The organism is Enterobacter cloacae complex sp. 370H10 (genome assembly GCF_050031535.1).
GTDB lineage: Bacteria > Pseudomonadota > Gammaproteobacteria > Enterobacterales > Enterobacteriaceae > Enterobacter > Enterobacter intestinihominis.
Window position 1 is genome coordinate 1 of record NZ_JBLGWG010000001.1, and the last position, 224070, is coordinate 224070.

Annotated in this window: 217 protein-coding genes, 5 tRNA genes, 4 pseudogenes and 1 other annotated feature (1 of these 227 only partly in view); of the genes and pseudogenes, 132 read left to right on the forward strand and 94 right to left on the reverse strand. The window is 55.4% G+C overall.

The window, feature by feature from the left end; translation table 11 throughout:
• The 4 genes from dnaA to gyrB all read left to right on the forward strand — a co-directional run.
• Positions 1 to 1395: chromosomal replication initiator protein DnaA (gene dnaA, locus ACQG2Q_RS00005; protein WP_223831758.1), on the forward strand; the 1395-nt coding region annotated here is incomplete at its 5' end.
• Positions 1396 to 1399: 4 nt separating this feature from the next.
• On the forward strand, positions 1400 to 2500 hold the full coding sequence (gene dnaN / locus ACQG2Q_RS00010) for a DNA polymerase III subunit beta (RefSeq protein ID WP_003861122.1): 1101 nt from the start codon (positions 1400 to 1402) through the stop codon (positions 2498 to 2500).
• The gene (gene recF, locus ACQG2Q_RS00015) at positions 2500 to 3573 is read left to right on the forward strand and encodes a DNA replication/repair protein RecF (RefSeq protein ID WP_022646527.1); all 1074 of its coding nucleotides are present in this window, start codon (positions 2500 to 2502) and stop codon (positions 3571 to 3573) included. Before dnaN ends, recF begins: the two co-directional genes overlap by 1 nt.
• Positions 3574 to 3601: 28 nt before the next feature.
• Positions 3602 to 6013 (forward strand): DNA topoisomerase (ATP-hydrolyzing) subunit B, encoded by a 2412-nt coding sequence (gene gyrB, locus ACQG2Q_RS00020; protein WP_063137909.1) that lies wholly within the window; start codon positions 3602 to 3604, stop codon positions 6011 to 6013.
• Positions 6014 to 6047: 34 nt separating this feature from the next.
• Here the strand turns inward: gyrB and ACQG2Q_RS00025 are convergent, their stop codons facing one another.
• On the reverse strand, positions 6048 to 6983 hold the full coding sequence (locus ACQG2Q_RS00025) for a LysR family transcriptional regulator (protein WP_063849880.1): 936 nt from the start codon (positions 6981 to 6983) through the stop codon (positions 6048 to 6050).
• Between the two features lie 110 nt (positions 6984 to 7093).
• Here ACQG2Q_RS00025 and ACQG2Q_RS00030 point away from each other — a divergent pair, with 110 nt between their 5' ends.
• The 8 genes from ACQG2Q_RS00030 (at position 7094) to ACQG2Q_RS00065 (ending at position 15318) form a co-directional block, all read left to right on the forward strand.
• Positions 7094 to 8119 carry a zinc-dependent alcohol dehydrogenase family protein gene (locus ACQG2Q_RS00030; protein WP_063849881.1) on the forward strand — a complete coding sequence of 342 codons (1026 nt, stop codon included), beginning with the start codon at positions 7094 to 7096 and terminating at the stop codon, positions 8117 to 8119.
• 113 nt (positions 8120 to 8232) lie between these two features.
• The gene (gene yidA, locus ACQG2Q_RS00035) at positions 8233 to 9045 is read left to right on the forward strand and encodes a sugar-phosphatase (RefSeq protein ID WP_023305134.1); all 813 of its coding nucleotides are present in this window, start codon (positions 8233 to 8235) and stop codon (positions 9043 to 9045) included.
• A 226-nt stretch (positions 9046 to 9271) separates the two neighbouring features.
• Positions 9272 to 9961: a D-galactonate utilization transcriptional regulator DgoR gene (dgoR, locus tag ACQG2Q_RS00040; RefSeq protein ID WP_003861109.1), complete on the forward strand. Its 690-nt coding sequence runs from the start codon at positions 9272 to 9274 to the stop codon at positions 9959 to 9961.
• On the forward strand, positions 9958 to 10836 hold the full coding sequence (locus ACQG2Q_RS00045; RefSeq protein ID WP_063849882.1) for a 2-dehydro-3-deoxygalactonokinase: 879 nt from the start codon (positions 9958 to 9960) through the stop codon (positions 10834 to 10836). Before dgoR ends, ACQG2Q_RS00045 begins: the two co-directional genes overlap by 4 nt.
• Positions 10820 to 11437, forward strand: a complete 618-nt coding sequence (locus ACQG2Q_RS00050) for a 2-dehydro-3-deoxy-6-phosphogalactonate aldolase (RefSeq protein ID WP_063849883.1) — start codon at positions 10820 to 10822, stop codon at positions 11435 to 11437. Before ACQG2Q_RS00045 ends, ACQG2Q_RS00050 begins: the two co-directional genes overlap by 17 nt.
• Positions 11434 to 12582 (forward strand): galactonate dehydratase, encoded by a 1149-nt coding sequence (gene dgoD / locus ACQG2Q_RS00055; protein ID WP_003861103.1) that lies wholly within the window; start codon positions 11434 to 11436, stop codon positions 12580 to 12582. The genes ACQG2Q_RS00050 and dgoD overlap by 4 nt, the downstream gene beginning before the upstream one ends.
• Before the next feature lie 117 nt (positions 12583 to 12699).
• Positions 12700 to 14037, forward strand: a complete 1338-nt coding sequence (locus ACQG2Q_RS00060; protein WP_161177384.1) for an MFS transporter — start codon at positions 12700 to 12702, stop codon at positions 14035 to 14037.
• Positions 14038 to 14088: 51 nt separating this feature from the next.
• The gene (locus tag ACQG2Q_RS00065) at positions 14089 to 15318 is read left to right on the forward strand and encodes a DUF3748 domain-containing protein (RefSeq protein ID WP_074169635.1); all 1230 of its coding nucleotides are present in this window, start codon (positions 14089 to 14091) and stop codon (positions 15316 to 15318) included.
• Here ACQG2Q_RS00065 and ACQG2Q_RS00070 read toward each other — a convergent pair.
• Positions 15315 to 15647, reverse strand: coding sequence for a YceK/YidQ family lipoprotein (locus tag ACQG2Q_RS00070; protein ID WP_032622035.1), 333 nt, complete (start codon positions 15645 to 15647; stop codon positions 15315 to 15317). The two genes, ACQG2Q_RS00065 and ACQG2Q_RS00070, sit on opposite strands and share 4 nt — an antisense overlap.
• Positions 15648 to 15894: 247 nt before the next feature.
• Positions 15895 to 15969: a sequence feature (ROSE (Repression Of Heat Shock gene Expression) occurs in the 5'-region of heat shock genes and acts as an RNA thermometer to modulate expression.), on the forward strand.
• On the opposite strand from ACQG2Q_RS00070, the gene ibpA reads away from it, so the two are divergent.
• From ibpA to ACQG2Q_RS00085, 3 genes are all read left to right on the forward strand, one after another.
• Positions 15963 to 16373, forward strand: a complete 411-nt coding sequence (gene ibpA / locus ACQG2Q_RS00075) for a small heat shock chaperone IbpA (RefSeq protein ID WP_003861094.1) — start codon at positions 15963 to 15965, stop codon at positions 16371 to 16373. Its footprint overlaps the feature before it by 7 nt.
• Before the next feature lie 136 nt (positions 16374 to 16509).
• Positions 16510 to 16938, forward strand: coding sequence for a small heat shock chaperone IbpB (gene ibpB, locus ACQG2Q_RS00080; protein ID WP_022646539.1), 429 nt, complete (start codon positions 16510 to 16512; stop codon positions 16936 to 16938).
• A gap of 172 nt (positions 16939 to 17110) precedes the next feature.
• Positions 17111 to 18772, forward strand: a complete 1662-nt coding sequence (locus ACQG2Q_RS00085) for a putative transporter (RefSeq protein ID WP_022646540.1) — start codon at positions 17111 to 17113, stop codon at positions 18770 to 18772.
• Here ACQG2Q_RS00085 and ACQG2Q_RS00090 read toward each other — a convergent pair.
• Positions 18740 to 19486, reverse strand: coding sequence for a GntR family transcriptional regulator (locus ACQG2Q_RS00090; RefSeq protein WP_022646541.1), 747 nt, complete (start codon positions 19484 to 19486; stop codon positions 18740 to 18742). The genes ACQG2Q_RS00085 and ACQG2Q_RS00090 overlap by 33 nt on opposite strands.
• Before the next feature lie 221 nt (positions 19487 to 19707).
• Here ACQG2Q_RS00090 and ACQG2Q_RS00095 point away from each other — a divergent pair, with 221 nt between their 5' ends.
• The 4 genes from ACQG2Q_RS00095 (at position 19708) to ACQG2Q_RS00110 (ending at position 23426) form a co-directional block, all read left to right on the forward strand.
• A complete protein-coding gene (locus tag ACQG2Q_RS00095; RefSeq protein WP_022646542.1) occupies positions 19708 to 21330 on the forward strand; it encodes an alpha-glucoside-specific PTS transporter subunit IIBC in 1623 nt (540 codons plus the stop codon).
• Positions 21327 to 22649: a 6-phospho-alpha-glucosidase gene (locus ACQG2Q_RS00100; RefSeq protein ID WP_063849886.1), complete on the forward strand. Its 1323-nt coding sequence runs from the start codon at positions 21327 to 21329 to the stop codon at positions 22647 to 22649. The genes ACQG2Q_RS00095 and ACQG2Q_RS00100 overlap by 4 nt, the downstream gene beginning before the upstream one ends.
• A 92-nt stretch (positions 22650 to 22741) precedes the next feature.
• Positions 22742 to 23089: a YidH family protein gene (locus ACQG2Q_RS00105; protein ID WP_003861080.1), complete on the forward strand. Its 348-nt coding sequence runs from the start codon at positions 22742 to 22744 to the stop codon at positions 23087 to 23089.
• Positions 23079 to 23426 carry a DUF202 domain-containing protein gene (locus ACQG2Q_RS00110; RefSeq protein ID WP_022646545.1) on the forward strand — a complete coding sequence of 116 codons (348 nt, stop codon included), beginning with the start codon at positions 23079 to 23081 and terminating at the stop codon, positions 23424 to 23426. Before ACQG2Q_RS00105 ends, ACQG2Q_RS00110 begins: the two co-directional genes overlap by 11 nt.
• Before the next feature lie 32 nt (positions 23427 to 23458).
• Here the strand turns inward: ACQG2Q_RS00110 and dsdA are convergent, their stop codons facing one another.
• The gene (dsdA, locus tag ACQG2Q_RS00115) at positions 23459 to 24745 is read right to left on the reverse strand and encodes a D-serine ammonia-lyase (protein ID WP_063849887.1); all 1287 of its coding nucleotides are present in this window, start codon (positions 24743 to 24745) and stop codon (positions 23459 to 23461) included.
• Positions 24746 to 24842: 97 nt separating this feature from the next.
• Between dsdA and ACQG2Q_RS00120 the strand changes: the two are divergent.
• A pseudogene (locus ACQG2Q_RS00120) lies at positions 24843 to 25928 on the forward strand (cellulase family glycosylhydrolase); the annotation flags it as partial.
• On the opposite strand, the gene emrD reads toward ACQG2Q_RS00120, so the two are convergent.
• The 4 genes and pseudogenes from emrD to tisB all read right to left on the reverse strand — a co-directional run bounded on the left by emrD (position 25834) and on the right by tisB (position 28275).
• Entirely contained in the window at positions 25834 to 27018 is a 1185-nt protein-coding gene (gene emrD / locus ACQG2Q_RS00125) for a multidrug efflux MFS transporter EmrD (RefSeq protein ID WP_023298963.1), read from the reverse strand. The pseudogene ACQG2Q_RS00120 and the gene emrD overlap by 95 nt on opposite strands.
• A 175-nt stretch (positions 27019 to 27193) precedes the next feature.
• Positions 27194 to 27612 (reverse strand): annotated as a pseudogene (locus tag ACQG2Q_RS00130) (EamA family transporter).
• 62 nt (positions 27613 to 27674) lie between these two features.
• Positions 27675 to 28121 carry a GNAT family N-acetyltransferase gene (locus ACQG2Q_RS00135; protein WP_023298965.1) on the reverse strand — a complete coding sequence of 149 codons (447 nt, stop codon included), beginning with the start codon at positions 28119 to 28121 and terminating at the stop codon, positions 27675 to 27677.
• A 64-nt stretch (positions 28122 to 28185) separates the two neighbouring features.
• Positions 28186 to 28275: a type I toxin-antitoxin system toxin TisB gene (gene tisB, locus ACQG2Q_RS00140; protein WP_022646551.1), complete on the reverse strand. Its 90-nt coding sequence runs from the start codon at positions 28273 to 28275 to the stop codon at positions 28186 to 28188.
• A gap of 486 nt (positions 28276 to 28761) precedes the next feature.
• On the opposite strand from tisB, the gene ACQG2Q_RS00145 reads away from it, so the two are divergent.
• From ACQG2Q_RS00145 to ACQG2Q_RS00195, 11 genes are all read left to right on the forward strand, one after another.
• Positions 28762 to 29076: a type II toxin-antitoxin system HigB family toxin gene (locus ACQG2Q_RS00145; RefSeq protein WP_063849888.1), complete on the forward strand. Its 315-nt coding sequence runs from the start codon at positions 28762 to 28764 to the stop codon at positions 29074 to 29076.
• Complete coding sequence (locus ACQG2Q_RS00150) at positions 29073 to 29492, forward strand: helix-turn-helix domain-containing protein (protein ID WP_023305145.1); 420 nt, start codon at positions 29073 to 29075, stop codon at positions 29490 to 29492. Before ACQG2Q_RS00145 ends, ACQG2Q_RS00150 begins: the two co-directional genes overlap by 4 nt.
• Positions 29493 to 29638: 146 nt before the next feature.
• A complete protein-coding gene (gene ivbL / locus ACQG2Q_RS00155; RefSeq protein ID WP_057979964.1) occupies positions 29639 to 29737 on the forward strand; it encodes an ilvB operon leader peptide IvbL in 99 nt (32 codons plus the stop codon).
• Between the two features lie 229 nt (positions 29738 to 29966).
• Positions 29967 to 31655 (forward strand): acetolactate synthase large subunit, encoded by a 1689-nt coding sequence (gene ilvB / locus ACQG2Q_RS00160; protein ID WP_063849889.1) that lies wholly within the window; start codon positions 29967 to 29969, stop codon positions 31653 to 31655.
• Between the two features lie 3 nt (positions 31656 to 31658).
• Positions 31659 to 31946, forward strand: coding sequence for an acetolactate synthase small subunit (ilvN, locus tag ACQG2Q_RS00165; protein WP_015570113.1), 288 nt, complete (start codon positions 31659 to 31661; stop codon positions 31944 to 31946).
• 125 nt (positions 31947 to 32071) lie between these two features.
• Positions 32072 to 32665: a transcriptional regulator UhpA gene (uhpA, locus tag ACQG2Q_RS00170; RefSeq protein WP_022646555.1), complete on the forward strand. Its 594-nt coding sequence runs from the start codon at positions 32072 to 32074 to the stop codon at positions 32663 to 32665.
• Positions 32662 to 34167, forward strand: a complete 1506-nt coding sequence (gene uhpB / locus ACQG2Q_RS00175) for a signal transduction histidine-protein kinase/phosphatase UhpB (protein WP_063849890.1) — start codon at positions 32662 to 32664, stop codon at positions 34165 to 34167. Before uhpA ends, uhpB begins: the two co-directional genes overlap by 4 nt.
• Positions 34160 to 35470: an MFS transporter gene (locus ACQG2Q_RS00180; RefSeq protein ID WP_038414992.1), complete on the forward strand. Its 1311-nt coding sequence runs from the start codon at positions 34160 to 34162 to the stop codon at positions 35468 to 35470. Before uhpB ends, ACQG2Q_RS00180 begins: the two co-directional genes overlap by 8 nt.
• Before the next feature lie 132 nt (positions 35471 to 35602).
• Complete coding sequence (uhpT, locus tag ACQG2Q_RS00185) at positions 35603 to 36994, forward strand: hexose-6-phosphate:phosphate antiporter (RefSeq protein ID WP_023298970.1); 1392 nt, start codon at positions 35603 to 35605, stop codon at positions 36992 to 36994.
• A gap of 161 nt (positions 36995 to 37155) precedes the next feature.
• Positions 37156 to 38160 carry an alpha/beta fold hydrolase gene (locus tag ACQG2Q_RS00190; RefSeq protein WP_058677100.1) on the forward strand — a complete coding sequence of 335 codons (1005 nt, stop codon included), beginning with the start codon at positions 37156 to 37158 and terminating at the stop codon, positions 38158 to 38160.
• A gap of 151 nt (positions 38161 to 38311) precedes the next feature.
• On the forward strand, positions 38312 to 38764 hold the full coding sequence (locus ACQG2Q_RS00195) for a DUF1198 domain-containing protein (protein ID WP_014830062.1): 453 nt from the start codon (positions 38312 to 38314) through the stop codon (positions 38762 to 38764).
• On the opposite strand, the gene ACQG2Q_RS00200 is transcribed toward ACQG2Q_RS00195, so the two are convergent.
• Entirely contained in the window at positions 38761 to 39681 is a 921-nt protein-coding gene (locus ACQG2Q_RS00200) for a LysR family transcriptional regulator (protein ID WP_045308255.1), read from the reverse strand. The genes ACQG2Q_RS00195 and ACQG2Q_RS00200 overlap by 4 nt on opposite strands.
• 186 nt (positions 39682 to 39867) lie before the next feature.
• Here ACQG2Q_RS00200 and ACQG2Q_RS00205 point away from each other — a divergent pair, with 186 nt between their 5' ends.
• The 8 genes from ACQG2Q_RS00205 to ACQG2Q_RS00240 are packed head-to-tail and all read left to right on the forward strand — an operon-like array spanning position 39868 to position 45792.
• Positions 39868 to 40479, forward strand: a complete 612-nt coding sequence (locus ACQG2Q_RS00205) for a hypothetical protein (RefSeq protein ID WP_045308254.1) — start codon at positions 39868 to 39870, stop codon at positions 40477 to 40479.
• Between the two features lie 10 nt (positions 40480 to 40489).
• Positions 40490 to 41266: an AfsA-related hotdog domain-containing protein gene (locus ACQG2Q_RS00210; RefSeq protein WP_045308253.1), complete on the forward strand. Its 777-nt coding sequence runs from the start codon at positions 40490 to 40492 to the stop codon at positions 41264 to 41266.
• Positions 41259 to 42092, forward strand: a complete 834-nt coding sequence (locus ACQG2Q_RS00215) for a hypothetical protein (protein WP_045308252.1) — start codon at positions 41259 to 41261, stop codon at positions 42090 to 42092. The genes ACQG2Q_RS00210 and ACQG2Q_RS00215 overlap by 8 nt, the downstream gene beginning before the upstream one ends.
• Before the next feature lie 7 nt (positions 42093 to 42099).
• The gene (locus ACQG2Q_RS00220; protein WP_045308251.1) at positions 42100 to 42324 is read left to right on the forward strand and encodes a 2-hydroxymuconate tautomerase; all 225 of its coding nucleotides are present in this window, start codon (positions 42100 to 42102) and stop codon (positions 42322 to 42324) included.
• A gap of 3 nt (positions 42325 to 42327) precedes the next feature.
• On the forward strand, positions 42328 to 42978 hold the full coding sequence (locus ACQG2Q_RS00225) for an HAD family hydrolase (protein WP_063148197.1): 651 nt from the start codon (positions 42328 to 42330) through the stop codon (positions 42976 to 42978).
• Between the two features lie 21 nt (positions 42979 to 42999).
• Complete coding sequence (locus tag ACQG2Q_RS00230; protein WP_063148196.1) at positions 43000 to 44220, forward strand: MFS transporter; 1221 nt, start codon at positions 43000 to 43002, stop codon at positions 44218 to 44220.
• Positions 44207 to 44620, forward strand: a complete 414-nt coding sequence (locus ACQG2Q_RS00235) for a carboxymuconolactone decarboxylase family protein (protein ID WP_028014973.1) — start codon at positions 44207 to 44209, stop codon at positions 44618 to 44620. The genes ACQG2Q_RS00230 and ACQG2Q_RS00235 overlap by 14 nt, the downstream gene beginning before the upstream one ends.
• Positions 44617 to 45792, forward strand: coding sequence for an acetyl-CoA C-acetyltransferase (locus ACQG2Q_RS00240; RefSeq protein ID WP_045308247.1), 1176 nt, complete (start codon positions 44617 to 44619; stop codon positions 45790 to 45792). Before ACQG2Q_RS00235 ends, ACQG2Q_RS00240 begins: the two co-directional genes overlap by 4 nt.
• 62 nt (positions 45793 to 45854) lie before the next feature.
• On the opposite strand, the gene ACQG2Q_RS00245 is transcribed toward ACQG2Q_RS00240, so the two are convergent.
• Positions 45855 to 46853, reverse strand: a complete 999-nt coding sequence (locus tag ACQG2Q_RS00245; protein WP_045308246.1) for an aldo/keto reductase — start codon at positions 46851 to 46853, stop codon at positions 45855 to 45857.
• 206 nt (positions 46854 to 47059) lie between these two features.
• Between ACQG2Q_RS00245 and nepI the strand changes: the two genes are divergently transcribed.
• Positions 47060 to 48250: a purine ribonucleoside efflux pump NepI gene (gene nepI / locus ACQG2Q_RS00250; RefSeq protein ID WP_023298972.1), complete on the forward strand. Its 1191-nt coding sequence runs from the start codon at positions 47060 to 47062 to the stop codon at positions 48248 to 48250.
• Between the two features lie 112 nt (positions 48251 to 48362).
• On the opposite strand, the gene ACQG2Q_RS00255 is transcribed toward nepI, so the two are convergent.
• The 6 genes from ACQG2Q_RS00255 to ACQG2Q_RS00280 all read right to left on the reverse strand — a co-directional run bounded on the left by ACQG2Q_RS00255 (position 48363) and on the right by ACQG2Q_RS00280 (position 54287).
• Positions 48363 to 49268, reverse strand: coding sequence for an EamA family transporter (locus ACQG2Q_RS00255; protein ID WP_023305152.1), 906 nt, complete (start codon positions 49266 to 49268; stop codon positions 48363 to 48365).
• A gap of 147 nt (positions 49269 to 49415) precedes the next feature.
• Complete coding sequence (locus ACQG2Q_RS00260) at positions 49416 to 50795, reverse strand: carbohydrate porin (protein ID WP_022646562.1); 1380 nt, start codon at positions 50793 to 50795, stop codon at positions 49416 to 49418.
• Positions 50796 to 50933: 138 nt separating this feature from the next.
• Entirely contained in the window at positions 50934 to 51236 is a 303-nt protein-coding gene (locus ACQG2Q_RS00265; protein WP_014168006.1) for a PTS lactose/cellobiose transporter subunit IIA, read from the reverse strand.
• 5 nt (positions 51237 to 51241) lie between these two features.
• Positions 51242 to 52618: a glycoside hydrolase family 1 protein gene (locus tag ACQG2Q_RS00270; RefSeq protein WP_063148195.1), complete on the reverse strand. Its 1377-nt coding sequence runs from the start codon at positions 52616 to 52618 to the stop codon at positions 51242 to 51244.
• Between the two features lie 17 nt (positions 52619 to 52635).
• Positions 52636 to 53961 carry a PTS sugar transporter subunit IIC gene (locus ACQG2Q_RS00275; protein WP_022646565.1) on the reverse strand — a complete coding sequence of 442 codons (1326 nt, stop codon included), beginning with the start codon at positions 53959 to 53961 and terminating at the stop codon, positions 52636 to 52638.
• A gap of 11 nt (positions 53962 to 53972) precedes the next feature.
• Complete coding sequence (locus ACQG2Q_RS00280) at positions 53973 to 54287, reverse strand: PTS sugar transporter subunit IIB (RefSeq protein WP_003861034.1); 315 nt, start codon at positions 54285 to 54287, stop codon at positions 53973 to 53975.
• 293 nt (positions 54288 to 54580) lie between these two features.
• Here ACQG2Q_RS00280 and ACQG2Q_RS00285 point away from each other — a divergent pair, with 293 nt between their 5' ends.
• On the forward strand, positions 54581 to 55531 hold the full coding sequence (locus ACQG2Q_RS00285) for a LacI family DNA-binding transcriptional regulator (protein WP_063849892.1): 951 nt from the start codon (positions 54581 to 54583) through the stop codon (positions 55529 to 55531).
• A gap of 50 nt (positions 55532 to 55581) precedes the next feature.
• On the opposite strand, the gene ACQG2Q_RS00290 is transcribed toward ACQG2Q_RS00285, so the two are convergent.
• The 5 genes from ACQG2Q_RS00290 to ACQG2Q_RS00310 form a co-directional block, all read right to left on the reverse strand.
• Positions 55582 to 55878, reverse strand: a complete 297-nt coding sequence (locus tag ACQG2Q_RS00290; RefSeq protein WP_003861030.1) for a YicS family protein — start codon at positions 55876 to 55878, stop codon at positions 55582 to 55584.
• A gap of 120 nt (positions 55879 to 55998) precedes the next feature.
• The gene (locus tag ACQG2Q_RS00295; RefSeq protein WP_022646568.1) at positions 55999 to 57363 is read right to left on the reverse strand and encodes an efflux transporter outer membrane subunit; all 1365 of its coding nucleotides are present in this window, start codon (positions 57361 to 57363) and stop codon (positions 55999 to 56001) included.
• Entirely contained in the window at positions 57363 to 60473 is a 3111-nt protein-coding gene (locus tag ACQG2Q_RS00300; protein WP_032626664.1) for an efflux RND transporter permease subunit, read from the reverse strand. The genes ACQG2Q_RS00295 and ACQG2Q_RS00300 overlap by 1 nt, the downstream gene beginning before the upstream one ends.
• The gene (locus ACQG2Q_RS00305) at positions 60473 to 61594 is read right to left on the reverse strand and encodes an efflux RND transporter periplasmic adaptor subunit (RefSeq protein WP_038414997.1); all 1122 of its coding nucleotides are present in this window, start codon (positions 61592 to 61594) and stop codon (positions 60473 to 60475) included. The genes ACQG2Q_RS00300 and ACQG2Q_RS00305 overlap by 1 nt, the downstream gene beginning before the upstream one ends.
• Before the next feature lie 147 nt (positions 61595 to 61741).
• Positions 61742 to 62311 (reverse strand): TetR/AcrR family transcriptional regulator, encoded by a 570-nt coding sequence (locus ACQG2Q_RS00310; RefSeq protein WP_022646570.1) that lies wholly within the window; start codon positions 62309 to 62311, stop codon positions 61742 to 61744.
• 185 nt (positions 62312 to 62496) lie between these two features.
• Between ACQG2Q_RS00310 and ACQG2Q_RS00315 the strand changes: the two genes are divergently transcribed.
• Positions 62497 to 62916, forward strand: coding sequence for a GNAT family N-acetyltransferase (locus tag ACQG2Q_RS00315; protein WP_063849893.1), 420 nt, complete (start codon positions 62497 to 62499; stop codon positions 62914 to 62916).
• Here the strand turns inward: ACQG2Q_RS00315 and ACQG2Q_RS00320 are convergent.
• Positions 62913 to 63560 carry a TetR/AcrR family transcriptional regulator gene (locus ACQG2Q_RS00320; RefSeq protein WP_063849927.1) on the reverse strand — a complete coding sequence of 216 codons (648 nt, stop codon included), beginning with the start codon at positions 63558 to 63560 and terminating at the stop codon, positions 62913 to 62915. The two genes, ACQG2Q_RS00315 and ACQG2Q_RS00320, sit on opposite strands and share 4 nt — an antisense overlap.
• 78 nt (positions 63561 to 63638) lie before the next feature.
• Here ACQG2Q_RS00320 and ACQG2Q_RS00325 point away from each other — a divergent pair, with 78 nt between their 5' ends.
• Together ACQG2Q_RS00325 and nlpA are read left to right on the forward strand one after the other, a co-directional pair.
• Entirely contained in the window at positions 63639 to 65138 is a 1500-nt protein-coding gene (locus tag ACQG2Q_RS00325; protein ID WP_045621000.1) for an MDR family MFS transporter, read from the forward strand.
• 229 nt (positions 65139 to 65367) lie between these two features.
• Positions 65368 to 66168, forward strand: coding sequence for a lipoprotein NlpA (gene nlpA, locus ACQG2Q_RS00330; protein WP_063849894.1), 801 nt, complete (start codon positions 65368 to 65370; stop codon positions 66166 to 66168).
• A gap of 18 nt (positions 66169 to 66186) precedes the next feature.
• On the opposite strand, the gene ACQG2Q_RS00335 is transcribed toward nlpA, so the two are convergent.
• Positions 66187 to 66867: an EAL domain-containing protein gene (locus ACQG2Q_RS00335; protein ID WP_022646575.1), complete on the reverse strand. Its 681-nt coding sequence runs from the start codon at positions 66865 to 66867 to the stop codon at positions 66187 to 66189.
• 75 nt (positions 66868 to 66942) lie between these two features.
• Positions 66943 to 67563 (reverse strand): LuxR C-terminal-related transcriptional regulator, encoded by a 621-nt coding sequence (locus tag ACQG2Q_RS00340; RefSeq protein WP_096216908.1) that lies wholly within the window; start codon positions 67561 to 67563, stop codon positions 66943 to 66945.
• 569 nt (positions 67564 to 68132) lie between these two features.
• Here ACQG2Q_RS00340 and ACQG2Q_RS00345 point away from each other — a divergent pair.
• Positions 68133 to 68768, forward strand: a complete 636-nt coding sequence (locus ACQG2Q_RS00345; protein ID WP_032622107.1) for a LuxR C-terminal-related transcriptional regulator — start codon at positions 68133 to 68135, stop codon at positions 68766 to 68768.
• A gap of 6 nt (positions 68769 to 68774) precedes the next feature.
• Here the strand turns inward: ACQG2Q_RS00345 and ACQG2Q_RS00350 are convergent, their stop codons facing one another.
• The 4 genes from ACQG2Q_RS00350 to ACQG2Q_RS00365 are packed head-to-tail and all read right to left on the reverse strand — an operon-like array spanning position 68775 to position 73692.
• Positions 68775 to 69839: a fimbrial protein gene (locus ACQG2Q_RS00350; RefSeq protein ID WP_063849895.1), complete on the reverse strand. Its 1065-nt coding sequence runs from the start codon at positions 69837 to 69839 to the stop codon at positions 68775 to 68777.
• A 15-nt stretch (positions 69840 to 69854) separates the two neighbouring features.
• Positions 69855 to 72347 (reverse strand): fimbria/pilus outer membrane usher protein, encoded by a 2493-nt coding sequence (locus ACQG2Q_RS00355; protein ID WP_063849896.1) that lies wholly within the window; start codon positions 72345 to 72347, stop codon positions 69855 to 69857.
• 15 nt (positions 72348 to 72362) lie between these two features.
• Positions 72363 to 73055 (reverse strand): fimbrial biogenesis chaperone, encoded by a 693-nt coding sequence (locus ACQG2Q_RS00360; RefSeq protein WP_063147050.1) that lies wholly within the window; start codon positions 73053 to 73055, stop codon positions 72363 to 72365.
• A gap of 52 nt (positions 73056 to 73107) precedes the next feature.
• Positions 73108 to 73692, reverse strand: a complete 585-nt coding sequence (locus ACQG2Q_RS00365; RefSeq protein ID WP_022646579.1) for a fimbrial protein — start codon at positions 73690 to 73692, stop codon at positions 73108 to 73110.
• A 374-nt stretch (positions 73693 to 74066) separates the two neighbouring features.
• On the opposite strand from ACQG2Q_RS00365, the gene ACQG2Q_RS00370 reads away from it, so the two are divergent.
• The 15 genes from ACQG2Q_RS00370 to ACQG2Q_RS00440 all read left to right on the forward strand — a co-directional run bounded on the left by ACQG2Q_RS00370 (position 74067) and on the right by ACQG2Q_RS00440 (position 88756).
• Positions 74067 to 74879 (forward strand): winged helix-turn-helix domain-containing protein, encoded by an 813-nt coding sequence (locus ACQG2Q_RS00370; RefSeq protein WP_063849897.1) that lies wholly within the window; start codon positions 74067 to 74069, stop codon positions 74877 to 74879.
• Between the two features lie 18 nt (positions 74880 to 74897).
• Positions 74898 to 75368 (forward strand): hypothetical protein, encoded by a 471-nt coding sequence (locus ACQG2Q_RS00375; protein ID WP_426759048.1) that lies wholly within the window; start codon positions 74898 to 74900, stop codon positions 75366 to 75368.
• Positions 75369 to 75594: 226 nt separating this feature from the next.
• Positions 75595 to 76218 carry a common pilus major fimbrillin subunit EcpA gene (locus ACQG2Q_RS00380; RefSeq protein ID WP_003860995.1) on the forward strand — a complete coding sequence of 208 codons (624 nt, stop codon included), beginning with the start codon at positions 75595 to 75597 and terminating at the stop codon, positions 76216 to 76218.
• 45 nt (positions 76219 to 76263) lie between these two features.
• The gene (locus ACQG2Q_RS00385; RefSeq protein WP_063849898.1) at positions 76264 to 76941 is read left to right on the forward strand and encodes a hypothetical protein; all 678 of its coding nucleotides are present in this window, start codon (positions 76264 to 76266) and stop codon (positions 76939 to 76941) included.
• A 6-nt stretch (positions 76942 to 76947) separates the two neighbouring features.
• Complete coding sequence (locus tag ACQG2Q_RS00390) at positions 76948 to 79542, forward strand: CS1-pili formation C-terminal domain-containing protein (protein ID WP_063849899.1); 2595 nt, start codon at positions 76948 to 76950, stop codon at positions 79540 to 79542.
• Complete coding sequence (locus tag ACQG2Q_RS00395; protein ID WP_063849900.1) at positions 79520 to 81118, forward strand: hypothetical protein; 1599 nt, start codon at positions 79520 to 79522, stop codon at positions 81116 to 81118. The genes ACQG2Q_RS00390 and ACQG2Q_RS00395 overlap by 23 nt, the downstream gene beginning before the upstream one ends.
• Before the next feature lie 6 nt (positions 81119 to 81124).
• Positions 81125 to 81778 carry a hypothetical protein gene (locus ACQG2Q_RS00400; RefSeq protein WP_063849901.1) on the forward strand — a complete coding sequence of 218 codons (654 nt, stop codon included), beginning with the start codon at positions 81125 to 81127 and terminating at the stop codon, positions 81776 to 81778.
• A 73-nt stretch (positions 81779 to 81851) separates the two neighbouring features.
• Complete coding sequence (locus ACQG2Q_RS00405; RefSeq protein ID WP_022646586.1) at positions 81852 to 82046, forward strand: hypothetical protein; 195 nt, start codon at positions 81852 to 81854, stop codon at positions 82044 to 82046.
• 23 nt (positions 82047 to 82069) lie between these two features.
• Positions 82070 to 82255, forward strand: coding sequence for a hypothetical protein (locus ACQG2Q_RS00410; RefSeq protein ID WP_001196016.1), 186 nt, complete (start codon positions 82070 to 82072; stop codon positions 82253 to 82255).
• Between the two features lie 67 nt (positions 82256 to 82322).
• Positions 82323 to 84419: a peptidase domain-containing ABC transporter gene (locus ACQG2Q_RS00415; protein ID WP_063849902.1), complete on the forward strand. Its 2097-nt coding sequence runs from the start codon at positions 82323 to 82325 to the stop codon at positions 84417 to 84419.
• Entirely contained in the window at positions 84416 to 85165 is a 750-nt protein-coding gene (locus ACQG2Q_RS00420; protein ID WP_063849904.1) for a hypothetical protein, read from the forward strand. Before ACQG2Q_RS00415 ends, ACQG2Q_RS00420 begins: the two co-directional genes overlap by 4 nt.
• A 6-nt stretch (positions 85166 to 85171) precedes the next feature.
• Entirely contained in the window at positions 85172 to 86422 is a 1251-nt protein-coding gene (locus ACQG2Q_RS00425) for an HlyD family secretion protein (RefSeq protein WP_023298992.1), read from the forward strand.
• 89 nt (positions 86423 to 86511) lie between these two features.
• On the forward strand, positions 86512 to 87291 hold the full coding sequence (locus tag ACQG2Q_RS00430) for an MBL fold metallo-hydrolase (RefSeq protein WP_063148187.1): 780 nt from the start codon (positions 86512 to 86514) through the stop codon (positions 87289 to 87291).
• Between the two features lie 25 nt (positions 87292 to 87316).
• The gene (locus tag ACQG2Q_RS00435) at positions 87317 to 88303 is read left to right on the forward strand and encodes a GlxA family transcriptional regulator (RefSeq protein ID WP_063148186.1); all 987 of its coding nucleotides are present in this window, start codon (positions 87317 to 87319) and stop codon (positions 88301 to 88303) included.
• Positions 88304 to 88426: 123 nt separating this feature from the next.
• Complete coding sequence (locus tag ACQG2Q_RS00440) at positions 88427 to 88756, forward strand: hypothetical protein (protein ID WP_022646592.1); 330 nt, start codon at positions 88427 to 88429, stop codon at positions 88754 to 88756.
• Here the strand turns inward: ACQG2Q_RS00440 and ACQG2Q_RS00445 are convergent.
• The 5 genes from ACQG2Q_RS00445 to ACQG2Q_RS00465 form a co-directional block, all read right to left on the reverse strand.
• Positions 88734 to 89537 (reverse strand): DUF4225 domain-containing protein, encoded by an 804-nt coding sequence (locus ACQG2Q_RS00445; RefSeq protein ID WP_022646593.1) that lies wholly within the window; start codon positions 89535 to 89537, stop codon positions 88734 to 88736. The two genes, ACQG2Q_RS00440 and ACQG2Q_RS00445, sit on opposite strands and share 23 nt — an antisense overlap.
• A 175-nt stretch (positions 89538 to 89712) precedes the next feature.
• Complete coding sequence (locus ACQG2Q_RS00450) at positions 89713 to 90801, reverse strand: AAA family ATPase (protein WP_023298997.1); 1089 nt, start codon at positions 90799 to 90801, stop codon at positions 89713 to 89715.
• A gap of 145 nt (positions 90802 to 90946) precedes the next feature.
• Positions 90947 to 91906 (reverse strand): YbgA family protein, encoded by a 960-nt coding sequence (locus tag ACQG2Q_RS00455; protein ID WP_022650125.1) that lies wholly within the window; start codon positions 91904 to 91906, stop codon positions 90947 to 90949.
• Between the two features lie 102 nt (positions 91907 to 92008).
• Positions 92009 to 92419, reverse strand: a complete 411-nt coding sequence (gene uraH / locus ACQG2Q_RS00460) for a hydroxyisourate hydrolase (RefSeq protein ID WP_017383647.1) — start codon at positions 92417 to 92419, stop codon at positions 92009 to 92011.
• A gap of 99 nt (positions 92420 to 92518) precedes the next feature.
• Entirely contained in the window at positions 92519 to 93244 is a 726-nt protein-coding gene (locus ACQG2Q_RS00465; protein WP_022646597.1) for a MerR family transcriptional regulator, read from the reverse strand.
• A 117-nt stretch (positions 93245 to 93361) separates the two neighbouring features.
• Here ACQG2Q_RS00465 and ACQG2Q_RS00470 point away from each other — a divergent pair, with 117 nt between their 5' ends.
• The gene (locus tag ACQG2Q_RS00470; RefSeq protein WP_022646598.1) at positions 93362 to 93886 is read left to right on the forward strand and encodes a lipocalin family protein; all 525 of its coding nucleotides are present in this window, start codon (positions 93362 to 93364) and stop codon (positions 93884 to 93886) included.
• A gap of 1 nt (position 93887) precedes the next feature.
• Here the strand turns inward: ACQG2Q_RS00470 and ACQG2Q_RS00475 are convergent, their stop codons facing one another.
• The 6 genes from ACQG2Q_RS00475 to ACQG2Q_RS00500 are packed head-to-tail and all read right to left on the reverse strand — an operon-like array spanning position 93888 to position 99923.
• Positions 93888 to 94895 carry a fimbrial protein gene (locus ACQG2Q_RS00475; RefSeq protein WP_023298999.1) on the reverse strand — a complete coding sequence of 336 codons (1008 nt, stop codon included), beginning with the start codon at positions 94893 to 94895 and terminating at the stop codon, positions 93888 to 93890.
• Positions 94895 to 95413: a fimbrial protein gene (locus ACQG2Q_RS00480; protein ID WP_022646600.1), complete on the reverse strand. Its 519-nt coding sequence runs from the start codon at positions 95411 to 95413 to the stop codon at positions 94895 to 94897. Before ACQG2Q_RS00480 ends, ACQG2Q_RS00475 begins: the two co-directional genes overlap by 1 nt.
• On the reverse strand, positions 95404 to 97929 hold the full coding sequence (locus ACQG2Q_RS00485) for a fimbria/pilus outer membrane usher protein (protein WP_063849908.1): 2526 nt from the start codon (positions 97927 to 97929) through the stop codon (positions 95404 to 95406). Before ACQG2Q_RS00485 ends, ACQG2Q_RS00480 begins: the two co-directional genes overlap by 10 nt.
• Before the next feature lie 23 nt (positions 97930 to 97952).
• A complete protein-coding gene (locus tag ACQG2Q_RS00490) occupies positions 97953 to 98630 on the reverse strand; it encodes a fimbrial biogenesis chaperone (RefSeq protein ID WP_023299001.1) in 678 nt (225 codons plus the stop codon).
• 53 nt (positions 98631 to 98683) lie between these two features.
• A complete protein-coding gene (locus ACQG2Q_RS00495; RefSeq protein ID WP_022646603.1) occupies positions 98684 to 99268 on the reverse strand; it encodes a fimbrial protein in 585 nt (194 codons plus the stop codon).
• A gap of 52 nt (positions 99269 to 99320) precedes the next feature.
• Positions 99321 to 99923 carry a helix-turn-helix domain-containing protein gene (locus tag ACQG2Q_RS00500; RefSeq protein ID WP_022646604.1) on the reverse strand — a complete coding sequence of 201 codons (603 nt, stop codon included), beginning with the start codon at positions 99921 to 99923 and terminating at the stop codon, positions 99321 to 99323.
• A gap of 834 nt (positions 99924 to 100757) precedes the next feature.
• Here ACQG2Q_RS00500 and ACQG2Q_RS00505 point away from each other — a divergent pair.
• From ACQG2Q_RS00505 to ACQG2Q_RS00515, 3 genes are all read left to right on the forward strand, one after another.
• The gene (locus ACQG2Q_RS00505; RefSeq protein ID WP_063849909.1) at positions 100758 to 101546 is read left to right on the forward strand and encodes a winged helix-turn-helix domain-containing protein; all 789 of its coding nucleotides are present in this window, start codon (positions 100758 to 100760) and stop codon (positions 101544 to 101546) included.
• Between the two features lies 1 nt (position 101547).
• On the forward strand, positions 101548 to 102027 hold the full coding sequence (locus tag ACQG2Q_RS00510) for a hypothetical protein (RefSeq protein ID WP_022646606.1): 480 nt from the start codon (positions 101548 to 101550) through the stop codon (positions 102025 to 102027).
• A gap of 242 nt (positions 102028 to 102269) precedes the next feature.
• Entirely contained in the window at positions 102270 to 103151 is an 882-nt protein-coding gene (locus tag ACQG2Q_RS00515; protein WP_032622044.1) for a GlxA family transcriptional regulator, read from the forward strand.
• 64 nt (positions 103152 to 103215) lie between these two features.
• On the opposite strand, the gene ACQG2Q_RS00520 is transcribed toward ACQG2Q_RS00515, so the two are convergent.
• The 4 genes and pseudogenes from ACQG2Q_RS00520 to ACQG2Q_RS00535 all read right to left on the reverse strand — a co-directional run bounded on the left by ACQG2Q_RS00520 (position 103216) and on the right by ACQG2Q_RS00535 (position 104824).
• Positions 103216 to 103515, reverse strand: a complete 300-nt coding sequence (locus ACQG2Q_RS00520; protein WP_023299004.1) for a helix-turn-helix domain-containing protein — start codon at positions 103513 to 103515, stop codon at positions 103216 to 103218.
• Positions 103512 to 103823, reverse strand: a complete 312-nt coding sequence (locus ACQG2Q_RS00525) for a type II toxin-antitoxin system RelE/ParE family toxin (RefSeq protein ID WP_416347039.1) — start codon at positions 103821 to 103823, stop codon at positions 103512 to 103514. The genes ACQG2Q_RS00520 and ACQG2Q_RS00525 overlap by 4 nt, the downstream gene beginning before the upstream one ends.
• 193 nt (positions 103824 to 104016) lie before the next feature.
• Positions 104017 to 104432 (reverse strand): annotated as a pseudogene (locus ACQG2Q_RS00530) (hydroxyacid dehydrogenase); the annotation flags it as partial.
• A gap of 50 nt (positions 104433 to 104482) precedes the next feature.
• The gene (locus ACQG2Q_RS00535) at positions 104483 to 104824 is read right to left on the reverse strand and encodes a SymE family type I addiction module toxin (protein ID WP_063150631.1); all 342 of its coding nucleotides are present in this window, start codon (positions 104822 to 104824) and stop codon (positions 104483 to 104485) included.
• 127 nt (positions 104825 to 104951) lie between these two features.
• Between ACQG2Q_RS00535 and ACQG2Q_RS00540 the strand changes: the two genes are divergently transcribed.
• Entirely contained in the window at positions 104952 to 105113 is a 162-nt protein-coding gene (locus tag ACQG2Q_RS00540; RefSeq protein WP_064720300.1) for a YlcI/YnfO family protein, read from the forward strand.
• 112 nt (positions 105114 to 105225) lie between these two features.
• Here the strand turns inward: ACQG2Q_RS00540 and ACQG2Q_RS00545 are convergent, their stop codons facing one another.
• Both ACQG2Q_RS00545 and ACQG2Q_RS00550 read right to left on the reverse strand, forming a co-directional pair.
• Positions 105226 to 105432 (reverse strand): hypothetical protein, encoded by a 207-nt coding sequence (locus tag ACQG2Q_RS00545; protein ID WP_071788007.1) that lies wholly within the window; start codon positions 105430 to 105432, stop codon positions 105226 to 105228.
• Positions 105433 to 105578: 146 nt separating this feature from the next.
• Positions 105579 to 105673 (reverse strand) — tRNA-Sec (locus ACQG2Q_RS00550).
• Between the two features lie 288 nt (positions 105674 to 105961).
• On the opposite strand from ACQG2Q_RS00550, the gene ACQG2Q_RS00555 reads away from it, so the two are divergent.
• Positions 105962 to 107353, forward strand: a complete 1392-nt coding sequence (locus ACQG2Q_RS00555) for a glycoside-pentoside-hexuronide family transporter (protein WP_015570055.1) — start codon at positions 105962 to 105964, stop codon at positions 107351 to 107353.
• A 12-nt stretch (positions 107354 to 107365) separates the two neighbouring features.
• Positions 107366 to 109684: an alpha-xylosidase gene (gene yicI / locus ACQG2Q_RS00560; protein WP_063849912.1), complete on the forward strand. Its 2319-nt coding sequence runs from the start codon at positions 107366 to 107368 to the stop codon at positions 109682 to 109684.
• Positions 109685 to 109813: 129 nt separating this feature from the next.
• Here the strand turns inward: yicI and ACQG2Q_RS00565 are convergent, their stop codons facing one another.
• Both ACQG2Q_RS00565 and ACQG2Q_RS00570 read right to left on the reverse strand, forming a co-directional pair.
• Positions 109814 to 111508 carry an AsmA family protein gene (locus tag ACQG2Q_RS00565; protein ID WP_063849914.1) on the reverse strand — a complete coding sequence of 565 codons (1695 nt, stop codon included), beginning with the start codon at positions 111506 to 111508 and terminating at the stop codon, positions 109814 to 109816.
• A gap of 118 nt (positions 111509 to 111626) precedes the next feature.
• Positions 111627 to 113018: a nucleobase:cation symporter-2 family protein gene (locus ACQG2Q_RS00570; RefSeq protein ID WP_063849916.1), complete on the reverse strand. Its 1392-nt coding sequence runs from the start codon at positions 113016 to 113018 to the stop codon at positions 111627 to 111629.
• A 225-nt stretch (positions 113019 to 113243) separates the two neighbouring features.
• On the opposite strand from ACQG2Q_RS00570, the gene gltS reads away from it, so the two are divergent.
• Entirely contained in the window at positions 113244 to 114446 is a 1203-nt protein-coding gene (gltS, locus tag ACQG2Q_RS00575) for a sodium/glutamate symporter (protein ID WP_048966547.1), read from the forward strand.
• A 3-nt stretch (positions 114447 to 114449) separates the two neighbouring features.
• Here the strand turns inward: gltS and recG are convergent, their stop codons facing one another.
• Genes recG through gmk form a run of 5 tightly spaced genes read right to left on the reverse strand, consistent with a single transcriptional unit; the run spans position 114450 to position 120316 of the window.
• Entirely contained in the window at positions 114450 to 116531 is a 2082-nt protein-coding gene (gene recG, locus ACQG2Q_RS00580; RefSeq protein ID WP_063849918.1) for an ATP-dependent DNA helicase RecG, read from the reverse strand.
• A gap of 3 nt (positions 116532 to 116534) precedes the next feature.
• Entirely contained in the window at positions 116535 to 117224 is a 690-nt protein-coding gene (gene trmH, locus ACQG2Q_RS00585; protein ID WP_032622047.1) for a tRNA (guanosine(18)-2'-O)-methyltransferase TrmH, read from the reverse strand.
• Positions 117225 to 117228: 4 nt separating this feature from the next.
• The gene (gene spoT / locus ACQG2Q_RS00590; RefSeq protein WP_022646616.1) at positions 117229 to 119343 is read right to left on the reverse strand and encodes a bifunctional GTP diphosphokinase/guanosine-3',5'-bis pyrophosphate 3'-pyrophosphohydrolase; all 2115 of its coding nucleotides are present in this window, start codon (positions 119341 to 119343) and stop codon (positions 117229 to 117231) included.
• Between the two features lie 19 nt (positions 119344 to 119362).
• Positions 119363 to 119638, reverse strand: coding sequence for a DNA-directed RNA polymerase subunit omega (gene rpoZ, locus ACQG2Q_RS00595; protein WP_000135058.1), 276 nt, complete (start codon positions 119636 to 119638; stop codon positions 119363 to 119365).
• A 54-nt stretch (positions 119639 to 119692) separates the two neighbouring features.
• The gene (gene gmk / locus ACQG2Q_RS00600; RefSeq protein WP_006177710.1) at positions 119693 to 120316 is read right to left on the reverse strand and encodes a guanylate kinase; all 624 of its coding nucleotides are present in this window, start codon (positions 120314 to 120316) and stop codon (positions 119693 to 119695) included.
• Positions 120317 to 120567: 251 nt separating this feature from the next.
• Between gmk and ligB the strand changes: the two genes are divergently transcribed.
• Positions 120568 to 122238, forward strand: a complete 1671-nt coding sequence (gene ligB / locus ACQG2Q_RS00605) for an NAD-dependent DNA ligase LigB (protein WP_063849920.1) — start codon at positions 120568 to 120570, stop codon at positions 122236 to 122238.
• A gap of 2 nt (positions 122239 to 122240) precedes the next feature.
• Here ligB and ACQG2Q_RS00610 read toward each other — a convergent pair whose 3' ends face one another.
• Complete coding sequence (locus tag ACQG2Q_RS00610) at positions 122241 to 122858, reverse strand: trimeric intracellular cation channel family protein (RefSeq protein ID WP_023299016.1); 618 nt, start codon at positions 122856 to 122858, stop codon at positions 122241 to 122243.
• A 205-nt stretch (positions 122859 to 123063) separates the two neighbouring features.
• A complete protein-coding gene (locus ACQG2Q_RS00615; RefSeq protein ID WP_003860907.1) occupies positions 123064 to 123927 on the reverse strand; it encodes a YicC/YloC family endoribonuclease in 864 nt (287 codons plus the stop codon).
• 125 nt (positions 123928 to 124052) lie between these two features.
• Here ACQG2Q_RS00615 and rph point away from each other — a divergent pair, with 125 nt between their 5' ends.
• The gene (gene rph, locus ACQG2Q_RS00620) at positions 124053 to 124769 is read left to right on the forward strand and encodes a ribonuclease PH (protein ID WP_015570044.1); all 717 of its coding nucleotides are present in this window, start codon (positions 124053 to 124055) and stop codon (positions 124767 to 124769) included.
• Between the two features lie 66 nt (positions 124770 to 124835).
• The gene (gene pyrE, locus ACQG2Q_RS00625) at positions 124836 to 125477 is read left to right on the forward strand and encodes an orotate phosphoribosyltransferase (protein WP_023305206.1); all 642 of its coding nucleotides are present in this window, start codon (positions 124836 to 124838) and stop codon (positions 125475 to 125477) included.
• Between the two features lie 82 nt (positions 125478 to 125559).
• On the opposite strand, the gene slmA is transcribed toward pyrE, so the two are convergent.
• The 3 genes from slmA to coaBC all read right to left on the reverse strand — a co-directional run bounded on the left by slmA (position 125560) and on the right by coaBC (position 127925).
• A complete protein-coding gene (gene slmA / locus ACQG2Q_RS00630) occupies positions 125560 to 126156 on the reverse strand; it encodes a nucleoid occlusion factor SlmA (RefSeq protein ID WP_003860901.1) in 597 nt (198 codons plus the stop codon).
• Positions 126157 to 126277: 121 nt separating this feature from the next.
• Positions 126278 to 126736 (reverse strand): dUTP diphosphatase, encoded by a 459-nt coding sequence (gene dut / locus ACQG2Q_RS00635; RefSeq protein WP_015570042.1) that lies wholly within the window; start codon positions 126734 to 126736, stop codon positions 126278 to 126280.
• Entirely contained in the window at positions 126714 to 127925 is a 1212-nt protein-coding gene (gene coaBC / locus ACQG2Q_RS00640) for a bifunctional phosphopantothenoylcysteine decarboxylase/phosphopantothenate--cysteine ligase CoaBC (protein WP_087878399.1), read from the reverse strand. Before coaBC ends, dut begins: the two co-directional genes overlap by 23 nt.
• A 173-nt stretch (positions 127926 to 128098) precedes the next feature.
• Here coaBC and radC point away from each other — a divergent pair, with 173 nt between their 5' ends.
• From radC to mutM, 4 genes are all read left to right on the forward strand, one after another.
• Complete coding sequence (gene radC, locus ACQG2Q_RS00645) at positions 128099 to 128764, forward strand: RadC family protein (protein WP_006812419.1); 666 nt, start codon at positions 128099 to 128101, stop codon at positions 128762 to 128764.
• A gap of 217 nt (positions 128765 to 128981) precedes the next feature.
• Positions 128982 to 129218, forward strand: coding sequence for a 50S ribosomal protein L28 (gene rpmB, locus ACQG2Q_RS00650; protein WP_002436699.1), 237 nt, complete (start codon positions 128982 to 128984; stop codon positions 129216 to 129218).
• 22 nt (positions 129219 to 129240) lie between these two features.
• Entirely contained in the window at positions 129241 to 129408 is a 168-nt protein-coding gene (gene rpmG, locus ACQG2Q_RS00655; protein WP_003024094.1) for a 50S ribosomal protein L33, read from the forward strand.
• A 72-nt stretch (positions 129409 to 129480) separates the two neighbouring features.
• Entirely contained in the window at positions 129481 to 130290 is an 810-nt protein-coding gene (mutM, locus tag ACQG2Q_RS00660) for a bifunctional DNA-formamidopyrimidine glycosylase/DNA-(apurinic or apyrimidinic site) lyase (RefSeq protein WP_096216808.1), read from the forward strand.
• A gap of 2 nt (positions 130291 to 130292) precedes the next feature.
• Here the strand turns inward: mutM and coaD are convergent, their stop codons facing one another.
• The 7 genes from coaD to rfaQ all read right to left on the reverse strand — a co-directional run bounded on the left by coaD (position 130293) and on the right by rfaQ (position 137185).
• On the reverse strand, positions 130293 to 130772 hold the full coding sequence (gene coaD / locus ACQG2Q_RS00665; RefSeq protein ID WP_022646622.1) for a pantetheine-phosphate adenylyltransferase: 480 nt from the start codon (positions 130770 to 130772) through the stop codon (positions 130293 to 130295).
• Positions 130773 to 130775: 3 nt separating this feature from the next.
• On the reverse strand, positions 130776 to 131546 hold the full coding sequence (locus ACQG2Q_RS00670) for a glycosyltransferase family 2 protein (RefSeq protein WP_022646623.1): 771 nt from the start codon (positions 131544 to 131546) through the stop codon (positions 130776 to 130778).
• A complete protein-coding gene (waaA, locus tag ACQG2Q_RS00675) occupies positions 131546 to 132820 on the reverse strand; it encodes a lipid IV(A) 3-deoxy-D-manno-octulosonic acid transferase (protein ID WP_003860874.1) in 1275 nt (424 codons plus the stop codon). The genes ACQG2Q_RS00670 and waaA overlap by 1 nt, the downstream gene beginning before the upstream one ends.
• Positions 132821 to 132886: 66 nt before the next feature.
• Positions 132887 to 133876 (reverse strand): glycosyltransferase, encoded by a 990-nt coding sequence (locus ACQG2Q_RS00680; RefSeq protein ID WP_023299021.1) that lies wholly within the window; start codon positions 133874 to 133876, stop codon positions 132887 to 132889.
• Positions 133877 to 133887: 11 nt separating this feature from the next.
• Positions 133888 to 134988 (reverse strand): glycosyltransferase, encoded by a 1101-nt coding sequence (locus ACQG2Q_RS00685; protein ID WP_023299022.1) that lies wholly within the window; start codon positions 134986 to 134988, stop codon positions 133888 to 133890.
• Positions 134989 to 134990: 2 nt separating this feature from the next.
• Complete coding sequence (locus ACQG2Q_RS00690) at positions 134991 to 136118, reverse strand: glycosyltransferase family 4 protein (protein WP_063849921.1); 1128 nt, start codon at positions 136116 to 136118, stop codon at positions 134991 to 134993.
• Positions 136115 to 137185: a putative lipopolysaccharide heptosyltransferase III gene (gene rfaQ / locus ACQG2Q_RS00695; protein ID WP_045621034.1), complete on the reverse strand. Its 1071-nt coding sequence runs from the start codon at positions 137183 to 137185 to the stop codon at positions 136115 to 136117. Before rfaQ ends, ACQG2Q_RS00690 begins: the two co-directional genes overlap by 4 nt.
• 150 nt (positions 137186 to 137335) lie before the next feature.
• Here rfaQ and ACQG2Q_RS00700 point away from each other — a divergent pair, with 150 nt between their 5' ends.
• Positions 137336 to 138289: a polysaccharide deacetylase family protein gene (locus ACQG2Q_RS00700; RefSeq protein ID WP_022646628.1), complete on the forward strand. Its 954-nt coding sequence runs from the start codon at positions 137336 to 137338 to the stop codon at positions 138287 to 138289.
• A 27-nt stretch (positions 138290 to 138316) separates the two neighbouring features.
• On the opposite strand, the gene ACQG2Q_RS00705 is transcribed toward ACQG2Q_RS00700, so the two are convergent.
• From ACQG2Q_RS00705 to rfaD, 6 genes are all read right to left on the reverse strand, one after another.
• The gene (locus ACQG2Q_RS00705) at positions 138317 to 139531 is read right to left on the reverse strand and encodes an O-antigen ligase family protein (RefSeq protein ID WP_063200532.1); all 1215 of its coding nucleotides are present in this window, start codon (positions 139529 to 139531) and stop codon (positions 138317 to 138319) included.
• Positions 139519 to 140427: a glycosyltransferase family 2 protein gene (locus ACQG2Q_RS00710; RefSeq protein ID WP_426759049.1), complete on the reverse strand. Its 909-nt coding sequence runs from the start codon at positions 140425 to 140427 to the stop codon at positions 139519 to 139521. Before ACQG2Q_RS00710 ends, ACQG2Q_RS00705 begins: the two co-directional genes overlap by 13 nt.
• A 5-nt stretch (positions 140428 to 140432) precedes the next feature.
• The gene (locus ACQG2Q_RS00715) at positions 140433 to 141533 is read right to left on the reverse strand and encodes a glycosyltransferase family 9 protein (protein ID WP_063200526.1); all 1101 of its coding nucleotides are present in this window, start codon (positions 141531 to 141533) and stop codon (positions 140433 to 140435) included.
• A 3-nt stretch (positions 141534 to 141536) separates the two neighbouring features.
• The gene (gene rfaC, locus ACQG2Q_RS00720) at positions 141537 to 142520 is read right to left on the reverse strand and encodes a lipopolysaccharide heptosyltransferase RfaC (protein WP_032626573.1); all 984 of its coding nucleotides are present in this window, start codon (positions 142518 to 142520) and stop codon (positions 141537 to 141539) included.
• Between the two features lie 3 nt (positions 142521 to 142523).
• Complete coding sequence (gene rfaF, locus ACQG2Q_RS00725) at positions 142524 to 143570, reverse strand: ADP-heptose--LPS heptosyltransferase RfaF (RefSeq protein WP_023305214.1); 1047 nt, start codon at positions 143568 to 143570, stop codon at positions 142524 to 142526.
• Between the two features lie 79 nt (positions 143571 to 143649).
• Entirely contained in the window at positions 143650 to 144630 is a 981-nt protein-coding gene (gene rfaD / locus ACQG2Q_RS00730; protein WP_022646634.1) for an ADP-glyceromanno-heptose 6-epimerase, read from the reverse strand.
• A 215-nt stretch (positions 144631 to 144845) separates the two neighbouring features.
• On the opposite strand from rfaD, the gene kbl reads away from it, so the two are divergent.
• Both kbl and tdh read left to right on the forward strand, forming a co-directional pair.
• The gene (kbl, locus tag ACQG2Q_RS00735; protein ID WP_015570030.1) at positions 144846 to 146042 is read left to right on the forward strand and encodes a glycine C-acetyltransferase; all 1197 of its coding nucleotides are present in this window, start codon (positions 144846 to 144848) and stop codon (positions 146040 to 146042) included.
• Between the two features lie 9 nt (positions 146043 to 146051).
• Positions 146052 to 147080, forward strand: coding sequence for an L-threonine 3-dehydrogenase (tdh, locus tag ACQG2Q_RS00740; RefSeq protein WP_017383610.1), 1029 nt, complete (start codon positions 146052 to 146054; stop codon positions 147078 to 147080).
• A gap of 26 nt (positions 147081 to 147106) precedes the next feature.
• Here tdh and ACQG2Q_RS00745 read toward each other — a convergent pair whose 3' ends face one another.
• Positions 147107 to 148021 carry a hypothetical protein gene (locus ACQG2Q_RS00745; protein WP_063849925.1) on the reverse strand — a complete coding sequence of 305 codons (915 nt, stop codon included), beginning with the start codon at positions 148019 to 148021 and terminating at the stop codon, positions 147107 to 147109.
• Between the two features lie 15 nt (positions 148022 to 148036).
• Positions 148037 to 149242, reverse strand: coding sequence for a glycosyltransferase (locus tag ACQG2Q_RS00750; protein WP_022646636.1), 1206 nt, complete (start codon positions 149240 to 149242; stop codon positions 148037 to 148039).
• A gap of 206 nt (positions 149243 to 149448) precedes the next feature.
• Between ACQG2Q_RS00750 and ACQG2Q_RS00755 the strand changes: the two genes are divergently transcribed.
• Positions 149449 to 150249, forward strand: a complete 801-nt coding sequence (locus tag ACQG2Q_RS00755) for a glycosyltransferase family 2 protein (RefSeq protein ID WP_199004869.1) — start codon at positions 149449 to 149451, stop codon at positions 150247 to 150249.
• A gap of 11 nt (positions 150250 to 150260) precedes the next feature.
• On the opposite strand, the gene ACQG2Q_RS00760 is transcribed toward ACQG2Q_RS00755, so the two are convergent.
• The 3 genes from ACQG2Q_RS00760 to gpmM are packed head-to-tail and all read right to left on the reverse strand — an operon-like array spanning position 150261 to position 154034.
• The gene (locus tag ACQG2Q_RS00760; protein ID WP_032622054.1) at positions 150261 to 151193 is read right to left on the reverse strand and encodes a divergent polysaccharide deacetylase family protein; all 933 of its coding nucleotides are present in this window, start codon (positions 151191 to 151193) and stop codon (positions 150261 to 150263) included.
• A 3-nt stretch (positions 151194 to 151196) separates the two neighbouring features.
• Positions 151197 to 152456 carry a murein hydrolase activator EnvC gene (envC, locus tag ACQG2Q_RS00765; protein ID WP_230259580.1) on the reverse strand — a complete coding sequence of 420 codons (1260 nt, stop codon included), beginning with the start codon at positions 152454 to 152456 and terminating at the stop codon, positions 151197 to 151199.
• Positions 152457 to 152489: 33 nt separating this feature from the next.
• Positions 152490 to 154034, reverse strand: coding sequence for a 2,3-bisphosphoglycerate-independent phosphoglycerate mutase (gene gpmM, locus ACQG2Q_RS00770; RefSeq protein WP_048966556.1), 1545 nt, complete (start codon positions 154032 to 154034; stop codon positions 152490 to 152492).
• 248 nt (positions 154035 to 154282) lie between these two features.
• On the opposite strand from gpmM, the gene ACQG2Q_RS00775 reads away from it, so the two are divergent.
• The 5 genes from ACQG2Q_RS00775 to cysE all read left to right on the forward strand — a co-directional run bounded on the left by ACQG2Q_RS00775 (position 154283) and on the right by cysE (position 157392).
• Entirely contained in the window at positions 154283 to 154714 is a 432-nt protein-coding gene (locus ACQG2Q_RS00775) for a rhodanese-like domain-containing protein (RefSeq protein WP_003860840.1), read from the forward strand.
• A gap of 11 nt (positions 154715 to 154725) precedes the next feature.
• Entirely contained in the window at positions 154726 to 154977 is a 252-nt protein-coding gene (grxC, locus tag ACQG2Q_RS00780) for a glutaredoxin 3 (RefSeq protein ID WP_003860837.1), read from the forward strand.
• A gap of 31 nt (positions 154978 to 155008) precedes the next feature.
• On the forward strand, positions 155009 to 155476 hold the full coding sequence (secB, locus tag ACQG2Q_RS00785; RefSeq protein ID WP_003860835.1) for a protein-export chaperone SecB: 468 nt from the start codon (positions 155009 to 155011) through the stop codon (positions 155474 to 155476).
• Positions 155476 to 156495 carry an NAD(P)H-dependent glycerol-3-phosphate dehydrogenase gene (gene gpsA, locus ACQG2Q_RS00790; protein ID WP_006812398.1) on the forward strand — a complete coding sequence of 340 codons (1020 nt, stop codon included), beginning with the start codon at positions 155476 to 155478 and terminating at the stop codon, positions 156493 to 156495. The genes secB and gpsA overlap by 1 nt, the downstream gene beginning before the upstream one ends.
• A 75-nt stretch (positions 156496 to 156570) precedes the next feature.
• Positions 156571 to 157392 (forward strand): serine O-acetyltransferase, encoded by an 822-nt coding sequence (gene cysE / locus ACQG2Q_RS00795; RefSeq protein WP_022646641.1) that lies wholly within the window; start codon positions 156571 to 156573, stop codon positions 157390 to 157392.
• A gap of 54 nt (positions 157393 to 157446) precedes the next feature.
• Here cysE and ppiC read toward each other — a convergent pair whose 3' ends face one another.
• The gene (gene ppiC, locus ACQG2Q_RS00800) at positions 157447 to 157728 is read right to left on the reverse strand and encodes a peptidylprolyl isomerase PpiC (protein WP_006812396.1); all 282 of its coding nucleotides are present in this window, start codon (positions 157726 to 157728) and stop codon (positions 157447 to 157449) included.
• A gap of 85 nt (positions 157729 to 157813) precedes the next feature.
• On the opposite strand from ppiC, the gene rep reads away from it, so the two are divergent.
• On the forward strand, positions 157814 to 159838 hold the full coding sequence (gene rep, locus ACQG2Q_RS00805) for a DNA helicase Rep (protein ID WP_022646642.1): 2025 nt from the start codon (positions 157814 to 157816) through the stop codon (positions 159836 to 159838).
• A gap of 51 nt (positions 159839 to 159889) precedes the next feature.
• Here rep and gppA read toward each other — a convergent pair whose 3' ends face one another.
• Together gppA and rhlB are read right to left on the reverse strand one after the other, a co-directional pair.
• Positions 159890 to 161374: a guanosine-5'-triphosphate,3'-diphosphate diphosphatase gene (gppA, locus tag ACQG2Q_RS00810; RefSeq protein WP_038416966.1), complete on the reverse strand. Its 1485-nt coding sequence runs from the start codon at positions 161372 to 161374 to the stop codon at positions 159890 to 159892.
• A 6-nt stretch (positions 161375 to 161380) separates the two neighbouring features.
• On the reverse strand, positions 161381 to 162649 hold the full coding sequence (gene rhlB, locus ACQG2Q_RS00815; RefSeq protein WP_022646644.1) for an ATP-dependent RNA helicase RhlB: 1269 nt from the start codon (positions 162647 to 162649) through the stop codon (positions 161381 to 161383).
• Between the two features lie 144 nt (positions 162650 to 162793).
• Here rhlB and trxA point away from each other — a divergent pair, with 144 nt between their 5' ends.
• From trxA to ACQG2Q_RS00900, 17 genes are all read left to right on the forward strand, one after another.
• Positions 162794 to 163123 (forward strand): thioredoxin TrxA, encoded by a 330-nt coding sequence (trxA, locus tag ACQG2Q_RS00820; RefSeq protein ID WP_006812392.1) that lies wholly within the window; start codon positions 162794 to 162796, stop codon positions 163121 to 163123.
• Between the two features lie 341 nt (positions 163124 to 163464).
• On the forward strand, positions 163465 to 164724 hold the full coding sequence (rho, locus tag ACQG2Q_RS00825) for a transcription termination factor Rho (protein WP_001054528.1): 1260 nt from the start codon (positions 163465 to 163467) through the stop codon (positions 164722 to 164724).
• Positions 164725 to 164946: 222 nt separating this feature from the next.
• Positions 164947 to 166068 carry a UDP-N-acetylglucosamine--undecaprenyl-phosphate N-acetylglucosaminephosphotransferase gene (gene wecA / locus ACQG2Q_RS00830; RefSeq protein WP_047359830.1) on the forward strand — a complete coding sequence of 374 codons (1122 nt, stop codon included), beginning with the start codon at positions 164947 to 164949 and terminating at the stop codon, positions 166066 to 166068.
• 13 nt (positions 166069 to 166081) lie between these two features.
• On the forward strand, positions 166082 to 167128 hold the full coding sequence (gene wzzE, locus ACQG2Q_RS00835) for an ECA polysaccharide chain length modulation protein (RefSeq protein WP_022646646.1): 1047 nt from the start codon (positions 166082 to 166084) through the stop codon (positions 167126 to 167128).
• A gap of 56 nt (positions 167129 to 167184) precedes the next feature.
• On the forward strand, positions 167185 to 168315 hold the full coding sequence (gene wecB, locus ACQG2Q_RS00840) for a non-hydrolyzing UDP-N-acetylglucosamine 2-epimerase (RefSeq protein ID WP_032622055.1): 1131 nt from the start codon (positions 167185 to 167187) through the stop codon (positions 168313 to 168315).
• The gene (gene wecC / locus ACQG2Q_RS00845; protein WP_023299034.1) at positions 168312 to 169574 is read left to right on the forward strand and encodes a UDP-N-acetyl-D-mannosamine dehydrogenase; all 1263 of its coding nucleotides are present in this window, start codon (positions 168312 to 168314) and stop codon (positions 169572 to 169574) included. Before wecB ends, wecC begins: the two co-directional genes overlap by 4 nt.
• Positions 169571 to 170248, forward strand: coding sequence for a dTDP-4-amino-4,6-dideoxy-D-galactose acyltransferase (rffC, locus tag ACQG2Q_RS00850; protein ID WP_023299035.1), 678 nt, complete (start codon positions 169571 to 169573; stop codon positions 170246 to 170248). The genes wecC and rffC overlap by 4 nt, the downstream gene beginning before the upstream one ends.
• Positions 170249 to 170252: 4 nt before the next feature.
• Entirely contained in the window at positions 170253 to 171383 is a 1131-nt protein-coding gene (gene rffA / locus ACQG2Q_RS00855; RefSeq protein WP_063850222.1) for a dTDP-4-amino-4,6-dideoxygalactose transaminase, read from the forward strand.
• A 1-nt stretch (position 171384) separates the two neighbouring features.
• Positions 171385 to 172635 (forward strand): lipid III flippase WzxE, encoded by a 1251-nt coding sequence (gene wzxE / locus ACQG2Q_RS00860; RefSeq protein ID WP_023299037.1) that lies wholly within the window; start codon positions 171385 to 171387, stop codon positions 172633 to 172635.
• On the forward strand, positions 172632 to 173711 hold the full coding sequence (locus ACQG2Q_RS00865; protein WP_023305223.1) for a TDP-N-acetylfucosamine:lipid II N-acetylfucosaminyltransferase: 1080 nt from the start codon (positions 172632 to 172634) through the stop codon (positions 173709 to 173711). Before wzxE ends, ACQG2Q_RS00865 begins: the two co-directional genes overlap by 4 nt.
• The gene (gene wzyE, locus ACQG2Q_RS00870; RefSeq protein ID WP_017693948.1) at positions 173708 to 175060 is read left to right on the forward strand and encodes an ECA oligosaccharide polymerase; all 1353 of its coding nucleotides are present in this window, start codon (positions 173708 to 173710) and stop codon (positions 175058 to 175060) included. The genes ACQG2Q_RS00865 and wzyE overlap by 4 nt, the downstream gene beginning before the upstream one ends.
• A 12-nt stretch (positions 175061 to 175072) precedes the next feature.
• Complete coding sequence (gene wecG, locus ACQG2Q_RS00875; protein ID WP_023299039.1) at positions 175073 to 175813, forward strand: lipopolysaccharide N-acetylmannosaminouronosyltransferase; 741 nt, start codon at positions 175073 to 175075, stop codon at positions 175811 to 175813.
• Positions 175814 to 176010: 197 nt separating this feature from the next.
• Positions 176011 to 177396, forward strand: coding sequence for a bifunctional threonine/serine APC transporter ThrP (gene thrP, locus ACQG2Q_RS00880; protein WP_023305225.1), 1386 nt, complete (start codon positions 176011 to 176013; stop codon positions 177394 to 177396).
• A gap of 102 nt (positions 177397 to 177498) precedes the next feature.
• A tRNA-Arg gene (locus ACQG2Q_RS00885) sits at positions 177499 to 177575 on the forward strand.
• 67 nt (positions 177576 to 177642) lie between these two features.
• Positions 177643 to 177718 (forward strand) — tRNA-His (locus tag ACQG2Q_RS00890).
• A gap of 21 nt (positions 177719 to 177739) precedes the next feature.
• Positions 177740 to 177826: transfer RNA gene (locus ACQG2Q_RS00895), tRNA-Leu, on the forward strand.
• A 44-nt stretch (positions 177827 to 177870) separates the two neighbouring features.
• Positions 177871 to 177947: transfer RNA gene (locus tag ACQG2Q_RS00900), tRNA-Pro, on the forward strand.
• A gap of 539 nt (positions 177948 to 178486) precedes the next feature.
• On the opposite strand, the gene hemY is transcribed toward ACQG2Q_RS00900, so the two are convergent.
• Genes hemY through hemC form a run of 4 tightly spaced genes read right to left on the reverse strand, consistent with a single transcriptional unit; the run spans position 178487 to position 182581 of the window.
• A complete protein-coding gene (gene hemY / locus ACQG2Q_RS00905) occupies positions 178487 to 179686 on the reverse strand; it encodes a protoheme IX biogenesis protein HemY (protein ID WP_032622057.1) in 1200 nt (399 codons plus the stop codon).
• Positions 179687 to 179688: 2 nt separating this feature from the next.
• Positions 179689 to 180882 carry a uroporphyrinogen-III C-methyltransferase gene (gene hemX / locus ACQG2Q_RS00910; protein ID WP_022646657.1) on the reverse strand — a complete coding sequence of 398 codons (1194 nt, stop codon included), beginning with the start codon at positions 180880 to 180882 and terminating at the stop codon, positions 179689 to 179691.
• Positions 180883 to 180902: 20 nt separating this feature from the next.
• Positions 180903 to 181643 carry a uroporphyrinogen-III synthase gene (gene hemD, locus ACQG2Q_RS00915; protein WP_023299041.1) on the reverse strand — a complete coding sequence of 247 codons (741 nt, stop codon included), beginning with the start codon at positions 181641 to 181643 and terminating at the stop codon, positions 180903 to 180905.
• Positions 181640 to 182581, reverse strand: a complete 942-nt coding sequence (hemC, locus tag ACQG2Q_RS00920; RefSeq protein ID WP_038415042.1) for a hydroxymethylbilane synthase — start codon at positions 182579 to 182581, stop codon at positions 181640 to 181642. The genes hemD and hemC overlap by 4 nt, the downstream gene beginning before the upstream one ends.
• A 349-nt stretch (positions 182582 to 182930) precedes the next feature.
• On the opposite strand from hemC, the gene cyaA reads away from it, so the two are divergent.
• Complete coding sequence (cyaA, locus tag ACQG2Q_RS00925) at positions 182931 to 185474, forward strand: class I adenylate cyclase (protein ID WP_023299043.1); 2544 nt, start codon at positions 182931 to 182933, stop codon at positions 185472 to 185474.
• Positions 185475 to 185658: 184 nt separating this feature from the next.
• Here the strand turns inward: cyaA and cyaY are convergent, their stop codons facing one another.
• Positions 185659 to 185979, reverse strand: a complete 321-nt coding sequence (cyaY, locus tag ACQG2Q_RS00930) for an iron donor protein CyaY (RefSeq protein WP_023305228.1) — start codon at positions 185977 to 185979, stop codon at positions 185659 to 185661.
• A gap of 135 nt (positions 185980 to 186114) precedes the next feature.
• On the opposite strand from cyaY, the gene lptM reads away from it, so the two are divergent.
• The 8 genes from lptM to corA all read left to right on the forward strand — a co-directional run bounded on the left by lptM (position 186115) and on the right by corA (position 193046).
• Complete coding sequence (lptM, locus tag ACQG2Q_RS00935) at positions 186115 to 186318, forward strand: LPS translocon maturation chaperone LptM (RefSeq protein ID WP_006812373.1); 204 nt, start codon at positions 186115 to 186117, stop codon at positions 186316 to 186318.
• A gap of 35 nt (positions 186319 to 186353) precedes the next feature.
• Complete coding sequence (dapF, locus tag ACQG2Q_RS00940; RefSeq protein WP_023299045.1) at positions 186354 to 187178, forward strand: diaminopimelate epimerase; 825 nt, start codon at positions 186354 to 186356, stop codon at positions 187176 to 187178.
• Positions 187175 to 187882 (forward strand): DUF484 domain-containing protein, encoded by a 708-nt coding sequence (locus ACQG2Q_RS00945; protein WP_023295731.1) that lies wholly within the window; start codon positions 187175 to 187177, stop codon positions 187880 to 187882. The genes dapF and ACQG2Q_RS00945 overlap by 4 nt, the downstream gene beginning before the upstream one ends.
• The gene (gene xerC / locus ACQG2Q_RS00950; protein WP_022646663.1) at positions 187879 to 188781 is read left to right on the forward strand and encodes a tyrosine recombinase XerC; all 903 of its coding nucleotides are present in this window, start codon (positions 187879 to 187881) and stop codon (positions 188779 to 188781) included. The genes ACQG2Q_RS00945 and xerC overlap by 4 nt, the downstream gene beginning before the upstream one ends.
• The gene (gene yigB, locus ACQG2Q_RS00955; protein WP_022646664.1) at positions 188781 to 189497 is read left to right on the forward strand and encodes a 5-amino-6-(5-phospho-D-ribitylamino)uracil phosphatase YigB; all 717 of its coding nucleotides are present in this window, start codon (positions 188781 to 188783) and stop codon (positions 189495 to 189497) included. Before xerC ends, yigB begins: the two co-directional genes overlap by 1 nt.
• A gap of 79 nt (positions 189498 to 189576) precedes the next feature.
• Positions 189577 to 191739 (forward strand): DNA helicase II, encoded by a 2163-nt coding sequence (gene uvrD, locus ACQG2Q_RS00960; protein WP_017383586.1) that lies wholly within the window; start codon positions 189577 to 189579, stop codon positions 191737 to 191739.
• A 149-nt stretch (positions 191740 to 191888) separates the two neighbouring features.
• Positions 191889 to 191945: a YsgD/CorL family protein gene (ysgD, locus tag ACQG2Q_RS00965; protein ID WP_212743980.1), complete on the forward strand. Its 57-nt coding sequence runs from the start codon at positions 191889 to 191891 to the stop codon at positions 191943 to 191945.
• Positions 191946 to 192095: 150 nt separating this feature from the next.
• On the forward strand, positions 192096 to 193046 hold the full coding sequence (gene corA, locus ACQG2Q_RS00970) for a magnesium/cobalt transporter CorA (RefSeq protein WP_003860807.1): 951 nt from the start codon (positions 192096 to 192098) through the stop codon (positions 193044 to 193046).
• Between the two features lie 43 nt (positions 193047 to 193089).
• Here the strand turns inward: corA and rarD are convergent, their stop codons facing one another.
• Together rarD and yigI are read right to left on the reverse strand one after the other, a co-directional pair.
• On the reverse strand, positions 193090 to 193986 hold the full coding sequence (gene rarD / locus ACQG2Q_RS00975; protein ID WP_023299047.1) for an EamA family transporter RarD: 897 nt from the start codon (positions 193984 to 193986) through the stop codon (positions 193090 to 193092).
• A 51-nt stretch (positions 193987 to 194037) separates the two neighbouring features.
• On the reverse strand, positions 194038 to 194505 hold the full coding sequence (gene yigI, locus ACQG2Q_RS00980) for an acyl-CoA thioesterase YigI (RefSeq protein ID WP_006812366.1): 468 nt from the start codon (positions 194503 to 194505) through the stop codon (positions 194038 to 194040).
• Positions 194506 to 194665: 160 nt separating this feature from the next.
• On the opposite strand from yigI, the gene pldA reads away from it, so the two are divergent.
• From pldA to rhtC, 3 genes are all read left to right on the forward strand, one after another.
• On the forward strand, positions 194666 to 195535 hold the full coding sequence (pldA, locus tag ACQG2Q_RS00985; RefSeq protein WP_022646666.1) for a phospholipase A: 870 nt from the start codon (positions 194666 to 194668) through the stop codon (positions 195533 to 195535).
• A gap of 90 nt (positions 195536 to 195625) precedes the next feature.
• Positions 195626 to 197455: an ATP-dependent DNA helicase RecQ gene (gene recQ / locus ACQG2Q_RS00990; protein ID WP_032626543.1), complete on the forward strand. Its 1830-nt coding sequence runs from the start codon at positions 195626 to 195628 to the stop codon at positions 197453 to 197455.
• 61 nt (positions 197456 to 197516) lie between these two features.
• Entirely contained in the window at positions 197517 to 198137 is a 621-nt protein-coding gene (rhtC, locus tag ACQG2Q_RS00995) for a threonine export protein RhtC (protein WP_006179256.1), read from the forward strand.
• Here rhtC and rhtB read toward each other — a convergent pair.
• On the reverse strand, positions 198134 to 198754 hold the full coding sequence (gene rhtB / locus ACQG2Q_RS01000) for a homoserine/homoserine lactone efflux protein (RefSeq protein ID WP_006812363.1): 621 nt from the start codon (positions 198752 to 198754) through the stop codon (positions 198134 to 198136). The two genes, rhtC and rhtB, sit on opposite strands and share 4 nt — an antisense overlap.
• Positions 198755 to 198865: 111 nt before the next feature.
• Between rhtB and pldB the strand changes: the two genes are divergently transcribed.
• From pldB to ACQG2Q_RS01015, 3 genes are all read left to right on the forward strand, one after another.
• A complete protein-coding gene (gene pldB, locus ACQG2Q_RS01005; protein WP_022646668.1) occupies positions 198866 to 199858 on the forward strand; it encodes a lysophospholipase L2 in 993 nt (330 codons plus the stop codon).
• A gap of 31 nt (positions 199859 to 199889) precedes the next feature.
• Positions 199890 to 200690 (forward strand): sugar/pyridoxal phosphate phosphatase YigL, encoded by an 801-nt coding sequence (gene yigL, locus ACQG2Q_RS01010; protein ID WP_063850220.1) that lies wholly within the window; start codon positions 199890 to 199892, stop codon positions 200688 to 200690.
• An 82-nt stretch (positions 200691 to 200772) separates the two neighbouring features.
• Positions 200773 to 201672 (forward strand): carboxylate/amino acid/amine transporter, encoded by a 900-nt coding sequence (locus ACQG2Q_RS01015; RefSeq protein WP_003860795.1) that lies wholly within the window; start codon positions 200773 to 200775, stop codon positions 201670 to 201672.
• On the opposite strand, the gene metR is transcribed toward ACQG2Q_RS01015, so the two are convergent.
• Positions 201560 to 202513: an HTH-type transcriptional regulator MetR gene (gene metR / locus ACQG2Q_RS01020; RefSeq protein WP_015570000.1), complete on the reverse strand. Its 954-nt coding sequence runs from the start codon at positions 202511 to 202513 to the stop codon at positions 201560 to 201562. The genes ACQG2Q_RS01015 and metR overlap by 113 nt on opposite strands.
• A gap of 115 nt (positions 202514 to 202628) precedes the next feature.
• On the opposite strand from metR, the gene metE reads away from it, so the two are divergent.
• Positions 202629 to 204890 (forward strand): 5-methyltetrahydropteroyltriglutamate--homocysteine S-methyltransferase, encoded by a 2262-nt coding sequence (metE, locus tag ACQG2Q_RS01025; protein WP_063850219.1) that lies wholly within the window; start codon positions 202629 to 202631, stop codon positions 204888 to 204890.
• Between the two features lie 47 nt (positions 204891 to 204937).
• Here the strand turns inward: metE and ACQG2Q_RS01030 are convergent, their stop codons facing one another.
• Positions 204938 to 205744 carry a dienelactone hydrolase family protein gene (locus ACQG2Q_RS01030; RefSeq protein ID WP_023299052.1) on the reverse strand — a complete coding sequence of 269 codons (807 nt, stop codon included), beginning with the start codon at positions 205742 to 205744 and terminating at the stop codon, positions 204938 to 204940.
• Between the two features lie 259 nt (positions 205745 to 206003).
• Here ACQG2Q_RS01030 and udp point away from each other — a divergent pair, with 259 nt between their 5' ends.
• From udp to tatD, 9 genes are all read left to right on the forward strand, one after another.
• Complete coding sequence (udp, locus tag ACQG2Q_RS01035; RefSeq protein WP_003860792.1) at positions 206004 to 206765, forward strand: uridine phosphorylase; 762 nt, start codon at positions 206004 to 206006, stop codon at positions 206763 to 206765.
• Positions 206766 to 206903: 138 nt separating this feature from the next.
• Positions 206904 to 208361, forward strand: coding sequence for a DNA recombination protein RmuC (gene rmuC, locus ACQG2Q_RS01040; protein WP_063850217.1), 1458 nt, complete (start codon positions 206904 to 206906; stop codon positions 208359 to 208361).
• A 66-nt stretch (positions 208362 to 208427) separates the two neighbouring features.
• Positions 208428 to 209183: a bifunctional demethylmenaquinone methyltransferase/2-methoxy-6-polyprenyl-1,4-benzoquinol methylase UbiE gene (gene ubiE, locus ACQG2Q_RS01045; protein WP_022646673.1), complete on the forward strand. Its 756-nt coding sequence runs from the start codon at positions 208428 to 208430 to the stop codon at positions 209181 to 209183.
• Between the two features lie 13 nt (positions 209184 to 209196).
• Positions 209197 to 209802 (forward strand): ubiquinone biosynthesis protein UbiJ, encoded by a 606-nt coding sequence (gene ubiJ, locus ACQG2Q_RS01050; protein ID WP_022646674.1) that lies wholly within the window; start codon positions 209197 to 209199, stop codon positions 209800 to 209802.
• Positions 209799 to 211439, forward strand: coding sequence for a ubiquinone biosynthesis regulatory protein kinase UbiB (gene ubiB, locus ACQG2Q_RS01055; RefSeq protein WP_022646675.1), 1641 nt, complete (start codon positions 209799 to 209801; stop codon positions 211437 to 211439). The genes ubiJ and ubiB overlap by 4 nt, the downstream gene beginning before the upstream one ends.
• A 76-nt stretch (positions 211440 to 211515) precedes the next feature.
• Positions 211516 to 211770 (forward strand): Sec-independent protein translocase subunit TatA, encoded by a 255-nt coding sequence (gene tatA, locus ACQG2Q_RS01060; protein WP_022646676.1) that lies wholly within the window; start codon positions 211516 to 211518, stop codon positions 211768 to 211770.
• A gap of 3 nt (positions 211771 to 211773) precedes the next feature.
• Positions 211774 to 212316: a Sec-independent protein translocase protein TatB gene (tatB, locus tag ACQG2Q_RS01065; RefSeq protein ID WP_022646677.1), complete on the forward strand. Its 543-nt coding sequence runs from the start codon at positions 211774 to 211776 to the stop codon at positions 212314 to 212316.
• A 2-nt stretch (positions 212317 to 212318) separates the two neighbouring features.
• A complete protein-coding gene (tatC, locus tag ACQG2Q_RS01070) occupies positions 212319 to 213089 on the forward strand; it encodes a Sec-independent protein translocase subunit TatC (protein WP_022646678.1) in 771 nt (256 codons plus the stop codon).
• 41 nt (positions 213090 to 213130) lie between these two features.
• Positions 213131 to 213913, forward strand: coding sequence for a 3'-5' ssDNA/RNA exonuclease TatD (tatD, locus tag ACQG2Q_RS01075; protein WP_032626531.1), 783 nt, complete (start codon positions 213131 to 213133; stop codon positions 213911 to 213913).
• Here the strand turns inward: tatD and rfaH are convergent.
• Positions 213910 to 214401, reverse strand: a complete 492-nt coding sequence (rfaH, locus tag ACQG2Q_RS01080; protein WP_032626529.1) for a transcription/translation regulatory transformer protein RfaH — start codon at positions 214399 to 214401, stop codon at positions 213910 to 213912. The genes tatD and rfaH overlap by 4 nt on opposite strands.
• Before the next feature lie 172 nt (positions 214402 to 214573).
• Here rfaH and ubiD point away from each other — a divergent pair, with 172 nt between their 5' ends.
• From ubiD to ACQG2Q_RS01095, 3 genes and pseudogenes are all read left to right on the forward strand, one after another.
• The gene (gene ubiD, locus ACQG2Q_RS01085; RefSeq protein ID WP_088581798.1) at positions 214574 to 216067 is read left to right on the forward strand and encodes a 4-hydroxy-3-polyprenylbenzoate decarboxylase; all 1494 of its coding nucleotides are present in this window, start codon (positions 214574 to 214576) and stop codon (positions 216065 to 216067) included.
• 39 nt (positions 216068 to 216106) lie between these two features.
• The gene (gene fre / locus ACQG2Q_RS01090) at positions 216107 to 216808 is read left to right on the forward strand and encodes an NAD(P)H-flavin reductase (RefSeq protein ID WP_003860778.1); all 702 of its coding nucleotides are present in this window, start codon (positions 216107 to 216109) and stop codon (positions 216806 to 216808) included.
• A 217-nt stretch (positions 216809 to 217025) separates the two neighbouring features.
• Positions 217026 to 218645, forward strand: a pseudogene (locus tag ACQG2Q_RS01095) (ABC-F family ATP-binding cassette domain-containing protein).
• 38 nt (positions 218646 to 218683) lie between these two features.
• Here the strand turns inward: ACQG2Q_RS01095 and ACQG2Q_RS01100 are convergent.
• Entirely contained in the window at positions 218684 to 218971 is a 288-nt protein-coding gene (locus tag ACQG2Q_RS01100; protein WP_003860776.1) for an HTH-type transcriptional regulator, read from the reverse strand.
• 330 nt (positions 218972 to 219301) lie between these two features.
• On the opposite strand from ACQG2Q_RS01100, the gene ACQG2Q_RS01105 reads away from it, so the two are divergent.
• Both ACQG2Q_RS01105 and cspE read left to right on the forward strand, forming a co-directional pair.
• Positions 219302 to 220012: a DUF3053 domain-containing protein gene (locus tag ACQG2Q_RS01105; protein ID WP_023299059.1), complete on the forward strand. Its 711-nt coding sequence runs from the start codon at positions 219302 to 219304 to the stop codon at positions 220010 to 220012.
• 243 nt (positions 220013 to 220255) lie between these two features.
• Positions 220256 to 220468, forward strand: coding sequence for a transcription antiterminator/RNA stability regulator CspE (gene cspE, locus ACQG2Q_RS01110; protein WP_003860775.1), 213 nt, complete (start codon positions 220256 to 220258; stop codon positions 220466 to 220468).
• 58 nt (positions 220469 to 220526) lie between these two features.
• Here the strand turns inward: cspE and ghrB are convergent, their stop codons facing one another.
• The 4 genes from ghrB to ACQG2Q_RS01130 all read right to left on the reverse strand — a co-directional run.
• Positions 220527 to 221501, reverse strand: coding sequence for a glyoxylate/hydroxypyruvate reductase GhrB (gene ghrB / locus ACQG2Q_RS01115; RefSeq protein WP_022646684.1), 975 nt, complete (start codon positions 221499 to 221501; stop codon positions 220527 to 220529).
• Between the two features lie 26 nt (positions 221502 to 221527).
• Positions 221528 to 222808 carry an MFS transporter gene (locus tag ACQG2Q_RS01120; RefSeq protein WP_063850215.1) on the reverse strand — a complete coding sequence of 427 codons (1281 nt, stop codon included), beginning with the start codon at positions 222806 to 222808 and terminating at the stop codon, positions 221528 to 221530.
• Between the two features lie 117 nt (positions 222809 to 222925).
• The gene (locus tag ACQG2Q_RS01125) at positions 222926 to 223864 is read right to left on the reverse strand and encodes a sugar kinase (protein ID WP_063850214.1); all 939 of its coding nucleotides are present in this window, start codon (positions 223862 to 223864) and stop codon (positions 222926 to 222928) included.
• A 3-nt stretch (positions 223865 to 223867) separates the two neighbouring features.
• Positions 223868 to 224070 carry the end of a sugar phosphate isomerase/epimerase family protein gene (locus ACQG2Q_RS01130; protein WP_063850212.1) on the reverse strand. Its footprint extends 547 nt past the window's final position, so only the last 203 of its 750 coding nucleotides appear in the window; its start codon lies beyond the right edge, outside the window; its stop codon occupies positions 223868 to 223870.

Genomic DNA, 224070 nt, shown 5'->3' on the forward strand with positions numbered 1-224070 from the left:
GTGTCACTTTCGCTTTGGCAGCAGTGTCTTGCCCGATTGCAGGATGAGTTACCAGCCACAGAATTCAGTATGTGGATCCGCCCATTGCAGGCGGAACTGAGCGATAACACGCTGGCTTTGTACGCGCCAAACCGTTTCGTGCTCGATTGGGTAAGGGATAAATACCTTAATAACATCAATGGACTGCTGAACGATTTCTGCGGGTCAGATGCCCCACAGCTGCGTTTTGAAGTGGGCACAAAGCCGGTCACCCAAACCGTTCGTGAAGTTGTCAATGTGGCAGCCCCTGCACAGGCGGCGCCCGCTCCAGCGCCTCGCGTTGCACCGGCTCGTCAGGGCTGGGATAACGTTCCAGCCCCCGCTGAGCCTACCTACCGCTCTAATGTTAACGTGAAACACACGTTCGATAACTTCGTTGAAGGTAAGTCGAACCAGCTGGCGCGCGCGGCGGCCCGCCAGGTTGCCGATAATCCCGGTGGTGCTTACAACCCGCTGTTCCTTTATGGCGGCACGGGTCTCGGTAAAACGCACCTGCTGCATGCGGTGGGCAACGGCATTATGGCGCGTAAGCCCAATGCCAAAGTAGTGTATATGCACTCCGAACGCTTCGTTCAGGACATGGTAAAAGCCCTGCAAAACAATGCGATCGAAGAGTTTAAACGCTACTACCGTTCCGTTGATGCGCTGCTGATCGATGACATCCAGTTCTTTGCCAATAAAGAACGATCGCAGGAAGAGTTTTTCCACACCTTTAACGCCCTGCTGGAAGGCAATCAGCAGATCATTTTGACCTCGGATCGTTATCCAAAAGAGATCAACGGCGTTGAAGATCGTCTCAAATCCCGCTTCGGCTGGGGCCTGACCGTGGCGATCGAGCCGCCGGAGCTGGAAACCCGCGTCGCGATCCTGATGAAAAAAGCCGACGAGAACGACATTCGCCTGCCGGGTGAAGTGGCGTTCTTTATTGCCAAGCGCCTGCGTTCCAACGTTCGTGAGCTGGAAGGGGCACTGAACCGCGTTATCGCCAACGCCAATTTTACCGGTCGTGCGATCACCATCGATTTTGTGCGTGAAGCGCTGCGCGATTTGTTGGCATTGCAGGAAAAACTGGTCACCATCGACAATATTCAGAAGACGGTGGCTGAGTACTACAAGATCAAAGTGGCAGATTTACTGTCTAAACGTCGTTCCCGCTCGGTGGCGCGTCCGCGTCAGATGGCGATGGCGCTGGCAAAAGAGCTCACCAACCACAGCCTGCCGGAAATCGGTGATGCGTTTGGTGGACGTGACCATACGACCGTGCTGCACGCCTGTCGCAAGATTGAGCAGTTACGCGAAGAAAGCCACGACATAAAAGAAGATTTTTCCAATTTAATCAGAACATTATCATCGTGACGCTATGAAATTTACCGTTGAACGTGAACATTTATTAAAACCGCTGCAACAGGTGAGTGGCCCATTAGGCGGCCGCCCTACGCTGCCTATTCTTGGAAACCTGCTGCTTCAGGTCGCTGACGGTACGCTGTCGCTGACCGGCACAGATCTGGAAATGGAAATGATCGCGCGCGTTACGCTGACTCAGCCGCACGACGCGGGCGCGACCACGGTTCCGGCACGTAAATTCTTTGATATTTGCCGTGGGCTGCCGGAAGGCGCTGAAATCGCCGTACAGCTGGAGGGCGACCGCATGCTGGTGCGCTCTGGCCGCAGCCGTTTCTCCCTCTCCACGCTGCCCGCTGCGGACTTCCCGAACCTGGATGACTGGCAGAGCGAAGTTGAATTTACCCTGCCGCAGGCGACGATGAAGCGTCTGATTGAAGCCACGCAGTTCTCCATGGCGCATCAGGACGTTCGTTACTACTTAAACGGCATGCTGTTCGAAACCGAAGGTGAAGAGCTGCGTACCGTGGCTACAGACGGTCACCGTCTGGCGGTTTGTTCCATGCCGATTGGCGATTCACTGCCAAACCATTCGGTGATCGTACCGCGTAAAGGCGTAATTGAACTGATGCGTATGCTCGACGGCGGCGACACCCCGCTGCGCGTGCAGATCGGTAGCAACAATATTCGTGCCCACGTGGGCGATTTTGTCTTCACATCGAAGCTGGTAGACGGACGTTTCCCGGATTATCGCCGCGTATTGCCGAAGAACCCGGACAAAACGCTGGAGGCAGGTTGCGACATCCTCAAGCAGGCGTTCGCGCGCGCCGCTATTCTCTCCAACGAGAAATTCCGCGGCGTACGTCTGTACGTGAGTGAAAACCAGATCAAAATCACCGCCAACAACCCGGAGCAGGAAGAGGCAGAAGAGATTCTGGACGTCACCTACGCCGGGGCTGAGATGGAAATCGGCTTCAACGTCAGCTATGTGCTGGATGTGCTGAATGCACTGAAATGCGAGAACGTTCGCATCCTGCTGACTGACTCCGTTTCGAGCGTACAGATTGAAGATGCCGCATCACAGTCGGCTGCTTATGTTGTCATGCCAATGAGACTGTAATGTCGCTCACCCGTCTGTTGATCCGCGACTTTCGCAACATCGAGAGCGCGGATCTCGCTTTATCCCCTGGCTTTAATTTCCTGGTTGGCGCGAACGGCAGCGGCAAAACCAGCGTGCTGGAAGCCATCTATACGCTCGGTCATGGCCGGGCGTTTCGCAGTTTGCAGATTGGTCGCGTGATTCGCCACGAGCAGGATGCGTTTGTGCTGCATGGGCGCTTGCAGGGTGCCGAGCGGGAAACCGCCATCGGCCTGACCAAAGACAAGCAGGGCGACAGCAAGGTGCGCATCGACGGCACCGACGGCCACAAGGTGGCGGAGCTGGCACTGCTGATGCCGATGCAGCTGATTACGCCGGAGGGGTTTACTTTACTCAACGGCGGCCCCAAATACAGAAGAGCGTTCCTCGACTGGGGATGCTTTCACAATGAAGCCGGTTTCTTTAACGCCTGGAGCAATCTGAAGCGTCTGCTTAAACAGCGTAACGCCGCATTGCGCCAGGTCACGCGCTACGCCCAGCTGCGTCCGTGGGACATGGAATTAATTCCTCTTGCGGAACAAATCAGCCGCTGGCGTGCCGAATACAGCGCAGGTATCGCCGAAGACATGGCCGATACCTGCAAACAGTTTTTACCCGAGTTCTCTCTCACCTTCTCTTTCCAGCGTGGCTGGGAAAAAGAGACGGATTATGCCGAGGTGTTAGAGAGAAGCTTCGAGCGCGATCGCATGTTGACCTACACCGCGCACGGCCCGCACAAGGCGGATTTCCGCATTCGTGCCGACGGTGCGCCGGTGGAAGACACGCTGTCGCGCGGGCAGCTGAAGCTCCTGATGTGCGCGCTGCGCCTGGCGCAGGGGGAATTCCTCACCCGCGAAAGTGGGCGACGCTGCCTGTACCTGATAGATGATTTTGCCTCGGAACTTGACGACGCGCGGCGCGGGCTACTTGCCAGCCGCTTAAAAGCCACGCAGTCGCAGGTTTTCGTCAGCGCCATTAGCGCTGAACACGTTATGGACATGTCGGACGAAAATTCGAAGATGTTTACCGTGGAAAAGGGTAAAATAACGGATTAACCCAAGTTGAAATGAGCGAGAAACGTTGATGTCGAATTCTTATGACTCCTCCAGTATCAAAGTCCTGAAAGGACTGGATGCGGTGCGTAAGCGCCCGGGTATGTATATCGGCGACACGGATGACGGCACCGGTCTGCACCACATGGTATTCGAGGTGGTAGATAACGCTATCGACGAAGCGCTCGCGGGTCACTGTAAAGACATCGTGGTCACGATCCATGCGGACAACTCCGTGTCCGTTACCGATGATGGTCGTGGCATCCCAACCGGTATTCACCCGGAAGAGGGCGTATCTGCTGCGGAAGTTATCATGACCGTTCTGCACGCAGGCGGTAAGTTCGATGATAACTCCTATAAAGTTTCCGGCGGTCTGCACGGCGTAGGCGTATCCGTAGTAAACGCCCTGTCGCAGAAGCTGGAGCTGGTTATCCAGCGCGAAGGCAAAATTCACCGCCAGATTTATACCCATGGTGTGCCGCAGGCACCGCTGGCCGTTACCGGTGATACCGACAAAACCGGTACCATGGTGCGTTTCTGGCCGAGCCTTGAAACCTTTACCAACGTCACCGAATTCGAGTACGAGATCCTGGCGAAACGCCTGCGTGAACTGTCGTTCCTGAACTCCGGCGTGTCGATTCGACTGCGCGACAAACGCGACAACAAAGAAGACCACTTCCACTACGAAGGCGGTATCAAGGCGTTCGTTGAGTATCTGAACAAGAACAAAACGCCAATTCACCCGAATATCTTCTACTTCTCTACTGAAAAAGACGGTATCGGCGTGGAAGTGGCACTGCAGTGGAACGATGGTTTCCAGGAAAACATCTACTGCTTTACCAACAACATTCCACAGCGCGACGGCGGTACGCACCTTGCGGGCTTCCGCGCGGCGATGACCCGTACCCTGAACGCCTACATGGACAAAGAAGGCTACAGCAAAAAAGCGAAAGTCAGCGCCACCGGCGACGATGCCCGTGAAGGCCTGATTGCCGTGGTCTCCGTGAAGGTGCCGGATCCGAAATTCTCCTCACAGACAAAAGACAAGCTGGTCTCTTCTGAGGTGAAATCGGCGGTTGAACAGCAGATGAACGAACTGCTGAGCGAATACCTGCTGGAAAACCCGTCCGACGCGAAAATCGTGGTGGGTAAAATTATCGATGCGGCGCGTGCCCGTGAAGCGGCGCGTAAAGCCCGTGAAATGACCCGCCGTAAAGGCGCACTGGACCTGGCAGGCCTGCCGGGCAAACTGGCTGACTGCCAGGAACGCGATCCGGCGCTGTCCGAACTGTACCTCGTGGAAGGGGACTCCGCGGGCGGTTCTGCGAAGCAGGGCCGTAACCGCAAGAACCAGGCGATTCTGCCGCTGAAGGGTAAAATCCTCAACGTTGAGAAAGCGCGCTTCGACAAGATGCTCTCTTCTCAGGAAGTGGCGACGCTCATCACCGCGCTCGGCTGCGGCATCGGTCGCGACGAGTACAACCCGGACAAACTGCGCTATCACAGCATCATCATCATGACCGATGCGGACGTCGACGGCTCGCACATTCGTACGCTGCTGTTGACCTTCTTCTATCGTCAGATGCCGGAAATCGTTGAGCGCGGCCACGTCTACATTGCCCAGCCGCCGCTGTATAAAGTGAAGAAAGGCAAGCAGGAACAGTACATTAAAGATGACGAGGCGATGGATCAGTACCAAATCGCGATCGCCCTTGATGGTGCGACCCTGCACGCAAACTCCAGCGCGCCAGCGCTGGCCGGTGAACCGCTGGAGCGTCTGGTCTCCGAGTTCAACGCCACGCAGAAAATGATTGGCCGTATGGAGCGTCGCTATCCGAAAGCGCTGCTGAAAGAGCTGATTTATCAGCCGACCCTGACCGAAGCCGAGCTGAGCAACGAGCAGACCGTCACCCGCTGGGTGAACACCCTGGTGAGCGAGCTGAACGAGAAAGAGCAGCACGGCAGCCAGTGGAAGTTCGACGTTCAGCAGAACGCTGAGCAACAGTTCGAGCCGATCGTCCGCGTGCGTACCCACGGCGTCGATACCGACTACCCGCTGGAGCACGAGTTTGTTACCGGTCCGGAATACCGCCGTATCTGCACCCTCGGCGAGAAGCTGCGTGGTCTGATCGAAGACGACGCGTTCATCGAACGTGGCGAGCGTCGTCAGCCGGTAGCCAGCTTCGAACAGGCGCTGGAGTGGCTGGTGAAAGAGTCCCGTCGTGGCCTCTCTATTCAGCGTTATAAAGGCCTGGGCGAAATGAACCCGGATCAGCTGTGGGAAACCACCATGGATCCGGAAAGCCGTCGCATGTTGCGCGTCACCGTTAAAGACGCAATCGCAGCGGATCAGCTGTTCACTACCCTGATGGGTGACGCGGTTGAACCACGTCGCGCCTTCATCGAAGAGAACGCCCTGAAAGCGGCGAATATCGATATTTAATCGTCGTTATACCGCACGATAACAGGCCGCGCTTTTAGCGCGGCTTTTTTATGGGCGCAGGCATATCCAGCGACATCACGGACGGTAAACGGCTCGCCAGCGTATCTATCGCTATTCTTACCCTCAGCGGCAGATGCGGCGTCTGCTGCCAGACTGCATGAACGTCGAAGCGCACGTCCGGTGCCTGCTTTAAAAGCGGGATGAGTTTTCCCTGATGTATTTCTCTGCGGGCCATCCAGCAGGGCAACCACGCAAGGCCGTGTCCGGCCAGCGCAGCGTCGCAGATTGCCTGTAAATCATCCATATTGAGCGATGAGCGGGGAGTAAAGGTGTGCGATCTCCCTTCGCTATCCATTAGCTGCCAGGGCAGCACTCTGCCTGATCGCAGATAGTTAATGGCAGTGTGGTGGGGTAAATCAGCAACGTTTTCTGGATGGCCGTTCTTCATCAGGTAATCCGGGGCGGCACACAGCACCATGCGATGCTCGCCCAGCCTTCTGGCGACCAGCAGGCTGCTGTCCTGCAGCGTGCCGTTACGTACCGCCATATCAAAGCCTTCCTCTACCAGATCCACCACGCGGTCGCTGAATGACATTTCAAGCTCAAGCCCAGGATGTTCCTGCGTCAGTTCTATCAGCAGTGGCGCGACGCACTGGCGACCAAACAGCACCGGCATGGCGACGCGCAGGCGGCCGCTGACCTGCTGCTTCCCTGTTTCAAGCAGCGACTCCGCGCCCCGAATCTCCTCCAGCGCGCGAAGGCAGCGTTCATAAAACAGAGCGCCGTTGTCGGTCAGCCTCTGGCTGCGGGTGGTACGCTGGAAAAGACGTACGCCCAGCCGCTCTTCAAGACGAGCAATGCTTTTTCCTACCGCCGAGCGCGACAAATGCAGACGGACGGCGGCCTGCGCAAAACTTCCCGCCTCAACGGCGGCCACAAATACAGGTATATCCTTCAGCGTATCGGTCATGGATTGTATCCACTGCGTCATCAATTATGGGAAAACTTATCGCCACTGGCGACCAGGCGTCAACGGTAGACTGTCAGTCCTAAAGCTTATTTGATGGCAGGAGAGAAAAAATGACAGAAACAATGCAGCGCTGGTCAATGAACGCCCTTGGGCGCGAGAGCCTTCAGCTTGTTCAGGTGCCTGTGTCACAGCCAGGCCCGGGGGAGGTTCGCGTAAGAGTTAATGCCGTTGCGCTCAACTACCGGGATAAAATGGTGATTGAAGGCACGATGCCGATTCCGCTTTCCTTCCCGTTTACCCCAGCATCTGACATGGCAGGCGTGGTGGACAGCGTTGGCGACGGCGTTACGCGTTTCAAACCCGGCGCACGCGTCATCTCAACCTTCTTCCCGGAATGGATCGACGGCAAGCCGCAGGCAGACGCGCGCGATTTGCCCTATAAAACGTCCGGTGGATACTTCCAGGGCATGCTGGCCGAATATGTGATTGTGAGTGAAAACGCGCTGGTGGCGCCCCCGGAAAGCCTGGATGACGCTGAGGCCAGCACGCTTCCTTGCGCGGGGCTTACCGCATGGTTCGCGCTGGTGGAGCGCGGTCATTTACGCGCCGGGCAATCGGTGCTGGTACAAGGCACGGGCGGTGTGGCGCTATTCGCTTTGCAGATAGCAAAAGCGCACGGCGCAGAAGTTATTGTTACGTCGGGGAGTGATGAAAAACTGGCACTGGCCAAAAAGCTGGGGGCCAGCCAGGGCATCAACCGACTGAAAGGCGACTGGGCTGAAAATACGCTGGCACTGACGCAGGATCGCGGCATCGACCATATTATCGAAACCGTGGGTGGGGAGAACCTGAGACATTCCCTTCGCGCGGTAGCCGTTCACGGGCGTATCTCCGTTATTGGCGTGCTGGCCGGAACGGACATTTCCCTGCCTGCTGGCGAGCTGCTGCTGAAATCCCCCGTCATTCAGGGGATTGGGGTTGGACACCGCCGGGCGCTGGAAGATTTCGTCCGTGCTGTTGATGTCACGGAGTTAAAACCGGTGATTGAACATCGCTATCGTTTTGACGAACTGGAACAGGCGCTTGAGCATCTGGATCGCGGTGCGTTTGGCAAAATCGTTCTCACCCGCGAGTGAGTTCTTGTTCCCGGGATAAATATAAAAGGGGCTTTTTGTTACGCAAGGTAGCTCTATTTTTGTGTGCTTAATCGCGTTAGCATGAAATAGCACTCATTTATCCCGGGGACCTCATGGCTATCAAACTCATTGCAATCGATATGGACGGCACGCTGCTGCTGCCAGACCACACTATCTCTCCTGCCGTTAAAAATGCGATCGCCGCCGCACGCGAAAAAGGCGTGAACGTGGTGCTCACCACCGGACGCCCGTATGCCGGGGTGCACAGCTACCTGAAAGAGCTGCACATGAATCAGCCTGGCGATTACTGCATCACCTATAACGGCGCTCTGGTGCAAAAGGCAGCCGATGGCAGCACGGTGGCGCAAACTGCACTGAGCTATGATGACTACCGTTTCCTGGAAAAGCTCTCCCGCGAAGTGGGCTCTCACTTCCACGCGCTCGATCGCAATACGCTTTACACCGCCAACCGCGATATCAGCTACTACACGGTGCACGAGTCCTACGTTGCAACCATTCCACTGGTGTTCTGCGAAGCGGAAAACATGGACCCGGCAACCCAGTTCCTGAAAGTGATGATGATTGATGAACCTGCGGTTCTCGACAAAGCCATCTCACGCATTCCGGCTGAGGTAAAAGAGAAATACACCGTGCTGAAAAGTGCGCCGTACTTCCTCGAAATCCTCGATAAACGCGTCAATAAAGGCACGGGTGTCAAATCGCTTGCCGATGCGCTGGGCATCAAGCCTGAGGAGATTATGGCGCTGGGCGACCAGGAAAACGATATTGCGATGATCGAATATGCAGGCATGGGCGTGGCGATGGATAACGCGATCCCGTCGGTGAAAGAAGTGGCGAACTTCGTCACCAAATCTAACCTGGAAGACGGCGTGGCTTATGCGATTGAGAAATTTGTCCTGTCCTAACAGCTGTCTGTAATCATCAGCCTCGGTTATCAACCGGGGCTTTTTTTGGCGCTGAATTTATCGAATTGTTCTTTTTGTGATCTGGATTGTAGTACAACATTAACTGATTGTACTACATTGTCACCACGGCAAAGGCGAAAGGACTCACGTTTGTACTGCAAAAGTGAGGCGAAATTCAGCGGTCGCGGTAAAGTAGTGATGGACTTACAGAGCACAAGGACTCTCCATGACACTCAATAAAACCGATCGCATTGTCATCACGCTGGGCACTCAGATTGTGGGTGGCAAATACGTTCCCGGTTCGCCGCTGCCAGCAGAGGCGGAACTGTGCGAGGAGTTTGAAACCTCGCGCAACATCATCCGGGAAGTGTTCCGCTCGCTGATGGCGAAGCGGCTGATTGAAATGAAGCGCTATCGCGGCGCGTTTGTTGCGCCGCGTAACCAGTGGAACTACCTCGATACCGATGTTCTGCAATGGGTACTGGAAAACGACTACGACCCACGGCTTATCGGCGCGATGAGCGAAGTCCGAAATCTGGTGGAACCGGCCATCGCCCGCTGGGCGGCAGAGCGCGCAACGTCAGGTGACCTGGCACAGATTGAGTCGGCGTTAAACGACATGATCGCCAATAACCAGAATCGGGAGGCGTTCAACGAGGCGGACATTCGCTACCACGAGGCGGTACTGCAGTCGGTGCATAACCCGGTGTTACAGCAGCTTAGCGTGGCGATCAGCTCGCTACAGCGAGCAGTATTTGAACGTACCTGGATGGGCGATGAGGCCAACATGCCGAAAACGCTTCAGGAACATAAAGCGCTGTTCGATGCGATACGGCATCAGGACGGCGATGCGGCAGAGCAGGCGGCGCTGACCATGATCGCCAGCTCGACACGAAGGTTGAAGGAAATCACATGACATCACGCTACATCGCAATTGACTGGGGATCGACCAATCTGCGCGCCTGGCTCTACCAGGGGGAGCAGTGTCTGGAAAGCAGGCAATCAGAAGCAGGTGTGACGCGCCTGAACGGTAAATCCCCCGAAGCGGTGTTAGCAGAGGTGACACAAAACTGGCGCGACGGTACTACGCCAGTGGTGATGGCCGGAATGGTCGGCAGTAACGTGGGCTGGAAGGTTGCGCCTTACCTGTCGGTTCCGGTGCATTTCACCGCCGTTGGCGAGCAGTTAACGTCCGTTGGCGACAATGTCTGGATTATTCCCGGTTTATACGTCTCTCGCGACGATAACCATAACGTGATGCGCGGCGAAGAGACGCAGCTGCTCGGGGCGCGCACCCTTTCTCCTTCTTCTGTCTACGTCATGCCCGGGACGCACTGCAAATGGGTCCAGGCGGATGCTGAGCAAATTCATGATTTCCGCACGGTGATGACCGGCGAACTGCACCACTTGCTGCTTAAGCATTCGCTGGTGGGGGCCGGTTTGCCGGAGCAAACCCCTTCGCCGGAAGCGTTTGCCGCCGGGCTTGAGCGCGGGATCGCATCCCCTGCCGTTTTGCCGCAACTTTTTGAGGTTCGCGCCTCGCACGTGCTGGGAAATCTTCCGCGCGAGCAGGTCAGCGAATTTCTGTCCGGCCTACTGATTGGCGCCGAAGTCGCCACCCTGAGCGACGCATTCGCCGGGCAGCAGGCCATCACGCTCGTCGCGGGTTCATCGCTGACGTCTCGTTACCGCCAGGCGTTCCACGCTATCGGACGGGATGTTGCTGCGGTGGAAGGCGACACGGCATTTCAGGCAGGTATAAGGAGCATCGCTCATGCAGTGGCAAACTGAACTTCCCCTGATCGCGATTTTGCGCGGTATCACGCCCGGTGAGGCCTTAGCGCACGTTGGCGCGGTGATCGACGCCGGGTTCGACGCGGTGGAAATCCCGCTCAACTCCCCGGAATGGGAAAAAAGCATTCCGGCAGTTGTTAAGGCGTTCGGTGATAAGGCGCTGATTGGTGCTGGTACCGTATTACAGCCGGAGCAGGTGGATGAACTGGCGAAGATGGGCTGCAAGCTTATCGTCACACCGAATATCAACCCCAAGGTGATCCGCCGGGCGGTGGATTACGGCATGACCGTATGCCCGGGTTGCGCCACGGCCACAGAAGCCTTTGCCGCCCTCGATGCGGGCGCACAGTCTCTCAAAATTTTCCCGTCGTCGGCCTTTGGTCCGGATTACATCAAAGCGCTGAAAGCGGTCTTACCCGCCAGCGTGCCGGTCTTTGCCGTGGGCGGCGTCACGCCGGAAAACCTGGTGCAGTGGATAAAAGCAGGTTGTGCGGGCGCGGGGCTGGGCAGCGATCTCTATCGTGCCGGACAGCCCGTTGAGCGTACCGCACATCAGGCGGCAGCATTTGTGAAAGCGTATCGAGAGGCAGTGCAATGAAAATAACCAAACTTACCACGTACCGTTTACCCCCGCGTTGGATGTTCCTGAAAATCGAAACCGACGAAGGCGTGGTTGGCTGGGGCGAGCCGGTGATTGAAGGCCGTGCGCGCACCGTTGAAGCCGCGGTTCACGAGCTGGGTGAATACCTGATTGGCCAGGATCCGGCGCGCATCAACGACCTGTGGCAGGTCATGTACCGGGCGGGATTTTACCGTGGCGGTCCGATCCTGATGAGCGCCATCGCCGGTATCGATCAGGCGCTGTGGGATATCAAAGGCAAAGTGCTGAATGCCCCGGTCTGGCAATTAATGGGCGGCCTGGTGCGAGACAAAATCAAAGCCTACAGCTGGGTGGGCGGTGACCGCCCTGCGGAAGTGATCGACGGTATCCGGCAGCTGCGCAACATCGGTTTTGACACCTTCAAACTCAACGGCTGCGAAGAGATGGGCGTTATCGACAACTCGCGCGCGGTAGACCGGGCGGTGAACACCGTGGCGCAAATCCGCGAGGCTTTCGGCAACGAGATTGAGTTTGGCCTGGATTTCCACGGCCGCGTCAGCGCGCCAATGGCCAAAGTGCTGATTAAAGAGCTGGAGCCGTATCGCCCGCTGTTTATTGAAGAGCCTGTTCTGGCCGAGCAGGCGGAATACTATCCAAAACTGGCTGAACAGACGCACATTCCCATCGCGGCGGGGGAGCGTATGTTCTCGCGCTTCGAGTTTAAGCGCGTGCTGGAAGCGGGCGGCATTGCGATCCTGCAACCGGACCTCTCCCACGCGGGTGGCATCACCGAATGCTACAAAATTGCCGGCATGGCAGAAGCCTACGATGTGGCGCTGGCACCGCACTGTCCGCTTGGGCCGATTGCGCTGGCAGCCTGTCTGCATGTGGACTTCGTCTCCCGCAATGCGGTGTTCCAGGAACAAAGCATGGGCATTCACTATAACAAGGGCGCGGAGCTGCTCGACTTTGTGAAAAACAAGGAAGACTTCAGCATGGAAGGCGGTTTCTTTAAACCGTTAACGAAGCCGGGCCTTGGCGTGGAGATCGACGAAGCCAAAGTCATTGAGCTGAGTAAAAGTGCGCCGGACTGGCGTAACCCACTGTGGCGTCATGAAGACGGTTCCGTAGCCGAGTGGTAAATCGCCGGATGGCGCTACGCTTATCCGGCCTACTCTCTCGTATGCCCGGTAAGCGAAGCGCCACCGGGCAAAAAAAACGTACATAGAAAAAATATAACCCTCTGTAAATTACAGGGCATGGTGAGCGGCTTCGCTATGCCCAAAATCTGGAGACAGATTGCGATGGATATTCCAGTTACTGCTACAAAAACCGGGCGTCGCCGCTACCTGACGCTAATTATGATTTTTATTACCGTGGTCATTTGCTATGTCGACCGCGCCAACCTTGCTGTGGCCTCGGCCCATATTCAGGAAGAGTTTGGCATCACCAAAGCGGAAATGGGCTACGTCTTCTCGGCGTTTGCCTGGCTGTATACGCTCTGCCAGATCCCCGGCGGCTGGTTCCTTGACCGCGTGGGGTCACGTCTGACCTACTTTATCGCTATTTTGGGCTGGTCCGTGGCGACCCTGTTCCAGGGCTTCGCCACCGGGCTGATGTCGCTGATAGGCCTGCGCGCCATCACCGGGGTGTTTGAAGCGCCCGCGTTCCCGACCAACAACCGCATGGTGACCAGCTGGTTCCCTGAACACGAACGTGCTTCCGCTGTTGGTTTTTACACCTCCGGGCAGTTTGTTGGTCTGGCGTTTCTGACGCCGCTGTTAATCTGGATCCAGGAGCTGCTGAGCTGGCACTGGGTGTTCATCGTCACCGGCGGGATCGGCATTATCTGGTCGTTAATCTGGTTTAAGGTCTATCAGCCGCCGCGTCTGACCAAAAGCATCACCAAAGCCGAACTGGACTACATCCGCGACGGCGGCGGTCTGGTGGACGGCGATGCGCCAGTGAAAAAAGAGGCGCGCCAGCCGCTGACCAGAGCGGACTGGAAGCTGGTCTTCCACCGTAAGCTGGTGGGCGTATATCTGGGCCAGTTCGCGGTGACCTCCACGCTGTGGTTCTTCCTCACCTGGTTCCCGAACTATCTGACCCAGGAAAAAGGGATAACCGCGCTGAAGGCGGGCTTTATGACCACCGTACCCTTCCTTGCGGCGTTTTTCGGCGTGCTGCTCTCGGGCTGGCTGGCGGATAAGCTGGTGAAAAAAGGCTTCTCACTGGGCGTTGCGCGTAAAACGCCGATTATCTGCGGACTGCTGATCTCTACCTGCATCATGGGAGCGAACTACACCAACGATCCAGTGTGGATCATGACCCTGATGGCGGTAGCGTTCTTCGGGAACGGTTTTGCCTCCATCACCTGGTCGCTGGTGTCGTCCCTGGCACCGATGCGGCTGATTGGCCTGACTGGTGGCGTATTCAACTTCGTTGGCGGCCTGGGCGGGATCACCGTGCCGCTGGTCATCGGTTACCTGGCGCAGGACTACGGCTTTGGTCCGGCTCTGGTGTATATCTCTGCCGTGGCGCTGATCGGCGCGCTCTCCTACATCCTGCTGGTAGGTGACGTGAAACGAGTAGGCTAATCCCTTCGGATGTTTTACCCTGATGCGATAACCGCGCATCAGGGTATTTTCATGAAACAAATCACCTTCGCTTCCCGCAACCACCAGCTCACCAACATCAACATCTGGACGCCAGACAGCCAGTGGCTTGTCTATGATGTCCGCCCGTCCGGCGCGTCGTTTACAGGTAAAACCATTGAGCGGGTCAACGTCGGTACGGGCGAGGTTGAGGTGATCTACCGTGCGACTGACGGCGCGCATGTCGGCGTGGTGACCGTTCATCCTGCCGGGGAGAAATATGTTTTTATCCACGGCCCGAAAAACCCGGATGCAGACTGGCAGTATGATTTTCACCATCGTCAGGGAGTGATTGCGCACAACGGCCAGGTGAGCAATCTTGATGCGATGGATATCACCGCGCCTTACACGGCGGGGGCGCTGCGTGGCGGCAGCCACGTTCACGTTTTTAGCCCGAACGGACAGTTCGTCAGCTTTACCTACAACGACCATGTGCTGCACGCGCGCGATCCGCAGCTGGATTTGCGTAACGTCGGGGTGGCGGCGCCTTTTGGTCCGGTAAACCCACAGGGGAACCATCCGCGGGAATATGCTGGCACCTTCTGGAGCGTGCTGGTAAGCCGGACAACGCCGAACCCGCAACCGGGCAGCGATGAGATCAACCGCGCCTATGAAGAGGGCTGGGTGGACAACGACAGGCTGGCGTTTATCGGCGATACGGTGTCTGCGAAAGGCGAGAAAGTGCCCGAACTGTTTATTGTGAACCTTCCCAAGGACGAGCAGGGCTGGAAACGGGCGGGCGATGCGCCGTTGCAGGGGACGCCGGATACAATGCCCGCGCCGCCTGCGGGCGTCATACAACGCCGCCTTACCTTCACCCATCAGAAGGCGTATCCGGGGCTGGTGAACGTGCCGCGCCACTGGGTGCGCAGCAATCCACAGGGGACGCAGATTGCGTTTTTAATGCGGGACGATAACGGCATTGTGCAGCTGTGGCTTATCTCCCCTGAAGGCGGTGAGCCGCGTCAGTTGACACACGCTGAGAGCGATATTCAGTCGGCCTTTAACTGGCATCCTTCCGGCAACGGGCTGGGATTTGTGCTTGCAGGCCGCATTGCCTGCTGCGATGCGCAGACCGGAGAGGTGACGTTTTTGACGTCCGATCATGGCAACCCGCCGTCTGCTGACGCTGTGGTGTTTTCCCCGGACGGACGTTTTATTGCGTGGATGGAAGAGAAGGACGGTTTCCGCCAGCTGTGGCTAACGGAAACCGCACAGAATTAGCGCGGGGTCATCTCTGCGGGGGGGATGACGGAGTTAGTCGCCAGCGTCTCCTGCTCGCTTTTCTCAACGCGCGAACGCACTGAGCTGTCGGTGCGGAACATATCCCACGGCAGCAGAAGCGTATCGGCAACCGCCGTAAACGGCATATCAAGAATCGCCAGAGATTTGGTACCCCAGTTTGTCTCATCATCAGAGATCATGGCGGCACTGGCGCGCGTCCCCGGATATGTTCCTTCTTTACCGCCGGTGTGCGACATCACGCTCGAACACCCGCAAAGTAAAACAACCCCGCTGAACGTCGCCAGCTTAATCAGAACATTTCTCATCATCACTCAGTCATCATTAGTAGCACGGCATTGACCTGCAACTCAGGGTTATAGCGAGGCGCGTTCAAAATGGATAGCTCAAAACTCCCGCACTGTGGTCGCCATCGCAATTTAACCCTTTGTGCTGTGCCCCTGAGTCTATGCGACAACCAGCAAAGTGCAAAAAAATCTCACATCAACAGGCTTGAAAAGGCCGTATCCAGACCCATTTTAAGAATGTAACCCGATAACGGACACGCCTGATGGGTGTTCGGGGAAGCAGAAGCCTGTCCATGGTGGAAGGCTACATTTTCTCGCTGATTCCAGGAGTTTTTATCTATGCGTAATTTCGATCTCTCTCCGCTATACCGTTCTGCCATTGGTTTTGATCGTCTGTTCAACCACTTAGAAAACAACCAGAGCCAGAGCAACGGCTATCCTCCTTACAACGTTGAATTGGTTGACGAAAACCACTATCGCATTGCGATTGCTGTCGCCGGTTTCGCAGAGAGCGAACTGGAGATCACCGCGCAGGACAATCTGCTGGTGGTGAAAGGCTCCCATGCGGGCGAGCAGAAAGAACGAACCTACCTCTACCAGGGCATCGCAGAGCGCAACTTTGAACGCAAGTTCCAGCTGGCTGAGAACATCCACGTCAAGGGCGCGAACCTGGTGAACGGCCTGTTGTTTATCGAACTGGAACGTGTGATTCCGGAAGAGAAAAAACCGCGTCGTATCGAAATCAATTAATTAAGCGGGTCGCGGCTGCGGCCCACCTGAAATTGCTTGCCGTAAAGGGAGCATATGCGAATCCGTAAGGGTTTGCAGGTACAACTGCGCACAAAAATAAACTGTGCCGAACTCGCTTCTCAGAAGGAGATTTAGTATGCGTAACTATGATTTTTCCCCCCTGCTGCGTCAGTGGATCGGTTTTGACAAACTGGCTAACGCGCTGCAAAGCGCAACCGAACAGCAGACGTTTCCGCCGTACAACATCGAAAAAAGCGATGATAACCACTACCGCATCACGCTTGCGCTGGCCGGGTTTCGTCAGGAAGATCTCGACATCCAGCTTGAGGGTACGCGCCTGACCGTTAAAGGGTCACCGGAAAAACCAGACACCGAGACCAAATGGTTGCATCAGGGGCTTGTCACTCAGCCGTTTAGCCTGAGCTTTACCCTGGCAGACCATATGGAAGTTTCTGGCGCGACGTTCACTAACGGGCTGCTGAATATTGACCTCACCCGTAACGTGCCGGAAGCTATCGCGCCGCAGCGCATCGCCATTAGCGACAGGCCGGCGTTAAACAGTTAACAAACCCGCCGAAACTGTAGGTCGGGTAAGGCGCAGCCGCCACCCGACAACGCTCACAGACCGCACAAGGCCCTGCCCCGGCAGGGCTTTTTTGTGCGCCATCACCCATACAACCGCCGCCAGCTCTGAGAGAATCCCTGTTATAACTAAGGTTATGCACAGGATGTGGAACATGAGTGATATCGCGTTAACCGTCAGCGTGTTGGCCCTTGTCGCGGTAGTGGGGCTATGGCTGGGGAATATCAAAATCCGCGGCGTCGGGTTTGGGATTGGCGGGGTGCTTTTCGGCGGGATTTTTGTCGGCCATTTTGCCGACCAGCTTGGGTGGGTGCTCAGCGCCGATATGCTGCATTTCATCCAGGAGTTCGGCCTGATCCTCTTTGTGTATACCATCGGTATTCAGGTGGGGCCGGGCTTCTTCGCTTCCCTGCGCGTCTCCGGTTTACGCCTTAATCTCTTTGCCTTCGGCATCGTCGTGATGGGTGGGCTGGTCACCGCCATTCTGCACAAACTCTTCGCTATTCCGCTGCCCGTCGTGCTGGGCATCTTCTCCGGCGCCGTAACCAATACGCCCGCGCTCGGGGCGGGCCAGCAAATTCTGCGCGATCTGGGTATCCCTGCTGATGTCGTCGATCAGATGGGGATGAGCTACGCCATGGCCTATCCGTTTGGCATTTGCGGTATTTTGCTCTCCATGTGGCTGGTGCGCGTGCTGTTCCGCATAAACGTCGAGCAGGAGGCGAAAGAGCATGAAAGCACGCTGACCAACGGCCATGCGCTCATTAAAACCATCAACATTCGCGTCGAAAACCCCAACCTGAATAATATGGCGATCCAGGATGTTCCCATTCTGAACAGCGCGACCATTATCTGTTCACGCCTGAAACGTGACGACACGCTGATGGTGCCTTCACCTGACACACTCATTCAGCACGGCGATCTCCTGCATCTGGTAGGGCAACCGGCGGATTTAAACAATGCCCGGCTGGTGATTGGTCAGGAGGTGGATACCTCGCTCTCAACCCGTGGAACGGACATGCGCGTGGAGCGCGTGGTAGTGACCAATGAGAAGGTCCTGGGCAAGAAAATACGCGATTTGCAGGTTAAAGAGCGTTATGACGTGGTGATCTCCCGGCTTAACCGCGCCGGTGTCGAGCTGGTGGCCAGCCAGGATGCCAGCCTGCAATTCGGTGATATTCTCAACCTCGTCGGGCGTCCTTCATCTATTGATGCCGTAGCGAACATGGTGGGCAACGCCCAGCAAAAACTCCAGCAGGTGCAGATGCTGCCGGTCTTTATCGGCGTCGGGCTTGGCGTCATGCTTGGCTCCATCCCCCTGTACGTGCCCGGCTTCCCGGTAGCACTGAAGCTGGGGCTGGCAGGCGGGCCGCTCATTATGGCGCTGATCCTCGGGCGTATCGGCTCCATCGGTAAGCTCTACTGGTTTATGCCGCCGAGCGCTAACCTGGCGCTGCGGGAGTTGGGCATCGTGCTGTTTCTGGCGGTGGTGGGGCTGAAATCCGGCGGCGATTTTGTCGATACTCTGGTGAACGGCGAAGGGATGAGCTGGGTAGGCTATGGCATATTCATTACCGCCATCCCGCTGATAACGGTCGGATTACTGGCGCGTATGTTCGCTAAAATGAACTATCTCACGCTGTGCGGCATGCTGGCCGGTTCCATGACCGATCCGCCCGCGCTGGCGTTCGCCAATAACCTGCACGCCACCAGCGGCGCGGCGGCGTTGTCCTACGCCACGGTCTATCCGCTGGTGATGTTTTTGCGCATTATCACCCCGCAACTACTGGCGGTGCTGTTCTGGGGGATGGGCTAATAAGTCTTCCGGGTGGATACGCCGCAGATGGTAGTCCACCTGGTAATCGCTGGTGTTCCGGAACATCACGGAATAGTTGAGGAACTCGCCGCTGTCGCTGTAGGAAAGAGAGGTGATGCGCAGCAGCGGCGTCTGTTCCGGCAGATTCATATAACCGGCCAGCTGTTTATCTGCCAGCACTGGCGTCAGGCTCTCGTAGTTGCCGCTAATGGTGATCCCGCACTCCTTCTCGATGTAATCAAACTTAGACCCTTCGAGATGCGCCAGGGAAAGATTGCGGAACAGCTTCACCGGCATAAAGCTGTCCTCAAGCATCAGCGGTTTTCCGTCCACGTAACGTACCCGCCTTGAAAAATAGATCCGCTCATCAACCTGAATCCGCAGCTGGCTGGCGATGGCGGGCGGCGCGGGCATCACTTCAAACTGCAACACCTTGCTCTGCACTTCTTTCCCCTGCTGGCGCAGTACCTCCACCAGCCCGGTCAGGTTAGTCGTTTCATGATGAACGTCTTTGCGCGCCACGAACGTCCCGCTGCCGTGTCGACGTTCAACCAGCCCCCAGCTTACCAGCAGATCCAATGCCTTGCGGATGGTCATCCGGGCTACGCCAAACTCCTTTGCCAGCGCTTTTTCGCCGGGTAACGGGCTGCCAATGTTGTAGTCCGACGAATTGAGCCGTAGCCGCAATCTGTCGGCAATAGATTTGTAGATCACCTGTAGACCTCTGCTCGCCCGTTATGGCGTGGATTACGTCATAACTTGTCCATATTTGCTATCAAAAGTAGACCTGATTGGTCAAATTAAAACCATGAATGCGATCACGAATCGCAGCGGCACGCCATGTTCCCGCATCAGTAACTTCTTATGCTCACCTCAGGCCAGTAAAAAATCATAAAGGCCTCTACCCCTACAGGTTGTTTCATGAGGATTTAAAAATGCTCAGTCAAATACAACGTTTTGGCGGCGCCATGTTCACCCCGGTTTTACTGTTTCCCTTTGCCGGGATCGTGGTCGGGATCGCCATCATGCTTCGCAACCCGCTGTTTGTCGGCGAAGCTTTAACGGCCCCCGATCATCTGTTCGCGCAGATTGTTCACATCATCGAAGAGGGCGGCTGGGCGGTGTTCCGCAATATGCCGCTGATTTTTGCTGTCGGCTTACCGATTGGCCTGGCAAAGCAGGCGCAGGGCCGCGCCTGTCTGGCGGTGCTGATTAGCTTTCTGACCTGGAACTACTTTATCAACGCGATGGGGATGACCTGGGGTCACTTCTTTGGCGTCGACTTCTCTGCTGAACCCACTGCTGGCAGCGGGCTGGCGATGATTGCCGGAATCAAAACGCTTGATACCAGCATCATCGGGGCGATTATCATTTCCGGGCTCGTCACCGCCATCCACAACCGATTTTTCGACAAGCCGTTGCCAGTCTTCCTGGGGATTTTCCAGGGCACCTCGTTTGTCGTTATCCTCGCGTTCTTCGTGATGATCCCCTGCGCCTGGCTGACGCTGCTGGGCTGGCCGAAAGTGCAGATGGGCATTGAGTCCCTGCAGGCGTTCCTGCGCTCTGCCGGTGCGCTCGGCGTATGGGTCTATACCTTCCTGGAACGCATTCTGATCCCAACCGGATTGCACCACTTCGTCTACGGTCCGTTTATTTTCGGCCCGGCGGCGGTAGAGGGCGGCATTCAGGTCTACTGGGCGCAGCACCTGCAGGAATTCAGCCAGAGCACTGTGCCGCTGAAAACACTGTTCCCTGAAGGCGGCTTCGCCCTGCACGGCAATTCGAAAGTGTTTGGCTCGGTCGGGATTGCGCTGGCGATCTGGTACACCGCGTCGCCGGAGAACCGCGTCAAGGTTGCGGGGCTGCTGGTTCCGGCCACGCTTACCGCCGTGCTGGTGGGTATTACCGAACCGCTGGAGTTCACCTTCCTGTTTATCTCGCCGTTGCTGTTTGCCATCCACGCCGTGCTGGCCGCAACGATGGCGACGGTGATGTATACCTTCGGGGTGGTGGGGAACATGGGGGGCGGTCTGCTGGACCAGTTCCTGCCGCAAAACTGGATCCCGATGTTCCATAACCACGCCTCGACGGTATTCACCCAGATTGGCATCGGCCTCTGCTTCACCGCTCTCTATTTCGTGGTCTTCAGGACGCTTATCGAACGTCTGAATCTGAAAACGCCGGGCCGGGAAGAGAGCGAAATCAAGCTCTACAGCAAGGCCGACTATAAGGCGGCGCGTGGGCAAACCACCGCCCCGGCAGCAGCCAGCCAGCAGGTCGGACAGGCCGCTGGGTTCTTACAGGCGCTCGGCGGCGCAGCAAATATCGAAAGTATCAATAACTGCGCCACCCGCCTGCGTATCGCCCTGGTGGATATGACGAAAACCCAAAGCGACGACGTCTTCAAAGCCCTGGGCGCACACGGTGTGGTGCGACGCGGCAACGGCATTCAGGTGATTGTCGGTCTGCACGTTCCTCAGGTGCGCGACCAGCTGGAATCGCTGATGAAAACCCCTTTAACAAACGAACAAACCACTCTGACAGAGGCTATATCATGAAAAAATTCTCAGTTGTTATTGCAGGCGGCGGCAGTACATTCACGCCTGGTATCGTCCTGATGCTGTTAGCCAACCGTGACCGTTTCCCGCTGCGTGCGCTGAAGTTCTATGACAATGACGGAGCACGTCAGGAGGTTATCGCCGAGGCGTGCAAAATCATCCTCAGGGAGCAGGCGCCTGAGATTGAATTTAGTTACACCACCGATCCGAAAGCAGCCTTTACCGATGTGGATTTCGTGATGGCGCATATTCGCGTGGGCAAATACCCGATGCGTGAAAAAGATGAAAAAATCCCGCTGCGCCACGGCGTGCTGGGCCAGGAAACGTGCGGGCCGGGTGGCATTTCCTACGGCATGCGCTCCATCGGCGGCGTGCTTGAGCTGGTAGATTATATGGAACAGTACTCCCCGAAAGCGTGGATGCTGAACTACTCCAACCCGGCGGCTATTGTCGCGGAAGCCACGCGCCGCCTGCGTCCGAACGCGAAAATCCTCAACATCTGCGACATGCCGATCGGCATTGAAGGCCGTATGGCGCAAATCGTCGGCCTGAAAGACCGCAAAGAGATGCGCGTGCGCTACTACGGTCTGAACCACTTCGGCTGGTGGACGTCGATTGAAGATCTGAACGGAAACGATCTGATGCCGAAGCTGCGCGAATACGTGGCGAAAAACGGTTATGTACCGCCTTCGGAAGATGTGCATACTGAAGCGAGCTGGAACGATACCTTCGCCAAGGCCAAAGACGTACAGGCGCTGGATCCGGACACCATGCCGAACACCTACCTGAAGTATTACCTGTACCCGGACTATGTGGTCGCCCATTCCAACCCGGAGCGTACCCGCGCCAATGAAGTGATGGATCACCGTGAGAAGCATGTATTCAGTTCATGCCGGGCGATTATCGAAGCCGGTCATTCTTCTGCCGGTGAACTGGAAATCGACGAACATGCGTCGTACATCGTCGATCTGGCGACCGCGATTGCCTTTAATACCCAGGAACGCATGTTGCTGATTGTGCCTAACAATGGGGCTATCCATAATTTTGATGCCGACGCGATGGTAGAAATTCCGTGTCTGGTCGGCCACAACGGACCGGAGCCGCTGACCGTGGGTGATATTCCGCACTTCCAGAAAGGGCTCATGAGCCAGCAGATGGCGGTGGAAAAACTGGTGGTGGACGCCTGGGAGCAGCGCTCGTATCAGAAACTCTGGCAGGCGATTACCCTGTCGAAAACCGTACCGAGCGCATCGGTGGCGAAGGCGATTCTGGACGATCTGATTGAAGCTAATAAGGATTACTGGCCAGAGCTGCACTAATCTTTCTGACCGGCATCGCCAGATGCCGGTCTCCTTGTCCTGGCTGAATTACGCTATGCTGAAGCCTGCATGCTGCACGACAAGGAACCTTCATGAACATTTCCCGCCTCGGTGAAGCGCCGGACTACCGCTTCTCACTGGCTAACGAACGCACGTTCTTAGCGTGGATCCGCACCGCCCTGGGCTTTCTGGCCGCAGGCGTCGGCCTTGATCAGCTCGCCCCCGATTTTGCCACTCCGTTGATTCGCGAAGTGCTGGCCCTGCTGCTGTGCCTGATTGCCGGCGTGCTGGCGATTTATGGCTATCTGCGCTGGCTGAGAAATGAAAAAGCGATGCGTCTGAAGCAGGATCTCCCCTACACGCGCGGTTTGCTCATCATCAGTACGATTTTGCTGATGGTTGCGGGCGTAGTGATGTTACTGGTGCTGTATGCCGGATAGCCGCAAAGCGCGGCGGGAAGCGGACCCCGGGCTTCAGCCGGAGAGAACCTCGCTGGCCTGGCTGCGCACGCTGCTGGGGTATGGTGCGTTGATCGCGCTTGCCATTAAGCACAACTGGCACCGCACGGGGGCGCCATTCTGGATCTCCATTGTTGTGCTGGCGCTGGTAGCCATCATTTTATGGCGCTACACCCGCAGCCGTAACCTGATGGACGTGGCGCAGAGCGACTTTGTACAGCCGAAGGCGGTGCGGGATAAGTTCCTTATCGCCCTGGCCGTGCTGTCGCTGTCACTGCTGTTTGCGGTCACCCACATTCAACAAATTTTGCACCTGTAGGTCGGGTAAGGCGCAGCCGCCACCCGGCATATTTACTTCCCTTTCGCTAAATATTTCGCCATCTCGTCTTCCGGCACCATGCCGCCGCCGGTCGCCCAGACCAGGTGTGTAGTGTTAGCATTCGCCGTTATGCGTACCGGCCCGGCCATCCCCGCCAGCGCCGACGGCTCCAGACAAATGCCTTCTTCCTGCGCCAGCCAGCCGAGCAGGTCGTACATGCTTTGATCGGAGAGGGTATAGAACCCGTCAAGCAGACGCTCCATCGCGCGGCCCACGAAGCCGGACGCGCGACCTACCGCCAGACCGTCCGCCGCCGTCACGTTATCAATACCCAGATCCTGCACCGCGATTTCATCGTGCAGCCCGGTGTAAACGCCCAGCAGCATGCACGGGGAGTGCGTGGGCTCGGCGAAGAAACAGTGGACGTTATCGCCAAAGGCCAGCTTCAGGCCAAACGCTACGCCGCCAGGCCCGCCGCCGACGCCGCACGGCAGATAAACGTTCAGAGGATGTGCAGCGTCCACCACGTGCCCCTGCGCGGCAAACTGCGCTTTCAGGCGCTCACCTGCAACCGCATAGCCCAGGAACAGCGTGCGTGAGTTCTCATCGTCAATAAAGAAACAGTTTGGATCGCTTTCCGCCGCTTTGCGCCCTTGCTCCACGGCCACGCCATAATCCTGCTCATATTCCACGACGATCGCGCCGTGGCTGCGCAGTTTGGCTTTCTTCCACTCGCGAGCGTCTGCGGACATATGCACCGTGACCTTAAAGCCGATGCGCGCGCTCATAATGCCGATGGACATCCCCAGGTTGCCGGTTGAACCCACCGCGATGCTGTACTGGCTGAAGAAGGCTTTAAAGCGTGGCTCCAGCAGGATGCTGTAATCGTCATCCAGCTTGAGTAAACCAGAGGCCAGCGCCAGTTTTTCCGCATGGGCCAGCACCTCATAGATACCGCCGCGCGCTTTAATGGAGCCGGAAATCGGCAGATGGCTGTCTTTTTTCAGCAGCAGCGTGCCGGGGATCGTTGTGCCAAACTCCTGTTCCAGACGCGTTTTCATCGCCGGGATCGCGACCAGTTCGGATTCGATAATCCCGCCCGTTGCTGCCGTTTCCGGGAAGGCTTTCGCCAGATACGGCGCGAAGCGTTTCAGGCGCGCATGCGCGTCGTCCACGTCGGCTTTGGTCAGCCCGACATATGGCAACCCTTCCGCCAGCGTCGTGGTGTTCGGATTAAGCCAGGTGATCTCTTTCAGGGCAATCAAATCCGCCAGCAGCGGAAACCGGTCAATGAGGCCGGTCAGGTCAGTCGTTTTCATAATCTGTCTCAGAATTTAGTTCGTTTTGACTCTACACCAATTGTGAAAAAGCATGCTAAATACAGAGTAAAGCATTTGATTATTTGCAAGGGGCGTCGTGTTAAAGCCGTTCATTGTCACCGTGTTAGCGCTCGCTTCCGGCTGGGCCTGTGCCGCTGAGCCACCCCTGACGGCTGCCCGTTACGCGCAGATGTTGGGCGTCGGAATGGATGTCGACTGGGCCCGCACCGAGCGCGGTATACGCGAATTCGACCCGTTGGTGGTCCGTGATTTCCAGGCGAAAGGCATACATCATGTCCGTATTCGGGTGGCGGGCGAACCGACGGAAGCGCGGCTGATTCACCTGCGTAAGCTGGTGGAGGCCTGCGAGCAATACGGCGTCATCCCCATCATCGCCTATCAGGCCGATGAATATAAAAACGATCCGAAAGCGGATACCGAAAAAGCGGTGATCAACTGGTGGATTGCCGTGGCGCACTATTTTGGTCAGCGCTCGCCATTGCTGGGTTTTGACCTGATCTACGAACCGGCGGACAAGCTCAACCACAACGTTGCTTCGCTCATCCGGGTGTATGAGAAAGCGATCAAAGACATTCACGCCATTGATGCCAGCCGCATGATTTTTATCGCCCCTCGTCTGCGCGCCGCGCCGGAGGATTTATCCAGCCTGAAGCTGCCCGCACACAGCCAGAATTACCTGCTGGCGGAATGGCATATTTTCCCCTGGGGTCCGCTGAAAACGAACGGCAAATACCCGTGGACGTCCGGAACCGCGGCTGAGAAAGCGGCTATCCGTAACCGAATCAATGCCGCGCTGCACTGGCAGCAAAAAACCGGGCACGTTAGCTGGGTCGGGGGCTGGGGCGTGGGGGAGTCAAACCACCTCACACCAACCGCTTCGCAAATGGCCTTCGCCAACTTTATGGCCTGCGAGCTGCAAAAGGCGAAAATCCCGTATGCGCTTAACGCGGACTTCCAGTTTTACGACGGGGAAGAGGGTGCCTGGCGGCCTGCGCCAGAGCCGTTATTACAGGCGATGATTGCGCCCGTGTGTGAAAAGCCCGGCGAGAAGCCGGGCCATCATGCGGTTAAACCGGCTGTTCGTGATGCGGGACGCGCGACGCCAGCGGCAGCCAGCACAGCAAAATCAGCAGCCCCATCAGGGTCATCAGCAGGCCCAAACTCGCCTGCCCGGTCTGCGGCATCATAGCCGAAAGCCAGGCCAGCGCGCCGGAACCGATATTCTGTAAACCGCCGACCAGGGCACCAGCGGTGCCCGCGAGGAACGGGAACGGCTCCATTGCGCCGCTGGTGGCGAGCGGGAACAGCATGCCCGCGCCGAAGAAGAACAGCGCTGCCGGGATAAGCAACGTCCAGACCGACATCACGTCAAACAGCCCCGGGATCCACATCATCAGCCCGGCCAGCAGACAGCTGATCACCGACTGCCACATCAGCGTAGAGAAGCGTTTGTTCGGACGTCCGGCGAACCATGCGCCGAAGAACGCCGCCGGGATCGGCAGAATAAACAAAATGCTCACCACCATGCTGCTCAGGCCAAGGCCTGCGCCCAGCAGCACGCCGGAACAGGCTTCAAACACCGCAATGCCCGCCAGGCCGCCGATTAGCATCAACAGATAACAGGTAAACGACCCATTACCGAACAGCGTTTTGTAGCTGGCGATGAGCTTCGTGCGCGGCGCGTCCTGCGGACGTGTTTCCGGCATCCAGCGCGCCATGCTGAAGGTGACAATAATGCACAGCACCAGCAGGAAGGCGTAACAGGCGCGCCAGGACCAGACGGTGTCCAGCAGACCCCCAATCAGCGGGGCGAGCAGCGGGCTGACCAGAATGCCCATATTTAACAGACTGTTGGCGTGGCGAAGCTGGGTGCCCTGGTACATATCACGCGGCAGGGTACGCGCCATGACCCCGCCGACGCCGGTGCCCACGCCCTGGAGGGCGCTGGCGGCAATCAGGATGGTCAGGCTGTGCGTAGTAATGGCAATCACCGTCGCCACCATGAAAATGCTCATGCCCACCAGAATGACCGGACGACGCCCGACGCGATCGGACAGGGGACCATAAACCAGCTGTGAAACGCCATAGGTCAGCAGGTAGGCTGCCATCACGCTCTGTACCGCACCTTCGCGGACGCTCAGATCTTTTGCCATATCGGCAATCGCCGGAATGTAGATGGTTTGCGCCATCTGCCCGACGGCCACCAGTAACACCAGCATCAACAATAAGTTCACGTTCCGTTGCTTTTTCATGTCGCTGAATACTTTTGCCAAAAGAGATAAATAAAGAATAAGTGACTACGCATTCCCATAAATGCGCGAGGAATCTACCACAGAGAGATGACAATTTAAGCATTACTGTGATGAATGACAGAAGGCGTGAAGGCAGGATTTGTAAACAAGATCGGCAACTAATGTTGCCAGCGAATTACGCCAGGCGCAGCAGGACCGCACCGGCTGCAATACCCAGCGCCGCCGCGATGCGCAGGCCCACAACCTTCTCTTTTAAAAGCACAAATGCGATGAATGCGCCGAAGAGAATTGAGGTTTCACGTAGTGCGGCGACCACCGCCAGCGGCGCCTGGGTCATCGCCCAGAGTGCCAGACCGTAAGATCCCATCGTCCCGACGCCGCCGAGCAGTGTAACGCACAGGAGACGAACAAATATGGCCAGCATGCGGCAGTCGGCTGGGGCGAGAAGGGGAGTAAAATCAGCGCAATAAGCGCGGCTGAACCGCTGACCCCGATCGCCGAGTAGAGCTTGTCCGTTCCGGCTTTAACGATGGCGTTCCAGCTGGCATGCAGCAGTGCGGCGAACAGTAAAATGCAGAAAACGGTGATGGACATGGCGGATCGGTTGGTGAAATGTCATCCAACTGTAACATTCCCCCGTCGAGGCTGCCAGCCGCTTACACTGCGCAAAAAAGGCGGTGCGTCACCCGGGGCTCGTCTGACACAAGCCTGAAGCCCGCCCGATGATAAAATCCGTACGCGGTTTCCGGCGCATGGGTATTAAGAAAATCAAACCAGATGCTGGCATCCGCCATCACCACGGTCAAAAGTTGTTTTCCAATCCCCAGCCCACGGCACTTTTCGCTGACGTAGAGATGACGAATACGTCCGGCGCGCGGCTGCTGGCTGAATGGATCGCGATTTAGACCGCACACGCCCACCAGCCTGCCGTTAAGAAACGCACCCAGCAGCTTTTCACCCGGCGCGTTAAAGCGATTCTCACCGCGCTGCCAGTTCTCTTCCAGCCTGCGCAGCATATTGAAATTTAACGCGATACTCTCGGCCTTCAGGGCGATATAGCCCGGTTCATCAGGGGTAACAGGCTCAATTAACAGACGCGACATAGCATTCCCTCGTTATTAAAGAGGGGCGGTTGCCCGCCCCTCTCAGGTGCGACTTGAACCTGAATCACTTAACGTATTTCAGGACAGCATCAAGCAGTTGCAATACAGCAACAATGAGTTTGAGGACAAGTATGACCATATCCACGACGCTCATACGCGTCTCCTTTTGGTTAAAAGGAGCACGATGCTGGCGTACCTTTCCGCCGCCTGTGGCCAGCACCTGGATTGACGTAACACAGTGTGCTCACTTCAGGGGTTAAGGCACTGACGGCACCACCCGTTTCAGCCAGGACTTCGTTGCGCCGGTAAACTGCGGCCCCCTCGCTCACTGCGAACACCCTCAGTATAGATAAATACTGTATGCATGAACAGTATTTTATGGACAAATTTTGGAAGGCGATCCATACTCAAAAACGTCAAAATCCGTGCCGGAATTGCGCGTTCGTCTTCGATCGCGTATACTTTTCGCGTTGACGTAACACAGTGTGTTCTGCGGCAACCAACCGCAAAACCCTGATAAAAACCTCGCTTAGGCGGGGTTTTTTGTTTTCTGACGAAGTGAAAATAGTATCCTCCGTTGACTTATTGGCAATAGGTGTTATCGTTGCCATAATGGCAACGGACGCGGCAGGCAAGCAGGATGCATTTAATCTCAATGAAGGCAATTTTGGATGCGGTAAGCCAGTTCCCGCAACACAGAGAAGAGCTTCTCTTTTTAGGACGAGTTATTGAAAAGAGCCACTGCCCGACGCCCGCTGCACCGAGAAAACTTTTTCCAACGCTGGATAACTTCAAGTATCTTGATAAGCATTATGTTATTGATATTGCAAATAACAATCTCAGAGTAGTGGCTCTCATATTCTTTGAAAGCCAAAAGTTTTATGTGCGCCATGTTTTTACTCATAAGGAATATGACCGTTTTACGGAGAAACATCGCACTAAGGGGAAGAAATGATGATCGTCGCTGATGCAATGAAAGCTACGCACGCCCTTGTTGCGGCCGTTCCTTTACTGGGTGAACAGCCGAGCGAGAAAGATTATAAGGATGCGCTTGAGCTGGTTGAGTATCTCCTTATGAACGAGCCCAATAGCCCCTTGCTGGATATTGTTTGCGCCAGAATTAGCCATTACGAAGCTAATCGGCCAGAGATAGTCGCATTACGCAAGGAGATGGAGTCCGTTCCCGTCGGAATTGCAGTTTTGAGAACCTTGATGGATCAATACAATCTGACGATATCGGATTTTAAGGATGAAATTGGTAGTAAATCGATGGTTTCACGGGTTCTGAATGGTCAGAGACAGCTTACTCTGAACCATATTAAAAAGCTGGCGGTCAGATTTGGGGTATCACCTGCGCTATTTATTGAGTGAGTAAAAACCCTTTATTGAGTGTCATCACCCAACAAACGAAACGTGATCCCTGACACATTTTTGCGCAGTTGAAAATATTTTCATTGTCACATCCGAAAACCTGTGTTTGTATAAATTCTATCAATGATTCCAAACACAGGTCCCCAATGACTTCATCCATCTTCACGTCGACCCTACTAAAAACTGCGCAACCTGCCGCAGTGGTCGTCGTGCGTGTGGTGGTGGTCGTCGGCAATGCGCCGTAGGGACTGGATCAACACACGAATCCAAAACCCCGCCGGCGCAAACCGGGCGGGGTTTTTCGTTTAGGACCTCTCCCGGATACGCTAAGTAGTTCGGGTTGCAGGAAGGCGGCAAGTGAGCGAATCCCCAGGAGCGTACATAGGTACGTGACTGGGGTGAGGGAACGCAGCCAACGCATCTGCAACCTGAACTACGACGCGTAAAGCTGGCTCAGAAGAAAAGGACTGGAGCATGGCAAGTTCGGGCACAACATCCACAAAAACGCGTTTTACAGGCGCGCAGCTGATTGTTCATTTACTGGAACGACAGGGCATCACCACCGTTGCGGGCATCCCGGGTGGGACCGTGCTGCCGCTGTATGATGCGTTAAGCCAAAGCACACAGATCCGCCACGTGCTGGCGCGCCACGAGCAGGGCGCAGGCTTTATCGCTCAGGGCATGGCGCGTACCCAGGGTAAACCGGCGGTCTGTATGGCCTGCAGCGGGCCGGGCGCCACTAACCTGGTGACCGCCATCGCCGATGCGCGCCTCGACTCCATTCCGCTGATCTGCATTACCGGCCAGGTGCCGTCCTCGATGATCGGTACCGATGCGTTCCAGGAAGTGGATACCTACGGTATCTCTATCCCCATCACCAAACATAACTATTTAGTTCGCGATATCAGCGAGCTGCCTCAGGTGATCAGCGATGCGTTTCGCATTGCCCAGTCTGGCCGCCCGGGTCCGGTGTGGATAGACATTCCTAAGGATGTCCAGACCGCAGAAATTGAGATCGACGTGCTGCCGGAGCCGGGCGAGCGTGCCCCGGCGCCGGAATTCAGCGCTGAGAGCGTGCGCGACGCCGCCGCCATGATTAACGCGGCGAAACGCCCGGTGCTCTATCTGGGCGGCGGGGCGATCAACGCCGCGGATGAAATTCGTCAGTTCGCTGAAAAAGCTAATTTACCTACCACCATGACCCTGATGGCGCTCGGCATGCTGCCAAAAGCGCACCCATTGTCTTTAGGGATGCTGGGCATGCACGGCGCGCGCAGCACCAACTACATCCTGCAAGAGGCGGATTTGCTGATTGTTATGGGGGCGCGTTTTGATGACCGGGCGATTGGCAAAACCGAGGAGTTCTGCCCGAACGCCAAAATCATTCATGTGGATATCGACCGCGCCGAGCTGGGTAAAATCAAGCAGCCGCACGTGGCGATTCAGGGCGACGTGGCCGAGGTGCTGGCACAGCTGATCCCACAGACGGAGGCAAACGACCGCGCCGACTGGCGCCAGCTGGTAGCCGATCTGCAACGCGAGTTCCCGGGCGCTATCCCAACCGAGGGTGACCCGCTGAGCCACTATGGTCTTATCAACGCCGTTGCCGCCTGCGTGGATGACAGCGCGATTATCACCACCGACGTCGGCCAGCATCAGATGTGGACCGCCCAGGCGTATCCGCTTAACCGCCCGCGCCAGTGGCTGACCTCCGGCGGCCTTGGCACCATGGGCTTCGGCCTGCCAGCAGCGGTTGGCGCGGCGCTCGCCAACCCGGACCGTAAGGTGATCTGCTTCTCCGGTGACGGCAGCCTGATGATGAACATTCAGGAGATGGCCACCGCAGCCGAAAACCAGTTAGACGTCAAAATCATTCTGATGAACAACGAGGCGCTGGGCCTGGTACACCAGCAGCAGAGCCTGTTCTATAAGCAGGGCGTGTTTGCGGCGACCTATCCGGGGATGATCAACTTCATGCAGATTGCCGCTGGTTTTGGCCTGCACACCTGCGATCTGAACGCCGAAGAAGATGCCCACGCGGCGTTGCAGGATGCGATTTCTCGCCCTGGCCCGGCGCTGATCCACGTGCGTATCGACCCTGAACAAAAAGTGTATCCGATGGTGCCGCCGGGTGCGGCCAATACTGAGATGGTGGGGGAATAAGCCATGCAGAAACAATGTGATAATGTCATTCTGGAACTCACCGTCCGCAACCACCCTGGCGTCATGACCCACGTCTGCGGGCTGTTTGCCCGACGGGCGTTTAACGTGGAAGGCATTCTGTGCCTGCCGATTCAGGGCAGCGAGCACAGCCGCATCTGGCTACTGGTGAACGACGACCAGCGTCTGGAGCAGATGATGGCGCAGATCGACAAGCTGGAAGATGTCACCAAAGTGGCACGCAACCAGTCCGATCCCACCATGTTTAACAAAATTGCGGTGTTTTTCGAGTAAATCACTTAAGGTAAAAGGCTTTTGCCGGATGGCGCTGCGCCTATCCAGCCTGCAAGGACGTTACACGTAGGCCGGATAAGGCGTTTACGCCGCCATCCGGCGTGTTCACGCATCAGGATCAAACCATGACCACCATCGCCCTTATCGACGACCACCTTATCGTCCGCTCCGGCTTTGCCCAGCTTCTCAACCTCGAACCGGATTTCCAGGTCGTGGCCGAGTTTGGCTCCGGTCGCGAGGCGCTGGCGGGCCTGCCGGGACGCGGGGTGCAGGTCTGTATCTGCGACATCTCAATGCCGGATCTCTCCGGGCTGGAGCTGTTAAGCCAGCTGCCGAAAGGGATGGCGACCATTATGCTCTCCGTCCACGACAGCCCGGCGCTGGTCGAGCAGGCGCTCAACGCGGGCGCGCGCGGCTTCCTCTCTAAACGCTGTAGCCCCGACGAGCTGATTGCCGCCGTGCGCACCGTCTCCACCGGCGGCTGCTACCTGACGCCGGATATCGCCATCAAGCTGGCGGCGGGACGGCAGGATCCGCTCACCAGACGCGAGCGTCAGGTGGCAGAGAAACTTGCCCAGGGCATGTCGGTGAAAGAGATTGCCGCGGAGCTGGATCTGTCCCCGAAAACCGTGCACGTTCATCGCGCCAACCTGATGGAAAAACTCAACGTCAGTAACGATGTCGAGCTGGCGCGCCGTATGTTTGACAGCTGGCAATGAGCCCCGTTTTTTCACGGCTGATCGCCGTCGTCGCCAGCTTTTTTATCTTCTCCGCCGCATGGTTCTGCCTGTGGAGCATCAGCCTGCATCTGGTGGAACGCCCGGAGCTGGCGGTGCTGCTTTTCCCCTTTGGCCTGCGTCTGGGACTGATGCTTCAGTGCCCGCGCGGATACTGGCCCGTTTTGCTGGGCGCAGAGTGGCTGATGCTGATCTGGCTGGCGCAGGAAGTGGCGCTGGCGCATCTGCCCTTATTGATGACCGGAAGCCTGCTCACGCTTATCCCGGTCGCCCTGATTTCCCGCTACCGTCACCAGCGCGACTGGCGCACGCTGCTGCGTCAGGGGGCGGCGCTGATTGCCGCCGCGCTGTTGCAGTCCCTGCCGTGGGTGGGCGAAAAGGAGGTGCTCAACGCCCTGTTGCTGACCCTCACCGGCGGCCTGACGCTGGCACCGACCTGCCTGGTTTTCTGGCACTACCTCACCAGCACCGTCTGGCAGCCGCTCGGCCCGGCGCTGGTCTCCCAGCCGGTGAACTGGCGCGCCCGGCACCTGATCTGGTATCTGCTCCTGTTTGTGGTGAGCCTGTGGTTGCAGCTTGGTCTGCCCGCTGAATTATCACGCTTCACGCCGTTTTGTCTGGCGCTGCCGATCATCGCCCTTGCCTGGCACTACGGCTGGCAGGGGGCACTGATCGCGACCCTAATGAACGCCATCGCGCTGATCGCCAGCCAGACCTGGCACGATCATCCGGTAGATCTGCTGCTCTCGCTGCTGGCCCAGAGCCTGACCGGGCTGCTGCTGGGGGCGGGCATCCAGCGCCTGCGCGAGCTGAACCAGTCTCTGCAAGCCGAGCTGGCGCGCAATCGCCGTCTGGCGGAGCGTCTGCTGGAGACGGAAGAGAGCGTGCGCCAGGAGGTTGCCCGCGAGCTGCACGATGACATCGGCCAGACCATCACTGCCATCCGCACCCAGGCGGGCATTGTCCAGCGCCTGGCGGCAGAAAACACGGGTGTGAAGCAGGGCGGGGCGCATATCGAACAGCTTTCGCTGGGTGTCTATGACTCCGTTCGCCGCCTGTTAGGGCGGCTGCGCCCGCGCCAGCTTGACGATCTGTCCCTGGAGCAGGCGGTGCGTTCCCTGATGCGCGAGATGGAGCTGGAAAGCCGCGGGATAGTCAGCCATCTCGACTGGCGCATCAATGAAGCTACCCTGAGCGAAGGTCAGCGCGTGACGCTGTTCCGCGTCTGTCAGGAGGGGCTGAACAACATCGTCAAACACGCCAGTGCCAGCGCGGTCACGATCCAGGGCTGGCAGCAGGACGAGCGCCTGATGCTGGTGATTGAAGACGACGGCTGCGGCCTGCCGCCGGGCTCCGGCCAGCAGGGCTTTGGCCTGGCGGGCATGCGCGAGCGCGTGAAGGCGCTCGGCGGCACGCTGACAATCTCCTGCACCCACGGGACGCGCGTCAGCGTCAGTTTGCCGTTAAGGACGCACCATGTTTAAAACCCCCGCCAGCGCCGCCCCGCTAGGCAACAAAGCGGAAATCGACGCCCGCTACCGCTACTGGCGACGTCATATCCTGGTCACTATCTGGCTCGGCTACGCGCTGTTCTACTTCACCCGCAAAAGCTTCAACGCCGCCGCGCCGGAGATCCTCGCCAGCGGCGTGATGGCGCGCACCGATATCGGCCTGCTGGCGACGCTGTTTTACATCACCTACGGTCTGTCGAAGTTCTTCTCCGGCATCGTCAGCGACCGCTCCAATGCGCGCTATTTCATGGGCGTTGGGCTGATCGCCACCGGCGTGGTGAACATCCTGTTTGGCTTCTCCACCTCGCTCTGGGCCTTCGCCCTGCTGTGGGCGCTGAACGCCTTTTTCCAGGGCTGGGGCGCGCCGGTCTGCGCCCGCCTGCTCACCGCCTGGTACTCACGCAACGAGCGCGGCGGCTGGTGGGCGATATGGAATACCGCGCATAACGTCGGCGGGGCGCTGATCCCGATGGTGGTGGGGGCTGCCGCGCTGCACTACGGCTGGCGTGCGGGGATGATGATTGCCGGTGGCCTGGCAATTATCGCCGGGCTGTTCCTCTGCTGGCGCCTGCGCGACAGGCCGCAAACCGTCGGCCTTCCACCGGTGGGCGACTGGCGGCACGACGAGATGGAGATCGCCCAGCAGCAGGAGGGGGCCGGGCTGTCCCGCCAGCAGATCCTCACCAAATACGTGCTGAAAAACCCCTACATCTGGCTGCTATCGCTCTGCTACGTGCTGGTCTACGTGGTGCGCGCGGCCATCAACGACTGGGGCAACCTGTACATGTCCGAGACGCTCGGTGTGGATCTGGTGACCGCCAACTCGGCGGTGACCATGTTTGAACTGGGCGGGTTTATCGGCGCGCTGGTGGCGGGCTGGGGCTCGGACAAGCTCTTCAACGGCAACCGCGGGCCGATGAACCTGATTTTCGCCGCCGGAATTTTGCTCTCCGTCGGCTCGCTGTGGCTGATGCCGTTCGCCAGCTACGTGATGCAGGCGGCGTGCTTCTTCACCATCGGTTTTTTCGTCTTTGGCCCGCAGATGCTGATCGGCATGGCGGCGGCAGAGTGCTCCCACAAAGAGGCGGCAGGCGCGGCGACGGGCTTTGTCGGGCTGTTTGCCTACCTCGGCGCATCGCTCTCCGGCTGGCCGCTGGCGCGGGTGATCGACATCTGGCACTGGAGCGGGTTCTTCGCGGTGATCGCTATCGCGGCGGGCATCTCCGCCCTGCTGTTGCTGCCGTTTTTGCACGCGCAGGCACCGCGCGAAGCGTGACGCGCCTCACCTTTTGCTGCCGAGTCGCGCAAAACTAAGAAATTTTCCCGGTTTCACCTGGACGCTGTCTCAGGCATCTCTCCTGGCTGGTTTTTACAATGCTGCAAAAATCAGCTCAGGAGTAACTCAGTCATGCTGGCCTTCTTAAATCAGGTGCGCAAGCCGACCCTGGATCTGCCGCTCGATGTGCGGCGCAAAATGTGGTTCAAACCGTTCATGCAGTCCTATCTGGTAGTCTTCATCGGCTACCTGACCATGTACCTGATCCGCAAAAACTTTAACATCGCGCAGAACGACATGATCTCCACCTACGGGCTGAGCATGACGCAGTTGGGGATGATTGGCCTGGGCTTCTCCATCACCTATGGCGTGGGGAAAACCGTTGTTTCCTACTATGCGGACGGCAAAAACACCAAGCAGTTCCTGCCGTTTATGCTGATCCTCTCTGCCATCTGTATGCTCGGCTTCAGCGCCAGCATGGGCGCGGGCTCCGTCAGCCTGTTCCTGATGATCGCCTTTTACGCCCTGAGCGGTTTCTTCCAGAGCACCGGCGGGTCGTGCAGCTACTCCACCATCACCAAATGGACGCCGCGCCGCAAGCGGGGGTCGTACCTCGGCATGTGGAACATCTCCCACAACCTCGGCGGAGCGGGTGCGGCTGGCGTGGCGCTGTTCGGCGCGAACTACCTGTTCGACGGCCACGTCATCGGCATGTTTATCTTCCCGTCGATTATTGCCCTGATTGTTGGCTTTATCGGCCTGCGCTACGGCAGCGATTCCCCGGAATCGTACGGCCTCGGCAAAGCCGAAGAACTGTTCGGGGAAGAGATCAGCGAAGAGGACAAAGAGACCGAAGAAAACGAGATGTCCAAATGGCAGATCTTTGTTGAGTACGTGCTGAAAAACAAAGTGATTTGGCTGCTCTGTTTCTCGAACATCTTCCTGTACGTGGTGCGCATTGGTATCGACCAGTGGTCCACCGTGTATGCCTTCCAGGAGCTGAAGCTTTCTAAAGAAGTGGCGATTCAGGGCTTCACCCTGTTTGAAGTGGGCGCGCTGGTCGGCACGCTGCTGTGGGGATGGCTCTCCGACCTCGCCAATGGCCGCCGCGCGCTGGTGGCCTGCGTCGCGCTGGCGCTGATTATCGCCACCCTTGGCGTCTACCAGCACGCCAGCAACCAGTACATTTACCTGGCGTCCCTGTTCGCGCTCGGCTTCCTGGTGTTTGGTCCGCAATTACTGATCGGTGTGGCGGCAGTGGGCTTCGTACCGAAAAAAGCGATCGGCGCCGCCGATGGGATTAAGGGCACCTTCGCCTACCTGATCGGCGACAGCTTCGCCAAACTGGGTCTGGGGATGATCGCCGACGGCACGCCGATTTTCGGCCTTACCGGCTGGGCGGGCACCTTCGCCGCGCTGGATGCTGCCGCGATTGGCTGTATCGTCCTGATGGCGATGGTTGCGGTGCTGGAAGAGCGTAAGATCCGCCGTGAGAATCGTGCGCAGAAATTAAAAGTAGCCTGAGTGTGCAGGTAACTTCTTTGCCCGGTGTGTGATGCCGGGCTTTTTTATTTTGCACGGCCTACCTTTACTCCGCTTTACACACTTGCTCCTCTCTATGCTCTACAGTGTTTTTGCTGCCGCCTTTCGTGCAGCCTTAGCCCTTTTGCTAACGGAGAGCTTGCATGTTAACCCGACGATTGTCCTGCCTTGCGCTGCTGATGGCGCTGGCGTCCCCCGCAATGGCCGCGGATGCCCCCACCTACGGCGAGAAGCTGGAAGGTTTTGACTACGGCTGGCCGGTAAAACACTTTACCTTTACCTCGCAGAACCAGCCTCTGGATATGGCTTACCTGGACGTGAAACCGGAAAAACCCAACGGCCGCACCGTGGTGCTGATGCACGGCAAAAACTTCTGTGCTGGCACCTGGGACGGCACTATCCGCGCGCTGTCGGCCGGTGGGTATCGCGTGATCGCCCCTGACCAGATTGGTTTTTGTAAATCCACCAAGCCGGAGCATTACCAGTACACCTTCCAGCAGCTGGCGGATAACACCCACGCGCTGCTGAAAACGCTGGGCGTCGAGCGCGTGACGGTTATAGGACATTCGACCGGCGGCATGCTGGCAACCCGCTATGCGTTGATGTGGCCGCAGCAGGTGGAGCAGCTGGTGATGGTGAACCCGATTGGTCTGGAAGACTGGAAAGCGCGCGGCGTGCCGCATATTACGGTCGACCAGTGGTACCAGCGCGAGCTGAAAGTCAGCGCCGACGGTATTCGTCAGTACGAGAAAAACACCTACTACGCCGGGGAGTGGAAGCCGGAGTACGAGCGCTGGGTCACTATGCTCGCCGGGCTGAACAACGGGCCGGGCAAAGCTCGCGTGGCGTGGAACTCGGCGCTGCTCTACGACATGATTTATACCCAGCCGGTTGTCTATGAATTTAGCGAGCTGAAGATGCCGGTATTATTGATGATCGGCACGAAGGACAATACCGCCATCGGGAAAGATCTCGCCCCACCGGAGATCCGCAAGACGCTCGGCAATTACGCGGTGCTGGGCAAAGAGACGGCGGAGCGCATTCCGCACGCGACGCTGGTCGAGTTTAACGACATGGGCCACGCGCCGCAGATGCAGGATCCTGAACGTTTCCACGACGCGCTGCTGAAAGGGCTTCAGGCGCGCTGACGGGTCTTCAGCAACAGCCCGCGCAGCCACGCCTGCGCGGGATTGCTTTCATCGCAATTATCCAGCTTTTTTCGGTTCACTATTCTGGCCGTTCCCGCTGTTGACGCGCTGCGTTTCCCGCTATGATGGGCGGCTAGTCTAAGGAGAACGCATGGTCTGGATAATGCTGGCAACGCTTGCCGTGGTATTTGTGGTTGGATTTCGTGTCCTGACCTCAGACTCCCGCCGCGCCATCAAACGTTTAAGCGAGCGGCTGGGCATCACCCCGATGCCAGTCGAGTCGATGATCGATCAGTTCGGTAAAACGCCGGGCAATGAGTTTATCCGCTACCTTGAGCGCCCCGACGAGGCACATCTGCAAAATGCGGCGCAGGTGCTGCTCATCTGGCAGGTCTGCATTGTCGACGGCAGTGAAGAGAATCTGCATACCTGGCACCGTATGCTGCGTAAAGCCCGCCTTGCCGCACCCATTACCGATGCGCAAATTCGACTGGCACTTGGCTTTATGCGCGAAATGGAGCCCGATCCGCAGGAGCTGAACGCCTTCCAGCTGCGCTATAACCAGCTATTTCTGCCGGAAGAAGGTGTGTTTTATCTGCATTAAGCCTTTTTGGCGCACAAGATATTCTGAGCGTTCAGGATCTCCTCTCTGTTTTCATTGAGGCGAGTTGCAGCATAGATATCAATATTTAATCTCTTTGCCTCATCGTCCGTTAGTTCGCGATAGCATAGCCCCTCCTGATTGAAGGTGCATTTTGACTGAGGCAGCAGCGCAAACCCTTTCCCTCTTGCGATACGGCTTAGCATCACGAGGGAATCATCCGGCTCTTTAATACGCTTCAGCGGCGTTTTCAGCGTGTCAAAGTAGCTTTCGCATTTGTCATAGAATGACGGATTAGCGCTTCTCGAAAACCAAAAAAGTGGAAGATCGCTAATGTCTTGCAGCGAGACTTTCTCTTTCAGACTGGCAGGATGTAAAGAAGGCATTGCGATGAGCAACGGTTCCTGGCATACCCAGCGGTATTGAACAATGTCTTCATGACCCGTCCCTTTTTCCCCGGTCAGCACCAGATCCAGCATATTTTTAGACAAGCTTTGCAGCAGCTGTGCTGACGTCAGGTCGGGCGTTTCAACGTCATCTCCGGCGTTCATTTTTTGAAGCTGGGTATTTACAGGTTCAATATATTCAAAATTAAGCGTGCGCGTGAGACCGATGCGCAGACTCGTTTCTGAAGAGTGAGGGTCTTCTTTTAAGCTGCTGATGTCTTTGAGTATTTTTTCTGCCTGAACGACCAACGCTCGACCTGCTTCAGTAAGGCTAACGTCATGCGTGCTGCGACTGAACAACTGACGTTTCAACACCGCTTCAAGACATTTTATCTGACGCGTCAGAGGCGGTTGAGTCATGCGCAGACGTTCGGCAGCCTTACGAAAGTTCAGTTCATGTGCAACAGCGAGAAAGCATTGTAATTGTTTGATACTGGGCAGGTTATTGCTGATTAAATGTTCTGCTGTAGCCATACGTGGGTCCTAAGTGCGAAAAGGTATTTCGTCTTTTTCCATTTCGATATTACACGCTTAATGCTGGCAGCAAAACCCGTTTTAACAGTAATACAAAAAATATATTACAAATTTAACAATTCCAATAGTTTCCTGTATTGATAAATTTCTATCCGAATCCTCACTTAATCAATACTCGGAGTAATTATGTCGTCTAAATATGTACTGGTATCACGCTTCCCATTAAAAAACACTTTTTCTGAAAAAGAATTTACTTCCTTAAAAAGCAGTGAAACCGTTCGCTACTATACCTGTGAAGAAAACGGCGTTAATGAGTTGTTGGAATTACGCGCATTCAATGATATTAAAGAGATTGCATGGGTTGAGAATGAAATGGAATCCATGTTCCATCGTTTCTCTGAGGTTCTTTCTGCCGATATCCGTCGCGAACTGCTTAAGTTTGTTGAATCCCCAATTGATAATAAAAATAGCTTGCCAGAATCAAATTATATTCAACTCCGACACGTCGAAGTGCCTGCGCATAACTATCAGCAGTACCGTCAGTGGCGCGATGAAACCATTTTTAATGTTGTAAGAGATAACAAAGATAAGATTGAAAGTTTCGAAGCGTTTCATTCACTGATCAGCGGTGTTCCGGGTGTAATGTTTATCTCCTCATTCAACGGCGATAAATCAGCATATAAAGAAGCATTTACCAATGCGCGTTATCAGGAAATTATTCAACAGGCCGGCGATAACTTCATTACTGGCGGTAACGACGGCCTTTATACACGTATCTATCGTGCTTGCTGTTGTTGAGGGACAATGAATGAACTGTAAAAAGTTGGTAGTTGTTGGCGATAAATTTAATGAATTTGCCAATGGTAAAGATGTACTGACTATATCTCAGCTAGAATTATTGACTCAAATCCCTGCGAATATCATTGATAAAGAACATGAAATTATTGTTGGGCAGGGCGTGCGCAAGGATTTTGCTGGAAAGGTAATTTCAAATCAGGCAAGAAATGCGATCCATGGTAATAAGTTGAAAATATGCTCTCTGGAAAAACTGGTTAGCGACAAAAAAAATGCTTATTGCCATAAAAGACTGGAACAGAATGTACTTATAGGACCTGCGGAACAAGCTGAGCATAACCACGATCTTTATGCGATGCCGCTGTTAATCGATGAGCGTTGCGAATTGATGGCGGATCATCAGACGGGGCAGCATATTCAGGGAATGCTCCTGGTTGAAGCCAGCCGACAGGCCTTTATTGGCGTCACCGAAGAATTTATTTACCAACAGGAAAGCGGACGCTATTACGTCATTAACAGCATGGCAATCAATTTCGCCAGTTTCCTGTTCCCTTTACCGGCGCTGGTCCACTTTGAATTTCTTGAAAAAGATATTAACGACCGCCGGGGGCGTTTCAAGGCTCAGGTTCGCGTCACTCAGCACCAAACGCTTTGCGCGACAATGGATGTCTCGTTCACCGTTTATCCTTCCGCCCTGATTACAGAGAGAGAGAAATCTCTGGCTGAGGTTGCCATGCAGGCGACCATTGTTGAGCAGCAAGGGGTGACTCAGGGGGTAACGCATGCCTGAATTGCGTAGCCAGAAATACCGTCTGGCTGCTACCACGCAGGGGCCGCTTTACCCCCCTGCGGAGGTCATGGACGGGAAGGGTAATTTTGTCGTGGTTGGCATGGTGCCAGGAGATAATGGACTGCAGTGGCGAAGCGTCATTGTCTCTCCGGACAGCCCGCTTCCGGCATTTGGGGAAGTCGCACCCTATAACATTCTGTGCGATCTGAAAAAGATGACTCAGGACGCGTTGAAGGACATCATTCTTCATACTCTTCCTTTACCCATTCCGATGAACAACTATCGGATGATTTTCTCCCCAGAACAGCGGCCGCAGGCCAATAATGAAATAAGGCCTGGCCTGCCACTTCATGAAGGCTATATCGCGGATTATCGAAGCAGCGATGGAAAGCGAGAGATCGAGCCAGTGACCCTCGCTGCCTGGCTAGAGGCAGAGGGCACCTTTGAGGTCACATTGTCCGAAGATAAGAAACGAGCCAGGTTCACGTTTTCGTTCCGGAGCCTTGTTCCGGATAGCGTTTACACCGTGATGAGTCTCAGGGAAAACGATCTAGCCTCGGAGGATCCGAGCAGGCCAGGTCCGCTGGGAATACCCAACGTATTTATAACCGATAGCGAAGGTAATGCCGAATATTGGGCAGAGTTGACCGATCCTTTTCCGGCTCCGGCGAGGAAAGGAAACAGAATTATTAACGTAGTCGTACTTTATATGAGCTCGCGTCAGAGCTACGGCGGTGCAATTGGCTTTTACGGTCTTGGTGGCGATATCCATGCCCAATTAAAACTCAAAGGCCGTTCCTTCGATGAATTTACAACTATAGAGTGAGAAAAGTATGCCATTTGTTCATGTTATGACCTGGCCTGCGAAAGATGAAAATCAAATCATCAGACTCCAGGAAGATATTACATTTGCCGTTCACAAAAATACGGGTGCGCCGCTCGATAAAATTTCCGTGGTGGTTTCTGAAATTGCCCCTTCCCGCTGGGCGGATGCAGGCGTGTCTGGGAAGGATAAAGATTTTCCTGTTAAGAGTCGAAGAAAAAACTACGAGGAATAAAGTTTGCGTAAACATGCCGCTTTTTTTGATGTTGATGAAACGCTTATAAATATTAAAAGCATGTTTGATTTCTATGATTTCTGGTGCAGGGAAAATAATCAAAACGATCGTCTTCAACGCTATATGTCTCGTTTTCGCGCCGACGTAAAAAACGGTGTGCTAAGGGAGACTCTGAACCGAGAATATTATCGCCAGTTTAAAGGTGTGTCTTGTCGTTATCTGGAAGAAATGGGTGAGAAGTGGTTCAGGCGTAAGCTGGAAAGCGAGTTTTTTATTGAGAGTGCTGTTTCAGCCCTTAAAAAACATCAGAATCAGAACATGTATACCGTATTTATATCGGGCTCTATGCTTCCGATTCTTTCACCTATTGCAAAATATCTTGGGGTAACGGAAGTACTCTGTGCGCCGGTGATAATAAATGACGCAGGTGAGTTGACGGGTGAAATCGGCCTGCCTCAAACAATTGGAACAGGTAAAAAAGACGCGCTTTTAGCCTTTTGCGATGATAAAGAGATTAACCCCGCGGATTGTTATGCCTACGGCGACGATCTTTCGGATATTCCAATGCTTGAAGCCACTGGCCATCCCGTGTGTGTGGGAAAGCATTCCGCGCTTACCAGATATGCAACTGAAAAAAATTGGCACATTATTTAAATCCTTATTGAGGTAAGTAGTATGACTTCAGAACTCTCTCCGCAAAATATGACGTTAAGGTCATGGCTTGCTTTATTCATTCTGGCTATTTCAACCTTTACTATTGTCACCACCGAACTGGCGCCAGTCGGATTATTAACGCCAATCGCAGAGGGGCTACAGTCTTCGGAATCTGCGGTGGGCATGACCGTGTCGCTTTATGCTTGGGTGGGGGCGTTGAGTGCGCTGTTTGCCTCCGTCTGTTTAGGAAATGTGTCCAGAAAGCGGCTTTTACTTGTGCTCACCGTGGTGCTTCTGGTCTCTAACGTTATGGCTGCGACGGTAAACGTCTATAGCATGCTGCTTAGCGCCCGCGTACTGGGTGCGCTCGCTCACGGCGCATTCTGGGCGATGATCGGCGCGACGGCGGTGGCTATGGTCCCTGCCAGATATATAGGGGCCGCGACGTCAATCGTATTTGGTGGTGTTTCCGCAGCAAGCGTTTTTGGCGTACCGGTATCCAACTATATTGGTATTCACTTCGGCTGGCGTCAGGCATTTTGGCTGATGGCCGCGCTGAGCGTAATTGCCTTTGTGGGTATTAGCGTTCTTGTTCCCCGGATTACCAGCAAAAGCGCGCTCGGGCTGGATGCGCTTAAAGGCGTGCTGAAATCATCAACATTATGGAAAATCTACTCAGCAACCTTGCTGGCTGTGACAGCTCACTTTGCCGCCTTTACGTACATTGAACCCTGGCTACACACGCAGAGTTCACTGTCCACCACCATTATTCCTGCTGTGCTTTTTGTTTACGGCATCGCGGGACTTGCAGGTAATTTCCTGACCGGCGTGTTGATTGATAAGTATCTCAAGCTGACGGTCTCTTTGTCTGTACTGCTAATCTGTGCAGTGCTGTTGTTCCTGGGCCTGTCTGGTTCCTCGCTCTCTGCTGCGTTGATCTTCACAAGTATGGTTATCTGGGGTGTCGCCGTATCAGGAATATTTGTCGGTTTCCAGACGTGGGTTTTACGTATGGCAGAGGATAAAGCCTTCCCGGCCTCCGCAATCTACGTTTCGTTTTTCAATACCGCCATTGGTATCGGTGCGTCAGTCGGTGCCTGGATGGTTTCATCATTTTCAATGCCGCTCCTGTATATCGTCGCCGGTACGGCCATCGGTCTGTCCGTTCTGCTTGTCGCGGTTATTCCGGCAACGTTGACCGCAAAACAATCCCGTATGGAGAAATCTTATGAGTCAAATTAATGACCGCACGCGTTATGGCAGAGAGATTATGGACCGTCTTGAAGCGGGGCTCGCGGATAAAGTCACCCGCCGCCTGAGCGAGCTGGACCCGGGGCTGCCCGCCCTGATTACCGACTATGCGTTCGGGGATGTGGTGGGTCGTCCGGGACTGGATCTCAAAACGCGCGAAATGTTGACCGTCGCCTCGCTTGTGACGCTGGGTAATGCCATGCCGCAGCTAGAACTGCATATGAGAGGCGCGCTCAATACCGGCGTGACGCCGGAAGAGCTGCTTGAAATTGTGATACAGATGGCGGTATATGCTGGCGTTCCCGCCTGCATGAATGGTCTTACTGCATACCGCGCGGCAATGGCCGCGACGGGCCATACCTTGCCAGGACTGAAGGGAAGTGACGCATGAGCGAGATTGTTATTATTGCAGCCCGCCGCACGGCGACGGGCGCATTTCAGGGCGCGCTTGCGGAGCATTCAGCCTCTGACCTGGGAAGCCGCGTCATTCAGGCGCTCCTGAAAGAATCTGGCGTAGAAGCCAGTCATATCTCTCAGGTCATTATGGGACAGGTTCTTACTGCGGGGTGCGGCCAGAACCCGGCCCGACAGTCGGCACTGAATGCTGGATTGCCCGTAGATACGCAATGCCTGACGGTAAACAAAGTGTGCGGGTCCGGGCTTAAGGCGGTCCATCTTGGCATGCAGGCGCTGAAGACGGGTGAAGCTGAGTTTGTTATCGCCGGTGGTCAGGAGAGTATGTCCAACGCGCCGCATATCGCCACGACGTCGCGTAGCGGAACGCGGCTGGGTAATATTACTCTCAAAGATAGCCTGGTTTCTGACGGGCTCTGGGATGCCTTCAACGATTATCACATGGGTATCACCGCAGAGAATGTTGCGACGGAGTTTGGTATCAGCCGCGAAATGCAGGATGAATATGCCCTTGTCTCTCACCACAATGCGCTTGAAGCGCAGGCGCGTGGCATTTTCGAGCGTGAAATTATCCCTGTTGAGTGGCAGACGCGAAAAGGTGAAACGATAAGCGTGGAGAGGGATGAAGGACCCCGTGCAACCAGTATCGAAAAATTGACGAAACTGAAGCCTGTCTTCCGAAAAGAGGGTACGGTGACGGCGGGAAATGCTTCATCGTTGAATGACGGTGCCGCTGCGGTCCTGCTTTGTACGCGTGAGACTGCCGAAGCGCGTGGCTTGCCGGTTCTGGCATCGCTGGGCGTATTTTCCAATTCCGGTATCCAGCCGGCATTAATGGGTGCAGCCCCGATTCAGGCCATTGCCGACTGTCTTTCCCGCTCGGGATGGAAGCCTGAGGATGTCGATCATCTTGAATCCAACGAAGCGTTTGCCGCCCAGGCGCTGGCCGTGATTCAGCAGACCGGGATTTCTCCGGATCGTATCAATCCATACGGCGGGGCAATCGCGCTTGGGCATGCGATAGGTGCATCTGGCTGCCGAATTTTGGTGACGCTGGTTCATTCCCTGATCCGTAATGATGCCAGGCGTGGCGTTGCCGCACTGTGCGTTGGCGGCGGGGAAGGCGTCGCGTTGAGCGTTTATCGCTAACGGCGTATCTGTGAATATAAAAAAACCGGGGAAACCCGGTTTTTTATTTTCAAGATGCTGTATCAGGCATTCACGCCCTTCATACCCTCGGCAGAATAACGATCGCCTTTAATCGCTACCCGGCGATGAAGGTTGTTCAACGATTCGATATCGCTCTTCTCAAGCACAGTATCGGCAGCGCGCGCGTTTTCGGCCAGATAGTTGACGTGCTTAGTACCCGGAATGGGAACCAGCCGATCGTATTGTGCTAACAGCCAGGCAAGCGCAATCTGACCTGCGGTACAGCCGTACTTTGTCGCCAGTGGGGTAATGATATCGAGCAACTGGCGATTATGATCGAGGCTGGACTGAACAAATCGTTCGTTATTCTTGCGGAAATCACCTTCTGCAAAATCGTTGTTGTTCAGGTATTTTCCCGTCAGGAAGCCTCTGCCAAGAGGTGAGTAGGGCACCAGGCCAATACCTAGCGCTTTCACGACCGGCAAAATGTTTTCCTCGATGTCTCGTGTCCACAGAGAATATTCTGTTTGCAATGCGGTGACCGGATGCACCGCATGAGCCCGTTGCAGCGTTGAAGCCGACACTTCGCAAAGGCCGATGTGGTTGATCTTGCCCTCTTTAACAAGGGTGCGCAGACAATCCATACTCTCTTCGATCGGGGTTGCGTTGCTCACTCTGTGAAGATAAAAGAGGTCGATTCGTTCCACGCCAAGCCGCTTTAGGGACTCATTACAGCAGCGGATGATATAATCAGGCGTATTGTTGATAGTGCGGGCGTAGGACTCGTCAGGAGAGCGATCGATGCCGCACTTCGTGGCGATTTTAAACTGCTCACGAGTGCTTTTATCCAGACCGGCAAGAAAATGACCAATCAGTCTTTCATTATGACCACGACCATATAAATTTGCGGTATCAATAAACGTCACATTTAGATCGATAAGGCTATGCAATACCTGTAGTGAGGCTTTGTCATTAGTCTGGCCATAAAATTCACTCAGACCCATGGCACCGTAGCCGACGGCACTGACGGTAAGATTTTGAGATAAAGTACGTGTTTTCATAGTTTCTCCTTTTCAGACGCTATGATTGTTTCACCTCAATTGTGGTTACTGAATTTTCATTTTCGTTATGCTGAAAAGGTATCAGTGACCGCCGATCTGTCTTCCGAATCTTTAAAAACGGCAAAAGTTGTCAAATCGTTAAATTCGTCACACTTTTGATGATAAACTGCGCGACTTTTCCGCACGTTTTTATCTCAGGTGATGCCATGACAGAACATATCCAGCCCACGACTCCGCCGCAGGCCAAAGAGGTGTCTCGCCCCAACTGGTCGGCGGTTTTCTCCGTGGCGTTCTGCGTCGCCTGCCTGATCACCGTTGAGTTTCTGCCGGTCAGCCTGCTGACGCCGATGGCGCAGGATCTGGGCATTTCCGAAGGCGTGGCGGGGCAGTCCGTTACCGTCACCGCCTTTGTGGCGATGTTCGCCAGCCTGTTTATCACCCAGGCGATTGGCACCATTGACCGTCGTAAAGTGGTCATTCTGTTCAGCGTGCTGCTGACGCTCTCCTGCCTGCTGGTCTCTTTCGCTGAAAGCTTCACCCTGCTGCTGCTGGGTCGCGCCTGCCTGGGGCTGGGGTTAGGCGGCTTCTGGGCGATGTCGGCCTCGCTGACCATGCGCCTGGTGCCCGCGCGCACCGTGCCAAAAGCGCTGTCCGTTATCTTCGGCGCGGTCTCTATTGCGCTGGTGATTGCCGCGCCGCTGGGCAGCTTCCTTGGTGGGATTATCGGCTGGCGTAACGTCTTTAACGCGGCGGCAGTGATGGGCGTGCTGTGCATTATCTGGGTGTGGAAAGCGCTACCGTCTCTGCCGGGTGAAGCGGCGCACCACAAACAGAACATGTTCGCGCTGCTCAAGCGTCCGGGCGTGCTGGCGGGGATGACCGCCATCTTCATGGCCTTTGCCGGGCAGTTTGCCTTCTTTACCTATATTCGCCCGGTGTATATGACCATGGCGGGCTTTGACGTGGATGGCCTGACGCTGGTGCTGCTGAGCTTCGGTATCGCCAGCTTCGTCGGCACCTCACTGTCGTCTCAGTTCCTGAAACGCTCCCTGAAGGTGGCGCTGGCGGGTGCGCCGCTGGTGCTGGCGATCAGTGCCGCGGTGCTGGTGCTGTGGGGCAGCGACAAGTGGGTCGCATCGGCGATTGCGATTGTCTGGGGCTTTGCCTTTGCGCTGGTGCCGGTGGGCTGGTCGACGTGGATCACCCGCTCGCTTGCCGATCAGGCGGAAAAAGCCGGGTCGATTCAGGTGGCGGTGATCCAGCTGGCGAACACCTGCGGCGCGGCGGTGGGCGGCGTAGCGCTCGACCATCTGGGGCTGACGTCACCGCTGGTGATCTCCGGTACGCTGATGCTGCTGACCGCGCTGCTGGTGGCGGGGAAGGTTAAGGCGAAGTAGTCAATTTTCCCCCTCACCCTAACCCTCTCCCCGTAGGGGAGAGGGGACTGCTCGGTGCTGTCTTTTCACCCTCGCCCCTTTGGGGAGAGGGCCGGGGTGAGGGGACATTCGCTTACGCCGATGCCTTAACCCTTCTGCGTGAATCCATCGAAATCAGCACCACCGACGACACAATCAGCAGCGTTCCCAGCCAGTCCGGCAGGGTGAATGCCACCCCCAGCAAAACCACCGACAGCAGCGCGCTGCTCAGGGGTTCGGCGCAGCTCAAAATGCTTGCCTTCGGCCCACCGATCATCTGCGCGCCCTTCAGATACAGGCTGAACGTCAGCGCGGTGCCAATCACCACCAGGTAGAAAAACGCCAGCAGCAGGCCGCCGTCAATGGCGAAGGTGGTGCCGCGTCCGGCGTAGAACGGCGTCAGCATTAGTCCCGCAATCAACATACTCCAGCCGACAATCGGCAGCGTGCCGTAGCGGGCGATAAGCGTTGATGGATAGGTGGTGTAAAACGCCGCAGCAAACGCCGAGGCGATACCGAAGAACAGTGCGGCAGGCGAGATGGAGAGCGACGTCGGGTCGCCGTGGGTCACCAGCAGGAAGGTACCCACAAGCGATGTCAAAATCGCGGATAAGACAAATATGCCGGGACGCGTTTTCCGCGCCAGGGCGAACCACGCCACGATGATGGTTGGCGACAGGAACTGAAGCACGGTGGCCGTCGCAGCGTTGGATTTTTCAATCGTCAGCAGGAAGGTGAGCTGCACGGTGAGCGCGCCAACCAGTGAGAAAAACAGCAGGCTGAGGGCGTCTTTGCGGTTTTTGATGACCGAGAAAATCTTGTCGCCGTGAACGAAGGAGAGCGTCAGCAGGATCACGCCGGTAAACAGCAGACGAACCATGGTCAGGTAAGGCGAAGAAATGTGGCTTTTCTCCATGATGTACTGCGCGCAAACCCCGGAACTGCCCCATAAAACGGCGGCGATCAGGACGTTGAGCATCCCTTTGCGTGTGGAACCCATGTTCTCCCCTGTTATGTTGTCGTTAATTGGCCAACAGCATAGCATGGTTGTGTGCGGCCTGATGCCCTCACCCCTGCCCTCTCCCACGGGGAGAGGGGGAAAACCGTAGGCCGGGTAAGCGTAGCGCCACCCGGCATGTTGTTGACCTTAGAACCACGCCTCCCACATCGCGCCGACGTTGAAGTCGTCCAGCGTCTCATCTTTGGTGTTGTTCACGCGCGCGGTGCGTTCGTTGTCCACTTTGCCGCCGGTCACGTAGAAGCGCAGCATCGGACGGAACTCCGGCCCCATGGCGATAGACATGTTCTGCGACAGGGTCAGCTTCCAGCCCTTGTTGTCGCCGCCGTTGTCGTAATCTACGTGCTGCCAGCCCGCTTCCAGCCAGGTGGAGTGAACGTCGTTCCACCAGTGCATCGGGCGCACGATGGCGTTGTAGTTCTTACGGTTGTCGGTGTCATCACGGCTGTTGTCATAGTCGTGGAAGGCGAGGATGTACTCCACCTGCGTGGCCTGGGTGAATTTATACAGCCCTTCGAAGCTGGCGTAGACCGTGGTCAGGTCTTCGGTTTTATTGAACACGCTGTTGTCCGAATTATCGGAGTAGCGGGCGATCACCTTGTTCACACCGCTGTCGTTGGTGTGGCTCAGCACCACGCCGCCCTGCCAGGCGTTCAGACGCTCGTCGCTCTCAACGGCTTTGGAGTCAAAACCGTAGTTGGCGTACAGCTCCAAGTCGATCGGGCCGAGCTTCATGCCGTGGATTTTTGAGGTGGCAGCGTAGTTGCCCTTGTCACCCGTGCCGGAACCGCCGGTACAGGTGATGCGCGACGGGTTGGCTTCATCTTCCATCACTTCCGGGCTACATGATTCCACCGCCGCCACGGCAGCCACGTCGAACTGCACACCGCCGATGTCGAAGTTCTTCACCCCGGCGCCCTGGCCATCGTGGTTCATCCAGAAGTAATCGTTGATGCCCTGCTGCGGACGCTGGTGGAAGTCACGACCGGCCCAGAAGTAGGCGTTCGGGTTGGAGGCCATAATGTTGGTCACCCCGGCGTAAGCTTTTTTGAGGTTAACTTCGTCGCCCCAGTGGTCGATCATCACGTTGATGTCCCAGATGGCGCCGTTATCACCCTTGAAGGCCTTGGAGAGCTGGAATTCCCCGCCGTTGCCTTCGTTACCCAGACGACCAATCGCGGACGCGCCGTTGTAGGAGCCGTCCACCGCCACATACTTCTGGTCAGCGGCCTGGAAGTGCGCGCCGTAGCGGGCGTAGCCGGTAAATTTGATGCCAAACGGAATCGCCATGTCCGGGGATTGCGCTGCGCTCTGCGGCTCGGTGATGACGTCCGCTTTTTTCGCGACCGCCGCATCCATTTTCGCCTGACGCTCGGCCAGGGCTTTATCCACCGCTTTCGCCACAATGGCGTCAATTTGCTCCTGCGTAAATTCTTGCGCGAGCACGGAAATTGGACAAAGCGCGGCGATAACCGCCATGGTTAATGGAAGTTTTTTAATCGTATTCATGGTTATCTCAATATAGTTTAATTTTATTCAGACAATAACCATCCCGCTCCGATCTGACAGAATATGTCGCTATCATCAGAACAAGTGGATTTCTAGTTTTAGGTACAGAGGTATTGCATTAAATTATTTCGCCATAGACTATCTCTGATATAAATGAATAATCTCTTCAGATAATTCACGCGCTAATAGCGAATTCATTAAATGATCCTGCGCGTGCACCATAATTAAGGTCATCGGCTGGCGGGCTTCGCCCGCGTCCTGCTCGATCAGTTTGGTCTGCATCTTGTGTGCCTGGCGCGCGTAGCCATCGGCTTCACGCAGCAGGCTTTTGGCTTCGTCAAGGTTGCCCTGGCGCGCCGCATGCAGCGCTTCGAAGCACAGGCTGCGGGACTGACCGGCGTTGACGATAATTTCCATTACGGCTTCTTCTAATGCGATCATCATTTTTACTCTTTATCAAAGCAATTATTTAAGGCGGTAGCGGCAAACCACTCTCCGCTTTTTTTAATGGTGCGCTGCTGCGTCTCCAAATCGAGCTGAATAAAACCGTAGCGGTTTTTGTAGGCATTGCACCACGACCAGTTATCAATAAACGTCCACATATGGTAGCCCAGACAATTGCAGCCTTCGCTAATACCTTTATGCAGCCACGCTAAATGCTCAGAAATAAATTCGATGCGGTACCGATCGTTTATCTGGCCGTTTTCAATAAAGCGCTGCTCGTTTTCGACACCCATCCCGTTTTCAGAAATAAAACAGCGGGGGTTACCGTAATTGTCGCGCAGGTTAACCAGAATATCGTAAATACCCGGCTCGTAGATTTCCCAGCCGCGGTACGGGTTCATCTTACGGCCCGGCATCTCGTAGCTATCAAAGAACCACTCCGGCATAAACGGCGCCTGCGGGTTCACCGCGCTGTCGCGACACTTCACGCGACGCGGTTGATAGTAGTTAACGCCGAGCAGGTCGATTTTCCCTTCCGCAATCAGGAAACCGTCTTCCGGCTTGCAGGCGGGTAGCTGATCGTAAGATTTCAGCAATGCCACCAGGTCGGCCGGATACTCCCCGCGCAGCACCGGGTCGAGGAAGCTGCGGTTAAACATCAGATCCGCGATATGCGCCGCCTTCACGTCCGCCGGGTTCTGCGAACGCGGGTATGACGGCGTCAGGTTCAGCACGATGCCGATCTCCCCCGCGTAATGCCCGGCGCGGTAAGCCTGAACGGCCTTCGCATGGGCCAGCACCGTGTGATACGCCACGGTCGCCGCCCGACGAAAATCCACCACGTTCGGGTAATGGAAATCGTACAGATAACCGCCTTCCACCGGCACGATCGGCTCGTTGAAGGTAAACCAGTGCAGCACGCGGTCGCCAAACAGCTCGAAGCAGATCTGCGCATAGCGGGCGTAGGCGTCCACTACGTCACGGTTTTCCCAGCCGCCTATCTCCTGCATCGCCATCGGCATGTCGAAATGGAACAGGGTGATAAACGGCGTGATGCCCTGTTCATTCAGCTCATCAATGACCTGATTATAAAAATCGACCGCGTCCGGGTTCACTTCACCGATACCGTCGGGGATCAGGCGCGCCCAGCTAATCGAGGTGCGAAAGCTGTTGTGGTTCAGCTGCTTCAACAGCTGAATGTCCGTTTTCCAGTGCTGATAAAACGTGGAGGTATGCTGCGGTCCCACGCCGTTGTGAAAACGGTTCGGCTCGCGGGCAAACCAGTAGTCCCACGTGGTTTCACCCTCTCGTGTCCCTTCCGTCTGGAGAGCGGAGCTTGCGCTGCCCCACCAGAAGTTATCGGGAAATGCGTATTTCATGACCCTTCCTCTTTGACTTAATTGCTAACTGTTTCAGCGGTGCCGACGGTTGCCTGGGCTTTCTGCTCTTCATTTTTGATGAGCGTACGCTCATAGGCGCGCAGGAACGGCAGGTACATCAGCGCCGACATCACCATGCAGACCAGGCACATCACCACCGGGCTCAGCGCCCAGTTCGCCGCCCACGAGGCGCCAATCGGCGCGGGCGTGGTCCACGGGGTTAACGAAACCACCTGGGCCAGCCAGCCGAGTTTGGTTGCGCCGTACGCCAGGCAGGCATTGACCAGCGGAACAAACACGAACGGGATAAACAGCATCGGGTTCATGATGATCGGCGCGCCGAACAGAATCGGTTCGTTGATGTTAAAGAAGCTTGGCACAACGCCCATTTTGCCGATGGTGCGCAGGTGAGTGGCGCGGCTGCGCAGCAGCAGGAACGCCAGCGGCAGGGTCGAGCCTACGCCGCCAATCAGCAGGTAGTGATCCCAGAAACCTTGCAGATAAACGTGCGGCAGCGCCGCGCCCGCCGCCAGCGCCGCCTGGTTTGCAGAGAGGTTCGCCATCCAGAACGGGTTCATGATGCCGGTGACAATCAGCGACCCGTGGATACCGGCAAACCAGAAGATCTGGCACAGCAGAACGGAGAGCAGAATCGCGGGCAGCGAGTCAGACGCGGACACCAGCGGCTCCAGCAGGTGCATAATCGCCTGCGGGATGATCATCCCGGTCTGCGCTTCAATGAACAGGTTCAGCGGATGCAGGGTACCAATCACCACCATCACCGGGATCAGGATCTCAAACGAACGCGCCACGCCGGTCGGCACCTCTTTCGGCAGGCGGATGGTGACGTTGTTCTGCTTCAGCCACGCGTACACACGGGTGGAGTAGATCGCGGTGATAAGCGCAGTGAAGATGCCCTGACCCGACAGATACTGCGTCGAAATTTTGCCGTCGGCATACGGCGCGGCGACCAGCAGGAAGGCCATAAAGGCCAGCAGACCGGACATCACCGGATCGAGGTTAAACTGACGTCCCAGGCTCGCCCCAATCCCCACCGAGATGAAGAAGGTCATCACGCCCATGCTGAGGTTAAAGGGCAGCATCAGCTGTTCGCGGTAGGTCTCGGAGAAATCCAGCCAGCCGCGGGCGAAGCTGTTGGTGGTATCCGCCGAAAACGGCGGGAAGATAAACACCAGCATAAACGAGCCGATGATCATAAACGGCAGCGCGGCGGTAAAGCCGTCGCGGATGGCAATCACATACTTTTGCTGACCGAGCTTCGCGGCCAGCGGCGTAATTGACTGTTCAATCACCGCGACCATGGATTGATATAACGAACTCATGTGAACACCTTTTAGTGTGCCGCTTCGATGAGCGACAGAGCATAGTCCAGTACTTTATCGCCACGCTGCATGCCGTAATCCATCATGTCGATGGGCTGCACCGGTATGCCTTGCGTCGCTGCCTTGTCTGAGAGTGTCTTTAACATGTATTTCACTTGCGGTCCGAGAAGCACCACCTGATAGTGCGGAAACTGCGTATCAAATTCGGATACGCCATACGCATCTATCTTCACGGGCAAGCCCCGTTCTTTTGCAACATCGATCATTTTGCTGACCAGCAGGCTGGTGGACATCCCGGCAGAGCAGCACAGCATAATCTTGAACATCGACGACCATCCTCAAAATGTAAAAAGTTATTGCGATGATGATTGGACATGATACGGAAACCGGTTTCCATTCATAAAAGACAGAAGTGTGACAACCATCAATATCCACTACTTATGACGCTAATTAACCGGATGTGGGTCACATAATTTGGCTGTTTTGACATCAAATTGAGTGGAAACGGAAAATCGGTTTCCATGGAAAACGGAAACGGATATACTCCGTTCTGGCTATAATGTGAGCCGTAGCGGTGATGGAAATTACAGACGCCAGTTGCGTCTGACAGGGGAGAGAGATGTCTACAATCAACGATGTATCGCGTCTGGCCGGGGTGTCCAAAGCCACGGTATCACGGGTGTTGAGCGGGTCGCGTGGCGTTAAAGAAGCCAGCCGACAGGCTGTTCTGAGAGCGGTGGATGAGCTGAACTATCGTCCCAACGTGATCGCCCAGTCGCTGCTCAGCCAGTCGACGGGCTGCATTGGGGTGATTTGCGCGCAGGAGAACATTAACCAGACCACCGGTTACCTGTACGCGCTGGAAAAACACCTCAGCCAGCATCAAAAACATCTGCTGCTGCGTTTCGCACACACGAAAACAGAAGTGATGAACGCCCTTGAAGAACTCTCCTGCGGCTTATGTGATGACATTCTGGTGATTGGCGCGCGTTTCCCGCTGGACGTGGACATGAACAACGTCATTCTGGTCGACTGTATGGAAGCCGATAACGCCAACAGCATTCAGTTCGATCACGCGTTCGCGGCTGAAACGGCCTGCAACTATCTCACCAGCCAGGGGCGTCGCCAGATAGCACTGATCCACCCGCACGGCAGCGGCTTTGCCGATCAGGTGCTGCTGGGTTACAAACATGCGCTGGAGAAAAACTTCCTGCCCTTTAATCGCAACCTCGTGTTTATGGACGCGACTTCATCGTCCGTTGCGCTTCAGGAATTACTCAACAACGCGTCCACGCTGAACTTCAACGCGCTGCTGGTGGCAGACGAGCAGGAAGCCCAGCGGGTGATCCCGCAGTTACAGGCGTTTAATAAATCGGTACCGGAAGACATCATGGTCTTCAGCCTCGGCGGTTCGCTGCATCTCCCGGGTATTCCGGTGATCCCGGCCATTGAGTATTCCATGGACGCCATGGCGGCGCGCATCGTGAGCTGGCTGACGGCGAAAACGCAGATGCTGGGGTCGTACGTGCTGCGTGGGGATTTGATTATTCCGGATGTGCGGAAGCGTTAAACATGTGATGTAGGCCGGGTAAGGCGCAGCCGCCACCCGGCGCTCAACCCTCAGTAATCTTCCATACAATCCACCTGACTTACTGCATCCCAGTAGGCGTCCAGGTTGTCACGCTTCACGGCGGTGATGGCATTTTTGATCAGCAGCTGATTGGCCTCAGACGACAAAATCATCGCCTGCCAGGCCTTATCGCTCTGCTTTTTCTGCGGGGTACAGGTTTTCTTCACATCTTTCAGGACCTGCTGTTTTATCTGGGCCTCTTTCTCCGGAGCGCTCTTCTCCTGCGCGTGAACAAACGCAGCGAAAATCAGGCAAACGAGCAGGCAAACCAGGTGTGCAGATTTCATTGAGACCTCCGGTAAAGTCACAGGCTTTCCCTGAAATGTATCGTTACATTCAGGCAGGCGATTCCAGCCGAAAGTATGAATTTACTTTTCACCTGGTATGAGAATCGCCCTCTCAGGCCGTTACTGAACCCCTCCACCCAGCGATTGCCACAGCGTGATGCGGTTTTCCAGGTCGGTTTGCTGCAAGGCAATCAGTGATTCCTGTGCCGACCACAGCGATCGCTGCGCGGTGAGCACCGTCAGATAATCGCCCGCGCCAGCCTTGTAACTGCGCGTCGCCACATCCAGCGTTTTTTGCTCCGCCGCCACGTATTCACGCTGGGCATCAAGCTGTTCGCTCAACGTTTCGCGCCGCGCCAGCGCGTCGGCCACGTCCTTAAACGCGCTCTGGATGGTCTTCTCATAGGTGGCGATTAGCCCCTTCTTCTCCGCTTCCGCATAGCGCAACTGCGCCATATTGTTGCCCCCGCTAAACAGCGGCAGGGTGATGGACGGCGCGAACGACCAGACCTTCATGCCGTGGCTGAACAGGGATGACAGCGAATCGCTGCCGACGCCCGCGCTGGCGGTCAGTGAAATGGTCGGGAAGAAGTTGGCGCGTGCCGCGCCGATGTTGGCGTTAGCGCTCAGCAGGTTATGTTCCGCCTCCTGAATGTCCGGGCGACGCAGCAGCGCGCTGGAGCTGACGCCCGCCGGGATCAGCGTGATGGCGTTATCGCTCAGGCTCTCCAGCGTGCCGGGCAGCAGGTTCTCGGGCACCGTATCGCCCGCCAGCAGGTTAAGGGCGTTTTTGTCCTGCATCACCAGCGTCTGGTAGCTCGCCACGCTGGCGCGCGCCTGCTGGTAAACCGCCATCGCTTCACTGACGTCCGTGGCCGCTGCCACACCTACTTCCTGCTGACGTTTAACGATTTTGAGCGAGTTCGCGGCGCTCTCCAGGGTGGATTTCGCCAGCGCCAGATTGCTGTTATCCGCCGCCAGCGTCACCCAGGCCGTGGTCAGCTCGCTGACCATCGTCAGGCGCGTGTTCTGCGCGGTGAACTCGCTGGCAAGCCAGGTTTCACGCGCGGCGCGCGACAGGCTCTGGTTGCGGCCAAACAGATCCAGTTCGAAGCTGGAGACCGTGCCGTTGGCTTCGTCGCTCGTCGCGACGCCGCTCGCCAGCGTGCGGCTGCGGGTGTGGCTCAGTTCCGCGTCCACCGTCGGGAACAGGGACGAGCGCGTTTCGCCATACTGGGCACGGGCGGCGTCGATATCCGCAATCGCTTTTTGCACGTCGCGGTTGCTGTTGAGCGCCATCGTCACCACGCTTTTCAGCCGCGCATCATTCATCACCTGCTGCCACTGGCTCACCACGGCGCTGGCTTCGCCGTGCGCGCCGGGTAGGGTGGCCGGAACGGGCGCGTCCGGGCGCTGATACGTGGGATCTAATGACACACAGCCTGCGCTCAGCAGTGCTAACGCTAAAACAGTTACACGAAACATTATGACCTCCGGTTTGCGTGCTTACCGGAGAACAGACGTTTCACCAGTACAAAGAATAAAGGAACAAAGAAGATAGCCAGCAGCGTCGCGGCCAGCGTCCCGCCGATAATGCCGGTGCCGATCGCCACGCGGCTGTTGGCCCCCGCGCCGGTGGCAATCGCCAGCGGCGTCACGCCTGCGATAAACGCCAGCGAGGTCATGATGATCGGACGCAGACGCGTCTGGGCGGCCCGCAGGGCGGCGCGCGTCAGTGAGTAGCCTTCGGCCACTTTGGCTTCGGCAAACTCGACAATCAGAATGGCGTTCTTCGACGACAGACCGATGGTGGTCAGCAGCGCCACCTGGAAATAGACATCGTTGCTCAGGCCGCGCAGGGAGGCGGCAATGGCCGCGCCCAGCACCCCAAGCGGGATCACGAGGATCACCGAAATGGGCACCGACCAGCTCTCATACAGTGCCGCCAGGCACAGGAACACCACGAGGATGGAGAGGGCATAAAGGCTCATCGCCTGACCGCTCGCCAGTTTTTCCTGCAACGACAAACCGCTCCACGCCCAGGTGCTGCCGGACGGCAGGTTATTCGCCAGCTGCTCCATTTTGCTCATCGCCGTACCGGAGCTGGCGCCGCTGGCGTTCTCGCCCTGAATTTCATACGCCGCCGAGCCGTTGTAGCGCACCAGGCTTTCCGGGCCATACTCCCAGCGGGTGGTGGCGAAGGCGGAGAATGGGGTCATAGTGCTGTCGCTGCCGCGCACATACCATTTGTTGAGATCCGACGGTACCGCGCGATAGTCGCTGTCGCCCTGGATGTAGACCTTTTTCACGCGGCCACGGTCAATGAAGTCGTTCACGTAGGTGCCGCCCCAGGCGCTGGACAGGGTGTCGGTGACGTCGCTCAGGGAGAGCCCCAGCGACACGGCTTTGTTGTTATCGATATCCACCTGAAGCTGCGGCATCTGCGGCAGATCGTTGGCGCGCACGGCGTGCAGCGAGCTGTCCTGATTCGCTTCGCCAATCAGCTGGTTACGCAGTTTCAGCAGCGCGTCGCGGTCGGTGCCGCCGCTCGCCATCAGCTCAAAGGTAAAGCCGTTGCTCTGGCCCAGACCGTCCACTGCCGGCGGTGTCATCGCAAAGATGGTGGCATCGCGGATGGCGCTCAGCTCCTGCGTGGCGCGCAGGGCAATGGCCTGCGCGGTGTTTTCCTCGCCTTTACGCTCTGACCAGTTTTTCAGGGAGACGAACGCCATCCCGGCGTTCTGGCCGCTGCCGCTGAAGCTGAAGCCTTCAACGGTAAAGATCACGTCGGTATTGGCTTTCTCTTTGGTGAGGAACCACTCGCGTACCTGGCGGCTTACCTCTGCGGTACGCACCGCGGTTGCGCCGGCAGGGAGGGTGTACTGCACCATGATTTCTCCCTGGTCTTCGGTTGGCAGGAAGCTGCCCGGCAGTTTCAGCATGGCGAACCCCATCGCGCCGCAGAGCAGGGCGAAGATCACCAGCATGCCGCCGGAACGGCGCAGGGCGCGCAGAACCTTATTCTGATAGCCGTGCTCGGTCTTACTGTAGAAGCGGTTAAACGCGCCGAAGAAGCCCTTTTTGTGCGGAGCGGTGTGATTCAGGATCGAGCCGCACAGCGCGGGCGTCAGGGTCAGCGCCACCACCACGGAGAGGAACATCGCCGAAATAATGGTGACCGAGAACTGACGGTAAATGACCCCGGTAGAGCCGCCGAAGAAGGCCATCGGCAGGAATACCGCAGAGAGCACCAGCGCAATGGCGATCAGCGCGCCGGAAATTTCGCCCATCGATTTTTCGGTCGCTTCCCGGGCGGGCAGCCCTTCGTCGCGCATAATACGCTCGACGTTTTCCACCACCACGATGGCGTCATCCACCAAAAGTCCTATCGCCAGCACCATGGCAAACAGCGTCAGGGTGTTGATGGAGTAACCGAACAGCGCCAGCACACCGAAGGTGCCCAGCAGAACCACCGGCACCGCCAGCGCCGGGATCAGCGTTGCGCGGATGTTTTGCAGGAACAGGTACATCACCACCACCACGAGGATAATGGCTTCGAACAGGGTCTGAATCACGTCCTCAACGGAGATCTTGATGAACTCGGTGCTGTCTTTCGGGTAGGCCACGTCGTAGCCTTCCGGCATCGACTTTTTGAACTCGGCGATCTTGTCTTTAACCGCCGTGGCGGTGTTAAGCGCGTTGGCGCCCGGCGAGAGCATCACCGCCATACCCGCCGCCGGGTGGCCGTTCAGCTTCGCGGTGGCGGTGTAATCTTCGCTGCCCATCTCCACGCGCGCGACGTCGCTGATGCGCACCACCGCACCGTTGGACTGGCTCTTGACGATGATTTTTTTGAACTCATCGACCGTTTGCAGACGCGACTGAGCGCGAACGGTGGCGGTCAGCTGTTGGGCGTTCGACGAGGGCAGCGCGCCGATTTTACCGGCGGAGACCTGCACGTTCTGCGCTTCAATCGCGCTCTGCACGTCGGAGGGCATCAGCGAGTACGACGCCAGCTTCGCCGGGTCGAGCCAGATGCGCATCGCGTATTCTGCACCGAACACCTGCAGGCTGCCGACGCCATCCACACGCGCCAGCGGATCCTGCATATTACTCACCAGCCAGTCGGCGATATCCGAGCTGCTGGCGGTGTCGGTTTTATCATATACGCCCATGATCAGCAGGAAGTTGCTCTGGGATTTTTCGACGGTGATCCCGGACTGCTGCACCTCGGTCGGCAGGCGTGATTCCGCCTGCTGGACTTTGTTCTGCACCTGTACCTGAGCGGTGTCCGGATCGGTTCCCTGTTCAAACGTGACGTTGATGCTCACCGAACCGTCCGAGCTGCTGGTGGAGGTGAAGTAGAGCAGGTTATCCAGCCCGGTGAGCTGCTGCTCGATCACCTGCGTCACGCTGTTCTCCAGCGTTTGTGCGGAGGCGCCGGTGTAGGTGGCGGATATTTTGATCGACGGCGGGGCAACGTCCGGGTACTGCGCAACGGGCAGCGTGCGGATCGCCAGTATCCCGGCGAGCATGATGAGAATGGCGATAACCCAGGCAAAGACCGGGCGACGCACGAAGAAACGGGAAAACATCAGGCGTTTCCTCCGTTGGTTTTCATCTCTTCAGCTTTCACTTCCTGCCCGGCGGTGACTTTGTCGGTGCCTTCCACAATCAGCTTATCGCCCGCCTTCAGGCCATTCAGCACCAGCCATTTATCGCCATAGGTGTCGCCCGTCTCCAGCTGACGCTGCTCGACCTTGTTGCTGGCGTTCACCACCAGCGCGGTGGCGGTACCTTTGGCGTCGCGAGTGATGCCCTGCTGCGGCGCGAGGATCGCGTCATTCATGATGCCTTCATCCACTCGGGCGCGGACGAACATGCCCGGCAGAAGCTGATGCTGCGGGTTCGGGAAGACGGCGCGCAGGGTGACTGAGCCGGTAGACTCATCCACCGCCACTTCGGTTAACGCCAGATGGCCTTTTTCGCTGTAGCTGCTGCCGTCTTCGAGGATCAACGACACGTTCAGCGTATCGCTGTTGCTGGCGAGGGTTTGCTTGCGTAATCGCAGCAGATCGGCGCTGGAACGGGTTAAATCGACGTACATACTGTCCAGCCCGCGAATAGTGGCCAGCGCGGTATCCTGCTGGGCGGTCACCAGCGCGCCGGGGGTCACAGAGGAGATGCCGATACGTCCGGCAATCGGCGCGGTGACGGTGGTCCAGTTGAGGTTAATGCGGGCACTTTCCAGCGCGGCTTTCTTTGACTCGACGCTGGCCTTGTCCTGCGCGCAGGTGGACTTCGCGTCTTCCGCATCCTGACGTGATACGCCGTCATCCTTAACCAGCTGCGCATAGCGCCGGGCTTTCTGGCAGTCGGCCTGCACCAGCGCCTGCGCCTGTTTCAGTGCGGCGGCAGCTTCATCATAAGCGGCGCGGTAGCTGGAAGGATCGATCTGATACAGCGCCTGCCCGGCCTTGACCGTATCGCCTTCGGTGAAGAGCCGTTTCTGAATAATGCCGCCCACCTGAGGGCGCACTTCGGCGCTCATCGCGGCGGCGGTGCGGCCGGTCAGCTCGCTGACCACGGACACCGGCTGGCTCATGAGTGTGACAATCCCCACTTCCGGAAGAGGACGCTGGGGAGCAGATGTTTGCGCATTATCGCACCCTGTCAGGAGGAGTAATGCTGCGATGGAGGTTGTTATGGTTTTCATAATCTTTTTCCAGGGTGAACGAAGCCTGCCCTGTTAATCGCTTAACAGGGAGGAGGGCTAATTAAAAGCACAGCGATCCCGCATCTCTGGCAGAGCCAGAAATGAAAAAAGGGAAATTACTTATTTCCGCTAATTATTCACATGCGATTACTTCGCAGAGAAAAGCATATTTAAAATATTCTGGTATATGGGCTCTAATTGTTCTGACGGTACTTTTAAAGGCGTGAGTCGACGGTAAATCGTGCCTTCGATCATCACGGCGGTAATCTCCACGCAGCAGCGAATATGCTCATCGCTCAGGTGGGGGAACTGCTTTTTCAGGTGCTCACAGGCGTTGGCGAACATGCGGGCTTCGGCTTCGATCAGCATGTTTGCCACCAGCGGATTGCGCGTGGCCTCTGCGGACATTTCGAGCATTAGCGCATCATCATCTTCGTTAAGCGTCTGGCGCCAGGCAAGCGCCTGCGGCATCCCTTCAACCAGGGTTTTGCCCTGCATCTCCTCAATACGTGAGTCGATAATGCGCCGGATCATCTCTTCAATGATCGCGTCTTTGTTACTGAAATAGCGATAGATTTGTCCGACGCTGAGCCTGGCTTCGCTGGCGATCTGCGACATGCTGGCAGCGTGAAATCCACTGGCGCGAAAGCAGCGGCGCGCGGCGGTGATGATTTCGTCCTGCCGTAGTTTTTGTCGTTCTTCCAGCTTTGTGCTCATCGTCGGCTACCGTAAAAAGTGAGAATGATCGTTCTCATTATACGTTTTCGGAGCCTATTGGAAAGGTTTTTTTTATTTACATATTGAATGAATATTTCCTTGTTTAAACAATGGAGGAAATAAGGAGTTTTTATGAAGGTTAAGCTGTGAGATATTCAGATTGCGCTGAAAATAAGGAGAGATTTATGCATCTGAGCATTACAGATAAAGTCACGGCTGAAGAAAAAGAAGAATTATTAACGGGGCTAAGAGCCTATAACGCGCAGTATTTAGATCTGGCGACGTTTAGTGGCGATATTGGCGTATATGTGCGAGACGACAACGGCGTCATGCTGGGCGGGTTAATCGGCGTACGTAAAGGCGACTGGCTGAATATCGACTTTCTGTGGGTCAGCGACAGGGTGCGGGGAATGGGCGTCGGCAGCCAGCTGATCAAAAAGGCTGAAGAGGAGGCCCGTCGTAAAGGGTGTCGTCACGCGCTGGTGGATACGGTCAGCTTCCAGGCGCGTCCGTTCTATGAAAAACAGGGTTATCAGGTGCAGATGTCCTTGCAGGATTACCCTTATCAGGGAATGCAGAGACACTATCTGACCAGGGATCTTTAACCACCGATCCCGTTGCCGATCACGGCTAACACGTGGCGCACAACGATCTCCGGCGAGAGGGCATTAAGCCTCTCGTCATTGCGCATTCGAGAGAACGGCACCAGCACCAGGCTCAGCAGCGTCGTGAACAGCAGTTCGGGGGCCAGCGCCGGATTCAGCTTTCCTTGCTGCTGCCAGCCTTTGATGGTTGCCAGCGTGGTGTGATATTTCTCATCGCCAAAGCGCTCCTGCAAATGCGTACGCAGTACCGGCATCTCGCCGATCACCTCCTGCATCCACAGCGGGGCAAACCAGCGATACTTTTCCGCCAGTTCGGCCAGCACCCTGACCATTTCCGTCAGGGCATCCACCGGCGAATCCCGGTTGTCGGCGAAAATTGCCCCGATCCGCTCACGTAACGGCAGGAAGCGCTCCTCAATCATCGCATCCAGCAACTGTTCTCTGGAGTTGAAGTAGTAGTGCAGCATGGCGGGCGTCACGCCGGCTTCGCGGGCAATAGCGTTCAACGACGTATTGGCGATCCCCTGGCGGGAGAAGAGGTTCAGGGCGATGTCCAGCAGCTGTTCGCGGCTGGCGGTAACGCGCTTGCCGCCGCGCGGACGTCCGGGGCGGCGGGGTTCAGAATTGTCTTTTAGTGCTGGCACGGTCACGCTGTCTCTTGATCTTATCCATAACTTACCTGAATATTAATTATTCAATTAATTAATTTCAAGCGATCTCTTATGGAGTCCGACGTAATGACTCAACCTGCGAAAAAGGCGCCGTCGATTAAGCTGCTGTTCAGCGCGCTCCTGCTGGTGATGCTGCTCTCGGCGCTGGATCAGACCATTGTCTCCACCGCGCTGCCGACCATCGTCGGTGAGCTGGGCGGGCTGGATAAGCTCTCCTGGGTGGTGACAGCCTATATCCTCAGTTCGACCATCGTGGTGCCGCTGTATGGCAAATTCGGCGATCTGTTTGGCCGTAAAATCGTCCTGCAAATCGCAATAGTGCTTTTCCTGGTGGGCTCTGCGCTGTGTGGCCTGGCGCAGAACATGACCCAGCTGGTGCTGATGCGCGCCCTGCAGGGGCTGGGGGGCGGCGGCCTGATGGTGATCAGCATGGCCGCCGTGGCGGACGTGATCCCGCCTGCCGATCGGGGTCGCTATCAGGGGCTGTTTGGCGGCGTGTTTGGCCTGGCGACGGTGATAGGCCCGCTGATCGGCGGGTTTATCGTTCAGCATGCATCCTGGCGCTGGATTTTCTACATCAACCTGCCGCTGGGGCTGTTTGCGCTGCTGGTGATTGGCGCGGTATTCCACGGCAGCGCGCGGCGCAGCAAGCATGAGATTGATTACCTGGGGGCGATTTACCTCAGCATGGCGCTGCTGTGCATCATTCTGTTTACCACCGAGGGCGGTACGATCCGCCAATGGAACGACCCGCAGCTGTGGTGCATTCTGGCCTTCGGCCTGACGGGGATCGCCGGGTTTATTTACGAAGAGCGGCTGGCGTGGGAGCCGATTATCCCGCTGTCGCTCTTCCGCGACCGCAGCTTCCTGCTCTGTAGCCTGATTGGCTTTATCATCGGCATGTCCCTGTTTGGCTCGGTAACGTTCCTGCCGCTCTATTTACAGGTGGTGAAAGACGCCACGCCAACGCAGGCCGGCTTGCAGCTGATCCCCCTGATGGGCGGGCTGTTGCTCACCTCCATCATCAGCGGGCGCATCATCAGCCGCACCGGGAAATACCGTCTGTTCCCGATCCTCGGCACGCTGCTCGGCGTGGTGGGGATGGTGTTACTGACGCGCATTTCAATCACCTCCCCAACCTGGCAGCTGTACCTGTTTACCGGCGTGCTGGGCATGGGGCTGGGACTGGTGATGCAGGTGCTGGTGCTGGCGGTGCAGAACAGCGTGTCAGCCGATCAATACGGCGTAGCGACCTCTGGGGTGACGCTGTTCCGTTCCATTGGCGGGGCGATTGGCGTTGCGCTGTTTGGCGCGGTGTTCACCCATATTCTGCAATCAGGGCTGATCGACAGGCTGCCGGAAGGGGCGGAACTGCCGCGCGAACTTAATCCCGTTGCCATTCACCATCTGCCTGATGCCCTGCGTCTGGACTATCTGGATGCGTTCGGCTCGGCTATCCATGCGGTGTTTATGCTGGCGGCGGGGATTATGGTGCTGGCGTTTGTGCTGTCGTGGTTTTTGCGCGAAGCGCCGCTGCGTCGGCAGGCGTGAGGTTAGCGGTTCTGCTTGCGCCTGGACTACCGTAGCCTGATGCCCATCGCCCGGTGGCGCTACGCTTACCGGGCCTACACTTCGCCCGTTACGTAGGCCGGGTAAGCGCAGCGCCACCCGGCAACAGGCCGCATATAACTTAACCGTCTTACTGATTCCTTTTCGTTTTTTAGCCTGCCGTCTCGTTGTCGATATAGTCTTCAAAACGTCTATCAAAAGGAACTGTCTCGTGAAACTTCGATTGGGTGCGCTTCTCCTGACTGGCCTGCTGCTCGCGGGCTGTGATCAGGGCGGCAATGATGCCAAACACATTAAAGTCGGCGTGATTAATGGCGCTGAGCAGGACGTGGCGGAAGTCGCCAAAAAGGTGGCAAAAGAGAAATACGGTCTGGATGTTGAGCTGGTGGGCTTTAGCGGCTCGCTGCTACCCAACGATGCCACCAACCAGGGCGAACTGGACGCTAACGTCTTCCAGCATCGCCCTTTCCTTGCAGAAGATAACAAGGCGCACAATTACAAACTGGTCGCCGTGGCCAATACCTTCGTCTTCCCGATGGCGGGTTACTCCCGAAAGATTAAATCGGTGTCTGAGCTGAAGGATGGCGCAACCATTGCGATTCCAAACGATCCCACCAACCTCGGTCGCGCGCTGTTGCTGCTGCAAAAAGAGAAGCTGATTACCCTTAAACCAGATGTTGGCCTGCTGCCGACGGCGCTGGATATTACCGCGAATCCCAAAAACTTACAGATTATGGAGCTGGAAGGGGCGCAGCTGCCGCGCGTGCTGGACGATCCGAAAGTGGATGTGGCCATCATCAGTACCACCTATCTTCAGCAAACGGGGCTGTCTCCGGTACATGACAGCGTCTTTATTGAGGACAAAAACTCGCCTTACGTGAATATAGTGGTCACGCGTGAAGACAACAAAGACGCCGAAAACGTGAAGGAATTTATCCAGTCCTATCAGTCGCCGGAAGTGGCGAAAGCGGCAGAGACCCTTTTTAACGGCGGTGCGGTGCCGGGCTGGTAGGCCACGGTAAGCTGGCCCTCACAGCGTTACGCGGGCATCGGTGCGGCTTTCGGGCCACAGAAAACCCTGGCCAGACTGTGCGCCAGACGTGCGGGCGCGCGCCAGATCCCGCGAATTCTCGATGCCTTCGATAAGAATTGATTGCGCGATACCTGCCCTGACCTCCTGCACAAACGGGGCAAGCGGCGCGCGCTCGCGCAGCGCTGAGCGGTCAATTTTTACTCCATCCAGCGGCAGCGCAAGCCGCGCGAACGCCTCAGCCAACTCCCGGGTTAAATCGTCCAGCCAGATTTGCCATCCCGCCTCTTTTAACCGAACAAGCGTGGCATGAAGACGATGTTGCTCAGCCTTACTCAGCCGTGTGATGGTGAGAGGATCCTGAATTTCAATCGTTAACCGCTGCTGATGGCGTAACGCCAGCAACAACCGGATAGCGCGTTCGTCGAGAAGGTGTTCTGCCGGAAGGTTTAGCCAGTAAGCGTCCCGGGCGGGTATCTGTAACAGGGTGTTGGCCTGCCAGAAGAAGATTTGCAGCGCGCTGCGCGAAGGCAGAGAAGCAAACAATATCTCCAGATTGACGTTATGGATCTCCACGAGAACTTCATGCGCGAACATCTGGCCCGAATGAAGATCGACAAGCGGCTGGAATCGCAGCCCTGAGATACGTTGCAACAGGGGAGAGGGAAGAACGGTATACATGGAACAGCCTTCAGGAAATGAAAAAAGGTTCCCGCGGACACGGGAACAAAAGGCAAACGACACACGGTCAAATTCTTAATTCAGGATCCAGCGAATGCTCTGGCAAAACGAGGGGCCACGCACGGCCTTAAGCTTGTTCATGGCGTTGTTTTTATAAAAGTAAACCAGCCTGACGTTACACCCCAGCTGACGGGCGATTTGCTTGGTTTTGAGATTACAGGAATAGCCGCGCAATACGCTGGCCTCCTCGCTGGACAGCCTCGCCGGGGTGCGTAAGCGGGTAGTCATGCCTACGTTGTAACGACCAGACTCTTGCGGCGTCTGGCTCATCAGTATTTGCCACAGCGCTTTGATATCCCCCAGGGAGACTCTTTTGCTGATTACCCCATCAACATGTTTGAATTTCAAATAGCCAGCGGATAACGAATAGATATAGATCTTCGCCGTCACTTGTTTCTGTTTAATACAGAGAATGTCGTCATTCGTCGTCACCCGGAAATGACGCGTATTCAACGGATCATAAATGATGATATCAAAGAGTTGTTCACTCATAGCAAGTTCTTCGATATGGGTAAACCCATGGAAAATAACGTCGTGTTTTTCATCAGGCTCACGCTTTCCGAGCGATTGCAGGCCAATCATCGTGAATTCGCAGCTGTCAACAACGGCAACGTGAATTGTTTTTTTATTTTGCATTGGCATTCTCCTTTCGCTGAGTAAACAGTCCATATAAGAGAAAATGGCGGTTCGCACTCTCTTATTAAAAGAATGGCGAGCACTTTTTAAATAACGCGATGCGATGGCATCAATGTAAGCCAATACAAACCGTCGAGTAAAGCTGATGCCAATTATTAGAGGAAGATAAAATTGAAAAATGGTTTTAATGGTATATGCAATTGTTTTAATCTTCTAATAATATTCATGCCAGATTTTTATTCTGTGAATGGGCGATTAATAAGCATCAGAAGGTTGATTGATGGGGTTTATCCACCGTTTTTTCAGTGGCTTACTGCTATTCCTGAAAGAAAAATTGTGATCGCGGCAGGGTTATCGACAAAGCTTTATCTGCAAGAGGAAACGGCGTGCAGAATAAAATAGAATTTTTTCTATAAATTTAATGTCCTTGTTCAGATTTTTAAGCCTGAGAAGGATAAAATCCTGGCGTGAAGAGGTTGTGAGTGATGAGTACATAAACTATTATCATTTTCCTCCGGTCACGAGAATTTAGAAAAGACATGAATAATACTGAACGTATCGTAAAGGTAATGGTGTTTTACAAAATAAATATATTTAAAGAGATAATATTCCGGGCGCTCCATGATCTTTTACCCGATTACGTACTGAACATTACTCAGGTCGATTCCACTGAACAGGCGCTGGCGGCGGTCGCGGATAATAACGTGGATGTTTTCTTCACTGAATTTAATTATCTGCTTAATCATAAAGAGTGGAGTGCGGAGGTCAGCAGCCGTTTTACATCTTTATGTAAAACCCATCACGTCAGGCGTGTTCTGTTGGTGCCCGAGCTGCCTTACGGGCTGTTAAAAAAAGTTCTGGAGATGAAATTTGAATTAACCATCAGTCAGCAGGATGAATTGACTGAACTGAAAAAGGAATTACCCGCGTTGCTCATGGCGGACGGGCAAACACCGTCGATCTCTTCGTGGCTCAGGCGGGTAATGCGGTCCGGTTCCCGGGCGCGCTCCATCCTCTCGGCCAGAGAGTGGGAGGTGCTCCATCTTATCGTGGAAGGATTTTCAACGACGGAGATTGCCCGTCATCGAAACCGTTCGGTCAGTACCATTGCGACGCAGAAGCACAATGCGATGAAAAAGCTGAATCTTTCCAACCACAGCGAACTGATTAAGTATGTGCAAGCGGTTGGAAAGATGGAGAAATAGCTCACATCAGGGATAGATAATATTCAGCGTAGCCGATGTATTGATCTTACCCTGGCTCACCTGGGCGGGCGCCCACACGTAATAGTACGCCGCCATCGGAAGGGTGAAATGTTCGTCCAGCGCCGCGCCAGCCGCCACGCTGAAAATCATCGTGGCGTTGCCACGGCTGGTGGTTGAGGTAGAGAAGGTTACCGGCGTTTGCGGGGCGTCACGTTTTATCAGGCGTAGCCCCACGCCCTGCGCCGCGCTACTGCTGCTGTCGATCAGCACCGAGCTGTCGGTTGAGAGCAGCTGCGTGCTGGACAGAAACATCTCAATTGCCCGATCGGAATTGCCGTTAACCCCGACGTTCTGACAGCTCATGTTCAGTGAAAAAGGCGTCAGCCCCGGCTGTGAGGATGCACTGAGCTGGGGAATGCCGAGCGTCGGCAGCGCTACGGTCAGCCCCGCATTATCAAAGGAACAGGTAGTCAGTTTTGGCGCGTATTTGATGATCATCGGCTGACCAAACATATCGCGGTTGTCGTAAGGCCACTTGAACCCGCTGAATAACCACTGCGCTATCTTGATGACCTGATTGATTGGCCAGGTGATGATTTCCCAGAAGGATAACCCACTCATGTCGCTGACGAACAGAACGTCGCTCATGTTCGCCGTATCCCCCGTCAGGGTAGTGCCGCTCTGGTTAACGAGGGTGAAGCGAACCGTAAACGGTGTGTTCAGCTCAGACGCCGTATGGCTACCGCTGGCAGTCAGGGTTTTATTGGCCGGGGGATTGGTGATCTCCGCCCGCACCATATACTTGTTATTGCTGAATCCGAGGATGGTCGCGTATTTGCTGTCGGTCGAGAGGATCGGCGTGTAAGAAAATTCACTGTTACCTGTCGTACAGTTGAATGAGCCGCTGTACTGGGTGCTGAAGCTGCCGGTCCATGTGGGCGTGGCCGGGCTCAGCTTATCCGATAAATCAATGGTAATCGGTGTGCCATAAACGATGCTGCTGCCGGAGCAGGTGGCATAGCTCATCCCACTAATGCTGGAGAGGATCAGGAATATGAATGATCGTAACATTTTGATAATCCGTAATTAATGGCAAACCGCTGAGGGGCTGTTCAGCCCCCAGGCTGGGGCGGAGATTTCGCACTTCCCGCCGCGGAGATGCACGTTGAGCGCGCGTGGCGGCTGTTCAGCGCGGATATACAGTACGCTGGCCTGGCCGACATACCCGACAGATTCACCGTGTTCATCAAGCACTTCAGTGCCAAAAGGCAGCGGTTTGCCGTCGGCACGCGTCGCATGAAGTACCCATGACTGGCGTTTGTCGGTTTCGAAGCGGATATAGCTCACCGCCCCGTCGTAAGGGGCCACGTTAGCCATGTTGCCGATCACCTCCGCGCCAGCGCTGTTTTCCGTTTGCGATAACGTAATGGCGTTTTTGCGATACGGGGTGGCGTAAGGCACCAGCGCCACGCCATCGCGGTTCGTCATAATGCTTTCATCGCCGTTCACCATCAGTCCCTCCGCTTTTGGCGCATCGACGATAGTCATGGTTGTGCCGGTTTCGTTTGAGGCGAGAACGTGCCACGGGTAGGCCACCAGGCTTCCCCGTCCGCTGAGCCCGGTCTGGCGGTAGTCGGAGGATTCGCTGTAAGAGCCACCGAGTGTCGCGAAGTTCGAACGGTACGCGGCGTTAACGCTTGCCGCATTTTTACCCCCCCGCGCATTACTGCCGGAGAGGGTGTAGCTCAGGCGGTTCGACGCCAGCGCGTTCCCGCTCATGCTGATATTGCTCTGCTCGTAATGCGAATCGCTGGCCGTCAGGCTGGAGGTGATCCAGGCATTATTATCAAACAGCGAGAACGGCAGGCTGAGGGAGAGGTAAAGGCGCGTCTCTTCTTCACTGTCCCTGTTCCGTACCCGGCTGGCCGACAGGGTATAGCTGGCGCGGCCGATGGCGTTGGAATAGCCCATCTGGTATTCGCGCGTGGTTTGCTGTGAGTTCCAGTAATCGCGCTGTGTGCCGGAGACAAATACCGTGCCCCAGTTATTGAGCAGGCGCTGATTAAGGTTAAGCGTAAAGGTATTCTTGGGCTGCGCCGCGCGCAGGGCATCCCAGGTGCTTAGCGACATGTCGGGCGCAACGCCAAACCGATCTTCATAGTCGTCGTACTGCGCTCTCAGGCGCTGATACCCTTCGCGCGAATAGAGCGCGTCGCTGAAGCTGTAATAGCCTTTAGTGGAATAGCGATAGGCCGCCAGGGTGAAGTTGGTGGCGGTGGTATCGATAAATTTGCTGTACGACACGCGATAACTCTGACCGCTGCTGGTGCGATCCTGTAGGGTGGTTTTGGCGTGGGTGACATCAAACGAGACCGCGCCAAACGGAAGGTTCCACCCGGTACCGACAAGCCCGGCCTGGTAGTTATCGCTAATAATCGTCCCGGTATACCCGGTGATGAGGTTATTAAACCCGTAGCGCAGCGTGGCCTGCATGAATGCGGGTTCGGCATCGAGCGTGTTCTGGTGCACTTTACCCGCCACCACGCTGTACTGACTCACCCCTTCTTTTAGCATCCCGGGCACGGCGGAAAACGGCACCGTGAAGGACTGCTGTGAACCGTCCGCTTCACGCACCACCACCAGCAAATCGCCCGCAGAGCCGGTAGGCTGAATGCTGTCGAGGGTAAACTGGCCCGGCGGTACGTTCTCCTGATAGATCACGTTGCCATTCTGGATAACTTTCACCAGGGCGTTCGTCCGTGCCACGCCGTGAACCACCGGTGAAAAACCCTGCTGTGAATTTGGGCGCATCTTCATGTCCGACGCCAGCGACACGCCGCGCACGCGCAGGGAATCAAACAGATCGCCAGGAATATAAAAGTCACCCAGCGTCAGGTTGGATTTCAGCGAGGCCAGGGGACGGCGCAGGTAGCGGGTATTATTCTGCCAGCTACTCTCTCCGCTGGCCGTTTTCCGCCAGGCGCTGCTGTCGCGAAACTGCCAGCCGAACAGGTTGGCGCCGGAATCCAGCCCGGCATAAAAATCATCATTTGTGTCTTTCGCAGCGCCCTTTGCGCGGGTGTTATACCAGGTCGTGTTCCACGAGAGCATCAGCGCCGGGATCCCCTCATCCCAAAACTGGGGGGCAATGTAACCTTCTTCAGTACGCAGCACGGCCGCCTGCGGAACGGTAAGCGCCAGACTCAGGGTGCTGGTATCGGTTTTGACTTCACCGCCCTGAACCAGATCGCGCAGCTGCACTTGCCCGTGCGCAATGGCGGGCGCAGGCACGGACGTGGTGTTGATGCCAAGCGACCGGGCATCTTTCCAGGCAAGGCGGATGTCGTCACGCTGCTCGCCGTAGATGACGGTATAACGTCCCTTCCAGCTGCCGTTTACGTAGATATCCATCTCCTGACTGCCGGCAGGCATGGCGTTGTTTTCGGAAAAGCGAGACAGATCGGACTCACCGGATGCGCCAGCAAGCAGGGAGGGATCAAACGAGACGGCCCCTGATTTATGCGAAAGCAGAAGCGTGCAGACTGCCAGCAGACAGAGTCTGTTTTGTTTCATTTTCATGGTGAGTCTTTCCGATCACTGACTGGTGAAAGTCCGGGTTTTATACGCGCCAAGATCGTCCACATACATCAGCTGGAAGGTCTGTCCGCGATTAACCGTATTTTTTGCGGCGACCGTCAGCTGCCCAAACGGGGAAACCATCGGGGACTCCTGGAGCAATTTCGTTTTACCCAGCGAAATATTGGCGACCGTAATATGGAACGGACTGTTATTTGTAATGCGAAAGCGATCGCCTTCGGCGGCGAGCGTCAGTTTCGCCACCGCGTCATCCAGCGTGCCTTTCAGCGCAGCGGGCCGGTAAAAAAGTTTGATACGGGATTTAATCGCCAGCTGAACGGTATTCTGATTTTGCAGATTTTCAGGTCTGGGCGGAATGTCGAGGACATTCAGGAAAAAGACGGATTCGCGATCCGCAGGCAAGCTGGACGGCAGCTTTTTAATACGAAGCTGTTGGCCATTATGTTCGTTAACTTTTATCACCGGCGGCGACAGCAGAAACGGCACATTGGCTGTTTCCGGCGTGGAATTAATATCACCGTCATCTATCCAGGATTGCACCAGAGCGGGCGCATCGCCCGTATTCATTAACTGGACGATCACCTCTTTGTTATTTTCAGGATAAAGGACACGGGTGCCATTAATGACAATATTGGCCCATGAGTGACCGGTGCTTAGCAGTAAGCCTGCCAGCAAAATTGCCTTGCGCATGATTGCAACCTTAAATACAGGCTCTGCGAAAACAGAGCCTGTATAATCATTATTACAGGTAGGAAATGGTATACGTTACGTTGGAGCTTAACTCGCCCACGGTGGCGGCAGCGGCGTTCGTTTTATAGTAATAAACATCCAGCGTCAGCGTCTCGGAATCTGGCGCGGTCGCTGTACCCATAATATCCGTAGTGTAAGGCTGGTTCAGGGTAATTGGCGTAGACGAACCTGGCTCCACTAACGCAAAACCGACATTACGTGCCACACTGGCATCGCTTTCATTCACGCTGTTGTTCAGCAGGTATTTACCGTCAGTGGAAATATTATCCGCGCTGGAGAAATACACTTTCAGCGGGGTACCGGTTGTTCCGGCTGCTGGTGAACAACCTGAGAACGTCAGCGCAATAGATTTTTTATTCTTAGTGATCAGGCCAACCGTGGTGCCTGCATCTTTTACCGAAATAGGGGAAAGCGCAACGGTAAAGTCCGCGCTTTTACCGCCGTTAATGGTACAGGTTGTATCGGTAATAGCGCCGGTAAAGTTAATGATACCACCCGCCGAATTGTCTGCGGCAACTGCGCTGGTAGAAGCAATAGCGGCGGCCAGCAGTGATACGGTCATGATCGATTTGAACATGATAAACTCCATGAAGATTTGTGTTATTTAAAATGAATGTTAATCGGCTACACATGTCCCTGATGTACCGGCTAGACGCATGGCGACTCGGGAGAATGCTTTGACGATATTATGTTGCACTAAAAAAGTACATAACAAAACATTATTCCAACAACTTCTAAAGTTTAAGATTATAATCTTGCGAGTTAGTTTTTTTTAATGTTTTAACCTAAATGCGTTAGTTCGAATATTTTTATTAATGATTTAATAATTGTTAATTAATGAAGCTTTATGAATTCATCTCTCAATTAATATCACGCGACTTGACCACACAAACTTTAGACTTATTATTGCCTGGCAAATGCACATAATTTTAACAATGGCGTAATAATAATATGAAGTATCTCATTGATCTTACAATGCTTTATGAAGTCGACACCGGTATGATCATGATTAATGGAGAGGAAGAGTCATCCATTAAGTTATCTAACCAGTCGGGTCGTCTGCTTTATGAACTTATCATCAATAATGGTAAAACTCTCGACAGAGACGACCTGATAAAGAAGGTCTGGGAGGATCATGGTTTCTCTGGTTCTTCGGTGAGTCTGAATGTTGCCATAAGTGAAATCAGAAAAGCATTTCGTACTTTAGGATGCGATCCTTTACTGATAAAAACGATACGTGGCAAGGGATTTAGCCTTGCCGCGCATATTGAACATCACACGGTCAGGCCGCCGGTCGTTTCAACGCTTAGTGAGCAATCTGCCTCTGAAGCATTCGATACGCTAGCGCATAAGAAAGATGCCGATCCGCCTAAACAATTAATATCGCTGCACAGACTCTTTATTTCTCTTTGCACGTTATTACTGATTACCGTTATCGGCACCGCTGTTTTACTGTTGCACCAAAGGGATTCCTATGCCGAGAGCCTGAAAGATTCTGATATGCATCTGCTCGGTAAAGTAGACCGGTGTACGGTATACCTGATCGATAAGAATATGTATCAGCCGCGACAGCACTACTTTAATCACGTAAAAGAGGTCATTGCCAGTCAACATATCGACTGTCAACACCAGGTTGCAGATGCTTACTATTCCAGGTTTAAAAAGTCGCAGATAGAAAATTATTTCCTGGCCATCTGTTATCAGCAGGACAGTATCGACGATTATAAGAACTGCATTTCTTACAGAAGCCTGACCGGGAGTTAAAATATGTCAAGGACTAAAATGAGTGTACTGTTCAGTATCGTACTGGCGCTGTCTGCCATCGCGTTGTTGTGGATCTATTTTACCAGAACGCAGGATGAGGGGTTTGGCTGCCAGTCAGATACCATTTCCTGGAAAACCTATTCCACGGGTGAGTTAACCGATATGTCGCTAACCACGCTTTTCCTGTTTAACAACAAAGATGTTGTGACGGTTATTTATAAAGGCGTACTCAAGAAAGAGGGCAAAAGCTACCTGATTGACAGAAATTACACGCTCAGCGTGGAAAAAGTCGACGGAAGCAATATCTTTTATATTAAGGATAAAAAGCTGAATAAATCTGAAGATGATGCGGCACCGGATGGCGTTGTAAACGAAATGTTACTTGATAATATCAACTTCTTCTATATTACCCGCGTTAAACCGCACGCCTGGTTAATTAAGGGGCTGGTTTTGCCTGTAATGATGTGTGTGGCTGTTCCGACTTCCTGATATTTCTCTTTATTGAAAAATCGATATTTATCTATTGCCGGGAAATTGAGTGATTTACTCAATACGTAACAATAAGATACGAGAAATTTATTTATATTTTTATTGTTATTCTCCGGCGAGTGAATTTTTCTGTATTGCCTCGTTATTTTGCGGCTGTCTATACTCCGCCTCGAAAAAGGGGCTCCCCTTTTTATACACGTGGATTCTTTTTTGAAGGACTAAATAAATGAACAAACTGAACGCTATCGTTCTGGGCTCCCTGCTGTCTGTTTCTGCCCTGAGCGCAGTTAATGCAGCAGAAACGACGGCTTCTGCCACCTGGCAGGCAACCGCGACCAAAGACAGCGAATCCGACCTGGTTGTTACGCCAACGCGTGCTTTGAACTTCGTTTACAGCGCCAATACCAAATCTTTCAACACCGATACCGGTCTGTTTGATGTGGCTATCCGTGGCGATCACTCTACGGCGACCAGCTTCAAACTCGAAGCTATCCTCGACGATTCAAACAACACGCTGTTCAGCGTGGGCGGTGAAGCGACCAAGCTGAAAGTGGGTGCGCGTTGGGGCGGTAACGACCTGGGCTCTATCGGTGGCACCGTGGGGGCGAAATCAACCGCATGGACCACGCTGGTTGATTCTTCTTCTAACACCGGCGTCTCTTCTGGCCTGTGGAACCTGACCACCAGCGCAGGCGCGGCGGCAGATACCGAAATTACCGGCCAGGACAAATTCGTCTTCTACGTTGACTCCGCTCAGGACAACGCGGGTACTGCGAAAGAGTTCAAAGACCTGACCAACAGCCTGTGGGAAGGGACCGTATCTGTTGCGTTCCGCGCAACCTGGGGCTAAGGCCTGATCGATCCAGGGGCGCAAGCCCCTGTTTAGGGAAATAGCATGTTTAACCTCAAATCCGCCTTCTTATTTTTATTATTTATCTCTTCCTCCGCGCTGGCCATTAATGTGGGAAAAGTCACCACCATTATTCCTGCGGATGCTGACTCCACCGCCAAGGAAATAAAAAACGAAGCAGACAGCGTGCGTATTGTTTCTGTTCGCGCACAGCGGATCAGCAGCCCAATGGATGAAGGGATCGTCATTAATCCGGAGAAAGTGGACGAACTGTTGCTGACGCCCACGCGCATTGTAATGCCCGCCGGTACCAGCAATATTGTCAAATTTTACTATCACGGGAACGCCGATAACAAAGAGCGTTACTACCGCATTACCTTCACGGATGAAGGGGTGAGCGAAGAGGTGGACAGCGGTTCACCAAAAAACGGTACCGGGATGACGCGCGCGGTGGTGAGCACCATTCTGGTGGTTCAGCCCCGTGATAAGAAGATCGACTTCGTCTATGTGGCGGGAAAAATAACCAATAAAGGGAACACCGCTTTTCGCGTCAATGCGACCGGAACCTGCCTGAAGCCGAATCCGGAATCACCGACTACGCCGTGTACCAAAAACTTCTACCTGATGCCGGATACCTCGCGCGCTATCGAGGATATCAACGTGACGGATAACCATTTTCATCTCGGAATATGGGACCTGAAACAGTTCATACCTGTTAAGTAAGGATGCATGGTGAAAAATAAATTAGTGTTGCCGGTGATGATGGCTTGCGCATCCGGCACGCTGCCCGCGCTTGCGCATGCAGCCTCAAGCTCCGTGGTTATCGCTAATTACCGTTTTCCCGACTCGCTTTATGCACTGCTGGAGCAGGGGATCAAAATTCCCGTCTATCTGGTGAATACGCGTCCACACTCAGCACAACAAGGGAACCACGAAGGCACGGCGAGCGAATATGTTCGTATCGGTGACGTGACGCTCTTTGCAAAAGATCTGAAGCTGGGGCTGAGGGACGTTCAGGTCCAGGAGTCTGATAACGGCATTCGTCTGTCAAAAGAGATGAGAACGTTATTGCAGAGCATTAACGACAAGCAGTTTGATGACCAGATGCGCATTCCGGTAAGTACGGGGTCCGCGTTCGAGCTGGATCAGAAAAAAATGCGCCTGTTGCTGAATCTGTCGCAGAGCGACTACGGGGTGAATATTCGCCCGCGTGAGGTGGACATTGATGCGCCGGAGTCTGACGACCTGAGCGGCACGTTCTCCTACAACCTCGGGGCGTATCACACCGAGAGCGGCTACGGTGACAGCTGGTCGTCGGGCTATCTGAACGCAAGAAACTGGATCTCAATGGGCGTTGATCATGTGCTGATCGACGGCTCTGGCTACGTCAACGAGAGCAGCAGCGATACCCAGATGAATGCGGTTATGTGGGAGCGCGACTATCAGGGGATGCGCTACGCCGCGGGCATGCTGAACGGCTGGGCGATGCAGTCTCTGGCGAGCGTCAGCGGGATTTCCGGCGGTGAAGTCTACGGCGTTTCCATGGGCAACCAGGCCAACTCCCGTAAGCGCGATAACACGCTCTCTCTGACGCCTGTGGTGGTCTATTTCCCCACGGCGGGCGAGGCCCGTATTCGTCGGGACGGGCAGCTTATTGGTATTCAGCGCTTTGATGTGGGTAATCACGAAATTGACACCAGCAGCCTGCCCTACGGGATCTACAGCGTCGAAGTCGAAGTGGTGAGCGGAAGCCGCACCGTATCGCGCAGCATGTACACCGTGAATAAGCCGTTCTCCAGCAACGTGTCGGAAACACTGCGCTGGCAGATGTGGGGCGGGATGTATAGCCGCGATAAATCCGTCGTCAATTATAAAAAATACGCGAAACACAAAAACGAGCAGGACAACACCTACTACTACGATTACGACACCAAACATAAAGACACCATGTCGCTGGTGGGGGCCTCGTTCAGCAAGCGCAGCGGGATGGTCGACTGGAACGCCTCCACCTACATGATGCGGGAACACATCGTCAGCGAGCTGTGGGCCTCCCTGAACCTGACGGGCTATTTCTCGGTGAATACCCAGACCATGGCCGCCTCCGACGGAACGTACCGCGCCAACTACGGCGCGAATCTCAGCCTGCCGTGGCAGATCGGTTCGGTCTGGTACTCCCATGAACAGCTCTCCAGCGGCAAGTTCCTCGATATCTATGAGAGCAAGGGCAACACCTGGGGCGCCTCCTTTAGCCTGCCGTCGTTCGGCCTGCCCTCAGCGGGCAACCTGAGCCTGATGCGTCAGGAGGACGACCTCTATCGCTATAAACGCTATCAGCTGGACTACTCCCAGGGGTTATACGCCGGTCGCTACGGTACGGCGCGCCTGCGGGTGGGGATGTCGCGCAACAAATACGACGGGTATTACGAAGAGAAAGATCGTTACGTGATGCTCGATTTCGCCATACCGCTCGGCAATACCGTGTCGGTTGGCGTTTCCCACAATCGCGATACCGGCACGGCGCTGAACGTCAGCGCCAGCCGCCAGTTTGAAGGCGATTACCTGAAATCGGCCACCGCCAACGTCTCGAAAGCCTTTAACAGCCGCCAGGATCGCAGCGTAAGCGGCGGCGGCAGCGTGAACTTCGACACGCCGTGGAACAGCAACATCCTCAGCGTCCAGAGCGGCATGAGTAAAGGATGGAACTCCACGCTGACCAGTGACGGCAGCGTGGGCTGGTCCAAAGAGGCCATCGCCGCCGGGAAAGGCACCGAAAGCGCAGGGGTGATTGTCAGTACCGGTCTCAAATCTGATGAAGCGCTGACCCTGAAGCTTAACGGCCGGGCAGAACGCATCAAAGGGGATAAAACCTGGCTGTCGCTGCCGGCATACCAGGCTTATGACCTGGAAGTGATGAACAGTGAAACCGGTACGGAAAGCTATGAGATTGGCGCGAATGCGCGTCGCCATATCACGGTTTATCCGGGCAATACCGTGGTGATGAAGCCTCAGGTGAAGAAAATCGTCACCCTGTTTGGCCGCCTTGTGGATGCAAACGGCAATCCGATTGGCGCCACGCAGATCAAAAACCACGTTGGGCTGACCCGGACGGAGAACGACGGACGCTTCGTGATCGACGTTGATAAGAACAACCCTGTCCTGAGTATCGCCACGCCGGACGACAGCGTCTGCGAAGTGCGCCTGGACATTGAGTCTAACCGCGGTGCGCTGTGGCTCGGGGACATCTCCTGCGACAAAGGCGATTTCGTCTGGCAGGAAGCAAAAGGAACGCAGGAACGTGACGATGAAAAAGATATTCGCTCTTAATTTGCTGCTGATGAGCGCGGTGGCCCATGCGCAGGAGCTGCCCTATTTCGCCATTAATAATCCGGACAATAACGGTACGGGAAACAGCGCGGGGCTGTTTAGTCTGAACAGCACCTCGACCGCGTTTTTACACGGTTCGCGTGAGTGGCCGACGCTGAGCGCGAAAACGAATAACGGTATCGCCACTTACATCCCGGACAACAGCTACAGCGGTCCGGCAGGCAGCGCGCTGACCATCGACTTTTCGGTGACCGGTTCCAGCGCCTCTCCGTTCTTTAAAGGGACGGCGTGTTCCTCGTCCTGCGGCAACACGGGGTACACCCCGACGACCCGCTATACCGATACGTCGATGGTGGTCAAGCCGCCGGTGATGGAGCCCGGCACGTCATACGGGCGCTGGGTCCTGGGCGATCCGTTCTTTAACTATCTGCTCAACGCCGCGCCAGGGGATGAAGTGACCATCACCTCCACGCCGCAAATCAGCTCTATCAACAAAGTGACCACCACCAATACGCTTCACAAGGTGGGCACGCTGACCATGACCAACTCCAGGGCGCTCAACCTGGGGATTGACCCGATCAGCGGCGAGGTGACGATTGTCGATGGATCAACAGGGGCCACCTGCACCAAATACACCCGCAACACGATCTCTGGCGTGCTGTGCGACCTGCTTGAATACACGTTTGTTGGGGAAGATATCTCCGGTTACAACGGGGGGCTGGCGCTCACCTCTTCCCGCGTCAACAGCGTGCTGCAATCGCACATGAACGGCGGCACCGGGCTTGCCGCCGAGCTGACCTTCGATGAAAACACCTGGTACAGTATCTCCGGCGGTATCCTGAGTGATACGCGTGTCCTGGCAAACACCTTCCTCGCGGCGCCGCAGAAAAACGGCGGCAAAGCGTACCTTAAAATATTTTTGCCGAAAGCGTTAATTCTGAGCGTGGCGCAGGCGGGGGACGGCAGCAGCATTGGCAATATCGTCAGCCTGTGCCTGACGCCCGGCAACAGCTCGCTGGCGGCGGATTTCTGCTTCCAGCCGGGGGGCGGCCTGGTGATTAACCCTATTCAGCCGGGGCTGGAGATTACGCCCGACAACCCGGATTACGCCCTCGATCCTGACGGTCTGGGCGGCTCCGGGAAAGGCGCCATCGGCGAAACGCCCATTGAGATCCCCTACACCATCACCTACAGCGGGGCGCAAAAAGATGCGGCGATTGCGGTCACGATAAAAGTCACCGGGCCTACTCAAAGCCTGAATGGGGTGGACTACTGCGCCTTCAGCGGCAACGGCTTTACGGTTCCCATTCCGGGCAACGTGCTGGTGGGGAAAAGCCAGACGCGCATGGCGCATAACTGTAAAGGCGAGGTACTGTCGATCCCGGCGCCAGCCACCCATGCGGAAGAGTGGGACAAAATGAGTTCCGGCGTGACCGATATGTGGCTCTGGAAAACACCGCTGATCCTCCAGTTCGTTATGGATAATCCGGTATCGAAGACCACCTATGACGGAAATAGCTGGTTTGGCGAAGTGACCGCGCAGGGAAGAATAGATGTTAGCGCATCCTGGAATTAATCAATCATGACTGGAAAATTCCTGGTTATTTTTGCAATAAATTGCTTCATTTCCACAGGGGCAAATGCTTTAATTATCGAAAGTCTGAATATTGATTTTCTTCCCGAAAGAGAAGTTGTTTTTCAGCCGATAAAAAACGATACCAGCGAACGTCAGAATTATACCGTTTCGCTTATTCAGGTAGACGTTCCAAAAGAGAAGGGAAAAGAAACCGAAATAAAAGACGGCGAAGTCATGTATTCGCCTAAGCAATTAACGCTGGGGAGCGGTGAGCGCGCGGGTTTTAAATTTTACTATACCGGCCCGCATGACAACAAAGAGCGATACTATCGCGTAAAATTCACCGAGACGCCGCTCCAGGCAAAGGTCATCACGCGCAAAGGCCAGCGCATCCAGTCGGATGTGGTGGTCTCGCTTGAGGCTATTTTGATTGTCCGTCCATGGACACGACATTTTGATTATGCGTTTAGCAACGGGGTGGTGAGTAATACCGGGAATACCTATTTTAAATATGTTTCCTCGGTCGGGTGCAGTACGCAATACAATAATTCAAAATATATTCCTCCAGGGCAACGGCTGGAAATAGATAATGCCGGGCAGGCTGCAAGGCGAATGATTATTTATGGCAATAAAATCATTCCGCTGACCACCTGCCCGTAGCAACCGCTTTCCTTCATAAAAGGAAATTAGCCTTTAGCATCATGCTAAAGATCCATCACTACAGGAGATAAAAATGAAAGCGATTTCATTCGTAGAAGCGAAAGACATTATTGGCGGCGCGTTAAACCCGTTCGCTGGTCTGGTTAAAGGTGCACAGCTGGGTTACGACACTGGCGCTAGCATCATGGGCATGGTTGGCGGTGTGGTTGGCGGAGTTCTGGGTGGCGCAATGGGCTTCCTGGGCGCGCTGGTTGGTAGCTACAACTAATTCACGTTTACAGGAAAAGTATCATGCAAGTTATCGATTTCAAAAAAGCACAGGCCATCATCGGTGGTTGGGATCCGTTTGCTGCCGCTATTCAGGGCGCAAGCGCGGGCTATAACGCGGGCAGCCAGATGTTAGGCGCGCTGGGCGGCACCATCGGTGGCGTATTCGGCCTGGTGGGCGGCTTCATCGGCGGTTTCTTCAGCGCCTAAGCGAGAAGCACGTTGTACGCATGGCCCGCATTGCCGGGCCATTTTTTTATTTCAGCCACGGATCATTATGTTTTCGCTCCTTCAGTATAAAAAACAGGGTAAGACCCCTGTTATTCGCCAGCATGAATTTACCGAATGTGGACTGGCCTGCCTGGCGATGGTGTTGGGGCACTATGACCACCATGTCTCCGTCAGCCAGCTGCGCCGGGAGATTTCCGTTTCCGCCGATGCGGGAACCTCAATGGCGGAATTGTTGACCCTTGCCAGCGATAAAAATATGTCTGGCCGGGTGCTTAAAGGCGAAATCACTGAAATAGAAACGTCTGAGCTGCCGCTCATCGCCTTCTGGCGCGGCAACCATTTCGTGGTCATCGTGAAGATCGACAGCCGCAGCGTGACCGTTCACGACCCGGCCAGCGGCGTGCGTCGTTACCGCCTGAAAGAGGCGGAAAAACTGTTTTCCGGCTATGTGCTTGAGCTTAAGCCCACGCCGTGTTTCGAAAAGAAATCCCCGGATGAAAAGCTCACGCTTGGCCGGTTAGCCAATAAATCTCCGAGCCTGTTCCAGCGGCAGCTGCTGCTGTTTGTGCTCTGTATTTTTACTCTCATCACCATGCTGGCGAGCCCCACCTACGTGCAGCTGATTATGGATGAGGCCATTTCCCGCAGCGACAGCGATCTGGTGATCCTGCTCACCGCGATCTTCGCTATCGTCTTTATCTTTGAAGTCATCGGTAAATTCCTCAAGCAGCTGCTTGAGATCCTGATGCGTAACATTGCCTATGACGATTTAAGCCAGTCCGTGCGCCACTACATGCTGCGCACCCAGACCAGCTGGTTCCGCTCGCGCCCGCCGGGCATCGTGCTGGCTATTGAAAAATCGCTCCACGCCTGCGCGGAGTTCATCAGCAATGGTTACGTGCAAATTCTCTTTTCCAGCCTGATCGCCGTCACCAGCCTGCTGTTTATGCTGCTGTATAACGTCAAAATTGCGCTGCTGACGATGCTGCTGATGGGCGTGTTTTTCCTGATCCGCTTTTCGCTGATCGGCCCCTATCAACGCGCGGTGGATGACTCCATCGAGCGTACCGCCCAGTATGAATCTCTGCTGGTAGAGACACAGAAAGGGATCATTACGCTCAAGGCGAACAATATGGAGCAGGCCCGGGATGCGGTGATGGACAAATCCCAGCGCGAACACATCGCCGGGCTGATGCGTAAAGAGCGGCTGCTGGCCCGCTTTGACGTGGCTTCGCTGCTGGTGATCAATGCCGAGCAGCTGCTGGTGGTCTGCTTTGGCGCGTGGCTGATCCTGGAAGGGCAGATGAGCATCGGGATGCTGTACGCCTATATCAGCTATAAGCGCTATTTTTCCGATGCCATGGTGCAGGTGGCGCAGAAGCTGCTGGACAAAAATGCCCTTAAGGGGCCGCTGGATCGCGTGGGCGACCTGCTGTTTGCCCCCTCTGAAACCAGCCAGTTTGGGAAGCGGATTGTCACCTCGCCGGTCTGTCTGCAATTTGAGGATGTCTCATTTGCTTATCCAGGCCGGGAGGCCACGCTACAGCATATCAACATGACCCTGAAGCAGGGCGAAGAGGCGGTGATTGTGGGTCAGAGCGGGTCGGGAAAAACCACGCTGCTGCGTCTGATCTCCGGCATGTTGCTGTCATCGTCTGGCACGCTGCGGATCAATAAGATCCCCATTGAAGAGTGCGATCTTTCCTCGCTGCGCCAGCACATCCGCATTGTTCATGCAGACGATATTCTCTTCACCGGCTCGATTCTGGACAACATCGCCTGCTTTGACAGCGCGCCGGATAAAGAGCAGGTCATCGCCGCGTGTCGGCTGGCGGAAGTGGACCACGTCGTCGCCCGTCTGCCGCACGGTTACGAAACGGAGATGCTGCCGGGGAACACCTTTTTCTCGGCCGGGGAGATGCAGCGTCTGGTCCTGGCGCGCGCCCTGTACAGCCAGCCTAAGCTACTGCTCTGCGACGAAGTGACGGCGAACCTGGATAAGACCACCGCGCAAAAGGTGCTGGCGAACCTGCGTAGCCTGGGGATTGGCCTGGTATTTGTTACCCACTCGCCGGACGTGGTGGGCTGTCAGGGGCGTCTCTATACCATGGAAAACGGCACCCTGCGGGAGAGTGAGCAATGATGTTTCTGCCGCGTCTCTATGCCCGACTCTGCGCGCGCCAGGCCGGACGCACCTTAATGGCAAACCGGATTGCGCAAAACTACAGCCAGTTTATGCCCTGCCCGGAGGCCGATGTGCCGGCTGATTTTCTGCATCAGAACGCCCATGAGCTGAGCGGGTTTAACTTCGTGGAACAGATTTTCCCGCCCGCGCTGTGGGCGCGCAACGTTCGCTTCGATCTGCATGCGTACGTGGCGCAGTGGACGCAGGATCAGGGGTTTTACAGTTCGCCTCGCACCCTGCTTCTGGGCATGCGCTGGGCGGGCTTTGGCCTGATTATGGATGCGTTGCTCGCCACCGCGCCAGATGATGTGCGCTTTCAGTTTATTACCCGTCACCCTGCGCTGCACAAGCTGATGGCCACACACGACGGACGGCGCGCCGGCTCGTTTTTCGCCCCTCAGCGCCTGGTGACGGTGCTGCTGATGGATGAACGCCTGCCGGATGCGCCGCTGTTCCCAATTCAGGCAGGCGATCGCAAGGCGTGGTTAACGGACGTCTCCACGCGGTTTTTATCCCGTTATGGCTACAGCGTCCGAACGCTGCTGCCGGTCTGTTCGCTGCACGCGGCAGAGTTTGGGCAGGAGAGCCAGGCGTATGCGCCAGAGGATTACCGTCTGGCCGCCGCCGACACGCTGAACGCGCTGCGCAAAACCCCCACGCTCTGGAGTGGATGGGACGATCTTTCAGTGATTTATCATGGATGACATATCGTGAAATTAAAAAACCGAAGCCGACAGCGTCGGGCGCTAATCCCGCACCACTTCTCAAAAAGCTATCAAATCAACGCGCCGCGGCTGAAAACCGTGCTGACGCTGTTCATCGCCTTTTTTCTCTGCCTGCTGGTCTTTGCGATTGCTTTCAACTTTTCGGAAACCACGCTGGCACGCGGGGTGCTGATCCCGGCGCAGGGCGATGTGGAGGTGCGCGCCAGAGAGTCCGGAACCCTTGTTGATTTTGCCGTCCGGCCCGGCCAGTACGTGAAGGAAAACGATCCGCTGTTCACCGTGTCGCAGGACTATGGCGGCAAGCAGGGCTCGGTGGTGCAGTTTGACCGCCAGCAGATGGAAGCGGAGAAAAAGCGCAGCGAGCAGCGCATCCAGGCCATTGAGGACTCGATTGCGTCGTATCGCAAAAATCTGGCACAGCAGCTGGCTCTCACTGACAAGCAGATCGCCGTTTCCCGCGATAAGGTGAAGAAGCTGCGCGCGCTGTTAAAAAACAGCACCGACACCTACGAGGCGTGGAAATCCGTCTCCGGGAAGGGCTATGTCTCCAAAGTGGATCTCGATAAAAGCCATAACGATGTGCTCAACGCCCAGCTCAACCTGACGCTTGAGGAGAGCACTATTCTTGAGCTTGAGGCGCGCAAAACCAGCCTGACCGACAGCACCCAGTCGCAAATTGACTCGCTGAGCGAAGAGCAGCTGTACGTGAAAAACCGCATCAGCGAAATTGATCGCAACCTGTCCAGCCGGGGGAGTTCCACCATGGCGATGCTGGCCCCTTCAGATGGCTACGTGGTGGCGATTAACTTCCCGCCAGGCCGGGCCATTACGCAAAACAGCGAGGTGGTGGTGGTGATTCGTAAAAATACCGCGGCGACGATGGAGGGGTACCTGTATGTTCCGGCAACGGGGGTGGGGCGCGTGGCGAAAGGCGATAAGGTCAAGCTGCGCTTCGACTCCTGGCCCGTGGACAAATACGGTTCCGTGGAGGCGACGCTGTCCGATTTCTATGAGGTAAACATTGATGCCCATTCGGCGCTGATCCCGCTCCAGGAAGGGCAGAACTACTACCTGGCTAAAGTGCGCGTCCCCTCCTGGTTTACCGACCCGGACAAGAAAAAGCGCATGCTGATGGGCGGGATGACGGTGAACGCCGATATCGTTATCGATCGTAAACCGCTTATCAATCTGCTGATTGCGCCGCTGGAAAGGGTGCGCAAGCGGTTTATCGATTGACCCGATTTCATCGATCATCGCCCTTTAGCCCACATTCTTAACGGCACCCTGGGGCTATTCTCCTTCTCATACCAACCGGAGGATAGCCCATGAACATTACGCAAATTCGCAATGCCACCCAGCTGATCACTTACGCGGGAAAACGCTTTTTAATCGACCCAATGCTGGCGCCAAAAGGTGCTTATCCGGGTTTTCCCGGCACCGCGCGGGCCGATATTCGCAACCCGATGGTCGAGCTTCCCGTTGACGTTCAAACGCTGCTGGACACCGATGCGGTGATCGTCACCCATACCCATGACGATCACTGGGATCAGTATGCCGTTGAGCTGATCGCCAAAGACAAGCCGATCTACGTGCAAAATGATAGCGATGCCGCGCTGCTGCGCGGACAAGGCTTTCACAACCTGACGGTCATGACCGACGAAACGACGTTCGGCGATATCCGGATTGCGAAAACTTATGGCGGCCAGCACGGCACTGACCGCGCTTACGCCGTGCCGGAGCTGGCAGAGCGTCTGGGTGAAGCCTGCGGCGTGGTCTTCCGTCATCCCGATGAGAAGACGCTTTATATCGCAGGGGATACCATCTGGCGCGACGCGGTTGCGGCCGATCTACAAAAGCATCAACCGGACGTTGTCGTGCTCAACGCTGGTTACGCCCACGTCATCGGGTTTGGGCCAATTATCATGGGGGAAGAAGATCTGCTTAACGTGCATTTCCTGTTGCCGCAGGCGAAAATCGTGGCGACCCATATGGAAGCTATCAACCACTGCCTGCTGACCCGCCGCGCGCTGCGCGAGTATGTTGACGCCAACGAGATAAGTGACGCGGTGAGCATTCCTCAGGACGGCGAAACCGTTATATTCTGAGTGTTAAAGGGGAAAGGAGAGACAGATGCCGCTTGTTAACGTTGCTATTGTCGCGGTGGACGGGTTTAGCCCGTTCCACTACTCCGTCCCCTGCATTCTGTTTGGCGATACGGTATCCGGGGAAAAGCGCTTTAACGTCACGATCTGCGCTGAAAAACCGGGATTCCTGACCTCGAAAGACGGTTTTGCCCTGCATGCGACGCAGGATTTTTCCGCGATCGCATCGGCTGAAATTGTGGTTGTACCCTACTGGCAGCACGTACTGGAGCGCCCGCCTCAGACACTGCTCGACAGCCTGATTCAGGCCAGAGACAACGGGGCGGAAATTGTTGGGCTGTGTCTGGGATCGTTTGTGCTGGGCTATGCCGGCATACTCAGCGGCAAACGGGCCGCCACCCACTGGGAGTTTGAACACCAGTTTCAGACGCTGTTTCCGGACGTTCGACTGGACATCAACGCGCTCTACGTGGACGACGGCAATGTGATCACCTCGGCAGGTACCGCCGCCGCGCTCGACTGCTGTTTGTATATCATCCGCCAGCGCTTTGGCAGCGTCGTCGCCAATCAGATTGCCCGCCGGATGATCGTCCCGCCGCACCGCGAGGGCGGGCAGGCGCAGTTTATTGCGCAGCCTGTGCCGAAAGATACCCGCGACGGGCGGATTAACTGTCTCATAGACTACCTTCAGCAGCACATTTCCGAGCCGCATAACCTGGATTCGCTGGCGGACGTGGTGTCGATGAGCCGACGCACGCTGACCCGCCATTTTATCAAGGCGACGGGCATGAGCGTTGCCGACTGGCTTACCGCCGAGCGCCTGCGGCGCAGCCAGATCCTGCTGGAGTCCGGCAGTCTGCCAATCGAAAGCGTCGCTGAGCAGGTGGGGTTTTTATCAGCGGTGACGTATCGGCAGCAATTTAAGGCGCGCTTTGGCGTCAGTCCGGCGGAGTGGCGTAAGACGTTTCGCGTTAAGCCGTTTGCAGCGAAAAATAATGCTGGCGAGATGGAATAAAAAGACGTGGGCGACTTCTTTGCCTTTAAAGCGGGCGGTAATGGGTATGCATCAGACGGGTTACAAGCACTTCTCTTCCGGTTAAGATAATCCACGTTACTTTCCAGAAGAAAAGGTAGTGGCATGAACAATATTGAAACGCAGTTACTTGAATCAGGTTTCACCGTAAAGGAATTAGCGTATCTGAACCGAAACGTTAGCCGTTATGGTTCATCCCTGCTCGAGGTGGTGCTTGAGTTGGGCAAGCGTTTCATCATGGTACTGTGTATTACTGCGGCTGTGGCTCTGATTTTCCTGGCGCTTCTTTTTTTCGCTGAACATTACAATATTGTTTCCGGCGGTATTTCTCTTTTCATCGTATTGATTATTGCCTGGTTTTTTCAACCCCCAATCATTGCTTACAAAGCCTGGCGCTTCAGAAAGAAATACATTAGTTCTGGCCAGACGCATTAGAAATTAAATCAAACGAGACTTTTGCAGAGACACCCCAGCCGACAATTTTCATAGTGAGCGCTGCGCGATTCATTCCGTCGACTTTGCGGTAGAAATCCAGCGGGAGATAACGAAACAGACGCCATGATTCGGGTTTCCGGATGGCGCCAAATACCGTATAGACGCTTGCTGCCAGGCTTACGCTATTGAATACCCCAAGTGCTGATTCACGTTTAAATCCCATAAACTGAGCGATATCCATGACGCCATCTGCCAGCATACCTTCGGAGTTTGGTTGATGTTGAAGCGTTCTGTTAATTTCTTTTGAAATGGCATTTGCACCATCCATAACCAGAATCGCTCCTGCAAGCGCACCCACTGGATTCATTGTCATCATTGCACCAACACCTGCAACAATCTGTAACCCTGAAAGCACAACCTTAATCGATGAGATAACGTAACCGACGACTTTGTTATTTTCTTTAACCAGTTCAATCTGAGCAAAAAGCTGAGCTGTACGGGAGCGAAGCATTCTGCTTTGCTCAAGAAGACTTTCGTTCTCAGCCCGGATGTTTTTCAGGCATTCCATGCACTCCTCATCACTTCTGGCTGCCCGGGTAGCACTAAATTGTTGCATCACAAACTGCCGAATATCATCCATAAATTTAATCCGTGCGAGTCCGTCGCTGAGATGTTGCCCTCCGACAATATTCGCAGTATTGATGAGCTTGCGGGCTTCAAGATTTATCATTGTTTCAGCCCATGCGCGGGCGTTCTGACCAGGGAAAAGTACAATATCCATTTTAATTTTCTCATCTGATAACCAACGTTTACAGATTATCCTGGCATCAGAAACTGGCAACAATAAATTTGATAATCTGTCGCGAGCGCAGAATTCGCCGAAGGTATATACCGACGGAAATCATCTTCGTCGTTGATGGCGACCTTGAAAGTGGTGACTGCATAAAAGAAATGCATTACCCCAGCCGCTCCATCCGCGTCTCCCCCTCCACCATCGACAGCTGATACAGCGAAAACGATCGGTGCTTCTCAATCAACTGCGCCAGCTCCGGCGAGTGGCTGGTGAGCCAGATCTGCGAGTAGCGGCTGGCCTCGGCAATGAGGCTTGCCAGAGCGGGCAGCATCTGCGGATGCAGGCTGTTTTCCGGTTCGTTGAGGGCGATAAATGCGGGAGGGCGCGGGCTTAGCAGCGCCACCGCCAGGCACAAAAAACGCAGCGTGCCGTCGGAGAACTCTGCCGGTTCCAGCGGCCTGCTCAGCCCCTCGCGCTGCATCATCATGCGGAAGCGCCCGCCGGTGTTGTCGCTGTAAAACACGCAGCCGGGGAAGGCCTGGTCGAGAATGCGCATCAGCAGCAGCTCGTCGCCAATTTCGACAATGGTCTGAAACGCGGCGGCCAGGTTCGCACCGTCGCTGGCCAGCACCGGGGAACGAAAACCCACCTGCGGCGCACGGATCGCCGAGCCGGATGAGACGGAAAACTCATGATAAAAGCGCCAGTTACGCAGGGACTCGCGCATCTGCGACACTTCGGGATAGAGGTGCGGTTCGCCGAGCTGCCCGAACACCGACTCGTTCTCATACAGCGTACCGCTGTGGGTCACTTTTTCGTGATGCACGTTGTTCAGGAAAACCGCCTGATTCTTACGCTTCATCAGCTGTGACGACGGACGACGGTGCTGGCCGCTCAGCCAGATAGCTTCCTCTTTGATCACCGGATCGAGCTGAAACTGTGAGGGATAGGGCAGCTTTTCCACGAACCCGACCTGAAGCTCATATTCATAGGTTTCCGTTTCCACCGCCAGGTTCATGCGCCGCAGCTGGTCGCTGCGGGTTTTGCCCGCCCAGAACACTTTCAAAATCCCCCCCTCGTTTGCCAGCGCCTGGGAGAATTGCCCCTGCGCCGCGCTGTGCATCAGGTAAATCGCTTTATAAATATTGGATTTTCCGGTGCCGTTGGGGCCGAATACGATGTTGAGCTGTTCCAGCTCAAGCGACATATCGCGAATTGAGCGGTAGTTCTGAATATGCAGATTTTTGATCATCGGGGTACTCCGCTGTGCATGCTTAACCTGTACAGAATTACAGTATTTTACGCTGAGCGCAAAAAAAAGACGACAGTGAGGGTGTCGTCTAAACGGGGTACAGCTTTGGGCCTCTGTGGGTCAATGGGCCTTCGCTTCTTTCTTATCAGGTAACGGCCAGACGCAGACCCAAATCATCAGGATAGGGATCAAAGTAGTTTTGCGTCATCAGATACCGGTCAGGGTATTCAGCCAGATAATGCTTAAGCAGCGTCAGCGGCGCGAGGATCGGCAGCAGCCCGTCCCGGTAATGCAGGATCACATCACGCAGTTCTCCACGCTGGCGGCTGTTCAGCTGGTTACGGAAATAGCCCTGAATGTGCATCAGCACGTTAGTGTGATTCTTCCGCGAAGCAGGTTTTTTCAGGATGGTCATCAGTTTGTCGCGATAAGCCACGAAAAACGCGTCCAGATCGTCCCACTCATGCAGTGATGCCACAAACGGACCAATTTCACGGTAGCCTGCCTGATGGTGCGCCAGAAGCTGAAGCTTATAGCGGCTGTGAAAGTCCAGCAGGGCACGGCGCGTCAGGCCATTTTTACGCATTACGTTCAGTTCGTGGAGAGCAAAAACGCGCTCAACAAAGTTTTCCCGCAGTACCGGATCGTGCAGGCGGCCGTCTTCTTCGACGGGCAGCCAGGGGAAAGTTTCAAGGAGGGCGGCGGTGAACAGCCCGACACCCTCCTTGCGGCCCCGGTTGCCGTTTTCGTCGTACAGCCGCACGCGCTCCATGCCGCAGCTAGGGGATTTTGCACAGACGATAAACCCTGACAGATCGCCGATTTTCGGCAGATAATCTGCCGTAAATGCGGCCATCTTCTGCGTGACGTCATCGTGCGGCGCTTTGCTGAACCGCATTTCTGTCTCGCCGCCAGTGGTCATCACCAGGCGCAGCGCCGGACGAGGCGTGGGCAGGCCGATAGCCATTTCAGGGCATACCGGGCGGAAAGCGACCCACTGCGCCAGCTCATCCATCACAAAGCCCATACGCTTATGTCCGCCGTCAAAGCGAACGGCGGAACCGGTCAAACATCCGCTAATACCCAGCACAGGTTTTGTTGTCATGATGTGCACCTCCCGATCTCATATCTAAAAGTTACACAACAATGCGTATTTGTCCAAGTATTGACGGGATTATTTTTTAATCGTCTTTAAAATCAAGGGCAATCAGCTGCCCTTGTAGGTTGAGTAACCGTACTGGCTGAGCAGAAGCGGGATGTGCAGTTTTTCATTGGTGCGGGTGACGGTGAACAGCACCGGCACTTCCGGGAAGAAGGAGTCCAGCTTTTTGCCGTGGAAGTAATCTGCGGTTTTGAAGGTCACTTTATACACGCCTGGCGCCATATCCTGATCCTGCGGATAGAGCGATTTGATGCGCCCGTCGTGGTCGGTTTTACCGCTGGCAATCGGGGTCCACTTGTCCTGCTCCTGCTTTTCCAGCGTGACGGCCACATCCGCTGGCGGCATACCGGTTTGCTGGTCCAGAACGTGGACGCTCAGGGTGCCTGCCGGGGCGCTGAATGCGGCAGGGGCGAAAGCCATTGTAGCCAGCATCATCAGAGGGAGTGTCTTTTTCATCGTGTTTTCCTGTTGAGTTGTCGGTGACAGGAAAACGTTAGCACTCGCTGCGCGAAAAAATATTCAACTTTTCGTGAAGTTTGCCACAGCAGAAAATAATCAGAGGATAATTACCTCAAGGGAAACCTGCTGCTGCCACTGCGCAACCTGCTTTTTTCGCGCGGCGGTAAGTTTACCGCTGGTAACCAGCAGCCATTTGCGATCCGGAAAAATTTCCGGGGCCAGCGCGGCAGGGGGAACCGGCAGTATGTCGATGCGGTGGCCCTGGCCGGTGCGCGTCAGGGCTTCAAGCCAGATCTCACACGGGTCGTTCAGATGCCAGCCGCTGATGAGGATGTTATCGCCCGGCGCTTTTTTATCGCCCTCAAGGCAAAACGAGGTGTAGGCGATGAGGATGCCGTCGAGGATCTCACGCAGCGTCATGGCGGCGGCGACGTTGGCCGATATCTGGCTGCGCAACGGACGCAGCACGTTAGTGACCAGCTCTGGCCTTGGGTATTCGCGTCCGGCGTCGTAAATCATCTGACGCAGGGATTCAATTTTCCCCTCCTGCAACTTTTGCAGCATGGCCTGTTGCAGGGTTTGCCAGTTATTGGCGCGGCGCGGCACAGGGCGTTCCAGCAGTGATTTTACCTGGCCGATGGGTACGCCTTTTTTAACCCAGTCGAGGATTTTCAGCGCCTGCTGAACGTCCTCATCGCTGTACAGGCGGTGACCGCCGTCCGTACGCTCGGGTTTGAGTAATCCATAGCGTCGCTGCCACGCCCGCAGCGTGGTGGCGGTGATGCCGCTGAGTCTGGCGAATTCGCCGATGGAGTAAGCCATGTCTGCATCCGAAGAGAAGGAGTAGTCTCAATATACTACGAATATTCCCCGACGGGATGAAGCGCCGCACGGGTGCGCTACACTTAACGTCCAACCGCGTAAATGAAAGGAGTTCTCATGAGGCTATGGCCTGTCGTTACCGGTGTCGCCATTGCGCTGACGCTGGTTGCCTGTAAATCTCCCACGCCGCCGAAAGGCGTGCAGCCCATTACCGGCTTTGATGCCAGCCGCTATCTCGGCAAATGGTATGAAGTCGCCCGACTGGAAAATCGCTTCGAGCGCGGTCTGGAACAGGTGACCGCGACGTACGGCAAGCGCAGCGATGGCGGTATCAGCGTACTGAATCGTGGCTATGATCCGGTGAAGAACAAGTGGAATGAGAGCGAAGGAAAGGCGTACTTTACCGGCGAACCGACTACGGCTGCGCTGAAGGTATCGTTCTTCGGCCCGTTCTACGGCGGCTATAACGTGATCAAGCTGGACGATAAGTACCAGTACGCGCTGGTCAGCGGCCCGAACCGCGACTACCTGTGGATTTTATCGCGCACCCCGACCATTCCGGAGGCGGTAAAACAGGACTACCTGAATACCGCACGCGATCTGGGCTTCCGGGTCGATCAGCTGGTGTGGGTTAAACACTGACCTACTGATACGAAAACGTAATGCTCGCCAGGGCGTTAGCCGAGCCGGGGACCAGCTCTCCGGTTCGGATGTACTGCGCCTGGAACGGCAGCGACAGCGTTTGTGCTGCGCTGGTGGTCTGGATGAAAAACTGTCCCGTCGTGCCTGCGGCCGAGCTGTCTGGCCCCATCATCAGCGGCCCGGTACCGTTATAGAAAAACTGCACGCCAATGCCGGAGGCCGTGGAGTCCCCGGTCAGCGTCACGACCGACGAGGTATTTGACGGCGTGGTCTGATCGGTCATTACTGCGTTAACCGCCACGTTCTCATCGCAGGTCAGGCTGACGTTAAACGCCTCCGATGGCGAGGTGCTGCCTACGCTGGGTAGCGTGTGAACATCAATGGTGCCCAGGTCGACGTTGGCGCTTTTCGTGCCTACCGTGCAGCCGCTTGCCGTCACCGTGATGGTGGTCGGGTTGATGATCACCTGTGCGGTTTTCACTTCGTTGTTATAGGCCGTCAGGATCGCCGCATTAATGGTGGGGGTCTGGTATACGCCGGATTTCAGCGGAACGCCGGTCTTGATAAACGTCACTTTTGCCGACCAGCCCAGTGTGGAGGCGTAACCGTTAGTCCCGTCGGCCGGATAACTCTGCGTAATGCCCGTCTGCATCGGGACATAGGTGGTGCCATTATAATCTTTAAGCCCAAGAATGAAGCCGATGCCGGGCACGCCCGTTTCAAATACCATGTAATTTGCACCATCAAGAATAACCGTGATGCCGGTGGCCGTTACGCTGCTGCTCGGCTCCAGCGTCCCTTTGGAGCAGGTAAATACCAGGCCGCACCAGAACACTTCCGAGACGCTCGCAGTGGCGCTCCATTCAGAGCCGATCGTCTTTCCGGGCACGATGGAGTCTGCCGGGCCGGACCAGGACATGGGCGTGGGTGAAAGTGTGATATCCGATGTCCAGGAGAGGGCAAGTGCCTGAGACGTCATGAAAAACAGGCCTAAAAACAGTAAACGCATTATTGATACTCCGTCGTCCAGGTCGCCACTGCCGAAACGTCTCCGGCATTGACCGGCGCACCCGTGGCGGCCAGTCGCGCATAGAAGGTCATTTTTACGCTGTCATCCCCCGCCGCGCCGTAAGCAGTGGTTTGGGTGTCCAGCGGGATAAGTACGCTGTCTTTATCCAGAATCTGCACCGCCACGCCGGTCGCGCCGCCGTCAGCGACTTTCAGAAGCTGCGGGTTCTCGTCATCCGGCGTACCGCTGAAGCGGATTTTCACGCCAGCAAAGGTAGGGCCGCACGCTTCAAGGGTGAGCGTGAAGGGCGTTTTGATATTGCTGACTGCCCCCGCCTCGCTAAATTGCTTCACGCCGAGGGTGCCCAGCGGCACGTTTTGCTCCTTCGAATCTTCCGAGACAATACAGGTATTGCCGATCACGTTGCCGGTCACGGAAACCAGCACGTCATAGCCGTGTACGGGGACGGTGATGAACATCAGCAGGATCAGGGGGAGAAACCGGACGGTTACTGACATATGACCTCCTGGGAATACAGCCCGGTGCGGGCCTGATAATTTTTCGGGTTCAACGCATAGCGGATCGTGCAGCGCTGGGCGCTGTCGCGTCCCCATACGGCATGCAATGTTCCCTTCGCTGACAGGCCGGTCAGATACACGCTGCCGCCATCGCCGACGATACCGCTGGCGTTGTCATCCTCTGACGAGACCAGCGTGCCGAAGGGGAGCACGTCTTTAGCGTGACGCACAATAAACATCGCTTTTGCCCCCTGACGCGTGGTGAGGGTGGCGCGAACCAGTGCCCCGTCGGTGGGGATTTTATTGGCGATGGCGTTCTCAAGCTCCACGTCATTGCCCACGGTGGTGACATCCAGCGCAACCTGATTAACGCGATACGGCGTGGCGTACGGGATCACCGCATAGCCCAGGCTGTCGGTTTTGATGCCCCTGTGGTTGAGCACGGCGACATGGCTGGCGCCCGGGGCTTTCACCAGGATATTGGTGTTCCCGAGCGGCTGGCTCAGCGTCAGGCCATCCTCATGCAGCACCGCGCCGCCGCTCATCCCGTAGCTGAGGTTGCGGGAGTCACCGGCGTAGCTGTAGCCCAGGTTATAGTCTCCCCACGCGCCCTCGTATTGCAGCGCGGCATCGCCGCCGTAGTGCTGCTGCGCGCTGTAGCGCTGGTTGACGCTATAGAAAAGATTCTCCTGTCCTGGCAGATAACCACTGACACCGGTACTCGCGGTGGTGCCAGCGGGATCCGCATGGGTAGCGGTAAAACGGAGACGGGTCGACAGCGCCGGGTTACCCAGCGGCACCGACAGGGACAACGCAAGGATATTGTCTTTCTTGTTGTCGTACAGGCTAGAGCTACGCTGGGCGCTGATGCCAAGCGACAGATTACGAAACGTTGCGTTCCACGCGAACTGCAAACTTTGCGTGGTTTTTGACGTATTCCAGTAGGTTTGTTGATCCCACGACAGCGACAGCGCGCCGTATTCGCCCATCGGCTGCGACAACAGCAGCTGATTTTTTGCCTTACGCGACATATGCAGGTTGTAAACCGTGTCGTAGCGGGTGGTGACGGTGCCATCGTCTTCTACGGTCTGTTCTGGCGCTCCGCCCGCCATGCCTTTGTAAGTGGTATCGCTGAGGGTATAAAACCCTGCCGTTGAGTAACGCAGCGAGAAGAAATTGACCCGCGTACCGATATCGTTCAGCAGCTTGCTGTACCGCAGGCGCACCGAATCCCCGGTGTAGTGCTGATTATCAGCCAGCTGGCTGCGGGCATGGGTGAAGTCGAGGGAGTAGGCGCCAAAGCGGCCGAGATTCTGCCCGATACCGAAGGCCAGGCCGTTGTAGCGATCGGAAAACTGCGCCCCGCCATAAAACGTGAGGCCGTATCGCCAGCCCAGGAACAGCTCGCCCTGCGCGAAGGAGGGCGAGATCTGATTGCCCGCAGGGCGGTATTTCCCGGCCCCCAGAGCATATTTCACCTGACCGTTACGCACCAGATTCGGCACGCTGGCAAAGGGCAGGGTGTATTGCGTCTGGCTGCCGTCGCTCTCCTGAATGGTGACCGCGAGATCGCCGCCGGAAGAGGTCGGATAGAGATCTTTCAGCACAAACGCCCCCGGCGGAACCGAGGTTTGATAGATAACGTTACCGTTCTGGCGAACCGTCACCGTGGCATTGCTGCGCGCGATGCCGCGCACTTCAGGCGCGTAACCGCTCAGGCTGGCGGGCAACATATTGTCATCGGTCTTCAGGGCAATCCCACGCAGGCCAACGGCGTCAAACACCTGCGATGAGGTGAACGTTTCACCGGCATAAACCTGGGCACGCAGGGCGCGGATATCCCGCTGTAGCCAGGTCTGGACGTGGGTGAGCTCGTTACTCTCTTTGGTCCACGTGGTGAAATCACGCAGCCGCCATGCGCCCAGGTTGGCGCCGCTGTTCAGGCTCACAAACAGCTGTTGTTCCCGCGTGCGCGTCTCGCCCCGGTAGTCATTATTCGCGCCATTGACCACATAGTTCAGCCACGCGGCAGGGATGCCGGATTCCCAGCTCTCCGGGCTGACGTACCCGCGCGGCAGAGCGCGCATCGCGCTTTGCGGTACGGTGAAGTTGAGGGTAAGCGTCCTCTGGTCAAAATCAAACCGGGTATCGGCGAACGACCGGGTTAAAAAAATGCAGCGCTGCGCAGGCGACAGCTCACCCCCTTTCGCCTGACGGCTGTCGATGCCAAGTGCGGCGAATTGCGCAGGCGTAAGGCACGGCAGGGCTTCACCGGCGGTGTTTTCAGCGGCGCGAAACGTGACGTTACCTGTGAACGCGAACTGGGTGTTGATATACACGTTAAGATTGTACTCGCCCGGCGGCAACGCGCTCCCGGCGTTGACCCAGGCGAGATCGGCACTGTTGGCGCGCTCGCCGTTGAGAAACGCAGGATTAAAGTGCAGCTCGCTTTCGGCAGCCACGGCTTGCCGAATCACCAGGGCGATCGCCGTGGCGCACAGGATTTTAATTTTCATGTGGTCACGCCTTACTGTTTTTATTATTGGGACAATGACGTGCGGGTGACGGGCGTCCAGGCCCCATAATCGTTAATCGTCTGGTAGCTCATGCTGCTCGCATGGCTGAAGGTGTCTGCCAGCGTCACGCTGGTTTTCGGCGGCACCATGACGGGCGACACCGGCCTGCCATCAATTTTCAGGTTAATGGTGGTGAGGTAATACGGCGTTGGGTTGGTCAGCGTGACCTTGCCCGCGCGGTAGGCGCCGGCAAGGTTTTTCCATGCCTCTCCTGCGCCTTCCCGAAGCGACTCAGGGCGATAAAAGACCTTGATGCGGTTGGCAGAGGCGAATTGCAGCGAATTGCCGGAACCGTTTTTAACCTGCTGTGGGATAGCTTTGACCGTCATCCAGTACAGCGTTTCGCGATCGGCTGGCAGTGCGTTGCCGCTGAACATGATTTTCACCGCGCTTTCGCTGGCGGGCTTCATGACGTACAACGGCGGCGTGATGACGAAGTCGTTGGTACGGCTCCCTTTCTCGTCTTCCATCCATGACTGGATCAGGAACGTGGCATCAGGGTGGGTATTTCTTACCTGCATCATCGTCTGCGTCGTCGCGCCTGCGTAGACCAGCCGCGTTGCACCCAACCCCACGCCGCCTGCATACACGGCGGATGAACATAACGTGCCAGCCAGACAAATCCATGTGTTTACGCGCATTGTGCGTCTCCTGAAAGCTGAGTCAGACCCGGCCAGCAGACCGGGCCTGAAGATTACGAATAGGTCACGGTGTAGGTTGCGACCGCGCTGGCATCACCCGCCGTGGCGTTGCCCAGTGGGGAGTAATATTTCGCGCTGAAGTTCAGGGTGTTCGCCCCCGCACGCAGGGGGATCGCTGCTGCCGGCTCACCCAGCCTGACGACGTTGCCCTGTTCATCATAAAGACGGATAGCGACATGCTGCGCCGAGCCCGCGCCGCCGTTTACTCCCGCGGCCAGGCTATTCACATCGGTACTGTCCGGCGTACCGGTGAAGGTGATAGCCACGGTCGTTGCGGCAATGGGGTTATCTTCCGTGGACGCGGAGGTATCGGCGATTTCGCAATCCTCCAGCGTGATGGAGAAGGCTTTTGCGGTACTGGCTTCACTGCCTGCGGCAGCCAGCGTGGCGGTACGCACTTCACCCATGTCGACGTCGATATTCGCGCTACCGGCGCTGATGGCACAGGCGGAGGTCACCACTTTACCGCTAAAGTTAACCGTGCCGCCGCTGGTGGTGGCGGCCAGTGCTGAGCCCGCTGGCAGCAGGGCGGCAATGCTTAATGCCAGCAGAGATTGGCAAGTAAGGCGTGCTTTCATTTCATGGTTCCTTGGTTTTTTTATTACGAGATTTGCTCTGAAAGCGGCAGGTCTAACTGGTTAAAAAGACCAGCAAATCTGTCTTATTCCTGAGCCCGAGTTTTCTTATCGCTGAGCTTTTTAAAGCGCTCACGCGGCGATAAGAAAGTTTCTCCAGTTCTGCGATGTAACGTATATCCAGTCCGTTCCTGAGTTCCTTTAATACCCTCCTTTCTCCAGGCGTCAGCGATAACGCCGCTGGCTGCTTTTGGGGCCGATAATGGCTATCGACCATTTTTGCTAGCTTTATCCGCCACTGATAAACCGTGTTCTGTAGCGAGATATAGGCATCAATATCTTCCCTGGCCCATAACAGGGAATGGGCAGAGGTTGAGTACAGGCAGATAATCACCTCTGGATGCGTGGCTTTGATTTTTTTTAAATATTTCAGTGAGCCATACCCTGTATGGTATTTCTCTGCGCCGGATATAAATAAGATATCGATACGAATCGACGACAGCGCCTTATCCAGTTCCTGATAACCTCCTTCTATGATAATGATGTGAAGGTCGTCGCGGATGCTGCGTAATAACGTTTTAATGCCGTTTCTTGCATAATGATCGCCGCCCATCAATGCAACAGTAATATGCTGTGTTATTTGGTTATTGTTCGTCATGTTATTCCTCGATTTATAATAGTAATCAGGCGAATTATTTATAAGGGTATCGCCAGTATTCTCGAAGCAATGACGTATTGCATAGTGTAGGCCTACTATACGTCGGCCAATAAAGAGGTAATCTGAATTAATCTAAAATTGTATTAATTACTGAGATCGAGACCGGTTACGACGCTTCCCTCTGATTGGTCTTATTCCGCTTCGCTTTCTGTAAATTATGATAGCCGCTATTTTTAATGAAAATTTAGCTTTGATAAATGTTTTGTAAGGAGTTTGTCGTCTGGTGTCAGTGCGGGTGTGAAGTTGCTGACGGGGAATAACAATTTACGAATGTTATCATCGATAAAAACTGATAGAGAGGTGGGTGAAAAGCATACAAAAACCATGTAACTTATTGATATTTGTCAGGTTGAGAAAACTTAAGGCTTAAGAGTACTGAATATTTCAGACACGCATGTCCGTGGCGTACAATGTTTTTTTATGTAGATATTTGTCAATGTCAAGAGGCGAGGAGTGCGCCAAAAGGAGAGGCTCTGATAAAAGAGATGCTGTCGATAGTCAGATACTTCTGTGGAGCGGAAATTAACTTCACAAAACATCATAATGAGGATGATCGCGGATGAATCGGCTCTGCAAGCCGCATTCTACAAGGCTTTAGTTCTTATGCAGGTTCAGTGAAGCTTAAGGGATGAAATATAAATTAAGATTTTTCGCCAATGGCGAAGATATACAGCATGCCGTTAATCAGTCACATTAATCCCGACGCGAATGTCATCACATACATGCGGTGACTCAGGTTCAACATCTGTTAACCGGAGAATTCATACTGCCCCTATGCATAAGCATTACATTATAAATGATATCGTCGAATTTCATCCTGCGGCCAGCACGTTACGTGATATCAACAATCCTGACCGTGTGGTTGTGTTAAATTCGCCAGCAGGCCGATGCCTGTTGTTATTAATCGACAGAGCGGGGTCGATTGTCACTCAGCAAGAGTTCCTTGATATTGTCTGGCAAAGCCGCGGCATGCTTGTCTCCTCCAATACCTATTACCAGAACATCTCCATTCTGCGCAAAGGGCTCAAAAAGATTGGTTTTGAAACTGACCCTATCGTTACCATTCCCCGTATTGGGCTGACGCTGGCAAGCGACACGCAAATAACCGTCAGAGAGTCTTCGCCTGTCGCGCCTCAACCCGCAGAGGGACAATGTGTGGAGGCGCCAGCGATCGAGGAGGTATCAACATCTTCCGCGCCAGCAACGCCCGTTGCCAGGAAGCCCACACGCTGGCTGGCTGTCGTCATGGGGCTATTGGTCATCCTGGCCGGGGCAGGCGTGACGGGATATATGAACGCCAGGGAAAACCGTTTTGTTGAGGATTACCGTTTTGCGGCATCCGTCGGGGCCTGTCGCGTTTATCTTGCGAACGACATTCAGACTCACGCTGAACGCGCTTCCGCGCTGACCTATGTAGAACAATTCAAGGCTGAATGCGCGCAATATCCCTGGGTTTACATCAGCTGGTACGCCCTGCTTCCTCGTGCGTCGGTTATTCGCTGCGACCGGCCAATGAAAGAACCGAACCGCTGTATATCTGATTATTTCCTGAAGGATAGCTAGCATGACTCGTTTTCGGCAGATGCTGTATGTCATCGTGACGGGCCTCGTCACGGCAGGCGTGCTGACGGGCTATTACCTGTGGCACCGATCTTACGTTCAGCCTTTTTCATGCCAGGCTAATCTGGTACAGCACCATCCGGATGAGACGCTGACGGTCTGGCTGAATTACACCTTCGACGGGAAATTCGGCACCCTGAGCATGAATGGCCGGGCAAAGAGCGATCCGGGTAAAACCATCGACAGGAAAATTTCCTTTCGGGTGGAGAGAAAAGATCGCCTCTATTTGCTGACGTCAGAAAAAAATATGACGTTCCCGGACGATAATGTCGAAGACAGCTGGCTGGAAAAATATGAACCGCAATTTTTTGTCTATCCGGGCAAGAGTATTTATATGCGTATCAATGAACAACATAATGGTAACTATATCTTTACGTTAGGAACATTGCCGACATATGTGTGTCGTGGTTCAAAAAAAGAATGATGTAAACGAGAAAAATATTATATTTTCCTCCCGTCTCATTTATGCTTGATTTAAAATATCAGGATTATCTTAGAAATATAAAGTGCGACAGATCATGTTGCGATAATGTAATTAATTTTAAATTTGGCAAGTAAATGAAAAGTGTATTTGACTCCTCCGATGGGGGGAAATCAGTACCGGAAAAGTGTCTGCATATTGGGTTGATATTATGGCCCCGTTATTCACTCCTGGCCGTCTCCGGGTTGCTGGAGGCGCTGCGTTATGCAGCGAAAGCTCAGGATAAATTAGCATTTAAAATCAGCCTGATAAGTGAATTCCCTGATATCCCGATTATCAGCAATGCGGGGATTATCATGAGGCCGGATTCTCCCCATGGGCCGCCGGACAGTTTTAACTACCTTGCTGTTATCGGCGGTGAATTGCAGTATCTGGACTTAGGGTATCAGGGGGATAAAGCGTATCTGGCACATGCCCACCATGCCGGGGTTCCGCTCATTGGCATTGGCACCGGCAGTTTTGTCCTCGCACAGGAAGGATTGCTGAATGAACGACGAGCGTCCATCCATCCTTTCCACCTTGATGCATTTCGGCAGGCTTTCCCGCTGGTTTATGCTGAGCAAGGGTATGATTTCATCGACGATGGTGATGTGCTGACCTGCCCGGGCGGTATTTCCACCCTGACGCTGGCAACTGAGCTTATCCGCGCCCATGCCGGGGATGATATCGCCAGCACCACCTGTCAGCGTTTGTCGCTCGTTCCGCATGAAATTGCCACCCCGCGTCCGGCTAATTTTGCGCTTATCCCTGACTCGCGGTTGCGCCGCGCCGTCATGCTGATTGAACAGTTCCTGACCCGGCCGCTCACTACCGCCGGGCTTGCGCGAGAAGTGGCATTGAGTGAACGCCAGCTCAACCGTCTGTTCCACGCAGAATTCGGCAAAACGGCCCGCGAATTTATCCGCAGCGCCAGACTGCGCTATGCTTGCTGGCTGCTGAAGAACTCGCAGCAAAGCGTGACGGATATTGCGCAGCGGATGGGATTCAGCGACTGCGCGCACTTTATTCGTCATTTTCAGACGGAGTATGGTTGTACGCCTGGGGTATGGCGCACGTCGCAGAATTAATTTTCTGAGGTGGATGTAAAATGCGGCTTATATAGTTGCGCCATCAACTACAGATACAATCGCGCTAGAGATGAAACGCAACCTGCTTGCCAGTGGGTAGTTCCACGTTAATGCTAAGTTTTCCGCCCATCGCTTCGATGTAACGCTTAAGCGTAGCAATCTTCAGATCGTTTCCACGCTGCTCCAGCTGTGTTACCGCAGGTTGACTTACGCCCATAAGATCGGCGACATGTTTTTGCGAAAGCTGGAGCTCTTCACGCAGAAGTTGCAGACCGGTTTCGAGGAACATTTCCTCTGCCATCTCCTGAATGCGCTGTTGGCTTTCCGGTGAGCGTGACGCAATCACTTCATTTAAGGTTTTCACTTGGCTGCCTCCAGGCTTGTCAGATGAAGGGTGAATTCGGCATCTGCAATGCGAATCAGTTTTTCATAAAAGGTTTTGTCATTACGCTTATCCCCCGCGCAAAGCACAATGGCCTGACGTACAGGATCAAACGCGAAGAACGCACGAACCGGGCGACCCGCATATTGAATACGTAACTCTTTCATATTCTTATACTGTGAGCCCTTAACGGTATCCGCATAGGGACGAGGAAGACGCGGTCCATAATTCTGTAGATTTAACAGGTCTGCCAGTACCTTTTCCTGCAACCCATCTTCCTTTTCAAGCAACCATTGCTCGAATACCTTACTAAACAGTACCGTCTACATGCTTTCGTCCATGATAAGCTGTAGCTTATAAAAAGAATATAAGCTGTAGTTGATAAATGCAATGGCTGTCAGTGGCAGCCAGGGCGTGAGTGGCAGGAGTATGACAAAGAAGAGATATCAAACGGATGGTGCAAGTGAGAAACTGCGAGGCGCTTTCCAGCGTTTCTTCGAAATGATCATATAGGGCGGATGATCCGACTGGAAGATTCTTCAGGCACTTGTTATCCATAACAAAGCCATTTACCAGTTATTCCTGGAGCGCCTGATCTGCCCTAACCGAAAGCGAGGAAGCCGGGAAGGCAATAGTGAAATGTGTTGCGATTGTCCTTCTTGCTGAACTTGTAAGTAAGACTTACAAGTTGCTTTTTGTTCAAGCTCACCTTCTTCGTAAATAGCTTTAATATGCTGAGTAATAGCTTGAGGAGTGACCTGGTAAAGAGACGCAATGGCTGCTTGCGACAGCCAGAGTGTTTCATGTTCAAAGCGACATGTGATGCGAACCGTTCCATCATCACTGGCAAACATAACAAATTCGCCTGCCGGGGATTGGATTACGTCTTTATCTGCCATGTCGCCTCCACATCTAATGCACCAGGCAGGTAGTATGCCAGAAACAGCCGCTAAGCCAGGTGGTTTGTATTTGATTTTGCGAGGCGCTTTCCAGCATGTGGAATTTGGATCGCTGCAAGCGCGTCCTCTATCTCAATAAGCTTTGCTTTCGTCCGTTTATAATCGTCCTGCAAACGCTGCTCCTGCTCGTTATACGCCACCAGAACGATGCATCCTTTCATGACCTTTACTGTGACCTGCTGTCCGGTATCAAAACCTGCGGCGCGTAGCCACTTGCCGGAAAGAATGATTCTCGGCGTAGATTTGTCGTAAACATTCGGGCGGTATCCCACAATTAACGAATGCTCGGTTCCGGATTGGTCGGTGTCTGGGGTAGAATGCGAATCAGCCATAATCAACTCCTTGATAGTTGGTGAGGTTAGACGCCCTTTAGTGCTCCAACACTGCTGGGCGTTGCAGAATTCCGAATCCATGTGGTAGGTACCACATGCAGATAAATTAACCGAAGTGGTACCTACCATGCAAGAGAAAAAGAAACCAAATTTTGACCGCACTAAGAGCACGATGAAGAATATTCGGTTCGAGGATGAGCTTTTGGAGCAGATTGAGAAGGCTGCGGGGAAAGGGAACTTTAGTAAGTGGGTCAAAGAGGCTTGTAGGCTTAGGCTTTTGAGTAAGTAGCAATCAAAACTTTTTTGATAGCGGTAAGGAATAATTAAATGATAAGTTTGAAATGCATAGTCCGAACTTATCATTTGTAAACATTATGAAATAAAACTTTATTAATTTATTTTTAACCGAATCTGCTTTTAAATTTTTGCGAACTAACTTTTCGTTGCATTTTACCATTGCAATTAGGACACAAATGTTGTTTCTCTCCATCTATTTTCCATGTGTAGTATTTTCTCTTGAAATAAGTATGGCAGATATCACATTGTCTTGGTTTTAATATGGCAACAAGTATTGCTATTAAAATTACAGCACCTACAATCCATTCCATAACAGCTTCCCTTGAATATTATTTCAAAATAAAGGAAAGGATAACACTCAATACTAAAATCAATAAGTGATCATGTTCACATAAGGGAACTGCAAGGTGGGACGATTTAATGTTGGACGTGTTTTTATTAAAAGAGTGGACATTTTTGGCGGAAGATCACAGGAGTCGAACCTGCCCGGGAACGCTGGCGCCCCCAACTGGATTTGAAGTCCAGCCACCTCACCGGAGATGACGATCTTCCGCGCCTGCATTGCTACATGGAGGCGGGGCGCATTATAGCTACTTTCAGGCATTTACCACATACCCCACACCACTTTTTTCACCTCTCTTTTGACCTGAATCCCCCTGTTTCAGCTAATTCTTAAGAAAATCCTCAGGTTAGCATTTCGTGCTCATCAACTTTTATCCCGATCACAAAAAACAAGAAACGTAATCTCTTAACCAGAAAACGCAATACCCGCTCCTGAAACAATGGTTTAAAACCAATGCAACCGGTCTCAGCGCCCCCTACAGCGTGAAGGATAAAAATATGAGCGAAGTACTGTCAGTAAAAGAGAAGATTGGCTACGGCATGGGAGACGCCGCCAGCCATATCATTTTTGATAACGTCATGCTTTACATGATGTTTTTCTACACCGATATTTTTGGTATTCCCGCCGGGTTTGTCGGCACTATGTTCCTGCTGGCGCGCGCGCTGGATGCGATCTCCGACCCGTGCATGGGGCTGATTGCCGACCGCACCCGCAGCCGCTGGGGCAAGTTCCGTCCGTGGATTTTGTTCGGCGCCATTCCGTTCGGCATCGTCTGCGTGCTGGCCTACACCACGCCGGACCTCAGCCTCAACGGCAAAATGGTTTACGCCGCTATCACCTACACGCTGCTGACCCTGCTTTATACCGTGGTCAACATCCCGTACTGCGCGCTGGGCGGGGTGATCACCAACGACCCGACACAGCGTATCTCCCTTCAGTCCTGGCGCTTTGTGCTGGCGACGGCGGGCGGCATGCTCTCCACGGTGCTGATGATGCCGCTGGTGAACCTGATCGGCGGCGACGATAAGGCGTTCGGCTTCCAGGGCGGGATCGCCGTGCTGTCGGTGGTCGCGTTCCTGATGCTGGCGTTCTGCTTCTTCACCACCAAAGAGCGCATCCAGGTGCCGCCGAGTACTACCTCCATGCGTGAAGATCTGCGTGATATCTGGCAAAACGACCAGTGGCGCATCGTCGGCGTGCTGACCATCCTCAACATTCTCGCCGTTTGCGTGCGCGGCGGCGCGATGATGTACTACTGCACCTGGATCATGGGCTCGCCGGAGGTGTTCGTCGCGTTCCTGACCACCTACTGCGTCGGCAACCTGATTGGCTCGGCGCTGGCGAAACCGCTCACCGACTGGAAGTGCAAGGTCAGCATCTTCTGGTGGACCAACGCCGCGCTGGCGGTGGTCAGCGTGGCGATGTTCTTCGTGCCGATGCATGCCACCGTGCTGATGTTCGGCTTCATCTTCGTTATCGGCGTGCTGCACCAACTGGTGACGCCGATTCAGTGGGTAATGATGTCCGATACCGTCGACTACGGCGAATGGACCAACGGCAAACGTCTGACCGGCATCAGCTTTGCGGGCACGCTGTTCGTGCTGAAGCTCGGCCTGGCGCTGGGCGGGGCGATGATCGGCTGGATGCTGGCAGGCGGCGGCTACGACGCGGCAGCCAAAACCCAGAACAGCGCGACCATCAGCATCATTATCGGTCTGTTTACGCTGGCTCCGGCGATCTGCTACGTGCTGAGCGCCATTATCGCCAAACGCTACTACACGCTGAAAACCCCCTTCCTGACCAAAATCCTGCGCGAGCTGGCGCAGGGCGCGCGCCGCAATCAGCAGGAGTTTGAAAACCTGCCGGTCAGCAAAGAATTGCAGAACTAAGAGGACGTAAGCATGAAAATCAGTGATGGAAACTGGCTTATCCAACCGGGCCTTAACGTGACGTATCCGGTACAGGTGTTCGACGTGGAGCAGCAGGGCAATGACCTGGTGGTGTATGTGGCGCCGCGTGACGTGCGCGAACGCACCTGGCAGCTCGACACGTTGATGTTCACGGTGCGCCTGTTTGCTCCGCAGGAAGGGATTGTCGGGGTGCGCATTGAGCACTTCCAGGGCGCGCTGAACAACGGCCCGCACTATCCGCTGAACGTTCTGAAGGATGTAAAAGTTGAGATTGAAAACAACGCCGAATTTGCCGAGCTGAAAAGCGGCAGCGCCAGCGTGCGCGTCACCAAAGGCGAGTTCTGGGCGCTGGATTTCCTGCGCAACGGCCAACGCATTACCGGCAGCCAGCTGAAAAACAACGGCTACGTGCAGGACAGCAACACCGACCGCAATTACGTGTTCGAGCGGCTGGATCTCGGCGTGGGGGAAACTGTGTATGGCCTGGGCGAGCGCTTTACCGCCCTGGTGCGCAACGGCCAGACGGTCGAAACCTGGAACCGCGACGGGGGCACCAGCACCGAGCAGTCCTACAAAAATATCCCGTTCTACCTGACCAACCGCGGCTACGGCGTGCTGGTGAATCATCCGGAAAACGTCTCGTTTGAAGTCGGCTCTGAAAAAGTCTCCAAAGTGCAGTTCAGCGTGGAAGGGGAGTATCTGGAGTACTTCGTGATCGACGGCCCGACGCCGAAAGAAGTGCTGAACCGCTATACCCGCTTCACCGGCCGTCCGGCGCTGCCGCCTGCGTGGTCGTTCGGCCTGTGGCTGACCACCTCCTTCACCACTAACTACGACGAAGCGACGGTGAACAGCTTTATCGACGGCATGGCCGAGCGCGATCTGCCGCTGCACGTGTTCCACTTCGACTGCTTCTGGATGAAAGCCTTCCAGTGGTGCGACTTCGAGTGGGACCCGGTTACCTTCCCCGATCCGGAAGGGATGATCCGCCGCCTGAAAGAGAAAGGGCTGAAGGTCTGCGTGTGGATCAACCCGTACATCGGCCAGAAATCGCCGATCTTCCGTGAGCTGAAAGAGAAGGGCTACCTGCTCAAGCGCCCGGACGGCTCCCTGTGGCAGTGGGACAAATGGCAGCCGGGGCTGGCGATCTACGACTTCACCAACCCGGACGCGTGCCGGTGGTACGCCGACAAGCTGAAAGGCCTGGTGGAGATCGGCGTCGACTGCTTCAAGACCGACTTCGGCGAGCGTATCCCGACGGACGTCCAGTGGTTTGACGGTTCCGATCCGCAGAAGATGCACAACCATTACGCCTACATCTACAACGAACTGGTGTGGAACGTGCTGAAAGAGACGGTGGGAGAAGAAGAGGCGGTGCTGTTTGCCCGCTCCGCGTCCGTGGGGGCGCAACAGTTCCCGGTACACTGGGGCGGCGACTGCTACGCCAACTATGAATCGATGGCCGAAAGCCTGCGAGGCGGGCTGTCGATTGGCCTGTCCGGCTTCGGGTTCTGGAGCCACGATATCGGCGGGTTCGAAAACACCGCTCCGGCGCACGTCTACAAACGCTGGTGCGCGTTCGGGCTGTTCTCCAGCCACAGCCGCCTGCACGGCAGCAAATCCTACCGCGTGCCGTGGGCGTACGATGATGAGTCCTGCGACGTGGTGCGCCACTTCACCCAGCTGAAATGCCAGCTGATGCCGTACCTGTATCGTCAGGCTGCGCTGGCCCGCGAGTTCGGCACGCCGATGCTGCGGGCGATGATGCTGGAGTTCCCGGACGACCCGGCGTGCGATTACCTTGACCGCCAGTACATGCTGGGGGATTCAATGATGGTGGCGCCGGTGTTCTCCGAGGCGGGCGATGTGCAGTTTTACCTGCCGGAAGGGCGCTGGACGCACCTGTGGCACAACGACGAAATCGAGGGTAGCCGCTGGCATAAGCAGCAGCACGATTTCCAGAGCCTGCCGGTCTATGTGCGCGACAACACGCTGCTGGCGCTCGGCAATAATAACCAGAAGCCGGACTATGCGTGGCATGAGGGGACAGCCTTCCAGCTCTTCAACCTGAGCGATGGCGCAACGGCGGTGAGTGAAGTGCCTGCGGCGGACGGTTCCGTGTTGTTTACGCTGAAGGCGTCACGTCAGGGCGACGTCGTGACCTTTACCGGCACGGGAGATGCGCAAAACTGGTCGGTGTGCTTGCGCAACGTGCAAAAGGTTGGCGGCGTGAAAGGCGGTTCACATGCGGGCAGCGAGTGGGGTGTGGTGGTGAAAGCCGAGGGGGATGAGGTGGTGATCCACCTCTGAGCTGGAAAAATGCCCGGTGGCGCTTTGCTTACCGGGCCTACGGTAATTATGCGGTCTGATGCCCTCACCCACGGGGAGAGGGAACCAAAACCTCGTAGGCCGGGTAAGGCGAAGCCGCCACCCGGCTTTTTACTGTGCCGGAGCCACCGCCGACACCATCCCGCCGGTCATCGTCTGTTGCACCTGCTGTTTATCCATATTCACCGCGCTCAGCTTCCCGTTCACCGTCGGCTTCAGCGGCGCATTCGCCTGCACGCTGCCGCTGGCGGTGAGCTGAATATTGCCGTCGCCCGCAATCGGCAGCGCTGGCCAGCCCCACTGCTGCAAGACGTTGAGTGGTACGCCGCGCCCGTTCAGGCTCACGGTGGTTTGTCGCTGTGGCAGCTGTGACACGGTGGCGGTCGCCTCCAGGATCCCTTTCTCGGTAAAGGCGCTCAGGTCGGTAATGTTTACCGTCGCGGCGTTGGCATTCAGCGCCAGCGACGGGCGTCGCACGTCGACGCGGTTAAAGGTTGCTGCCGCCCCGTTCAGGGTTGCGTTACCGCCCCACACGCCCCACTTGTGGTCTTGCGCCAGACGCAGATTAGCGCCATAACCGTCGAGGGAGGTGATCTGCCATGGGAACGCCGGATCGATGTCGATCACCAGGTTGCGGCTCAGGCCGAATTTTTTCAGCGTCACGCTGTTCAGCCATGCCGGGAGCGGATCCATCCACAGCGTTTTCCAGTTTTCCGGAAGCGTATATTCCAGCCCGGCAATGGCAACGTCGTCCAGCGCTAGCGCGTTCCCGTCGCGCAGCCAGTTGCCGGAGGTGCGCACCATGCCCCCTTCCCAGCGGGAAGTGAACTGACGCAGCGCAATGCCCTGCGGGGAGAATTCCGCATTCAGGATAGGGTCAAAAAGATGCAGCGAGCCGTAGATAAATTCGCTGGCGTTCATGGATAACCGTCCCTCCTGGCTTTGCCAGTCCCCTTTACTCAGGGTGAGGTTACGCAGGCTAAGATCAAGGTCGGTTACCGCCCAGTCTGGCCCCTGTAGACGGGCATCGGTCACTTCCAGCCGCCCAATCTGTAACGAAGGCAGGGTGGAGAGAGGGGCGAAGAAATCCAGCAGCGATTTGTCGCTTTGCAGGCGTATCTCATTCAGACGCAGGATGTCGATAACCCAGCCACCGTCGGCATTACGCAGAGCCGACCCCGTAAGCGAGCCGCGCGCCATATCGGCACCGATGGTATTCAGCACCACCTCTTTGCCGTTGAGTTGTCCCTGAATCAGCACGTTGTTGGCCGGTATGCCGTTGAGCGTGAGCGACCCGGCGCTCATCTGGATTTGCGCATTTTTCCCCAGTACGTTCCCCGCCTCGGGCAGCCACGGGCTGACGCCGCCGGTCACCTTTTGCGCACTGAGATCCCACTCCGTATTCGGGCTGTTAAAGGCCATGTTATTTAGTTGCAGACGGTCGGCCTGGAACGGCAGCGGCGCCGTCTGTGGAGATAAATTCAGCGTGCCATCGAACAGGGTGATGGCGTCCATATGCAGCGGGTCGGTGATCTGGCGGCTGCTTAAGCCAATATCCACTTTTTTAGCGACCAGCGTGGCCGGTTTGCCATCTCGTCCGAAGGTAACGTTTTCCAGAAGGATGTGAGAAGGGGATGAAAAGCGGTGATCCATCAGGTCAAAGTTGAGCTCGTAATCGGTATTCACCGTGATCCAGCTGCTGACCTGCGATGCGCCCCAGCGGGTCTGGAGCAGAAAATAAAAGGCGAGCACTACAATGAGCAGGGCTACCAGAAGATAGATAAGCAGCTTTCCAATAAATTTCATGGTCTTCCTTCCCGCGAAACGCACATAAGGGTGTTATGCACGAATTATGCGCAATGCTCAAGGCGGGAATGGTGTAAAGAGATGTCACGGCAGGCATTGACAGCCTGCCGTGTGGGGATCAGTTCTTTTCAGGCGGGAAAATGAGATTCAGCACGATAGCGGTAATACCGCCCGCGGCGATGCCGGAAGAGAGCAGGTTTTTCACCCAGTCCGGGGCAAACTGCAAAATCATCGGCTGCTGGGAGACGCCAAGTCCTACGGCGAGAGACAGCGCAATAATCATGATTGCGCGGCGGTTCAGCGGCTCGCGGGAGACGATACGCACGCCGGAGGCCGCGATGGTACCGAACATGACCAGCGTCGCGCCGCCCAGGACCGGCTCGGGAATGTGCTGTACAAACCCGCTCACCGCCGGGAACAGGCCGAGGACCACCAGCATCAGCGCCACCACGAAGCCCACGTAGCGGCTGGCCACGCCGGTCAACTGGATCACGCCATTGTTCTGGCCGAAGCAGGAGTTCGGGAATGTGTTGAACACCGCCGAGACAAACGAGTTCAGTCCGTTCGCCAGCACGCCGCCTTTCAGACGTTTCATGTACAGCGGGCCGGAGACCGGCTGCTCGGACACGTCGGAGGTGGCAGTGATATCGCCAATGGTTTCCAGCGAGGTGATCATAAAGACCAGCATCAGCGGCAGGAGCAGACTCCAGTCAATGCCCAGGCCGTAGTAGAGCGGCGTTGGCACGGTAATCAACGCGCTGTTGGTTGAGGTGGTGTTTTCCGGCAGCATGCCCAGCGCCCACGCCAGCAGGTAACCGGCCGCCATGGCGATCACCAGCGAAGCCACGCGCAGGTACGGGTTACGCTGGCGGTTAAGCAGAATAATGATCGCCAGCACCACGCCTGCCAGCAGCAGGTTTTTCGGCGCGCCGAAGGTATGGTCGCTCATTGCCGCGTAGCCGCCCCCGATGGAGGTCAGACCCACCTGAATCAGCGACAGGCCGATAATCATCACCACCACGCCGGAGACCAGCGGGGTGATCACCCGGCGCGCAAGGTGCAGAACGCGGGAGATGATCATCTCTGTGCAGCTTGCCAGCATCAGGGTGCCGAAAAGCGCCGCCATCATCGTCGGGACATCTGCGCCGCCGGTTTTCAGTGCCGTACCGCCCATGATCAGCGGCGCCACAAAGTTAAAGCTGGTGCCCTGAATCGACAGCAACCCCGAACCCACCGGACCCCAGGCTTTAATTTGAATGATGGAGGCTACACCGGAAGCGAACAGAGACATACTGATGATGTGTTGCGTATCCTGCGCCGGTAACCCCAGCGCCTGACAAATCAGCAGAGCCGGCGTGATGACCGCAACGAACATCGCCAGCAGATGCTGGCAGGCGGCAAACAGGGTGTGAGGTAGCGGGGGACGATCTTCAAGGCGGTAAATCAGTTCACTGTTTTGCTTCTGCGCAATCGGTTGCGCATCAGCAGACTCCAGAGTGTTAACAGACATCGGCGGCAATCCCACGGTGGAAAAGCGGGCATTTTAGCTGACCACCTGGTAAAAGCAAACGATTGCCAGCAAAAAAAAGAGAGAAAATCTGCCGGTGTGAGCAGGTTTTCTACAACGAACAGGAAAAAAAAATTACACTTTTCGCGCCGGCGGCTCATGACGAGCAACACCCGGCCCAGGATAACGCCGCGTGTGTATGGAACACGCGCATAACAGGAGCCTTTTATGATTCATCTCGATACGTTGTCGACCCTTGTTGCCGCAACGCTGGTTCTTCTGCTTGGTCGCAAGCTGGTACACAGTGTTTCCTTTCTGAAAAAGTACACCATTCCTGAACCTGTAGCCGGTGGATTGCTGGTGGCGCTGGCCCTGCTGGTACTGAAAAAAAGCATGGGCTGGGAAATTGATTTTGATATGTCCCTGAAAGATCCGTTGATGCTGGCCTTCTTTGCCACTATCGGCCTGAACGCTAACCTCGCAAGCCTGCGTTCAGGCGGCAAGGTGCTGGGCGTGTTTCTGATTGTTGTGGTGGGCCTGCTGCTGATGCAAAACGCCATCGGCATCGGTATGGCGTCGCTGCTGGGGTTGGATCCGCTGATGGGTCTGCTGGCGGGGTCGATTACCCTGTCAGGTGGCCACGGAACGGGCGCGGCGTGGAGCAAGCTGTTCATCGAACGCTATGGCTTTGAAAACGCAACGGAAGTGGCTATGGCCTGCGCGACCTTTGGCCTGGTGCTTGGCGGGCTGATTGGCGGCCCGGTGGCGCGCTATCTGGTGAAACATTCCACTACGCCGGAAGGCAGACCAGACGATGAAATGGTGCCGACCGCGTTCGAAAAACCGGACGTTGGTCGCAGCATCACCTCGTTGGTGATGATTGAAACCATCGCCATGATTGCCATCTGCCTCACCGTGGGCAAAATCGTTGCGCAATGGCTGGTGGGAACGGCTTTCGAACTGCCAACCTTTGTCTGCGTGCTGTTTATCGGGGTGATCCTGAGCAACGGTCTGGCGCAGATGGGCTTCTACCGCGTCTTCGAACGCGCGGTGTCCGTGCTGGGGAACGTCAGCCTGTCGCTGTTCCTGGCGATGGCGCTGATGAGCCTCAAGCTGTGGGAGCTGGCCTCGCTGGCGCTGCCGATGGTGGCGATCCTGGCGGTACAGGCCGTGTTTATGGCGCTGTATGCCATCTTTGTTACCTGGCGCATGATGGGCAAAAACTATGATGCGGCGGTACTGGCTGCGGGTCACTGTGGATTTGGTCTGGGAGCGACACCAACGGCCATCGCGAATATGCAGGCGATCACCGAACGGTTCGGCCCGTCGCACATGGCGTTTCTGGTGGTGCCGATGGTGGGCGCATTCTTCATTGATATCGTCAACGCGCTGGTCATTAAGCTCTACCTGATGCTGCCAATGTTTGGCTGATCGTCAGGCGTTGGAATACCGCTCGGTTTCCGGCATCCAGCGTTCAATTAACGCTGCCGCCTGTTCGGGGTAGCGTTCATGAATATGACGCGCTAGGCGTTGTACTTCGGGGATCATGGCCTGATCGCGCAGCAAATCCGCCACTTTAAATTCGGCGTTACCCGTCTGACGCGTGCCCAGCAGTTCGCCCGGGCCGCGGATCTCCAGATCTTTTTGCGCAATGACGAAGCCGTCATTGCTGTCGCGTAATACCTGCAAACGCATCTGCGCGGTTTTCGACAGCGGGGCTTTGTAGAGCAGCACGCAGTGAGAGGCGATCGCGCCACGGCCCACGCGGCCTCGTAGCTGGTGGAGCTGCGCCAGGCCCAGACGCTCCGGGTTCTCAATAATCATCAGGCTGGAGTTCGGCACATCCACGCCCACTTCGATAACCGTGGTCGCAACGAGTAAGTGCAGCTCGCCCTGTTTGAACGACTGCATCACCGCCTGCTTCTCGGCAGGCTTCATGCGCCCGTGAACCAGACCGACGTTCAACTCTGGCAGGGCGAGCTTTAACTCTTCCCATGTGGCTTCGGCAGCCTGCGCTTCCAGCAGCTCAGACTCTTCAATCAGGGTGCAGACCCAGTACGCCTGACGCCCTTCCTGCGTACAGGCGTTGCGCACGCGGTCAATGATGTCGCTGCGCCGCGTGTCCGGTATGGCAACCGTGGTCACAGGCGTTCGGCCCGGCGGCAACTCGTCGATGGTGGAGGTATCCAGATCGGCATAGGCCGTCATCGCCAGGGTGCGCGGAATCGGCGTGGCGGTCATGATCAGCTGATGCGGGTGGAAGCCCTGTTGCAGACCTTTCTCCCACAGCGCCAGACGCTGATGAACACCAAAGCGGTGCTGTTCGTCGATAATGACCAGCGCCAGGCCGTTAAACTGCACCTGTTCCTGGAAAATGGCGTGCGTGCCGACAATCATCTGCACCTGCCCGCTGGCAATGGCTTCCTGCTGTGCAAGACGTGCTTTGCCCTTCTGCTTCCCGGCCAGCCAGCCCACTTCGATCCCCAGTGGGGCGAACCAGTTACGGAAATTGTTGGCGTGCTGCTCGGCCAGCAGTTCTGTCGGTGCCATCAGCGCCACCTGCTTGCCGTGGGCGATAGCGCGTAAAGCGGCCAATGCGGCAACCAGCGTTTTCCCGGAACCCACGTCGCCCTGCACCAGGCGCATCATCGGCACATTCAGCGCCATATCGCGTTCGATCTCGGCGGTGACCCGCGCCTGGGCGCCAGTGGGTTTAAACGGCAGTGTGGCCAGCAGCTTATCTTTGAGCTGATCATGCGGGCTTAATGGCTGCGCGTGGAAACGCTGCGCACCTGCGCGCAGGGCCAGCATGCTCAGGTTGTGAGCCAGTAATTCCTCAAGGATAAGACGCCGTTGGGCGGGATGTTTACCGCTTTCTAAATCAACGAGCTGAAGCGTTGGCGGTGGACGGTGCAGGGTGCGCAACGCCTCCGGCAGGCTCATCATGCCCTGCGCAAGCTCCGGCGGCAGCAGCTCGTTAATGGCGCAGGTATCGAGCAGCTCCAGCGCCTGGTCGGTGAGCTTGCGCAGCGTGGCCTGCTTAATGCCTTCGGTGGTTGGATAGACCGGCGTGAGCGTCTCCTGTAGCTCAGGTGAGCTGAGATCGCCCTGCACGCGGTATTCCGGGTGGATCATCTCCGCGCCGTATTTGCCCCGTTTGGCTTCACCGTACGCAAGTACGCGTCGTCCGGTGGCAAGGCTGTTTTTCATCGCCGCATTGAAGTTGAAAAAGCGCATGGTGAGAATGCCGGTGCCGTCGCTGATCTGGCAGGTCATCATCCTGCGTCCGCCAAAGGTGATGTTGCAGTTCAGCACTTCCCCTTCAACGGTGGCGTAAATAGCGGGCAGCAGATCGCCAATTTTATAAAGCTGAGTACGGTCTTCGTAACGCAGGGGGAGGTGGAGCAGGAGATCCTGCACGGTGTGCAGGCCAATCTTCGCCAGTTTACTGCTTTGTGCCGCGCCCACGCCCGTCAGGCTGTTGAGCGGTATGGCGTCCAGCAGGCGGCCTTTCATGATTTACCCTGCGTACTGCATGGTGGACCACCACTCGGCATCGGCTTCAATTTCGCCCTGCGCGTTGACGTGGGGGTAAGGCAATTTCTTCTGCTTCGCAACGCGAGCCAGCACCGGATAGCCACCTTCAAACAGCAGGCGCTGCTGCTCCTCTTCCGGCAGCATGCTGTTGCTGCGCTCGTACATTCCGGCATTCTGACGCTGGCGCTGCGCTTCATACAGGATCAGCGCTGAGGCGACCGACACGTTGAGTGACTGGACCATGCCGATCATCGGAATGATGATGTCCCGGTCAGCCAAATCCAGTGCTTCCTGCGTGATCCCCGTTTTCTCCTGGCCCATTAAAATGCAGGTCGGACGGGTGTAATCGATCTCACGGAAATCCACGGCTTTAGCAGAGAGGTTGGTTGCCAGAACCTGCATGCCACGCCCTTTCAGGTGCGAGACCGCTTCACCAATAGTCTGGTGAGTTTTCACGGATACCCAGCTGTTGCTGCCTGCGGCGGTGGAGGCCATGGTACGCATACGTGCGCCTGGCCAGACGGCGTGGACTTCATGCACGCCGACGGCATCTGCGGTGCGGACGATAGCAGAGACGTTATGAGGTTTATGGACCTGCTCCATGCAGACCGTCAGATCAGGCTGACGCCTGGCGAGCATTTCGCAGATTCGCTCGTAACGTGTTGAATTCATAATGCTAGTTTCGGTTACGGGTGACTTTAATGACATCCGGCATCACGCGGATCTTGCGCATAATATTGGCCAGATGTACGCGGTCACGGGCGGTCAGGCGAATAAAGGCGCTGTAAACGCGGCCATCTTTTTCTTCAGTATTCAGGCTCTGAATGTTTGACGAGGCCGTGTTGATCGCTGCCGTCAGGTTCGCCAGTGCACCCTGGTGGTTAAACATATCCACCTTGATTTCAGTGATAAATTCCTGCGCTGTCTCTTTATCCCATTCGACCGCCATGAACTTCTCAGGCTCTTTCTGATAGCCACGGATGTTACGGCAGGATTCGTGGTGGATCACCAGCCCTTTACCCGGGCTGACGTGCGCAATAATCGGGTCGCCCGGGATAGGGCGGCAGCATTTGGCGAAGGTGATGAGCACCCCGTCAGCGCCTTTGATTGGCAGGTGACCATGATTTTGCGCGTTAGCAGGAACGGCTGTCGTTTCGCCCTGTTGCAGGTTCTTCGCCACGACCACGCTCATGGCGTTTCCGAGGCCAATCTCTGCCAGCAGGTCATCCAGCGAGGCGAGCTTCATACGCTCCAGCTCATGCTGAATGTTTTCTGGTGGGATCTCTGCCAGTTTGCGGCTGCCACCCAGCGCGTGATTGAGCAGACGACGCCCCAGGCTAACGGAGTCGTCGCGCTTGAGATTTTTCAGCAGCTGGCGGATTTTTGCGCGCGCTTTTGAGCTCACGACAAAGTTCAGCCAGGCGGCGTTAGGACGTGCGCCCGGCGCGGTAATAATTTCGACAGTCTGCCCGCTGAAGAGCGGCTGCGACAGCGGATAAGGCTGCCTGTCGACGCGGGCACCCACGCAGGCATGGCCGATATCGGTATGCACGGCGTAAGCGAAGTCGACCGGCGTCGCGCCCGCAGGCAGTTCGACAATGCGCCCTTCCGGCGTGAAAACGTAAATCTCATCCGGGAAGAGATCGGATTTAACGCTCTCGATAAATTCAAACGAGCTACCTGCACTCTGTTGCAGCTCCAGCAGGCTCTGCATCCAGCGCTGGGCGCGGATTTGCGCGGTGGTGCTGCTTTCGCCGCCGTGCTCTTTATAAGCCCAGTGCGCCGCGACACCCATTTCCGCCATCTGATCCATGTCTTCGGTACGAATTTGCACCTCAACCGGAACGCCGTGCGGGCCAATCATCGAGGTATGCAAAGACTGGTATCCGTTCGCTTTTGGAATGGCGATGTAATCTTTGACGCGCCCCGGACGTGGCTTGTACAGGCTATGCATCTGCCCCAGCACGCGGTAGCAGGTGTCCGAGTCGTGGACGATGACGCGGAACGCGTAGATATCCATGATCGAGTGAAAACGCTGCTCCTTGAGCACCATTTTGCAGTAAATAGAGTACAAATGCTTTTCGCGACCGCTGACGCGGCACGGAATACCGGCTTCCTGCAAGCGCCCTTCGATTTCAGAGAGGATCTTTTGAATCATCTCTTTACGGTTACCGCGAGCGGCTTTCACCACCTCTTTAATCACGCGATAGCGGTTCGGGTATAACGCTTCAAAACCCAGCTCTTCCAGCTCGGTTTTAATGTGATGAATACCTAAACGGTGCGCCAGCGGACTGTAGATTTCGAGGGTTTCACGGGCGATGCGGCGACGTTTATCCGGGCGAAGTGAGCCCAGCGTGCGCATATTGTGGGTGCGGTCAGCAAGTTTGATGAGAATGACGCGGATATCCTGCACCATCGCCATGATCATCTTGCGAAAGTTTTCGGCCTGCGCCTCTTTCTTATCGCGGAATTTCAGCTTATCAAGCTTAGAGACCCCTTCCACCAGCTCGGCAACGCTTTTGCCAAACAGCTGTTCCATGTCCTGGTAGGTGGCAGGGGTATCTTCAATCACGTCATGCAGCAGGGCGGCCATGAGCGTTTCGTAGTCGAGTTTCATCTCGGCCAGAATACAGGCCACCGCTACCGGGTGCGTGATATAGGGTTCACCGCTTGAACGTGTCTGGCCCTCGTGAGCGTCACGTGCAACGAGATACGCCTGCTGAAGACGCTTAATCTGGTCTTCAGGCAGGTAGGTTTGAATCAGTTGATTCAGGCTTTCAAACAGATACAAGGGCGACCCGCAGGTTTAATTAACGACGACCTTCAGCAATGGCGGTTACGGCCTGCAGTTCTGCGGCTTCCTGCTCTTGCTGCTCCTGGCGCTCACGCACGTCGAGGATCTGGTTGTTGATCAGACCTTCTTCGATTTCGCGAAGTGCAATAACGGTGGTTTTATCGTTTTCTTCCGGTACCAGCGGATCTTTACCGCCTACCTGCATCTGACGAGCGCGACGCGCGGCGACCAGTACCAGGTCAAAACGGTTACCAATTTTCTCTACAGCGTCCTGAACAGTTACGCGTGCCATACTTAAAATGCTCCACAGGTGAAGAAATGACTGGGCATGATACTGAAAGTGGGTTCAGTCTGCCAACAGTTTGGTGATTAATGCGTCATGTCGCTGCTTCTGGCGGCTCATACGCAGACGTTCTGCGCGAAGGATAGTTTTGAGATCGCTCAGCGCGGCATCAAAATCATCATTCACAATAAGGTAATCATATTCCGCGTAATGGCTCATTTCTGCAACAGCCTGTGCCATACGCTTCGCGATAACTTCTTCGCTATCCTGGCCGCGACCACGCAGGCGACGATCCAGTTCATCTTTCGATGGCGGTAGAATAAAAATACTGCGCGAATCAGGCATTTTCTTACGAATTTGCTGCGCGCCCTGCCAGTCGATATCCAGGAACACGTTCACGCCGGTCGCCAGAACCTGCTCAATGGTTTCACGCGAAGTACCGTAGTAGTTACCGAATACTTCTGCGTGTTCAAGAAACGCGTCTCTGCCAATCATCGCTCTGAATTCGTCGTGATTCACAAAGAAATAGTGTTCACCGTGCACCTCACCCGGACGCGGTGCTCGCGTGGTGTGAGAAACAGAAACCTGCGTATCGTACAACGGTTGGGTTTTTAACAGTGCCTGAATAAGGCTGGATTTACCCGCGCCACTAGGGGCAGAAACAATATAAAGCGTGCCTTGAGCCATGAGAGTCTTTTGTATGTGTTAACGAAGAAGTCCTACATACGGGCTTATTATACACGTCGCCGCTGTGTGACGTAGCCTTTGTCACACTTTTTCCCGTGGATGATTAAATTTTGCGTGCCGTTTTCAGGTTTTGTCTGCGGTTTGCAGCAACAAAAAGAAACGCTGGATAACGCCTCGTAAAGCGTAACGTTGCCATTCGCGTCGTTTTCAATACCGGGTTATACCTCCTCCAACGCAAAGGAGGGGTAATAATGTGGCGATGGATAAGCGGGTTTGCGCTGTTGTGGTGTAGCACCGGGTTAGCGGTATGCCCGGTATGGTCGCAGGCAAAAGCAGAAAAGGAAATTGTAGCGCTGAGCGCGCAGATCAAACGCTGGGACGATGCTTACTGGAAGCAGGGAGTCAGTGACGTTGATGACGGGGTTTACGATCAGCTTAACGCGCGGTTGAACCAGTGGCAGCGCTGCTTTGATCATGTCTCTTCCGAAGAGAGACCGCCACCTCTGACAGGTAGTGTGACACACCCGGTTGCGCATACGGGCGTGCATAAGGTTGCCAGTAAAGCTGAGCTCAGCCAGTGGATGCGAGCCCGGCAACATCTCTGGATGCAGCCCAAAGTGGATGGCGTGGCTGTGACGCTGGTGTACCAGGGCGGGAAGCTTGTCCGGGCCATTAGCCGTGGCAACGGTGTGAAAGGTGAAGACTGGACGGCGCAGGTTCGATCAATCCCCTCTGTTCCGCAAAACCTGTCCGGCCCCCTGGCAAATAGCGTCTTACAGGGTGAACTGTTCTGGATTCATGAAAACCACATCCAGCGTCAGATGGGGGGGATGAACATGCGGGCAAAAGTGGCGGGCGCCATGATGCGTCATAACGATAGCGCACTTCTCAGGCAGCTCGGCGTGTTTATCTGGGCCTGGCCGGATGGACCTAAAGAGATGCAGGTATCTCTGGATGCGTTGTCAAAAGCCGGGTTCACCCTGACGGCGCGTTATACGCTGCCCGCCGCGTCTGTGAATGCGGTCGAAGCGCAGCGTTCAGCGTGGCATACAACAGCATTGCCCTTTGCCACGGACGGCATTGTGGTGCGTTCAGCGGATGAACCCGCGGGCGACGGTTGGTTACCCGGTGAAGGCCGTTGGGTTGTCGCATGGAAATATACGCCTGTCGCTCAGGTTGCTGAAGTGCGAGGGATACAGTTTGGCGTCGGGCGAACGGGCAAGGTGTCCGTTGTAGCCGAACTGGATCCAGTAAAGCTTGATGATAAACAGGTGCGGCGGGTGAGCCTGGGGTCGGTCACACGCTGGCAGCGGCTGGATATTGTTCCCGGCGATCAGGTTCTGATAAGCCTCGCCGGGCAGGGGATCCCCCGATTCGATCGAGTTGTCTGGCGGGGAGCGAACAGGGAAAAACCAGAACCTCCGGCCCTGCAGTACCACTCGCTGACCTGTTTTTATGCCTCACCAGCGTGTATGGAACAGTTCTTTGCCCGGTTGACGTGGCTTAGCTCGAAACAAGGGCTAGGGATCGAGGGGTTAGGCGAGGCGGGCTGGCGAACGCTTCATCAGACGCATCATCTCGAGCATATTTTTTCGTGGTTAACACTGACGCAGGCGCAGCTACAGTCCACGCCTGGCTTTTCCGCCGGGCGCGGGTTATCGCTCTGGCATCGTTTTAATATGGTGCGAAAGCAACCTTTTATTCGCTGGGTCACAGCGATGGGGATCCCGCTGACAAAAGCCACGCTGAATGCGGTTGGGGCGGCGTCGTGGCAGGCGCTGAATCAGCGGAGCGCCGCTGACTGGCAGGCTTTGCCGGGAACAGGTGAAGAGAAGGCGCAGCAGGTCGTTAACTGGCTGCATGCGCCTCCTGTTGATAGGCTGGCAAGGTGGCTGGCTGAGCAGCACATTAACGGGTTCTGACATTAATGCGCGTTGTGCTTGTAATGAAAAACGGGCAGGCCCAGCTTCAGGCGCAATGCCAGCATACGCGCGGTGAAACCAAACAGCAGCGTGGAGATAACCACCACATCGTGGTTGGTGACATAGTGCTGCAAGGCGACATAAAGCACTGCCGCGGCAAAGGAGATGCCGGCATACAGTTCCTTCTGGAAAACCAGCGGGATACGTTTGCAGAACATATCGCGCAGCACCCCGCCAAACACGCCCGTGATCACCGCCGCAATGGTTGCGATAACCGGGCCTTCACCCATATCGAGAGCAATTTGTGCGCCAATGATGGAAAAAACAATCAGCCCAAGCGCATCCAGTACCAGGAACAAGCGGCGCAGATGAGGCATCACCGGGGCTACAATCGTGGTTAACACGGCTGCCGTTGCCACGATAATGACGTACTCAGGGTTTTTAACCCAGCCGAGCGGATAATGGCCAAGCAGGATATCGCGCACGGACCCGCCGCCGAGCGCAGTGGCCGTGGCAATAATGATCACGCCGAAGGTGTCCATTCGGCGACGTCCGGCGGCAAGCGCGCCGGTCATGGCTTCAGCGGTAATGCCAATAAGATAGAGAATGTGAAGCAGCATAAACCCTCCGGAATGAAGTGGAGGAGGTTAGCGATTTGTGCGCAAGATCACGATTGAGATTTTCTAAGGCGAGGGGATTTGCCCTAAAGGAATTTATCAACGCATGCCAGGCGGGCTTGTGATAAGGCGGAAGGCAAAGAAAGTAAGGATAAATAAGGATTAGAAAAAGTAATGGGTGATGTGCCAGACACCACCCTGAAAGGTATTACTCGATATTCTGGATCTGCTCGCGCATCTGCTCAATCAGGACCTTCAGTTCAATTGCTGAATTGGTCACCTCTGCATTGATAGACTTAGACGCCAGCGTGTTCGACTCGCGGTTGAACTCCTGCATCATAAAGTCGAGACGGCGGCCTACCGCTTCTTTCTTCTTCAGGATGTTGTAGGTCTCTTTAACGTGCGCTTCCAGACGATCCAGCTCTTCAGCCACGTCTACACGCTGCGCCATCAGCACCAGCTCTTGTTCCAGACGGTTGTTTTCCAGCTGAACTTCCGCCTCTTCCAGTTTGGCGACAAGACGCTCACGCTGCCATTGCAGCACTTCTGGCATATGCGCGCGCACTTTAGCCACTTCGGCGCTCACGCCTTCAAGGCGTTGCTCAATCATCGCTTTCAGCGCCTGGCCTTCGGTTTCGCGGGCAACGATAAAGTCATCCAGCGTGCCGTCGAGTGCAGCCAGGATTTCAGCGGTAATCGCGTCCAGATCCTGCTCTCCGGCGGCCATCACGCCAGGCCAGCGCAGAATATCAACCGGGTTGATCTCGCCTTCATCGCTTTGCATTTTGACCCAGTTCGCCGCATTAACTAGCTGTTTTGCCAGCTTTTCGTTCAGGATCAGTTCGCCCTGGGCACTGGCATCGGGCTCAAACCGCAAATTACATTCCACTTTCCCGCGGGTCAGACGCGTACGGATACGCTCACGCACCACAGGCTCCAGGCTGCGGAACTGTTCCGGCATACGGAAATATGTTTCCAGATAGCGCTGGTTTACCGAGCGCATTTCCCAGGTAGCGCTACCCCAGCTACCCTTGATTTCACGCCGGGCGTAGGCGGTCATACTGCGGATCATAGACATTCCCGTTTTTAAAGGAGAGATGGGGGGATTATAGCTTTCAGGGGCTTCTCAGGATAGGAATAAGCGTCCTTTATCCGTATAATGCGCAGCCACATTCGTTTCAAGCCGGAGAATCCATCATGCGTCCAGCAGGTCGTAGCGCCAACCAGGTGCGTCCCGTCACCCTGACCCGTAACTATACAAAACACGCTGAAGGCTCCGTGCTGGTTGAGTTTGGTGACACCAAAGTGCTTTGCACCGCGTCCATCGAAGAGGGCGTGCCTCGCTTCCTGAAAGGTCAGGGGCAGGGGTGGATCACCGCGGAATACGGTATGTTGCCGCGCGCAACCCATACCCGTAATGCTCGTGAAGCGGCAAAAGGTAAGCAGGGCGGCCGTACTATGGAGATCCAGCGCCTGATCGCACGTGCGCTCCGCGCCGCGGTTGACTTAAAAACGCTGGGTGAGTTCACCATCACGCTGGACTGCGACGTGATCCAGGCCGATGGCGGCACGCGTACGGCCTCCATTACCGGTGCCTGTGTGGCGCTGGCAGATGCGCTGAACAAGCTGGTTGCCGCCGGTAAGCTGAAAACCAACCCAATGAAAGGGATGGTTGCTGCTGTCTCCGTTGGTATTGTTAACGGCGAAGCGCTTTGCGATCTGGAATACGTTGAAGATTCTGCCGCAGAAACCGACATGAACGTGGTGATGACCGAAGATGGTCGCATCATTGAAGTGCAGGGCACGGCAGAAGGCGAGCCATTCACTCACGAAGAACTGCTCACCTTGCTGGCATTGGCCCGAGGGGGTATTGAATCTATTGTAGCGACGCAGAAAGCGGCGTTAGAAAATTGATTTTAAGGCGACCAATGAGTCGCCTTTTTTTTGCCTGTAAGACTGAAAAGACAAAGGAGCAAATCCATGAAATCGTATCAGCGCCAGTTTATTGAGTTTGCGCTTAACAAGCAGGTACTTAAGTTTGGCGAGTTCACGCTGAAATCCGGGCGTAAAAGCCCGTATTTCTTCAACGCCGGGCTGTTTAATACCGGGCGCGACCTGGCACTGTTAGGCCGCTTCTATGCCGAAGCGCTGGTAGATTCCGGGATTGATTTCGATCTGCTGTTTGGCCCCGCGTACAAAGGCATTCCAATTGCAACCACCACGGCGGTGGCGCTGGCGGAGCACCATGACCGCGACGTACCGTACTGCTTTAACCGTAAAGAGGCCAAAACCCACGGTGAAGGCGGCAATCTGGTAGGCAGTGCGTTGCAGGGCCGCGTGATGCTGGTGGATGACGTGATCACCGCAGGCACCGCGATCCGTGAATCGATGGAGATTATCCAGGCTAACGGTGCAACGCTTGCGGGTGTGCTGATTTCGCTTGATCGTCAGGAACGCGGGCGTGGCGACATCTCTGCTATTCAGGAAGTGGAACGCGATTATGGCTGCAAAGTGATCTCTATCATCACGCTGACAGACCTGATTGCATATCTGGAAGAGAAGCCTGAGATGGCGGATCACCTGGCGGCGGTAAAAGCGTATCGCGAAGAGTTCGGGGTTTAATTGCGTTGCCCGGTGGCGCTACGCTTACCGGGCCTACCTGTTCGTAGGCCGGATAAGGCGAAGCCGCCATCCGGCGATGGCGTTACTGTAATTGTGCTGCCACTAACGGCCAGCGGGCGTCAAAATCGTCCGTTGGTCGATATTTAAACTCGCTGCGCACAAACCGGGAGAGCATCCCTTCGCAAAATGCCAGGATCTGGCTTGCCAGCAGCGTCTCATCCGTATTATATCCCTCACCTTCCCGCATTTTCTTCTCGCGCAGAACCTGACGAAGCTGGGCTTCGATACGCTCAAAAAGCTGGTTTATACGGCCTTGCAGACGATCCTGTTCAAACATCAGCGCGTGGCCGGTAAGAATACGGGTCAGACCCGGGTTACGTTCACCAAAGCCCAGAATCAGCAGCACAATCAGACGCAGACGCGTGCTGGTGTCTTTTTCATCCTTCAGAATCAGGTTGATGCGCGTGATCAGGCTATCTTCGATAAACTCGATCAGGCTGTCGAACATCCGGGTTTTGCTCGGGAAATGACGATACAGCGCCGCCTCTGACACGCCCACAGAGGCCGCCAGCTTGGCGGTGGTGATGCGTTGACTGCCGTCGCTGGATTCAAGCATCAGAGCCAGAGATTGAAGTATTTCTTCGCGACGATTCCTTTTCGCGGTTTGTTTTTCTGCCATGTTACAAAATACCCCTGAAAATAAGCACTTGTCAGGCTGGCAACCACACAGCGACCCGCAAACTGACGTTTGCGGTTTGTTATTGCATTATGGCGCTGTGAGATGCGTGTTTGTCGGGCGGTTATTTGCGCCCGGAATGGCCGAAGCCGCCTTCGCCACGGTCGGTAGCGTCGAAGTCTGCCACCAGGTTAAATTCTGCCTGCACCACCGGTACAAACACCATCTGCGCGATACGCTCGCCCGGTTCAATGGTGAAGCTGTCCTGGCCACGGTTCCAGACGGATACCATCAGCTGACCCTGATAGTCAGAGTCGATCAGGCCGACCAGGTTACCCAGCACGACGCCATGCTTATGGCCCAGGCCAGAGCGCGGCAGGATCACCGCTGCCAGTGACGGGTCAGCAATGTGAATCGCCAGCCCGGTCGGGATCAGGGTCGTTGCACCCGGCGCCAGTTCTACGGCGTCATCGAGACAGGCGCGCAGGTCAAGACCGGCAGAGCCGGAGGTGGCATACGTTGGCAGCGGAAATTGCTCGCCAACGCGCGGGTCCAGAATCTTAACGTCGATTTTTTTCATCATAACGGGTAACGATCTCGTCCAGTAATTGTTGGCCCAGGAGTTCTTTGCGCTCAAGCGGTAAGACTTTATCTCCATCCTGCCAGAAAAGGTGCAATGCGTTGCTGTCGCTGTTAAATCCTTGCGTGGACAGCGATACGTCGTTCGCGCAAATCAAATCGAGGTTTTTGCGGGTACGTTTTTGCCGGGCATATTCTTCCACATTATTCGTTTCTGCGGCAAACCCAACAACGTAAGGACGATGAGTTTTCAATGCGGCGACACCGGCAACGATATCCGGGTTCTTCACCATTTTTATTGTTAATTCATCACCTTGCTTTTTAATTTTGGCGTCGGCAATGGTTTCGGCGCGGTAATCAGCGACGGCCGCACAGCCGATAAAAATATGCTGTTGTTGAGCATGCGCCTGTACGGCGGCTTCCATTTCCAGCGCGGTAGTTACATCAATACGCCGCACAAACGCAGGGGTGGTAAGCGACACCGGGCCGCTCACCAGCGTCACGTTCGCGCCGCGTTTGGCTGCCGCGGCAGCAATCGCAAAGCCCATTTTGCCGGAGCTGTGGTTGGTGATGTATCGCACCGGATCCAGCGGCTCGCGCGTGGGGCCCGCGGTAATCATGATGTTGAGATGTTGCAGATCGTTGACAGGTGAGAAATGGGCGGCGGCCATATCAACAATCGTCAATGGATCGAGCATACGCCCTGGCCCCACGTCGCCACAGGCCTGGCTGCCGCTCTCCGGTCCCCAAATTAGCAGGCCGCGCGAGGCCAGCGTATCCAGATTATGCTGGGTAGCGGCGTTGCGATACATCTGCTGGTTCATTGCGGGTACAACCGCGACGGGCGCAGGCGTGGCGAGGCAAATGGTCGTTACCAGATCGTTCGCCATCCCGGCCGCCACGCGGGCAATTACATCTGCCGTGGCGGGGGCAAGGATAACCAGATCGGCCCATTTCCCCAGCTCAATATGGCCCATTGCGGCTTCGGCTGCCGGGTCGAGAAGGCTGTCGGATACCGGGTATCCCGAGACGGCTTGCAGGCTCAGCGGGGTGATAAAGGCTTTGCCGCCTTCGGTTATCGCGACCCGTACGTCGGCCCCGCGCTCGCGCAAACGGCGCACCAGGTCTGGCGTTTTATAGGCAGCAATACCGCCGCTGACGCCAAGAACGATTTTTTTACCGGCCAGGCTCATCATGATTCTTTCCTGTTGGGTTTCACCAGAGAGCGGGCATTTTATCACAATCCCTAAAACGGGGTGATGATGTCCTTAATTCACTTTGCGAGGCGCTACGCAAGAACGAAACGCCAGCGTCGAGCCCCGAATTTGCCTGTGGCAGCATAATGGCAAACAGAAGGAGGCCGGGCATGGAAGAGACTGAACTGCTGCTACCGCGTGAAAAAATGCTGCGCCATGGCGTCACGTTGTTAAAGGACGACGAGCTGCTGGCGCTCTTTTTACGCACAGGCACGCCGGGGAAAACGGTATTTACGCTGGCGAAAGAGCTGATAGACCATTTCGGCTCACTGTATGGATTGTTGACCGCCGAGCTGGAGGCGTTTACGCACGTTGAGGGTATTGGCGTGGCGAAATATGCCCAGCTGCGGGGCATTGCGGAGCTGGCCCGGCGATTTTACAACGTGCGTATGGAGGAAGAAGACCCGATCCTCACCCCCGATATGACCCGCGAATTTCTGCAAAGCCAGCTTTCCGATCTGGAGCGGGAGATCTTTATGGTGATCTTTCTCGACAACAAAAACCGGGTACTGAAACATACCCGCCTTTTTTCGGGAACATTGAGCCACGTTGAGGTGCATCCGCGTGAAATTGTGCGGGAAGCGATAAAAGTGAATGCAGCCGGCGTGATCCTCGCGCATAATCACCCCTCTGGCTGTGCAGAACCAAGCAGAGCTGACAAAGCAATTACCGAACGTATTATCAAATGCTGTCAATTCATGGACATTCGTGTGCTGGACCATCTGATAATTGGCCGCGGAGAGTACATTTCTTTTGCCGAACGTGGCTGGATTTAGGCCTTTTCTCGCGATCCATCGGGATCTTTGTCTGTTCGGGACTTGAGCACACCGCCGAGTCAGCGTATACTACGCCACCTTTGAGAATCTCGGGTTTGGCATTTGGGCCTGGCAATCGAGAGTTCAATAGAACTATGCGATGACCGGGCTGTAAAGCCTGACGAGGCGCCGATACCCCATACGAAGCTCGAGCTAATTTGATTTTTGGAGAATAGACATGTCCCGAGTCTGCCAAGTTACTGGCAAGCGTCCGGTGACCGGTAACAACCGTTCCCACGCACTGAACGCGACTAAACGCCGTTTCCTGCCGAACCTGCACTCTCACCGTTTCTGGGTTGAGAGCGAGAAGCGTTTTGTCACCCTGCGCGTATCTGCTAAAGGTATGCGTGTAATCGATAAGAAAGGCATCGATACAGTTCTGTCCGAACTGCGTGCCCGTGGCGAAAAGTACTAAGTACTTAAAGAGGAAATAAATCATGGCTAAAGGTATTCGCGAGAAAATCAAGCTGGTTTCTTCTGCTGGTACAGGTCACTTCTACACCACCACGAAGAACAAACGTACTAAGCCGGAAAAACTGGAACTGAAAAAATTCGATCCAGTTGTACGCCAGCACGTACTGTACAAAGAAGCTAAAATCAAATAATTTTAGTCTCCTTGTATTGAAAAACCCCGCAACTGCGGGGTTTTTTGCATTCTGCATCTCAACGGAGGAACCATGCCTGAATTACCTGAGGTAGAGACCAGCCGCCGCGGCATTGAGCCCCATCTGGTTGGCGCGACTATTCTTCATGCTGTCGTTCGCAACGGGCGTCTGCGCTGGCCGGTGTCCGATGAGATCCACGCGTTAAGCGATAAACCCGTCCTGAGCGTACAGCGCCGCGCGAAATACCTGCTGCTGGAGCTGCCTGACGGCTGGATCATTATCCATCTGGGCATGTCGGGAAGCCTGCGCATCCTCACCGAAGAGTTGCCTGCGGAAAAGCACGACCACGTTGATCTGGTGATGAGTAACGGCAAGGTGCTGCGTTACACCGACCCGCGTCGCTTTGGTGCATGGCTGTGGACCAAAGAGCTGGAAGGGCACAACGTGCTGGCGCATCTTGGACCTGAGCCGCTCTCAGAGGCGTTTAACGCGGATTATCTCAAAGATAAGTGCGCGAGAAAGAAAACCCCGATCAAACCCTGGCTGATGGATAACAAGCTGGTCGTGGGCGTGGGGAATATCTATGCCAGCGAATCGTTGTTTGCCGCCGGGATCCATCCCGATCGGCTGGCCTCTTCGCTGTCTGCGCAGGAGTGCGAGCTGCTGGTCAGAGTGATTAAAGCGGTACTGCTGCGCTCAATTGAGCAGGGCGGGACGACGCTGAAGGATTTTCTGCAAAGCGACGGGAAGCCGGGCTATTTTGCGCAGGAGTTGCAGGTTTATGGTCGTAAGGGGGAACCGTGCAGAGCATGCGGGACGCCGATTATTGCCACGAAGCACGCTCAGCGCGCCACGTTTTACTGTCGTCAGTGCCAGAAGTAGGGTTACTTTAACTTTTCCATCAACGCCTGGTGGACGTTAACCGGCAGAAAGTGGGTAACGTCCCCGCGATGGCGCGCCACCTCTTTTACCAGCGAAGAAGAGATGAAGGACCACTCTTTGGAGGGCATCAGGAATACGCTCTCCAGCTCCGGCATCAGATGGCGGTTCATGTGCGCCAGCTGCATCTCATATTCGAAGTCTGCTACCGCGCGAAGACCGCGGATCAGGATATTGGCCTGCTGAGCACGGGCAAAGTTTGCCATCAAATCGCTGAATCCGACGACCTCAACATTCGACAAATGCGAAATCGCATCGGTGGCAAGCTGCACGCGTTCGTTCAGGTCGAACATCGGCTTTTTGCTCGGGCTGGCGGCAATGGCCAGAATCACCTTGTCGAACATACACGCCGCACGGGTGATGATATCAAGATGACCGTTAGTGATCGGATCGAAGGTACCCGGATAAATCGCTTTTGTGCTCATGGCTCACGTTTTCTCTGAGTAGCCGCGGTTCAGCGCCCACAGCTCGGTGTATTTATTGAAAGTATACTGGGCATTCACTACCGCCAGTAACCAGCCCTGTTTGCCGTCCAGCACGCCACCACGTAGCAGCAGCGTTTTCAGAAACGCGCCCAGCGTGTGGGTGAAGATGCCGGTCAGCGTGGCCTTCTTGCCGCGCGCATGCCGCTCCTGTGCCCAGGCGGTGGCATAGTTCAGCTGTTTCCGCTGGAAGCTGGCGAAATCGCGGCAGGTCAGATGAAGCAGATCGCCCGTCAGGGGGATGACCTGAGCGTTATCGCAGGCCAGAGACTCATGGACCAGGTTGTCGTTGTACTGATAACGCTCGCGGGCATAGAGGCGCATCACGCGGTCGGGGTACCAGCCGCTGTGGCGCATAAAGCGGCCCAGGAAATAGTTACGACGCGCGATACTGTAGACCGCGCCGGGCTGTGGCGCGGCAAGCACCGTTTGAATGGCCTGTCGGAGTTCCGGGGTGACGCGCTCATCGGTATCGATCATCAACACGTAATCGCCCGTGGCGTAACTCTGCGCACGCTGACGCTGAATACCGTAGCCCTGCCAGTCGGTGTCGGTAAAGACTTTTGCCCCGGCTGCACGGGCAACGTCCGCCGTATTGTCCGTACTTCCGGAATCGAGAATGACGATTTCGTCAGCCCAGGCAACAGAGGCCAGGCAATCCGGAAGCAGGTCGGCGGCGTTTTTGGCGATCATCACGACCGACAGACGCGTTGACATTAGTGGCTCCGCTGCGGCAGGTAAGGTTGCAGAAGTTGCAGCAGACGGGTCAGTGCGCCCTGGTTCTGATGCAGGACTTCAACGGCGTGACGACCGTACCACAGGCGGTAATCTTCGTCAGTCAGAAGGGTTGAGACCTCTTTGACCACCGAGTCCGCATCGGTCACGGTGATTAAGCCATCGGCTTGCTGCAATTTCGCGCAGATATCTTTGAAGTTAAACGTGTGTGGACCCATCAGCACGGGAATGGCGTGGGCTGCCGGCTCCAGCGGGTTATGACCACCGCGCTCCACCAGGCTTCCGCCAACGAAAGCAAGATCGGCAATCCCGTACAGCAGCATCAGTTCGCCCATCGTATCGCCAATCACCACCTGCGTGCTGCCAGAGGGGATTTCACCGCTGCTGCGCAGGGTGAAGCTGAAACCGCCTTTTTGCACCATCTCCCGGGCATCTTTAAAACGCTCAGGATGGCGAGGAACCAGAATCAGCAGTAAATCAGGGAATTTTTCCAGCAGCTGGCGGTGAGCCTGAAGAATAATGGCCTCTTCGCCGTCATGGGTGCTGGTGGCAATCCAGACCTGGCGACGCGGCGCCCACTGACGACGCAGCGTCACCGCACGGGCGGCGAGTTCAGGGGTGACGGAAATATCGAACTTCAGGCTACCCGTGACCGCAAGCTGGTTGCGCTTCAGGCCGAGGGCGATAAAGCGCGCGGCATCTTCTTCGTTCTGCGCGGCGATCAGCGTAATTTTGCTGAGCAGGCGACGCATAAATTTACCCAGCTTGCCGTACCCTTTCGCCGAGCGTTCCGACAGACGCGCGTTGGCGATAACCAAAGGAATTTTACGGGCATGCAGGGCGGAAATCATATTCGGCCACAGTTCGGTTTCCATGACGATCACCAGTTTAGGGCGAACGGTATTCAGGAAACGGTTCATGGCGCAGGGGAGATCGTACGGCAGGTAGACGTGATGCACGTCTTTACCGAAGGCAGACATCACGCGCTCTGAGCCGGTTGGCGTCATCGTGGTGACGGTGATGGGCAGTGACGGATAACGATGGCGTAAGGCACGCACCAGTGGAATGGCGGCCAGCGTTTCCCCAACTGACACGGAATGCAGCAGAATACCGTCCGGCGCCACTTTATTGCGGCAGTAGCCATAGCGTTCGGCCCAGCGTTTACGGTACGCAGGCGCTTTACGGCTACGAAGCAACAGTCGCAGCCACACCAGTGGCTGAATGATGTAGAGCAGGGCGGTATACAACAATTCCAAGCGATTATCCGTTTTTTTAGTTTCGGCCGGGAAATTCTAAGCATTTAAGCGTGCTAAAGCTATCTCTTATGCCAGATACCGTTTTAAACGGAAGTAGCGTCGGCCCAGGCGCCAGCGCAAACGCGGGCTTTTGGCACTTTTCCAGATGAGCTTCCAGATCCCGGTGTCGAAGAACTCTTTGATTATCATTGATTTCTTCGCTTCATCCTTCATGTTGTCGAAGGTATGAATAATTCCCAGACCCTCTTTGGCGATTTGCCAGTGACAGGCCGGGATATTTTTCACTTTATCCGGGTAGCGCTGGTTAATGGCATCTAGCATCTTCAGGATCTTCATGTAATGGCGCGCTGAGCGAATCAGCGTGTCGTCATTATCCGGGGTGTGCGATACCGAGGCGGAGTGAATGTAGTAGTCGTAAAAGCGTTCGCTGGTGTACTGAACGCGTTCTGCAGCAAGCAGCACCTCAGTCGTCCACGGGATATCCTGATGGCGCAGGCCAGGCTCGAAACGAAAGCCGTGCTGACGAATAAAATCGTGACGATAGATATTCAGCCAGGTCACATGCAGGAACTTACGTGAATCCAGCGCCTTTTTTAACCATGCCGCGCCATTCATGACGCTCGTTGAGGCGAGCTTATCTTCAGGGAAGATAGGGCGAGACGGTTTTTTGTTATTTTCCCAGACGTAGTTGCCATTGCAGGTGGCGACATCCAGGTTCTGCGTGACGGCCATATCCAGCAGACGCTGGTACATGCCGGGTTTGAAGACATCATCAATATCCGGGAAAGAGAGATATTGGCCGGTCGCAACGGCCAGGCCGGTATTACGCGCGATGGACACGCCCTGATTAGGTTGTTCAATGACCTGCATCTGTGGCAGCTGTTCGCGCCATTTTTCGACAATCTGCATCGAGCGGTCAGTGGAGCCGTCATTCACGATGATGACTTCCATACTGTCGATATGTTGATTTACAAGGCAGGTAAAGAACTGATCGAGAAAAGCTTCACCGTTATAAACGGCAACCACCACGCTTAATAAAGGCGCTGAATTTTGCATATGAAACCTGATTATTTTTGGTTGTCGACCAAAGCAATGTATTGCTGGCAAATGGCGTTGATACCGAACGATGCGATCGTTTCGCGATCAACAACCGGCGGAGAGGCATACAGTTCTGCCAGGGTATTCGCCAGTGATTCGTCGGTTAACGCGGTCAGACCGCGCGCCAGGGGGCCAGTAAGGATCTCAGCAGGGCCGCCAGGGCAGTTTGTACTCACCGGTGGGGTCTGACAGATAATGGACTCTACCAGTACATTACCAAAACCTTCGCAGTCGGAACTTAACACTAAAAGGCGTGCACCTTTGATCCACGGATAAGGATTGGTTTCAAACGGGCGGAAGACGATCTTGTTTTCAATTCCCAGCTTAGCGGCAAGCTGTTTGAGCTGGTTTATTTTCACGTCAGAGCCTTTGCCCATCAACACCAGCGATGCGTCAATCTTGCTCATCGCAAACGCCCGCAGCAGCCGGTCGTGACGTTTGTGCTCATGAAAACGGCCAACGTGGATAATGTAATTCTGCCCCTGCATCTCAAAGGGCGCTTCCGCCAGACGCTGAATTTCAGGGATATCAAACGGGTTATGGATAACCGCTTTGCGCCGCAGGGGGATCGCGAGTACTTCAGACAGATCGTGCAGCACGGCGCCGGATACCGCCACCACGTTGCGGTTTTCATAGGTATGACGAATTTTATAATGCTTAAACCAGCGAGAAAGCCCGCTGCGATGGCGCAAATAGGAGAAGGAGAACATCCCGTGTACGCAGAACCAGACCTTATCGCGATCCAGCACGCGGCTGTGCGCCACGATACGGTCGGTTTTATGCAGATGCGAGAAGACGACGTCAAATTTACCGCTGCGTTCTGCCTGCTCAATGGCGCGATCCAGCAAACGGGCGCGACGCGGGATCTCGGTCAGCTTCCGCCAGGGTTTTTTACAGGTATCCTGCACGACCTGAAAATCGATGCCTTCCGGAATGGCGTAGTCGCACACCTTCCGTAAGGAGAAAAGGGTGACCTGATGCCCCAGTTCTGTCAGTCCGCTGGAGAGGGTGAGAACCGTTTTTTCGGCTCCTCCACCGGGTAAACCATCAATAATCATTAGGATGCGCATTATTAATCCAGTAATTTTTGATAAAGCGAAATAAGCTGACTTGATAGTTTTTCAGGGGTTGCTTCTCTAACGCGTTCACGCGCCGCAAGCCCCATATTGTTATTTTTTTCCAGTGAAGGGATGGACATGACGGCCTCCTTCAATGTGTGGATATCAAGTGCATCACAGTAAAACCCGTTCTGGCCTTGCTCAATAAATTCTGAACCACCGCAACTCTCTGACGTAATGACGGGCAATCCACAGGCCATTGCTTCAAGTATGACGTTAGGGAAAGGATCATACAGCGTCGGCAGCAGTAAACCATCAGAAAGCTGATAAAATGGCAGCGTCTCTTTTTGCATCCCCAGGAAACGGATTTGCCCCTCACAGCCTAATGAACGGGCGAGGTCGCGATAACGGCTTTCCGCTTTATCCTGACCGACCACAACCAGCCACGCCGATGTTCCTGCTATAGCCTGAATAGCGCTTGCCAGCCCCTTGCGTTCAAACCCTGAACCCACGAAGCAGAAAATGACGGCATCAGCGGGTAAGCCAAATTGCTTACGCAGTACAGCGCGCTGCCTCTCTTCTGCCGGAACGAAGCGGCGGGAATCTATTGAATTATAAATCACATGTATCTTTTTTGCGTCAATATCAAAGTCTTCGACGATTTCGCGCTTGATCATCTCCGCATTACAGATAACGGCTTTCAACTCGGGAGCCTGGTACATTTCACGTTCGGCGTTCATCACGTAGCGGTGATAGCGATCGTGCATGAGCAGCTTCGCGCGCCAGGCGGGAAGAATACGCGTACGCTGTAGCAGCCAGCGTCGATGTACACCATCTCCGGCGCGGTAAATATCGCAGCCCGCAATACGTTCGTGGCTCTGTACAATATCAAACTGCTGTTGCTGCCACAGCGCGCGCGCGGCGTGTGCAAAGCCGCGTTCACGGCTGATGCGGCCCCACTTTCGTGGATCGCAGATATGAATATGCCAGTCGTCCTGCTTTTCGCCCTGCCACTCGCGGGTGATGACGTTGAGCTCAAGATTTTGATTGCTCAGCGCGGTGAGTGCCCTGGAGACAAAACGTTCTGCTCCCCCATCCGGCCGATATTTTTGGCGCACAATGGCCAGACGATGAAACTTCATTGCAGGTATCTCCTTGCGGCGGAGACGACAGCATCAACGGGGATGGCGTCGAGATAACGTTCCGTCGTTTTTGTATCAATGGCGTCAGGGTTGGGAAGCGGGCCGTAGTTACCAGCCCAAATGACCTCGCCGTTAACCTGCCATGGCGACCAGAACGTCAATTTTGATGGGCCAAACAGCGCCACGCAGGGCGTCTGAAGGGCGGCGGCCATGTGCATGGGGACGGAGTCAACGCCAATGAACAGGGCTGCGTGATCGATAAGCGAGGCCAGCTGGCGCAGGGTTAACTGCCCTGCCAGCGACACAACATCCGTCTGCGGGGAGGCGGCAAGAATGCGGTCAATCATCGCCAGTTCTTTCTTATCCGGTCCCGCCGTAAGGACGATAGTGTGGCCGTCCTGCTGCAATGCGGCGATAGTTTGCGCCATTTTGCCTTCGTCCCAGCACTTAAAGAACCAGCGTGAAGTGGGTTGAATAACGATATAGCGTTCCCCCACGCCCTTTTGTGTCAGCTTGTGATGAGCATGGTGCCAGTCATCCGCGCTGTAAGCCATGGTGACGGCGGGTCTGGCGGCAACGGGTAATGGTTTCAGTATGGACAGGTTTTGTTCAACGGTGTGCAGGTTCTGATGGCTGGCGACCGAGACCAGTTCACTGTGACAAAAACGCCAGAAGGCATTATTGCGCTTGTTAAAAGCGAACCCGAGCCGAACCGGTGCGCCGGTGAAGCGGGTAACCAGCGCGCTGCGCCACTGATCGGCAAGATTGATCACCAGATGATAATGCTGAGCGCGTAAAGCACGAAGCAACTGCCACTCTTTTTGCAGGTGCTTCAGCGTCCCCAACTGCTTCCATTTACGATCGATACCATAGATCGTACCGATTGCCGGATGCGCGGCGAGCATGTCTCGCGTCTCTTCATAGAGAAGCACGTCGATTTGGGCTTCAGGCCATTTCTGGCGCAATGAATTGATGACGGGGGTGGTGAGTAACATGTCACCATGATGGCGAAGTTTAATCAGTAAAATGCGCAAATCAGGCGTGTCAGGTAAGTTATTCATCATCATCTTATCGGCGTTGTACTGTTGGCAATTCTAATAGACCTGGTAACGACTTGCACTCTTTCTCCATAATGTCAGGAATTTCCCTGGAAGGGTTTACTCCAGCTTTCGGGCGTGCGTAACATAGCGCTAACTATTTTGTCTTGCGGACTCATTATGAAAAAACCAGCGTTTATCATCACGATCGATACCGAAGGGGATAATCTCTGGCAGAACCACCGGGTCATCAAAACGGAAAACGCGCGCTACCTGGCGCGGTTTCAGACGCTTTGCGAGCGTTTCGGCTTTAAGCCTGTCTGGCTCACCAACTACGAGATGGCCGTCGAACCGGTGTTCATTGAGTTCGCGAAAGAGGTCATAGCCCGGGGGCAGGGCGAGGTAGGAATGCATCTCCATGCCTGGAACAGCCCTCCGGAGCACGATCTGACCGGTGATGACTGGCGCTGGCAGCCTTATCTGATTGAGTTTTCAGACGAGGTCATGCGTGAGAAAGTGCTGTTCATGACCCGCCTACTGGAAGAGACCTTCCAGACAAAAATGCTCAGCCATCGCGCCGGGCGCTGGGCATTCGACAGCCGTTACGCCCGGTTGCTGATTGAGCTGGGGTATCAGGTAGATTGTTCCGTTACGCCGCGCGTGAACTGGCGCAACGCGAAAGGTGCCCCGCAGGGTAATGGCGGAACGAATTACCAGCATTTTCCCGATCGTGCCTACTTTTTGGACGTAGACGACATTTCCCGGCCGGGAAACAGCCTTCTCCTCGAAGTGCCAATGAGCATCCAGTATAAACACCCGGCATGGCTGAATTCCCTGAAGCAGGGTTACGATCGTCTGCGCGGTAAATACCGTTCTCCGTCAGTTAACTGGTTACGCCCGTCCGGCGGTAACGCGCAGGAGATGATTAAGGTGGCGCAGCAGTGCCTGTCTCAGGGAAATGACTACGTAGAGTTCATGCTGCATTCGTCGGAATTTATGCCTGGCGGCAGCCCGACGTTTAAAGATGAGGCCGCGATTGAGGGGCTTTATCAGGATCTGGAGCAGCTCTTTACCTGGTTATCAGATAAGACCGTGGGGATGACGCTGGCGGAGTTTTACCAGTACAAAAAATAGTTATGCCCGCCAGGCGGGCATTATTACTTATTGACGTTGTCTGGTTTGCGAGAAGGGTGGGCTCAATGCAAACAGGGTTACAAAGAAGATTAGGGCTTCTGAGCTCAGTAAAATGACGTCCGTCAGGCCATAAAGTAATAAAAGCAGCATGGTCGCCAGCAGCAGGCCATTTCTGTTCTTCAGCGCATATGCGATCATCGATACGAAAAAGAAGAGTAATATTGCCAGGCCCGGGAGCCCCTGCAGAGAATATTTTTCGATGAATTCATTGTGCAGATGTATTTTTAAATAGCCAATTGCAGTAATTAGATTTGGGTGTCCATTATTAATATATTTTTGCGTCCAAATTTCTCTATCTTTTAATGACTGTCCTAATGGATGTGCCAGCCCATTATGAATGCCTACCGACCACATGGTAAAGCGAGAACCAAGTGAGGTTCCGTCAACGCCATTTTGATATTTTTCAACTTCGAGCTGAGCTTGCGTAACCTTTGGAGAAATTAATGGTTTGTAGCTAACGATAATGATGCCCGCCACAATACATAAAAAAATCAGCGTTGATTTAAGATGAATTCTTCTGAAATGGTATAGCGTGAGTACAATCGCAAGGAGTAAATATAATCCCATTGCAGCACGCGTCCCCGTTAAAAGAATAACGAAGTAAGATATTAAAATGGTGAAGCCCGCGACACCCAACAGTGTTCTGTTTTTTTGAAGATAAAGGCTGTATACCAGCGCCAGTGAGAGTACAGAGTAAACATAGGCCGACACGGTAGCGCGATTGATGGCCATCTCTATACGTCCCATACCCTGTAATGCCTGCCATAAGCCATATCCCGTGGCGAGGACAAACCCCGCACCTGCCGTGTACAGGAAGTACTTCTGGAAAGCGTTTTTATCGACGTAAGTTTTAAACCGGTCCAGATAAAAAACGAGAATGCTCGCTAATATCAGTTTCTTACTTGCGCCCAGATAATCGCTGTAAGCGTTTAAACCTTCGTTATGATATTCATACACCATATACCAGACAAAATTGAGTAGCCCAATCAGCAAAATGGGGAGCGCGATTGAAAAGGGTCGCAGGGTGATTTTTTTATATTCGCAAGCTAAGCCGATAATGCTGGCATAAACCGCAATATAGAAAAATTCGCGTTGTTTACCTGAGCTCAGCAGCGCCAGTGCAAACGAAATGAGGCTCAAAATCAGCGTCAACTGATAGAGCCGCAGTTTTACTTTTTCCATAATGCCTCAATGACCCTTTTTTTGTAGCTGAAACGTACATCTCCGGAGAGGAAGAAAGAGAAAAAATAAAGTGCGTTTACCCGCTGCTTAACCAGTTTGAGCTGCGGGTCGGTCAGATGTTGCCGGTGGTTACTGTAGATATCAAACCAGTGACAATTAACAAGATGCCTAAACGAGCGCGGGAATGTTTTTTCCATTTGTAACGTACATTCAACCAGCGCAGCGATTTTACTGGCGTCAAGACGGCTCGATAAACTGTCGCTGCGTTTGATGTAATAGTAGTGCCCCTGACGCTGGTAGTATATTTTAGCTGATTGCATCAGCATGCCGGGAAATACCGCGAAATCCTCATAACAGACCATTGCAGGGATCGGGTTGCTTTCGTACAGTTTGCGATGCGCGAATTGCCCGATCAGATGGGCCTGAAAATCCTTATGCTGCAGAAACCGTTTTATGGCATCGCTTTGCGACAATGGGACGGGCGTGACTCCCTGCCAGTCGGACGTGATTTTTCGAATATCCCGTATTTCCAGCAGGCGCGTCAGCAGCATATCAGGACGTTCTGCTTGCAGGAATGCGATGGCATCCCGAATGCTACCCGGTTTCAACAGGTCATCACTATCCAGCATCGTGATGTATTCACCTGACGCCAGGGAGACTGCACTGTTTCGAACATGACCCACGTTACGGTACTCAACGTATCGGGATTGCGCATTCGGAAGCTGTGGTAACCACGTCTCAATAATATCCTGAGTGGCGTCATCGGAACTGTCATTTAAGATAATGACTTCTATATCATCGCCTGCATCCTCAATCGCGTTTTGCAGGCTTTCCAGCGTAGCGTGAAGTGAGTTTTCGGCGTTATGTGCGGCAATAATGATGCTGAGAAAAGACATAGTGATTAATTTCCCTGAGCATCAAAGGCAGAATTTGCTGTTGGTAGCCCGCAAATGAAATGTTTGAGTTCATCCAGCGATTCGTCTGTCACCGCGAAGAGTTCTTCCCGGCTTTGTGAGAAGTAATAGCGCGTTTCAAACACATAAGAACAAATGTTGTCGTCATTCCCGATCAGCAACACATTGCCAAGCGGACGTTGTTCATAGTGACAACACGGACCAAACAGCAGGACTACCGGAACGCCAACGGCGTCTGCGATATACACATTCCCCGAGTCAGACGCGATATAACAGTCCATCTTAGAAATGGCCCAGGGAAGCTCTTCCAGCGAAATTTTGCCAATAAGATTGATAAAATTAGGGATTTCACCGTAAAGGCGGGTGATATCGTCCATCCACGACTGTTCATTTGGCGCGCCGAAGACATAAAACTCGCAGGGTAAATCAGCGAGTTGATCAACAATCCGCTTCCAGATAACCGGAGGAACGGTTTTGGCTTTATTGCCCGCCGCAATACTGATGCCGATGCGGATAACGTCAGGTTTATCAAGAATGGCCGGCCAGGTCGTCGGTTCAAAGAGCGGCTTTGTGGCGTGCTTGGGAGAGTCTTGCCATGTGAGTGCGCGGTCGGCCAGTTTCAGGTAGTTCGTCACCGAAAGCGTTTTTTTGCCATGCTCAACGGTACCGTCAGCCGCAAGATAGAAAATCCCGTGATACCACCTGCGCGTGTAAATGGTTAAAAATTGTTTGTTTTTAGCATTGCAGACGGCGGCAAAAAAGAGGTTCACGCTGTTGGGTTGTAGCAGGTAGACGTTGTCGTAGCGGTTCATGATCCTGCACGCGAAGCACAGTTTACGCCACAGGTTGCGCTTATGCTGCTCAATAAAATAGATCTGCTCGATAGTCTCATCATGCTTCGCCAGCGCACCAACGCTGCGACTGACCAACACATCGCTTTTTTGCAGATATGCCAGTAGAGGTGTCGCATTAATAAAGTCACCGATTTTGGCTGTCTGAATGACAAGGTTTTTGCCCGTGTCTTTTCGAAACAGCTTCCGGAGGAGTTTCACCGGAAAGAGTAAAATCAGCAGAAATACATAACTCATGGGTTAAATATCCCTGTTGGAAAGCCGATGGCTGCCCTGTAAAAATGAAAAAATAGCATCTGCGCTAATATCCTTCGTTTGTTGCGTAGGGCTGACCATCTGATGCTGGTTTTTACCGTAACCCCCGATCAACCCCGGATCGGTCGGGCCGAAAATCGTGATATTAGGACGATCCAGTGCGGCGGTTAAATGGCTTAACCCTGTATCCACAGAAACGACGGCGTTAGCGCCCGCCAGCTGTGCGGCAACCTGCGCCAGCGTGAGTTTGGGTAACACCTCAACGTGGGAAAAGCCTGCTGCCAGACGTTCCGCACGCTGCCGCTCATGTTCTGCACCCCACGGGAGTTTAATATGGATACCGCAAGGTTGCATTAGTTCAATCAGCCTTCTCCAGTGCGTTTCCGGCCAGTGCTTATCGTCGCGCGTTGTGGCATGCAGGAACACCAGATACGGTTCAGCATGCTCCTCCGTCTCGCGCAAAAAATGCTGTGCAATAGCGTAGTCACCCTGGGCTTCAGGTTTTGCATAGCCCAGGCTTTTCGCGAACAGCTCGCGGGTACGTTCCACGGCGTGCTGCTGCTTCGCAATATGGTGGCGACGATTATAGAACAGGCTCGCCAGCGGTTCGCGGGCGGTTTGCCAGTCCATGCCGTGCTTTACGCCGTGCGCCAGACGCGTGACCAGCGCGGCGCTTTTCACCAGGCCCTGAGCGTCAATGATCGCGTCGTAACGCCGGGCCTGCACCGCTTCGCGGAAGGCTTTACGTTCGGCTTTAATCGGTGCGGAGAACCATGCTTTGCGCCAGCGGCGAATGGCCACCGGGATCACGCGGTCAACCGCTTCGTGCCAGGTGGGGATCTGCGCGAATCCTTCTTCCACCACCCAGTCAAAACGAATGCCGGGAATGGCCCGCATCGCGTCCGTCAGTGACGGCAGCGTATGCAGCACATCGCCCATCGAAGAGGTTTTAACGATCAATACCCGCATTCGTTATCCTTCTTCGCTCAACAGAAGTTCGTTGAGCTCTTCGAGAACGCGCTGCGGCGTAATGTCGATCAGGCTCTGATGGTAGCCTTCTGCGGCATCACCTTTACGTACCTTGTGGTAGCCGGTGATCAGGCGAATTACGCGCGCTTTGTGCGACAGCGGCGGCGTGAAATCCGGGCTGCTCGGGCCATACAGCGCCACCAGCGGACGATCCAGCGCGGCGGCGACGTGCATCAGGCCAGAGTCGTTGCTGACAACGGCTTTACAGGCGGCAATCAAAATAACCGCCTGCTCGAGCTGCGTTTCCCCGGCCAGGTTTCGGCACCAGGCCTGTTGCTCGGTGCTGAGCGTGGCGAGAATTTCATTGCCCGCCTCGTGATCTTTCGCCGAGCCAAACAGCACAATTTGATAGCCTTCGTCGATCAGCTGTTTCGCCAGCTCTGCGTAGTGATAGTGCGGCCAGCGTTTTGCCGGACCAAACTCCGCGCCGGGGCAGAAGCCAATCATCGGGCGTTCGGACGAAATGCCAAACGCGTTGCAGGTGTGGGATTTCTCCCCGTCGCTTACCTGGAGCTGCGGCCACAGTAGCGGCTGCGGCAGATCTTTCGCGCTGCGCATCACGCCTTTGTCGTAGGCCAGCGCCACGTAGCGTTCTACCATCAGCGGCCAGGCCTCTTTATCCAGCACACGGGCATCGTTCAGCAGGCCGTAGCGCATTTCACCGCGCCACCCGGTACGGTGCGGGATGCCCGCAAAGAAGGGCACAAGAGCGGATTTGAAGGAGTTTGGCAGGACATATGCGCGATCATAGCGTTTCTCGCGCAGGCTATGGCCGAGTTTGCGGCGTTCACCGATTTCCAGCGCCCCGTGGCCGAGCGGCATCGGGATCGCCTCGTTCACTTCCGGCATACGCGATAACAGCGGACGGCACCATGCGGGTGCCATCACGTCGATTATCGCCTGGGGATAACGCGCCTTGAGCGTGCGATAGAGACTTTGCGACATCATCATGTCGCCCACCCAGGACGGGCCGATCACCAGTATTTTCATTCACTTCATCCTTCAAGCTGTCTCTGCGTTGGCTGCCTGCGTTCACTCCAGTCACTTACTTTTGTAAGCTCCCGGAGATTCACTTAGTTGCCGCCTTGATACCGCTCGAATGATTTTGTGAATTTATATCGCGGTCACGGTTCAGCCAGGCCATATATTCCGTTACGCCTTCGGCAACGGTCTTGAACGGCTTGTCGTAGCCTGCGGCGCGCAGGTTAGTCAGGTCCGCCTGGGTGAATGCCTGGTAGCGGCCTTTCAGCTTATCCGGGAACGGAATGTACTCGATGCTGCCTTTCTTATGGTAAGCCAGCGTCGCGTCTGCCACCGCCTGGAAGGATTCCGCGCGGCCTGTGCCCAGGTTGAAAATGCCGGACACGCCGTTTTCCAGGAACCACAGGTTCACTGCCGCCACGTCGCCTACGTAGACGAAGTCACGCTTAAAGCCGTCGCTGCCTTCGAACAGTTTCGGACTTTCGCCGTTATTTAACTGGGTGTTCAGGTGGAACGCCACGCTTGCCATGCTGCCTTTGTGGCCTTCGCGCGGTCCGTAGACGTTGAAGTAGCGGAAGCCGACAATCTGAGAGTTGGCTTCTGGGAGGATCTGACGCACGTACTCATCAAACAGGAATTTGGAGTAACCGTAAACGTTCAGCGGCTGCTCATACTCGCGGGATTCGATGAAATCTGAAGTGCGCCCACCGTAGGTTGCCGCGGAAGAGGCGTACAGGAACGGAATTTCACGCTCCAGGCAGTAGTGCAGGATCTCTTTGGAGTACTGATAGTTGTTGTCCATCATGTACTTGCCGTCCCACTCGGTGGTGGAGGAACAGGCCCCTTCGTGGAAGATGGCTTCGATCTCGCCGAACTCTTCACCCGCCATAATCTGGATAAGAAAGTCTTCTTTATCCATGTAGTCAGCGATGTTCAGATCCACCAGGTTTACGAACTTGGTGCCGTCTTTCAGGTTGTCCACCACCAGGATGTCGGTGATGCCTTTGTCATTGAGGGCCTTAACAATATTGCTGCCGATAAAGCCCGCGCCGCCGGTAACGATGATCATAACTGTAACCTTTGAAGTGTGGAGTCCGGGGAACATCCCGAACGCTAATCTCTTTATCATATCATCACAATGCCCGGTCTTCAGCCATTCACCGATATGCAGCAGGGGTACACGTGATTTATGCTGCAAAAACGAGAAGAGATACGGCGTCATCTCGTCATGAACTATTGGTTTGGGTAATATGTGCCAAAATTTGCCGAGTCTGGAGAATTGCAATGCGTGGTGATTTTTACAAACAGTTAAACAGCGACCTCGACACCGCACGTGCGGAAGGGTTGTTCAAAGAAGAGCGTATTATCACGTCTGCCCAGCAGGCGGACATCACCGTTGCCGACGGCAGCCATGTGATCAACTTTTGCGCGAACAACTATTTAGGTCTTGCGAATCACCCTGAGCTGATTGCCGCGGCGAAAAACGGCATGGATACCCACGGCTTCGGCATGGCCTCCGTTCGCTTTATCTGCGGTACCCAGGACAGCCACAAGCAGCTTGAGCAAAAGCTGGCGAACTTCCTCGGAATGGAAGACGCGATTCTGTACTCCTCCTGCTTCGACGCCAACGGCGGTCTGTTTGAGACCCTGCTCGGTGCAGAAGACGCGATTATCTCCGACGCCCTGAACCACGCCTCCATCATCGACGGTGTGCGCCTGTGCAAAGCAAAGCGTTTCCGCTACGCCAACAACGACATGGTTGAGCTGGAAGCCCGCCTGAAAGAGGCCCGTGAAGCCGGTGCCCGCCACGTGCTGATCGCCACCGACGGCGTGTTCTCCATGGACGGCGTGATCGCCAACCTGAAAGGCGTGTGCGATCTGGCGGATAAATACGACGCGCTGGTGATGGTGGATGACTCTCACGCGGTTGGCTTTGTCGGCGAAAATGGCCGCGGCTCCCACGAATACTGCGACGTAATGGGCCGCGTAGATATCATCACCGGTACGCTGGGCAAAGCGCTTGGTGGCGCGTCTGGCGGCTACACTGCTGCGCGCAAAGAGGTGGTTGAGTGGCTGCGTCAGCGCTCCCGCCCGTACCTGTTCTCCAACTCCCTGGCGCCGGCGATTGTGGCCGCCTCTATTAAAGTGCTGGAGATGGTGGAATCCGGTGCTGAGCTGCGCGACCGCCTGTGGGCTAACGCCCGCCTGTTCCGTGAAAAAATGAGTGCCGCAGGATTCACCCTGGCCGGCGCTGACCATGCGATCATTCCGGTGATGCTGGGCGACGCGGTTGTCGCGCAGAAATTTGCTCGTGAGCTTCAGAAAGAAGGGATTTACGTGACCGGGTTCTTCTTCCCGGTGGTACCAAAAGGTCAGGCGCGTATCCGCACCCAGATGTCTGCGGCGCACTCGCCTGAACAAATTGAACGTGCGGTGGAAGCCTTTACCCGCATCGGCAAACAGCTGGGCGTAATTGCCTGAGGACGTGTGATGAAAGCGTTATCCAAACTGAAAGCGGAAGAAGGGATTTGGATGACCGACGTGCCGGAGCCGGAAGTCGGTCATAACGATCTGCTGATCAAAATTCGTAAAACCGCCATCTGCGGTACTGACGTTCACATCTACAACTGGGACCAGTGGTCGCAAAAAACCATTCCCGTGCCAATGGTTGTCGGCCACGAATATGTCGGCGAAGTGGTCGGCATTGGCCAGGAAGTGAAAGGCTTCAACATTGGCGACCGCGTCTCCGGTGAAGGCCACATTACCTGCGGACACTGCCGCAACTGTCGCGGCGGACGTACGCACCTGTGCCGCAACACCGTCGGCGTGGGCGTGAACCGTCCGGGATGCTTCGCGGAATACCTGGTGATCCCGGCGTTTAACGCGTTCAAAATCCCGGACAATATCTCTGACGACCTGGCCTCCATCTTCGACCCGTTCGGCAACGCGGTACACACGGCGCTCTCCTTCGACCTGGTGGGTGAAGACGTGCTGGTCTCCGGCGCGGGCCCAATCGGCATTATGGCGGCAGCCGTGGCGAAGCATGTGGGTGCGCGCAACGTGGTGATCACCGACGTGAACGAATACCGCCTGTCGCTGGCGCGCAAAATGGGCGTCACCCGCGCGGTGGATGTCTCGAAAGAGAGCCTGACAGACGTGATGGAAGAGCTGGGCATGACCGAAGGTTTTGACGTGGGTCTGGAGATGTCCGGTGCGCCACCGGCGTTCCGCACCATGCTCGACACCATGAACCACGGAGGCCGAATCGCGATGCTGGGTATTCCGCCGTCAGATATGTCCATCGACTGGAACAAAGTCATCTTCAAGGGGCTGTTCATTAAGGGCATTTATGGCCGCGAGATGTTCGAAACCTGGTACAAGATGGCTGCGCTGATCCAGTCCGGTCTGGATCTGTCCCCGATTATCACTCACCGTTTCTCCATCGATGAGTTCCAGCAGGGCTTCGACGCAATGCGTTCCGGCCAGTCAGGGAAAGTGATCCTGAGCTGGGATAAGTAATCAAAAAGGGGCCTGAGGCCCCTTTTTTACTGATTCTTTTTCTCTTCGTCCGTCAGGTAACGCACCTTGCGGGTGTAATCCTGACCTTTGAACAGCAGCTTATTATCCGGTGATTCCAGATACTTCTGCCATTCGGAAAGCGGGAAACCGCCGTGCGCGCCAATCACCTCTTTCGGCACAACGGCTTCCTGTCCGCCGATCTTCTTGGAGACCGGCCAGTTCATCCAGTCGCCCAGGTTAACCGTTTTGACATCCAGCATGTCCAGCAGCGCAGCGAGCGGCAGCTGATCGGTCGGCGGCTGCGTATCGTCCATCAGCTCCCAGGTATCCTGGAACAGCGTCAGCCACAGCGGGCAGATACGGCGCCAGGTCTTTTTGGTGGCGGCAAGAAACGCGCCGTTAACATGATCGACCAGATACGGGCGCACCGTTTCTTTGTAATACGCCGGCACTTTCTCCGCTGGCGCGCCGTCCAGCTTGGCAATCATTTTGCCCTGACGGAAGCTGGAGTAGATGTGCATATCCGCCATGTTGATCTCTGGCATTTTAAGCAGGTTGAGATCGGAGTCGATCATCAGCACACCTTCACCGCGCGCCTGCAACGGAGCGTTAAGCTTCACCAGACGACTGAGGTAGATCTGCTTATAGCGGTAACCTTCTTCACGTTTTGGAAGCGTGAGGGTAACAACGCGAGTTTTTGGCGGCAGTTCGCCGAAAGCGGATTCAGGCTGATCGCTGACGATAACAATCTCGCTGACGTCAGAGGCATAACGCTCTGCAAAGGTCGCTGACAATAACGCCTCTTCGACGAAATCCGTGCCCGTACACGGGATCACAATGGAATCAACCGCAACGAGATCGCGCGTGACCGGAAGGGAAGCGTAAGGAATGTTATGACGCCCGGTAATGTGGCGGTAGCGAGCATTCAGGAATTTAAACATGTTCTTCTCGTTTGGTTATTGCGCGCCAAGAACGGCCTCGACACCGTTAACATAGCTTTCAATGGCATACATGTTGCAGACATTCTGGTGCGCGGCTGCGGCGAGCCGGGCGCGCAGAGCAGGATCCTGCCAGATATTATCCAGATGTTGAGCAAGTTGCGACACGTCGCTCCAGGGGAACAGCAGCCCGGTCGACTCATGGTCGATCAATTCTGCCGTGCCGGTCACTTTTGAACCAATCACGGGGATGTTGAGCAGCATTGCTTCCAGCACTACGCGGGGCAAGCCTTCGCTCTGCGAGGCCAGAATGAACGCGTCAAAAGTGGCGAGATAGTCAAAAGGCGTGTTCTGGAAACCGGTAAAAATGACGTGCTCAGCAATACCTGATGCATCAGCTTGTGCAGCCAGCGCGCCGCGTTCAGCCCCTTCACCGACCAGCACCATTTTCCATTTTGCCTGCGGGTGTCTCTGGCTGAACTGTGCCAGCGCCTCCAGCGTGTGGTGGTTGGCCTTACGAGGGATTAACGAGCCAATGCTGCCGAATACAAACGTATCGTCTTCAATATTCAGTCGCTGGCGCATCGCGCATCGGTCCGGCAAAGGCTGATGGATGTCGATGGCATTGTTGACCGTGGTACACAGCTCTGGCCGGACGCCATGCTGAAGTAGCACGCGTTCAACGCCGTGCGAGACGGCAATGATTTTTGTGGCATGGGCATTCACCAGCTTCACCAGCGGCGGGGTCAGCACTGGTTCAATCCGGCAGTGCTGGATTATCCGTGCACGCAGGTTTGCGCCCGCCAGATACCCTTCTTCATTAGAGCCTGGCTGGTTGTTCATATACAGCGTATCGAATCCACCTTCCCTGAAAATGGTCTCGATCTTGCTGACGTTGGGCCGGATACGCCACAGGGTATCAATATGCCGCGTAAATGCTTTGCGCGCCGAACGCGAGAAAAACAGCAGACCACGTCCCGCTTCTTTCAGGAGTTTTGCCCATGCCGGTTGCTTACGTTGAGGGATAACGAGTAATGGGATCCCAATGCTGTTGAGCACCTGGCCTATCGTTTGACCTTCAGCACGACTATAATCACTGTAAAAACAACAGGTAATGTCGAATTTGTCGCGGTTGATTCGCTTCAGAAGCTCAAGCATACTGTTGGTACCTCCCCCCCATTCTTTGCCTGTGTCCAGGAGGAGGATTTTACGTTTTTGCGGCATGTCTGAATCCGTATGCTACCCTTCATCTGACCGCATTATAAAGAATTTACTGAAATAAAATAGATTTTTTGTATTTCTTTGTCTTTTTATAAGGAAAGGTTTTAAACGCGCTTATTTTAAAAGTGCGATTTAAGACTTTAATCGCCTCTTCTCAATTCGATAGTATTAGCACAAAAATTTTATGTTGTTTTTGAGAGAGTGAGAATATGTTTAAAATAACGGTTTGCTTATTAACGTTTAACTCCGAAAGAACGTTGCACGATGTTATTCCTCCTCTTTTAAAAATAGCAGATGAATTCGTTGTAGTTGATTCCGGAAGTACAGACGCAACGATATATATTAGCCAGAGTTATGGATTGTCGCCCATATTCAAAAAATATAGCTGGCACGGCGAGCAGATGAACCATGCCATATCCCATGCGCACAACGACTGGGTGCTGTGCATGGACAGTGACGAAATACTCGATCAAGAAACCGTTGGTGCTATTTTAAAATTAAAAATGGGCGATGAACCCGAACCGGATATGGCGTGGCGGATATGTCGTCACTGGTTTGTTCTGGGAGAAAATGTCCGAACGATTTATCCAGTCTCATCTCCGGATTATCCGGTGCGTCTTTTTAACCGTACGCAGTCGCGATTTAATAACCGGCCAGTAGACGATCAGGTTGAAGGTTTTCTCCGTTCTGAACGTATTCCTGGCTATGTCAGACATGATACGTTTTATTCACTGCATGAACTTTTCAATAAATTAAACGGATATACCACTCGCCTGGTTCAATATCAGACGATACGTCCCTCTCTTGGTCGCGGCGCGATCAGCGCTATCGGCGCATTTTTCAGATGGTATCTGTTTAGCGGTGCGTGGCGTCAGGGCAAAGTGGGTGTGGTGACAGGGTTTTATGCCACGGCGTACAGTTTTTTGAAGTATTTCAAGGCCTGGTATCAGGATCGGGAAAAGAAAGAGTCCGTTGCAAAAGAGCAGTCGGACTCTTATCTGGCAGAATAGGCGTTAGCCGATCAGGCTTTTTTCCCCCAACCCTGCCACTGTTGCTGGACGTATTTAACCAGCGTACTGCTGCTGATGCTTTCGCCAATCACCGTGAAGAAGCGGGTTGCATAGACCGGTTCAGGCGGCTGTTTCAGCGTGCAGTTCTTCACGCCGCGGAATGGATTACGCGGCTGCGTTGCGGGTGGTTGCGCGCTACCCGGACGGGAAGTATCCACCTGAGGTTCATTGAGCAGATCGCTCGGACGCACCAGCGTGATATCGGCGGGTAAGCCCGGCAACATTTGCTGCAAAACGCGAACGGTAGACGGATGCGGATGCCCAATGGCAATCGCCGAACCGTTACGGCGCGCCAGCTGTACCGCGCGGTTGAACTGCACGCGGATATCCGCTTCGTTCTGGGAGTCGTCCAGGAAGACTTTGCGCTTGATGACTTTTACACCCGTCCCCTGAGCGGCACGCATCGCCTGGCTGTTGCCGATGGTCATGCTGTCGAGGAAATAGAGATTGTAACGCTCCAGGGCCTGCATCACTTTCAGCATACCGTACAGGCTGGAGGTCATCGCGCTGCCCATATGGTTATTCAGACCCACGGCATACGGCACTTTATTGTACGCATCGCGGATGATCCGATCGATCTCGTCGCTGCTCATGTCCGGACGCAGGGTATCTTTTTCCAGCGGCTGCTTGCTGAGAGGGGCCATCGGCAGATGGATGAGGACCTGATGGCCGCCATTGTGCGCTTTGGTCGCCATTTCATGCGCGTGAGGCGCATTAGGCAGGACGGCGACAGAGATGGCTGACGGCATCGCCAGCACCTGATTTTCATAGTGTGGTCGATAACCGAAGTCATCAATCACAATCGCGAGTTTGCCTGCATAAACCGGTGCAGCCAGCGCCAGTGCGCTGACGACGGAAAAAACAATTCGACGAAATTGAAGCAAAACTTATCTTCCCAACCACGGCTGTGGATTGACCGCCTGACCCTGACGACGAATTTCGAAATAGAGTGACGGGCGGCCCTGACCGCCACTGCTGCCCACAAGGGCAATGGGTTGACCCGCGCGCACCTGAGTGCCAACGCTGACCAGCGCGCTCTGGTTGTAGCCGTAAAGACTCATGTCGCCTTTACCGTGCTCGACCACCACCACGAGCCCGTAACCCTGTAGCCAGTCGGCCAGGATCACGCGGCCATCGGCGATGGCTTTCACTTCGCTACCTTCAGACGCACCGATAACGATCCCCTTCCAACGTAGCTCACCCTGCAACTGTTCGCCATAGCGATGCAGGATCGTACCGCGAACGGGCCAGTAAGCCTGACCACGCGGGGAGCCGAGGCCGCCGGTACGCGACATCAGGGAACGTTCATTTTCAGTCGGTTTGTAGGTGGTGCCTTTCCGGGAGGCTTCCTGCTGCTTATTACGCACCGCCTGCGCTTCGCGCGCTTCTTTTTCGGCGCGCGCTTTGGCCGCGGCTTCTGCCCGGGCAATGCTGTTACGCAGTCTGGATTCGTTGGCGCGCATTTCGCTCAGCTGGCTTTGTCCTGCCTGGATAGAGGACTCCAGCCCGGCGAGCGTCTTCTTACGCTCATTGCGCGCCTGCTCAAGCTTCTCCTGCTGCGCCTGCTGATCGTAGAGCAGCGTTTGCTGCTGGCTCTGCTTCTCTTCCAGCTCGGCTTTTTGCGTGGTGACTTCTTCGCGCGTCTGTTTCAGCTGCGCAATGGTCTCTTGACGAGCCTGGTTGAGATAGCCGAAATAGGCCTGTAAACGCTGACCGCGCTGGCTCTCTTCACCGCTGAGGATCAACTGAAGGCCTGTGTGCTCACCCTGGCGGAAAGCGGCATCAAGCTGTGCAGCAAGGTTCCGCTCCTGGGCATCGCGCTGACGCTCCAGTTTCGCAATCGATGCGTTCATTTCATCGATTTGCTTATTAAGCTGGGCAAGGGTGTTTTGTGTTTCACGCAGCTTACGCGCGGCGGCGGAAATAGCCTCTTCCTGCTTTTTAAGCTGGGCAAGCAGGGCAGAGCGCTGCTGCTGCTGCTGGCGTACCACACGCTCTTTGGCGGCGATATCGGCCTGAATGGATTTGAGCTGGTCGCGGTCATCCGCGTGAGCAGATGCGGCGCACAGCAATACGCCAGCGCTGAGTGCGCTGGCGCAAAGCAGAGGTCTGACTGATAACCGAAACGGCTTCACGACCCATGTGATTGAAAAAATCGCCTTTCCCCTCATGGGGAGCGATTATTCCACGATGAACAGCGGCTTGCCAGTCATCTCTTCAGGGATTTCCATACCCATCAGCGACAACATGGTTGGCGCGATGTCGGAAAGCTTGCCGCCTTCCACTGCTTTCACTGACTTATCACCTACATAAATCAGTGGAACAGGCAGGTTGGTATGGGCGGTATGCGCCTGACCGGTTGCCGGGTCACGCATCTGTTCTGCGTTACCGTGGTCAGCGGTGATCAGCAGCTGGCCGCCCACGGATTCAACCGCTTTCGCGACCTGCTCAACGCAGTGGTCCAGCGCTTCAACCGCTTTAACGGCAGCTTCCATCACGCCGGTGTGGCCCACCATGTCGCCATTCGGATAGTTACAGATGATGGTGTCGTATTTACCGCTTTCGATCGCGGTCACCAGTTTTTCGGTCAGCTCCGCAGAGCTCATTTCTGGCTGGAGATCGTATGTGGCGACTTTCGGTGAGTTAATCAGGATGCGGTCTTCGCCTTTAAACGGCTCTTCTACGCCCCCGTTAAAGAAGAAGGTCACGTGCGCATACTTCTCAGTTTCGGAGATGCGCAGCTGCGTTTTATCGTTTTTCGCCATCCACTCGCCGAAGGTATTTTCCAGGGAAGCGGGTGGATACGCGCATGGGGCTTTGATATCCGCTGCATACTCGGTCAACTGGATGAAATCGATCTTCGCCACTTTCTTACGGGCGAAACCGTCGAAATCGCTGTTGACGAAGGCGCGGGTGATTTCGCGCGCGCGGTCAGCACGGAAGTTCATGAAGATCAGCGCATCGCCATCTTCCATAGCGGCATCGGCCTGGCCTTCAGCGCGGATCACGGTTGCCTTCACAAATTCGTCGTTTTCATCACGCGCGTAAGCCGCTTCCAGGCCTTCAACGGCGGTCGGGAACTGGAACTCGCCTTTTGCCAGGGTCAGCAGATCATAGGCTTGCTCAACGCGGTCCCAGCGGTTGTCGCGGTCCATGGCATAGTAACGGCCAACGATGGATGCCACGCGGCCTTTGCCCAGTGCGGCAAATTTATCTTCAAAGGCTTTCAGAGAACCTTTTGCGCTGCGTGGCGGCGTATCGCGACCATCCAGGAAGGCGTGCAGATAGATTTTTTCCGCACCGCGCTCAGCGGCCAGCTCTACCATCGCCATGATGTGATCTTCGTGGCTGTGAACGCCGCCCGCAGAGAGCAGGCCCATAATATGAACGGCCTTGCCTGCGGCAACGGCTTTATCAACTGCTCCGGTGAGCGTTGGGTTGGCAAAGAATGTACGTTCTTTGATTTCAACGTCCAGGCGCGTCAGGTCCTGATAAACGATACGGCCTGCGCCCAGGTTAACGTGACCCACTTCAGAGTTGCCCATCTGACGATCCGGCAGGCCGACTTCCAGACCAGACGCATCAATCAGGGTGTGGGGACGTTTTGCCCATAGCGCATCCATAACCGGGGTTTTGGCGTTGAAAATGGCGTTATCCTGTTGATCTTCACGGTAGCCATAGCCATCCAGAATCACCAGTACCATAGGTTTTTTAGAAACCGACATTGCGACAACCTCATGCTCAAGAGACAAAAAATTTGCGTAATTTTACTACAGCTGAATCGATAAAATAGCCGCAGAAGATCAAAGAAAGCGCGGGGGCAAGGCTGTTCTCAGGCCATTTTGAGGCTTTTTTTACGTGGCATGCCGCAGAAAATAGATTAGCTTTATGTCGCTGGCTGTATTTGCCACAGCGCACAGGTATACTCCTGTCCTGGTTTTTTTAATCACTTAGTCGGGAGTTGTTACCCCCCATGCAAGAAATTATGCAATTCGTTAGCCGCCACCCGGTTCTGAGCATCGCGTGGATTGGCCTGCTGGTCGCTGTACTGTTCACCACATTTAAGGGACTGACGTCTAAAATTAAGGTGATCACCCGCGGTGAAGCGACACGTCTGATCAACAAAGAGGACGCCGTGGTTGTCGATCTGCGTCAGCGCGACGATTTCCGCAAGGGCCATATTGCAGGTGCTATCAACCTGCTGCCAGCGGAAATTAAAGCGAACAACATTGGTGAGCTGGAGAAGCATAAAGCCCAGCCGATTATTGTTGTTGACGGCACTGGCATGCAGGCGCAGGAATCTGCCAACGCACTGCATAAAGCAGGCTTTGAAAACGTAACGGTGCTGAAAGAAGGCATCTCCGGCTGGAGCGGGGAGAATCTTCCTTTAGTGCGCGGTAAATAAGGAGTTAAGTGATGGCCAATATTGAGATCTACACCAAAGCAACGTGCCCGTTCTGCCACCGAGCGAAAGCGCTGCTGTCCAGCAAAGGCGTAACGTTTAAGGAACTGCCGATTGATGGTGACGCGATTAAACGCGAAGAGATGATCCAACGCAGTGGTCGCACAACGGTTCCACAGATTTTTATTGATGCGCAGCACATTGGCGGCTGTGATGACTTGTATGCGCTCGACGCCCGCGGTGGACTCGATCCGCTGCTGAGCTAGAGACTTTAGGACAATTAAAAAGGGTTTTTCCATGTCAGAACAAAACAACACCGAGATGACTTTCCAGATCCAGCGCATCTACACCAAGGATGTCTCTTTCGAAGCGCCAAATGCGCCGCACGTTTTCCAGAAAGACTGGCAGCCAGAGGTTAAACTTGATCTGGATACCGCATCCACCCAACTGGCGGATGACGTGTATGAAGTCGTACTGCGTGTCACCGTGACCGCCTCCCTGGGCGAAGAAACTGCATTCCTGTGCGAAGTCCAGCAGGGCGGTATCTTCTCCATCGGCGGCATCGAAGGTAACCAGATGGCGCATTGCCTGGGTGCATACTGCCCGAACATTCTGTTCCCGTATGCGCGTGAATGCATCACCAGCCTGGTTTCTCGCGGTACATTCCCGCAACTGAACCTTGCGCCAGTCAACTTTGATGCGCTGTTTATGAACTATCTACAGCAGCAGGCTGGCGAAGGTGCCGAACAACATCAGGATGCCTGATGAGCACTGTTAATGCGTCAATGACTGTGATCGGTGCCGGCTCTTACGGCACCGCTCTTGCCATCACACTGGCAAGAAATGGTCACGACGTGGTCCTGTGGGGCCACGATCCAAAACATATCGCGACGTTGCAACACGACCGCTGCAACGTGGCGTTTCTCCCGGACGTTCCGTTCCCTGACTCACTGTATCTGGAAAGCGACCTCGCGACCGCGCTGGCGGCCAGCCGCAATATTTTGATTGTGGTGCCAAGCCATGTGTTTGGCGAAGTCCTGCGTCAGATTAAGCCGCTGATGCGTGCGGATGCGCGTATTGTGTGGGCGACGAAAGGGCTGGAAGCGGAAACCGGACGTCTGTTGCAGGACGTTGCCCGCGAAGCGCTGGGAACAGCGATCCCGCTTGCGGTGATCTCCGGGCCGACATTCGCCAAAGAGCTGGCTGCGGGCTTGCCGACGGCGATCTCGCTGGCGTCCACCGACCAGGCATTTTCCGACGATCTTCAGCAACTGCTGCACTGCGGCAAAAGCTTCCGCGTGTACAGCAACCCTGATTTTATCGGCGTACAGCTGGGCGGCGCGGTGAAGAACGTCATTGCCATCGGGGCCGGGATGTCTGACGGCATCGGCTTCGGCGCGAATGCGCGTACGGCGCTGATCACCCGTGGCCTGACCGAAATGTCACGCCTGGGAGAAGCGCTGGGCGCCGATCCGGCCACCTTTATGGGAATGGCTGGGCTGGGCGATCTGGTGCTGACCTGCACCGACAACCAGTCGCGTAACCGCCGCTTTGGCATGATGCTCGGACAGGGTAGCGATGTCAAAAGCGCGCAGGAGAAGATTGGTCAGGTGGTTGAAGGCTATCGCAATACCAAAGAAGTTCGCGAATTGGCGCATCGTTTCGGTGTCGAAATGCCAATAACCGAGGAAATTTATCAGGTATTGTATTGCGGAAAAAATGCGCGCGAGGCAGCATTGACCTTATTAGGTCGTGCGCGCAAGGACGAGCGCAGCAGCAATTAGCCGGGAAGTATCGTCACCTGAATGACCCAGCCAGCGCAGAACTGGCTGGTCATTAACTATCGTCTGGAGCAAGCAATGCCGTGTGAAGAACTGGATATCGTCTGGAATAATATTAAAGCCGAAGCCCGAGCGTTGGCCGACTGTGAGCCCATGCTGGCCAGTTTTTATCACGCGACGCTACTCAAGCACGAAAATCTCGGCAGCGCCCTGAGCTACATGCTCGCCAATAAACTGGCTTCCCCTATCATGCCTGCTATCGCTATTCGCGAGGTGGTGGAAGAGGCCTACGCTGCCGATCCGGAAATGATTGCTTCTGCCGCCTGCGATATTCAGGCCGTGCGCACGCGTGACCCGGCGGTGGATAAATACTCCACGCCGCTGCTGTATCTCAAAGGCTTCCACGCCTTACAGGCGTACCGCATCGGCCACTGGTTATGGAATGAGGGTCGCCGCGCGCTGGCCATCTTCCTGCAAAACCAGGTTTCCGTGACCTTCCAGGTCGATATTCACCCGGCGGCGAAAATTGGCCGCGGGATCATGCTCGATCACGCCACCGGCATTGTTGTCGGTGAAACGGCGGTGATCGAAGATGACGTGTCGATTCTGCAATCCGTTACGCTGGGCGGTACAGGTAAAACCAGCGGCGATCGCCATCCGAAAATTCGTGAAGGGGTGATGATCGGCGCGGGTGCTAAAATCCTTGGCAATATTGAAGTCGGACGCGGCGCAAAGATTGGCGCGGGATCGGTTGTGCTCCAGCCTGTACCGCCGCACACCACCGCCGCTGGTGTCCCGGCGCGCATCGTCGGTAAGCCAGACAGCGATAAACCGTCGATGGATATGGATCAGCACTTTAACGGTATTCACCACACCTTCGAATACGGCGACGGTATCTGAACGCTGGAACACTCAAATAAAAAAGCCCGGTGAGTTAATGCACCGGGCTTTTGATTAGTTGCGGTATAACACTTTGATAATGTGATAGCCGAACTGCGTATGCAGTGGGCCGGTTGGCTCCAGCACCGGGCAGGAGAAGACCACTTTATCAAACGCCGGAACCATCTGGCCCTGGCGGAACTCGCCTAAGTCACCACCGCGTTTGCCTGACGGGCAAATCGAGTGTTTCTTCGCCAGTTTGCCGAAGTCGGCGCCGTTTTTAATCTGTTCGAGCAGATCCTGTGCCAGTTTTTCTTCTTTAACAAGGATATGCAGTGCTGCTGCTGTTTTTGCCATGATCGTGCCTTGAGTCAACGAGTTTACGATCGGTATACTACCACGCGTTTTTCCTCCTCTCCCGACTTTCATTGAGTGATCATTTATGCGTTTAAACCCCGGACAACAACAAGCTGTCGAATTCGTCACCGGACCCTGCCTGGTGCTGGCGGGAGCGGGATCTGGTAAAACACGCGTGATCACCAACAAAATCGCCCACTTAATTCGGGGTTGTGGATACCAGGCGCGCCATATCGCGGCGGTCACCTTTACCAACAAAGCGGCGCGTGAGATGAAAGAGCGCGTCGGCCAGACGCTGGGCCGTAAAGAGGCGCGCGGGCTGATGATCTCCACCTTCCACACGCTGGGTCTGGATATCATCAAGCGCGAATACGCGGCGCTGGGCATGAAGTCCAACTTTTCGCTCTTTGATGACACCGACCAGGTGGCGCTGCTCAAAGAGCTGACGGAAGGGCTGATCGAAGATGACAAAGTGCTGTTGCAACAGCTGATCTCGACGATCTCGAACTGGAAAAACGATCTGATGACGCCGGCCCAGGCTGCGGCAAGTGCCAAAGGCGAGCGTGACCGCATCTTTGCCCACTGCTATGGCCTGTACGACGCGCATATGAAAGCCTGCAACGTACTGGATTTCGACGATCTGATCCTGCTGCCGACGCTGCTGCTTCAGCGGAATGAAGAGGTGCGCGAGCGCTGGCAGAACAAAATTCGTTACCTGCTGGTGGATGAATACCAGGATACCAACACCAGCCAGTACGAGCTGGTGAAGCTGCTGGTAGGACAGCGCGCGCGTTTTACCGTTGTAGGCGATGACGATCAGTCGATTTACTCATGGCGTGGCGCACGTCCGCAAAACCTGGTGCTGCTGAGCAAAGACTTCCCGGCGTTGCAGGTGATTAAACTGGAGCAGAACTACCGTTCTTCCGGGCGTATCCTGAAGGCGGCGAACATCCTGATTGCCAACAACCCGCACGTCTTTGAGAAGCGCCTGTTCTCTGAACTGGGTTACGGGACCGAGCTGAAAGTCCTTAGCGCCAATAACGAAGAGCACGAAGCGGAGCGCGTAACCGGCGAGCTGATTGCCCATCACTTCGTCAACAAAACTGAATACAAGGATTACGCGATCCTCTATCGCGGAAACCACCAGTCGCGCGTCTTTGAAAAGATGCTGATGCAGAACCGCATCCCCTACAAAATCTCCGGCGGTACGTCGTTCTTTTCGCGTCCGGAAATCAAGGATCTGCTGGCCTATCTGCGCGTGCTGACCAACCCGGATGACGACAGCGCTTTCCTGCGCATTGTAAATACGCCGAAGCGCGAGATTGGCTCTGCGACGCTGCAAAAGCTGGGTGAATGGGCGATGACCCGCAACAAAAGTCTGTTCACCGCCAGCTTCGATATGGGGCTGAGCCAGACCCTGACCGGGCGCGGCTATGACGCCTTAACCCGATTTACCCACTGGCTGGGTGAGGTGCAGCGTCTGGCAGAGCGCGAACCCGTGGCGGCAGTACGCGACCTGATCCACGGCATTGATTACGAATCCTGGTTGTATGAAACCTCCGCCAGCCCGAAAGCGGCAGAAATGCGCATGAAAAACGTTAACCAGCTCTTCAGCTGGATGACCGAAATGCTTGAAGGATCTGAGATTGACGAGCCGATGACCCTGACGCAGGTGGTCACCCGCTTCACGCTGCGCGATATGATGGAGCGCGGCGAGAGTGAAGAAGAAGCCGATCAGGTCCAGCTGATGACGTTGCATGCCTCGAAAGGGCTGGAGTTCCCGTATGTCTATCTGGTGGGGATGGAAGAGGGCCTGCTGCCGCACCAGAGCAGCATTGATGAAGATAACGTCGACGAAGAGCGCCGTCTGGCCTACGTGGGGATCACCCGTGCGCAGAAAGAGCTGACGTTTACGCTGTGCAAAGAGCGCCGTCAGTATGGTGAGCTGGTGCGCCCGGAGCCGAGCCGTTTCCTGCTGGAGTTGCCTCAGGACGATCTTATCTGGGAGCAGGAGCGTAAAGCTATTACCGCTGAAGAGCGGATGCACAAGGGGCAAGCCAACGTGGCGAACATACGCGCCATGCTGGCGAAAGCCAAAGAGAAGGGATAACAATTTTGTAGGCCGGGTAAGGCGAAGCCGCCCCCCGGCACGCTTCAAGGGTCACTTCACATCAAGCGCCCAGTGCACATAGCTCTGCCACTGGCACTCCTGCTCGATCAACTCTGCTCCAAGCGGATGATCTTCTAGCCAATTTTCCGGCAGCGTCAGCGTCAGTTTTTCATCGTCTGCCACCAGCGTAATGGCCGGGAGGAGATCGTCGCGACGCCGGCTGGCAAACAGAATCGCCAGACGAAGTAAGCGGCAGAGATGTTCGGCCACGCGCGGCGGTACAGCATTTTGCTGATGGAGTGAAGAGAGGTCAACGGCGTTGGTTTGATTCAGCAGCAGGGTCGCGAGCAATTTTTTCTGCGCGGGAGTGTAGCCCGGCAAATCGAGATTACGCACCAGCCAGGCTGCGTGTAGCGGCGCTTGTTTGTACTCAACGCTAAGCCCAATTTCATGCAACGCACACGCACTTAGCAGCAAATCGCGGCTTAACGGTTCGATATCCCAACGTGGTTTAACCTGATCCGCAAAGAGCGATGCCAGTTGGCCCACTCGCTGCGCCTGATCGGTATCCACAATAAAGCGGCGCTGGACGTTACGTAGCGTACGGCTTCGAATGTCCTGATCCACCGAAAGATGCAGCATCCCATAGACCAGACCTTCGCGCAGTGCGCCGCCTGCCAGGGTCATGCACTGGATGTTTAGCTCGGTAAAAATGGCGATGAGAATGGCTAGCCCGCTGGGGAAGACCAGCGCACGTTCGAGCGTCAGCCCTTCAATTTCCAGCTCTTCCAGACGACCACATTGAATGGCGCGCTGTTTAAGCTGCTGGAGTTTAGCAAGCGTGATCCGCTCATCCATCCCCTGCGCCATCATGATTTCCTGCAACGCCTGTACAGTTCCTGACGCCCCAACACACACTTTCCAGCCGTGGTAGCGCAGTTCGTCCATGACCGGACGCAGCACTTCACGCGCGGCATTTTCAGCCTCGTCGAAGTTTTCTTGCGCGAGATTGCGGTCAGTAAAGTAGCGCTCAAGCCAGGTTACGCAGCCCATCGACAGACTGAACAGCGAGGTCGCCTGGGCACCCGTGCCGGTCACCAGTTCAGTACTCGCGCCGCCAATATCCACCACCAGACGGCGATCGTCGCCCCCGGTAGTGTGCGCCACACCCTGATATATCAGACGCGCTTCTTCTTCACCGCTGATGACTTGCACCGGGCAGCCGAGAATTTCCTGCGCTTTGGCAATAAAATCGACGGCATTAACCGCCAGACGGAGCGTCGCGGTCGCGACAACGCGGATTTGGGCATGCGGTATGTCCTGCAGACGCTCTGCAAAGAGGCGCAGACACTGCCAGCCACGTTCCATGGCTTCGGGAGAGAGGTGATTATCGCTGCTCAGGCCCGCCGCCAGGCGGACCTTGCGCTTGATGCGCGTCAGCGTCTGTATGCTTCCCGCCACCTCGCGTACAACCAGCATATGAAAACTATTCGAACCGAGATCAATTGCCGCATAGAGCGAGGTGGAACTGAGCATCATTTTTTAACCTGAACGACGACGATTACGCGGCGCACCGCCGGAACGACGCGGGCCATTACCGGTACGTGGACGGGTAAGGCGCTTAGGTGGCGGCAGTTCGCTCATCAGCGCGTCCGGATTGTATTTACTCTGTGGAATAGAGTGACCGATATAGGTCTCAATGGCCGGAAGGTTCAGCGCATACTCTTCACATGCAAGGCTGATGGAGTGACCGCTTGCGCCGGCACGACCGGTACGACCGATACGGTGTACATAGTCTTCACAGTCATCTGGCAGGTCATAGTTAAAGACGTGCGTCACGGCTGGAATGTGCAGGCCACGGGCCGCCACGTCGGTTGCGACCAGAATATCAAGGTCGCCACGAGTAAATTCGTCGAGAATGCGCAGGCGTTTTTTCTGCGCCACGTCGCCGGTCAGCAGGCCCACACGGTGACCATCTGCTGCCAGGTGGCCCCAAATATCTTCACAGCGGTGTTTGGTGTTCGCAAAGATGATCGCGCGATCCGGCCACTCTTCTTCGATCAGGGTTTGCAGCAGGCGCATTTTCTCTTCATTAGAAGGATAGAAGAGCTCTTCTTTAATGCGGTGCCCGGTTTTCTGCTCCGGTTCTACTTCCACATATTCCGCATTGTTCATCTGCTCGAATGCGAGTTCACGTACGCGGTATGACAGGGTTGCGGAGAACAGCATGTTCAGACGCTGGTTTGCCGCAGGCATTCGGCGGAACAGCCAGCGGATGTCTTTAATGAAGCCCAGATCGTACATGCGGTCTGCTTCATCCAGCACCACGACCTGGATTGCGCCGAGGTTGATATGGTTCTGTTTAGCGTAGTCGATAAGACGGCCTGTGGTCCCAATCAGGATATCCACGCCGCTTTCCAGCACTTTCAGCTGTTTATCGTAGCCGTCGCCGCCATAGGCCAGGCCAAGTTTCAGGCCAGTGGCTTGCGCCAGGGGCTCAGCGTCTGCGTGGATCTGTACCGCCAGTTCTCGCGTCGGGGCCATAATTAGCGCGCGCGGCTGGTTAACTTTGCGGTCTGCAATCGCTGGGTGAGAAAGTAAATAATGAAACGTTGACGTTAAAAACGCCATCGTTTTGCCAGTACCGGTTTGCGCCTGCCCTGCAACATCACGACCGGCCAGCGTCAGCGGCAGGGCGAGAGCCTGAATGGGCGTGCAGTTATGAAACCCTTTAGTTTCAAGGGCTTCGATCACCTTTGGGTGCAGGGCGAAGTCGGAAAACTTCTGTTCTGTTAAATGTGTTTTGCTCATAGTGTGGTAGAATATCAGCTTACTATTGCTTTACGAAAGCGTATCCGGTGAAATAAAGTCAACCTTTAGTTGGTTAATGCGACATCAACACGTCGTTGGTGGAGACAAAACCAACGTACCAGGCTTATTCCTGTGGAGTTATATATGAGCGATAAAATTATTCACCTGACTGACGACAGTTTTGACACGGACGTACTTAAAGCTGACGGGCTGATCCTCGTTGATTTCTGGGCTGAATGGTGTGGTCCTTGCAAAATGATCGCTCCGATTCTGGATGAAATCGCTGACGAATATCAGGGCAAACTGACCGTTGCCAAGCTGAACATCGACCAGAACCCGGGCACTGCGCCAAAATACGGTATCCGTGGCATCCCGACCCTGCTGCTGTTCAAGAACGGTGACGTGGCGGCGACCAAAGTGGGCGCACTGTCCAAAGGTCAACTGAAAGAGTTCCTGGACGCTAACCTGGCGTAAGGTTTCTCCGCTGAGCGTCCAGAGCGCCTAATTAATGGTGAGCTCTGGACGCCCGGCTTTAGTCGTGCTAAGTTAGCTATGACTACGTTTTAAACATATCTTGTTGTTTGAATCTTGTTTTACCCGATACTTCCCGTTGTTAACTTAAACAGTGCGTGAAGTTGCTAGATTCCGGGCTTGTCACTCAATCCGTCTTGTCGTTTCAGTTCTGCGTTCTTTCCCTGTGACCAGACAGCGAACAGACATGAGGTGATGGCCGCTAAACAGGCATGGATGACCCTGCCATACCATTCACAACATTAAGTTCGAGAATCACCCCGAGTTTAAGAACCCACACCATTATGAATCTTACCGAATTAAAGAATACGCCGGTTTCTGAGCTGATCACTCTCGGCGAAAATATGGGACTGGAAAACCAGGCTCGTATGCGCAAGCAGGACATCATTTTCGCCATCCTGAAGCAACACGCTAAGAGTGGCGAAGATATCTTTGGCGACGGTGTGCTGGAGATACTGCAAGACGGATTTGGTTTCCTCCGCTCTGCAGACAGCTCCTACCTCGCCGGCCCTGACGACATCTACGTATCCCCTAGCCAAATCCGCCGTTTCAACCTCCGCACTGGTGACACCATTTCAGGTAAGATTCGTCCTCCAAAAGAGGGTGAACGCTACTTTGCGCTGTTGAAGGTTAATGAAGTCAACTACGACAAACCGGAAAACTCCCGCAATAAGATCCTGTTCGAGAACTTAACGCCGCTGCACGCGAACTCTCGTCTGCGTATGGAGCGTGGTAACGGGTCTACTGAAGACTTAACCGCTCGTGTGCTGGATCTGGCATCGCCAATTGGTCGTGGCCAGCGTGGTCTGATTGTGGCGCCACCAAAAGCCGGTAAAACCATGCTGCTGCAAAACATCGCGCAGAGCATTGCTTACAACCATCCAGACTGTGTGCTGATGGTGCTGCTGATTGACGAACGTCCGGAAGAAGTGACCGAGATGCAGCGTCTGGTGAAAGGGGAAGTGGTTGCGTCAACCTTCGACGAGCCTGCTTCCCGCCACGTTCAGGTTGCGGAAATGGTTATCGAGAAGGCGAAACGCCTGGTTGAGCACAAGAAAGACGTGATCATCCTGCTTGATTCCATTACCCGTCTGGCGCGTGCCTACAACACCGTGGTGCCGGCTTCCGGTAAAGTACTGACCGGTGGTGTGGATGCCAACGCCCTGCATCGTCCGAAGCGTTTCTTCGGTGCGGCGCGTAACGTGGAAGAGGGCGGTAGCCTGACCATTATCGCGACGGCGCTGATCGATACCGGCTCCAAAATGGACGAAGTTATTTACGAAGAGTTTAAAGGTACAGGCAACATGGAACTGCACCTTTCTCGTAAAATCGCAGAAAAACGCGTCTTCCCGGCGATTGACTACAACCGTTCCGGTACCCGTAAAGAAGAGCTGCTTACCACTCAGGAAGAGCTGCAGAAAATGTGGATCCTGCGCAAAATCATCCATCCAATGGGCGAAATCGACGCAATGGAATTCCTCATTAACAAACTGGCGATGACTAAAACGAACGACGATTTCTTCGACATGATGAAACGCTCGTAACGCAAATAATCCCAGTAAACGCCACGTTTTTACGTGGCGTTTTTTATTTATGGACTATACGCTATTACCACACACTCCCAATTTTGACCGGTCGGTGCGACAATAAGAAAATTCGCACAGTAAAAATATTAATAGCTTGAATAATAAACAAATGGGTCGCAAGAGGTGTGCTTTATGCCTTCTGGCTTGATGCCATCATGGTTATACTTCTTTGACTAACATATGTTGAGAACATCCGTTGTGAACCTATTCGATACGTTTGCTGAACTCACCAGTATTTTTTTGTTCACTACTTGCTTTCTTTTTTTAGCACGTAAGGTAGCAAAATATGTCGGTTTAGTGGACAAACCTAACTTCCGTAAACGGCACCAAGGTATGATTCCCTTGGTGGGCGGAATCTCCGTTTTTGCAGGTGTTTCTTTCACTTTTGCTATCGCGGATTACTATATCCCACATGCCAGGCTGTACCTGTGCTGTGCGTCTGTTCTGGTTGTTGTGGGGGCACTTGATGATCGCTACGATATCAGTGTAAAAATTCGAGCCTTCGTGCAGGCTGCAGTTGCTCTTGCCATGATGGTGGCGGCAAACCTTCACCTTAGCAGTCTTGGATACATTTTTGGTTCTTGGGAGATGGTACTTGGGCCGTTTGGTTACTTCCTTACACTCTTTGCCGTATGGGTCGCCATCAATGCATTTAATATGGTAGATGGGATTGATGGTTTATTGGGCGGACTATCTTGTGTTTCATTTGCTGCCATTGGCATAATCTTATGGTTTGATGGTCAATACAGCCTGGCAATGTGGTGTTTTGCTATGATTGCGGCCATTCTGCCCTATATTCTTTTAAATCTTGGCGCGCTGGGCCGTCGCTATAAAGTCTTTATGGGCGATGCGGGTAGCACATTGATTGGTTTCACTATTATCTGGATCTTATTGGAAACCACTCAGGGTAAAACACATCCAATCAGCCCGGTTACAGCGCTTTGGATCATTGCCATTCCGCTGATGGATATGGTGGCGATTATGTATCGTCGTCTGCGTAAAGGAATGAGCCCATTTTCTGCGGACCGGCAGCATATTCATCATCTGATTATGCGCGCCGGCTTCACGTCTCGTCAGGCCTTTGTGCTGATTACGCTAGCGGCTGCTATTCTGGCTGCGATTGGCGTTGCCGCGGAATACGCTCATTTCATTCCTGAATGGGTAATGTTGGTATTATTCTTGCTAGCATTTTTCATGTACGGTTACTGCATCAAGCGTGCATGGAAAGTCGCGCGTTTTATTAAACGTTTAAAACGCAGGATGCGTCGGAACAGTGGCAAAAACACAACTTTAACTAAGTAAAACCGGGACTATGATGACTCAACCGTTGGCGGGAGCGAAATCAGTGGGCACTGAGAACGAGCTGGATATTCGTGGTTTGTTTCGAGTGTTATGGCAGGGCAAACTGTGGATTGTGGGGATTGGCCTGGGGTTCGCGCTGTTAGCGCTTGCCTACACCTTCTTTGCGAAACAAGAGTGGAGCGCCACGGCGATCACAGACCGACCAACGGTGAATATGCTTGGAGGCTACTACTCCCAGCAGCAATTCCTGCGTAATCTTGATATCAAGGCCAATCTGGCGACCCCGGATCAGGCCTCGGTAATGGATGAGTCCTACAAAGAGTTTGTGATGCAGCTGGCGTCGTGGGATACACGTCGCGATTTCTGGTCCCAGACAGACTACTACAAGCAGCGCATGGTCGGTAACAGCAAAGCGGATGCCGCGCTGCTGGATGATTTAATCAACAACATTCAGTTTATGCCTGGCGATGTGCTCCGTAACGTTAGCGACAGCGTGAAGCTGATTGCGGAAACGGCGCCGGACGCCAATAACCTGTTGCGTCAGTACGTTGCTTTTGCCAGCCAGCGTGCGGCCAGTCATCTGAATGACGAGCTGAAAGGCGCCTGGGCTGCGCGAACTATCCAGATGAAAGCGCAGGTCAAACGTCAGGAAGAGGTCGCTAAGGCCATCTTCGCCCGTCGCGTGCATAATATTGAGCAGGCGCTGAAGATTGCGGAACAGCACAATATTTCCCGTAGCGAAACGGATGTTCCGGCTGACGAACTCCCTGATTCAGAAATGTTCCTTCTTGGTCGCCCAATGCTTCAGGCACGTCTGGAAAATATCCAGGCCGTTGGCCCTGACTTTGACCTTGATTACGACCAAAACCGCGCCATGCTCAATACGCTCAACGTCGGTCCAACGCTGGACCCGCGTTTTCAGACCTATCGTTATTTAAGAACGCCTGAAGAGCCTGTAAAACGCGATAGTCCGCGTCGCGCATTCCTGATGATCATGTGGGGGATTGTGGGCGCACTGACTGGCGCTGGCGTAGCGTTATTACGTCGCCGCACAAACTAAGAACGCCGTCTACGATGAAGGCTTCGGCCTTCATCGTCTAATCGAAGAGAATCGATGTGAAAGTACTAACCGTATTTGGCACCAGGCCGGAGGCCATCAAGATGGCGCCTCTGGTTCATGCGCTGGCCAGAGATCCTGATATTGAAGCGAAAGTGTGCGTGACTGCCCAGCACCGTGAGATGCTCGATCAGGTCTTAACCCTCTTTTCTATCGTCCCGGATTACGATCTCAATATAATGAAACCGGGACAGGGACTGACGGAAATCACCTGCCGTATTCTGCAAGAATTAAAGCCTATTCTGGAGTCGTTCAAGCCGGATGTAGTGCTGGTGCACGGCGACACCACCACCACCGTGGCGACCAGCCTGGCCGCGTTCTATCAGCGTATCCCTGTTGGCCATGTCGAAGCGGGACTGCGTACCGGCAATCTTTATTCCCCGTGGCCGGAAGAGGCCAACCGTACGCTCACCGGTCACCTGGCGATGTACCATTTTGCGCCAACCGAGAACTCACGTCAGAACCTGCTGCGCGAAAATATCAGCGACAGCAAAATCTTCGTTACCGGCAATACGGTCATTGATGCGCTGATTTGGGTGCGTGACCGCGTGCTGGCTAACAGCGAGCTTCAGGCAGAACTCGCTGCGCGCTATCCGTTCCTGAACAACGGCAAGAAAACGATTCTGGTGACGGGACACCGCCGCGAAAGTTTTGGCCGTGGCTTTGAGCAAATCTGCCACGCGCTGGCTGAAATCGCCGCGCAGAATGAGGATGTGCAGATTGTCTATCCGGTGCACCTTAACCCTAACGTCAGCGAACCGGTCAACCGTATCCTGGGCCACGTGGAAAACGTGCTCCTGATAGAGCCGCAGGACTATCTGCCATTTGTCTGGCTGATGAACCACGCCTGGCTGATCCTGACCGATTCTGGCGGCATTCAGGAAGAGGCGCCTTCCCTCGGTAAGCCGGTACTGGTGATGCGCGAAACCACTGAACGTCCGGAAGCGGTCACTGCCGGTACCGTGCGTCTGGTGGGAACGGATCCGCGTCGTATTGTCGAAGAGGTCACGCGCTTACTGCATGACGAAGAAGAGTATCAGGCGATGAGCCGTGCCCATAACCCGTACGGGGACGGGCAGGCTTGTGGACGTATTTTGCACGCACTTAAACACAATCGGGTAACGCTATGAGTTTTACTACCATCTCTGTTGTTGGTCTCGGCTATATCGGGCTGCCTACTGCGGCGGCCTTTGCCTCTCGTCAAAAGCAGGTTATTGGCGTAGATATCAACGCGCATGCGGTAGAAACCATCAACCGTGGCGAAATTCATATCGTGGAGCCCGATCTCGATCGTGTGGTGAAAAAGGCGGTGGACGGTGGCTTCCTGCGCGCCAGCACCACGCCGGTAGAAGCCGATGCGTACCTGATTGCGGTGCCTACGCCCTTTAAAGGCGATCACGAGCCTGACATGGTTTACGTCGAGGCGGCGGCAAAATCCATTGCGCCTGTGCTGAAGAAAGGGGCACTGGTTATTCTTGAGTCCACTTCACCTGTTGGGGCAACCGAGCAGATGGCACAGTGGCTGGCCGAGGCGCGTCCCGATCTCAGCTTCCCCCAGCAGGCGGGCGACCAGGCCGATATCAACATCGCCTACTGCCCTGAGCGCGTACTGCCAGGCCAGGTGATGGTGGAACTGATTAAAAATGACCGCGTGATTGGCGGCATGACCCCAGTCTGCTCCGCGCGCGCCAGCGAGCTGTATAAGATCTTCCTTGAAGGCGAATGCGTGGTGACCAACTCCCGCACCGCCGAGATGTGCAAACTGACCGAAAACAGCTTCCGCGATGTTAACATTGCATTTGCGAATGAACTGTCGTTGATTTGCGCCGATCAGGGGATTAACGTCTGGGAACTTGTTCGCCTTGCCAATCGTCACCCACGCGTGAACATCCTTCAGCCGGGGCCGGGTGTGGGTGGGCACTGTATCGCTGTCGATCCGTGGTTTATCGTGGCGCAGAATCCGGAACAGGCGCGCCTGATTCGCACCGCGCGCGAAGTAAACGACCACAAACCGCACTGGGTTATCAACCAGGTGAAAGCCACGGTGGCGGATTGCCTCGCCGACAGCGGTAAACGTGCCAGTGAGCTGAAAATTGCCTGCTTTGGTCTGGCATTCAAACCGAATATTGACGATCTTCGCGAAAGCCCGGCAATGGAAATTGCCGAAACGATCGCAGCCTGGCACAGCGGTGAAACGCTGGTGGTTGAGCCGAATATTCATGCGTTGCCGGCAAAACTTGCCGGTCACTGCACCCTTACCGCACTGGATGACGCGCTGGCGACGGCGGATGTGCTGGTGCTGCTGGTGGATCACAATGCGTTTAAAGCGGTCTCCGCTGATGCCGTGCGTCAGCAGTATATTGTTGATACTAAGGGCGTTTGGCGTTGATTACTCTCAACGGCGTGCTGGAGTCCCTTGAGTGGGAAAGCGTATTTTTTTCGCTCCCCTCAGCGATAGTGCGTCTGCGCGATAACGCTCCTGCGTTGCAGGACGCAGACTTCAGCGCCTGGCAGCGCGTACAGGCTAAGATCCCGGCGGACCGCGCCGATCTGCTGGACGCGCTCCAGCAGCACGGATTCCGGCTGGTCGAGGGCGAGGTTGATCTCTCTGTTACCGTGGCCCGCCACGGCTCACCGGGCGCGGAAATTGCAACGGAGCAGGATATCCCCGCGCTGCGCAAGATGGCGGCGCTGGCTTTCGCTCAAAGCCGTTTCCGGACGCCCTGGTATGCGCCCGATGACAGCGGCCGCTTTTATGCCCGGTGGATAGAGAATGCGGTTAAAGGCACGTTTGACCACGTCTGTCTGGTGTTCCGTACTGCCGGGGGGCAGATTCAGGGTTTTGTTTCGCTTCGCAGGCTCAACGAGCACGAGGCGCGCATTGGTTTGTTAGCCGGGCGCGGCATGGGCGAAAAACTCATGCAGGCGGCGCTGCACTGGGCGGAGCAACAACAGGTATCGACGCTGCGGGTCGCAACCCAGATGGGCAACACCGCTGCGCTTAAACGTTATATTGCGAGTGGTGCCAGCATCGACGCCACCGCCTACTGGTTATACAGGTGACAAGATGATTCCATTTAACGCGCCTCCCGTTGTGGGCACTGAACTTGATTACATGCAGTCGGCTATGGGCAGCGGCAAGCTCTGTGGCGACGGTGGTTTTACCCGTCGCTGCCAGCAGTGGATGGAGCAACGTTTTCACAGTGCCAAGGTGCTGCTGACGCCGTCCTGTACCGCATCGCTCGAAATGGCCGCGCTGCTGCTGGATATTCAGCCCGGCGATGAAGTGATCATGCCGAGCTACACCTTCGTCTCCACGGCGAACGCGTTTGTCCTGCGCGGGGCGAAAATCGTGTTTGTGGATATCCGTCCGGATACCATGAACATCAACGAAACGCTGATTGAAGCGGCGATCACCGACAAAACGCGGGCGATTGTTCCGGTGCATTACGCGGGCGTGGCCTGTGAAATGGACACCATCATGGCCATCGCCAAAAAGCACAACCTGTTCGTGGTGGAAGACGCCGCGCAGGGCGTGATGTCCACCTACAAAGGTCGCGCGCTGGGAACCATCGGTCATATCGGTTGCTTTAGCTTCCACGAAACCAAAAACTACACCGCAGGCGGCGAAGGCGGCGCGACGCTGATTAACGATCGTGCCCTTGTGGAGCGTGCGGAAGTGATCCGTGAAAAAGGGACCAACCGCAGCCAGTTCTTCCGCGGTCAGGTGGATAAATACACCTGGCGCGATATCGGCTCAAGCTACCTGATGGCGGACTTGCAGGCCGCGTATCTCTGGGCGCAGCTGGAAGCGGCAGAGCGAATCAATCTGCAACGCCTCTCCCTGTGGCAAACCTACTACGACGCGCTGGAGCCGCTGGCTAAAGCCGGACGTATTGAACTGCCGACTATTCCGGCAGACTGCATCCACAACGCCCACATGTTCTATATCAAGCTGCGCGATAACGACGATCGCAGCAAGCTGATTGCCTGGCTGAAGGAGGCGGTAATTATGGCGGTATTCCACTATATTCCGCTGCACTCCAGCCCGGCTGGCGAAGCCTTCGGGATGTTTGCCGGTGAAGACCGCTACACCACCAAAGAGAGCGAACGTCTGCTCCGCCTGCCCCTGTTCTACAACCTCGCGCCGGTGAACCAGCGTACGGTGATCAATTCGCTTCTGAGTTATTTCGCCTGATATGTCTCTGGCAAAAGCGTCGGTGTGGACGGCAGCGTCCACGCTAGTAAAAATTGGCGCCGGGTTACTGGTCGTCAAGCTGCTGGCCGTCTCATTTGGTCCGTCAGGCGTTGGGCTGGCAGGGAACTTCCGCCAGCTGGTCACGGTGCTTGGCGTGCTGGCAGGTGCCGGGATATTCAATGGCGTCACCAAATACGTCGCGCAGCATCATGACGATGCCGAAAAGCTTCGCACGGTGGTGGGCACCTCCTCTGCTATGGTGCTGGGCTTCTCTACGTTGCTGGCCATCGTCTTTTTGCTGGCGGCGGCACCTGTTAGTCAGGGACTGTTCGGACACACGCACTATCAGGGACTGGTGCGCCTGGTGGCGTTCGTTCAGATGGGGATCGCCTGGGCGAACCTGCTGCTGGCGCTGATGAAAGGCTTCCGTGATGCCGCCGGGAATGCGCTGGCGCTGATCCTCGGCAGCATCATCGGCGTTATCGCCTACTACTTTTGCTATCGACTGGGCGGCTATGAAGGCGCGCTGCTGGGGCTGGCGCTGGTGCCTGCGCTCGTTGTCATTCCGGCAGCGTTTATGCTGATGCGCAGAGGCAATGTCCCGCTGAGTTACCTGAAACCGCAGTGGGACAAGATGCTGGCGGGGCAGCTAGGAAAGTTTACCCTGATGGCGCTCATCACTTCGGTAACGCTTCCCGTGGCTTACGTGATGATGCGAAACCTGCTGGCAGCGCATTACAGCTGGGATGAAGTGGGGATCTGGCAGGGCGTAAGCAGCATTTCAGATGCTTACCTCCAATTTATTACGGCTTCCTTTAGCGTCTATTTGCTGCCAACCTTATCGCGCCTGACGTCCAGGCAGGATATTACCCGCGAGATTTTTCGCGCCCTGCGTTTCGTGTTGCCGGCCGTTGCGATCGCCAGCTTTACCGTCTGGTTACTGCGTGATTTCGCCATCTGGCTGCTGTTTTCGGCGAAGTTTACCGCCATGCGCGATCTGTTTGCCTGGCAACTGGTCGGCGATGTGCTGAAAGTGGGGGCATACGTTTTCGGCTATCTGGTGATTGCGAAGGCTTCGCTGCGGTTGTATATCCTGGCAGAGATCGGCCAGTTTGCGCTGCTAACGGCATTTTCTCACTGGCTGATCCCCACCCACGGTGCGCTGGGGGCGGCGCAGGCCTATATGGCAACTTATATCGTTTATTTCGCTGCCTGTTGCGGCGTATTTTTACTTTGGCGTAAACGCGCATGACTGCACTGATACACATACTGGGATCGGATATCCCGCATCATAACCAGACCGTTCTGCGGTTCTTCAACGATGAACTGGCATCCGGCACGCCCGATGCGCGTGAGTTTATGGTCGTTGGATGCGATAACGGCCTGAGCGCGGCGTGTCCGGCATTGCATATCACCTTCTGGCCAGACAAAGCGGCGCTGACGAAGGCCGTGGTTGCTAAAGCCAAAGCGGATCGAAGCCAACGTTTCTTCTTCCATGGACAGTTCAATACCGGACTGTGGCTGGCGCTGTTAAGCGGCGGGATCAAACCTTCTCAGTTCAGCTGGCATATCTGGGGAGCGGATCTCTACGAAGTCTCCCGTGGCTGGAAGTTCCGACTTTTCTATCCGCTGCGTCGTCTGGCGCAGGCGCGCGTGGGCTGCGTTTTTGCTACCCGAGGCGATCTCAACTATTTTGCTAAACAGCACCCGAAGGTTCGCGGGGAGCTGCTCTATTTCCCGACCCGTATGGATCCGGCGCTGAACACCATGGCGAATGACACGGTTCGAGAGGGCAAGCTGACCATCCTGGTGGGGAATTCCGGCGATCGCAGTAACGAGCATGTCGCGGCGCTGAGGGCGGTGCATCAGCAGTTTGGCGACACGGTGAACGTGGTGGTGCCGATGGGCTATCCCGCCAATAACGACGCCTACATCGATGAAGTTCGCCAGCAGGGGCTTGCGCTGTTTAGCGCAGAAAACCTGCACATTCTCAGCGATAAGCTGGAATTTGATGACTATCTCGCGCTGCTGCGAAAATGCGATCTGGGCTATTTCATCTTTGCCCGTCAGCAGGGGATTGGCACGCTGTGTCTGCTGATTCAGGCGGGCGTACCCTGCGTGCTCAACCGCGAAAACCCGTTCTGGCAGGACATGGCCGAGCAGCATATTCCGGTGCTGTTTACCTCTGACACGCTTAATGTCGAGGTGGTACGGGAAGCGCAGCGTCAGCTCACGCTGGTTGATAAAAATAGCATCGACTTTTTCAGCCCGAACTACCTCACGCCGTGGCACCGCGCGCTGCGTATTGCTTCAGGAGACAACGCATGAGCCAGTTGCAGTTTAGCGGCTTGCTGGTGGTCTGGCTGCTGAGCACGCTGTTTATCGCCACGCTCACCTGGTTTGAATTCCGGCGGGTACGTTTTAACTTCAACGTATTCTTCTCGCTGCTGTTTTTGCTGACCTTTTTCTTTGGCTTCCCGCTGACCAGCATCCTCGTGTTCCGCTTTGATGTTGGCGTCGCGCCGCCGGAAATCTTGTTGCAGGCGCTGCTCTCTGCGACCTGCTTCTACGCGGTGTACTACGTCACTTATAAAACGCGCCTGCGAGCGGCAAAAGACACCACCCCTCGTCGTCCGCTGTTTACCATGAACCGGGTAGAAACCCATCTGACGTGGGTTATGCTGATGACTATCGCCCTCGTTAGCGTGGCGATTTTCTTCATGCATAACGGCTTTTTACTGTTTAAGTTGCAGTCCTATAGCCAGATTTTCTCCGCCGAAGTCTCCGGCGTCGCGCTCAAGCGTTTCTTCTATTTCTTTATCCCGGCGATGCTGGTGGTCTTTTTCCTGCGTCAGGACAGCAAAGCCTGGCTATTCTTCCTGGTCAGCACCGTCGCATTTGGCATTCTGACCTACATGATCGTCGGCGGCACCCGCGCCAACATCATTATCGCCTTCGCGATTTTCCTGTTTATCGGCATTATTCGCGGCTGGATCTCGCTGTGGATGCTGGCGGCGGCAGGCGTCTTTGGCATTGTGGGGATGTTCTGGCTGGCGCTGAAGCGCTACGGGCTGAACGTGGCCGGCGACGAAGCGTTTTACACCTTCCTGTATCTGACGCGCGACACCTTCTCGCCGTGGGAAAACCTGGCATTACTGCTGCAAAACTACGACAAAATCGAATTCCAGGGGCTGGCGCCGATTGTTCGCGATTTCTATGTCTTTATACCGACGTGGCTGTGGCCCGATCGTCCCGGCATTGTCCTGAACACGGCGAACTACTTCACCTGGGAAGTGCTGAACAACCATTCGGGTCTGGCGATTTCCCCAACCCTGATTGGCTCGCTGGTAGTGATGGGCGGAACGTGGTTTATCCTGCCTGGCGCGATCGCGGTAGGGCTGATAATAAAATGGTTCGACTGGCTATATACGCTGGGTAACGAAGAGACCAACCGCTACAAAGCCGCTGTTTTGCACAGTTTCTGTTTCGGTGCCATTTTCAATATGATCGTTCTGGCGCGCGAGGGGCTGGATTCATTCGTCTCACGCGTGGTGTTCTTTATGGTCGTTTTCGGACTCTGTCTGCTGCTGGCAAAACTGCTGTACTGGTTGTTTGACAGTGCAGGGCTTGTGCACAGACGTGAGCCACAGGGCAGCACAACGCTGTCGCAAGTCTGAGTAGGGATTATCATGACGGATACAACTTCAGCCCCGCGTTATGCGCTGCGCGGGCTACAGCTGATTGGCTGGCGTGACATGCAGCACGCGCTGGATTTTCTGTTCGCGGACGGGCAGATGAAGTCGGGCACGCTGGTGGCCATCAACGCAGAAAAAATGCTGGCGGTTGAAGATAATGCGGAAGTGAAAAGCCTGATTGAAGCCGCGGAGTTTAAATACGCAGACGGTATTAGCGTGGTGCGTTCAATTCGTAAAAAATTTCCAGACGCTAATGTGTCTCGCGTGGCGGGTGCTGACCTTTGGGAGCGGCTTATGGAGCGCGCAGGCGCTGAAGGCACGCCGGTATTTTTGATCGGCGGCAAGCCAGAGGTGCTGGCGCAGACCGAACAAAAGCTGCGTAACCAGTGGAATGTTAACATAGTGGGCAGCCAGGATGGCTATTTCAGGCCGGAAGATCGCCTGGCGTTATATGAGCGCGTGCGCGACAGCGGGGCGAAAATTGTCACTGTCGCTATGGGGTCGCCGCGCCAGGAAATACTGATGCGCGATTGCCGTCTGGTCAGCCCGGATGCGCTTTATATGGGCGTTGGCGGCACCTACGACGTCTTTACCGGCCACGTTAAGCGTGCGCCCAAAGTCTGGCAAAATCTGGGGCTGGAGTGGCTCTACCGCCTGCTCTCCCAACCGACGCGTATAAAACGACAGATTCGCCTTCTGCGCTACCTCGCCTGGCACTACACCGGGAAAATGTAATCAATATGCAGCGCGATCTGCTGTTCGCGCTGCAACGCCCCCCGCAAAACTGCTGAGTTTATGTGCAATGCATTCATTTTTTTAATGCATTGTTTGCCATTTGCCAGAATTTAAGAAACCATTCGCTCCGTATTTCAGTACCCCTCAAAACAATACCCGGCAACAAGTCGGGAAACAGCAAACACAACCGAGGAATTATGGCAGAGAAAAAACCGGAGCTTCAGCGTGGGCTGGAAGCTCGACATATTGAACTGATCGCGCTGGGCGGGACTATCGGCGTTGGCCTGTTTATGGGCTCGGCAAGCACGCTGAAGTGGGCGGGGCCTTCCGTCCTGCTGGCGTATATTATTGCCGGACTGTTCGTCTTCTTCATCATGCGCTCAATGGGCGAAATGCTGTTTCTGGAGCCGGTGACGGGCTCTTTCGCCGTTTACGCCCACCGGTATATGAGCCCGTTCTTTGGTTATCTCACGGCCTGGTCGTACTGGTTTATGTGGATGGCCGTGGGGATTTCGGAGATCACCGCCATCGGGGTCTACGTGCAGTTCTGGTTCCCGGAGATGGCCCAGTGGATACCCGCGCTTATTGCCGTAGGGCTGGTGGCGCTGGCGAACCTTGCCGCCGTTCGTCTTTACGGCGAAATCGAGTTCTGGTTTGCGATGATCAAAGTCACCACCATCATCGTGATGATTGTCGTTGGCCTTGGGGTCATCTTCTTTGGCTTCGGTAACGGCGGGCACGCTATCGGTTTTGGTAACCTGACCGGGCACGGCGGCTTCTTCGCGGGGGGCTGGAAGGGCTTTCTGACGGCGCTCTGTATCGTTGTCGCCTCCTATCAGGGCGTTGAGCTGATCGGCATTACCGCAGGTGAGGCGAAAAACCCGCAGGTCACGCTGCGTAGCGCGGTAGGCAAGGTACTGTGGCGTATCCTGATTTTCTATGTGGGCGCGATCTTCGTTATCGTGACCATTTTCCCATGGAACGAGATCGGCACCACCGGCAGCCCGTTTGTCTTAACCTTCGCTAAGATTGGCATCACGGCGGCAGCCGCCATTATCAACTTTGTGGTGCTGACGGCGGCGCTCTCCGGCTGTAACAGCGGAATGTACAGCTGTGGGCGTATGCTTTACGCGCTCTCGCAAAACAAACAGCTGCCGGCGGTGATGGGTAAAGTCTCCCGCGTGGGTGTACCGGTGGCGGGCGTAGCGGTGTCGATTGTGATTCTGCTGATTGGCTCTTGCCTGAACTACATCATCCCGAATCCGCAGCGCGTGTTTGTTTATGTTTATAGCGCCAGCGTGCTGCCGGGGATGGTACCGTGGTTTGTCATTTTGATTAGCCAGCTGCGTTTCCGACAGGCGCACAAAGAAGCGATCGCCAGCCATCCATTCCGTTCCATTCTGTTCCCGTATGCGAACTATTTGACGATGGCGTTCCTGATTTGCGTATTAATTGGAATGTACTTTAATGAAGATACCCGCATGTCGCTGTTTGTCGGGATGATCTTCCTGGCTGCCGTCACAGCTGCATATAAACTTTTTGGCCTGGGTCGCCGTGGCTCCGCCCATAAAGTGGAGGAATAAGCGGCAAAATGTGCAAACCATAACCAAACGCGCATTTTTTTCAAAAAAGCACTAGACAGCGGGGTCGGAGGTACGTAATATCCAGCCCCGCAACGGCGCTAAGCGCCCGTAGCTCAGCTGGATAGAGCGCTGCCCTCCGGAGGCAGAGGTCTCAGGTTCGAATCCTGTCGGGCGCGCCATTTTAGTCCCGGCGCTAGAGCTGCGGTGGTCTGAGAAGTAGTCAGAACCGCGTGAAAGAATACAGTGGTGGCTATAGCTCAGTTGGTAGAGCCCTGGATTGTGATTCCAGTTGTCGTGGGTTCGAATCCCATTAGCCACCCCATTATTGAAAGAGTTGTGAATTGCGAAGGTGGCGGAATTGGTAGACGCGCTAGCTTCAGGTGTTAGTGTTCTTACGGACGTGGGGGTTCAAGTCCCCCCCCTCGCACCACGACTTTTAATGAGTTGAACTAAAAATTCAAAAAAGCAGTACATCGGCGAGTAGCGCAGCTTGGTAGCGCAACTGGTTTGGGACCAGTGGGTCGGAGGTTCGAATCCTCTCTCGCCGACCAATTTTGAACCCCGCTTCGGCGGGGTTTTTTGTTTTCTGCGCTTTTTCATCCTGTAGCCATTCCCCGACAACACTCTATATCCTTGTCGCGATTCAGCGACATATAAGCCTTTAATAATAAAGAATTTATTATTTTCTCTCTTAACCTGTCTCCTGGTGACGACAGATTGCCGCCCTTAGCGCGAGTTTGTATGGCGTAAGGCGGCTCTTAACAACATAATTTCCTTTTATCTTAAAATGTTGCGCGATGTAAAAGTTATGCGTGTAAACCTGGCACATTACATGCAATAATATGCGTGTAGATGCTCATTCCATCTCTTATGTTCGCCCTACGGCCTCATAAACTCAGGAATGACGCAGAGCCGTTTACGGTGCTTATCGTCCACTGACAGATGTCGCTTCGGCCTCATCAAACACCATGGACATAACGTTGAGTGAAGCACCAAATATGTTGTCTTACAGACCTGTTTTAACGCCTGCTTTTATAGCAGGCGTTTTTTTATGGGTACAAAAAAGGAGGCCATCTGGCCTCCTGGATAATTACTGCTGCGTTCCGTTATTGTGTAGCGTAAGCAGAAGCCCATCACGCCGCATGGCTGCGGCCTCTTCCGGCTTGTGCTGCTTGTCCAGCGAATCAGCAAGCCAGGCGTAATCAAATGCGTCCGGGCGTTGCTTCAGTGCAGCGCGGAAGGCGAGACTCGCCTCCTGCCACTCGCCGTGTTTCATCAAAGACTGGCCCAGCGTACTCCACAGCAGCGGACGATCGCCCACGGTTTTGATCTGCTGGCGCAATGCTTTTTCTATTTGTTCCGGATTGTTGGTTTTCAGACGCGGGATGACCATCACCAGGCGGTCATCATACTGTCGCTTGAGACCGTCGAGAAGGATCTCCTGCGCGGTGTCATGGTCGTCACACTCAATCAGATGTTCTGCCATCGCCACCTGAAGGGGAACCTGCTGGCGCGTTTTGCGGCTCTGGTTTTTCCACCAGGTTTTCAGGCCGTCGCTGCCAAGATCGGCGCGCGCCTGATCCATCAGGCCAATCCAGGCCAGACGCTGAAGTTCATCACGATGTTCATCATCGCCCACGTCGGCTTTCGCCATGGAAGGGATAATGTCCAGCAGCGAACCCCAGGCACCTGTCCGAATGTATGCCTGCTCCGCAAGACGCAGCACTTCCGGATGACGAGGGGTAATTTCCAGCAGACGGTCAACGCCGTGACGTGCGGCATGGTTTTCATTGCGCGCCAGTTGCAGACGAACGCGGGTGATCTCAACCGGAATCGGATCCTTAGTTGAGAGCTCAGACGCGCGTTCGAGATGCTGATTGGCGCGGGCCTCATCGCCTCGCTGTTGCGCCGCCTCAGCGGCCAGCAGATAGTTAACAACCGGCTGTTCTGCATGGTCGGCATTTTTCGACATCAGCTTTTCAACCTGCTGATAGTCGCCTTCGGCCAGCTTCAGCAACGCTTGCTCGGTCTGCTTACGGGCGCGACGGCGCTTACGGCCAACGAACCAGCCGCGCGTGTGAACCCCGGTACGGAAAATACGACGCAGGATCCATTCCACTGCCAGCAGGACGACCACACCCAAGATCAGGATGATCACCAGCCCTGTCACGCTGGTTTCGACGTTGTAGTTATCGGTCTGGATCAATACGTAACCCTGGTGACCCGCGAGCATCGGTCCCAGTACAATCCCGGCGATCAGCAGGATGAAGAGTAAGAAGACTTTTAGCATCATCACTCTCCTTGCGGCGCGCTTTCAGGCGCTGGCGCGGCGGCAGGTGCTTCAGCCGGGCGCTCTGCCGGAACGCCCGGCTGGGCCAGCAGGTTACGCACGCGCGTCTGCATGATCTTCTCCAGAATCGGCTGGCTTTCCAGCTTGTCCGGCACGTTCATGGTGATGTTTTGCTGGCTCAGCTTGTCGATATCCTCCAGGAACGCGGTCGTGGTTGCGTCATTGGTATCGTAGTAAGCACGTACCCACGTTGAAACGTTATCCAGCGCCTGTTTGTAGGTCTCTTCCTGGTGACGTGGTACGGCCTGGGCAGCCACCAGCAGGCGGGAGCGAATGTTTTCGCGCAGATAGACATCCTGGTTCGGTGCCAGCAGCGGCACGGCAGTTTCATCGCGGCGGCGAATGGTAATAAAGCTGTCCATAAAGTTCTGCCAGCTCTTTTGCAGGTTGATACGCCATTCGCTCAGGGAGCTGGAAAGCTCGGTGCCGTCAGAATCCATCGGGGAGTCATCATCGTTGTTATCGGCCAGCTGAAGGTTATCAATCTGGTTTGAGAGCTGATTTACCTTAAGGATGATACCGTCGTAGTCGACCTGAGAAACCGCAGACAGGCTGGCGATATCTTCCGTAATAGCGCGGCGTGCGTTGATGAGGCTCGGATCGTTCATATCGGCCAGGCTTGCGTCGGCGCTTTTCAGCAGCGCGGCGGCGGTGGTGACATCCTGATCGCTCCAGAGCTTGCGCCCGGCCAGCTTCACCAGAAAATCGGCCTGTGAGAGCAGCCAGGTTTTGGCATCGGTTCCCGAAATCGTGGCGACTTTCTCCTGCACTTCGCTCAGCTGTTTGGTCAACTCTTCACGTTTGCTGTTCGCGTCGGCGAGGGCGGCAGCCTGCTGTTTGATCACGCCTTCCAGCTCAGCTTTTTGCGTCTCCTGCGCTTTCTGTAGGGCGGTGATTTGGTTAACCAGCGCGTCGCTGGTGGCCGTCTGGTTGGTGCCTTGTTTCTTCACCAGTCCGTAGAGACCCACGCCTGCGGCCAGCGCAATCGCGATGGCAATCACGCTCAGCGTGAGGCTGGTTTTATTGCTGCCGTTTTTCTTCTCAACGGTTTTGTCTGTCGTCTCTGGCTGTGACGTGGTGTCCACAGTCTCCCTGGTCTCTTCAACCACGGCGGAGGATTTTTCGTGTTCCGTCATTATGGCTTCCCATTTGAGAGTTATTGTAATGCGCGCAGCAGCGCATCGTTGTCGGCGTTATCAGCGATCCGAATATCCTGCCAGCCCAGTTCCCGGGCGTGGTTCGCCAGACGCTCGCTGACGACCAGAAGCCGACAGCGGAGTAACCAGTTTTCGCGATACCAAAGCGGAATCAGCGACCAAAGCTGTTGTAACATTTCACCGCTGGTAACCACCAGCGTATTAATGCCGCGCGCGTGCCAGCGCATGGCTTCTTCCGCGCCATCATAGTGTTTCGCACAGCGCTGATAGCACTCCACAAACGTCACGTCTGCGCCGCGTTCGCGCAGCGTCTCGCCCAGCAGTTCGCGGCCACCGTTGCCGCGCAAAATGAGCGCACGCTTTCCGGCAATAGTTTGTAATTCAGGTAATTGTAGCAAGACTTCGCTGATTTCCCGATCTAACGGGTAACGAACATCGATTCCGCTCGCGGTATGTAAGGCCAGCGCCGTGGTGCGCCCGATGGCGAAATAGCGGGGTGCGTGGGGCCAGTTAACGCCCTGCTGTTGTAGCTGCGCATGGGCAAATTCCACAGCATGCTGCGATAGCGCAAAGAGCAGATCACCTTCCTGCAAGGCACGCATCTGGTCAGCGAGCGTAGGCAGCTCGCGACCGGGGGAGAATTCAATCAACGGAAAACTCCAGGCCACCTGCCCCAGTGCGCGCAGACGGCTCACTAACTGCTCTCCTGCGGGAGAAGGGCGGGTGACAAGTATGCTCATGCAGGGGGCTCTCCGTTATAGACCTCAGCCAGAATTTCACGCGCGCCGTTACTCAGCAGCTCTTCCGCCAGCGATACGCCAAGCGCCTCGGCATCCTGCGGCTTGCCGCGACGTTCACCGCGAACCATCTGCGAGCCGTCCGGCGCGCCAACCAGCGCACGCAGCCACAGCTCACCGTCAGTTAATTCAGCATAGCTGCCAATTGGCACCTGACAGCCTCCTTCGAGGCGAGTATTCATCGCGCGCTCGGCTTTTACGCGAACGGCGGTATCGTCATGATTCAGCGGCGCGAGCAGTGCCTGAGTACGCGCATCATCCAGACGACACTCAATGCCGACGGCACCCTGGCCGACGGCGGGGAGCGACAGCTCCGGCGGCAACGCCACGCGAATACGTTCTTCCAGCCCCAGGCGTTTCAGGCCCGCAACCGCAAGAATAATGGCATCGTAGTCGCCGTTATCCAGCTTGCCAAGGCGTGTGCCGACGTTCCCACGCAGCGAGCGAATCACCAGATCCGGGCGACGTTCAGCCAGCTGACACTGGCGGCGTAAACTTGACGTGCCGACCACGCTGCCTGCCGGCAACGCATCAAGCGAGTCATAGCGATTAGAGACAAACGCATCGCGCGGATCCTCGCGCTCGCAGATGGTCACCAGCCCCAGCCCTTCCGGGAACTCAACGGGCACATCTTTCATCGAATGCACGGCGATATCGGCGCGGTTCTCAAGCAATGCCAGTTCCAGCTCTTTGACAAACAGACCCTTTCCGCCCACTTTGGCCAGCGGCGTATCAAGAATGACATCGCCACGCGTGACCATTGGCACCAGCTCAACGCGTAATCCGGTGTGGCAGGCTTCCAGGCGCTGCTTAACATAATGTGCCTGCCAGAGCGCAAGAGGACTTTGGCGTGTGGCAATTCTCAAAACATTGTCTAACATGCTTGTTACCGTCATTATCAATCGCTAACCATCCTAACATTGTTGACACTCGGATGGCAGTTTTACGGTTGATGAAGAGTGAGAGGGACAGGGCGGCGTTCGCGTCAGCCACCGCCGTATTCAGGAATTTACACGTACAGAACGGTGCTACACTTGTATGTAGCGCATCTTTCTTTACGGTCAACCGGCAAGGTGTTAAATTGATCACGTTTTAGACCATTTTTTCGTCTGTACCACCAGAAAACAACAAGGCGAAAAAGGGTAACGGTTATTTTTTGAAATACTGCGGGTCCGCTGCTTGTTCTGTTTTGACTGGCGTGCGTCACCCGGAAACATCAGGCGATACGTCTTGTACCTCTATATTGAGACTCTGAAACAGAGACTGGATGCCATCAATCAATTGCGTGTGGATCGCGCGCTTGCTGCCATGGGCCCTGCTTTCCAGCAGGTATACAGTCTACTGCCGACATTGTTGCACTATCACCATCCGCTAATGCCGGGTTACCTCGATGGTAACGTTCCCCAGGGCATTTGCCTCTTCACGCCTGATGAAACCCAACAGCACTATCTGACTGAACTTGAGCTTTACCGTGGTATGCCGCCGCAGGTTTCGCCGAAAGGCGAGCTGCCGATTACCGGGGTTTACTCCATGGGCAGCACGTCATCGGTTGGGCAAAGTTGTTCTTCTGACCTGGATATCTGGGTCTGCCATCAGTCCTGGCTCGACAATGAAGAGCGCCAGCTGTTGCAGCGTAAATGCAGTCTGCTGGAGAGCTGGGCGGCGTCGCTCGGCGTGGAAGTGAGCTTCTTCCTGATTGATGAAAACCGTTTCCGCCATAACGAAAGCGGCAGTCTGGGTGGTGAAGACTGCGGCTCGACTCAGCACATTCTGTTGCTGGATGAGTTTTACCGTACTGCGGTTCGCCTGGCCGGAAAACGTATTCTGTGGAATATGGTGCCGTGCGATGAAGAAGAGAATTATGACGACTACGTCATGTCGCTTTACTCGCAGGGCGTACTGACGCCAAACGAGTGGCTGGATCTGGGCGGTCTGAGCTCCCTGTCCGCCGAAGAGTACTTTGGTGCAAGCCTCTGGCAGCTCTATAAGAGCATTGATTCACCGTACAAAGCGGTGCTGAAAACCCTGCTGCTGGAAGCCTACTCCTGGGAATACCCCACCCCGCGTCTGCTGGCGAAAGATATTAAGCAGCGTCTGCACGACGGGGAGATCGTCTCCTACGGGCTTGATGCCTACTGCATGATGCTGGAACGCGTCACCGAATACCTGACGGCCATTGATGACGCCACGCGTCTTGACCTGGTGCGTCGATGTTTCTATCTCAAAGTCTGTGAAAAACTGAGCCGCGAGCGCGCCTGCGTTGGCTGGCGCCGTGAAGTGGTCAGCCAGTTAGTCAAAGAGTGGGGATGGGACGAAGCGCGTCTCGCCATGCTCGACAACCGCGCCAACTGGAAAATCGATCAGGTGCGCGAGGCGCACAACGAGCTGCTTGATGCGATGATGCAGAGCTACCGCAACCTGATCCGCTTTGCCCGCCGTAACAACCTTAGCGTTTCTGCCAGCCCACAGGATATCGGGGTGCTGACCCGTAAACTGTACGCCGCGTTTGAAGCGTTGCCGGGCAAGGTAACGCTGGTGAACCCACAGATTTCGCCTGACCTGTCTGAACCGAATCTGACCTTTATCTACGTGCCGCCGGGCCGCGCAAACCGCACCGGGTGGTATCTGTACAACCGTGCGCCAAGCATGGATTCGATCATCAGCCATCAGCCGCTGGAGTATAACCGCTACCTTAACAAGCTGGTGGCCTGGGCCTGGTTTAACGGCCTTCTCACCTCACGCACCCGGTTGTTTATCAAGGGCAACGAGGTGGTCGATTTAGCCAAATTGCAGGAGATGGTGGCGGATGTCTCGCACCACTTCCCACTGCGTCTGCCTGCGCCGACGCCAAAAGCGCTCTACAGCCCGTGTGAGATTCGCCATCTGGCGATCATCGTCAACCTGGAATACGACCCGACGGCGGCCTTCCGCAATCAGGTGGTTCACTTTGACTTCCGTAAGCTGGACGTCTTTAGCTTCGGTGAGCAGCAAAACTGCCTGGTGGGCAGCGTGGATCTGCTGTACCGCAACTCGTGGAACGAAGTGCGTACCCTGCACTTTAACGGCGAGCAGGCGATGATCGAGGCGCTGAAAACGATCCTCGGCAAGATGCACCAGGACGCCGCGCCGCCGGACAGCGTGGAGGTGTTCTGCTACAGCCAGCACCTTCGCGGCCTGATTCGTACCCGCGTGCAGCAGCTGGTGTCTGAGTGCATCGAATTGCGTCTTTCCAGCACCCGGAATGAAACCGGACGCTTTAAAGCGCTGCGCGTCTCCGGCCAGACCTGGGGGCTGTTCTTTGAGCGCCTGAACGTGTCGGTGCAGAAGCTGGAGAACGCCATTGAATTCTACGGCGCGATTTCACACAACAAACTGCATGGCCTGTCGGTTCAGGTGGAAACCAACCACGTTAAGCTGCCGCAGGTGGTGGATGGCTTTGCGAGTGAAGGGATTATTCAGTTCTTCTTCGAGGAGTCGGGCGATAACGCCGGGTTTAATATCTACATTCTGGATGAAACCAACCGTGCCGAGGTGTATCACCACTGTGAAGGCAGCAAAGAGGAGCTGGTGCGCGACGTCAGCCGGTTCTATTCATCCTCGCACGATCGCTTTACCTACGGCTCAAGTTTTATCAACTTCAACCTGCCGCAGTTCTACCAGATTGTGAATGTGGATGGACGAGCGCAGGTGATCCCGTTCCGTACGCAGGCGATTACCCCTGCGGCGCCCGCTAACCAGGAAACTGCGCCGCTGTTGCAGCAGTATTTCTCCTGACCCTTTTCGCCGGGTGGCGCTAACGCTTACCCGGCCTACGGTCTGAGCTGCTGTTGCCGGGTGGCGCTAACGCTTACCCGGCCTACGGTCCGAGCTGCTGTTGCGGTTGGCGCTCACGCTTACCCGGACTATGGTTCGAGCCGTTGTAGGCCCGGTAAGGCGTAGCCGCCACCGGGCAACAAAACTACCTGAAACTCACGTCCTCGCCCGCCTGCGCCGTCGCCGCCTGCTCCAGCAGATCCCAGAACGTTTCGCCGCTGCGGTCGCAGATCCACTCGTCACCTTTCAGATCAAAGTGATAGCCGCCCTGTTTCGCCGCCAGCCACACCTGGTGAAGCGGCTCCTGACGGTTAATAATAATCTTGCTGCCGTTTTCGAAGCTTAAGGTCAGGATCCCGCCGTTGATTTCACAATCGATATCGCTGTCGCCGTCCCACTCGTCGATACGCTCTTCGATGGTCATCCACAGGGTATCGGCAAGGCGATGAAATTCACTGTCGTTCATGGTTTTATTCCTGTTTTTCGTGATGGCGGCAGTATAACGCTAAATAATTCCCGTTGCAGGAAAGCGGCAAACTCTTGCTTTTGTGTCTTCTCCTGCGATGATAGAAACAGATTTGAACTTACGGGCAACCTCTACATGAAAAACGTCTTTCGAACGCTTGCCGTTCTTGTCACTCTGTTTAGCCTGACCGGCTGTGGACTGAAGGGACCACTGTACTTCCCGCCAGAGGATAAAAACGCACCACCGCCGACAAAACCAGTGCAAAGTGGTATCGAGTCATCTACGCCGGATACCAACGATCGCGGCAATAACGGCGGCCCGACTCAGGTCAATCTCTGACGATTACGTTCTGTACCCGCGCAATGGAGCAAATGATGCAGTTCTCTAAAATGCATGGCCTTGGCAACGACTTTATGGTCGTCGACGCGGTAACGCAGAATGTCTTTTTCTCCCCGGAACTGATCCGTCGCCTGGCGGATCGGCACGTGGGCGTGGGGTTTGACCAGCTGCTGGTGGTGGAGCCGCCTTACGATCCTGACCTGGACTTCCACTATCGCATTTTTAACGCCGACGGCAGCGAAGTTTCCCAGTGCGGCAACGGCGCGCGCTGTTTTGCCCGCTTTGTTCGGCTGAAAGGGCTGACCAACAAGCGCGATATCCGCGTCAGCACCGCCAACGGCCGGATGGTGCTCAGCGTCACCGACGACGAACTGGTGCGCGTGAACATGGGCGAGCCGAACTTCGAACCCGCTGCCGTGCCGTTTCGCGCCAACAAAGCGGAAAAGACCTATATTATGCGTGCCGCCGAGCAGACAGTATTGTGCGGCGTCGTCTCGATGGGTAACCCGCACTGCGTGATTCAGGTAGATGATGTGCAAACTGCGGCGGTTGAAACGCTCGGCCCGGTGCTGGAAAGCCACGAGCGCTTCCCGGAGCGGGCGAACATCGGTTTCATGCAGGTGGTGAAGCGTGAACACATTCGCCTGCGGGTTTACGAGCGCGGCGCGGGCGAAACCCAGGCCTGCGGAAGCGGTGCCTGTGCGGCGGTGGCCGTCGGTATCTCGCAGGGGTTACTGGCGGAAGAGGTTCGCGTGGAATTACCGGGCGGGCGTCTTGATATCGCCTGGAAAGGAGCGGGTCATCCACTGTACATGACTGGCCCGGCGACACATGTTTATGACGGGTTTATCCATCTATGAAGCAACCAGGGGAAGAACTGCGGGAACCTGTAACGGAGCTGGATGACAGCGCTGTTGTGGATTACCTGCTGCACAATCCTGAGTTTTTTATCCGCAATGCACGCGTCGTCGAAAGGATGCGCGTGCCGCATCCGGTTCGCGAGACCGTGTCGCTGGTTGAATGGCACATGGCGCGCTCGCGCAACCACATCAATCAGCTCGAAGAGAACATGACGCTGCTGATGGAGCAGGCCAGCAATAACGAAAGCCTGTTCTATCGTCTTCTGCACCTTCAGGCGCGTCTGGCTTCCGCGCACAGTCTCGAAGAGTTCCTCAACCGCTTCCACCGCTGGGCGCGCGAGCTGGGGCTGGCAGGCGCGACGATCCGTCTCTTTCCCGACCGCTGGCGCATTGGCGCGCCGTCCGGGTTTACCCATCTGGCGCTGAGCCGTCAGGCGTTTGAGCCGCTGCGCATTCAGCGTCTGGGCCATGAGCACCACTATCTGGGGCCGCTTAACGGGCCAGAACTGCTGGTGGTGCTGCCAGAAGCCAAAGCTATCGGCTCGGTGGCGATGTCGCTGATGGGGCGCGATGGTGACCTGGGTGTGATGTTATTTACCAGCCGCGACGCGCATCATTATGAACAGGGGCAGGGCACGCAACTGTTGCAGGAGATCGCCCTGATGCTGCCTGAGCTGCTGGAGCGCTGGATTGAGCGCGTATGACGGACGGACTGCTCGCCACTGACGTCACCCGTTTTCTGCGCTATCTGGGCGTTGAGCGCCAGCTTAGCCCTATTACGCTGCTCAACTATCAGCGTCAGCTTGATGCCATCATGCAGATTGCCGATGAAATCGGCCTGAAAAGCTGGCAACAATGTGACGCCGCCACGGTTCGCGGCTTCGTTGTGCGTAGCCGTAAAAAAAACTTAAGCCCGGCGAGCCTGGCGCTCCGGCTCTCTGCCCTGCGCAGTTTCTTCGACTGGCTGGTCAGCCAGGGCGGTCTGAAAGCCAACCCGGCAAAAGGGATCGCCACGCCAAAGGCCCCGCGTCATCTGCCGAAAAATATCGACGTCGACGACGTAAACCGCCTGCTGGATATCGATCTTAACGATCCGCTGGCCGTGCGCGACCGCGCGATGCTGGAGGTGATGTACGGCGCGGGCCTGCGTCTCTCTGAGCTGGTGAACCTCGACTTAAAGCACCTCGATCTGGAATCTGGCGAAGTGTGGGTGATGGGCAAGGGCAGCAAAGAGCGCCGCCTGCCGATCGGCCGCAATGCGGTTTCCTGGATTGAGCACTGGCTGGATCTGCGCGGTCTGTTTGGCGCGGAAGAGGATGCGCTGTTCCTGTCGAAGCTCGGCAAGCGGATCTCGGCGCGTAACGTGCAGAAGCGCTTTGCGGAGTGGGGCATTAAGCAGGGGCTGAACAGCCACGTTCACCCGCATAAGCTGCGCCACTCTTTTGCGACGCACATGCTGGAATCAAGCGGCGACCTGCGCGGCGTACAGGAGCTGCTTGGTCACGCGAATCTGTCGACCACCCAAATCTATACCCACTTAGACTTCCAACACCTTGCCTCGGTGTATGACGCGGCGCATCCACGCGCCAAACGGGGGAAATAATGCGTTTTTACCGCCCACTCGGTCAGATCTCAGCCCTGACGTTTGATCTTGATGACACCCTTTACGACAACCGCCCAGTGATCCTGCGTACCGAGCAGGAGTCGCTGGCGTTTGTGCAAAACTACCATCCTGCGCTGAAAGCGATCCAGAACAAAGAGTTCCAGAAGCTGCGTCAGTCCCTGCGGGAAACCGAGCCGGAAATTTACCATGACGTGACCGAATGGCGCCGCCGTGCGGTTGAGCAGGCGATGCTCAATGCCGGCCTGAGCGCGCAGGACGCGGCCATGGGTGCCGAAGCGGCCATGGAAAATTTCGCCAAATGGCGCAGCCGCATCGATGTGCCGCAGGAGACCCACGACACGCTGGCGAAGCTCGCTGAAAAGTGGCCGCTGGTGGCCATCACCAACGGCAACGCTCAGCCTGAACTGTTTGGTCTGGGGAACTATTTTCAGTTCGTGCTGCGCGCGGGCCCGCACGGACGCTCGAAGCCGTTCAACGATATGTATCATCTGGCGGCGGAAAAACTGGATTTGCCGCTCGGTGAGATCCTGCACGTGGGCGACGACCTGACCACGGACGTCGCCGGGGCGATTCGCTGCGGCATGCAGGCCTGCTGGATCAAGCCGGAAAATGCCGATCTGATGACTACCCCGGATAGCCGTCTTCTGCCGCACGTGGAAATTTCACGGTTGGCATCCCTCACGACGCTGATATAATCATCAATTGTTCTGTATAAATTAACAGGGTTTTGGCGAATGGAAACATTTGCCCGCCCGACATGACGTGACGGTGCCAATGGACGTTTCTTACCTGCTCGACAGCCTTAATGACAAACAGCGTGACGCGGTTGCCGCCTCGCGTACAAACCTGCTGGTACTGGCTGGAGCGGGCAGTGGTAAGACGCGCGTGCTGGTTCACCGTATCGCCTGGCTACAGAGCGTGGAGAACTGCTCGCCGTACTCGATTATGGCCGTGACGTTCACCAACAAGGCGGCGGCGGAGATGCGCCACCGTATCGCACAACTGATGGGCACCAGCCAGGGCGGCATGTGGGTTGGCACCTTCCACGGCCTGGCGCACCGTCTGCTGCGCGCGCACCATATGGACGCTAACCTGCCGCAGGATTTCCAGATCCTCGACAGCGAAGATCAGCTGCGCTTGCTGAAACGCCTGATCAAGGCGATGAACCTCGACGAGAAGCAGTGGCCGCCGCGTCAGGCGATGTGGTACATCAACGGTCAGAAAGACGAAGGGCTGCGTCCGCACCACATTCAAAGCTTCGGTAACCCGGTTGAGCAGACCTGGCAGAACGTCTACAAGGCCTATCAGGAAGCGTGCGATCGCGCCGGTCTGGTGGATTTCGCCGAACTGCTGCTGCGCGCCCACGAGCTGTGGCTCAACAAACCACATATCCTGCAACACTACCGTGAACGCTTCACCAACATTTTGGTGGACGAATTCCAGGATACCAACAACATTCAGTACGCGTGGATCCGCCTGCTGGCCGGGGATACCGGCAAGGTGATGATCGTGGGCGATGACGACCAGTCTATCTACGGCTGGCGCGGCGCGCAGGTGGAGAACATCCAGCGCTTTCTCAACGATTTCCCCGGCGCGCAAACCATCCGTCTGGAGCAGAACTACCGTTCTACCAGCAACATACTGAGCGCGGCCAACGCCCTGATTGAGAACAACAACGGGCGACTGGGTAAAAAGCTGTGGACCGATGGCGTCGACGGCGAACCGATTTCGATTTACTGCGCCTTCAACGAGCTCGACGAAGCCCGCTTCGTGGTGAACCGCATTAAAACCTGGCAGGAGAACGGCGGTGCGCTGGAGCAGTGTGCCATTCTCTATCGCAGCAACGCCCAGTCGCGCGTGCTGGAAGAGGCGCTGTTACAGGTGAGCATGCCGTACCGCATTTATGGCGGTATGCGCTTCTTCGAACGTCAGGAGATCAAAGATGCGCTCTCGTATTTGCGTCTGATTGCCAACCGTAACGACGATGCGGCGTTTGAGCGCGTGGTGAACACGCCGACGCGTGGCATCGGCGATCGTACGCTGGACGTGGTGCGTCAGGCCTCGCGCGATCGTCAGCTCACGCTATGGCAGGCATGCCGCGAGCTGTTACAGGAAAAAGCACTCGCCGGGCGCGCCGCCAGCGCATTGCAGCGCTTCCTGGAGTTAATCGACGCGCTGGCGCAGGAAACGGCCGACATGCCGCTGCACGTCCAGACTGACCGGGTGATCAAAGATTCCGGCCTGCGCACCATGTACGAGCAGGAAAAAGGCGAGAAGGGCCAGACCCGTATTGAGAACTTAGAGGAGCTGGTGACGGCAACGCGCCAGTTCAGCTACAACGAAGAAGACGAAGACCTGATGCCGTTGCAGGCATTCCTCTCTCACGCCGCGCTGGAGGCGGGGGAAGGGCAGGCCGATACCTGGCAGGATGCGGTTCAGCTGATGACCCTGCACTCCGCGAAAGGTCTGGAGTTCCCGCAGGTGTTCATCGTCGGGATGGAAGAGGGGATGTTCCCGAGCCAGATGTCGCTGGATGAAGGCGGGCGTCTGGAAGAGGAGCGTCGTCTGGCCTATGTGGGTGTGACCCGTGCGATGCAGAAACTGACCCTGACCTACGCGGAAACCCGCCGCCTGTACGGGAAAGAAGTGTATCACCGTCCGTCGCGCTTTATCGGCGAACTGCCGGAAGAGTGTGTGGAAGAGGTGCGCCTGCGCGCCAGCATCAGCCGTCCGGTCAGTCATCAGCGTATGGGCTCGCCAATCTCTGAAACCGATACCGGTTACAAGCTGGGCCAGCGCGTGCGCCACTCGAAGTTTGGCGAAGGCACCATCGTCAATCTGGAAGGCAGCGGCGAGCACAGCCGTTTGCAGGTCGCGTTCCAGGGGCAGGGGATCAAATGGCTGGTGGCAGCCTACGCCAAGCTGGAAAGTGTGTAACTTTCAGAAAAATATCACTATTTTGTAATAATCTGCTAGCCTTATACGTTGAAGGTCAATTAATGCCCTTCAGCGTTCCGTTGCGTGTTGACGCCACAGTTATTGCTGGCGTAACATGCGCGCACGATTACGCTAAGAGGACATTCGCCTTGGACACACCCAGTAGATACTGGCTCAATTCCCTGTCATCCAGGAACAACTCCTAAGGCTATCTCCTCTTGCTGATGGCCTTAGTGGTTGTCAGCGACTGCATCATTCCCGTCGCGCTGAGTCAGGCTGTTTAATGGTCTGAAACCCAATTTGTTTCTGTGTGCCCACCGAACTGTCCGATATTTTTTGCATTGGGAGTCCCGGTCATGTTGAGCGCATTTCAACTCGAAAATAACCGACTGACTCGGCTTGAAGCCGAAGAGTCACAGCCCCTCATTGATGCCGTATGGGTGGATCTGGTCGAGCCGGACGACGATGAGCGCCTTCGCGTACAATCTGAACTGGGGCAAAGCCTGGCGACACGCCCGGAACTGGAAGACATCGAAGCATCCGCCCGTTTTTTTGAAGACGAAGACGGCCTGCACATTCACTCCTTCTTCTTCTTCGAAGATGCCGAAGACCACGCGGGGAACTCCACCGTGGCGTTTACCATCCGCGATGGCCGCCTGTTCACCCTGCGCGAGCGCGAACTGCCTGCGTTTCGTCTCTACCGCATGCGCGCCCGCAGCCAGGCGATGATGGACGGTAACGCCTATGAGCTGCTGCTGGATCTGTTCGAAACCAAAATCGAACAGCTGGCGGATGAAATCGAAAACATCTACAGCGACCTGGAAAAGCTGAGCCGCGTGATCATGGAAGGCCATCAGGGTGATGAGTACGACGAAGCGTTGTCCACGCTGGCAGAGCTGGAAGATATCGGCTGGAAGGTGCGTTTGTGTCTGATGGATACCCAGCGCGCGCTGAACTTCCTGGTGCGCAAGGCGCGTCTGCCGGGCGGTCAGCTGGAGCAGGCGCGTGAGATCTTACGCGATATTGAATCCCTGCTACCGCACAACGAATCCCTGTTCCAGAAGGTCAACTTCCTGATGCAGGCGGCAATGGGCTTTATCAACATCGAGCAGAACCGCATCATCAAGATCTTCTCGGTGGTTTCCGTGGTGTTCCTGCCGCCGACGCTGGTGGCATCCAGCTACGGGATGAACTTTGAGTTTATGCCGGAGCTGAAGTGGAGCTTTGGCTACCCGGGGGCGATTATCTTTATGATCCTCGCCGGGCTGGCGCCGTACCTGTACTTCAAGCGGAAGAACTGGTTGTAAAAATCAGGCGGGTGGCGCTGCGCTTACCCGCCCTACAAAGCACCTAAATTCCTCTGCGAGTCCTGCGCTGGGTATAAATTGCATCCGCAACGAAAATCGCCAGCGCCACCCAGATAAAGGCAAACGTCACCATCTTATCCGCACCCGGCACCTCGCCGTAAAACACCACCGCCAGCAGGAACATCAGCGTCGGGCCGATGTACTGGAAGAAGCCAAGCGTCGAGAGACGCAGACGCGTTGCCGCGCCGGTGAAGCACAGCAGGGGAATCGTCGTGACCACGCCCGCCGCCATCAGCATCAGGTTCAGCGACCATGGGTTGCTGCCCATGTGGCTGGTGGCGCTGTCGGCAATACCGAACAGGTAGATCGCCGCGACAGGCAGCAGCCACAGGGTTTCAAACAGCATTCCCGTCTGCGCTTCCACGGCGATTTTTTTACGCACCAGGCCGTAGAAGGCAAAGCTGAACGCCAGCCCCAGGGCGATAACCGGCAGTGAACCGAAGGTCCACAGCTGCACCAGCACGCCGCAGAGGGCCAGAATCACCGCCACCCACTGCATCCGGCGGAAACGTTCGCCGAGGAAAATCATCCCCAGCACGATGTTCACCAGCGGGTTAATGAAGTACCCCAGGCTTGCTTCGAGCATGTGATGGTTATTCACCGCCCAGATAAACAGCAGCCAGTTTCCGCCAATCAGCACCGCAGAGAGGGCAAGCAGGAAGACCTTCTTCGGGGTTTTCAGTAGCGTTTTGACGCCTGACCACTGACGGCTGATGCTCATCAGCGCAATCATAAAGAAAAACGACCAGATGACGCGGTGAGTGAGGATCTCGTCCGCCGGGACATAGGCGATAAGCTTGAAGTACGCCGGCGCGATACCCCAAATAAAATAAGCGGCAAGAGCGAGTAAAACGCCCTGCCGCGTCTGTTTAGCATCCATCGGGAAAATCCGTTACAAAAAAGTGAAATAATTTTACCCGAATTTGCCGCCTCAACCCACCATATAAGTGGCGGTTGCGCTGGCGATATAAACCTGCTCCTCGTTATGCAGCTCAACGCGGGCGACGGCAACTTTATTCCCGGCGCGCAGCAGGCTGCTGGTGCAGGTGAAGCGGTTTCCGCGTCCCGGTCGCAGATAGTCGACGCGTAAATCGATGGTTCCCATGCGCGAGAGGCGCTGGCGTAACTCATCTTCGTTGATGGTGTCATGGCGCGTCAGCGTGCTGCCCACGCACACCAGACCGGCCGCCACGTCCAGCGCAGAGGCAATCACCCCGCCGTGCAAAATGCTTTGTGCCCAGTTACCGACCATCATTGGCTGATTATTGAAACTCAGCTGAGCGAAGTCTTTTTCGTATCGCTCCAGCTCAAGACCCAGTGCACGGTTGAATGGCATGTGGTACACAAAAATCTCGCCCACGAGCTTTAAGGTTTCTTCGGCGGTGAGTGTGGCTGACATCTGACGTGGCATCCTTGTTGTTAACAAAATGTTGATTTTATGCTTCAGGATAAAGGAATGCCACTTTAAGAAACGAGGAAGCGGAAGTTATCGCAGAAGTCTGTAGAATGCCCGGACAAAACTATTCATTAAATGTCACAATTTCAGGAGAACACCACCGATGCGGACGTATCTGGGTTGGTTACTGGCGGCGGTTGCGCTGCCCCTCACAGCATATGCGCAGGAAGCGACGATCAAAGAAGTGCATGATAAACCTGCCGTTCAGGGCAGCATCATCGCCAATATGCTTCAGGAGCATGACAATCCGTTCACGCTCTACCCCTATGACACAAACTACGTGATCTATACCCAGACCAGCGATCTCAACAAAGAGGCGATAAGTTCCTATAACTGGTCTGACAATGCGCGTAAAGATGAGGTGAAGTTCCAGCTCAGCCTGGCCTTCCCGTTATGGCGCGGCATCCTGGGGCCGAACTCGGTGCTTGGTGCATCTTACACGCAGAAGTCATGGTGGCAGCTCTCCAACAGCGGGGAATCTTCACCGTTCCGCGAAACCAACTATGAACCGCAGCTGTTCCTCGGTTTCGCCACTGATTATGAGTTTGCAGGCTGGACGCTGCGCGACGTGGAGGTGGGCTATAACCACGATTCCAACGGTCGTTCCGACCCAACCTCACGCAGCTGGAATCGCGTATATACGCGTCTGATGGCGCAGAACGGCAATTTCATGGTGGAAGTGAAGCCGTGGTACGTGGTGGGCAGCACCGATGACAACCCGGATATCACCAAATACATGGGCTATTATCAGCTTAAAGTGGGCTATCAGCTGGGTGACGCGGTGCTGAGTGCCAAAGGGCAGTATAACTGGAATACCGGCTACGGCGGCGCAGAGCTGGGCCTGAGCTATCCGGTGACGAAGCACGTTCGTCTCTATACCCAGGTGTATAGCGGTTATGGCGAATCGCTGATTGACTATAACTTCAACCAGACCCGCGTTGGTGTGGGCGTCATGCTGAACGATATTTTCTAAGCTGCTCGAATGTTTTTGCGTTAAACGTTGAAGTTTCTCTCTCAGGCGCTGAAAATAGCGCCTGTTTCATTTCTGGCATATGGGGTTAACGTGGCGCAGGCGGAAGTATTGAATCAGGAATCGCTGGCTAAACAGGTTTTGCATGAAACCTTTGGCTACCAGCAGTTCCGTCCTGGCCAGGAAACCATCATTGAAACCGTGCTGGAAGGCCGCGATTGCCTGGTGGTCATGCCGACCGGCGGCGGAAAATCGCTCTGCTATCAGGTGCCCGCGCTGGTACTTAATGGCCTGACGGTTGTGGTCTCCCCCCTTATTTCCCTGATGAAAGACCAGGTCGACCAGCTGCTTGCCAACGGTGTGGCGGCGGCCTGTCTTAACTCGACGCAAACCCGCGAGCAGCAGCAAGAGGTGATGGCCGGGTGCCGCACCGGGCAGATCCGCCTGCTGTATATCGCGCCAGAGCGCCTGATGCTGGACAACTTCCTCGACCACCTGGCGCACTGGAACCCGGTGCTGCTGGCGGTGGATGAAGCGCACTGTATCTCCCAGTGGGGGCACGATTTCCGCCCGGAATATGCCGCCCTCGGCCAGCTGCGTCAGCGCTTCCCTGAGCTGCCGTTTATGGCGCTTACCGCCACGGCGGATGACACCACGCGTCAGGACATCGTTCGCCTGCTGGGGCTGAAAGACCCCTATATTCAGGTCAGCAGCTTCGACCGGCCGAACATCCGCTATATGCTGATGGAAAAATTCAAGCCGCTGGATCAGCTCCTGCGCTACGTGCAGGAGCAGCGCGGCAAGTCCGGCATCATCTACTGCAACAGCCGCGCGAAGGTGGAAGACACCGCTGCGCGTCTGCAAAATCGCGGCTTTAGCGCGGCGGCATACCATGCCGGGTTAGAAAACCACATCCGCGCCGACGTTCAGGAAAAATTCCAGCGCGACGACCTGCAAATCGTGGTCGCAACGGTGGCGTTTGGGATGGGGATCAACAAGCCTAACGTGCGCTTTGTGGTGCACTTTGATATCCCGCGCAATATCGAATCCTACTATCAGGAAACCGGCCGCGCCGGGCGTGATGGCCTGCCTGCGGAAGCGATGCTGTTTTACGATCCGGCGGATATGGCGTGGCTGCGCCGCTGTCTCGAGGAGAAACCGCAGGGGCAGTTGCAGGATATCGAACGCCACAAGCTTAACGCGATGGGTGCCTTCGCCGAAGCGCAAACCTGCCGCCGTCTGGTACTGCTCAACTACTTTGGTGAAGGGCGACAGGCGCCGTGCGGCAACTGCGATATCTGCCTCGACCCGCCGAAGCAGTACGACGGTCTGATGGACGCGCGCAAAGCGCTCTCGACTATCGGACGCGTGAACCAGCGCTTTGGGATGGGCTACGTCGTCGAAGTGCTGCGTGGGGCTAACAACCAGCGTATCCGCGACATGGGTCACGACAAGCTGCCGGTTTACGGCATCGGGAAAGACCAGAGCCATGAGCACTGGGTAAGCATCATCCGCCAGCTGATCCATCTCGGCTTTGCCACGCAAAATATTGCCCAGCACTCTGCGCTTCAGCTTACCGAAGCGGCGCGACCGGTCCTGCGCGGTGAGGTTGAACTGAAGCTCGCCGTTCCGCGCGTCGTCGCCCTCAAGCCGCGCGTGATGCAAAAATCCTACGGCGGCAACTACGATCGCAAGCTGTTCGCCAAGCTGCGCAAGCTGCGTAAAGCCATTGCCGATGAAGAGAACATCCCGCCATACGTGGTGTTCAATGACGCGACGCTGATCGAGATGGCCGAGCAAATGCCACTCAGCGCCAGCGAGATGCTCAGCGTCAACGGCGTCGGCACGCGCAAACTGGAGCGCTTTGGTAAAGAGTTTATGGCGCTTATCCGTTCCCACGCTGATGGTGATGATGAGGAGTAGTCAGCCGGGCGAAAAAGTGCCAGGATGATGACTCACTACATTATTTCCCCGCGAGTTAATTATGTTAATGCTATTTCTCACCGTGGCGTTAGTGCACATTGTTGCGCTGATGAGCCCTGGCCCTGACTTCTTCTTCGTGTCACAAACGGCCGTCAGCCGCTCCCGCAAAGAGGCGATGATGGGTGTGCTCGGTATCACCATGGGCGTTATGGTCTGGGCGGCGGTTGCGCTGCTTGGTCTGAACCTGATCCTGGCGAAAATGGCGTGGCTGCATAACATCATCATGGTTGGCGGCGGTCTGTACCTGTGCTGGATGGGCTACCAGATGCTGCGCGGGGCGCTGAAGAAAGAAGAGAAAAAGCCGGAAGAGCCAAAGGTTGAGCTGGCAACGGGCGGCCGTAGCTTTGTGAAAGGGCTGCTGACTAACCTGGCGAACCCGAAAGCGATTATTTACTTCGGCTCTGTGTTCTCGCTGTTTGTGGGGGATAACGTCGGTGCGGGCGCGCGCTGGGGGATCTTCCTGCTAATCGTTGTTGAGACGTTCGCCTGGTTTACCGTTGTGGCAAGCCTGTTTGCTTTACCGGCGATGCGTCGCGGCTACCAGCGCATCGCGAAGTGGATCGACGGCTTTGCCGGCGCACTGTTCGCCGGCTTCGGCATTCATCTCATCATTTCTCGCTAAGCATGACGCGCTGACGCAAGCAGCGCGCCAACCAGCATAAACAGCGAACCAAAGACTTTGTTCAGGGCCTTCATCTGCTTAGGCCCTTTGATCCACGCCGCAATTCGCTGCGCCAGCGTCGCGTAACCAATCATCACAATGATATCGACAATAATGGTGGTCGCGCCCAGCACCACGTACTGCATCACCTGGGGCTGATGCGGCACGATAAACTGCGGGAACAGGGCGGCGAGGAACACAATGCTTTTCGGGTTGGTCAGGTTAACGAATACCGCGCGCTTAAACAGGTGGCCGCGTGTTTGCGTCCGGGAGAGCGTATGCAGATCAATCGAGCCTGCGGCGCGCCACTGCTGAATGCCCAGCCAGATAAGATACGCTGCGCCAGCCCATTTCAGCACCTCGAAGGCCAGCACCGAACGGGAGAACAGCGTGCCCAGACCAATCCCCACCAGCACAATGTGAATGCCAAGCCCTGTCTGTAAACCGGCAATTGACGCCGCCGCGCCGCGATAGCCGTGATTAATGGAGGTGGTCATGGTGTTGATTGCGCCCGAGCCAGGTGAAAGGCTGAGGATGATGGATGTCAGCAGGTAAGCGAACCACCACTCGAAGGTCATTTGAAACTCCCGGATCGTCTGTTTTTATGCCACAATACGCTATTGTTGAGTCATTTTGTGACCGGTGACGAAAAAAACGATATTCCCTGAATTACGGGGGGTGGAAACCCAATGTTTCAGCAGAAAAAGGACTGGGAAACACGAGAAAACGCATTTGCTGCTTTCTCCATGGGGCCGCTGACCGATTTCTGGCGCCAGCGTGAGGAAGATGAGTTTATGGGCGTCGGGGATATCCCGGTACGCTTCGTTCGTTTCCATGATGAAAAAAATGACCGGGTGATTGTGGTTTGCCCCGGGCGCATCGAAAGCTATATCAAATATGCCGAGCTGGCGTATGACCTGTTCCATCTGGGCTTTGATGTGTTAATTATCGACCATCGCGGGCAGGGGCTATCCGGCCGGATGCTGCCGGATACCCATCGCGGCCACGTGGATAACTTCAGCGATTACGTCGACGATCTGGCCGCGTTCTGGCAGCAGGAAGTGCAGCCCGGACCGTGGCGCAAGCGTTATATTCTTGCCCACTCCATGGGGGGCGCGATCTCGACGTTGTTTTTGCAGCGCCATAAGCACCAGTGCGACGCCATTGCGCTGACCGCGCCGATGTACGGCATTGTGATACGTTTTCCTGACTGGATGGTGCGCCATCTTCTCGACTGGGCTGAGGGCCATCAGCGCATTCGTGAAGGCTATGCCATAGGAACAGGACGCTGGCGGGCGTTGCCGTTTGCCATCAACGTGTTAACCCACAGTCGGCAGCGTTATCGCCGCAACCTGCGTTTTTATGCCGATGAACCGCGTCTGCGGGTCGGCGGCCCCACCTGGCACTGGGTGCGGGAAGGTATTCATGCCGGTGAGCAGGTGCTGGCGGGCGTAGGCGATGATGACACGCCGACGCTTCTGATCCAGGCGGAAGAAGAGCGTGTGGTGGATAACCGCATGCATGACCGCTATTGTGAACTTCGCGCCGCGGCGGGCCATCCCTGTGAAGGGGGTAAACCGCTGGTCATCAACGGTGCGTACCATGAGATCCTTTTTGAAAAGGACGCTATGCGCTCAGTCGCGCTCAACGCCATTGTTGAATTTTTCAACAGGCATAACTGATTATTGTTTTCCACCAGAGGTTGAAATCCCTATGTACCAGGTTGTTGCATCTGATTTAGATGGCACGCTGCTTTCCCCCGACCACACCCTGTCGCCTTATGCGAAAGAGACCTTAAAACTCCTGACTGCCCGTGGCGTGAACTTTGTGTTCGCCACCGGCCGCCACCACGTGGACGTGGGGCAGATCCGCGATAACCTGGAGATCAAGTCGTACATGATCACCTCCAACGGTGCGCGCGTACACGACACGGAAGGCAACCTGATTTTTACCCACAATCTCGATCGCGACATCGCCACTGATTTGTTCGGCATTGTGCATAACAACCCGGATATCGTCACTAACGTTTATCGCGACGATGAGTGGTTTATGAACCGTCATCGCCCGGACGAAATGCGTTTCTTCAAGGAAGCCGTCTTCAACTACTCCCTGTATGAACCGGGTTTGCTGGATCCTGAAGGGATCAGCAAGGTGTTCTTTACCTGCGAAAGTCACGAAGCGCTGCTTCCGCTGGAGCAGGCGATCAACGCCCGCTGGGGAGACCGCGTGAACGTGAGCTTCTCCACGCTGACTTGTCTGGAAGTGATGGCGGGCGGGGTGTCCAAAGGTCACGCGCTGGAAGCGGTCGCGAAGCGTCTGGGCTTTGATCTGAAAGACTGCATCGCGTTCGGCGATGGCATGAACGATGCCGAGATGCTCTCCATGGCGGGCAAAGGCTGCATCATGCAGAACGCGCACCAGCGCCTGAAAGATCTGCACCCGGAGCTGGAAGTGATTGGCACCAACGCAGACAACGCGGTACCTAAGTATTTGCGCAAACTGTTCCTTGAATAATCTTCATTTGATTGTTTATTGTTCAGATGTCAACTAAAGAGTTCGCTACAATGCCTCTCCTTCTTTCTGAGAGACAAGCATTGTGGCGCTACTCATTATCACCACTATCCTGTGGGCCTTCTCCTTTAGCCTGATTGGCGAATACCTTGCCGGATCGGTCGACAGCTACTTTTCGGTGCTGATGCGTGTGGGGCTGGCGGCGCTGGTGTTCCTGCCGTTCCTGCGTACCCGCGGGCAATCGCTGAAAACCATTCTGCTGTACATGCTGGTAGGCGCAATGCAGCTCGGCATCATGTACCTGTTCAGCTTCCGGGCTTACGTCTACCTCTCCGTATCGGAATTTCTGCTCTTTACCGTGCTCACGCCGCTCTATATCACGCTGATTTACGACCTGCTCAGCAGGCGCCGCCTGCGCTGGGGATATCTGCTGAGCGCGGCGCTGGCAGTCATTGGCGCGGCGATAATTCGCTATGACAAGGTGAGCGATCACTTCTGGACCGGGCTGATGTTCGTCCAGCTCGCCAATATCAGCTTCGCCATCGGGATGGTGGGCTACAAACGCCTCATGGAGACCCGCCCGATGCCGCAGCATAACGCGTTTGCGTGGTTCTATATGGGCGCAGCGATTGTCGCGATTGCGGCATGGTTTATGCTCGGCAACCCGCAAAAGCTGCCAACCACCCCCGTGCAGTGGAGCGTTCTGGTCTGGCTGGGCGTGGTGGCGTCGGGGCTGGGCTACTTTATGTGGAACTACGGCGCGACGCAGGTAGACGCCGGAACGCTGGGGATCATGAACAACGTGCACGTGCCGGCGGGGCTACTGGTGAACCTCGCCATCTGGCAGGAACAGCCGCACTGGCCGAGTTTCCTTATTGGGGGAACGGTGATCCTGGCTTCGCTGTGGGTACATCGCCGCTGGGTCGCTCCGCGCTCCGCACAAACGGAAGATGGTCGCACGCGTGGTTCCGCGCTGAGCGAATAAACGCTTCCGTAATCGGCTGACGCTGCTCGCCGTCGCGCACGGCGGCGTACAGCCGGCTCCACAGTCCTTCACCCAGGGTTTTGGTAACCACCAGACCCTGGCGTTCAACCGTCTCGACCACCCAGTGCGGCAGCGCCGCAATTCCCATTCTGGCCGCCACCATCTGAATTAACAGCAGCGTGTTATCCACGCTTTTCAGCTGTGGGCTGATGCCTGCGGGTTGCAGGAAATGGCGCCAGATATCCAGACGACTGCGCTGTACCGGGTAAATCAGCAGGGTCTCCGTTGCCAGATCTTCCGGCGTGATACGCGTTTTGGCGGCCAGCGGATGGTCCGGGGCCAGCACCAGACGTACCTCAAAATCAAACATTGGCGAATAGTGCAGACCGCTGCGCGGCAGAATATCTGAGGTCATCACCAGATCCAGCTCACCCTGCTGAAGCGACGGCTGCGGATCAAACGTGACGCCGGACTTGAAGTCCATCTCCACCTGCGGCCACTTCTGGCGGAAGTTCTCAAGCGCGGGGGTCAGCCACTGAATACAGCTGTGACACTCAATGGCGATGCGCAGGGTGGTCTGCTGCGGCTCGTTGCAGGACTGCAACGCGCTGGCAATCTGCGGCAGCACCTGGTTCGCCAGCTGAAGCAAAATTTCGCCCTGCGGCGTAAAGCGCAAAGGCTGGCTCTTACGCACAAAAAGACGAAAGCCGAGGCGTTGTTCCAGATCGCTGAACTGGTGAGAAAGGGCAGACTGAGTCTGGTGCAGCGTGGCCGCTGCCGCCGCAAGAGAACCGCAGTTCCGCAACGCTTGTAGCGTTTTCAGGTGTTTTATCTCGATCATGAAAGTCCTTCACTTCGCCATGAACATTTTGCGCTTGAGGAATATACAGTACCTGCCAATTATAGATGTGTAAACATCTGGACGTCTAAATAACGAATTTCACAAGGGGCATACCATGACAATCCGCACTCACACTCTCGGTTTCCCTCGCGTTGGCCTGCGTCGCGAGCTAAAAAAAGCGCAAGAAAGCTACTGGGCAGGTAACGCCACCCGTGAAGAACTGCTGGCGGTGGGACGTGAGCTGCGCGCGCGTCACTGGGAACAGCAAAAACAGGCGGGCATTGACCTGCTGCCGGTGGGCGATTTCGCCTGGTACGACCATGTTCTGACCACCAGCCTGCTGCTTGGCAACGTGCCGGCTCGTCATCAGAACAACGATGGATCGGTGGATATCGATACCCTGTTCCGCATCGGCCGTGGCCGCGCGCCAACGGGTGAGCCAGCGGCGGCGGCGGAAATGACCAAGTGGTTCAACACCAACTATCACTATATGGTGCCGGAGTTCGTTAAAGGCCAGCAGTTCAAACTGACCTGGACCCAGCTTCTGGATGAAGTGGACGAAGCGCTGGCGCTGGGTCACCAGGTGAAACCCGTGCTGCTGGGGCCGATAACCTACCTGTGGCTGGGCAAAGTGAAAGGCGAACAGTTCGACCGCCTCAGCCTGCTGAACGACATTCTGCCGGTTTATAAGCAGGTGCTGATTGAGCTGGGCAAACGCGGCATTCAGTGGGTGCAAATCGATGAACCGGCGCTGGTGCTTGAGCTGCCGCAGGCGTGGCTGGACGCCTTCAAACCGGCGTATAACGCGCTCACCGGGCAGGTGAAGCTGCTGCTGACCACCTACTTCGAAGGCGTCACGCCGAACCTGAAAACCATTACCGCGCTGCCGGTTCAGGGTCTGCACGTTGACCTCGTTCACGGCAAAGACGATGTAGCAGAGTTGCACAAGCGTCTGCCAGTGGACTGGCTGCTCTCTGCCGGTCTGGTGAATGGTCGTAACGTCTGGCGTGCCGATCTCACCGAGAAATATGCACAAATTAAAGACATAGTCGGTAAACGTGAATTGTGGGTGGCCTCTTCCTGTTCCCTGCTGCATAGCCCGATTGACCTGAGCGTGGAGACCCGACTCGACCCTGAGGTGAAAAGCTGGTTTGCCTTCGCCCTGCAAAAGTGTGAGGAGCTGGCTCTGCTGCGCGATGCGTTGAACAGCGGCGACACGGCAGCGATTAGCGACTGGAGCGCTCCGATCCAGGCGCGCCGTCACTCGACGCGCGTGCATAACCCGGCAGTGGAAAAACGTCTGGCGGTTATCACCGCCCGGGACAGCCAGCGCCAGAGCCCGTATGAAGTGCGCGCCGAAGCCCAGCGTGCGCGCTTTAACCTGCCCGCGTGGCCGACCACGACAATCGGCTCCTTCCCGCAGACTACCGAGATCCGCAGCCTGCGCCTGGACTTCAAAAAGGGCAATCTGGATGCGAATCACTACCGCACCGGTATTGCGGAACACATCAAACAGGCGATTATCGAGCAGGAACGTTTAGGTCTGGACGTGCTGGTGCACGGTGAAGCCGAGCGTAACGACATGGTGGAATACTTCGGTGAGCACCTGGACGGGTTTGTCTTTACCCAGAACGGTTGGGTGCAGAGCTACGGCTCCCGCTGCGTGAAGCCGCCGGTGGTAATCGGCGACGTCAGCCGCCCGGAAGCGATTACCGTGGAGTGGGCGAAGTATGCCCAGTCTCTGACCGACAAACCGGTAAAAGGCATGCTGACGGGTCCGGTGACCATTCTCTGCTGGTCGTTCCCGCGTGAAGACGTAACCCGGGAAACCATCGCCAAACAGATCGCCCTGGCGCTGCGCGATGAAGTTGCGGATCTGGAAGCGGCCGGGATTGGCATCATTCAGATCGACGAACCTGCGCTGCGTGAAGGTTTGCCGCTGCGTCGCAGCGACTGGGATGCTTACTTACAGTGGGGCGTGGAGGCGTTCCGCCTCAACGCGGCCGTCGCGAAGGACGATACGCAGATCCACACCCACATGTGTTACTGCGAATTTAACGACATCATGGACTCCATTGCCGCGCTCGACGCCGATGTGATCACCATCGAGACCTCGCGTTCAGACATGGAACTGCTGGAGTCGTTCGAAGAGTTCGACTACCCGAACGAAATCGGGCCGGGCGTGTACGACATTCACTCCCCGAATGTGCCAAGCGTGGAGTGGATTGAATCGCTGCTGCAAAAAGCGGCCCAGCGCATCCCGGCGGAACGTCTGTGGGTAAACCCGGACTGCGGCCTGAAAACCCGTGGCTGGCCTGAAACCCGCGCGGCGCTGGCGAGCATGGTGCAGGCGGCGCAGAATTTGCGTCAGGCTTGATGAAATGTAGGCCCGGTCAGGCGTAGCCGCCACCGGGCTTTTTGCTTTTACGCTTTTTTCCCGCCGTACTGGCTAAACCATGTCAGCATCCGCTGCCAGCCATCTTTCGCCGATTCCGCATGATAGCTCGGACGATAATCGGCATTAAAGGCGTGCCCGGCTTCCGGATACACCACAATTTCCGCCTTCGCGTTTGCTGCGCGCAACGCATGGCGCATGGTCTCGACCGTATCAAGCGGGATCCCGGTATCCTGACCGCCATAGAGCCCCAACACAGGCGCATTTAAATCCGTGGCAATATCAACAGGTTGCTTCGGTGAATTCAGCGTTTTTTCACCCACCAGCTTGCCGTACCAGGCCACGGCCGCTTTTAGCTGCGGGTTATGCGCGGCGTACAACCAGCTAATGCGTCCGCCCCAACAGAAGCCAGTCACCATCAGACGATGCGCATCGCCACCGTTGCGCGCTGCCCAGCTGGCAACGTGGTCGAGATCGGCCAGCACCTGCGCGTCCGGCACTTTGCTGACCAGGTTGCTGAACAGCGTCGGGATGTCACTGTAATCATTCGGATCGCCCTGACGGAAATAGAGTTCCGGCGCAACGGCCAGGTAACCTTCCAGCGCCAGACGGCGGCAGAGGTCGCGAATATGTTCATGAACGCCAAATATTTCCTGCACCACGATCACGATGGGCAGCGGGCCATCGGCGGATTTTGGCCGCGCGTGGTACGCTGGCATGTTCTCTCCCTGGGAGGGAATGGAGGTCTCGCCTGCGGTAATGGCCTCTTCAGGGGTTGAGACGATGGTTGAAGCATGCGGGGCCGCAGCAGGTGCAAAACCGGTTTTTTCAGTCATGGCATTCTCCGTACCAATGAATGGATTAGCGCAAAGATAAATATAGACACCAGGTTAACAACCCACAGTGCCTTATAGCGTCTATCTTTTGTGCAGCACCCGGCGATATAACTTGTTAATGTGATGTGAATCACTATTTTATGGAAATTAACTGCAATCATTTTCATTCATGGTGAGGTGTGTCACGAAATAATGCACATTGCTTCTGTAAAGTACCGTTTTACTTCTTCTGACAAACCGACCCACAGAGGAGTCACCTATGTCTAAGTCTGATGTTTTTCATCTCGGCCTCACTAAAAACGATTTACAAGGGGCTACGCTTGCTATCGTCCCTGGCGATCCTGAGCGTGTGGAAAAGATCGCCGCGCTGATGGATAAGCCGGTTAAGCTGGCAGCGCATCGCGAATTCACCACCTGGCGCGCAGAGCTGGACGGTAAAGCGGTGATCGTGTGCTCTACCGGTATCGGTGGCCCGTCTACCTCTATCGCCGTTGAAGAGCTGGCACAGCTGGGCATTCGTACTTTCCTGCGCATTGGCACCACAGGCGCCATTCAGCCGCACATCAACGTGGGCGACGTGCTGGTTACCACCGCATCCGTGCGTCTGGACGGGGCAAGCCTGCACTTTGCACCGATGGAATTCCCGGCAGTGGCTGATTTCGAATGCACCACCGCACTGGTTGAAGCGGCGAAATCCGTGGGCGCCACCACCCATGTGGGCGTCACTGCCTCTTCCGATACCTTCTACCCGGGCCAGGAGCGTTACGACACCTTCTCTGGTCGCGTGGTGAGCCGTTTCAAAGGCTCAATGGAAGAGTGGCAGTCGATGGGCGTCATGAACTACGAAATGGAATCTGCGACGCTGCTGACCATGTGCGCAAGCCAGGGTCTGCGTGCCGGTATGGTGGCGGGCGTTATCGTCAACCGTACCCAGCAGGAGATCCCGAACGCTGAAACCATGAAGCAGACGGAAAGCCATGCGGTGAAAATCGTGGTTGAAGCGGCGCGCCGTCTGATCTAATTCTCTCTTCAGTGCTAAAAGGCCGACATGCTCGGCCTTTCTTTTTTGCGTAACGCCTCGCAGGAAAACCCTTTCAAACTGGACGTTCATACAGCACAATTCTATTTTGTGCGGTAATACGTTGATGCAGGGGGCATTGTGGATATCTCAATCCTGATTTATGCAGTGATTGCGCTGGTGAGCGTGGGAATTGGCTGGCTCATTTCCGGCTACCAGCATGCGCAGCAGAAAGCCGAACAGCTGGCAGAGCGCGAAGAGATCGTCGCCGAACTCAGCGCGACGAAACAACAGCTTGCGCTGTGTGACCACTGGCGCGATGAGTGTGAACTGCTCAATAACGAACTGCGCAATCTTCGCGACATTAACACCTCGCTGGAGGCCGATCTCCGGGAAGTGACCACCCGCCTTGAATCCACCCAACTGCACGCCGAAGACAAAATCCGTCAGATGATCAACAGCGAGCAGCGTCTTAGCGAGCAGTTTGAGAACCTCGCGAACCGCATTTTTGAGCACAGCAATCGCCGCGTGGATGAGCAGAACCGCCAGAGCCTGAACAGCCTTCTGACGCCGCTGCGTGAACAGCTGGACGGCTTTCGCCGTCAGGTGCAGGACAGCTTTGGTCAGGAGGCTCGCGAGCGCCACACGCTGGCGCATGAGATCCGTAATCTCCAGCAGCTGAATGCGCAGATGGCTCAGGAGGCGGTTAACCTGACGCGCGCACTGAAAGGTGATAACAAAGCGCAGGGAAACTGGGGCGAAGTGGTCATGACGCGCGTGCTGGAGGCCTCTGGCCTGCGTGAAGGATACGAATACGAAACGCAGGTCAGCATTGAAAACGATGCGCGCTCGCGGATGCAGCCGGATGTCATTGTTCGTCTGCCGCAGGGCAAAGATGTGGTTATCGACGCCAAAATGACGCTGGTGGCCTATGAGCGCTACTTCAACGCGGAGGATGACTATACCCGCGAAACAGCGTTGCAGGAGCATATCGCCTCCGTGCGTAACCATATCCGTCTGCTGGGCAGAAAAGATTATCAACAATTGCCGGGGCTGCGATCGCTGGATTATGTGCTGATGTTCATTCCGGTTGAGCCTGCCTTCCTGCTGGCGCTCGACAGACAGCCCGAACTGATCACCGAAGCGCTGAAAAATAACATTATGCTGGTCAGCCCCACCACGCTGCTGGTGGCGTTACGTACCATTGCCAACCTGTGGCGTTATGAGCACCAAAGCCGTAACGCGCAGCAGATTGCCGATCGCGCCAGCAAGCTGTACGACAAAATGCGGCTGTTTGTGGATGATATGTCCTCGGTGGGGCAAAGCCTGGATCGCGCGCAGGATAACTACCGCCAGGCGATGAAAAAACTCTCCTCCGGGCGCGGCAATTTGCTGGCGCAGGCGGAGGCGTTTCGCAGTCTGGGGGTGGAAGTTAAACGCGAGATTAATCCGGAACTGGTGGAGCAGGCTACGGCTCAGGACGAGGAGTTTCGTTTGCGTGAAGGCGATGGTGAGCAAAATAGCCGCAATGAAGACAATGGGTTAGCGGCGAGTTTATCCCCCGAAGCGCAGTCGGCGCGTTTCTTTCGCGGTGGTTGAAACGTAGGGCAAATGCGCCCAATCTGTTACACTTCACGAACATTTGACTGATTAGCAGGCTCTGAGATGGTTGACGATTCACAAGACACAACGCACTTTGGCTTTCAGACTGTCGCCAAAGCGCAGAAAGCTGACATGGTGGCCCACGTATTTCATTCCGTGGCGGCGAAGTACGATGTGATGAATGATTTGATGTCGTTTGGCATTCATCGCTTGTGGAAGCGCTTCACTATTGATTGCAGCGGCGTGCGCCGTGGACAAAAGGTGCTGGATTTAGCCGGCGGCACAGGGGATCTGACCGCTAAATTCTCCCGTCTGGTTGGCGAAACCGGTCGCGTGGTGCTGGCAGATATCAACGACTCCATGCTGAAAATGGGACGCGAAAAGCTGCGTAACATCGGCGTGGTAGGCAACGTTGAATATGTTCAGGCCAACGCCGAAGCGCTGCCGTTCCCGGACAATACGTTCGACTGCATCACCATCTCCTTCGGCCTGCGTAACGTGACCGATAAAGATAAAGCGCTGCGCTCTATGTACCGCGTGCTGAAGCCGGGTGGCCGACTGCTGGTACTTGAGTTTTCTAAACCGATTATCGACCCGCTGAGCAAAGCTTACGATGCCTATTCCTTCCACGTTCTGCCGCGCATCGGCGAGCTGGTGGCAAACGATGCAGAAAGTTACCGTTATCTGGCCGAATCCATCCGAATGCACCCGGATCAGGACACGCTGAAAGCGATGATGCAGGATGCGGAGTTTGAAAACGTGGAATACTTCAATATGACGGCGGGTGTCGTCGCGCTGCATCGTGGTTACAAGTTCTGAGTGGAGGTTTCCCGTGCCCATTAAACCCTTAGTCACCGCAGGCATCGAGAATGTACTGAATGCCTTTCTGTATCGCGCCCCGGCGCTAAAAACCGCACGTCAGCGGCTTAACGGAAAGGTGCTGCGTATCGTTTTAAAAGAGTTCTCGACGCCGCTTGTGCTGGTCTTCAGCGAACGCCAGCTTGACGTTCTGGGGGAGTGGGAAGGCGAGGCTGACTGCTCGGTGATTACGCACATGAGCGTATTGCCAAAACTGCGTGACCGTCAGCAGATGACGGCGCTTATTCGCAGCGGTGAGCTGGAGGTCGAGGGCGATATTCAGGTGGTACAGAACTTCGTTGCACTCAGCGATCAGGCTGAATTTGACCCCGCGGAACTGCTGGCGCCCTATATCGGCGACATCGCGGCTGAAGGGATAAGCAAAACGCTGCGCACGGGTTCCACTTTCCTGCGTAAAGGCCTGCTCCGTCAACAGCGCTATGCTGCCGAGGTGCTGACCGAAGAGTGGCGTATGGCCCCTGGGCCTTTAGAAGTCGCCTGGTTTGCAGAAGAGACCGCGGCAGTTGAGCGCGCAGTTGATGCGTTAACCAAACGGCTTGAAAAACTGGAGGGCAAATGACGCCTGGTGAAATTCGGCGCCTCTATTTTATCGTTCGCACCTTTTTGAGCTACGGGCTCGACGAGCTTATCCCCAGAATGCGTATCACCCTGCCGCTTCGGCTTTGGCGTCGCACGCTGTTCTGGATGCCGAATCGCCATAAGGATCAGGAGCTGGGCGCACGCCTGCGTCTTGCGTTGCAGGAGCTGGGACCGGTCTGGATCAAGTTTGGGCAGATGCTCTCAACGCGTCGCGACCTTTTCCCGCCGCAGATTGCCGATCAGCTCGCGCTATTGCAGGACCGCGTCGCTCCGTTTGACGGAGAGAGAGCGAAGAAACAAATCGAAGAAGCGATGGGCAATATCCCCATCGAGACCTGGTTTGATGATTTCGACATTCAGCCTCTGGCCTCTGCCTCTATTGCGCAGGTTCACACCGCGCGCCTGAAGGAGAATGGCAAAGAGGTGGTCATTAAGGTGATTCGCCCGGATATCCTGCCGGTTATCAGAGCGGACATGAAGCTGATCTATCGCCTGGCTCGCTGGGTGCCGCGTCTGTTGCCGGATGGCCGCCGTCTGCGTCCGCTGGAAGTGGTACGGGAATACGAAAAAACGCTCATCGATGAACTTAACCTGCTGCGTGAATCGGCGAACGCCATTCAGCTGCGTCGAAACTTTGAAGACAGTCCGATGCTGTATGTTCCGGAAGTCTATTCTGACTATTGCAGTCAGAACATGATGGTGATGGAACGTATCTACGGCATCCCGGTCTCGGACGTGGTAGCGCTGGAAAAACAGGGCACCAACATGAAGCTGCTGGCCGAGCGCGGTGTGCAGGTCTTCTTTACTCAGGTTTTCCGCGACAGCTTCTTCCATGCTGACATGCATCCGGGCAACATTTTCGTCAGCTATGAGCACCCGGAAGATCCGAAGTACATTGGCATCGACTGCGGTATTGTCGGCTCGCTGAATAAAGAGGATAAGCGTTATCTCGCCGAGAACTTTATCGCTTTCTTCAATCGCGACTACCGTAAGGTGGCCGAACTGCACGTGGATTCAGGCTGGGTTCCGCCAGATACCAACGTGGAAGAGTTTGAATTTGCGATCCGTACCGTCTGTGAGCCAATTTTTGAAAAGCCGCTCTCAGAGATCTCTTTCGGGCATGTTCTGCTCAACCTGTTCAACACCGCACGCCGTTTTAATATGGAAGTGCAGCCACAATTAGTTTTACTTCAGAAAACATTACTTTACGTTGAGGGCGTAGGCCGCCAGCTCTATCCTCAGTTAGACTTGTGGAAAACCGCGAAACCGTTCCTCGAATCCTGGATTAAGGATCAGGTCGGTATTCCAGCCCTGGTTCGCTCGCTTAAAGAGAAAGGCCCGTTCTGGATTGAAAAAATGCCAGAAATTCCTGAACTGGTTTACGACAGTTTGCGTCAGAGCAAGAACCTTCAGCACAGCATGGATAAAATCGCGCACGAGCTTCAATCCAGTCGCGTGCGTCAGGGGCAGTCCCGCTATCTCTTCGGAATTGGCGCGACGCTGCTGATAAGCGGCACGTTGCTGTTGATCAATCGTCCGGACTGGGAAATGATGCCAGCCTGGATTATGGCTGCCGGTGTGGTTGTCTGGCTTGCTGGCTGGCAAAAAACACGCTGAATTAGCGTCGCTATCGAGGGATTGCATACGTATAATGCGATCTGACTAATTAATCATCTATCACTGGGGAACACGCATGGGTGGTATCAGTATCTGGCAGTTAGTGATCATTGCCGTCATCGTTGTGCTGCTGTTCGGCACGAAAAAACTCGGATCAATTGGTTCCGACCTGGGCGCGTCAATCAAAGGCTTCAAGAAAGCCATGAGCGATGATGAGAATAAGCAGGAAAAAAGCGGTCAGGATGCTGATTTTACCGCTAAATCTATCGCCGATAAGCAGGACGAAGCCAAAAAGGAAGAGGCCAAACGTCACGATAAAGAGCAGGTGTAATTCGTGTTCGACATTGGTTTTGGTGAGTTACTGCTGGTCTTTGTGATTGGTTTGATTGTGCTGGGGCCGCAGCGTTTACCCGTTGCGGTAAAAACTGTCGTGGGCTGGGTGCGTGCGCTCCGTTCGCTGGCAACGACCGTGCAGAACGAGCTGGCGCAGGAACTGAAGCTTCAGGAATTTCAGGACAGCCTGAAAAAGGTTGAAAAGGCGAGCATGGATAACCTGACGCCGGAGCTGAAAGCATCCATGGATGAGTTGCGCGAAGCGGCTGAATCCATGAAGCGCTCATACAGCGTTAACGATCCTGAGAAGGCGAGTGATGAAGCAAACACCATCCATAATCCGGTGGTGAAGGGCAGCGAAGAGCAGCGCGAGGGTGTGACGCCTTCCAGCGCGGAGCATCAGGCTGCTTCGCCAGAGCAATCGCCGCAGGAGCCCGAAGTGAAAAAGCAGGTGCCGCCGGAAGAGCCCGTGGTCAAAACGGCTGAGGTAAAACCCGCCGCGCCCGTTTCCGAATCATCCCCCTCGTCGAGTGATAAAGCGTAAACATGGCAGTAGATGATACTCAACCGCTGATTACGCACCTCATTGAGCTGCGTAAGCGTCTGTTAAACTGCATTATTGCGGTTTTCCTCATTTTTTTATGTCTGGTCTATTTTGCCAACGATATCTATCAGGTGGTTTCCGCACCGCTGATTAAGCAGATGCCGCTGGGCGCAACGATGATTGCAACGGACGTTGCTTCGCCGTTCTTTACCCCGATCAAGCTGACCTTCTGGGTGTCGTTGATTGCCTCTGCGCCGGTCATTTTGTATCAGGTCTGGGCATTTGTGGCACCCGCGCTGTACAGGCATGAACGCAAGCTGGTTATTCCGCTGCTGGTGTCCAGTTCGCTGCTGTTTTATATCGGTATGGCGTTCGCCTACTTCGTTGTCTTCCCGCTGGCCTTCGGCTTCCTGACGCATACCGCGCCGGAAGGGGTACAGGTGTCGACGGACATCGCCAGCTACCTCAGCTTCGTTATGGCGCTGTTTATGGCCTTTGGTGTCGCCTTCGAGGTGCCCGTCGCGATTGTCCTGCTCTGCTGGGTGGGGGTGACCACGCCTGACGATCTGCGTAAAAAGCGCCCGTACATCCTGGTAGGGGCATTTGTCGTAGGTATGCTGTTAACGCCACCGGACGTCTTCTCGCAAACCTTACTGGCGATACCCATGTACTGCCTGTTTGAAGTCGGCGTATTCTTCGCTCGTTTCTACGTCGGAAAGGGGCGTACCCGGGACGAAGAAGACGAGCCGTCTGAAGAGACCACTAAAGAATAAAACCAACCGCCCGTCAGGGCGGTTGTCATATGGGGATACGTATGTTTGATATCGGGCTTAACCTGACCAGCGCCCAGTTTGCGAAAGACCGCGATGAGGTGGTGGCGCGCGCCTTTGCCGCCGGCGTGAACGGGCTGTTACTGACGGGAACAAATCTGCATGAGAGTGAGCAGGCACGGCAGCTGGCGCAACGCTATCAACACTGCTGGTCCACTGCAGGCGTGCATCCTCATGACAGCAGCCAGTGGACGCAGGAAAGCGCTGAGGCGCTTCATCGTCTGGCGGCTACGCCAGAAGTGGTTGCCATTGGCGAATGCGGGCTTGATTTCAACCGTAACTTCTCGACGCCTGAAGAGCAGGAGAAGGCATTTACCGCCCAGCTCGCGCTGGCTGCAGAGCTGGGGATGCCGGTGTTTATGCACTGTCGCGATGCGCATGAACGTTTTCTGGCGCTACTGGACCCCTGGCTGGAGAAACTGCCAGGCGCGGTGTTGCACTGCTTTACGGGCTCCCGTCAGGAAGCGCTGGATTGCCTGAACCGCGGGCTTTACTTGGGTATCACGGGCTGGGTGTGCGATGAGCGTCGTGGGCTGGAGCTACGCGAGCTGTTATCCGTAATCCCGGCCGATCGTTTGTTGCTGGAAACGGATGCGCCGTATCTGTTGCCCCGGGATATGCAGCCCAAACCGGCATCACGACGTAACGAACCGGCTTATCTGGGACACATTGCTGAGCGAGTGGCGTACTGGCGCGGGGAAGATGCGCAGTGGCTGGCAGCCCAAACCGATGACAACGTGCGTCGTCTGTTCGGCGTGCAGTTCTAAACTTTGCGGAAATCGGTGTTTTTAACGCTCTGCAACACCTCTTTGTTCAGCAGGTTGAGCAGCAGCATAGAACGCGCTTCACCGTCTGGTTCAGCGAAGATGGCCTGTAACCCTTCAAAAGCGCCTTCGGTGATCACCACGCTGTCCCCGGCATAAGGGGTTTCCGGATCGGTAATATCTTCAGGCTGCTGGTAGACAGAGAGCTGATGAATAACCGATGACGGTACTCTTGCCGGATGGGCGCCAAAACGTACAAAATGGCTGACGCCGCGCGTGGCGCTGATCGTCGTGGTGTGGATCACTTCGGGGTCGAACTCAACGAACAGATAGTTCGGGAACAGAGGCTCACTGACGGTCGTGCGTTTTCCACGCTGCATTTTTTCAAGCGTGATCACGGGCGTCAGGCAGTTAACAGACTGACGTTCAAGATGTTCCTGTGCGCGCTGAAGTTGCCCGCGTTTGCAATACAGTAAATACCAGGCCTGCATAATCACTCTTCCCATTGTTCGGGGCGCAAGCATACCAAAACCCTGGCGGGATCGCTAAGGTGATTATAATGGCGAAAAAGAGAGTAAGTCGTGGAAGTTCACGCTAATTTAACAAAATTACAGCATCACGCGGTCTTACGCCGTATAATGAAGCGCTTACAGAGAGGCCATGATTAACTGCATGAAATACCACGATCTACGCGACTTCCTGGCGCTGCTGGAAAAGCAGGGCGAACTCAAACGCATTACGCTTCCTGTTGATCCGTATCTGGAAATGACAGAAATCGCTGACCGCACCCTGCGCGCGGGCGGCCCGGCGTTGCTGTTTGAAAACCCAAAAGGCTACGCTATGCCGGTACTGTGCAACCTGTTTGGCACACCTCGCCGCGTGGCGATGGGCATGGGGCAGGAAGATGTCACGGCGCTGCGTGAAGTGGGCAAACTGCTGGCCTTTCTGAAAGAGCCGGAGCCGCCAAAAGGGTTCCGCGACCTGTTCGACAAGCTGCCGCAGTTTAAGCAGGTGTTGAATATGCCCACCAAACGCCTGCGCGGCGCGCCATGCCAGCAAAAAGTGCTGGAAGGCGATGCAGTTGATCTGACCAAAATTCCGATCATGCAGTGCTGGCCTGAAGATGCCGCACCGCTGATTACCTGGGGCCTCACCGTGACGCGTGGGCCGCATAAAGAGCGTCAAAACCTCGGCATTTACCGCCAGCAGCTGATTGGCAAAAACAAGCTCATCATGCGCTGGTTGTCCCACCGCGGTGGCGCGCTGGATTTCCAGGAGTGGTGCGCGGCCCATCCGGGCGAACGCTTCCCGGTTTCCGTCGCGCTGGGTGCCGATCCGGCAACCATTCTGGGCGCGGTGACGCCTGTTCCTGATACGCTGTCTGAATATGCCTTTGCAGGGCTGCTGCGCGGTACCAAAACCGAAGTGGTGAAGTGCATCTCCAATGACCTGGAAGTGCCAGCCAGCGCAGAGATCGTGCTGGAAGGTTACATTGAACAGGGCGAGCTGGCACCCGAAGGGCCGTACGGCGACCACACCGGCTATTACAACGAAGTGGATAACTTTCCGGTATTCACCGTCACGCACATTACCCAGCGTGAAGATGCCATTTATCATTCAACTTACACCGGCCGCCCACCGGATGAACCGGCGGTACTTGGCGTGGCGCTGAACGAAGTGTTCGTGCCGATCCTGCAAAAGCAGTTCCCGGAAATTGTTGATTTTTATCTGCCGCCGGAAGGGTGTTCGTATCGCCTGGCGGTGGTGACGATGAAGAAGCAGTATGCCGGTCACGCTAAGCGCGTGATGATGGGCGTATGGTCTTTCCTGCGCCAGTTTATGTATACCAAGTTTGTGATTGTCTGCGATGATGACGTCAATGCCCGCGACTGGAATGACGTCATCTGGGCCATCACCACGCGTATGGATCCGGCGCGTGATACGGTGTTAGTGGAAAACACGCCGATTGATTATCTGGACTTTGCCTCGCCGGTTTCCGGCCTTGGTTCAAAAATGGGACTGGATGCCACGAACAAATGGCCTGGCGAAACCGACCGTGAATGGGGTCGCCCGATCGAAAAAGATCCTGCCGTGACCGCGCGAATTGACGCGATCTGGGACGAGCTGGCCATAATGAATAACGGTAAGGCAGAATAAGACCGTTTAGCCCTATAGACTTCCCGACAGAGAGAGCGAATGACAACCTTAAGCTGTAAAGTGACGTCGGTAGATGCTATTACCGACACCGTATATCGCGTCCGTTTGGTTCCTGAAGCGGCATTCTCATTCCGTGCCGGTCAGTACCTGATGGTCGTGATGGACGAGCGTGATAAGCGTCCTTTCTCTATGGCCTCAACGCCAGCAGAGAAGGAATTTATTGAGCTGCATATTGGTGCGTCTGAGCTTAACCTGTACGCGATGGCCGTGATGGATCGCATCCTGAAAGAGCGTGAAATCGTGGTCGATATTCCTCATGGCGAGGCCTGGCTGCGTGAAGACGAAGACCGTCCGCTGATCCTGATTGCCGGTGGTACAGGCTTCTCCTATGTCCGCTCTATTCTGTTGACGGCGCTGGCGCGTAATCCAAATCGCGATATCACCATCTACTGGGGCGGCCGTGAAGAGAAGCACCTTTACGATCTGTCTGAGCTGGAAGCGCTGAGCGTCAATCATCCAAACCTGCGCATCGAGCCGGTTGTCGAGCAGCCGGAAGAGGGCTGGCGCGGGCGCAGCGGCACGGTGCTGACTGCGGTATTGCAGGATCACGGAACGCTGGCCGGGCACGATATCTACATTGCCGGTCGCTTTGAAATGGCGAAAATTGCCCGCGACCTGTTCTGCAACGAGCGTGACGCGCGGGAAGATCGTCTGTTTGGCGATGCGTTTGCGTTTATCTGATTGTGAGACCCGCTTCGGCGGGTTTTTTACGCTCGGGCAATAGCGCTGGTGAAAATTTAACCTTGAAATGGGCGGCGCATTGCCGTTATTCTTGTTCCCGTTAAATTTCGCCCTCAGGAGCGCCCCCCAAAAATGAACAAACACGACTGATGAATTTCGATCCTTGCTCAACGCATCGCGTCGGCAGGGGATGTTTTGATTTCATTCAGGAGTGCTTATGGCTCATTTTGCGCAATCCCCCTCTTTTATTTTGCATCAGGTCACCTGTCAGTTTGCGACGGGCGATATCCTTTTTGGTCCACTGAATCTTTCTCTGGATGCGTCAGTGTGTGCGCTGGTTGGCCGCAACGGCAGCGGTAAAACACGCCTTCTGCGTCTGCTGGCAGGGGTTGATGAACCCGCCAGCGGTCACATTGAGCGCTTTGGTACACACGTCTATGTGGCGCAGCAGCAGGATATTTCTGCGGATACGACTCTTGCCGGACTGCTTGGTTACGACGCGATCTTTGCGGCGCGCACGCGCATCGACGGCGGTCATTATGAACCCGACGATCTCGACACGCTCGATGGTTACTGGGATCTGGCTGAACGGCTAAGCCAGGCTTTTATCGCTGCAAAACTTCCCTCTTTTGAGCCGAACAAACGCGCGGCAGAGCTAAGCGGCGGCGAGCGCATTCGTGCCTTGCTGTGCGGTGCATTCACCGCGGATGCTGATTTCCTGCTGCTGGACGAACCGACCAACCACCTCGACAGTCAAGGCCGCGTGTGGTTCTACGAGCAGCTTTCCCGGTATCAGGGCGGGGTGCTGGTGGCCTCTCACGACCGTGAGTTGCTGGCCCAGGTACCGCGTATCCTTGAACTGAGCGCGTTGGGCTTGCGCAGCTACGGCGGGAATTATGCTGACTATTGAACCCAGCGTGATGCTGAGCAGCTGGCTGCCCGCGCCGCGCTGGAGCATGCTGCCACCGAACGCAAGCGTACCCGCGCCCGTATGCATAAAGAGCATGACGACAGCCAGCGGCGTTCGGCCAAAACGCTTCGCACGGTCGACAGCCTTAACATCGCCTCGTTTGAACGGGTCAAATACAAAGGGGCGGCGAAAGAGCGGATTGGTTCCTGGAAAAAACAGCATAGCGATCAAAATCATGCCCTGAACGCTGCGGTTCACCAGGCACGCGAGCGGGTTGAAGAAGATAACGCGGTGATGTTTACCCTGCCGGGCAGTGAAATCCCGGAAGGAAAACAGGTGCTGGTGCTGGAAGAACTGGTGCTTCCGCACGTGCCTGTCTCCCCGATAAACTGGCGAATGGATGGCCCGATGCGCGTGGCGCTACGCGGGCCGAACGGCTGTGGGAAATCCACGCTGTTGAAAGTGATGTTGGGCGAAACCGCCCCTGTTACGGGAACCTGTAAGGTCTCCGTCAGATGTGCTTATCTCGATCAGCATCTTTCCCGGCTGGATCTGTCGCAGTCGGTGATGACACACCTTAGCCTGGGCAATACGCCGCTCGAAGAGGGGGCGCTGCGTACCCGTTTAGCGCAGCTTCAGCTGGGCGCGGAGAAAGTGACACTTCCACTGGCCGATCTAAGCGGCGGCGAGCGCCTGAAGGCCGCGCTGGCCTGCGTATTGTGGCGTGAAGCGGCAACGCAGCTGTTGCTTCTGGATGAGCCGACCAACCACCTCGATCTGGCTTCTGTTCAGGCCATTGAAGCGGCCCTTGCCGATTATCCCGGCGCGCTGCTGGTGGTGTCGCACGATGAAGCGTTTTTAGCAGGATTAAAGCTGACGCATGAGCTGGTGTGGGAAGAGTCGGGATGGCGATGTGAAAGCCTCTAAACACAAGCCCCCGCAAGGGCGGGGGCAAACAAACTTTATCAGGCTAACTGCTTGCGAAGGTCAGGGTTTGCCTGGATCAGGCGCATCAGCTTTAGCTCGGCTGGGGTAGGTTTTTCACGCTTTGACTCCCACTCCAGCACCATCGCTACGCTGACACCCATCGCTCTTGCGAATTCATCTGTTTTCAGGCCCGACCCTTTGCGTAAACGCTCAAATTCACTAAAAGGATTGGACTTTTGATTCAGGGTAACCGTCGGCGGTACATCTTTAAAAATAATCTGTTCCAGGCTGCTCAGCAGCTCAAACTCAGGATCTTTTAATTCCATTGAGAACTCCTCATAAATCACACATCGGGATCATGAACATCAGAGAGCATGTTAAGAATAGTCCCTAAACCAAACACAGGATCGTCACGGTTGTGATTAATTGTGCGATAACGATCGCTTTACCCGTTTCAGCTATATGGATAGTTATGCTAATTACCTGATTAATCATATGTAGGGATGCACAGGTATTTTTTTGTAAATAGTCAGTACAAAAACGGCAATACCCGTTTTGCATGAAAACTCTATCTTGCAAGGCTGACCTGGACTATCCTTGTCAGCGTTGGGCACGCGTGTGCCGGTGTGCGCTTTTTGGGTGAAAGGAGTAATAAAATGGCGACAGGAAAGTCCTGCTCTCGCTGGTTTGCGCCTATTGCGGCGTTGTTGATGGTTGTTAGCCTGAGTGGGTGTTTCGATAAAGAAGGCGATCAGCGCAAAGCGTTTATCGATTTTTTACAGAATACAGTGATGCGTAGCGGCGAGCGTTTACCAACGCTGACTGCGGATCAGAAAAAACAGTTTGGTCCATTCGTGTCGGATTACGCCATTCTGTATGGCTATTCACAGCAGGTAAGCCAGGCGATGGATTCGGGCATTCGCCCGGTCGTGGATAGCGTCAATGCCATTCGCGTTCCACAGGATTATATGACCCAGCGCGAACCGCTGCGCCAGTCCAACGGCGCCCTTGGGGTGCTGAGCCAGCAGTTGCAAAATGCCAAAATGCAGGCTGATGCGTCGCGCTCCGCGTTGAAGCAGGACGAGGATCTCAAGCCGGTTTATGACCAGGTGTATGAGAAAGTCGTGACCAAGCCGTCAAACGCCTTGCAACCACTGATCCCGGCGGCGCAAGTCTTTACTCAGCAGCTGGTTCAGGTGGGTGACTTTATTAATGAGCAGGGTACGCAGGTGAGCTTCGTCTCTAACGGTATCCAGTTCCCGACCTCCCAGCAGGCGAGTCAGTACAATACGCTGATTGGGCCGCTGGCGTCCCAGCATCAGGCCTTTAGCCAGGCCTGGAGCGCAGCGGTCGCTGCAACGGAATAAGAAAAACCCCCGCTTCGGCGGGGTTTTTTTATGCATGATGAAAATAACGCTTGTCATTCTTCTACCATATCGGTATAACTATCTTCGTCGGTTTGTTACACAGACCTAAAGCAGTTTAGTAAAGCAGTCCAGATTGTTATCCATAGATACCCTTCGTAGTGACCCTTCCTTCATCGCTTAAAAATCTGTAACGCAATCCATCAAGCCGGAAGGCACAATATATTTGTTAATAAGGTAATTTCTATGTCTGCTAAAATGACTGGTCTGGTAAAATGGTTCAACGCTGATAAAGGTTTCGGCTTCATCACTCCTGACGATGGCTCTAAAGACGTGTTCGTACACTTCTCTGCTATCCAGAACGATGGCTACAAATCTCTGGATGAAGGTCAGAAAGTTTCCTTCACCATCGAAAGCGGCGCTAAAGGCCCAGCAGCTGGTAACGTTGTAAGCCTGTAAGCTTCCAACCCAGTAGCACAAAATTCAAAAACCCGCCTTCTGGCGGGTTTTTTCGTTTCTACTGTTGTATCTGCGGGTTAACGCAGTTCTTATCCACTTTACCGCCGAGCGCGGCAATCAGATTATCCACGGCGGTCGCCGCCATGTTGTAGCGTGTTTCGTGAGTTGCAGAGCCGATGTGGGGCAGGGCGACGACGTTTGGCATGTTCAGTAGCGGAGAATCCACCGGCAGTGGCTCCTGTTCAAACACGTCCAGACCGGCGGCGTGGATCTCACCGTTTTGCAGTGCCTCAATCAGCGCCTTCTCATCGACCACCGGGCCGCGACCTGCGTTGATGAAAATGGCCGATTTCTTCATCTTTTCAAACGCCGCCCTGCCGATGAGATGACGCGTTTCATCCGTCAGCGGCAGGATCAGGCAGACAAAGTCGGCTTCCTGCAACAACGTATCAAGCTCGCAGTAACGGGCGTTGAAACGTTCTTCAGCTTCAGCGTGATGACGGCGGGCATTATACAGAATGGGCATGTTGAAGCCGAAATGGGCGCGCTGTGCCAGCGCCAGACCGATACGGCCCATCCCAACAATCCCCAGCGTTTTGCCATGTACGTCCACGCCGAACCAGTCCGGGCCAATGCTTTTCGTCCATTCGCCCGCTTTCACGCGCTCAGCCACCTCCACCACGCGACGAGCAGTGCTGAGCACCAGCGCCATCAGCGTGTCGGCGACGGTTTCCGTCAGAGCATGTGGCGTGTGCATCAGCAGGATGTTGCGCGCGTTAAGCGCATCCACGTCGAAATTGTCGTAGCCCACAGAAACGGTTGAGGTTGCACGAAGCTTCGGCATTTTCTCCAGTAGCGCTGCATCCACCTTTTCGCTTGAACCCAGCAGGCCCTCGGCGCAGGCAAACGCGTCGGCGTGCTGTGCCACGGTTTGCGGGCTGAGGTTCTTTACCCGGGTAACGGTAAAGTGTTCCTCCAGGCGTTTTTGCAGATCTTCAGGCAGTGCTTTGTACAAAATGACGGACGGCTTCATGCTAATCTCCGTTGATTTAAAAGGATTCAGGCGTGGCGTGCGCCGACGGGTAGCTGTTGATTATTAGCAGGCTTAACGATCAGAGTAAGCCATACCGAGGCAAAAAGCGCCATCCCCATAAAGATGTAAGAAGCTGAAGGGCTGCCGGTGGCGCCGTTCAGATAGCCCACAAACCACGAGCCAAAGAACGAACCCAGCGCACCCATACTGTTGATCAGCGCCATCGCGCCCCCTGCGACGTTACGCGGCAGCATTTCCGGGATGATGGCAAAGAACGGACCATAGGGGGCATACATGGCCGCACCCGCAATCACCAGCAGCGTATACGAGGCCCAGAAGTGGTTCGCGCCTACGGCCCAGGAACCAATGAAGGCAAAAGCAGCGATCAGCAGGAGTGGCCAGACGAACAGCTTACGGTTTTGCAGCTTGTCCGATGCCCAGGAGACGATAATCATCGCGATGGTTGCAGCCAGGTAAGGCACTGATGACAGCCAGCCCACTTCCACCATGCCAAGGTTTTCACCGCCGCTGCGGATAATCGACGGCAGCCACAGAACAAAGCCGTACACGCCAATACTCCAGGTAAAATACTGTGCGCATAGCAGAATAACGTTCCGGGAGCGGAAGGCTTCGCCGTAGTTACGTACCGCTTTCAGCCCCTGCTGCTCTTTATCCAGCTGCGCCTGGAGTGCGGCTTTTTCGTCTTCAGAAAGCCATTTTGCCTGGGCTGGCTTATCTTTCACCAGCACCCACCAGCAGAAGGCCCAGATAATCGCGGGAACCCCTTCGATGATGAACATCTCGCGCCAGCCGAAGGACTGGATCAGATAGCCGGAAACCACCGACATCCACAGCACGGTGACCGGGTTACCGAGTATCAGGAACGTATTGGCACGTGAACGCTCAGATTTTGTGAACCAGTTGCTGATGTAAATCAGCATTGCTGGCATGACGGCCGCCTCAACCACGCCGAGAATAAAGCGAATAGCCGCCAGAGCAGGAATATTATTCACCACGCCAGTCAGCGATGCACATGCACCCCATAAGATCAGGCAGATGAAAATGAGCTTTCGCACGCTGCGGCGTTCAGCGTAAATCGCGCCGGGGATCTGGAAGAAGAAATAACCCAGGAAGAAGAGGGCGCCCAGCAGGGAGGAAACCCCTTTGGTGATCCCGAGGTCTTCGTTGATCCCGGCGGCGGATGCAAAACTGAAGTTGGCACGATCCAGGTACGCCAGGCTGTACGTGATAAACACGATTGGCATGATGTACCACCAGCGTTTTACTGCATTGGTCGAACTGTTCATAGGCTTGCCTCTGTTGTTGAGGTTGTTGCCGCCGTTGTCTGTAGGGTACACGGTGGCTTAATTATCTGGTGCGGATTGCTGCCCTCACCCTGGCCCTCTCCCACAGGGAGAGGGAATTCAGACTCCGAGCTCTGCTCGTGTTGGTAATCCTTCGCTGTCGCCCTGCACCTGAATCGCCAGCGAACCAATTTTGTTGCCTCGCGCCACGGCCTGCGACAGCGGTTTGCCCTCCAGCAGGGCGCTGATGACCCCGACGGCAAACCCATCGCCCGCACCCACGGTATCGACCACGTTATCGACTTTTACCGCAGCGACGGCGCCTTGCTCGCCGTCGGCAGTTTTGAACCATGCACCGTCAGCACCGGTTTTCAGCACCACGGCTTTTACTCCTTTGTTGAGGTAAAAATCAGCAATGCCTTCCGGCGTGCTCTCGCCAGTGAGGATCATTCCCTCTTTTACCCCCGGCAGTACCCAGTCCGCCTGAAACGCCAGTCGGTTGAGTTTCTCAACCATCTCCGCTTCGCTTTTCCACAGCACCGGACGCAGGTTTGGATCAAAGGAGATCGTTTTGCCCTGCGCTTTCATTGCCGAAGCGGCATGATCGAGTAAATCGTACGAACTGGCCGAGAGCGCCGCCGCCACGCCGCTCAGGTGCAGGTGGCGCGCGGAGGAGAAATACGCGGCGTGATAATCATCCACGGAGAGATGGCTTGCCGCTGAGCCTTTACGGAAATACTCCACAATGGGATCGGTTCCATTTTCAACTTTAGATTTCAGCTGAAAGCCCGTCGGGAAGCGTCCGTCGAGAGTCACGCCTGCGGCATCAATGCCCTCTTTTTTCAGCGAGTCGAGTACGAAATGGCCAAAGCTGTCATTTCCCACGCGGCTTACCCAGCCAACATTCAGCCCCAGCCGCGCAAGGCCGGTAGCAACATTCAGCTCAGCACCTGCAACGCGTTTGATAAAGTGCTCCACTGCGCTCAGCTCGCCTGTTTCGGTGGCGACAAACATCGCCATGGCCTCGCCGATGGTGATGACATCCAGCGTCTTGTGCATGGTCTACTCCTCGCGCAGCAGGTTGACGTAATGGCGGGTGACGGCGGTGAGATCCGTCCCTTCCAGCGGAAATTCGATACCGCGTGGCGCATCGGCAGGGAGTTGATTAAGCAGATCCCGCCAGCGAGAATCGGTCTGATCCGGCGCGACGGCGCGGAATTGCGCCTTATGCGGGACCGCGGCCTTCACATGAATGTAGCTCACGG

What these genes read in the sequence shown, in the direction of transcription:
- dnaN (WP_003861122.1), top strand. Translation starts at nt 1,400, where the DNA reads ATGAAATTTACCGTTGAACGTGAACATTTATTAAAACCGCTGCAACAG.
- recF (WP_022646527.1), top strand. Translation starts at nt 2,500, where the DNA reads ATGTCGCTCACCCGTCTGTTGATCCGCGACTTTCGCAACATCGAGAGC.
- gyrB (WP_063137909.1), top strand. Translation starts at nt 3,602, where the DNA reads ATGTCGAATTCTTATGACTCCTCCAGTATCAAAGTCCTGAAAGGACTG.
- ACQG2Q_RS00025 (WP_063849880.1), bottom strand. Translation starts at nt 6,983, where the DNA reads ATGACCGATACGCTGAAGGATATACCTGTATTTGTGGCCGCCGTTGAG.
- ACQG2Q_RS00030 (WP_063849881.1), top strand. Translation starts at nt 7,094, where the DNA reads ATGACAGAAACAATGCAGCGCTGGTCAATGAACGCCCTTGGGCGCGAG.
- yidA (WP_023305134.1), top strand. Translation starts at nt 8,233, where the DNA reads ATGGCTATCAAACTCATTGCAATCGATATGGACGGCACGCTGCTGCTG.
- dgoR (WP_003861109.1), top strand. Translation starts at nt 9,272, where the DNA reads ATGACACTCAATAAAACCGATCGCATTGTCATCACGCTGGGCACTCAG.
- ACQG2Q_RS00045 (WP_063849882.1), top strand. Translation starts at nt 9,958, where the DNA reads ATGACATCACGCTACATCGCAATTGACTGGGGATCGACCAATCTGCGC.
- ACQG2Q_RS00050 (WP_063849883.1), top strand. Translation starts at nt 10,820, where the DNA reads ATGCAGTGGCAAACTGAACTTCCCCTGATCGCGATTTTGCGCGGTATC.
- dgoD (WP_003861103.1), top strand. Translation starts at nt 11,434, where the DNA reads ATGAAAATAACCAAACTTACCACGTACCGTTTACCCCCGCGTTGGATG.
- ACQG2Q_RS00060 (WP_161177384.1), top strand. Translation starts at nt 12,700, where the DNA reads ATGGTGAGCGGCTTCGCTATGCCCAAAATCTGGAGACAGATTGCGATG.
- ACQG2Q_RS00065 (WP_074169635.1), top strand. Translation starts at nt 14,089, where the DNA reads ATGAAACAAATCACCTTCGCTTCCCGCAACCACCAGCTCACCAACATC.
- ACQG2Q_RS00070 (WP_032622035.1), bottom strand. Translation starts at nt 15,647, where the DNA reads ATGATGAGAAATGTTCTGATTAAGCTGGCGACGTTCAGCGGGGTTGTT.
- ibpA (WP_003861094.1), top strand. Translation starts at nt 15,963, where the DNA reads ATGCGTAATTTCGATCTCTCTCCGCTATACCGTTCTGCCATTGGTTTT.
- ibpB (WP_022646539.1), top strand. Translation starts at nt 16,510, where the DNA reads ATGCGTAACTATGATTTTTCCCCCCTGCTGCGTCAGTGGATCGGTTTT.
- ACQG2Q_RS00085 (WP_022646540.1), top strand. Translation starts at nt 17,111, where the DNA reads ATGAGTGATATCGCGTTAACCGTCAGCGTGTTGGCCCTTGTCGCGGTA.
- ACQG2Q_RS00095 (WP_022646542.1), top strand. Translation starts at nt 19,708, where the DNA reads ATGCTCAGTCAAATACAACGTTTTGGCGGCGCCATGTTCACCCCGGTT.
- ACQG2Q_RS00100 (WP_063849886.1), top strand. Translation starts at nt 21,327, where the DNA reads ATGAAAAAATTCTCAGTTGTTATTGCAGGCGGCGGCAGTACATTCACG.
- ACQG2Q_RS00105 (WP_003861080.1), top strand. Translation starts at nt 22,742, where the DNA reads ATGAACATTTCCCGCCTCGGTGAAGCGCCGGACTACCGCTTCTCACTG.
- ACQG2Q_RS00110 (WP_022646545.1), top strand. Translation starts at nt 23,079, where the DNA reads ATGCCGGATAGCCGCAAAGCGCGGCGGGAAGCGGACCCCGGGCTTCAG.
- dsdA (WP_063849887.1), bottom strand. Translation starts at nt 24,745, where the DNA reads ATGAAAACGACTGACCTGACCGGCCTCATTGACCGGTTTCCGCTGCTG.
- emrD (WP_023298963.1), bottom strand. Translation starts at nt 27,018, where the DNA reads ATGAAAAAGCAACGGAACGTGAACTTATTGTTGATGCTGGTGTTACTG.
- ACQG2Q_RS00135 (WP_023298965.1), bottom strand. Translation starts at nt 28,121, where the DNA reads ATGTCGCGTCTGTTAATTGAGCCTGTTACCCCTGATGAACCGGGCTAT.
- tisB (WP_022646551.1), bottom strand. Translation starts at nt 28,275, where the DNA reads ATGAGCGTCGTGGATATGGTCATACTTGTCCTCAAACTCATTGTTGCT.
- ACQG2Q_RS00145 (WP_063849888.1), top strand. Translation starts at nt 28,762, where the DNA reads ATGCATTTAATCTCAATGAAGGCAATTTTGGATGCGGTAAGCCAGTTC.
- ACQG2Q_RS00150 (WP_023305145.1), top strand. Translation starts at nt 29,073, where the DNA reads ATGATGATCGTCGCTGATGCAATGAAAGCTACGCACGCCCTTGTTGCG.
- ivbL (WP_057979964.1), top strand. Translation starts at nt 29,639, where the DNA reads ATGACTTCATCCATCTTCACGTCGACCCTACTAAAAACTGCGCAACCT.
- ilvB (WP_063849889.1), top strand. Translation starts at nt 29,967, where the DNA reads ATGGCAAGTTCGGGCACAACATCCACAAAAACGCGTTTTACAGGCGCG.
- ilvN (WP_015570113.1), top strand. Translation starts at nt 31,659, where the DNA reads ATGCAGAAACAATGTGATAATGTCATTCTGGAACTCACCGTCCGCAAC.
- uhpA (WP_022646555.1), top strand. Translation starts at nt 32,072, where the DNA reads ATGACCACCATCGCCCTTATCGACGACCACCTTATCGTCCGCTCCGGC.
- uhpB (WP_063849890.1), top strand. Translation starts at nt 32,662, where the DNA reads ATGAGCCCCGTTTTTTCACGGCTGATCGCCGTCGTCGCCAGCTTTTTT.
- ACQG2Q_RS00180 (WP_038414992.1), top strand. Translation starts at nt 34,160, where the DNA reads ATGTTTAAAACCCCCGCCAGCGCCGCCCCGCTAGGCAACAAAGCGGAA.
- uhpT (WP_023298970.1), top strand. Translation starts at nt 35,603, where the DNA reads ATGCTGGCCTTCTTAAATCAGGTGCGCAAGCCGACCCTGGATCTGCCG.
- ACQG2Q_RS00190 (WP_058677100.1), top strand. Translation starts at nt 37,156, where the DNA reads ATGTTAACCCGACGATTGTCCTGCCTTGCGCTGCTGATGGCGCTGGCG.
- ACQG2Q_RS00195 (WP_014830062.1), top strand. Translation starts at nt 38,312, where the DNA reads ATGGTCTGGATAATGCTGGCAACGCTTGCCGTGGTATTTGTGGTTGGA.
- ACQG2Q_RS00200 (WP_045308255.1), bottom strand. Translation starts at nt 39,681, where the DNA reads ATGGCTACAGCAGAACATTTAATCAGCAATAACCTGCCCAGTATCAAA.
- ACQG2Q_RS00205 (WP_045308254.1), top strand. Translation starts at nt 39,868, where the DNA reads ATGTCGTCTAAATATGTACTGGTATCACGCTTCCCATTAAAAAACACT.
- ACQG2Q_RS00210 (WP_045308253.1), top strand. Translation starts at nt 40,490, where the DNA reads ATGAACTGTAAAAAGTTGGTAGTTGTTGGCGATAAATTTAATGAATTT.
- ACQG2Q_RS00215 (WP_045308252.1), top strand. Translation starts at nt 41,259, where the DNA reads ATGCCTGAATTGCGTAGCCAGAAATACCGTCTGGCTGCTACCACGCAG.
- ACQG2Q_RS00220 (WP_045308251.1), top strand. Translation starts at nt 42,100, where the DNA reads ATGCCATTTGTTCATGTTATGACCTGGCCTGCGAAAGATGAAAATCAA.
- ACQG2Q_RS00230 (WP_063148196.1), top strand. Translation starts at nt 43,000, where the DNA reads ATGACTTCAGAACTCTCTCCGCAAAATATGACGTTAAGGTCATGGCTT.
- ACQG2Q_RS00235 (WP_028014973.1), top strand. Translation starts at nt 44,207, where the DNA reads ATGAGTCAAATTAATGACCGCACGCGTTATGGCAGAGAGATTATGGAC.
- ACQG2Q_RS00240 (WP_045308247.1), top strand. Translation starts at nt 44,617, where the DNA reads ATGAGCGAGATTGTTATTATTGCAGCCCGCCGCACGGCGACGGGCGCA.
- ACQG2Q_RS00245 (WP_045308246.1), bottom strand. Translation starts at nt 46,853, where the DNA reads ATGAAAACACGTACTTTATCTCAAAATCTTACCGTCAGTGCCGTCGGC.
- nepI (WP_023298972.1), top strand. Translation starts at nt 47,060, where the DNA reads ATGACAGAACATATCCAGCCCACGACTCCGCCGCAGGCCAAAGAGGTG.
- ACQG2Q_RS00255 (WP_023305152.1), bottom strand. Translation starts at nt 49,268, where the DNA reads ATGGGTTCCACACGCAAAGGGATGCTCAACGTCCTGATCGCCGCCGTT.
- ACQG2Q_RS00260 (WP_022646562.1), bottom strand. Translation starts at nt 50,795, where the DNA reads ATGAATACGATTAAAAAACTTCCATTAACCATGGCGGTTATCGCCGCG.
- ACQG2Q_RS00265 (WP_014168006.1), bottom strand. Translation starts at nt 51,236, where the DNA reads ATGATCGCATTAGAAGAAGCCGTAATGGAAATTATCGTCAACGCCGGT.
- ACQG2Q_RS00270 (WP_063148195.1), bottom strand. Translation starts at nt 52,618, where the DNA reads ATGAAATACGCATTTCCCGATAACTTCTGGTGGGGCAGCGCAAGCTCC.
- ACQG2Q_RS00275 (WP_022646565.1), bottom strand. Translation starts at nt 53,961, where the DNA reads ATGAGTTCGTTATATCAATCCATGGTCGCGGTGATTGAACAGTCAATT.
- ACQG2Q_RS00280 (WP_003861034.1), bottom strand. Translation starts at nt 54,287, where the DNA reads ATGTTCAAGATTATGCTGTGCTGCTCTGCCGGGATGTCCACCAGCCTG.
- ACQG2Q_RS00285 (WP_063849892.1), top strand. Translation starts at nt 54,581, where the DNA reads ATGTCTACAATCAACGATGTATCGCGTCTGGCCGGGGTGTCCAAAGCC.
- ACQG2Q_RS00290 (WP_003861030.1), bottom strand. Translation starts at nt 55,878, where the DNA reads ATGAAATCTGCACACCTGGTTTGCCTGCTCGTTTGCCTGATTTTCGCT.
- ACQG2Q_RS00295 (WP_022646568.1), bottom strand. Translation starts at nt 57,363, where the DNA reads ATGTTTCGTGTAACTGTTTTAGCGTTAGCACTGCTGAGCGCAGGCTGT.
- ACQG2Q_RS00300 (WP_032626664.1), bottom strand. Translation starts at nt 60,473, where the DNA reads ATGTTTTCCCGTTTCTTCGTGCGTCGCCCGGTCTTTGCCTGGGTTATC.
- ACQG2Q_RS00305 (WP_038414997.1), bottom strand. Translation starts at nt 61,594, where the DNA reads ATGAAAACCATAACAACCTCCATCGCAGCATTACTCCTCCTGACAGGG.
- ACQG2Q_RS00310 (WP_022646570.1), bottom strand. Translation starts at nt 62,311, where the DNA reads ATGAGCACAAAGCTGGAAGAACGACAAAAACTACGGCAGGACGAAATC.
- ACQG2Q_RS00315 (WP_063849893.1), top strand. Translation starts at nt 62,497, where the DNA reads ATGCATCTGAGCATTACAGATAAAGTCACGGCTGAAGAAAAAGAAGAA.
- ACQG2Q_RS00325 (WP_045621000.1), top strand. Translation starts at nt 63,639, where the DNA reads ATGGAGTCCGACGTAATGACTCAACCTGCGAAAAAGGCGCCGTCGATT.
- ACQG2Q_RS00335 (WP_022646575.1), bottom strand. Translation starts at nt 66,867, where the DNA reads ATGTATACCGTTCTTCCCTCTCCCCTGTTGCAACGTATCTCAGGGCTG.
- ACQG2Q_RS00340 (WP_096216908.1), bottom strand. Translation starts at nt 67,563, where the DNA reads ATGCAAAATAAAAAAACAATTCACGTTGCCGTTGTTGACAGCTGCGAA.
- ACQG2Q_RS00345 (WP_032622107.1), top strand. Translation starts at nt 68,133, where the DNA reads ATGGTGTTTTACAAAATAAATATATTTAAAGAGATAATATTCCGGGCG.
- ACQG2Q_RS00350 (WP_063849895.1), bottom strand. Translation starts at nt 69,839, where the DNA reads ATGTTACGATCATTCATATTCCTGATCCTCTCCAGCATTAGTGGGATG.
- ACQG2Q_RS00355 (WP_063849896.1), bottom strand. Translation starts at nt 72,347, where the DNA reads ATGAAAATGAAACAAAACAGACTCTGTCTGCTGGCAGTCTGCACGCTT.
- ACQG2Q_RS00360 (WP_063147050.1), bottom strand. Translation starts at nt 73,055, where the DNA reads ATGCGCAAGGCAATTTTGCTGGCAGGCTTACTGCTAAGCACCGGTCAC.
- ACQG2Q_RS00365 (WP_022646579.1), bottom strand. Translation starts at nt 73,692, where the DNA reads ATGTTCAAATCGATCATGACCGTATCACTGCTGGCCGCCGCTATTGCT.
- ACQG2Q_RS00370 (WP_063849897.1), top strand. Translation starts at nt 74,067, where the DNA reads ATGAAGTATCTCATTGATCTTACAATGCTTTATGAAGTCGACACCGGT.
- ACQG2Q_RS00375 (WP_426759048.1), top strand. Translation starts at nt 74,898, where the DNA reads ATGAGTGTACTGTTCAGTATCGTACTGGCGCTGTCTGCCATCGCGTTG.
- ACQG2Q_RS00380 (WP_003860995.1), top strand. Translation starts at nt 75,595, where the DNA reads ATGAACAAACTGAACGCTATCGTTCTGGGCTCCCTGCTGTCTGTTTCT.
- ACQG2Q_RS00385 (WP_063849898.1), top strand. Translation starts at nt 76,264, where the DNA reads ATGTTTAACCTCAAATCCGCCTTCTTATTTTTATTATTTATCTCTTCC.
- ACQG2Q_RS00390 (WP_063849899.1), top strand. Translation starts at nt 76,948, where the DNA reads ATGGTGAAAAATAAATTAGTGTTGCCGGTGATGATGGCTTGCGCATCC.
- ACQG2Q_RS00395 (WP_063849900.1), top strand. Translation starts at nt 79,520, where the DNA reads ATGAAAAAGATATTCGCTCTTAATTTGCTGCTGATGAGCGCGGTGGCC.
- ACQG2Q_RS00400 (WP_063849901.1), top strand. Translation starts at nt 81,125, where the DNA reads ATGACTGGAAAATTCCTGGTTATTTTTGCAATAAATTGCTTCATTTCC.
- ACQG2Q_RS00405 (WP_022646586.1), top strand. Translation starts at nt 81,852, where the DNA reads ATGAAAGCGATTTCATTCGTAGAAGCGAAAGACATTATTGGCGGCGCG.
- ACQG2Q_RS00410 (WP_001196016.1), top strand. Translation starts at nt 82,070, where the DNA reads ATGCAAGTTATCGATTTCAAAAAAGCACAGGCCATCATCGGTGGTTGG.
- ACQG2Q_RS00415 (WP_063849902.1), top strand. Translation starts at nt 82,323, where the DNA reads ATGTTTTCGCTCCTTCAGTATAAAAAACAGGGTAAGACCCCTGTTATT.
- ACQG2Q_RS00420 (WP_063849904.1), top strand. Translation starts at nt 84,416, where the DNA reads ATGATGTTTCTGCCGCGTCTCTATGCCCGACTCTGCGCGCGCCAGGCC.
- ACQG2Q_RS00430 (WP_063148187.1), top strand. Translation starts at nt 86,512, where the DNA reads ATGAACATTACGCAAATTCGCAATGCCACCCAGCTGATCACTTACGCG.
- ACQG2Q_RS00435 (WP_063148186.1), top strand. Translation starts at nt 87,317, where the DNA reads ATGCCGCTTGTTAACGTTGCTATTGTCGCGGTGGACGGGTTTAGCCCG.
- ACQG2Q_RS00440 (WP_022646592.1), top strand. Translation starts at nt 88,427, where the DNA reads ATGAACAATATTGAAACGCAGTTACTTGAATCAGGTTTCACCGTAAAG.
- ACQG2Q_RS00445 (WP_022646593.1), bottom strand. Translation starts at nt 89,537, where the DNA reads ATGGATATTGTACTTTTCCCTGGTCAGAACGCCCGCGCATGGGCTGAA.
- ACQG2Q_RS00450 (WP_023298997.1), bottom strand. Translation starts at nt 90,801, where the DNA reads ATGATCAAAAATCTGCATATTCAGAACTACCGCTCAATTCGCGATATG.
- ACQG2Q_RS00455 (WP_022650125.1), bottom strand. Translation starts at nt 91,906, where the DNA reads ATGACAACAAAACCTGTGCTGGGTATTAGCGGATGTTTGACCGGTTCC.
- uraH (WP_017383647.1), bottom strand. Translation starts at nt 92,419, where the DNA reads ATGAAAAAGACACTCCCTCTGATGATGCTGGCTACAATGGCTTTCGCC.
- ACQG2Q_RS00465 (WP_022646597.1), bottom strand. Translation starts at nt 93,244, where the DNA reads ATGGCTTACTCCATCGGCGAATTCGCCAGACTCAGCGGCATCACCGCC.
- ACQG2Q_RS00470 (WP_022646598.1), top strand. Translation starts at nt 93,362, where the DNA reads ATGAGGCTATGGCCTGTCGTTACCGGTGTCGCCATTGCGCTGACGCTG.
- ACQG2Q_RS00475 (WP_023298999.1), bottom strand. Translation starts at nt 94,895, where the DNA reads ATGCGTTTACTGTTTTTAGGCCTGTTTTTCATGACGTCTCAGGCACTT.
- ACQG2Q_RS00480 (WP_022646600.1), bottom strand. Translation starts at nt 95,413, where the DNA reads ATGTCAGTAACCGTCCGGTTTCTCCCCCTGATCCTGCTGATGTTCATC.
- ACQG2Q_RS00485 (WP_063849908.1), bottom strand. Translation starts at nt 97,929, where the DNA reads ATGAAAATTAAAATCCTGTGCGCCACGGCGATCGCCCTGGTGATTCGG.
- ACQG2Q_RS00490 (WP_023299001.1), bottom strand. Translation starts at nt 98,630, where the DNA reads ATGCGCGTAAACACATGGATTTGTCTGGCTGGCACGTTATGTTCATCC.
- ACQG2Q_RS00495 (WP_022646603.1), bottom strand. Translation starts at nt 99,268, where the DNA reads ATGAAAGCACGCCTTACTTGCCAATCTCTGCTGGCATTAAGCATTGCC.
- ACQG2Q_RS00500 (WP_022646604.1), bottom strand. Translation starts at nt 99,923, where the DNA reads ATGACGAACAATAACCAAATAACACAGCATATTACTGTTGCATTGATG.
- ACQG2Q_RS00505 (WP_063849909.1), top strand. Translation starts at nt 100,758, where the DNA reads ATGCATAAGCATTACATTATAAATGATATCGTCGAATTTCATCCTGCG.
- ACQG2Q_RS00510 (WP_022646606.1), top strand. Translation starts at nt 101,548, where the DNA reads ATGACTCGTTTTCGGCAGATGCTGTATGTCATCGTGACGGGCCTCGTC.
- ACQG2Q_RS00535 (WP_063150631.1), bottom strand. Translation starts at nt 104,824, where the DNA reads ATGGCTGATTCGCATTCTACCCCAGACACCGACCAATCCGGAACCGAG.
- ACQG2Q_RS00540 (WP_064720300.1), top strand. Translation starts at nt 104,952, where the DNA reads ATGCAAGAGAAAAAGAAACCAAATTTTGACCGCACTAAGAGCACGATG.
- ACQG2Q_RS00545 (WP_071788007.1), bottom strand. Translation starts at nt 105,432, where the DNA reads ATGGAATGGATTGTAGGTGCTGTAATTTTAATAGCAATACTTGTTGCC.
- ACQG2Q_RS00555 (WP_015570055.1), top strand. Translation starts at nt 105,962, where the DNA reads ATGAGCGAAGTACTGTCAGTAAAAGAGAAGATTGGCTACGGCATGGGA.
- yicI (WP_063849912.1), top strand. Translation starts at nt 107,366, where the DNA reads ATGAAAATCAGTGATGGAAACTGGCTTATCCAACCGGGCCTTAACGTG.
- ACQG2Q_RS00565 (WP_063849914.1), bottom strand. Translation starts at nt 111,508, where the DNA reads ATGAAATTTATTGGAAAGCTGCTTATCTATCTTCTGGTAGCCCTGCTC.
- ACQG2Q_RS00570 (WP_063849916.1), bottom strand. Translation starts at nt 113,018, where the DNA reads ATGTCTGTTAACACTCTGGAGTCTGCTGATGCGCAACCGATTGCGCAG.
- gltS (WP_048966547.1), top strand. Translation starts at nt 113,244, where the DNA reads ATGATTCATCTCGATACGTTGTCGACCCTTGTTGCCGCAACGCTGGTT.
- recG (WP_063849918.1), bottom strand. Translation starts at nt 116,531, where the DNA reads ATGAAAGGCCGCCTGCTGGACGCCATACCGCTCAACAGCCTGACGGGC.
- trmH (WP_032622047.1), bottom strand. Translation starts at nt 117,224, where the DNA reads ATGAATTCAACACGTTACGAGCGAATCTGCGAAATGCTCGCCAGGCGT.
- rpoZ (WP_000135058.1), bottom strand. Translation starts at nt 119,638, where the DNA reads ATGGCACGCGTAACTGTTCAGGACGCTGTAGAGAAAATTGGTAACCGT.
- gmk (WP_006177710.1), bottom strand. Translation starts at nt 120,316, where the DNA reads ATGGCTCAAGGCACGCTTTATATTGTTTCTGCCCCTAGTGGCGCGGGT.
- ligB (WP_063849920.1), top strand. Translation starts at nt 120,568, where the DNA reads ATGTGGCGATGGATAAGCGGGTTTGCGCTGTTGTGGTGTAGCACCGGG.
- ACQG2Q_RS00610 (WP_023299016.1), bottom strand. Translation starts at nt 122,858, where the DNA reads ATGCTGCTTCACATTCTCTATCTTATTGGCATTACCGCTGAAGCCATG.
- ACQG2Q_RS00615 (WP_003860907.1), bottom strand. Translation starts at nt 123,927, where the DNA reads ATGATCCGCAGTATGACCGCCTACGCCCGGCGTGAAATCAAGGGTAGC.
- rph (WP_015570044.1), top strand. Translation starts at nt 124,053, where the DNA reads ATGCGTCCAGCAGGTCGTAGCGCCAACCAGGTGCGTCCCGTCACCCTG.
- pyrE (WP_023305206.1), top strand. Translation starts at nt 124,836, where the DNA reads ATGAAATCGTATCAGCGCCAGTTTATTGAGTTTGCGCTTAACAAGCAG.
- slmA (WP_003860901.1), bottom strand. Translation starts at nt 126,156, where the DNA reads ATGGCAGAAAAACAAACCGCGAAAAGGAATCGTCGCGAAGAAATACTT.
- dut (WP_015570042.1), bottom strand. Translation starts at nt 126,736, where the DNA reads ATGATGAAAAAAATCGACGTTAAGATTCTGGACCCGCGCGTTGGCGAG.
- coaBC (WP_087878399.1), bottom strand. Translation starts at nt 127,925, where the DNA reads ATGAGCCTGGCCGGTAAAAAAATCGTTCTTGGCGTCAGCGGCGGTATT.
- radC (WP_006812419.1), top strand. Translation starts at nt 128,099, where the DNA reads ATGGAAGAGACTGAACTGCTGCTACCGCGTGAAAAAATGCTGCGCCAT.
- rpmB (WP_002436699.1), top strand. Translation starts at nt 128,982, where the DNA reads ATGTCCCGAGTCTGCCAAGTTACTGGCAAGCGTCCGGTGACCGGTAAC.
- rpmG (WP_003024094.1), top strand. Translation starts at nt 129,241, where the DNA reads ATGGCTAAAGGTATTCGCGAGAAAATCAAGCTGGTTTCTTCTGCTGGT.
- mutM (WP_096216808.1), top strand. Translation starts at nt 129,481, where the DNA reads ATGCCTGAATTACCTGAGGTAGAGACCAGCCGCCGCGGCATTGAGCCC.
- coaD (WP_022646622.1), bottom strand. Translation starts at nt 130,772, where the DNA reads ATGAGCACAAAAGCGATTTATCCGGGTACCTTCGATCCGATCACTAAC.
- ACQG2Q_RS00670 (WP_022646623.1), bottom strand. Translation starts at nt 131,546, where the DNA reads ATGTCAACGCGTCTGTCGGTCGTGATGATCGCCAAAAACGCCGCCGAC.
- ACQG2Q_RS00680 (WP_023299021.1), bottom strand. Translation starts at nt 133,876, where the DNA reads ATGCAAAATTCAGCGCCTTTATTAAGCGTGGTGGTTGCCGTTTATAAC.
- ACQG2Q_RS00685 (WP_023299022.1), bottom strand. Translation starts at nt 134,988, where the DNA reads ATGCGCATCCTAATGATTATTGATGGTTTACCCGGTGGAGGAGCCGAA.
- ACQG2Q_RS00690 (WP_063849921.1), bottom strand. Translation starts at nt 136,118, where the DNA reads ATGAAGTTTCATCGTCTGGCCATTGTGCGCCAAAAATATCGGCCGGAT.
- rfaQ (WP_045621034.1), bottom strand. Translation starts at nt 137,185, where the DNA reads ATGATGATGAATAACTTACCTGACACGCCTGATTTGCGCATTTTACTG.
- ACQG2Q_RS00700 (WP_022646628.1), top strand. Translation starts at nt 137,336, where the DNA reads ATGAAAAAACCAGCGTTTATCATCACGATCGATACCGAAGGGGATAAT.
- ACQG2Q_RS00705 (WP_063200532.1), bottom strand. Translation starts at nt 139,531, where the DNA reads ATGGAAAAAGTAAAACTGCGGCTCTATCAGTTGACGCTGATTTTGAGC.
- ACQG2Q_RS00710 (WP_426759049.1), bottom strand. Translation starts at nt 140,427, where the DNA reads ATGTCTTTTCTCAGCATCATTATTGCCGCACATAACGCCGAAAACTCA.
- ACQG2Q_RS00715 (WP_063200526.1), bottom strand. Translation starts at nt 141,533, where the DNA reads ATGAGTTATGTATTTCTGCTGATTTTACTCTTTCCGGTGAAACTCCTC.
- rfaC (WP_032626573.1), bottom strand. Translation starts at nt 142,520, where the DNA reads ATGCGGGTATTGATCGTTAAAACCTCTTCGATGGGCGATGTGCTGCAT.
- rfaF (WP_023305214.1), bottom strand. Translation starts at nt 143,570, where the DNA reads ATGAAAATACTGGTGATCGGCCCGTCCTGGGTGGGCGACATGATGATG.
- rfaD (WP_022646634.1), bottom strand. Translation starts at nt 144,630, where the DNA reads ATGATCATCGTTACCGGCGGCGCGGGCTTTATCGGCAGCAATATTGTT.
- kbl (WP_015570030.1), top strand. Translation starts at nt 144,846, where the DNA reads ATGCGTGGTGATTTTTACAAACAGTTAAACAGCGACCTCGACACCGCA.
- tdh (WP_017383610.1), top strand. Translation starts at nt 146,052, where the DNA reads ATGAAAGCGTTATCCAAACTGAAAGCGGAAGAAGGGATTTGGATGACC.
- ACQG2Q_RS00745 (WP_063849925.1), bottom strand. Translation starts at nt 148,021, where the DNA reads ATGTTTAAATTCCTGAATGCTCGCTACCGCCACATTACCGGGCGTCAT.
- ACQG2Q_RS00750 (WP_022646636.1), bottom strand. Translation starts at nt 149,242, where the DNA reads ATGCCGCAAAAACGTAAAATCCTCCTCCTGGACACAGGCAAAGAATGG.
- ACQG2Q_RS00755 (WP_199004869.1), top strand. Translation starts at nt 149,449, where the DNA reads ATGTTTAAAATAACGGTTTGCTTATTAACGTTTAACTCCGAAAGAACG.
- gpmM (WP_048966556.1), bottom strand. Translation starts at nt 154,034, where the DNA reads ATGTCGGTTTCTAAAAAACCTATGGTACTGGTGATTCTGGATGGCTAT.
- ACQG2Q_RS00775 (WP_003860840.1), top strand. Translation starts at nt 154,283, where the DNA reads ATGCAAGAAATTATGCAATTCGTTAGCCGCCACCCGGTTCTGAGCATC.
- grxC (WP_003860837.1), top strand. Translation starts at nt 154,726, where the DNA reads ATGGCCAATATTGAGATCTACACCAAAGCAACGTGCCCGTTCTGCCAC.
- secB (WP_003860835.1), top strand. Translation starts at nt 155,009, where the DNA reads ATGTCAGAACAAAACAACACCGAGATGACTTTCCAGATCCAGCGCATC.
- gpsA (WP_006812398.1), top strand. Translation starts at nt 155,476, where the DNA reads ATGAGCACTGTTAATGCGTCAATGACTGTGATCGGTGCCGGCTCTTAC.
- cysE (WP_022646641.1), top strand. Translation starts at nt 156,571, where the DNA reads ATGCCGTGTGAAGAACTGGATATCGTCTGGAATAATATTAAAGCCGAA.
- ppiC (WP_006812396.1), bottom strand. Translation starts at nt 157,728, where the DNA reads ATGGCAAAAACAGCAGCAGCACTGCATATCCTTGTTAAAGAAGAAAAA.
- rep (WP_022646642.1), top strand. Translation starts at nt 157,814, where the DNA reads ATGCGTTTAAACCCCGGACAACAACAAGCTGTCGAATTCGTCACCGGA.
- gppA (WP_038416966.1), bottom strand. Translation starts at nt 161,374, where the DNA reads ATGCTCAGTTCCACCTCGCTCTATGCGGCAATTGATCTCGGTTCGAAT.
- rhlB (WP_022646644.1), bottom strand. Translation starts at nt 162,649, where the DNA reads ATGAGCAAAACACATTTAACAGAACAGAAGTTTTCCGACTTCGCCCTG.
- trxA (WP_006812392.1), top strand. Translation starts at nt 162,794, where the DNA reads ATGAGCGATAAAATTATTCACCTGACTGACGACAGTTTTGACACGGAC.
- rho (WP_001054528.1), top strand. Translation starts at nt 163,465, where the DNA reads ATGAATCTTACCGAATTAAAGAATACGCCGGTTTCTGAGCTGATCACT.
- wecA (WP_047359830.1), top strand. Translation starts at nt 164,947, where the DNA reads ATGTTGAGAACATCCGTTGTGAACCTATTCGATACGTTTGCTGAACTC.
- wzzE (WP_022646646.1), top strand. Translation starts at nt 166,082, where the DNA reads ATGACTCAACCGTTGGCGGGAGCGAAATCAGTGGGCACTGAGAACGAG.
- wecC (WP_023299034.1), top strand. Translation starts at nt 168,312, where the DNA reads ATGAGTTTTACTACCATCTCTGTTGTTGGTCTCGGCTATATCGGGCTG.
- rffA (WP_063850222.1), top strand. Translation starts at nt 170,253, where the DNA reads ATGATTCCATTTAACGCGCCTCCCGTTGTGGGCACTGAACTTGATTAC.
- wzxE (WP_023299037.1), top strand. Translation starts at nt 171,385, where the DNA reads ATGTCTCTGGCAAAAGCGTCGGTGTGGACGGCAGCGTCCACGCTAGTA.
- ACQG2Q_RS00865 (WP_023305223.1), top strand. Translation starts at nt 172,632, where the DNA reads ATGACTGCACTGATACACATACTGGGATCGGATATCCCGCATCATAAC.
- wzyE (WP_017693948.1), top strand. Translation starts at nt 173,708, where the DNA reads ATGAGCCAGTTGCAGTTTAGCGGCTTGCTGGTGGTCTGGCTGCTGAGC.
- wecG (WP_023299039.1), top strand. Translation starts at nt 175,073, where the DNA reads ATGACGGATACAACTTCAGCCCCGCGTTATGCGCTGCGCGGGCTACAG.
- thrP (WP_023305225.1), top strand. Translation starts at nt 176,011, where the DNA reads ATGGCAGAGAAAAAACCGGAGCTTCAGCGTGGGCTGGAAGCTCGACAT.
- hemY (WP_032622057.1), bottom strand. Translation starts at nt 179,686, where the DNA reads ATGCTAAAAGTCTTCTTACTCTTCATCCTGCTGATCGCCGGGATTGTA.
- hemX (WP_022646657.1), bottom strand. Translation starts at nt 180,882, where the DNA reads ATGACGGAACACGAAAAATCCTCCGCCGTGGTTGAAGAGACCAGGGAG.
- hemD (WP_023299041.1), bottom strand. Translation starts at nt 181,643, where the DNA reads ATGAGCATACTTGTCACCCGCCCTTCTCCCGCAGGAGAGCAGTTAGTG.
- hemC (WP_038415042.1), bottom strand. Translation starts at nt 182,581, where the DNA reads ATGTTAGACAATGTTTTGAGAATTGCCACACGCCAAAGTCCTCTTGCG.
- cyaY (WP_023305228.1), bottom strand. Translation starts at nt 185,979, where the DNA reads ATGAACGACAGTGAATTTCATCGCCTTGCCGATACCCTGTGGATGACC.
- lptM (WP_006812373.1), top strand. Translation starts at nt 186,115, where the DNA reads ATGAAAAACGTCTTTCGAACGCTTGCCGTTCTTGTCACTCTGTTTAGC.
- dapF (WP_023299045.1), top strand. Translation starts at nt 186,354, where the DNA reads ATGCAGTTCTCTAAAATGCATGGCCTTGGCAACGACTTTATGGTCGTC.
- ACQG2Q_RS00945 (WP_023295731.1), top strand. Translation starts at nt 187,175, where the DNA reads ATGAAGCAACCAGGGGAAGAACTGCGGGAACCTGTAACGGAGCTGGAT.
- xerC (WP_022646663.1), top strand. Translation starts at nt 187,879, where the DNA reads ATGACGGACGGACTGCTCGCCACTGACGTCACCCGTTTTCTGCGCTAT.
- yigB (WP_022646664.1), top strand. Translation starts at nt 188,781, where the DNA reads ATGCGTTTTTACCGCCCACTCGGTCAGATCTCAGCCCTGACGTTTGAT.
- uvrD (WP_017383586.1), top strand. Translation starts at nt 189,577, where the DNA reads ATGGACGTTTCTTACCTGCTCGACAGCCTTAATGACAAACAGCGTGAC.
- corA (WP_003860807.1), top strand. Translation starts at nt 192,096, where the DNA reads ATGTTGAGCGCATTTCAACTCGAAAATAACCGACTGACTCGGCTTGAA.
- rarD (WP_023299047.1), bottom strand. Translation starts at nt 193,986, where the DNA reads ATGGATGCTAAACAGACGCGGCAGGGCGTTTTACTCGCTCTTGCCGCT.
- yigI (WP_006812366.1), bottom strand. Translation starts at nt 194,505, where the DNA reads ATGTCAGCCACACTCACCGCCGAAGAAACCTTAAAGCTCGTGGGCGAG.
- pldA (WP_022646666.1), top strand. Translation starts at nt 194,666, where the DNA reads ATGCGGACGTATCTGGGTTGGTTACTGGCGGCGGTTGCGCTGCCCCTC.
- rhtC (WP_006179256.1), top strand. Translation starts at nt 197,517, where the DNA reads ATGTTAATGCTATTTCTCACCGTGGCGTTAGTGCACATTGTTGCGCTG.
- rhtB (WP_006812363.1), bottom strand. Translation starts at nt 198,754, where the DNA reads ATGACCTTCGAGTGGTGGTTCGCTTACCTGCTGACATCCATCATCCTC.
- pldB (WP_022646668.1), top strand. Translation starts at nt 198,866, where the DNA reads ATGTTTCAGCAGAAAAAGGACTGGGAAACACGAGAAAACGCATTTGCT.
- yigL (WP_063850220.1), top strand. Translation starts at nt 199,890, where the DNA reads ATGTACCAGGTTGTTGCATCTGATTTAGATGGCACGCTGCTTTCCCCC.
- metR (WP_015570000.1), bottom strand. Translation starts at nt 202,513, where the DNA reads ATGATCGAGATAAAACACCTGAAAACGCTACAAGCGTTGCGGAACTGC.
- metE (WP_063850219.1), top strand. Translation starts at nt 202,629, where the DNA reads ATGACAATCCGCACTCACACTCTCGGTTTCCCTCGCGTTGGCCTGCGT.
- ACQG2Q_RS01030 (WP_023299052.1), bottom strand. Translation starts at nt 205,744, where the DNA reads ATGACTGAAAAAACCGGTTTTGCACCTGCTGCGGCCCCGCATGCTTCA.
- udp (WP_003860792.1), top strand. Translation starts at nt 206,004, where the DNA reads ATGTCTAAGTCTGATGTTTTTCATCTCGGCCTCACTAAAAACGATTTA.
- ubiE (WP_022646673.1), top strand. Translation starts at nt 208,428, where the DNA reads ATGGTTGACGATTCACAAGACACAACGCACTTTGGCTTTCAGACTGTC.
- ubiB (WP_022646675.1), top strand. Translation starts at nt 209,799, where the DNA reads ATGACGCCTGGTGAAATTCGGCGCCTCTATTTTATCGTTCGCACCTTT.
- tatA (WP_022646676.1), top strand. Translation starts at nt 211,516, where the DNA reads ATGGGTGGTATCAGTATCTGGCAGTTAGTGATCATTGCCGTCATCGTT.
- tatC (WP_022646678.1), top strand. Translation starts at nt 212,319, where the DNA reads ATGGCAGTAGATGATACTCAACCGCTGATTACGCACCTCATTGAGCTG.
- tatD (WP_032626531.1), top strand. Translation starts at nt 213,131, where the DNA reads ATGTTTGATATCGGGCTTAACCTGACCAGCGCCCAGTTTGCGAAAGAC.
- rfaH (WP_032626529.1), bottom strand. Translation starts at nt 214,401, where the DNA reads ATGCAGGCCTGGTATTTACTGTATTGCAAACGCGGGCAACTTCAGCGC.
- fre (WP_003860778.1), top strand. Translation starts at nt 216,107, where the DNA reads ATGACAACCTTAAGCTGTAAAGTGACGTCGGTAGATGCTATTACCGAC.
- ACQG2Q_RS01100 (WP_003860776.1), bottom strand. Translation starts at nt 218,971, where the DNA reads ATGGAATTAAAAGATCCTGAGTTTGAGCTGCTGAGCAGCCTGGAACAG.
- ACQG2Q_RS01105 (WP_023299059.1), top strand. Translation starts at nt 219,302, where the DNA reads ATGGCGACAGGAAAGTCCTGCTCTCGCTGGTTTGCGCCTATTGCGGCG.
- cspE (WP_003860775.1), top strand. Translation starts at nt 220,256, where the DNA reads ATGTCTGCTAAAATGACTGGTCTGGTAAAATGGTTCAACGCTGATAAA.
- ghrB (WP_022646684.1), bottom strand. Translation starts at nt 221,501, where the DNA reads ATGAAGCCGTCCGTCATTTTGTACAAAGCACTGCCTGAAGATCTGCAA.
- ACQG2Q_RS01120 (WP_063850215.1), bottom strand. Translation starts at nt 222,808, where the DNA reads ATGAACAGTTCGACCAATGCAGTAAAACGCTGGTGGTACATCATGCCA.
- ACQG2Q_RS01125 (WP_063850214.1), bottom strand. Translation starts at nt 223,864, where the DNA reads ATGCACAAGACGCTGGATGTCATCACCATCGGCGAGGCCATGGCGATG.